The organism is Microbacterium testaceum (assembly GCF_020781835.1).
GTDB lineage: Bacteria > Actinomycetota > Actinomycetes > Actinomycetales > Microbacteriaceae > Microbacterium > Microbacterium testaceum_H.
Genome location: NZ_JAJGNJ010000003.1, coordinates 170473 through 401158 on the forward strand (window position 1 = coordinate 170473; position 230686 = coordinate 401158).

The window sequence follows — 230686 nt, forward strand, 5'->3', positions numbered from 1 at the left end:
GAACGGCTCACGGCGGCCGCGCAGATACTCAGGCGTTCGACCCGCCCGCGGTCGCGCCGAGCGCGGCGGCGGCTCGCACGACCAGAAACTCGGCGTTCGACCCGCCCTCGCGGTCGCCGCGAGCGCGGCGGCGGGCTCGGGCGCTTACTCCGCGAGTGCCAGCAACCCCGCGAGATCGTCGCGCGTCAGCCGGATCCAGGGGCCGGCGGGGTCGACGAGCAGCCCGGTGAGGCCGTCGTCTCCGACGATGGCCTTCGCCAGCTGCTCGTTCTTCAACGGCAGCGCCTGGTCGCCGCGACCGAGCGCGAGCAGTTCGAGCGGGTGCGAGAACACCTCGAGGTACCGCTCGCCCGTCGCCGTCCGGGATTCGGCGACGCCCACGGGCCCGCCCTCTTCGGCTCTGTTGACCGCGATCCACAGCGGCGCCCCGGCGAGGACGGCTTCGACGATCGTGGATGCCGTCGAGTCGGTGCGCTTCTGGCTGAGGGCGGTCTTGATCCGCAGGTCGGGATCCGCCTCCGACACCATCCGCTCGAGGAGCGCCGTGGGAAGGACCGCGCGGGCATCGCCGGACGCGTGGTCGAGGACGACGCCGGCGTAGGGTCCACCGAGCACGTGCCGCAGCAGCGCCATGACCGGCTGGCCCATGGCGGACGTGTCGCGGTCGCCGTCGGCCTCGACGCTCTTGGTGAGGGCCTGGCCGCTGCTGTAGGCGAGGACGAGCTGCTCCTCGCCGCGGGTGGCGATGGCAAGCGGAAGATCTTTGCCCTCCGCCAGCAGTGCCCGGGCGTCGCCCTTCACGCGCAGGAAGACGTAGCCCTGCAGCAACTGTCGCGCGACGTTGAGCAGTTGAGCGGGCTCCGCCGGGCCCGAGATCTCGGCGAGCGCCGTGGCCAGGAGGGCGTTGTCGCGGAGGCCGGGAATGGACTCGAAGCCGTCCGGCGCCTCCATGGGTCCGGGCTGACGAGCCGACGGACGGGCGGCGACGGGCGGAGTGGGATCGGCCGCCGGAGCCGCACCGGCCGGAGCGCCGACGCCGCGGAACGACGAGGTCGAGATGGTGACATTCGGCACCGCGTCGACCGGCGCCTCGGGCGAGGCGGCGTCACCCGGACTCGTAGGGTCGACGGGCTGTTCTCCCGGCTCGATCATGCCCTCGGGGCGGTCGGCCGACGCGTCATCGGAATCGGACTTCTTGCGGCGCGAGAAAAGAGCCATTGTTCGACCCTATCCGCGCCTGGACCGCACCCGGCGTGTCGCCGGTGGCCTCACAGCTTCGAGATGGGGGCGATCTTCACGAGCAGCTTCTTGGCACCGACCGTGTCGAACCGCACGTGCGCCACGCGCTTCGCGCCCTCGCCCGTAATGGCATCCACGCGTCCTTCGCCGAAGTCATCGTGCCGGATACGATCGCCGGCGGCCAGCTCCATGTCACCGTTGTCGCGCACCTTGGCGGGGATGCGGTTGGGGAACTTGCTCGGGTCGGCCGGCGCGCGCTGGGGCAGTGGCACCAGGTCGTCGCCGTACCGGTTGCCGCCGCTTCCCCCCTGTCCGGGGCGCCGGCCCCGCGCGTTGAGCGCCCGCGACTGGGTGCCGCCGCGACCGTTGACGTCGCCCGGGGACTGGCGCCAGTCGATGAGGTCGGCGGGGATCTCCTGCAGGAAACGGCTCGGCATCGCGACGGTGACCTCGCCGAACTGCGCGCGGGTCATCGCGAGCGACACGTGCAGACGCTTGCGCGCGCGTGTGATGCCCACGTAGAACAGGCGTCGCTCCTCTTGCGGCCCTCCGGGTTCGCCGGCCGAGATGCGGTGCGGCAGCAGATCTTCCTCGACACCGGTGAGGAACACCGCGTCGTACTCCAAGCCCTTCGCGGTGTGCAACGTCATGAGCGACACCGAGCCGGATGCATCGTCGAGGTCGTCGGCATCGGCCACCAGAGCGACCTCGGTGAGGAAGTCGATGATCGTGCCGTCGGGGTTGTTGCGCGCGAACTCGCGCGTGACGGCGACGAGCTCGTCGAGGTTCTCGAGCCGTGCCTCGTCCTGCGGGTCACGGCTCGCCCGGAGGGCGTCGAAGTAGCCGCTCTTGTTGAGCAGGAGCGTCAGCCCCTCGCTGACCGCGGTGGAGGGAGCCAGCTCACCGGATGCCGGGAGCATCAACGCCGATGCCTCGCTCAGCACCGCGTCGAGCTGGTCGATCGCCTTCTGCAGCTTGGGCCCGACGCCCAGCTGCGGGGAGTTGGCGAGGGCGTCGCGGAAGGTGATGCCGTGCTCGGCGGCGTAGCGGGCGATCGCCGTCTCGGTGACGTCGCCGATGCCGCGGCGGGGCTTGTTCAGGATGCGGCGGAGCGCCATCTCGTCGGCGGGATTGGCGACGGCGACGAGATAGGCGAGGGCGTCCTTGATCTCGGCGCGCTCGTAGAACTTGGTGCCGCCCATGATCTTGTACGGCACCGCCGAACGGATGAAGATCTCTTCCAGGGCACGCGACTGGGAGTTGGTGCGGTAGAACACCGCCATCTGGGCGTAGTCGACACCTTTACGGTGCAGGGCCTCGATCTCGTCGGCGACGAACTGGGCCTCGTCGTGCTGCGAGTACCCGGTGAACCCGATGATCGGGTCTCCGGCGCCGACGTCGGTCCAGAGCTTCTTGTCTTTGCGGTCGAAGTTGTTCGAGATGACGGCGTTGGCCGCCGACAGGATGTTCTGCGTCGAGCGGTAGTTCTGCTCGAGCAGCACGACCTTGGCGCCCGGGTAGTCGCGCTCGAACTCGCTGATGTTGCGGATGTCGGCTCCGCGGAAGGCGTAGATCGACTGGTCGGAGTCGCCGACGACGGTCAGCGAGGCACCGCTCTCCGCGGCCGGCTCGGCCTCGAAGATCATCATGCCCCCGCCCGCCGACATCGGCTCCGCGTCACTGCCCGGCGGGCGGGTCAGCTCGTGGATGAGGGCGTACTGCGCGTGATTGGTGTCCTGGTACTCGTCGACCAGGATGTGGCGGAACCGCTTGCGGTAGACGTCGGCCACCTGCGGGAACGCCCGGAAGAGGTAGACGGTCTGCGCGATGAGGTCGTCGAAGTCGAAGGCGTTGGCGCGCTGCAGCTCGCGCTGGTACGACGCAAAGATCTCGATGAAGACACGCTCGGCGGGGTCGCTGGTGTTGGCCTGCCGCGCATAGGACTCGGCATCCGCCAGCTCGTTCTTCAGCTTCGAGATGCGGCTCTGGGTGCCCGCGGGAGTGAGGCCGAACGCGTCGCCCTCGTGCTCCTTCACGAGTCGCTTGATGAGCGCTCGGGAGTCGCCCGAGTCATAGATCGTGAACGCCTTCGTGAAGCCGAACTGCTGCGCCTCGCGCCGGAGGATGCGCACGCACGCGGAGTGGAAGGTCGAGATCCACATGCCGTCGGCGCGCTGCCCGATGAGGTTGTGGACGCGCTCGCGCATCTCGCCCGCGGCCTTGTTGGTGAAGGTGATCGCGAGGATCTGACTGGGGTAGGCCTCTCGCGTGCGCAGGAGCGACGCGATCCGGCGTGTCAGAACGCTTGTCTTGCCCGAGCCGGCCCCGGCGACGATCAGCAGCGCCTGGCCGCGATAGGTCACGGCCTCGCGTTGCGGTCCGTTCAGCCCTTCGAGCAGGTCGGCGTCGGGTCGGGCGTCCGAGGGTGCGGAGGCGCCGACGATGAGGGGCGTGGAGGCGTCGGTCATGGCGCCACAAGTCTAGGCGCGGCCTCCGACACGGCGGCCCCGCGCGAGTACGGGGACCTCAAGCCGTGGGAGCGGGCGGGGTCGACGACAGCAACGACTGGGCGCGGCCGAGGTGCTCGGCATCCACCATCACATCCCAGCGCTCGGCCTCGAGGCCCTGCACCGACGAGAAGTCGCGGCGGCCGCCCGTCAGCGCGTGCCCCGCGAAACCGAACACCGCGCCCCAGACGGCCCCAAGGACGAGGCCCCACAGCAGGAGCAGGAGCCACGAACCGAACGGGACGAGCAGCCCCAGGATCAGGCCGATGAGGAGCCCGAACCACGCGCCGGAAGCAGCCCCGTAGCCGGCGGCGCGACCGCGCGTCATGCGCCCGGTGACCTGCTCCACGATGCGGACGCCCTGTCCGACGATCGACGTGTGCTCGACGGGGAACCCCGCGTCCGCGAGGCGGTCGACGGCCGCCTGCGCCCCGGTGTAATCGGTGAAGCTCGACAGCACGCGACGCTCGGGCGTGGCGGCGGCGTAATCGCTCATGGATCTCTCCTCCGGTTGCCGATGTCGCCAGGCTAGCGCTCACCGCGTCACAGGGCAGCCCCTCCGCGACGGATCGCTCAGCGACGTCCCCGCAAAATCTCCGGATGCCATCACCCTGGCGCGAGAGAATCGCCCCATGCGCCTGATCCTCAACGTCCTCTGGCTCGTCCTCTCCGGGTTCTGGCTGTTCCTCGGCTACCTGGGCGCGGGTGTCGTGCTCTGCATCCTGATCCTGACCATCCCGTGGGGCATCGCCTCGTTCCGTATCGGCCTGTATGCCCTGTGGCCCTTCGGCCGCGAGATCGTGCCGAAGCCGACCGCCGGCGTGGGATCGTTCCTCGGCAACGTCGTGTGGGTGATCCTCGCCGGGTGGTGGCTCGCTCTGGGCCACATCATCACTGGTCTCGCGCTGTGCATCACGATCATCGGCATCCCGCTCGGGATCGCGAACTTCAAGCTCGTCCCGGTGTCCCTCATGCCGCTCGGCAAGGAGGTGCGGGAGATCCGGCGCGGCGGCCCCTTCGACCGCACGCTCGCCGGCTGAGACTCAGGCCGGTGACGGCCGATGCCGACGCTCCCCCGCGCGCAGGGGGAGCGCGAGGACGAGACCGACGAGGGTCAGGAGAGTCCCGGCCACGGCGACCGTGACGATGATCCCGGTCGGGAAGCGTTCCTCGTACATGCCGGTGAGGCGCGCGAGGTGCCACGGCAGCACACCGACCTGGCTGTTCCACGTGCGCAGGGCGTCTCCGGCGCCGACGACCGCCGCGCTGAGGGCAGGCAGGGCGAACGCGCTCCCCACGCCGGCCAGCGCGACACCCGCGGCACGACGCGTGCCGAGCTGCGGGCCCAGCGACCAGCCCGCGACGACGAACACCCACGCCACGAGCGCGAAGGCGACCGTGAGGTAGGCCATCCGCACGGCCGGGACACTCCACAGGTCGTGCCACGCGCCGTCCGGCCCGGAGAACGCGACGGCCCCGAGGGCGACGACGCACCGCAGAACCAGGGCCCCGCCGACCGCGGCGATGATCGGCCACGGCGAGCGCGACCCCAACAGCAAACGGACCGCGAGCGCGAAGACGAGCCATCCCGCGATCGCCAGGACCACGCTCCCGAGCCCGTCGCGGGGCGCCTGCACGATCCGCGTGGCCACGAGCAGACCGCCGGGGATCACGATCATCAACCACCGGTCCAACGGGAGCACGCCGAGGGTCGACTCGCGTGCACGCCAGGGGCGCGTCGAGGCGATCCAGGTGGCGCGGGCGGCGGCGGCGCCAGGCCGGCCGACCAGTCGTGTCCGGGCCGCGAGCATGCCGATCACGGCCCAGGCGACGGCGAGCACGAGCAGCACGCGCGCGCTCCACTCGGTGACCGGGTCGACCTCGCGCGGCGTGCGGACGAACGGATCCGCGACGAACGCCAGTACTGCGCCGATCAGGACAAGTGCTGCGACGGTGGCGAGGGCCAGAACGCCTCGCCCCGCCGTCATCGCCATGACCCCACGTTACCCGCCGCGAGTGGGCACTCCCGCCGGCCGCGGCCCGGTCCGCCCGCACCTCGGCCAATCACCCCGAATCACCCCGCGGAGTCCCCCGACGACACGCCGACCCCACGGCATCCGGAACCGGCGCGCCGCGGCCGAACTCCGCACGACGGCACCACCGCCTCCTCCGGACGAGGGATGCCGCGCCGACGGCGCTCCGCCTGGCCGCCACGAGAGGTCGAATTGTGTAACAATCCTCTCGTGCTTCCCGCTCTCGCCGTCCTCGCTGCCGCCCTGTGCTTCGCGACGACGGGCACAGCGCAGGCTCTCGCGGACGTCGACGCCTCTCCGCTCGCCGTCGGCGCCGCCCGGATCGTCGTGGGCGGCGGCATCCTGGCGCTCATCGCAATGTTGCGCGCGCGACCGCGGCCACAGCGGGTCGCGACGCCGGGGCCGACCGCCCTCCTCGTCGCCCTCGGCGCCGTCGGAGTCTTGGCGTACCAGCCGCTGTTCTTCCTCGGCACACGCGAGAACGGCGTCGCGATCGGGACGGTCGTCGCGCTCGGCTCGGCCCCGATCGCGACGGGGATCGTGGATGCCATCCGCTCGCGCCGCCTGCCGTCCGGCCGCTGGATGCTCGCCACCGCCATCGCGCTCGCCGGCGTCGTACTGGTGTCGGGCGTGACCGGCGGGGCGGTGGCGCTTGCCCCCGCGGGGCTGATGGCATCGGCCGGGGCGGGCGTGTCGTACGCCCTCTATACGGTGTGCGGAAAGGCGTTGATCGAGAGGGGGTGGGACTCCACGCGCGTCATGGGCACCGTCTTCGGCGTCGCTGCGGCTGCCAGCGTGCCCGTACTGCTCGCGACCGGGACGTCGTGGCTGTTCACCCCGAGCGGCGTCGCTCTGGCGTTGTGGCTCGGGATCGCGACCACCGCGGTCGCCTACCTGCTGTTCGGGTGGGGGCTGGCGCGGCTGAGCGCCGTCACCGTGTCCACGCTGACCCTTGCCGAACCGCTCGGCGCGACGCTCCTCGGACTCCTCGTGCTGCACGAACAACTCACCGCCGTCAGTGCGCTCGGCCTCGCGCTCATCGCGGTGGGTCTCGCCGTCGTGTCGGTTCCAGCTCGTCGACGTCAGGAGGTTCCGGATGCCACGGCCTCGACGTGATCCCCCCATGCTCCCGCCCCGCCCGGCCACCGCGCCTCCCGCGAGCTCCGATCAGGGGCCATCTCCACGCCGCGGCGCAGACCCGGGGTCGAGCTCTGGCGCCGCACCGCACCCCACAGCCGGCGCGGCGCCGGGCTCGGCCGCTGCCCCGCACCCCGACGGCACCCCCGGCCCGCGTCCCGCCGGCACCCCCGGGCCCCGCGCGGCCGATGTCGTCGCGGACGCGGTGCGCCGCGGCATCCTGTCCGGCGAGCTCGCCCCCGGCACCCCGCTACGCGAGGAGGACCTGAGCGCGACCCACGGCGTCTCGCGCCATACCGCCCGCACGGCGTTGGCGATGCTGACCGCCGAGCGCCTCGTCACCGCGGAGCCGTACCGCGGCGTCCGCGTCTCACTCCTCGACGACGACGCGCTCATCGCCCTGCAGCAGCTGCGCTGCGCACTCGAGACCGAAGCGTTGCGGATCGTCCGGGAGCGCGGCATCCATCCGCCCGACGTGGACGAAGCCCTCACCGCGCTGGCGGCCGCCGAGGCATCCGGAAACTGGCCCGCCACCCTCGAAGCCCACGCTCGGGTGCACCTCGCCCTGGTGGATGCCGCCGGCTCGCCGAGGATCGCCGAGGAGTATCGACGCCTCGACTCGGAGATGCACCTGCTGCTCACGCACGTCCGGCCCGCGTACGCCCCCGGAGCCCTGACGACCGAGCACCGCGCCTACGTGGAGGCGGCGCTGGGAGACCCCGAGCGGGCAGTCCGCGAACATCTGCAGCATTCGACGCGCGCCATCCTCGAGGGGCGCCGGGCGGCCGATCGACCCGGGTGACATGATGGCGGGAAGGGGAACGGTGGGGGCACCATGACTTTTCACATCCAGCCGCCCGTGGGACGGCCGCTCATCACGACGGTCACGGGGACCAACGGAAAGACGACTGTCGCCACGGCGACACGTCAGGTGATGAACCTCATCGGGTGGCGGGCCGCGGGGTACGACTCGACCGGGGTGACGGAGGTCGACGGCACCGTGCGGGAGAGCCGCGTCCGCCGCTCCCCGGACTACCTCCCCGAACTGATCGACGCGCAGGCGCGCGCGGGCGCGCAGGCGGTGTCGCTGGAGGCGTTCGTCGGCATCCTCGCGGACGGACTCTTCGAACGCGTATCCGTGGACGTCGCCGTCTCCACGGGGCTCGAGCGCGATCACATCGACGTCCACCGCAGCCTCGAGGGGTACTGGAACGCCAAGTTGCGGCTGTTCCGCGAGTATCTGCGCCCGGACGGAGTCGCGGTCATTGCGGCCGGCTCTGCCCAAGGGGACCTCGTGCGCGAGGCCGTCGCGCTGCGCGGGATCCGCCTTGTCGTCGTGGGCGACGGAGGCGACGTGACCACCGAGGGCCTGGAGGAACGGTCGAGCCGCCTGAGGGGGACTTTGCGCGTGGAGGGACAGGCCTATCCCGTCTCCCTCCCTACGGTCCACGCGGTCGCGGTGATGAATCTGCTCCTGGCGGGGACAGCCGTCATCGCTGCGGGCGGCGACCCCTCAGCCGTCACCGACGCGCTCTCGCGGGTCGAGCCGCCGCCGGGCCGACTTCAGGTGATCGGTGAGAAGGACGGCGTGACCGCAATGGTCGACACAGCCCACAATCCGGGCGCCCTAAGGGTCGCTCTGCGTGCGGCTCGAGCGCGGACTGCCGGCCGGGTGATCCTCGTGTTCGGAGCCGGCGGCGAGCGCGACCGCGGCAAGCGAGCTCCCATGGGGGCGATCGCCGCAGAGTTGGCCGATGTGGTGATTCTCACCGACGACAACCCGCGCCGCGAACCGCCCCATCGCATCCGTGCCGAAGTCCGGGCGGGGATCCCGGACTGCATTGAGATCCCTTCCCGAGTGGATGCCATCCACGCCGCGCTCCACATGGCGCGGACGGGCGATCTCGTCCTCGTCGCCGGGAAGGGCGACGAGAACACTCAGATCGTCGGCACGACGAAGGTGCCGCACGACGATCGGGAGGTTCTCCGGCGGGCGCTCGCCTGAGGGAGGGGCTCCCCGCCTCAGATCACGTACCCACCATCCGGGTCATACCCACCATCCGGGTCATACCCACCATCCGGGTCATACCCACCATCCGGGTCATAGGTCGATGCGTCGCTCATGATGCCCCCCGTAGTCTCGACTGCGACATGCCAACGATTGAACGCCTGCAGATCGGCCAGCGCAAGCACTGAACGCCATCCGCCGCGCCGCATAACGACACATCACGTTACGTCCAGCAACACCAATCCACGATGGAGCGGCACCGGCTTACCGTTGAGCGCATCGCGGCGATCCGGGCGGTCCCGGGCCTCGCTTCATAACCGAAGGCGTTGCGGGTTCGACTCCCGCCGTCGCGTCAACTTGTTCCGCGCGAGGGGCCTCGTCTGCCCAACGCTGAGGGAAAATTCGCTTGCTGTGGTCAACGAGAAGCTCGCGGATCCCTCGAACGTGTCGACGAGGTGAGTCCGCTCCTCGTCAGTAGACCGGCTTTCGGGGCGCTATTCTTCGTTCTTGAATGGGGATTTCGTCCCCGCGTCGGGGGGCGCATTCATGACTCGTTCCATCGCGCGCGCACGCGCAAGGGGCCCGTTGCTCGCACACGAAAGTCGTCGGGCCAGACGTCGCATTCCGGTGTGGGCGTGGCTGGTCCTCAGCATTCCGCTCCTGGTGGTCGCTCTGATCCTGGCGCCGATCTTCGCGGTGATATTCCTCGTCGTCTTCATTACCGGGATTATTTCGCTCGCCAGGAACAGTCGGACCTGGCTGCGCTTCACGAGTCGAAAGTCTGCCGCTTGGGTAACGGCCGCCGCCGCCGCGGGTTTCCTGGCCACGGCGGGAGTCACCAACGCGTCCGTGGTCAGCGGCTCGGGAGCGCGTCCTGTCGCGCTCGCCTCTACGTCGGCGACTACAGCCACGGCGACCACAGCCACGACCCCGACGCCGTCACCCACACCCACGCCGACCGCGATTCCGGTCGAGATCGTGTCGGTGATCGACGGAGACACGATCGACACCAGCGTCGGCAAAGTGCGGCTCATCGGCATCGACGCTCCGGAGTCCGGCGCGTGGGGATACGACCAGGCAACCGCCGAGTTGAGCTCCTTCTTGGTTCCGGGCGGCGCTGTCCTCGTCGCCGTCCCGGGCCGCGATGATCAAGACCAGTACGGGCGCCTGCTGCGGTACGTCCAGATCGACGGACAGGATGCCGGCACCCGCATGCTTGCCAGCGGGTGGGCGATCACACGGTACGACGGCCGTGACGGATACGGCATGCACCCCCTGCAGGCGGCCTACATCAGCCTCGACGAGTCCGTTCCGATGCCGGCAGAGCCCGCGCCGACACCCGTGGAACCCGCACCGGCGCCGGTAGACCCCGCACCCGCGCCGCCCGAGCCTGCTGAGCCGGATCCCGCACCGGCAACCGACCCCGATTTCGGCACGTGCAAGGAAGCCAACGCCAACGGCTTCGGCAACTACGTGCGCGGGCAAGACCCTGAATACGTCTGGTACGACGACCGCGACAAAGACGGGGTGGTCTGTGAGTTCTGACCTCGCATTCATTGGCGCGATCTGCGCCCTCGTCGCTCTCGCGGGTGTCGGCATCCCGCTCTTGATCGCGCAGCGAAATCGACGGATCGTCGCCGAGACGAGTTCCGCCCTCGCCGCGCTCCACGAACTGAACGGGCGGTACGCCGCCTCTGTCATGCCTCTTCCGGTCATCACGCGCCGGTACCGCGCGACGACGACGTCGAAATCGGCGTTCGACCGCTTTCGCCTCCGTGAATTCCTGATGGACGCTTTGCTCGACGAAGAGACTCGTCTCGCATTCGACATAGACGCTCGTTTAGAACGAATGCGACGCTACTCCGCCTACACGAATGAGCTGACCGACGTCGGAAGCCGGTCGATCGGTCGTTCCGGCGACCGCCGTGTGAATCCCGAGAAGTATTCGAGGATCGAGCGTCGACTCTTTCACAAAGAAATGCTGACTGCCCCCACACCTGTCGCAACCGTGGCCGCCGTGGTTACCTATACAAGCCCGCAGGGGCGAAACTCCTATCGCAGAGATCTGGCCTGGGGCTTCGTCGAACTGCGCGCGGGCCTCGACGAAGCGCGGCGCCAGCGCGCCGCGAAGTCGACGTCGGAGTACCTACGCCGTCGCGAACGCAGCCTACTCACGCCCAAGCTGCGCACGGACATCCTTCGTCGAGACGGCTCCCGATGCCGCATCTGCGGCGCATCGGCGGACACCGGGGCGGCACTACACGTCGATCACATCGTGCCGATCAGCCGCGGCGGACGGACGGAGCCATCCAACCTCCAGACGCTATGCCAGTCCTGCAACCTCGGCAAGAGCAACCGCTTCGTTGGCTGAGGCTCCAAAGGGACGGCCCAGTTCCAGCGTCAGCCCTGCCGCCCCTTCCACCGCGGGTTGAGCTTGTTGATCACGAACACCCGCCCGCGGCGGCGCACCACCTGCGCCCCGGGCTGGCTCTTGAGCGACTTGAGCGAGTTGCGGACCTTCATGGCATCCTCCTGTTGATAATCGTTCTCAATAACAAGATTGGCTGTCCACCGATTCCCGACAAACGAGAGGCGGATGCCGTGGAGAGAACGATTGCGACGATGGGTGTGTGCGCACCGGAACGGCAGGCCTATGCCGAGCGGACCGCCGCCACCCTCGGGCGACCGCTGCATCTCCTCCGGTACGGCGATCTCCGCGCCGCGCACGCGCTCCCCCATCCACGCCCCCGCAGCGACGGCGAGCGCGCCGTCGTCGATCTCGGCACCGACGTCGACCTCCTGCACGCCCTTGCGGCGCGGGGAGGCGTCGACGTCGAGGCGGTCTGCGTCGTCGACGCGCGGCACATGATCGGCGACCTGCTCGACGAGGCTCCGCTCACGGCATCCCTCCCGCCTGCGACCGCCGGCGGGAACAGGCGCGGCGACGTCCCTCCGAGCGATCCGCGCACCGACGTCGGCGCCCGCGCGCGCCAGGCGGCCCTCGCACTGGAACTGGCGACCCGCATCGTCTGGGTGAACTGGGAACAGGTGCCGACCGCGGCACTCGCGGTGCAGATGGCGCTCGCGTCGCACCTCAACCCCGGCGCCACGCTGCGGCTCACACGTGACCCGGCCGCCGACCTGAACGCGGCGGCCCCTCGCGACGACGAGACCGAGATCCTCGAGCGCGCCGGCTGGGTTCGCGCGCTCAACGACGAGCACGACCCGTTCATGCGCGACAACCGCGTGACCACGGTGCGCTACGACCAGGTGCGCCCGTTCCACCCGGCGCGCCTGCAGTCCTCGCTGGACCGCCTGGACGACGGCGCCGCCGGGCGACTGATCCGTTCCGCCGGATTCTGCCGGATCGCCTCGCGTCCCGGCATCCTGGCCCGCTGGGAACACGTCGGCTCCGCGATGTGGATCGAACCCCTCGGCACCGACGACGGACGCATGGGATGGGGACAGGAGATCGCCTTCACGGGACTGGACATGTCCGAACCGCGGTTGCGGCACATCCTCGACCTCGCCGCCCTCACCGACGACGAACTCGCGGCCGGTCCCGAAGCGTGGACGCGATTCGCCGATCCGCTTCCGCCCTGGCCCGCGGTCGACCTGTCGCTCCCGGATGCCGGCGAGTAGGGACTCCCGTCCTGTCAAGCGGGTCGCCCGACCGGCGGGGATCGGGCACCGTGGCCGCATGAGCACTCCTGATCTGCCTTCGCGCCACGCCGACGACGCCCGCGCCGACAGCGGCGCCCCCACCGACGCCGTCACCGACGACGTCCGCGAGGACGCTGCCGAAGCCGAGGAGGACGTCGACCTCGACGACCACACCGGTGACGCCCTCGAGGATGACGACGCCCCGGCGGCGGAGGGTCACGCCTGACCGGGAGGGCCTTCATCGGCACCTCCGGGTGGCGGTACCCGAGGTGGCGAGGCGACTTCTATCCGCGCGGGCTCGTCCAGCGGCGGGAGCTCGAGTACCTCGCCGAGCACCTGCCGAGCGTTGAGCTGAACGGCTCGTTCTACTCGTTACAGCGACCCGAAAGCTACCGACGGTGGCGCGCGGAGGTTCCCGCGGGCTTCGTCTTCGCGGTCAAGGGTTCGCGGTACGTCACCCACATGCTGCGCCTTCAGAACGTCCACACCGGCATGGCGAACTTCTTCGCCTCGGGCGTGCTGTCCCTGGGTCCCACCCTCGGTCCGATCCTGTGGCAGCTGCCCGAACGGGTCGCGTTCGATCCCGGCGTCCTCGACGCGTTCCTCTCGAGCCTTCCGCGCACCCGCGGAGAGGCGTTGAGCCTCGCGCGCGACCACGATGCCCGCCTCGACGGACGGGCATGGCTCGAGATCGAGGACGACGGTCCCCTGCGCCACGCGCTCGAACCGCGATCAGCCTCGTTCGCCGATCCGCGCGCGGCCGAGATCCTGCGTGCGCACAACGTCGCCCTCGTCCTCGCCGACACGGCCGGCCGGTGGCCCGCGTTCGACGACGTCACCGCCGACCACGTCTACGTCCGCCTGCACGGATCGACGGAACTGTACGCCAGCGGCTACACGCCCGAGGAGCTCGGCACCTGGGCCGACCGCGTTCGTCGCTGGCAGTCCGGCGCGGACGGAGACGGGATGCCGCGCGACGTGTACGTCTACTTCGACAACGACGCACGCGGCCGCGCTCCCCACGACGCCGTCTCGCTGGACGCGCGGCTGCGCTGACGACGCGGCTTGCCTGGACCGGGCCCGCCTCAGGCGATCCGCGTCCCCGGTGGCAGCCGCCGGGCGGGCGTGCGCGTGCGGGCGATGCCCCACGCGAGCAGCCCCGCGCCCAGGAGCACCTGAAGGAACAGCCCGACGAACCAGCTCGGCACAGTGCCCTCGGTGCGGTCCTCCACCGAGTCGCCCGCGCCCGGCGGCATGTTCGCACAGGAGTCGTACTCCAGAGTCGGTTCGGGCGGGATCTGCGCGAGGCGCACCCCGGTGGCGATCTGTGAGAACAGATCCGACGGGTTGCCATAGGCGTCGTAGGTCGGTGGGGTCGCGTCGGCGAGGATCACGAAGGGGTTGGCCGCGAGCACGCCCCAGACGCGATCGAAACGCGGCACTTCATTCGTGTACGACGAGGTGGTGCAGCCGATCTCCTCGACGCTCGGGCACTCGCTCGCATCGTCGGGGAAGTACGGATCGCACCCGACGGGCACGGCATCCCAATCGATGTCACGCGTGGTGACGGTCTGCTCGGACCGCACTGCCGTACCGCCGAGCCCGAACGCGATGAGCGTTCCGACCGTCAGCGCGGCCACGATCAGATAGGTGGTGGCCACCGAGAAGACCGGCCGCGCCACGATCGCGCTCGCCCCGACCCCGATGGCCGCGACCACGCCGACCTCGATCACCAGGATGCCGAGGGACGAGGCGATCACCGCCGGGTTCAGCTCGCCCGCGAGGGTCGCGATCACGAGGAACGGCACAGCGACGACGAGGAACGCGAGCCCCGAGATCCACGCGGCCAGGAACTTGCCGAGCACGATCTCGGCCGTCGTCACCAGCGTCACCTGCACGGGCGCGAGAGTCGCGGCATCCCGATCGCCGTTGACGGCGCTGCCGCTGAGCGTCGGCGACACCAGCAGCACCAGCAGCAGGACGAACATGATGACGATCGAGTAGAACCAGCCGTTGCCGCCGCGGTTCAGCGAGAACGCCGAGAACGACAGCAGCAGCAACGCCAGGAGGACCACGGCGAAGATCCCGAGCAGCACGTACCAGGCGACCGACCGCACGCGCTGGCGCAAGTCGATGCCGACGACGGTGCCGAGGCGGCGCAGGTTCATTCGGGGCTCCCCTCGGCCGCGGTGTCTCCTCGCAGATCGAGGAAGGCGTGTTCGAGATCGCCCACGGCGGGCGCGAACTCGGTGACCGGGATACCGGCGCCCACGAGCGCGCGAAGCCCGGCCACGGCGGCCGACTCGTCCGCGAAGGGAACCAGCAGGTCGCGGCGATCGATGCCGACATCGCCGACCCCTCGCCCCAGCGCCGCGGCCACGGCCTCGCGATCGGAACCGCTCCCCCGCGAGACGTCCGTCGCCACGCGCACGCGCCACGGCCGCACGCGGGTGGTCGCCGCGGCGACGCGATCGCGCCCGACCGTCCGCCCCTCGAGGAGGAAGACGGCGTCGTCGACCACTTCTTCGAGTTCGGACAGGACGTGGCTCGAGATGAGGATCGTCCGGCCCTCGTCGGCCAACCGTCGCAGCAGCACCCGCAGCGCGATGCGCGCCTGCGGATCCAGACCGGATGCCGGTTCATCGAGCAGCAGCACGCGCGGCTCGTGGACGAGCGCACGCGCCAGCGCCAGGCGCTGCTTCTGTCCGCGCGAGAGCACACGTGCGGCGGACCCTGCCAGTGCGGTCAGATCGACGAGATTCAAGAGCCGGTCGGCGCGCTCGCGGGCCTCGGCGCGGGAGAGGTCGTACAACTGCGCGGTCGCGATCAGCACCTCGCGCGCCGTGAGGCTCGGCCACGCGCCCAGAGAGTCCGGCATCCATCCGAGGAGTCGCCGTGCTCCCGCCGGATCGGCCACGGGATCGACGCCCGCGATCCGCACCTCACCGTCGTCGGGACGCAAGAGAGAGGCGAGCATGAGCAACAGGGTCGTCTTGCCCGACCCGTTCGGACCGACCAAACCGGTGACCCGGCCCGGCTCGGCCGTGAAGGTCACGTCCGCCACCGCCGTCACGGCGCCGAACGCCCTCTTGACCTGTACTGCCTCGATGCCCGCGCCCCCTGCGTCCATGCCCCCACCCTACGGGGGCATGCCGACATGCCCCTGTCCCGGGCTTCGGTTCAGGACCCTGCGAGCGCGCGCCCGAGCGCGTCGCCCGACGCCCACGCGGTGCGCACCGCGGCCGACTCCCCCCACGCGTCACCGCACACCGACAGGCCGGGCGAACGGAAGAACGGTTCCCCGGTCGTGCGGACGGGCCGGGCGAAGGTCCACCGGTGCGCGTGCGCCGCGATCGGCTCGACGTCGATCCGCAGGAGGCGACGCGCAGCCGCGGTGACGGGGGCGATCGCGGCATCCGGATCGTCGAGGTGCCGCGCGGCCCGCTCTCCCGTGGTGTGCACGACGAGAACCGGGGCACCGTCGCCGCGGCGATCGCCGTCGTCGGCGAGGAACGCCACGTCGGGATCGCCGTTGATGAACGCCCCGTGCAGGTCGACCGGCCATCGGCGCTCCTCCCAGCGCAGCGCGACGGCGATCACCGGCTCCCACTCCTGCGGAGAGACAGGGATGCCGTCGGCCAGCCGCCGCGCCTGCGGTTCGGGCATCGCGAGCACCACCTCGCCGGCATCCCGCCCGTCCACCCGGAAGGGGGCCGCGTGCTCGACCGTGCGCCCAGATTCGAGGTCGAGCCCGTCGGCGAGGTCGAGCGCGAGCGAACGCAGCCCGGCGGGTGCCGACCACCGCATCGGCCCGGTCTTGCGGGTCTCGATGCCGTCCGCGTCGATGGCGGAGAACGTGTCGGTCCACGATCGCGCGATCCCTCGGGCCTCCCAGTCGGCGACGACCCGCGCGAACCGCCGGTCGTCGCCGACGACGAAGTACGACGCCCCGAGGTCGACCGGGCGCCCGTCGATCGTCCGACTCGCCAGACGCCCACCCGGTCGGCGCCCACGATCGAGCACGCGCGCCGAGCCTCCGGCGTCCCGCACCGCCCGCGCGCACGCGAGTCCCGAGATGCCGCCGCCGACCACCGTCACGTCCACCGTCATGCCGCCATCTTCTCGACTCGGGCCCCGCGATCGGCGGGGGCTTGCGCCTGCGCCCCGGGGCGCCTGCGACACACCCCCGGGAGGCGCGCGGGACCGGGGCTCGCGCCTACGCCCCGAAGAAGGCCACGCCCAGGTCGGGGTGGTCGACGAACACCCCATCGAGCGCCGCATCGCGCAGAACGGCCCACTCGCGCGCGTAATCGCCGAAGGCTGCGGGACCGCCGGGGCCTCGGAACGCCGGCAGCAGGAAGCGGTTCTCGGGACGACACGTCCACGTGAACACACGCAACCCGCGCTGCTGCGCCTGCCCGATGAACTCCGCGGGTCCCTGGGCGCGGCCCCGTCGGTCGGGCGCGAGGACCAACCGCTTGTCGGGGCTGATGCCGTCCACGTCGCGCGCGAGCGCGTCGAGTCCCGCGGGGGTGAGCATCGACGCGTACGACGCCGCATCCGTGCCGTCGCGTTCCCGCAGGTCCCACGGCGCACCCTCGGCTTCGATCAGCTGCACCAGCGGAACCCGGATGCCACGCTCCCGCAGCCGCTGCAGGACGAGGGGCTCGAACGACTCGATGACCAGCGCCGAGTCGTCCCACCAGGCGGCATCCCGCAGCTCCCTCTCGACGAGCGCCGCCACATCGAAGCCGGCGCGCGCGAAGAACGCGGCGTGCTTGATCTCCAGCACCACCCCGACGCCGCCGGCGCGGGCGAGGTCGAGGACGTCGCGAAGGCGCAGCACGGGATCCTCGTCGTCGTGAGCCGCGCTGCCCGGCCGCAGCGCCGGGATCCGCTCGCGGCAGCGGAGGGTCTGCAGCTCCGCCCACGTGAAGTCCTCGGTGAACCACCCGTTCAGGCGGTCCCCGTCGACGACGGCCGTGCGACGCCGGCCGGCGAACTCCGGATGCCTCGAGACATCGGTCGTGGAACCGATCTCGTTCTCGTGTCGAACCACGAGCACGCCGTCGCTCGTCGGCACGACGTCGGGCTCGATGGCATCCACTCCTTCGGCGATCGCGCGCGCGTACGACGATCGAGAGTGCTCCGGCAGATACCCGGGAGCGCCGCGGTGACCGATGATCAGGGGTCGGTCGGCAGGCACCAGGCCAGGCTAGCCAGCGCGCACGACCGGACCCGCTCGCTCATAGCAGAATCCCAGTCAGCACAAGGAATCTCACGGCCTCCTCGGCTAGTGTTGTGTGACAGCACGGTGCTGTGATCACCAGCAATTTGGAGTGTGAGTCCCTGTGGCCCTCAACAACCCGGCCTTCAACACCCCGGCGTTCCAGGACCCTCGTGCCGGCGCCCAGACCCGTTACAGCCCTCCCCCGGCGAACACCGCAGCCGCGGCGGCGGAGACCGCCAACATCGAGGGCATGTACGCCGCCCCGTCGGCGGGCGCGGTGCAGACCGACCGCATGACGGTCGAAGACACCGTCTTCAAGACGATCGGCCTGTTCGCCATCCTCGTCGTCGCCGCCGTCGTCGGCTGGATCTGGACGATGAGCACCGTCACGGTCGCCAACCCCAGCCCCAACGCCCTGCCGATGATCATCGGTGGCCTCGGCGGCTTCGTGCTCGCGATGGTCGCGATCTTCAAGAAGAAGCCGTCCGTCCCCGTCTTCATCGCCTACGCGGCGTTCGAGGGCCTCTTCGTCGGTGGCATCTCGGCCTTCTTCGAGTTCCTCTACCCGGGCATCGTCGTGCAGGCCACGCTCGCGACCCTGTCGGTCGTCGGCGTGACGCTCGCCCTCTTCGCCAGCGGCAAGATCCGCGCCTCGGCTCGCGCCACCAAGATCTTCATGATCGCGATGGTCGGCTACATGGTGTTCGCCCTGCTGAACCTCGGTCTCATGCTGTTCAACGTCCCCATCGCGGGTGGCGCCTTCGGTCTCTACAGCCTCAAGGTCGCGGGCATCCCGCTCGGTCTCATCATCGGCGTCCTCGTGGTCATCATGGCCGCGTACTCGCTGGTGCTCGACTTCGACCAGATCCAGCGCGGCGTCCGCAACGGCGCCCCGCGCGTCTACGGCTGGGTCGGCGCGTTCGGCATCATGGTCACCGTGGTGTGGCTGTACGTCGAGATCCTGCGCATCCTCGCGATCCTGCGCGGCAACAACTGACGCATCGCAGTATCGAAGGGCCGTCCCGTTCGGGGCGGCCCTTCGTCGTTCGCGGCATCCGGAATCAGCCCGCGCTCTTGAACCCCACGCATAAACGCGATCGGCGCGCATAAACGCGTTCTCCCCGCGTTTGTGCGCGCGAATCGCGTTTATGCGTGTGTCTGCGGCGTGTGTCTGCGGCGTCCGCCGCGCGCCGCAAGGGAGTCCCACCCCGGATGCCACGGCACTACCCTCGCGGCATGAGCCCTGCGAAGACGCCCCCGACGACCCTCGACGTGGATGGTCACGAGGTCCGGATCACGAGCCCGGACCGCGTCGTGTTCCCCGAGCGCGGCCTCACCAAGCTCGACCTCGTGCGCTACTACCTCGCCGTCGCCGACGGGGCGCTGCGCGGCGCCGCCGGGCGGCCGATGGTGCTGAAGCGGTTCGCGAAGGGCCTCGGCCAGGAGCCGTTCTTCCAGAAGCGCGTGCCCGAGAACCACCCCGACTTCATCGACACCGCGACGCTGCACTACGCCTCGGGCACCTCCGCCGAGGAGACCGTGATCCGCGATGCGGCCGGTCTCGCCTGGGTCGTGAACCTCGGATGCCTCGACCTCAACCCTCACCCTGTGCGGGCCGAAGACCTCGACCATCCCGACGAGCTGCGCATCGACCTCGACCCCATGCCCGGGGTGGACTGGGCGCAGATCGTCGACGTCGCCTTCATCGCCCGCGACGTGCTGGACGACCACGGGCTCGTCGGGTGGCCGAAGACCTCGGGTTCGCGCGGGCTGCACATCCTCGTCCGGATCCGACCCGAATGGGAGTACTCCGACGTACGCCTCGCCGCCGAGACGCTCGCCCGCGAGATCGAGAATCGGGCGCCGGGCCTGGCCACCGCCCGCTGGTGGAAGGAGGAGCGCGGCGAGAGCGTGTTCGTCGACTTCAACCAGAACGCGAAGGACCGCACCGTGGCATCCGCGTACTCGATCCGGCCGCTGCCCGATGCGCGCGTGTCGACACCGCTGACGTGGGACGAGGTGCGCAATCGGCACCCGGAGGAGTTCACCGTGCTGACGGTGCCCGAACGCTTCGCAACGATCGGCGATCCGCACGATGGCATCGACGGCGCCGCGGGCTCGCTGGCGAGTCTGCTCGCTCTCGCCGAAGAGATGGGCCCCGCCGAAAAGCCTCCTCGCGGGTCCGACGGCTCAGGCCGACGTGCATCGACCATGCCCCTCATCGAGATCGCGCGCACGAAGACGAAGCCCGAGGCGCTCGACGCCCTCGAGGAGTGGAAGCGTCGGCATCCTGACGCCACTGCCACCCTCCACCCGGCCGACGTCCTGGTCGACGGCATGCGCGGTTCGAGCTCGCTCTGGTACCGGGTTCGCGTAAACCTCCAGCACGTCCCGGATGCCACCCGCCCCGCGCAAGAGCCCCTGATCGCCGACTACGACCCCTGGGCCTGAGCGCACCCACGCCGAGTGTCCAAGACACGCCGTATCGCGCCCGCGACATGCGGCGTGTCTTGGACACTCAACGGGTGTGGGCGCGGGGGCGGGGTGCGGGCGGGCGGGGCGGGGGCTAGCGCCGCGTTGGGCGTGAGAGGGCGTCGGCGGATGCCGCGGCGAGGGCGCGCATCGCCCGCTCCGGGCTCAGCGCCTCAGCGGCGGCGCGGGCCTCGGCGGCGAGACGCCGCCGCAACGCCGCATCGCCGAGCACGCGGGTGAGGGCTTCGGCGAGCGCCTCCTCGTCCCCGTCGGGCACCAGGATGCCGCCACCCCCCGCGAGCATGTCCCGCGGCCCGTAGCGGATGTCGTACGCCACCACGGGAACACCGTGCGCGAGGGCCTCCGCGAGCGCGAGCCCCTGACCCTCGAACGCCGAGGTCGTGAGGTACACCGACGCGGAGTCGAGCACCGCGCCCACGTCCAGCGTGAGGCCGGCGAGCGTGACGGCTGCATCGAGCCCGAGGTCGGCGATCAGGGCGACGAGCCTCTCGCGCTCCGCTCCCGCCCCCCACAACTCCATGCGCGCGTGCGGGACGTCGGCGACCACCCGCGCGAACGCCCGGATCGCGTGGTCGAGGCGCTTCCCCGCGGCCAGTCGCCCGAGCACGACGACCGGGCCGTCCTCTGCGGGCGCGACCTCCGCGGGCATCGGTACGCCGTGCGGCGCCACGACGTCGACGCGATCCTCGCCGAACCGTTCTCGAACGTCGCAGCGTTGCGACGAGGTCGGCCACAGTACCGCGTCGAAGCGCGGGGCCACGGCCAGCCACCTTTCCCACAGCCCGTTGATCGGGGCGTCCACGGTGTACGGAGACTCGAGGTGGATCGTGTGCACCGTATGGAGGATGCGCACGTCCGGATCGTCCCAGTCGACGATCAGTTCGCCGAGCTGCCGCGACTCGCAGATGACCACGACGGGCCGATCGACCCGATCCCGAAGCCCTGCGACCACGTGCGCCAGCCACGCGCGATAGAGGGCCCCGAACCCGTCGAGGACACCGGCGACGTCGCCCGCCGCATCCCGGATCACGACGGGTGCGGTCGTGAGGAGCCAGTCCGGGTCGTTCTCGATCCGGGGGAGCGCGACCGCGCCGCCCGCGTACGTGTCGTACGGCACGGACGGGTCGGCCCCACCGGCACGTGCCGCCGCTCGCAGCCACTCGGCGGCGCCACCGTCCGGGCCCTGCGCCTCGTCGAAGAGATTGCGGAAATCCTCGGATGCCACGGCGGCCCCGCGCGCGATGAACTCGGCGCGATGCGCAGCGTGGGCCTCCGCGGTGGCCGGATCGACCGTCAGCAACAACGCGGGGACACCGGCATCCGTCATCTGCCGAGCCCGCGCGAGAGTGGAGATCGTGTATCCGCCGTCGAGGTCGGGAACGAGCCTGCTCGAGAGGAGGAGATACCACGCGTCGGGGAAGAGCGTCATCGGCGCCCCTCGGACCGCAGCCGGAAAACGGGGAACCCCGGTGCGATCTCGCGCAGCCGCTCATCGGACGAGTTCTTGTCGACGCCGTCGAAGAAGCGGCCCACCTCCCACGCCCACGCCACGAGGTAGGCGCGCAGGATCGGCGGCTTGTCGACGTCGGCGACCTCCTCGGCCTGGAACACCTCGGCTTTGCGGCCCGCTCGCAACTCCCCGCCTCCGGCCGCGCGGAGGTTGCGGACCCACTGCGTGGTCCCGCGCGGAGCGACGAGGTACCGCTCACCGTCGACGCGCAGGGGGTTGACGGGTGTCGTCCGCCACTCCCCCGACGAGCGGCCCCGAACGGCGAGGACGCGACTGCCGGCCAGAGGCAGACCGACACGGGTCATCGCCGCGACGGCGGCGTTGAAGACCCCGTCGAGACGGGTGGGGCGCACGAACCTCTCACTCATGCCCCCATCCTCGCGCACGACCGTGACGCGCGAGTCAGGGCACACGCACCGGCACCTTCGCCGGCCGTGCGGACAGCAGGAGCTCGCCCGTGGCGCCGAGCACGAGCGTCGCCACACAACTGGCGGCCATCACGGTGAACCCGAGCACGGGTCCGGCGGCATCCAGTCCAACGCCGGCGAAAGTGGACCCCAACGGGATCCCGGCCCCCAGCCCGAGAGACGGGTAGGCCAGGAGTTCCGTGACCCGCTCCCGATCGGCCCTCGACTCCACGAGCGCATATCCCGCCACCAGCACCGGACCGATGAGCAGCCCCACGACAGCCGACGCCAGCAGAGCCAGCGGGGTGTCCGCCGCGAAGGGCAGCGCGAGCGCCGCCACGGCGAGCAGGGCGCTGCCGACGAGCCAGCGGACTCGGAGCGACGCGCGGGGACGCATCGCACCGTAGACCAAGGCGCCCACGGTGTTGCCGACGGCCAGAGCAGCCATCATGATCCCGGCGAGCCAGGGCGAACCCGCTCGCTCGGCCCACGCCACGCTCGTGACGTCGAACGACCCGAACATCGCGCCCACGCCGACCCACGCGACGGTGACCGGAAGGATGCCGGCCGGCGGGAGCAGTCGCACGCGCCGCTCGCTCGCCCGCACGAGCGGCGGCTGCGACCGGTGCAGCAGGCCGAGCCAGATCATGCCGAGCGCCCCGACCACCACGACGACGGCGATACCGATCTGCGGCGCCCAGATCGCGGCGGCCAGAGTCACGATCGGCGGAGCGATCACGTACACGCTCTCGTCGGCGATCGACTCCAGCGCGAAAGCGCTGTGACGACGGTCGCCCGGCACGAGGGAGCTCCATCGCGCGCGCACCGCCGGCCCGACGTCGGTCGAGACCGCACCGGCGAGGAACGACAGGACGAACCAGAACCCCACGGGCGACTCGCCCAGCACGGCACCGACGAGCGCCGTGGAGGACACGACGAGGGTGCCGGCGGCGATCAGGAGGATCGGACGCTGCCCCCGGCGGTCCATGAGGCGGGACCACAGCGGACCCGCCACAGCGATACCGACGATGTACGTCGCAGCCACGGCCCCGGCCAACGCGAAACTGCCGGTCGCCGCCTGCACGAGCAGGATGATGCCGAGGTTGAGTGTGCCGCGCGGAAACCGACCGACCCATCCCGCGATCGTGAACCAGGGGGCGCCGGGAGTACGCAGCACATCGCGGTAGCCGGAGAAGTCGATACGGGTCATGGTGCGACCTGTGCCGTTCTGGCCGGACGAACCCGGGAGGTTCCCGAGGGCTGATCGCCGACCGCGCCAGCTTACCGAGTCCGCGCCCGCGACGCCGACGCCCCGGCATCCAGAGCAGGATGCCGGGGCGTCGGGGTGGGGAGGGTCACTCCCACTCGATGGTCCCCGGCGGCTTCGACGTCACATCGAGCACGACCCGGTTGACCTCGCGCACCTCGTTGGTGATGCGGTTGCTGATCTTCGACAGGACGTCGTACGGCAGACGCGTCCAGTCGGCCGTCATGGCGTCCTCGCTCGAGACAGGACGCAGCACGATCGGGTGGCCATAGGTGCGGCCGTCGCCCTGGACGCCGACCGAGCGCACATCCGCCAGCAGCACGACGGGGCACTGCCAGATCTCGGCGTCCAGTCCGGCCTTGGTCAGCTCGGCGCGGGCGATGGCGTCGGCCTCACGCAGGATCTCGAGACGGTCAGCGGTGACCTCGCCCACGATGCGGATGCCAAGACCGGGCCCCGGAAAGGGCTGACGGCCGACGATCGCCTCGGGGAGCCCGAGCTCGCGGCCGATCGCCCGCACCTCGTCCTTGAACAGGGTGCGCAGCGGCTCGACGAGCTCGAACTGCAGGTCTTCGGGGAGACCGCCGACGTTGTGGTGGCTCTTGATGTTCGCGGTGCCGGCGCCGCCGCCCGACTCGACGACGTCGGGGTAGAGCGTTCCCTGGACGAGGAAGCGGATGGGCTCGCCCTCGGCCTCGGCCTCGGCGACCAGATCGGCCTGCACCTTCTCGAACGCGCGGATGAACTCGCGGCCGATGATCTTGCGCTTCTCTTCCGGGTCGCTGACGCCGGCGAGGGCGTTCAGGAACGTCTCGCGCGCGTCGACGGTGATAAGGCGCACGCCGGTGGAGGCGACGTAGTCGTTCTCGACCTGCTCGCGCTCGCCCTTGCGGAGAAGACCGTGGTCGACGAACACCGCGACGAGCTGGTCACCGACGGCCTCGTGCACGAGGGCGGTCGAGACCGCGGAATCCACACCACCCGACAGAGCCGACAGCACGCGGCCGTTGCCGACCTGCTCGCGGATGCGCGCGACCTGCTCGGCGATGACGTTGCCGCTGTTCCAGTCGGCGGGGAGACCTGCGGCCTTGTGGAGGAAGTTCTCGAGCACGTTCTGCCCGTGATCGGAGTGCTTGACCTCCGGATGCCACTGCACGCCGTACAGGCGACGGGTGTCGTTCGCGAACGCGGCGACCGGCGTGTGAGCCGTGCGCGCGAGCACCTCGAAGCCCTCGGGTGCACGCGACACCTGGTCGCCGTGGCTCATCCAGACGTTCTGCTCGGCGGGCTGGCCCTGCAGCAGGGTGCCCTCGGTGACGACCGTGGCATCCGTCGCGCCGTACTCGCGCAGGCCCGTGTTCGCGACCTCGCCGCCCAGCGCCTGCGCCATGACCTGAAAGCCGTAGCAGATGCCGAGCGTCGGGACGTCGAGGTCGAACACGCCCTCGTCGAGCCGCGGAGCGCCCTCTTCGTACACCGACGACGGACCGCCGGAGAGGATGATGCCCACCGGGTTCTTCGCCGCGATCTCGTCCGCGCTGGCGGTGTGCGGGACGATCTCGCTGTACACCCCCGCCTCGCGCACGCGGCGTGCGATCAGCTGCGCGTACTGGGCGCCGAAGTCGACGACGAGGACGGGACGCTGCGACGTTTCGGTCTGTTCGGTCACCGGGGTCCTTCCGGGGCGGGGACGGGAACGGAGGCCTCGGCGGCCTCGCGTTCGGCGAGATAGGCGCGCACGCGGCGAGCGGTGCGCACCTCGAGGAAGAAGGAGAGGAAGGGCACCACGCCGCCCAGCGCCAGGAACACGAAGCGACGGAACGGCCACCGCATGAGGCTCCACACGCGGAAGCACGAGAACAGGTACACGACGTAGAACCAGCCGTGCGCCACGAGGATCGCGAGCGAGATGTTGACGCCGTCCCCGGTGGAGACGATGTCGCAGCCGCTGCCGCCGGGGACGAAGAGCGAGAACCACTGGCATCCGGGGCCGGGGATCGCATCCGCGAACCACAGGAGCCCACCGGACCCGCCCAGGAAGAGCTCTTTGTGGATGGGCGTGTACTTCACGATCATCTCGGCGACGAGCAACAGCAGGCCGACACCGGTGATGATGGAGCAGATCTGGTAGAACTTCAGGGCTCCGCGGATCGCCGGGAACGAGGCGAGCTTCGGGGCACGGGGCATGGATGCCAGTCTAGTCGCGGGATGCCGGCGAGCCCGCCGCGAGGGCCTCCGCCTCGGCGTCCTCGAGGTCTTCGACCTCCTTCTCCCACGCGTCGCGCGCGAGGCGGTACCAGAGGTACAACGCGAAGCCGGCGAAGATCGCCCACTCGGCGGCGTAGAAGATGTTCAGCCAGTTGACCCGCGAGCGTTCCTCCGGGGCCGGCGAGTCGATGGCATCGACGGGTCCGATCGCCGTCTGCGAGGCGATGTAGGGCCGATACACGGCGACCCCGTCGACGTCGTGCCAGCGCCCCAGGAGCACCGCCGGAGACATGCGCGTCATCGTCTGCGGATCCACGCCCGCGGGCGGGCGCCCCGGACCCTCGTCGGAGATGAGTCGCCCGGTCACCGCCACGACGGCGTCGGGGTCGGCCCGGACCTGCGCATCGAGTGCCTCGACGGCCCGGTCGGCGGAAGAGGCGTCGCGGGTCCACCCGACGGCGACGGCGATCGAGGTGGGCGTCGCCACCGCATCGAGGCGCAACTGCCCGGTCACCCAGTAGCCTTCGACGCCGTCGTTGAAGCGGGAGGCGACGACGAGGAAGTCGCCGGCGATCCACCGGCCGTTCGCCTCGACGCGCTGCCCGACGAGGGGCTCGGGCAGGTAGGCGCCCGGCTGAGCGACATCGGCGAGGGGACGCACGATCTCGGTCTGGCCCGGCTCGGACGGCGCGGTGTCGACCGCACGGCCGAGCTGCCACTGACCGAGCCACGCCAGGACGCCCGCCACCACGAGCGAGAAGGCCAGGAGTGCCAGCCATCGCGGACGCAGCATGACCTCGCGCAGGGTCGGCGGGAAGACCTGCCGAGGCTCCTGCTCGATCGCCGAGGGAGAGGTCACGCGGTCTCCGGCATCAGTGTCCGTAGGGTGCGACGACGACCTCGACGCGCTGGAACTCCTTGAGGTCGGAGTACCCGGTCGTGGCCATGGACTTCTTCAGCGCGCCGATGAGGTTGGCGGTGCCGTCGGCGACGGGCGCCGGCCCGTAGAGGATCTGCTCGAGGGGTCCGACGCGGTCGACCGCGACCCGGTGCCCGCGGGGCAGCTTCGCGTGGTGCGCCTCGGGGCCCCAGTGGAATCCGCGCCCGGGCGCGTCGGTGGCGCGTGCGAGGGCGACGCCGAGCATGACGGCATCGGCACCCATCGCGAGAGCCTTCACGATGTCGCCCGAGGTGCCCACCCCTCCGTCGGCGATGACGTGGACGTAGCGTCCGCCGGACTCGTCCAGGTAGTCGCGGCGGGCGCCGGCGACATCGGCGACCGCGGTGGCCATCGGTGCGTGCAGGCCGAGGGTCACCCGGGTCGTGGAGGCGGCACCGCCGCCGAAGCCGACGAGCACGCCGGCGGCGCCGGTGCGCATGAGGTGCAGTGCCGCGGTGTAGGTCGCGGCACCGCCGACGATGACCGGCACATCGAGGTCGTAGATGAACTTCTTCAAGTTCAGCGGCTCGGCGACGCTCGAGACGTGCTCGGCGGAGACCGTCGTTCCGCGGATGACGAACAGGTCGACGCCGGCGGCCACCACCGTCTCGTACAGGTCGTGCGTGCGCTGGGGGGTGAGCGCGCCGGCCACGGTGACACCGGCGGCGCGGACCTCGGCGAGACGGTCTCGCACGAGCTCGGGCTTGATCGGCTCGGAGTACAGCTGCTGCATGCGGCGCGTCGCCTCGGAGTCGGGCAGGTTCGCGATCTCGGCCAGCAGCGGCTCGGGGTCGTCGTAGCGCGTCCACAGCCCCTCGAGGTCGAGGACGCCCAATCCGCCCAGGCGACCCAGCTCGATCGCCGTGCGCGGGCTCACGACCGAGTCCATCGGCGCGCCCAGCACCGGGATCTCGAACGGGAACGCGTCGATGGTCCACGCCGTCGACACGTCTTCCGGGTTGCGCGTGCGCCGCGACGGAACGACGGCGATGTCGTCGAAGGTGTAGGCGCGGCGGGCGCGCTTGGCGCGGCCGAGGTCGATCTCCATGGTCACTCCCCCAGCCTACCCGCCAGCATTTCGCCGCCCCGCGTCCTGTTCACGGTTCGTCCGCGCGGACAGCCCTCGACCGCACTCGCACCGTGCCGGCGGGGAAGCACGCATCGAACAGCTCCGGCACGTGCGGATCAGCTGGTCGGCGGAACCGCGCCCTGCGACGCGCGCCCGACCCCGTCCACCGGCGCATCGGTTCCGCGCAGCAGGCGGGTGAGCGCGCCGTCGAAGAAGAACAGGAGAAAGGCGGCAGACCCCACGAGCGGACTGAACAGGACCGCGACGGCGCTGATCAGCACCGCGCTCAGGCTCGCCCGCCCCAGTCGCCGTGCGTCGCCCGGGGTCAGGTCGGGGATCGCGCCCGAACGCACCGCCCACGCCCACTGCAGCCAGCCCGCGACGATCGCGAGGAAGAAGTTGACCGGAAGCACCACGCGACCGATCAGGTAGTCGGAGTAGTCCGTCGCGAGCGAGGACGTGAAGGGCACCAGGACGATCAGAAGCAGACGGAGGTTGTTGATCCACATCCCCGCGTTGTCGATCCGGGCGATCCATTCGAACTGCCGGACATGGGTCATCCACATCACGCACAGGATGAGGAAGCTGATGACGAAGGTGAACACGGGATGCAGCAGGCCCGCCAACGCTGTCACGAGGTCGGCCTCCGACTCGACCGAGCCGAGGGACTGCGACGTGAGTCCGAGCACGAGGAGGGTCGCGGCGATGGCGAAGACCCCGTCGGTGAACGCTTCGGTGCGCCGCGCGGAAACGGTCGCCTCGGGATGCCGCGTGCGCCGGATCATGCGCACAGCGTAGCCCGGCCGAACGCCGAGGTGCCGGGCGGTCGCCCGCCCGGCCCCTCGCAGCGCTCACTTCTTGTAGTTCGGCGCCTCGACGACGATCTGCACGTCATGCGGGTGGGATTCCTTCAGCCCGGCCGAGGTGATGCGGACGAACTTCCCCTTCGCCTTGAGCTCCTCGACGGTGCGGGCCCCGACGTAGAACATCGACTGACGCAGACCCCCGATGAGCTGGTACGCGACGGCGGAGACGGGCCCGCGATACGGCACCTGCCCCTCGATGCCCTCGGGGATGAGCTTGTCGTCGCTGGGGACGTCGGCCTGGAAGTAGCGGTCCTTCGAGTACGAGGTCTTCTTGCCGCGGGTCTGCAGCGCGCCCAGCGATCCCATGCCCCGGTACTGCTTGAACTGCTTTCCCCCCTGGAAGACGATCTCGCCCGGCGACTCGTCGGTTCCGGCCAGCAACGAGCCGAGCATGACCGTGTCCGCGCCGGCGACGAGAGCCTTGGCGATGTCACCCGAGTACTGCAGACCGCCGTCGGCGATCACGGGCACCCCGGCGGGGATCGCGGCCTGCGCGGCCTCGTAGATCGCGGTGATCTGCGGCACGCCCACGCCGGCGACGACGCGGGTGGTGCAGATCGAGCCGGGGCCGACGCCGACCTTGACGGCATCCACACCCGCGTCGATGAGGGCCTGGGCGCCCTCGCGCGTCGCGACATTCCCGCCGATGACGTCGACGTGGGCGAAAGACGCGTCGGCCTTGAGGCGGCGGACGATGTCGATGACGCCGGCGGACTGACCGTTGGCGGTGTCCACGACCAGGACGTCCACGCCCGCGTCGCGCAGGGCCTCGGCCCGCTGCCACGCGTCGCCGAAGAAGCCGATCGCGGCACCGACCCGCAGCCGGCCCTGGTCGTCCTTGGTGGCGAGGGGATACTTCTCGCTCTTGTCGAAGTCCTTGATCGTGATGAGACCGGCGAGCTTGCCGTCGGCGTCGACCAGGGGCAGCTTCTCGACGCGGTGCTTGGCGAAGGTGGCGATGACGTCGTTCGCGTGGATGCCGACGTGCCCGGTGATCAGCCCCTCCTTGGTCATCACATCCTTGACCTTGGTGGTCTGGCGCTCGAAGCCCGAGACGAAACGCATGTCGCGGTTGGTGATGATGCCCACCAGGACACCGTCCGGGTCGACGACCGGCAGACCGGAGATGCGGTACTGCGCGCACATCGCGTCGACCTCGGCGATCGTGGCATCCGGGGTCGTGGTGATCGGGTCGGAGACCATGCCGGACTCGCTGCGCTTGACCTGGTCGACGATGGCGGCCTGGTCCTCGATCGAGAGGTTGCGGTGGACGATGCCGATGCCGCCCTGCCGCGCGATGGCGATCGCCATGCGCGCCTCGGTCACCGTGTCCATCGCGGACGACAGGAGCGGCGTCGCGACGGTGATGCGACGGGTGAGACGCGATGACGTATCGGCCTCGCTCGGGATGACGTCGGTGTGCCCCGGCAGCAGGAGGACGTCGTCGTAGGTCAATCCGACGAAACCGAAGGGGTCGTGCTGCTCCATGAAACCTCCTGCGCACGCGGCGCCTACTCGAAAAGGACGACGTCGGCCGGTGCGCGCACAGCGCTCCACCATGAATTCTAAGCGCCGCGAGGGGCGGAATCATTCCCGAAAGCCCGGCGCGGAAGGGCGATCGCCACGACACGGTTCACTAACGGCGACGAGCCGAAACACGAACGACACATTACGCTCGTAGCGTCGATCGTCGAAGCCGACGAAACGACCTCGTCAGCGTTGCCGAACTGGAGACTCCGTGGGTCATTCCTCCCCCACCGCGACACGATCGCGCACACTTCCCCGCCTAACGGTCCTTCTCGTCTCGCTCGTGGCGAGCGCGGTGGCCGTGCTCAGCCTGCTGATGGCCTCACCAGCCCACGCGCAGACCACCCCGACCCCGACACCATCGGGACCGGTCGACGTCTCGACCCAGTTCTCGATCGGCGGCATCATCCGCGCCGACGACGAACCCGTCGAGGGCGTCGAGATCTCGGTCGAGGGCTCCGGCTTCTCCGAGATCGGCACGACCGGTGCCGACGGTCGGTGGGCGGTCGCCGTCCCCGGCCCGGGCGAGTACACCGCAACGCTCGACGTCGAGTCGCTGCCGGACGGCGTCGCCCCGCGCGACCCCGACAACGTCACGCGTCAGGTGACGATCGGAACGACCAACACGGTGAACGTCCTGTTCCCGACGGGCGAGGGCACCACCGCGACCGGGTCGATCTGGGACACGCTGTTCTCGCGCTTCATCTACGGTCTGAACTTCGGCCTGCTCCTGGCCCTCGCCGCGATCGGCATCTCGCTCATCTTCGGCACGACCGGCGTCAACAACTTCGCCCACGGCGAGATGCTCACCTTCGGGGCCATCATCTTCTACGTGTTCACGTCGCTCGGATGGAACCTCGTTCTGGCGATCCTGCTCACCGTGGCGCTGTCCGCGGCACTCGGATGGACACAGGACGCCGTGCTGTTCAAACCCCTGCGCAGACGCGGGGTGGGGTTGGTGCAGGTCCTCATCGTGACGATCGGTCTGTCGATCGTGCTGCGGTACCTGTACCTCTACTTCTTCGACGGCGGCACGCGGAACATCGACACCGGCATCACCGACAACGTCACGATCGGCCCGGTGACCATCACGCTCACGTCGCTGATCAGCATGGGCGTCAGCGTCGTGATGCTGGCGGCCGTGGCCTACTTCCTCACGCGCACACGCATCGGCAAGGCCACGCGCGCGGTCAGCGACAACGCCTCCCTCGCCGCGGCATCCGGGATCAACGTCGACCGCGTCATCCGCATCGTGTGGGTGCTCGCCGGCGCGCTCACCGGCCTGTCCGGCGTGCTCTACGGCCTGTACCGCGGCGTCACCTGGGACATGGGCTTCGCGATCCTGCTGCTGCTGTTCGCCGCCGTCACCCTGGGTGGCCTGGGGAGTGCGTTCGGCGCGCTCGTCGGCTCGCTCATCATCGGCATCATCACGGAACTGTCCACCATCGTCATCCCCCCGGACCTTCGGTACGCGGTGGCGTTGATCGTGCTCATCGGCGTGCTGCTGTTCCGGCCGCAGGGTGTGCTCGGTCGTAAAGAGCGGATCGGCTGAGGAAGAACGACATGGACTGGCTTTCGATTCTCAACAACGCCGCGGGCGAGCTCATCAGCCCGACCACCGCGGCCTACGCCCTCGCCGCGATCGGCCTGAGCGTCCACTTCGGTTACGCGGGCCTGCTCAACTTCGGTCAGGCCGGCTTCATGGCCGTCGGCGCCTACGCCTTCGCCATCGCGACCCTCTCGCTCTCGGCGCCCGTGTGGCTGGCGATCCTCATCGCCATCGTCGCCTCGGTGCTGTTCGCGTTCATCCTCGGCATCCCGACCCTGCGTCTTCGAGCCGACTACCTCGCGATCGTCACCATCGCCGCGGCGGAGATCGTGCGATACATCGTCTCGACCGTCGGCCTCACCGACATCACGGGCGGCTCGCAGGGCCTGAACGGCTACAACCGCGAGTTCCAGGACCTGAACCCGCTCCCCGAGGGCACCTACGGCCTCGGGCCGTGGACGTACTCCGCGAACGACTGGTGGGTGCGTCTGTTCGGCTGGGGTCTGGTGATCCTGGCGACGCTGCTGGTGTGGCTGCTCATGCGCAGCCCCTGGGGGCGCGTGGTCAAGGGAATCCGCGAGGACGAGGATGCCGTGCGCAGCCTCGGCAAGAACGTCTACTCGTACAAGATGCAGGCGCTCGTGCTCGGCGGTGTCATGGGCGGTCTCGCCGGTGTGGTGTTCATCCTCCCCCGCGCCGTCCAGCCCGGGAACTACGGAACGGCGCTGACGTTCTTCATCTGGACCGCGCTGCTGCTGGGCGGCGCTGCCACCCTCCTCGGCCCGATCGTGGGCGCCGCGCTGTTCTGGGTGCTGCTGTCGCTGTCGAACGGCATCATCGTCGGTCTGCGCGACATCGGCATCCTGGGCTTCATGAGCTCCACCCAGACCGGGCAGGTGCGCTTCATCCTCGTCGGGATCGGGCTGATGCTCCTGGTCATCTTCCGGCCACAGGGCATCTTCGGCAACAAGAAGGAGCTGTCGTTCAATGTCTGACACGACCGTCACCCACCCCCTGGTGAAGGGCGAGGTCGGCCCCGGCTGCGAGAAGGTCGATCCGATCGTCGTCGCCGACGGAGTCACGCGGCAGTTCGGCGGCCTCAAGGCCGTCGACGTCGAGCACCTCGAGATCCCCCGCGGACAGATCACCGCCCTGATCGGCCCGAACGGCGCCGGCAAGACGACGCTGTTCAACCTGCTCACGGGCTTCGACAAGCCCAACACCGGACGCTGGAGCTTCGAGGGATCCAACCTCGCCGGCGTTCCCGCGTTCAAGGTGTCCCGCAAGGGCATGGTCCGGACCTTCCAGCTGACGAAGTCGCTGGGCCGGCTGTCGGTGCTGCAGAACATGCTGCTCGGCGCCCGCGGGCAGAAGGGCGAGAACATCTTCCGCGCCCTCATCCCCTCGATCTGGCGGTCGCAGGAGAAGGCGAACACGGAGCGCGCCGACGACCTGCTGCGCCGGTTCAAGCTGGATGCCAAGCGCGAGGACTTCGCGGCGTCGCTCTCCGGTGGCCAGCGCAAGCTCCTCGAGATGGCGCGGGCGCTCATGAGCGACCCGACCCTCGTGATGCTCGACGAGCCGATGGCCGGCGTGAACCCGGCGCTGACGCAGAGCCTGCTCGGCCACATCCTCGACCTGAAGAAGGAAGGGATGACGGTGCTCTTCGTCGAGCACGACATGCACATGGTCCGTCACATCTCGGACTGGGTCGTCGTCATGGCCGAGGGACGCGTCGTCGCCGAGGGCCCGCCCGAGACCGTGATGAGCGACCAGGCCGTCATCGACGCCTACCTCGGCGCCCACCACGACACCGACCTCGGCGACATGACGACGTCCCAGCTGGAGACCATTCAGGCCGAGGCCGCGGCCGAAGCCGAGGCCGAGCTCGCCGCCGACGAGAAGGACGGGAAGCTCTGATGACCGACACCGCAACCGCCACCCGCACCGCGGTGCTGCGCACCGACGACCTCGTCGCCGGCTACCTGCCCGGGGTCAACATCCTCAACGGCTGCACCGTCGACGCGTACCAGGGCGACCTGATCGGCATCATCGGGCCGAACGGCGCCGGCAAGTCGACCCTGCTCAAGGCCATCTTCGGGCAGGTGAAGATCCGCGGCGGCGCCGTGCTGCTCAACGGCGAGGACATCACCTCGCTGAAGGCTGACAAGCTCGTCGGCAAGGGCGTGGGCATGGTCCCGCAGAACAACAACGTGTTCCCGAGCCTGTCGATCGAGGAGAACCTGCAGATGGGGCTCTTCCAGCGCCCCAAGGTCTTCGCCGAGCGGTTCGAGTTCGTCTCGGGCCTGTTCCCCGAACTCGCGAAGCGGCGACGCCAGCGCGCCGGTTCGCTCTCCGGCGGCGAACGGCAGATGGTCGCGATGGGTCGAGCGCTGATGATGGACCCGTCGGTGCTCCTGCTCGACGAGCCCTCGGCCGGCCTGTCGCCGGTGCGTCAGGACGAGACGTTCCTCCGCGTCGCCGAGATCAACCGCGCCGGCGTGACGATCATCATGGTCGAGCAGAACGCGCGCCGTTGCCTGCAGATCTGCCACCGGGCCTACGTGCTCGACCAGGGCAAGGATGCCTACACCGGCACCGGACGCGATCTGCTCAACGACCCCCGCGTCATCGAGCTGTACCTGGGCACCCTGGCAGCCGACGAGGACGCCAAGCGCGACGCACGGGAGTCCGGAGCCTGACCCGCGCGCGTCCCGTGGGGGCGACGCTCACCCTGGTGGGTGTCGCCCTCGCGGGATGCTCCGCGGCTCCTCCGGCATCCATCCCCGCGGGCCTGGCCGTCTCGGTCGTCCAACAGCGCGGCGACGTCGCGCCCGGCCGCGTACAGGTGCGGGTCGACAACGCCTCCGGCGCACCGCTGACCGTCGTCTCGGCGACGATCCTCTCCTCGGCGCTCTCACGCCCCGCCGTCTGGGACTCTCGCCGCACGCAGACCGTCGATCCCGGACGCGTCGTGAACCTCCCGGTCCTCCTTCCCCCGCTGCTGTGCGCCGTCGGAGACGACGACGTACGCGTCCAGCTCGATCTCGCCGTGGGCGCCCGCACGGATCACGTCGAGGTCGACGCCGATGACCCGCTCGGCGTCCTCGCGCGATTGAGCGCGACGCAGTGCGACCGGGACGCCATCGCCGCGGTGGCCCGTGTGGAGGCGGGGGCCGTCTCCCCACGCGACGACGCGACGGCTGACCTCTCCGTCGTGATCACCCCGCGTACGGATGCAGGACGGTCCGGCTCCCGCCTCGAGCTCGTGGCTCTCACCGGCACTCCCCTCCTCCGTTTCGCCGGCGGCGAGGAGGCCGCGCTGAGCACCATCGTGACGCCCGGTGATCCCCCTTCGACGTTGACGGTCGTCGTCACCCCTCGCCGCTGCGACCCGCACGCGATCGCCGAGGACAAAGTCGGGACCCTGTTCGATCTCGTCGCACGCGTGGACGGTCGCGAGGTCGTGGTCCCCCTCGAGCGCTCACGATCCACGGCTGAGGACCTGCTGGCGTTCACCGCCGCGGCGTGCGGTCTCGCGCGCTGAGGTGCCGCCAGCAACGAAAGAGCCCGGGCCATGCGGCCCGGGCTCTTCCGTCAGAGGATCGGATCACTCGTTGAGCGAACCGAACTCCGTGTTGAGGAGGGTGTACTTGTTGTCGGCACCGTACTGGTAGATGCCGATGTACGCCTCGGTCGGGTCACCGTTCTCGTCGAACGTGATCGGACCGGAGACACCGTCGTAGTCGACGTCGGTGCCCTCGTTGATCAGCGCGAGGCAGTCGGCGAACGTCGTGCACTTCTCGCCGCCCTCGGTGACCGACTGCAGGTTGTCACGGATCGCCGTGCCCGAGTCGTCCTTGGCCTGCGCCGCGGCGAGGGCCGCCACGATCACCGCGTCGTAGGACTCCGGCGCGTAGCTGAAGTCGGTGAGAGCCGGGTCGACCTCGAGGAGGCGACTCTGGAACTCGGTGTCGGCCGGGTTGCCGGGCAGCGTGCCCTTGGCGCCTTCGAGGGTGCCCGCCTGGAACTCGTACGAGTTGGACAGGTTGCCATCGACGAAGTACACCTTCGAACCCGGGAAGCCCTGCGTGTTGACCAGCTGCGGGATGATCGAGGAGGTCTCCTCGAACGCGATCACGGCGATGGCGTCGGGCTGGGCGGCGAGGAGCTCGTCGACCTGCGACGTGAACACCGTGTCGCCCGGGTTGTAGGGAACGGCGACCGAGACCTCGCCGCCGGCGGCCTCGATGGCCGTGGTGGCGTTGTCCTTCAGGCCGATGCCGTACGGGTCGTTGATGTAGATGATGCCCACGTTGGCCGCACCGTCGCCGACCATGAGGTTACCGAGCACGCGGCCCTGGAGGACGTCCGAGGGAGCGGTGCGCCAGTAGTAACCGTCGTCGGCGTAGTCCGTGAAGTCCGGCGACGTGTTGGCGGGCGAGATCTGGACGATGCCCGCGTCCACGAGCTGGTCGACGAACGTGAACGACACACCCGAGGAGGCCGCACCGATGACGACGTCGGCACCGGCGTCGACGAGCTCGGTCGCCGACTGGGTGGCGATGTCCGTCGTCGTGTCACCGGAGTCGCGCTCGGTGAGCTCGACCGTGAACGGGAACGCGTCGGCCGTGGCCTCGATGTCCTGGATCGCGAGCTTCACACCCGCGACCTCGGGCGGGCCGAGGAAGGCGAGGTTTCCGGTGGCGGGCAGGATGGTGCCGACGTGGAAAGTCCCGTCGGCCTCGGACACGGCGCCTCCGCCGGAGGATGCGCTGGGTGCGGCGTCGCCGCCACCACCCGAGCAACCGGCGAGGACGAGCGCGCTGGCACCGACCAGGGCGAGACCGCCCAGGGCCTTGCCGGCACGCGTACGCGTGAAGACGCTCATAGTGCTCCTTGCTGTGAATGAACGTTGGGCGGCACAGGGGTGCCGCCCGGTGTCCTAAACCTAATGGCCCCCACGTTTTCGCCGTATTGCCGTTCGTTAACGATGTGCGTCGCCGAGGTCACGGCGTCATAACGCTCTCTAGACGGGCTCGGCGACATCCGATATGACGGCGCGGCGGCGGCGTGCGGCGAGCAGCGAATCCACGCTCAGCACGGTCAGCGCGAGCCAGACGAGGCCGAATCCGATCCAGCGTTCGGGTGTCATCGGCTCGTGGAGCACCCACACCCCGATCGCGAACTGGATGATCGGCGCGACGAACTGGATCAGCCCCATGACGGTGAGAGGAGCGCGTCGCGCTCCCGCGGCGAACAGCAGCAGCGGCACGGCGGTCACCGCGCCGGCCGAGACGAGCAGAACCGTGTGGAGGAATCCGTTGCTCCCCATCGTGAGGCCGGCCGTCGCACCGACGACGACGAGCTGCACCACCGCAACGGGCAGCAGCCAGAGGGATTCGAGCGTCAGCCCGCTGACGGCATCCACCGAGGGTCCGATCTGCTTCTTCACCAGGCCGTAGACACCGAACGAGACGGCGAGGGTCAGTGCGATCCAGGGGAAGCTGCCGTACCCCACCACGATCACGAGCACCGCTGCCACGGACAGCCCGATCGCGATCCACTGCACCGGACGCAGCCGTTCACGCAAGACCGTCACCCAGAGGAGCACCGTGACGATGGGGTTGATGAAGTACCCGAGGCTGGTCTCGATCACGCGATCGTTCAGCGCACCGTAGACATACGTCTGCCAGTTGATGTAGATCAGCACGCCGGCCGCCGCCGTCAGGCCGAGCAGGCGCGGCTGTCGCACGATCGCCAGGAAGGGTCGCCACGCCCGCAGCACGGTCAGAAGCAGCAGACAGAACACGAACGACAGCGTGATGCGCCATGCCACGATCTCCCACGGACCGGTGGGCGCCAGTTGCAGGAAGTACAGCGGCAGCACACCCCACAGGAGGTAGGCACTGAGCGCGAAGAGGCCGCCGCGGAAGACTCCCGAAGCAGGCGGCGGAGCGGGGTTCACCTCTTCAGCCTAGGCGCGCGAGGCTTCGTGCTTCTGCCGGACCTCGCGCATTCCACGCCATAGAGCGGCCCCTCTCGCGACCGTGGTCGACACCGCGCGCCGACAGCGACGACGGGCGGACTGTTGCCTCGTGTGACGCCGCGTCTCGCGGCCCCTCTCCGGCGGTGGCTAGCGTCACCGGAGTCGTCCCGCATCGACGTGCCCCGATTCCTGCGCCGTAAGCGCAGCACCGTCCCTGCACCATCCGAATCACGGAGAACCCATGAGTATCGCCCGTACCGCCGCGGCCGCCCTGACCGCGACCCTGCTCGCCGTGAGCCTGACCGCGTGCGGCGCTTCGTCCGCGCCGTCCTCCTCCGAGGCGTCCGTCGACAAGACCGCACTGAAGATCGGTTTCAACCCCGGTCCGTACCAGGAGATGTTCGAGGGCGGCATCCAACCGCTCCTGGAGGCGGAGGGCTACACCGTCGAACCCGTGGACTTCACCGACGGGATCGTCGTGAACGTGGCCGTGGACTCGGGCGAGATCGACGCGAACATCATGCAGCACCCCGTCTACCTCGATTTCGTCAACGCCCAGGAGGGGATCGACAACGCCGCCCTCGTGCAGATCCCGACGCCGCGCATGGGTCTGTTCGGTGGGAAGAAGAGCTCTCTCGACGACGTCGCCGAGGGGTCGACCGTGACCGTCCCGAACTCTCCGTCGAACCTGTACCGCGGGCTGCTGATCCTGCGCGAGGTCGGCTGGATCGACTTCGACGACGTCGACGACCCCAACACCGCCGATCTGTCGATCATCACGTCCAACCCGAAGAACCTGAACATCACCCCGATCGAGAACGCGCAGCAGGTTCCGGCTCTGCAGGACGTGGACTACGCCACCATCCAGGGCAACTTCATCGTCTCCGGCGGTCTCGACTACGACGACGCCCTCGCCGTCGAGGACCAGCCCGAGCGCTTCTCGAACGTCGTCGCCGTGCGCGCGGCCGATGTCGAGACCCCGTGGGCTCAGGCGATCAAGGCCGCTTACGAGTCGCAGGAGTTCATCGACTACGTCACGTCGAACCCGCAATACTCCGGCTACCAGCTCCCGGCCTGGTTCGAGTGAGCGGCGCCGCGGGCGGAGGCATCGTCTTCGACGCGGTGACCAAGAGCTACACCCGGGGCGCCGTCACCACGACGGCCCTCCGGGATGTCTCGCTCGAGGTCGCCCCCGGGACGATCTTCGGCGTGATCGGCTACAGCGGTGCCGGGAAGTCCACGCTCATCCGCACGGTGAACGGTCTGGAGAAGCCCACATCGGGGCGCGTCCTCGTCGATGACGTCGACATCTCGTCGCTCCGCGGGGGTGCGCTCCGCGCCGCGCAGAAGAACACCGGCATGATCTTCCAGCAGTTCAACCTGCTGGAGACCCTCTCGGCACGGGACAACGTCGCCCTCCCGCTGCGGCTCGACGGCGTCTCCCCCGCCGACGCCCGCCGACGCGCCGACGAGGTGCTCGACTTCGTCGGGCTGAGCGAGAAGGCCGCGAGCCATCCCGGGGATCTTTCGGGCGGCCAGAAGCAGCGCGTCGGTATCGCGCGCGCGCTGGCCCGCAACCCCAAGATCCTGCTCTCGGACGAGTCGACGAGCGCGCTCGATCCCGCCACCACCGCCCAGATCCTCGACCTGCTGCGCAGGATCAACCGGGAGTACGGCACGACGATCCTCGTCGTCACGCACGAGATGGATGTCATCAAGGACCTCACCCACCGGGTGGCGGTGATGGCCGAGGGCGAGGTCGTGGAGCACGGCAGCGTGCTCGACACCTTCATCCGGCCGCGCGCCGCCGCCACCCGCGATTTCGTCGACACCATCGTGCCGCGGGGCCTGCCCCGCCGGGTCGTCGACCAACTCGGCGGCGAAGGTCTGTGGCGCATGCTCCTGTTGGATGCCGAGGTGGAACAGCCCCTCATCACCGGCCTGATCCGCGATGTCGGGGTCGACGTGAACATGCTCCACGCCGACATGACCCAGATCCAGGACCACACGGTCGGCGAACTCATCGTCAAGGTCACCGGCAGCCCGGAGAAGGTGCACGAGGCGCACCGCTATCTCTCCGAGCGGGTCGTCGAACTCGAGGAGGTCGTGGCGTGAACGGCGACAAGTGGACCCTGGTCACCCCCGAGATCTATCTGCGCGCCCTCGGCGAGACGCTTCAGATGCTGGGGGTCTCCCTCGTCCTGGGGTCGCTCCTCGGCATCGTGCTGGGCGCGGTCCTCGCCCTCACCCGCCGGGGCGGCGTGCTGCAGAGCACACCGGTGAACCTCATCCTGGGCGCGGTGGTCAACCTCACCCGCTCGCTGCCCTTCATCATCCTGCTCGTGGCGATCCTGCCCTTCACCCGGCTGCTCGTCGGGACGAGCATCGGCGTCTGGGCGGCGATCGTCCCCCTGACGGTGATGATCGCGCCGTACATCGGTCGCCTGGTCGAGAACTCCCTCCTCGAGGTCCCGGCCGGAGTCGTGGAGGCGGCACGCTCGATGGGGGCGTCCCCGCTGCAGATCTTCTGGCGGTTCCTCCTGCCGGAGGCGCGAGGCTCACTGATCCTCGCCCTCACCATCGCCACCGTCGGACTCGTCGACGCCACCGCGATGGCGGGGACCGTGGGCGCGGGAGGCATCGGAGACCTCGCGCTGTCCTACGGCTACCAGCGGTACGACGGGTTCGCGATGGTGATCACGTGCGTCACGCTGATCGTGCTCGTCCAAGGCATCCAGGCGATCGGGTCGACGCTCGCGCGTCGGTTCCGGAGGCGGTGACCGTGGTCGACTTCGCCCCCGCCGCTCGCGTCGCTGCCCTGCCGCCGAATTTCTGGGGAGCGATGGATGCCGAGAACGCCCGGCTCGCGGCGCTGCCCGGGCCGCGGTTCATCGACGTCTCCAAGGGCAACCCCGACCTGCCGACGCCGGAGCACATCGTGCGCGCCATGCAGGGCTTCGTCGACGATCCCGTCAACCACCGCTACCCCTCGTACGCCGGGCGTCGGTCGCTGCGCGAGGGCGTGGCACGGCGATACCGCGAGGACCATGGCGTGGAGCTGGACCCCGATACGCAGGTGGGGATCTTCCACGGCTCCCACGAAGCGCTCATGGCCGCGGTCCTGGGTCTCGCCGACCCCGGCGCGACCGTGGTCCTCCCCGACCCGGGGTACCCGCTCTACACGTCGGCGGTCGACCTCGCGCAGGCGCGGGCGGAGACCCTCCCCCTCACCGAGCCCGACCATCAGCCCGACTTCGCCGCGCTGGACCACGTGGACCGTGCGCGCCTCCTGCTGCTGAACTACCCGAACAACCCCACCGGGGCGCTGGCCACTCCGGCGACCTTCACGGCCGCGATCGCCTTCGTCGAGCGGGTCGGCGCGGCCCTCGTGCACGACTTCGCCTACGCCTCGCTGGGCTTCGGCGAGCGCCCGCTGTCGGCGCTCGCGGTCGATGACCCGGACGGACGGACCGTCGAGGTGCAGACGCTGTCGAAGACGTACAGCATGGCAGGATGGCGCGTCGGCTTCGCCGCAGGCAACGCGTCGCTGATCTCCGCCATGCGTCGCTACCAGGCGCACGCCTTCAGCACGATGTTCGGTGCCACGCAGGAGGCGGCCGCCGAGGCGCTGCGAGGCGACCAGCGTGCGGCCGCAGATCTCGTGGAGGTCTATCGGCGGCGGCGCGACCTCGTCGTCGCGGGCCTGCGCGGCATCGGCTGGGACGTCATCGAGCCGCGCGGAACGTTCTTCGTCTGGGTGCGCCTTCCCGAGGGTACGGACGCGGTGGAGTTCGCCCGGCGTCTGCGGGAGGAGGCGCGGGTGGCGATCGCTCCGGGAGACGGCTTCGGCGAGCGCGGGCGCGGGCACGTGCGCCTCGGGCTCGTCGTGGACGACGCGACGCTGCACGAGCTGATCGATCGCCTCGCGGCGTTCGCCTCCGGCGCGGGCTCGACGGGCTAGAGCTTCCGCCCCGGGTTCAGGATGCCGCGGGGATCGAACACGCGCTTGATCTCGCGCTGCAGACCCCGCAGGCGGCGGGAGAGCTCCCCGTCCAGGTCGCCGAGCTTGAGGGTGCCGATGCCGTGCTCGCCCGCGACGGTGCCGCCGAGATGCTGCGCCAGTCGCAGGAGGTCGGCGGCGGCCCGATGCGCCTTTTCGGTTTCGACGGGGTCGGCGCCGTCATAGACCACGGTGGGGTGCAGATTCCCGTCGCCGACGTGCCCCGCGAGGCTGATCTCGACACCCGACTCCCGCGCGATGCGCTCGGCCTCCTCGGCGAACACCGTCAGACGGGACCGCGGCACCGCGAGGTCGCCGTGGGTGGCATCCCCTCGCAGCGCGAGCAACCCGGGGTTGAGAGCGCGACGGGCGGCCAGGAGCCGGTCCAGCTGCTCTTCGTCTTCGGCTCGATCGACCGAGAGGGCGCCGTGCGCCGTGAACGCGTCGGAGAAACGATCCAGATCGCGACCGGCCCCCTCCCTGGCATCCGTGACGGCGAGAAGCCACGATCGCGCCGACGGGTCGAGATCCAGGTCAGGACGCACGAGACGGATGCCGCGCAGAGCGGTGTCGTCCAGGAACTCCAGCGTCGCGGGCAGGCGCTCGCCGATCGTGACCTCGGCCGCGGCGGCCAGCGCCGCACCCGTCGAGGGGAACAATCCCACCACTCCGCGCGCCGGGCCGGGAGCGGGGAGCAACCGGAGGGTCGCCTCGGTCACCACGGCGAGTGTGCCCTCCGAACCCACGACGAGGCTCGTCAGATCCAGGCCGGCGACTCCCTTCACGGTCGCGGGGCGCGTGCGCTCGATCGAGCCGTCCGCCAAGACGATCTGCAGCGACAGCACCGCGTCCCCGGTCACGCCGTAGCGGATGCAGCGCATCCCGCCGGCGTTCGTGGCGATGGTTCCCCCCACCGTCGCCCATTCGGCCGATGCCGGGTCGGGCGCGTAGAAGAGTCCGCGGGCTCGCGCCGCACGTTGCAGATCGGCGACGACGACCCCCGGCTGGACGACCGCAGTGCCCTCGGCGGCGTCGATGTCGAGGATGGCGTCCATCTCCGACAGGTCGAGCAGGATGCACCCCTCGATCGCGGCCGCGGCGCCGACGAGTCCCGTGCGTGCTCCCTGCGGCACGACCGGGGTCGTCGTGGCATGTGCGACCCGCAGGACGGCCGAGACCTCTTCGGCGTTGCGCGGTCGCACGACCAGTGCTGCGCGCGGGGCAGGACGACGGGAGGCGTCGGTCGCCTGGGCTGCGACGAGGGCGGGATCATCGATGAGACGGGCGGCGGGCAGGACGTTCCTCAGGCGCGCGGCCAGATTCGCGGTCATCGGGTCAGCGTATTCGCGCCGTGTTCACCGCCACGCGTCGCAGGTCACAGCGCGTAAGACAGCCGGAAAAGGGCGGAACCCCGGATGCCGAGGCATCCGGGGTTCCGAGGAAATCGCAGTGCGATCAGCGCACGACCACCGCGAGGACGTCGCGGGCCGAGAGCACGAGGTACTCGTCGGCGCCGAACTTGACCTCGGTGCCGCCGTACTTGCTGTACAGCACGCGGTCGCCGACGGCGACGTCGAGGGGGACACGGTTGCCGTTGTCGTCGATGCGGCCGGGTCCGACGGCGACGACCTCGCCCTCCTGCGGCTTCTCCTTGGCGGTGTCGGGGATGACGAGACCACTCGCGGTGGTCTGCTCAGCCTCGACCTGCTTGATGACGATGCGGTCCTCGAGCGGCTTGATGGAAACCGACACGGTCTACCTCTTCTTTCTCGTTACAGAAGACTCGTTAGCACCCACACCAGGAGAGTGCTAATCCGAGTGTAGAGAAGTGCTGGCACTCACGCAACGCGAGTGCCAATACATTCGACACCTAGGCTGGCCGGGTGGAGATCGCCGAGCTGACCGCGCTGCTCACGCCCGAGGGGTTGACGCTGCTCGACGACGTGGGCGGCCTCGCCACCACCGACGACGTCGCGCGCGCCGTCTCCCGCCTCCGGTCCGCCGGCCACTCCCCCGACCTGGTGGCCGCCGTCGTAGGCCAGGCGAGACTCCGTGTCCGCGCAGGCGCGAAGTTCGGCCCCTTCGCCGACCGCATGCTGTTCACCCGCGCCGGGCTCGAGCAGGCGACGCGGCTGTCCATCGCGGCGCGCCACGCCGGCCGCTTCCGCGCGGCGGGCCTGCGCACCGTGGCGGACCTCGGGTGCGGGATCGGCGGGGACGCTCTGGGCCTGGCCGGGCTCGGCATCCGGGTGCGGGCCGTGGATGCCGACGAGGTGACGGCCGCGATCGCCGCCTACAACCTCGCCCCCTTCGGCGACGCCGTCACCGTGGCCCACGGCCGAGCGCAGGATACCGACCTCGACGATGTGGATGCGGTGTGGCTCGACCCCGCGCGCCGGACGGCGGGACACGGGGAGACGCGCCGGGTCGCGGCCGAACAGTGGTCGCCTCCCCTGGACTGGGTGTTCTCGCTGCTGGAGCGTCTGCCCGGCGGTGTGAAGCTCGGGCCGGCCTTCGACCGCGCCGCGATCCCGGAGGGTGTCGAAGCGCAGTGGATCAGCGCCGACGGGTCCACGATCGAACTCGTCCTGTGGTCGGGGAGCCTCGCCCGCGACGGCGTCGGGCGCGCGGCCCTGGTCGTGCGAGGCGATGAGGCCTGGGAGCTGACCGCGCCCGCCGACGCTCCCGACGCCGAGCCCCGCGAACTCGGCGCCTTCGTGCACGAGCCCGACGGAGCCGTCATCCGCGCTCGGCTCATCGGCGAGGTCGCGCGATCGCTCGAGGCCGGCATGCTGGCACCCGGGATCGCCTACCTCACATCGGATGCCGCCCTGACGAGCCCCTTCGTGTCGTCGTTCCGCATACGCGAGGAGCTGCCCACCGACACGAAGAAGCTGTCCCGCGCCCTGCGCGAGCGCGACATCGGGACGCTGGAGATCAAGAAGCGCGGGGTGGACGTCGACCCCGCCGCACTGCGGACGCGTCTCTCGCTGCGCGGCGACGAGTCCGCGACCCTGCTGATCACGCGGGTCGCCGGCCGCCGCATCGCCCTTCTCGCCGACCGCGTGGCGTGAGGCCGGTCAGAACGTCGAGAGCTGGGGCAGCGCCCAGAGCAGCCAGCCGATGCTGAACAGCACCGACACAACCGCGAGGGCGAGCGCCCAGATCGCCACGCGACGGCTGTCGTGCGCACGTCGCAGCGAGATGATCGACATGACGATCGCGATGACGCCGAGCGGCAGCAGGACCCCGACGAACAGCGACGCGATGAGCGCCGCGATCGCGGCGGCCAGCGCCCACGGCGCGACCGAGGGCGGCGCGACCGGCCGCGGCGGACTCCAGGGAAGAACGTGCTCGCCGAAGGCCGCACGCTCCAGCTGCGCGGTCGGAAGGCGCTGATCGTCGAACGCATCGCCCGCCGCGATCTGCTCCGCCGCCGAGGGCGCGGCTACGAACGGGGACTCCCCTGCTTTGCGCGCGCGCCGCGTCGGAGGGAGCGACTCGCTCACGAGGCGGCCCCGACGACGAGCCCGCCGGGTGCCGTGGCATCCGGATCCTCGGCTACCTGGATCTCTGTCACCGGGAGGGTGGAGTCCGCGCCGAAGGCGAGGGTCGACGGGCGACGGCCCGATGCGATCAGCTCCGCGGCGAGCGCGGCGATCATCGCGCCGTTGTCGGTGCACAGCCGCAGCGGAGGGATGCGCACCGCGACCCCCGCGGCGGCGGCGCGCTCGAGGGCCACGTCGCGCAGACGCTTGTTGGCGATGACCCCTCCGCCCAGCAGCAGTCGCGGAACGCCGTACCGCTCGCACGCGTCGAGGGCCTTGGTGACCAGAACGTCGACCACGGCCTCGCGGAACGACGCCGCCACATCGGCCACCGGCACCGGCTCCCCCGCCGCCTCGTGCTGCTCGACCCAGCGCGCGACGGCCGTCTTCAGGCCCGAGAACGAGAAGTCGTAGCGGTGGGATGCCATGTCGGAGGCGCGGGAGAGCCCGCGGGGGAAGCGGATCGCGGCGGGATCGCCCGAGGCGGCGGCGCGATCGATCTCGGGGCCGCCGGGATAGGGCAGCTTCAGCAGGCGCGCGACCTTGTCGAACGCCTCGCCCGCGGCGTCGTCCATCGTCTCGCCGAGGAGCTCCACGTCGCTGGTGAGGTCGCGGACGAGGAGCAGCGACGTGTGCCCTCCGCTGACGAGCAGGGCGACCGTGGGGTACTCCAGTTCGCCGGCATCGGCGTCGAGGATGTCGGCGGCGATGTGGCCGACGAGATGGTTCACAGCGTACAGAGGCTTGTCGAGGGCGACCGCGAGCCCCTTCGCCGCGCCGACGCCGACCATCAGGGCGCCGGCGAGTCCCGGACCGCTGGTCACGGCCACGGCGTCGAGGTCGCCGAGGCTCACCCCGGCCTCGGCGAGCGCGGCGTCGATCGACGGCTGCAGCGCCTCGAGGTGCGCGCGTGCGGCGACCTCGGGGACGACGCCGCCGTAGCGTGCGTGCTCGTCCATGCTGGAGGCGATCGTGTTGCTCAGCAGCTGCCGGCCGCGGACGATCCCGATCCCGGTCTCGTCGCAGCTGGTCTCGATGCCGAGCACGAGGGGCGCGTCCATCAGCACCATCCCTTTCCGGTCGCCGTCGCGTCGTCGGGCGTGCGTCGTGCGGCCCACGCGCGCAGGTCGAGCTGCATGACGATCGCGTCGACGTCGTCGGGTTGGTAGTAGCGCGGGCGGCGACCGACCTCGGCGAATCCCTCCGAGACGTACAGCGTCTGCGCGACGGGGTTGTCGGCGCGCACCTCGAGGAAGACCTCGTGCACCCCACGGCGCACGGCCTCTTCGAGCAGCTCGGTCAGCAGGGCACGGCCGCGCCCGCGTCCGCGCGCGGTCTCGGCGATCGTGATCGTCTGGATGTCGGCATCCCGCGCCCCCCGCACGGCGCGCAGACCCGCGTAGCCGACGAGGCGCCCCGCTTCTTCGACGACGACGTACCAGCCGTGCGGAGACGCCAGCTCCTCGCGCATCATCGCGGGGCTCCACGCGTCGGTCGGGAACGAGGTGTGCTCGAGCGCCATGATCGCGTCGAGGTCGTCGAGGGTCGCGGCGCGGGTGCTCACGCGCTCACCCGCTTGGGGGCGTGCGCGGCGACCACGTCGGGGCTGCGCAGGTAGAGCGGCTCGGGGCCGGCGAGCACGCGGCCCGCGTCGAGCGCGCGCGCCGCCGCGAGGGCGATCATCGCCGCCGACACGCTCGTGGCGTCGTACCGCGCGGCCCCGGCCTCGGCGAGGCGGGCGTCGAGGTCGTCGCGCGGGCTGAGCGCGGCATCCGTGATCCGGAGGGGAAGACCGTCGTCGTCGAGACCCTCGTAGACGCTGTAGGCGAACTCTTTGCGGCGGGCATCGGTGACGGCGGCGAAGCGCGGGGTCTCGGTGTCGGTGAGGGCGTCGGCGAGCAGGACGCCCAGGGCGATGCCGTCGTGGCTGGGCACCGGGACGGCCCGGATGCCGCGGCCGAGGGCGAACGCGCGGGCCGTGGCGATACCGACCCGCAGACCCGTGAACGGCCCGGGCCCCATGCCGATCGCGACGTGCGTCGGCGCGGATGCCACCCGGATGGCGCGGGCGAGGAGATCGCCGATGACCTCCGCGTGCCCGAGCGGATCGGCGCTCTGCTCGTCGGCGAGGACTTCCCCGTCGCGGGCGATCGCCGCCACCGCGGTGCCGAGGGAGGTGTCGATGCCGATGATCACCGTTCCAGGGTATCCGGGGCGCACGACACGGATGCCGCCTCGGTGTGGGCTTGCCGTGCCCTGTCCCACTTCTGGCGGGTGCATGTCCCCTTTCTTGCTGTCTGCGACCTCGGCAGACCGCAAGAAGTGGGACGGAGGCCGCGCGGCCACGACCTGCCGGCGTTCACCAGGCATCCGGTCCAGGCCTCGGCTCCGAACACAGGGCATGGAACGACGGTTGCGCCGGCTGGTGGTGCCCACGGCCGTGGGACCGGTGGTCGCCCACGCGGGACGACGCTCCACCGGTGCCGTGGCCACGGTGCTGCTGCACGGCGCCGCCGGGTCGTGGAGGACGTGGATGCCACTGCTCACCGCGGCCGACCGGCTCGGCATCCCGCTCGACGACGTCATCGCGGTCGACCTGCCCGGCTGGGGCGAGTCGCCCGGCCCGGTGCCGACACCCGCGGACGCGGCCGAGGCCGTCGTCGCCGTCGCCCGCGCGCTGGGCTACCCCCGCTGGCGCGTCGTGGGCCATTCGCTCGGTGCCGTCATCGCCCTGGACATCGCCGCGCGCTTCCCCGCCCAGACCGTGGCCGTCGGACTGGTCTCGCCCACCGGCGCCGCGGCACGGGCGATCCTGGACCGTCCCCTGTCCGGATCGGTGAGACTTCCCGCCTTCGCGGGCATGGTCGCCGCGATGGCCGTCCTGCGCGGCCTCGGCCCGGTCGCGCGCCCGCTGCTGCGGGGGCTGCGCCTCATCGGTGCACTGCACCTCCTCGCGCGCCCGCTGTTCCGGCATCCGGACCGCGTCGGCCGCGGGGTATCGGACGCGCTGGCCGAGGAGATCCGGCCGGCGGCGTTCCTCGCCGCGGTCCGAGCAGCGCGGACCCACGACGATGCGGCATGGCGACGGATCACGGCGCCGGTGCGCGCCGTCCGCGGACGGCACGACGTGTTCGCCGGTCGGCAGGACCCGCGCGATGCCCGCCGCCGGATCCCCGGCTACCGCGAGACGGTGCTCGAGGACAGCGGGCACTTCGCCCACGTCGAGCAGGCGTACGAGACCCTGCGAGCCCTGCGCGAGGTCTGGACCGCCGAGCCCGACCGGCGTTCGTCGCCGCGGCACGGTCTGCAGCCGACCTGAGCCCCGCTCAGGGCCGACGCGAGATGGTCACCGTGCGGGGCGCGTCGGCATCCAGCTCGAGGGTGTGGCCGGCGATCTCGCCGCACGCGTTGTCGACGCCGCGACCGCCGACCTGACGCGAGATCTCGACCTCCCACCAGGTGTCGGCGAGGTGGTCGGCGACGCCGCGCCCCCACTCCACGATCACGACGGAGTGCTCGACGTCGATGTCGAGATCGTCGAGCTCGACGGCGGCGCCGAGTCGGTAGGCATCCACGTGCACCAGGGGCGCGCCGCCGACGAGCGACGGGTGCGTCCGCGCGATGACGAACGTCGGGCTCTGGACCGGACCCCGGATGCCGAGACCCTCGCCGATCCCGCGGGTCAGGGTCGTCTTGCCGGCGCCGAGGGGACCGGTGAGCACGACGACATCGCCCGGTTCGAGCGCGCGGCCGAGGGCGCGGCCCAGTTCTTCCATGTCGACGGGACCGGCGATCTCGCGCTCGCCCAGCAGCTCCGCGGGGACGCTCATGCGCCCACCTCCCGTCGCGGAACCCGCGGACCGATGCGCGTGACGATCTCGTAGTCGATGGTGTCCGCGGCATCCGCCCAGTCCCTGGCCGCCGGCACCCCCAGCGTCGGGTCGCCGAACAGCACGGCCTCGTCGCCCACGGATACGGGGTGGTCGCCGACGTCGACGACGAACTGGTCCATCGCGATGCGCCCTGCCACGGTGAATCGACGACCGTTGATCGTCACCGGTCCGCGCCCCGACGCCTGCCGGGGGACGCCGTCCGCGTACCCGAGCGGCACCAGGGCCAGGGTCGTGTCGGTCTCGGTGCGGTAGGCGTAGCCGTAGGACACCCCGGTTCCGGCGGGCACACGCCGTACCGCGGCGACCGCGCCGCGCAGCGTCATCGCGGGGCGCAGACCCAGGTCGGCCGAGGAGCGGTCTACGAGCGGGGAGATGCCGTAGATCCCGATGCCGATGCGCACGCAGTTCAGTCGGGCCTCGGGCAGGGCGATCGCGGCGTGGGTCGCGGCGATGTGCCGCAGGGGCGGGTTCAGCCCGGCGGCGGCCGCGAGCACGACGCCCTCCTCGAACTTCGCCAGCGCCGCGCGATCGTCGGCCTCGCTCGTGTTCGACAAGTGGGAGAACAGTCCGACGACCCGCAGGCGCCCGATCCGTTCCAGGCGCGCGGCCTCGGAGAACACCACGCGCCAGTCGGCCGGGGCGATGCCGTTGCGCGACAGACCCGTCTCGATCTTGAGGTGGACGGCCGCCGGCCGATCGCCCTGGGCCGCCTCACCGGCGCGCAGCAGCTGGTCGATGTCGGAGATGCCGAGCTCGACGTCCTCGCGCACCGCCTCCACGAACGACGCACCGGGCGCGTGCAGCCACGCGAACAGCGGCGCCCGGATCCCCCGTCGCCGCAGCGCCAGCGCCTCGTCGACGTCGGACACCCCGATGCGCGTCGCTCCCCCGCGCAGCGCCGCGACCGCCGCCCGATGCGCCCCGTGTCCGTAGCCTTCGGCCTTCACGACCGCGATGACCTCGACGCCGGTGAGCCGCCGCAGGTGCCGGACGTTCTCGGCGATCGCGTCGACGTCGACCAGCGCTTCGCGCAGCACTCCGGATGCCATCCTCATGCGGTGTCCTCTCGGGTCGGTGCCGCGGTCCCGAGCTCCGGTGCTCCCGCTCCGGCCTCGGCGATGACGTAGGCCGTGGCGAGGGCCGCGTCGTGCGACATCGACAGGTGCAGCGCGGTGATCCCACGTGCCGACACCGTCACGGCTGTCTCGCCGGTCAGCGTGAACGTCGGGCGCCCGGAGGGTTCTGGCGTCACCTCGATGTCGGTCCAGTACACGCCGTCGGAGCCGCCGAGCGCCTTGATCAACGCCTCTTTCGCGGCATACCGCGCCGCCAGCGACCGGGGCTTGAGCAGCCGCTCCGCGGGAGCGAACAGTCGCGCGAGCAGGCGCGGGGTGCGGGCGAGTTGCTGCTCGAAGCGGGGGACGTCGACCAGGTCGACGCCGATTCCGACGATCATGCGCCCTCCCTCCCTGGCATCCTGTCCATTCTGCCGTGCGGACGGTCTCCCGGCCGCGCGGCCCTACACGCACAACTCCGGCGAACTTCACCGGTATTGCCCGATCACCGCCCCACGTGGCGCCGACAGCCGGAGTTGCGCGGACGCCCGGGCGCCGCCGACGCGCCGTCACAACTCCGGCGTCAACGACCACCTGGACCCCGTCGCGGCGTCACCCGGCGGGAATGCCGGAGTTCTGTGTGCGTCCACGACGAAGAAGGGGGCCGGATGCCACTGGCATCCGGCCCCGAGAAAATGCGGGTGTCACTCCACGGTCACCGACTTCGCGAGGTTGCGGGGCTGGTCGACGTCGAGGCCCTTCGCCTCGGCGAGCCCCATCGCGAAGATGTGCAGGGGCACGACGGCCAGGAGCGGCTCGAACAGCGGGGCGGCGAGCGGGATGCGCAGCACCTCGTCGGCGGCCGGGAGCACGGCGACGTCGCCCTCCTCGGCGATCGCGATCACCCGAGCGCCGCGGGCGCGGATCTCCTCGATGTTCGACACGACCTTCTTGTGCATCTCGCCGGCGCCGCGCGGCGACGGGACGACGACGAAGACGGGCTGGCCGGGCTCGATCAGGGCGATGGGACCGTGCTTGAGCTCGCCCGCGGCGAAGCCCTCGGCGTGGATGTACGCGAGCTCCTTGAGCTTGAGGGCCCCCTCGAGCGCGATCGGGTAGCCGACGTTACGGCCGAGGAACAGCACCGATCGCGTGTCGGCCATCCAGTGCGCGAGCTGCTCGATGCGGCTCTGCTCGGTCTCCAGCACGCGTGCGATCTTGCCGGGGATGGCCTCGAGCTCGGTCACGGCCTCGACGGCGACGACGGGGTCGACCGCCCCGCGCACCCGCCCCACGTGCAGAGCGAGCAGGTAGAGCGCGGTGATCTGGCCGACGAACGCCTTCGTCGAGGCGACGGCGACCTCGGGGCCGGCGTGCGTGTAGACGATGGCATCCGACTCGCGCGGGATGGTCGCGCCCTGGGTGTTGCAGATCGACAGTGTCTTGGCGCCGCGCGATCGTGCGTACTTCACGGCCATGAGCGTGTCCATCGTCTCGCCGGACTGGCTGATCGAGACCACGAGCGTGCGGGGCGACAGCACCGGGTCGCGGTAACGGAACTCGTGCGCGAGCTCGACGTCGACGGGGACCCGCGTCCACGTCTCGAGCGCGTACTTGCCCACCATGCCCGCGTACGCGGCGGTGCCGCAGGCGATGACGAGGATGCGGTCGATGTCGGCGAGGAAGTCGTCCATGCCGTCCAGCTCGGGGATCTCCACCCGGCCCTCGTGAATGCGGCCGCGGAGCGTGTTGGCGACGGCCTCGGGCTCCTCCGAGACCTCCTTGGCCATGAACGACGACCACCCGCCCTTCTCGGCGGCCGACGCATCCCACGTGACCTCGAAGGCCTCGACCTCGACCGGCGCGCCGGAGAAGTCGGTCACCTCCACGCCCTCGGGCGTGATGGCGACGATCTCGTCCTGACCGATCGCGAGAGCCTTGCGCGTGTGCTCGACGAAGGCGGCGACGTCGGAGCCGAGGAAGTTCTCGCCCTCGCCGAGGCCGATGACCAGCGGCGAGTTGCGGCGGGCACCCACGACGAGGCCCGGGTGGTCCTTGTGCATCGCGAGCAGTGTGTAGGCGCCCTCGAGGCGCGACACGACGGCACGGAAGGCCGACACCAGGTCGCGGGTGCGGGCGTACTCCCGACCGATCATCGCGGCGGCGACCTCGGTGTCGGTCTCGCTGCGGAAGGTCACGCCCTCGCCGACCAGCTCGCTCTTGAGCTCGGCGAAGTTCTCGATGATGCCGTTGTGGATGACGGCGAGCTTGTCGTCGTCGGCCAGGTGCGGGTGCGCGTTGGCGTCGGTGGGGCCGCCGTGGGTCGCCCAGCGCGTGTGCCCGATTCCCGTGGTGCCGTCGTTCAGCGGTGTGGATGCCAGATCTTCACGCAGCACGGCGAGCTTGCCGGCGCGCTTGCGCATGCCGAGGCCCCCGTCGCCGTCGATCACGGCGATGCCGGCGGAGTCGTACCCCCGGTATTCGAGCCGCGACAGGCCCGACAAGAGGATGTCCTGGCTCTGCCGAGGACCCACGTATCCGATGATTCCGCACATAGCCTCCGAGTCTACGGGGCCGTGCCTGGGGAATCCCGGCGGGGCCCGCGCAGGTCAGAGCTTGCGCAGGAGCACCGATTCGACGGTGTGATCCGCGCCCTTCTGCAGCACGAGCTTGGCCCGGTGCCGCGTCGGCAGCACGTTCTCCTCGAGGTTGGGCAGGTTGATGTCGCGCCAGAACCCGAGCGCGCGCTCCACCGCTTCCTCGTCGCTGATGTCGGCGAAGACGCGGAAGAACGATGTCGGGTTGGTGAAGGCGTTGTCGCGCAGCGCGAGGAAGCGATCGACGTACCAGCGCTCGATGTGCGCGGCGTCGGCGTCGACGTAGATGGAGAAGTCGAACAGGTCGCTCACGGCGACGTCGTTGGGCGTGGGCGGCGGCTGCAGCACGTTGAGCCCCTCGACGATCACGACGTCCGGCCGGTGCACGGTGACGTGGGCGTCGGGCATGATGTCGTAGCGCACGTGCGAGTAGAACGGGGCGCGCACCTCTTCGGCGCCCGACTTCACCTCGCTGAGGAACTCCACGAGCGCCCGCCGATCGTAGGACTCGGGGAAACCCTTGCGATCCATGAGTCCCCGCCGCTCCAGCTCGGCGTTCGGGTAGAGGAACCCGTCGGTGGTCACCAGCTCCACGCGCGGGGTGTCGGGCCAGCGGCTCATCAGCTCGCGCAGCAGGCGCGCGATCGTCGATTTGCCGACCGCGACGGATCCGGCGACCCCGATGACGAACGGGGTCGTGGCATCCGGTTCGCCCAGGAACTCGCTCGTGTCGGCGCCGAGGCGGCGCGTGGCGCGGGCATAGAGGCTGAGCAGCCGGCTGAGCGGCAGGTAGACCTCGGCCACCTCGCGCACGTCCAGGCGATCGCCGATGCCGCGCAGCTGCACGACCTCGGTCTCGGTGAGAGGCTGCTCGATGCCGCCGGCCAGGCGGGCCCACTCGGCGCGATCGATCTGGCGGTACGGACTCAGCGACGGCGCGGGTGCGGCGGTCTCGGCAGCGGACACCCGCTCATGCTACCCGCGGGCCGGCACTACGCTCGGAGCGTGCGACTCGGGGTACTCGACATCGGTTCCAACACCGTCCACCTGCTGGTCGCGAACGCGCGCGCCGGCGGCCGACCGACAGCGACGACGTCGCATCGCTCGGTGCTGCGTCTCATGCGCTACCTGCAACCGGACGGTGCGATATCGGACGAGGGCGTCCGGGGACTGGTGGATGCCGTGACCCAGGCGCGCGAGAAGGCGCGCGCCGAGGGCGTCGACGAACTGCTCGCGACCGCGACCTCCGCGGTCCGCGAGGCCACCAACGGCGAGGAGGTCATCTCCCGGATCGAAGAGGTGCTGGGCCAGCCCCTGCAGGTGCTCGGCGGCGAGACCGAGGCCCGCTTCACGTTCCTCGCCGTGCGGCGGTGGTTCGGGTGGTCGGCGGGCCAGATCCTGCTGTTCGACATCGGCGGCGGGTCGCTCGAGATCGCCGGCGGCGCCGACGAACTGCCGGAGCTGGCCGAATCCGTGCCGCTGGGCGCCGGGCGCTCCACCGTTCGGTTCCTCCCCCACGACCCGCCGAGCCAGGACGAGATCGAGGCGCTGCGCCGGCACGCGACGTCCGTCCTCGCGCCCGTCGCGGAGCGTTTCGCCGCCCTCCCGCGACCCGATCATGTCATCGGCTCGTCGAAGGCCATCCGCTCGCTCGCGAAGCTCGCCGGGTACCCGGTGCCGGGATGGTCGGGCATCGAGCGGATGGTGCTGCCACGCCGAGAGCTGAAGGACTGGATCCCCCGCCTCGCCCGCATCCCGGCGGATGCGCGCGAGGCGCTGCCCGGGATCACCGCGGACCGGACGTTCCAGATCGTCGCAGCGGCGATCGTCGTCGAGCGCGCCATGAAGGCGATGGACGTCGACGAGCTCGAGGTCTCGCCCTGGGCTCTGCGCGAGGGCGTGCTGCTGCGCTACATCGAGTCGCTGGAGTACTGAAACAGCGAGTGTCCCAGACACGCCGTCGATGCCCGGAGGCGAGCGGCGTGTCCGGGACACTCGCGTGGCGTGAAGCGGAGTAAGGAGCCCCGCGTCAGAGGGCGAGGCGCTCCCGCACGACCTCGGACAGGCGCTCGGCGTGCGCGCGGGCGACGTCCTCGGACGCGGCTTCGACCATGACGCGCACGAGCGGCTCCGTGCCCGACGCGCGCAGCAGCACACGACCCGAATCGCCGAGGTCGGTCTCGGCGGCTCGGACGGCTTCCTGCACGCCCTCGTCGGACACGCGCTCCCGGTCGACGCCACGGACATTGACCAGGACCTGGGGGTACACCGTCATGATCGACGCGAGCTCGGCCATCGTCTTGTTCTGCCGCGCCATCTCGGCAGCGATGTGCAGGCCCGTGAGCAGGCCGTCGCCGGTGGTGGCGAACTCGCTCATGATGACGTGGCCGGACTGCTCACCGCCGAGGGAGTATCCGCCCTCGTTCATCGCCTCGAGCACGTAGCGATCGCCGACGGCCGTCTGCCTGACGTGGATGCCGTGCGCGGCCATCGCGCGATGCAGACCCAGATTGCTCATGACCGTCGCGACGAGGGTGTCGTGCGCGAGGGCGCCGCGTTCCTTCATCGCCACGGCGAGGATCGCCATGATCTGGTCGCCGTCGACGACGTTGCCCTGCGCGTCCACGGCGAGGCACCGGTCGGCGTCCCCGTCGTGCGCGATGCCGACGTCGGCGCCGAGGCGCACCACGGCCTCGGAGAGGACGTCCAGGTGGGTCGATCCCACGCCGTCGTTGATGTTCAGACCGTCGGGGTCGGCACCGATCACCGTCACGGTCGCGCCGGCGTCGCGGAAGGTCTCGGGCGAGACTCCGGCCGCTGCGCCGTGGGCGCAGTCCAGGACGACGTGGATGCCATCCAGCCGGTGCGGCAGCGAACCGAGAAGGTGCACCACGTACCGGTCCTCGGCGTCGGCGAAGCGACGGATGCGGCCGACACCCGCGCCCGTGGGCTGCAGTCGATCCCCCTCGAGGGCGCGCTCGATGCGCTCCTCGACGATGTCGGGCAGCTTCGTCCCGCCGCGGGCGAAGATCTTGATGCCGTTGTCGGGGGCGGGGTTGTGGGAGGCCGAGACCATCACGCCGAAGTCGGCGTCGCGATCGGCGACCAGGAACGCGGTGGCCGGGGTGGGGATCACACCCGCGTCGAGCACGTCCACACCCGACGAGGCGAGGCCCGCCGCGACCGCGGCCGAGAGGAACTCTCCCGAGACCCGCGGGTCGCGCGCGATGACGGCGGTGAGGCGTCGGCCTTCGGCCTTGCGCGCCTCCGCCGAACGGCCCTGGCCCAGGACGACCGCGGTCGCCTGGGCCAGGTGCAGCGCGAGTTCGGCGGTGAGGAGGCCGTTGGCCAGCCCCCGCACCCCGTCCGTGCCGAAAAGAGGCATCCGGAGCGTCGAACTCAGCGCTTGGAGTACTGAGGCGCCTTGCGGGCCTTCTTGAGACCGGCCTTCTTGCGCTCCTTCACGCGCGCGTCGCGCGAGAGGAAGCCGGCCTTCTTCAGACCCGGACGGTTGTTCTCGGCGTCGATCTCGTTGAGCGCACGGGCGATGCCCAGGCGCAGCGCGCCGGCCTGACCCGAGGGGCCGCCGCCGGAGATGCGCGCGATGACGTCGTAGGCGCCGGCGAGCTCGAGGACCGTGAACGGGTCGTTGATGAGCTGCTGGTGGAGCTTGTTGGGGAAGTAGTCCTCGATCGTGCGGCCGTTGACCGTGATCGTGCCGGAGCCGGGGACCAGACGCACGCGGGCGATGGCCTGCTTGCGACGGCCGACGGCTGCGCCGGGGACCGAGAGAACGGGACGCTCGGTCGCGACGACGGACTGCTCGGCCGGCGTCTCGGTGCTGTAGTTGGTGGGGTCGATGTTCGACACTGTTTCGTCCTTATCCGGCGGCGCTTACTGGGCGACCTGGTCGAAGGTGTACGCGGTGGGCTGCTGGGCACCGTGGGGGTGCTCGGCGCCGCGGTAGACCTTGAGCTTCTTGAGCTGCGCCGCGCCGAGGCTGTTCTTGGGCAGCATGCCGCGGACGGCCTTCTCGACCGCGCGGACGGGGTTCTTCTCGAGGAGTTCCTCGTAGCTGACGGCCTTGAGGCCGCCCGGGTAACCCGAGTGGCGGTAGGCCATCTTCTTCTGGAGCTTCTGGCCCGTGAGCGCGACCTTGTCGGCGTTGATCACGATGACGAAGTCGCCCGAGTCGATGTGGTTGGCGAAGGTCGCCTTGTGCTTGCCGCGGAGGAGGGCCGCCGCGTGCGAGGCCAGACGGCCGAGGACGACGTCGGTGGCGTCGATAACGACCCACTCGCGCGTGACCTCAGCGGCCTTGGGGGTGAAAGTGCGCGTCACAGTAGTGCTGCTTTCTTGATCGAACGGAGGAGTTCGTGAATCCCGCTCCGGTGGTCGGTTCTCCGGTCGATGACCGGGCAACTGGGCCGGTGGAGGGCTCACGTTCGGGTCACCCGCTCGCAGTGAGGCGGGCACCAAAGAGTTAGCTTACGGCATCCGGATGCCACGACCAAACGCGCACGCCCGGGTCACACCACGACGGAGGCCGCCACCACCACCGCGACCCCCGTGAGGTTGTAGACGGCGTGCAGCAGGACCGCGGGCCAGAGCCGCCCGGTCGTGAGAACGCACGTCGCCGCGACAGCACCCACCAGCGCGAGAGACGCCGAGCCCGCGGTGGTCACGGGCGCGACCAGCGCATGCGCGGCGACGAACAGCACCGATGAGACCACGAGCGAAGAGAGGGATGCCGCCGCACGGCCACTGACCCGACGGACCACCGTGTACACGGCCACGAGCAGCACACCGCGGAAGTACAGCTCCTCGACGGCGGGCGCCGCGATCGTGGCGGCCACCGCCTCGACGAGGAAGGGCACCGAAGAGGGCGCGACCGGAGAGGGCCATACCGACTCCCCCGCCGCGGTGGCCAGCGCACCCTGCACAAGACGCAGCGCGATCCCCCACACGAGGCCGATCACCGGATCGACCCAGCGGAACCGGAGGAGGCCCCGCGGGCGCGAACGGCCGAAGGCCCATGCGGCGGGAGCGACGAAGGCCGCCCACAGCACCGCCTGGCACGCGAGGCCCGCCGCGGCCGGCGGAAGGAGGATCGCCCCGAGGCGGGCGGCGAGCACACCGATTCCGAGCGAGAGGATCGACCAGCCGAAGACCTCGAGGTTCCAGCGCACGACGGTGGACCCGCCCTCCCTCCACCCGCGGGGGCGTCGGCGAGAGCGAGCGAGCGAGGGGATCGCATCGATCGGCTCGGGCATGCTCTGACCGTAGGGCCCGGCCGACGCACCACGCGCCGTGCCGTGGACGACGCGCGGCCGGGTCACATCGCCCTCCACCCGACAGGACACAGTCGTTCACCCGCTCGTGACGACGCCCCCGGCACGGGATGCCGGGGGCGGGTGAGGCGTCCTGCGCTGATCGCGGGCGAGATCGAGGACGCCGATCGACGGGATCAGCGCTGCAGGAAGTCCACCAGCACGCGGTTGAACTCGTCGGCGTGGCTGACGTTGACGCCGTGCGGCGCGCCGTTGACCACGTGCAACTCACTGCCCGGGATGGCCTCGTGAGTGCGCTTGCCGGATCCCTCGAAGGGCACCGTCGCATCGCTGTCGCCGTGGATGACGAGGGCCGGAACGGTGACGTTCCTCAGGTCGTCGCGGAAGTCCGTCGTGCCGAACGCCTCCATCGCCGTGAGTGCGGCGTGATGGTCCGCCTGGTTCGCCAGACGCTCCGCCTCGGCCTGCTCGGCGGCGGGCACCGCGAGAGCCCCGTCCACGGAGAAGAAGTCGGTCGTGAACTGGTGGTAGAACGCCTTCTGGTCGCCTTTCAGGCCCTTTTCCATCTCGTCGGCGGTCGCCTGGTCCAGCGGGCCTTCGGGATTGTCCTCGGTGTGGGCGAGGTACGGCGGGACGGCCGCCGCGAAGACGACGCTGTGGACGCGACCGGCTCCGTGGCGCGTGAGGTAGCGCGCGACCTCGCCCCCGCCCATCGAGAAGCCCACGAGCGTGGCATCCCGCAGGTCGAGCGCCTCCAGCACGGCGTGCAGGTCGTCGGCGAAGGTGTCGTAGTCGTAGCCGGAACGCGGCTTGTCGCTGCGGCCGAATCCGCGCCGGTCATAGGTCACGACGCGGTAGCCGGCTCCCTGGAGGGCCGGTACCTGGTGGGCCCACGACTCTCCCGAGAGGGGCCAGCCATGAATGAGGACGACGGGGCGACCGGCCCCGCCGGTGTCGTCGACGTGAAGGTCGACGTCGGTCAGCAGTCCGTGGTGTGCGGTGATCTCGCTCATGCCCGTCATGCTTCGACGCCCACCTGGGCGTCCACCCGCGGTTGACGCGGCGCGCCCGAGTTGATAGTAGGCGCAGACGGGCCTGGCATATCGACCGCTCGCGCGCAACGACTCCGACGCGGCGCCTCGCCGTCGATAGCCTCGCGCCATGGCATCCCTTCGCGCTCTCACCGGCGGGCTCTCGACCCTCGGACTCTCCCTCGCCCTCACCGCGTGCGTCCCTTCGGTCGGAGCGGGCGGGTCCGACGACCGCGCCTACGAGACCGTGATCGCCGCCGTGATCCGGGCGGAGTCGGATGCCGGCGGGCGAGCCTTCGACGTGGAGATCGAGGACGGGACGGCCCAGGTGCACGTCGCCGTCGATGGTCGCGATACGGAGGTGGACGTCGAGCTCGCCGGGCCCACCGTGACGGAGCGGCACGACGACGGCGACCTGGATGCGGACGATCGCACGGCGCTGGATGCAGCATCGACGACGCTGGCCGACGGGATCCGCATCGCTGCGGCCGCGCACGGTGGCGGCGGGGACGTGTCCGAGGTCGATCTCGCGCGCGGCGACGACGCCGCCTGGCGGGTGGAATTCACGGACGGCACGACGATAGCCGTCGCGGTCTCCGACGGCACGGTCGTGCGCGCCGGGGGCTGAAGCGGCGCGCGTCAGGCGGGCTCGATCAGGCCCGGGGTGCTCGGCATCCCGAGGTCGAACTGGTGTCCGTTGATGGCGAGGACGTCGCGGTCTCCGTCGGCGAGGAAGCCCGACGGAGAGACGGCGCTCGCGTCGCTGCGGGGGATCATGCGACCCATGGTGAGCGGGAACGCGGATCGAGTGCAGGGGTTGACTTCTCCGGCTGGGTGAGATTCTTATTGTGCACAACTAAGTTGTGTGCAATTCTTTTCTCATGTCCGCCGTCGACTCCCTCGTCTGCTTCGCCCTCTACGCCGCGAGCCGCACGACCACCCAGGCGTACCGGGTGCTGCTGGATCCGTGGGACCTCACCTACCCGCAGTACCTCGCTCTCGTGACCCTCTGGAACGACGGAGACCAGACCGTGAGCGGACTCGGGGATGCTCTTCAGCTCGATTCGGGGACGCTCTCGCCGATGCTCGCCCGCATGGAGTCCGCCGGCTACGTCACCCGAACGCGCCGCGCCGATGACGAGCGCGTGGTGACGGTCTCACTCACCCCCCGCGGACGCGAGATGCGCGACGAGCTCGCTCACATACCGCGTTGCATCGCCGTCGGATCGGGCCTCACCGATGCCGAGAGCGCCCGCGAGCTGATCAACGCCCTGCAGCAGCTGACCGTCGCCATGCGCGACCTGCGCGACCAGCCACAGACCGTCCTCGACCGGACCGCTGCATACACGCCTGCGCCCTGATCCCCGCGCGCACCACCCGCCCTCGGGTACCCGACTCGGCATCCGTCCGACTCCTCCGCCACCCCGACGGCACTCCCCCGTCCGAAAGAAAGGAACCATCCCATGGACGTCCTCTACACCGCCGAAGCACTCTCCACCGGTGAAGGCCGCAACGGCCACGTCGTCGCCGGCGACCAGCTCGACCTCGATGTCGCCGTCCCCCAGGAGATGGGCGGGTCGGGCAACGGAACCAACCCCGAGCAGCTCTTCGCCGCGGGCTACGCCGCGTGCTTCCACAGCGCCCTCCACGCGGTCGCTCGAGGCCACAAAGTGAAGCTGGAGGACTCCTCGGTGGGCGGTCGCGTGCAGATCGGCTCGAACGGTCAGGGCGGCTACCAGCTCGCCGTGCTGCTCGAGGTCGTCCTGCCCGGGATCGACCACGAGCAGGCGCAGCAACTCGCCGACGAGGCTCACCAGGTCTGCCCGTACTCCAACGCCACGCGCGGCAACATCGACGTCACCGTCACCGTCTCCGACGACTGAGCCGTCACGCAGGGGCGGCGCCGGTGGTCCGGCGCCCCCTTCCGTGCTCCCCCCGGGCGGCGCCGGCCGGCCCGTCGTAGGGTGACACTCGTGATCCGCGTGGTAGTCGTCGACGACGAGGCCCTCGTCCGTTCGGGCTTCGAACTCATCCTCGGCGCCGCCGACGACATCGAAGTGGTCGCCGCCGTCGACGGCGACCAGGCCGTCGAGACCATCCGCCGCGAACGGCCGGACGTCGTACTCCTCGACATCCGGATGCCGGGACGCAGTGGACTGGACGTGCTCGCCGACATCCGCGACGATCCGGGGCGCCCGGTCGTCGGCATCCTCACGACCTTCGACACCGACGAACACATCGCCCGCGCGCTGCAAGACGGCGCCTCCGGCTTTCTCGTCAAGGACACGCCGCCGCAGCACCTCGCCGCCATGGTGCGCTCGCTCGCCGCCGGCGGGGTCGTCCTTTCGCCCCAGGTCTCCCGCACGCTGGTCGAGGGGTACGTCGGGGCACCCGACCCGGACGCCGTGGAGCGCATCGCGCTTCTCACCGAGCGCGAGCGCGATGTCCTGGACCACCTGCCGACGGGCGAGTCGAACGCCGAGATCGGCAAACGCCTCCACCTCAGCGGAGCGACCGTGAAAGACCACGTCAGCGCGATCCTCGCGAAGCTGTCGGTGTCCTCGCGCCTGGAAGCCGCCCTCATCGCGGAGCGCGCCCGTCGAGGTGGCGACCGACGGTGACCGCCCGCTCCCGTCATCGTCTGACGCCCCTCACGCGGAGCCGGTGGTTCGCGGTCGTCACCGATCTCGCTCTGGCGGCCGCGGCCGTCATCGACGTCGTCGTGCTGCTCCCGGGCTGGACACCCTTCGAGATCGCGCTCGCCGCGGTCGCCGTCGCCGGACTCCTCGTGCGACGGCGCCTGCCCTGGGTCGCGTTCGTGCTCGTCCTGCCCGGACTGGTCGTGGATGCCATGACGATCGCCGCCCCGATCGCGCTGTACTCCGTCGCGGTGCGGGAACGTCGCCTCCCGCCCGTGCTCGCCGCGGGAGCGGTGACCTTCGCCTGCTTCCTCCTGCCGGATTGGCAGCTGCCTGAGCTGGACTACCTCGCGCCCTCGCTGCTGTACGCCCTGATGTACGCCGCCACGCCGATCGCCCTCGGCGCGCTCGTGCGGACCCGGACGGAGCTCAGCGACCGTGTGGCGGAGCTCTCGGCCGCCCGCGCTGTCGAACGCCTGCGGGACGAGCAGGACGTGCTGCGCCGGGAGCGCGCTCGTCTCTCGCGCGAGATGCACGATGTCGTCTCGCACCAGGTGAGTCTCATCGCCGTCCAGGCCGGCGCCCTGCAGGTCGCCTCCACCGACCCGGACGCGCGCAGGGCGGCGGGCGTCATCCGCTCCCTCGCTGTACGCACCCTCGATGAGCTGCGGCAGATGGTCGGCGTCCTGCGGGCCGAAGGCGCACCGACCGGCGGGGACAAGCCGCAGCCGACCCTGGACGACCTCGCGCGCCTCGTCGCGGACAGCGGCATTTCCGCCGAACTCGTCACCGATATCACCTCCGACCTCGCGCCGCCGCTGGAACGCGCCGTGTACCGCACGGTGCAGGAAGGGTTGACCAACGCCCGCAAGCACGCGCCCGGCGCTCCCGTACGGGTCAGCGTGCGCACGACGACCGCGAGCATCCAGGTCGTGGTCGACAACGACGCCCCGACGACGGCCGCCCTTCCCTTGCCGTCCGGAGGCGCGGGCCTGCGGGGACTGCGGGAGCGCGCCGAGCTGCTGGGGGGAAGCCTCGACGCGGCGAGCCGGTCCGGCGGAGGTTTCCGCCTCTCCGTGTCGCTTCCGCGACGCGAACCGGAACGCTGAGCAGCGCTCAGGACAGGCGCAGCTCCGCCTCGTTCATGGGATAGGTCCGTCGCAGCCACTCGCCGAAACCCGGCTGCGCCAGGCAGGTGGACGCCTCGGCGCACCGGACGACCGGATCGTCGGCCGCGTACGTGCGGTACACCTCGACCTTGGCATCCAGTGCCGTGCCCGTGACGTTGACGGGCTGGTCCTGCGACGGATATCCGAGGTAGTACGACATCGCCTCGGGTGCGAGACCGACGACCGGCGCCGAAGCGCGCACGAGCGAACCGACGCACGAGTGGTCGGGGTGATCGCCGCGGGCGAAGGCGCTTTCATGGGGCACGTTGGTGCTCACGCGGCGCGGCTCGGCAGCGGAAAGAAGCTCGGCGAGCGTCGCCGTCAAGCGCGGAAGGTCGTAGACCGGTCCGCCGTCGACCGGCGCGAGGACGTCGACCTCGCCGTTGATGAGCTGTGTGAGTCCCGCCCCGCCCGTGGCGAGGAAGCCCTTGCCGTCGAGACCGCCGTCCGGCAGGCGGAGGACGGTGATCGACAGCCGCGGCTCGTCGGCCGGGACGAACCGCGTGACCCTCGCACCGCTGAGAAGGGTGAGTTGTCGTTCGTCCCACTCTCCGGTTGCTCCGCGCATGAGGTCGTAGGCGGCGCGGATGCCGGCTTCCCGCTCGAGGGCGTAGTCGAGGCCCTTCCCGGCGTCGCCCGCCGTGACGTACACCGCCCGCACGGTGGCGCCGGCGGCGATCCCCTCACCCAGTTCCGGGTTGGCGAAGATGATGTCGTCGTCGGCGTGCGCCCAGATCGTCATGCACGTGTCCAGTCCCGGCGCCTCGACGGCGGGCGACAGCGTCGCCGGCGGCGCCGGCGCGGCGATCGGGCGGAGAGGCATCCACGCCCCCACAGGGCCGCCGCTGTGGCGCAGCTGACGAACGAACAGCGCACCGCCCCCGAGTGCGGCCAGCGCGAGACCGCCGATGAGCAGTCCGCGACGCGTCACACGGACACGGCGAGCTGCGCGCTCTGCCGCGCGTTCCTCGCCCTCCGCCCCAGAAAGCTCGTCTTCCCGCACCGTGGCTCCGTCCTGTGTCCCCCCAGCCGAGCGCAGCGACGGGTTCGGGTCGTCGGCGCTCGGCGTGACGGTACGACGCTATCGCGCGGACGGGCGCGAATCGGGTAGACCACACCAGCCCCCACCGAGCGGCGGGGCCCAGAGGCGCCGGTCGGGGGAGAACGCTTCCGCCGACGGCCCCTCGTACGGAGGCCGACGTCGTCGATCCCCGAGAATCGACGGCTACCCACCTCCCGGTGCGGATGCAAGCCCGCGCTCGCCACGGCCACGACCTCCTAGGGTGCCGTCATGGTTGATCTGACCCGCCCCCAGAGTCCCGACCCGTACCCGCTCCTTCCGGCGGTCGCGTCCTTCGACGTCACCAGCGACGACGTCACCGACGCGCAGCCGTTGAAGGACGACCAGGTCGCCTCCCGCGGCAACACCTCCCCGCATCTGACCTGGTCGAACCCGCCGGAGGGCACGTCGTCCTTCACCATCACCTGTTTCGACCCCGACGCTCCCACGCCGAGCGGGTTCTGGCACTGGGTTCTCGTCGACCTGCCGGCCGATCTGCGCGAGATCCCCGCGGGGTTCGCCGCGGGCGACCTCCCCGAAGGCGCGTTCCACGTCCGCAACGACGCCGGGGAGGCAGGTTTCCTCGGCGCGGCGCCGCCGGAGGGCGACCAGCCGCACCGCTACTTCTTCGTCGTGCACGCGGTCGGCGCCGAGAGCCTCGGCGTGGATGCCGCCGCGACCCCCGCCGCGGTGTCGTTCGCGCTGGCGTTCCAGACGCTCGGCCGCGCGATCGTCCACGGGACCTTCCAGCACTGACGGGGCGGCCCCGGCCGGACGCGCGGTCAGGACAGGCGGAGCTCGGCCTCGCTGAGCAGATACGACCTGCGCAGCCACTCGCCGAACTTACGTGTCTTCAGACAGGCGGCGCGGTCCGCACAGCGGACCACCTCGTCCTGCTGCGCGTAGATGCGATAGGTGTCGACTTTGGCATCCAGCACCGCTCCGTCCAGGGTGCGGGGGAGATCCTGCGAGGGATAGCCCACGACGTACCGGATGCCGGCGGCCGCCGGCCCCTGCTGCCCGATGGCATCGCGCACCAGCGTGCCGACCGCGGAATGGTCGGGGTGGTCGCCGGCGGCAAAGGCGCTGCCGCGGGGCACATGGGTGAGCGTGCGCGCCGGCTGCAGGGCGGAGGCGATCTCCGTCAGGGCCGCCGACAGCTGCGCCCGGTCTACGGCTGGTCCGCCGTCGATGGGAGCGAGAGCGCCGATCCCCCCGTCGATCAGCTTGCTCAGCGTCGCGTGGCCCGTGGCGTCGAACCCGCCGTCGGTGATGTTCCCGTCCGGAAGACGGACGAACATGATCGAGACGCGCGGGTCCCCCTGTGGGGTCAGACGCTCGACCCGCAGCCCCGCGTCCAGCGTCACCACGGTGGAGTCCCATAGTCCGTCGGCGCCGCGCATGTGGTTGTAGGCCCGCAGGATGCCGAGCTCGCGCGAGCGGGTGTACGTGAGGCCCTTGCCCGCATCGCCCGAGGTCAGGAATGCGGTACGAACGCACTGCCCGGCGGAGAGGGCACCCGAGATGGCCGGATTACCGAAGATGATGTCGTCGTCCGGGTGGGCCCAGACGGTGAGGAGGGTGTCACTCTCACACGGCTGCGCGGCGGGCGAGAGCGACACCATCGGTGCGGGCGCAACCGTCGGCGGGGGTGTGGTCACCGCGGGCGCGAGCCGCGGAATCGGTGCGAACGTGGGAGCGGCGGTGGGTCGGCCCGATGCGAGGGGGGCGGCGTCGCGGGTCGCGGCTCCGACGGGCCAGACCCCCAGAGCGCCCGACACCACGATCGACCCGCCGACGAGGAGCACGACGGCCAGCGCCGCGATGAGCGCTCCTGCACCGAGTCGGGCGCGCAACGGGGTCGACCGGTCCACGCGTGTCATCGGCGATCCCCCCGGTGTCGCGGTCATCGACTTCCGGGCGCCGAAGACCGCTGCCGAGTCTAACGGCGGCGTCACGGTTACACCACGAAGCCACGCAGCACCTTCCACTTGACATCGATCAGGGGATGTGAGGGCCTGTCAGGAAAGGCGGCTCCGAGGATGTCCCCCAGCCGGGGGACACGCGGTTATGTGGGGAAAATGGGGGTGACCAGACTCACCGGTCAGGAAACATCTCGTTCATACACGGGTGATTCACGGGGTGAGTTCAGGCTGTTATCGTTCAGCAGGAGAACCACGATCCGACCATCGGAGAAAGGGGCCTACGCACTGTGACGTCTGACCTGCAGGTCGACGCGACATCGACGTCGCAGGGCGCCGTCGCCGAGATCGACGAAGCGACGATGGCGACGAAACCGCCCCGCGACCACGCCGCGGATCGTGCACCCGAGGCCTCCCCTCCGAGACGCGACCGCTGGCGCCAGCGCTACCGCCGCAACCTCATCCTCACCGACCTCGCCTCGCTGATCTGGGTCGTCTACGGCACGCAGCTAGCGTGGTTCGGCACCGGTAACGCCGCGGTCGCGGCGAGCCGCGACAACCGCATCACCGACCTCTCCTACTGGGTCTTCTCGGCGGGCCTCATCATCGCGTGGATGTGGGCACTGTCGTTCATCGATTCGCGCAGCGACCGAGTGCTGGGCACGGGCTCGCAGGAATACATCCGCGTCATCGATTCCAGCTTCCGACTCTTCGGCACGATCGCCATCATCGCCTTCCTCACCCAGATCGACGTCGCCCGTGGATACCTGCTGATCAGCCTGCCGGGCGGCATCCTCGTCCTCATCTTCACGCGGTGGCTCTGGCGCCAGTGGCTCATCGTCCAGCGCTCGCGCGGGAAGTACTCCGCCAGCGTGCTGCTCGTGGGTTCGCTCGCCTCGGTGACCCAGGTCGCGCGGGAGTTCGCCCGCAATCCCAACGCCGGTTACCGGGTCGTGGGAGCGTGCGTTCCCAGCGGCAAGGTCGCAGACACCATCCCCGGGACGGACATCCCGGTGATGGGGCACGTCGGCGACATCTCCCGGGCGCTGCAGGCCACGGGAGCGGACACCGTCGCCGTCACGAGTGCCGACGAGTTGCCCGCGGACAAGGTCAAGCAGATCTCCTGGAGCCTGGAGGCCGGCCGGCAGCATCTCGTTCTCGCTCCGAGCATCATCGACATCGCCGGACCGCGGCTGCACACACGCCCCGTCGCGGGGCTCCCCCTCATCCACGTCGAGACTCCCCGGTTCTCGCGCGGACAGGTGTTCCTCAAGCGCACCGTGGACCTCGTCGCCAGCATCGCCGGTGTGATCCTCCTGAGCCCGCTCCTGGCCTTCCTCGCCATCGCCGTGCGCCTCTCCAGCGAGGGACCGGTCTTCTTCCGACAGAAGCGCGTGGGCTTCCGCGGCCGCGAGTTCACCATGATCAAGTTCCGCTCGATGGTCGTCAACGCCGAAGACCTGCTCGAGCAGCTCGCGAAGCAAGAGCGGGATGCCGGCAACGAGGTGCTCTTCAAGATGAAGAACGACCCGCGGGTCACCCCCATCGGTCGGATCATGCGCAAGTTCAGTCTGGACGAGCTCCCGCAGCTGTTCAACGTCATCGGCGGATCGATGTCGCTCGTCGGCCCTCGTCCGCCGCTGCCGTCGGAAGTCGCCCTCTACGCTGACCACGTGCACCGTCGATTCCTTGCGAAACCAGGCATCACCGGACTGTGGCAGGTCAGTGGGCGCTCGTCGCTCTCGTGGGAGGAGTCCGTGCGCCTGGACCTGTCGTACGTGGAGAACTGGACGCTCGTCGGCGACTTCGTCATCTTGGGCAAGACCGCCCGCGCCGCCCTGGCGCCGGGCGAGACGGCCGCGTGAACTCCCCGCGCTCCCGTGCGGGTCGACGGCGCGACATTCGCGTGCTGTCTGGAAACAGAGCTGGAGGAGACCCGTGCGTCTTTCTGTAATTGGTTGTGGATACTTGGGAGCCGTCCATGCGGCGGCGATGGCCTCGATCGGGCACGAGGTCGTCGGTATCGACGTCGATGAGCGGAAGGTCGCCTCGCTCTCGAAGGGCGAGGCGCCCTTCTTCGAACCCGGACTCCAGGAGATCCTCACCGAGGGCATCGCCTCCGGTCGTCTGTCGTTCACGACCGACATGTCGGCCGCGCAGGGCGCCAAGGTGCACTTCATCGGTGTCGGCACGCCGCAGCAGCCGGGTGGATACGCCGCCGACCTCACCTACGTGCACGCGGCCGTGGACGGCCTGCTCCCCTACCTCTCCGAGGGGGACATCGTCGCGGGCAAGTCGACCGTGCCGGTGGGCACCGCGGAATCCCTCGCCCCCCGCGTGACCGAGCGCGGCGCCACCCTGGTCTGGAACCCCGAGTTCCTCCGCGAGGGGTGGGCCGTTCAGGACACCGTCGACCCCGACCGCCTCGTCGCGGGGGTGCCGAGCGCGGATGGTGCACCGACCGAGGAGGGCGCGCGCACCGCCGACGTCCTGCGCGAGGTGTATCACCCGTCCATCGCCAAGGGCACGCCGTTCATCATCACCGACTACGCCACCGCTGAATTGGTGAAGGTCTCGGCGAACGCGTTCCTGGCGACGAAGATCAGCTTCATCAACGCCATGGCCGAGATCGCCGAGGTCACCGGTGCCGACGTCACGACGCTCGCCGACGCCATCGGCCACGATGCGCGCATCGGTCGCCGATTCCTCGGCGCCGGCATCGGGTTCGGTGGCGGCTGCCTCCCCAAGGACATCCGTGCGTTCTCCGCGCGGGCCGAGGAACTCGGACGCGGCGAGTCGGTGGCATTCCTGCGAGAGATCGACGCGATCAACCTCCGCCGTCGCGACCGGGCTGTCGAACTCACCGTCCAGGCGCTGGGAGGCTCGGTGTTCGAGAAGAAGGTGGCCGTTCTCGGCGCGGCCTTCAAGCCGCACAGCGACGACATCCGCGACTCCCCCGCTCTCGACGTGGCCGTGCGCCTCCACGGTCTGGGCGCCGACGTCACGCTGACCGACCCCGCCGCGATCGAGAACGCCCGTCGCATCCACCCCCAGCTGACCTACATCGAGGACCGTGACGAAGCTCTGCGCGACGCGGACGCCGTCATCGTCGTCACCGAGTGGGACGAGTACCGTCGCGATCTCGACCCGGCCCACGCCGCCGAGCTGACCGCGGGCCGCGTGGTGATCGACGGACGCAACTGCCTGGATGCCAACGCCTGGCGCTCCGCCGGCTGGACCTACTACGGCATGGGTCGCCCCTGACCTCTGCCCCCCGCCACCCCCGAGCGCCCCGGCACCACTGCCGGGGCGCTCGGCATTCGAGGGCGCGGTCCGGATTTCTTCGCTCGCCGCGTGACGAATCCGCTCCCCGCTACGTCTCATCAGTACGCGAACACCGCTGCGCCGGGATGTCCCGGCGCAGAACGTACTGAAAGGACACTCCGATGGCTAGCCAAGACAAGCCTGCGGCGCCCCTCGCCGCAACGCAGGGCTCGCGCGTGGACCGCGCGTTCCCGGGTTCCGGGAGCCCCTCGTCCGAGACCGCGGGCAAGACCACCATCGCCGATTCGGTCGTGGCCAAGGTCGCCGGCATCGCCGCGCGCGAGGTTCCCGGCGTGTACGCGCTCGGCGGTGGCGGGGCCCGGGCCTTCGGCGCGATCCGCGACGCGATCAACGCCACCGACCTGACGCAGGGCGTCAAGGTCGAGGTCGGCGAGACGCAGGCCGCTGCCGACGTCACGATCGTGGTGGAGTACCCCGCCCCCATCCAGGAGGTGGCCGATCAGGTGCGTACGCGCGTCGCCGGTGCCATCAGCGGTCTCGTCGGCCTCGAGGTCGTCGAGGTAAACGTCGACGTCAACGACATCCACATCCCGGGTGACGATGACGACGACTCGACCCCCTCTCGCGTGTCATGAACCCGACGCTCACCGGTGCCCTCATCGGCCTCGTCCTGGCCGTCGCCGCACTGATCTTCGGCTTCTGGGGCTTCCTCCTGGTCGCCCTGTTCATGGCGATCGGCGCGATCGTCGGTCGGATCGCCTCCGGCCAGATCGACATCCGCAGCATCGCCAACGCATTCTCGGGTCGGAGCACGTCGTGACCACCGCGCTTCCCGGGGTGGCCGCCGCCCCGGGGGGCGGGGTCGCGGTGCGCACCGGCGGCCGCGTCGACGTCGCCGACCGCGTCTACCGGAAGGCGGCGGAGCAGGCGGCGGCCGAGGCGATCGGGGTCGCCCGTGCGGAGGTCTCCGTCGACATCGCCGCCTCGATCGGCTCGGTCGTCGTACGCATCCGATCGCCGTTCCCCGTCCCCCGCCTCGACGACACCGAGGCCGTCCGGGCCGCCATCCCCGTTGTGGAGGCGGCGCACGGCATCCAGCAGGACCTCCGTACGCGCCTCACGCGTCTGTTCGGGCGCGAGGTCTCCCGCGTGGACCTCACCATCGTGGGCGCCACGATTCCGAAAAGAAGGAGGGTGAGATGACCGATTCCGTTCTCCGCACCGTCGTGCGTCGGGAGACGCACTCGCCGCGCACAGGGGCGATGCTCCTGGTCGTGGTGCTGCTGATCCTCGCGGCGGTGTATGCCGCCGTCGAGATCGTTCTCGCGCTGACGGGCCGGCAACCGCTCCTGGTCGCTCCCGCGGCCGCCGTGGAGGCCCTGGCGGCGCTTCCGATGACCGTCGCTCCGACGGGCCTGATCGCCGCCGGCGCCGTGATCGCTCTCGTCGGTCTCGTCGTGTTCGCCGTCGGGGTGTCTCCCGGTCGCCTGTCCCGGCATGAGATGGCCTGGGGCGACCGGGCCGTCGTCGTCGACAACGGCGTCGTGGCCTCCGCGCTCGCCCAGCACGTGAGCACGGCGTCGGGGATCGCGCGGGAGAACGTCGTGGTGGGCGTCGCGCACCGCGCTGTCGACGTGACGGTCCGGCCGCCCGTCGGCGTCCCCGTGGAGGCGGAGAGACTGCGACAGATCGTCGAGGACGAGGTCGCGTCGTACCGCCTCAGCCCCTCGGTGCGCACCCGGATCCGAGTCGATCGACCGCGCGACGCCGGAAGAGAGGACCCCCGATGAGGAACACCAATCGAGCGCTCAACCGCACCGTGCTGATCGTCGTCGGCCTCGTCCTGCTCGCCCTGGGGGCACTGCTCATCGCGGTCGCTGCCGTGCCCGGCGCGGCGGATCTCTGGACGCAGGCCGCCGACGGCATCCGCGCCTGGGCAGACGAGATCGCACAGCCCTCGCTCGGCATCGGCGCCGTCGCCGCGCTCGCGGTCGTCGCGCTCGTGCTCGTGCTCGTCGCCGTGAGCGCAGTGCGGGGCACGCACCGCGTCCCCCTGCAGTCCACAGGGACCGAGAGCGATGTGGGTCGCATCACGCTGACCGACGGATTCGCCTCGGCGGCACTGAAGAACTCGCTCGACGAGCGCGACGAGCTCCTCGCCGCCCGCATCGCCTCCAACGAGGTGCGCAAGGAGACGGTTCTCCACGTCAGCGTCACGCCGCGTCAGAACACCTCCCCCCGGCAGATCGCCGAGCACGTCGACACGCTCGTGACGAATCTCGCGACATTGACGGGGCAGGGCTTCCGCACCTACATCTCGGTGCACTCGAGCCTGCGCGCGAAGCTCGCGCATGACCGGAGGCGCCTCGACTGAGTGGAGCGCGGCGGGGCCGAGGAGGTGTTCGCCTCCTCCCCCGCCCCGTCGGGGCGGCGGACCCCTGTGGACGGTTTCTGCGCACCGCGGCATGCGCATGTAAAAATGCCCTCGACAGAAGGGCACGCCATGATCCCCTCCCCCGGCCTCCCCCCTGCGAACGCCGCGCCCGCACCGCCCCCGGACGACGGAGCGACGAGCGGGTTCCCACCCCGCTGCCTTCGATGCCTCCACACGCTGGAGCCGCGACGACGTGGCGGCTCGGCCGTGTGGGGGTGCCCGGGATGCCAGCTCGTTCGCATCGCGTGACCCGGCGGCTACGCTGACCCCGTGCTCGTCACCCTGCTCATCGCCGTTCTCGCGATCATCTGCGCGGTCCTCGTGGGCTTCGTCGCCCGTCAGATCCTCGGGACGGCGGTGGGGTGGCCGCGCAGCATCGTGATCGGTCTGCTGGTGTTCTTCCTCGGCGTTCCCGTCGCCGGCTGGGTACTGCGACAGACCGGCATGCCGGATGGGGCCACACCCGGGGGCGAAGAGGACGTCTGGCTGTGGGTCGGGCTCATCGCCCTGTCGATCAGCTGGGTGTTCGCCCTGGGAGTCGCCGCTCTCGTGGCGAGTGAGGCGATCTTCCCGACCCGCCCGCTTCCCAACCCGATCGACGTGATCCGCGCAGCCCTCCGCCAGCGCAAGCGCACCCGTCGATACCTCGAGATCCTCGCGATCGCCTCGCGTCACGGCGTGGGCTGGCTCTTCCATGGCGGACACTCGCGCGTCGAGCAGCAGTTGAGCACATCCGAGGAGCGGGCCCGCGCCATCGTGGCCACCATCAACGACGCCGGTGTGAGTTTCGTCAAGCTCGGTCAGGTGCTCTCGACACGCCGCGATCTCATTCCGGAGCCCTACCTGAGCGCTCTCGCCTCACTGCAGACCAACGCCACGACTCTCCCCTGGGAGACTGCGCGCGAGGTCATCGAGAGCGACCTGGGACGCCCGGTCGACGAGATCTTCGCCGAGGTCGATCCTCACCCGCTCGCCGCCGCGTCGGTCGCCCAGGTGCACCGGGCGGTCCTGCACGACGGCAGTCGTGTCGTGGTCAAGGTGCAGCGCCCCGCCGCACGCGCGCAGGTCGAGGCGGATGCCGACATCATCGGCCGCCTCGCCCATCGCGCCGAGGCGCGCACCCGCGTCGGGCGCGACCTGCGCATCGAGTCCGTCGCCCGCGGCTTCACCAGCACGCTGCTCGAAGAGCTGGACTATCGCGTGGAGGCGCGCAACACCGAGATGATCCGCGCCACCGTCGAGCGCATCGACGCGACCGATCCCGCGCGGCGGGGACTCGTGACCGTGCCCGCAGCTTTTCCCCTGGCGTCCGGCACGCGGGTGCTCACGATGGAGATGGTGGACGGAGCGGCGCTCAGCGACTCCGCCGACCGCCTGGCGGCGATGACCGCGCAGGAGCGGGATCGCCTCGCGGAGGTGCTGATGACGACGGTCATCGAGCAGATCCTGGTCTACGGCGTGTTCCATGCCGACCTCCACCCGGGCAACGTGCTGCTCACGAGCGACGGCACCCTCGGGCTGATCGACTTCGGTGCGGTCGGGATCATCGAACGCAGCCGTCGGCAGCACATGACGGCCTTCCTCCTCGCCGCGCTCAGCGAGAACGACGTCGCCGCGACGGACGCGCTGTTGCTCATCGTCGACGCCCCGGACGACGTGGATCTGGATGCCTTCCGTCACGACGTCGGCATCGTGCTCACGGCGGAGCACGTGCGAAGCGTCGGCCAGGGGTCGATCTTCACGCGGATCGTCGACGTCATCCGGCAGCACAGGATCGCCCTCCCGGGCGAGCTGGCGTCGGCGCTGCGCAGCTTCGCGACACTGGAAGGATGTCTCCGCGTGATCGTGGACGACTTCGACATGGTCGGCCGCGCTCTCCCCCTCATGCCGACTCTGCTCCGTCGCACGATCTCGCTCGGCCGGGCCGCCACCGATCTGCAGGCGGGTGCCGTGATCTCGCTCGCGCGTCTTCAGCGGATGCCGCAGCGACTCGAGGCCCTGCTCACGGGCATCGAGCGGGGATCGATCGGCATCACGCTCCGTTCCGACGACGGAACCGACACCAGTGGCATCCTGAGCCGGATCACCTCCGAGATCGCCACCACCCTGGTGTCGATCGCGGCGGTCGTGATCGCCGTGGTGCTGATCGTGGCCGGGGGCGGGCCCGTGCTGGGGGGATCGGTGACGTTGTTCGCGATCCTGGGCGCGGTGATCGGGCTCTTCGGTTTCCTCGGGCTGCTCCGTGTCGTCCGGCGCACCTTTGGCCGACGGCACTGATATACCGCATCACGCCACGGCGCGGGAGTCCCTCTGCGATGTCCGAATGACCACTACAGTGACGAGCACATACTCTTTGTGCACCGCCGGACTCCGAAGGAGAAGTCCCATGGTCGTCGTCGTCACCGCCATCGTCGTCGGTATCGTCGCTTGGATCGTCACCGCACTCGCGGCCGGGATCAGTCTCGGCCGCATCATCGCCCGCGCCGACAGCGAAGAGGGACGCGTGCTCGACGCCCCTTCTTCGCCCAGTCTGAGCGGGGCGCTCATCCTCTGATCGCTCCGAGGCCCGGGTCAAGGACGTCGCCGCGTGCCTCGACGCCGTAGCGAGGCGTGGCAACGCTCATGGCTGCACGCCGCCGGGGAAGACCCGGCTCGCCCCTCGCCGCGCGCGGCGGGTCATCGGGACCACTCCCGGGCCGACCTGCGGGCTGCGATCTCGGAAGAGAGCCCCGGCGCGGGCGGCAATGACCTCCACTGCGTCCACCGCGCACCGTTCGAAGTCCGCCCACACCGCAGCGGACTGCCCCACGGGATCGACCAGATCATCGTCCTCCGCGGCCCGCCGGCGGAGCCGAGTCCGCCGGTGGGCCGCCGAGTCGACCAGCGCGGCCCAACTCCCGTGCGCGTCGGCCTGATCCTCCTCAGCCAGCAGACGCGCGAACTCGCGCAGGGTGAAGGTCGAGTCCAGAAGATCCGGACGCATGTCGAGGACGACCCGCCGATGGACGGCCGCCGCGCACAGGACAGTGGTTCCGGGCTCGAGCAGGGATTCATCGAGGCGGCGTGAGCGGTGACGGCCGAGGTCGAGGCCATACCGGTGCCCGATGGCGATCGCCTCCGGTTCGACCGGACGGCCGGGACGCGCGGCGGATCCGGCACTGTCGATGATCAGTTCCGGCGCTCCGGCCGAGACACGCTCACGGAGCAGGTGCTCCACGAAGGGCGATCGGATCACGTTCGCGGTGCACACGATGAGGACGCGGACGGGTGCCGATGGGCTCACAGGGACCTCTCGATGGACGGGCGGGGACGAAGGACCGTTCCCGTCAGTCCATCGCCTTCCCGCCGACACGCGTGCGCCCGGCGATGGGCGCGCGCGGTGCCGGTTCGGGGTGAAAGACTCTTCGTCGGAATCGACCGCGTCTTCAGGGCCGCAGAGCTTCTCGGATCTGCGGATCGTCGGCGAGCGCGCGCCGCAGTTCTCGGGCGCCCTCGGCACTCAGAGCCAGTCCGCCTCCTCCCACCTCGATGACGAGCCAGTTCTCCGTGTCGTCCCGGCGCCGCAGGATCCCCACCTCCACATCGACCGCGGCGCCCCGACCGCTCTCGTCGACACCTCGCAGGCGCGCACTGAATCCCGCCCCCGCACTGCGGTGATCCTCGTCATCGGGGTGCGTCGTCTCTCCGTGGAGCGTCGTGCACCACGCGAACGCGCAGCGCCCGTTCGAATGACGGGGACGGACGTCGTCTTCACTCATGCCGGACACCTCTTTCTCCGGATCGTCCGCGAGGGCGACCCGATCGTCGGTGGGCACGGAGGAAGTGAAGCACGAGCCTCCGACACCGCCGTCAGCGTCCGGGCGCGATGCCCTCCGGAGGCTGCGGCAGCAGGTCGGGGAGTGGAATCTCCAGGACCTCGGCCAGGCACACGATGGTCCGCAGACGGGGATTCGCGGGAGTACCCGGGTTGGACTCGCCACGCTCGAGTTTGCGGTACGTGAAGGTCGCAAGCCCTGCGGCATGGGCGACGTGCTCTTGCGAAAGACCGCGCTGAGCCCGGGCGTGCAGGAGACGCGATCCGAACTCGCGGGCGAACTCGTTCCAGGGATCGGACGCGTCGGTCATGCGTCCAGCTTGACTGCTCCGCTACGCGCACATGAACATGCATACATACGAGGGCGAAAAGTGCCACCGCCGTGCCCCGTGCGTCGTGCGGGGTGACGAGCGCGAACGCCCAGGTGAGCATCCAGGCGATCCCCCCACTGAGAAACCGGCGAGTTCGCGGAGCCCGTCGGGCGGCACGACGCCACCGCCGCGCGGTCGCCGCCCTTCACCCCGCCACGGGCGAGACGGCGCTTCCCGCTCGCGCGCACACGCGGTGGCAGAGTGCCCGGACCCTGCGCCTCCTGTTCCAGCCCAGAGGCGCCTCATCTCCGGCCACTGAGCCCGATCAGCGGAGCACTCATGGATCTCGCCACCTCATCACTCCCTTCACCACCCATAACAAGAAACTTCACCCCTGCCCGTGACGGGCGCCGACGCTCCTGGCAAGCCCGGTATGCCCGACGGCTCGCCGTTCTCGACACCGTCGTGGTGATCACCGCGGTCTTCGGTACCCAGCTGCTCTGGCTCGGGCCGGAGCCCGCCGGCGTGAGCGCCGCACCCATCGATTACACGACCGTGTCGGTCCTGCTCAGCGCGGCGTGGCTCGCCGCGCTGGCACTCTGGGGGACGCGGCTGCCCCGCGTCGTCGGACACGGCGTCGCCGAACACCGCCTCGTGATCGCCGCATCGTTCCAGCTCTTCGGGCTCGTGGCGATGGCCGCGTATCTGACCGGCATCGACCTCTCCCGCGGCTACTTCCTCCTGAGCCTGCCCGTCGGAACCCTCACACTGCTGGTCGCGCGCACCGCCGCCCGTTCTTGGCTGGTCTCCCGCCGCCGGAAGGGCGACATGTCGGCTCGGGTCGTGCTCGTGGGCAGCGCGGAGGAGAATGCGCGCGTCGCGGGAGAGATCATGCGTCAACCGGGTGTCGGCCTCACTGTCGTGGGGCTGCATCCGATCGCCGTCGACGAAGAGTCGTGGACCGAGGCGCAGGCGCGCCGGCTGCGGCGTCGGCTCGACCAACTCGACGCCGACAGCGTCCTGGTCACGGGCGGCGGTCACCTCGACGCCCACGACATCCGACGAATCGGCTGGAGCCTGGAGCCCGGACGGCAGCACCTCATCGTGGCCGTGAACCTCACGGACGTGGCGGGCCCTCGCATCCACACCCGTCCGGTGGCGGGCCTGCCGCTCGTACACGTGGAGACTCCGCAGTACTCGACGCGCCAACGCGTGCTCAAGCGCGCGTTCGACGTGGTCGGGGCCCTGCTCCTGCTTGCTGCCACGAGTCCGCTGCTGCTCGTGCTCGCCGGCCTCGTGCGCCTGTCGGGACCAGGCCCCATCCTGTACCGTCAGGAGCGCGTCGGACAGGGCGGCGTCCGGTTCGGAATGCTCAAGTTCCGCTCGATGGTCGACGGGGCGGACGCACGACTGTCCGAACTCCTCGCCACCCAGGGACGCGACGGCGCTCCGCTCTTCAAGATCGAGAACGACCCTCGCGTCACCCCCATCGGCCGGGTGCTCCGGAAATACTCGCTCGACGAGATCCCTCAGCTGTTCAATGTGCTGATCGGGCAGATGAGCCTCGTCGGCCCCCGCCCCCAGCGTGATGCGGAGGTCGCCTTCTACGACGACGACGCCCGCCGCCGGCTCATCGTCCGCCCGGGAATGAGCGGGCTCTGGCAGGTCAGCGGCCGCTCGACGCTGTCGTGGGAGGACGCGATCCGGCTCGACCTCTTCTACGTCGAGAACTGGTCGCTGGTCGGCGACATCGTCATCCTGTTCCGGACGATCAAGGCCGTCGTCGCACCGGGCGCGACGGCCCACTGACGCGACGATGAAGGCGCCGGTTCCCGTGGGGAGCCGGCGCCTTCATCGTCCACGGTCGGGACCGTTCATCCTCGCTGGCGGCGGCGGGCGCCGGAATCATCCTCGCGAGGGCGGGGAACGGTATCGACCGAACGGGTAGCTTCATCCACGGAATCACCCGATGTCGTGGGTGTGCTCCGCCGATGGGATAGCGTCCGCAAGCCGCTGACGTTCGATGGCACGGGCTCCGCCGAACGGCGGCGGGGGCCCGGCTCCCCGTCGCCGGAGGCTGGTGCGGCGCCGGGGGCGCGTCGCCACGGGCGTCGCCACCACGGGGTCCGACCCCCGCGCGGGTCGGGGGCGCCGTAGCCGTAGTAGCCCCCGTACTGGGAGCCGTAGTAGCCGGAGTCGGCGCCGCGCAGCGGGACGCGGTTGAGCACGACGCCCAGAAGCCGACCCCGAGTCTTGGCGATGTTGCCGACCGCCCGCACGAGCATGTCGTCCGTCGTGCGACCGGCGGTCACCACCAGCACCGCGCCGTCGGCCCAACTCGCGATGACCGCCGCGTCCGCGACCGCGAGTGTCGGCGGCGAATCGATGATCACGACGAGGTCGTCGGCCAGCGTGCGCGCGAGCTGCTGCATCCGCTGCGAGCCGACCATCTCGCTCGGGTTAGGGGGCGTGCGCCCCGCGGCAACGACGAACAGGCGCCCGTGCTCGTCGACCTGATGGGCGACCTGCTCGATCCGTGCGCGCCCGGCCAGGACGTCCGAAAGCCCGACGTCGTCGGAGAATCCGAAGGTGGCGCCCAGCACGGGTCGGCGGAGGTCGGCGTCGATGAGGATGACGGACTGGCCCGTCGCCGCGATGCTGACGGCGAGGTTGGCAGCCGTCGTCGACTTGCCGTCACCGGGCAGTGGGCTCGTGATGACCATGACGCGCGGAGGGTGGTCGACATCGACGTACTGGAGATTGGTCCGGAGCTCGCGCATCGCCTCCTTGTGCGCGAAGGAGCCCCGCCCGTCGCGGATGTCGTCGAACGAGAAGACGGCGCGACCGGCCGCAAGCTCCTTGTCCACGGGCAGGACGCCGACCACGGAGGCATCGACGGAATCAGAGATGTCGCGCGCTGACCGCACCCGGCGGTCGAACGCGCGCCGGACGAGGGCGAACACGATGCCGACCACGGCGCCGGCGATCGCGCCGACGGCGACGGTGAGCCGCTCATTGGGCGAGGAGGGCACCGTCGGCAGACGTGCCGAGTCGCCCGCGACGAGATGCACGGCGCCTTGGCTGCTTCCCGTCGACTCCAGCTCGTCGACCTGGAGCGTCATGCCGTGCAGCCACGCCTGAGCGAGGTCGCGGGCGGCCTCGGGCGTCGACCCCGTGGCCTCCACGCGCACGTTCACGGTGTCGACCGGGTTGGACACATGGATGCGCTGCACCAGGGACTCGGGGCTGTCGGTCAGGCCGAGTTCGTCCCGCGCCGTCTCGGCCACCGCTCGCCAATAGCCCATGTCGATGAACGACTTCACCTTCGAACGGGCCAGGGTGTCGCCCGCGAGGGCAGTGGCGGCCGATCCGTCCAAGGACACGCTCGCGACGTACCCGCTCGCGTCGGCGGTGTAGACCCGGGGCTGCACCGCACTCCAGCCCAGGCCCGCGAGCCCTCCCGCGACGGTGAGGGCGAGGATCGCCTTCCAGTACGCGCGCAGGATCCGCGCGACGCGTTGCATGTCCACTCGTGTTCCGCCTTTCGCCGGGCCCGCGTCGGGAACGCAGAGCCGGGGGCAGCATAGGCATGCGCCGGACCGCCCCCGGCGCGGGTTCGGCTCCCCTCAGAAGGGGCGAATCGGCGGGGGAAGCGCTCGCGTCCGCTCATGGTGAGAACTCGTCACGGAGTGTGATGCCGACAGGGTGAAACCGGGATGACGACGGGGATGAAACCGTTCCCCTAAGACGTCGCGCGGGCGAAGACCACCCCAAAGATCGGGTGAAGCGCACCACCGCGGTGCGCTGCCTCCGTCGCCCCGCACCCGCACCGGCGCGACGAGACACTGCCCGAGAGTTGGAGACCCGATGCTGATCGACCTCGACACCCCACCCACCGCCGCACGCGCCGCCCGGCGTTCCAGTCGGTTCTGGACGCCGCGCACCGTCACCGTCGCCAAGCTCCGCGATGCTCTCGAGAGCGATGTCGTGCTTCTGCGCGGCCCCGCAGGAATCGGCAAGAGCGCCCTGCTGCGGCAGTTCTCTGCGGCACTCCAGGACGATCCCGAGGTCGGCATCCAGCTCCTCGATGCCGCGCACGCCGATCCGGGCACGCTCGATCGCGTCGCGGCCGCATTCCGCGAGGGTCCGGCGCAGCACGTGCTGCTGGTGGACAACCTCGCCGACGGACGCGGGGTGGACTCCGCCGCGATCATCGATCTGCTGCGCTCGGATCCCGAACTGCGGGTGGTGGCAGCGACCCGCCACGTCACCCGGCTGGAGAGCCCGCTCGTCGCGCTGGAGTTCGACGTGCACGTTCTCACCCCGGAGGACCTGCTGATGACGCGGGACGAACTCGTCCTCGTCCTGGAACTGAACGGGATCGAGTCGACCGACGTGGCGATCGACGTTCTGATGCGTCGCACGCACGGCTGGCCCGCACTGGCCCAACTGGCCAGCTCCCGACTCCGCCTCGAGGGGCTGCCGCTGCGCACCCGGGATGAGGCCGACGCCATCGCCGACTACGCCTCTCGCGCCCTGAGCGCCGACATGGAGGCGCATCTGCGCGCCCCGATCACGGACGAGGTACGCCTCCTCGCCGTGGCGCCCTACATCAATGTGGAACTGGCGGAGGCCATCGGTATCGACCCCACGACCGGCACGACCGGCGATCTGCTGACCGAATTGCAGGATGCCGGATTCGTCTGGCCCAGCACGACCCGACTCGTGCTCGCCGAGCCCGTTCGCGCCCAGTGGTTACGGGAGATCACGGCCGGGGCTCCCGAGCTCGTGGAGCGCGCACGTCTGCGCCTGCTGGACCACCTCGTCGCCGCCGGGGAGCCCCTCCGTGCCGCGCAACTCGCCGCCGACGCCGCCCAGTGGCCGACCCTCGGGTCGATCCTGCGTTCCGCGGGGCCGGAGATCTGGGCACGGGATGCCACCGCTTACGCGGCGCTCGTCGAGACCCTGCGCACGCACGTCGGATTCGACCCGGTGTCCGTGGACGCCCTCCTGACCGTCGACAGCGAGACGGCGGCATCCGCCGAGACCCCCGCGCTCGTCGTCGGCGCCCTCGGACGGCTGCCCGAGGCGAAAGTGGCCGCCCAGCACAACATCGAGGCGCTGATCATGCGGGTGAGCCTGCTGCGTGCCGCGGGCCGGTTCGCGCTGGCCACCGAGTCCGCCTCGCTGCTCGTGGACGCACTGCGCCGGCGACCCTCGCTGTCGGACGACGTCGTGGCCGAGGGCTGGTACCAGGTGGCGATGACGCACCTGGCGATGGGCAAGCTGCGCGACGCGAGCCTCGCGCTCGGCCAGGTGGAGCGTCTCGCTCCACCGGCGCGGCGGCTGCGTGCCCGCGGCGTGCTCGCGATCGTCGCGCTGCTCGAGGGCGACGTGCGCGCGGCCTCGTCGCTGTGCGATGTCGATCGGGAGGACGGGTGGGTCACCTCGCCATGGGGCGAGGGGACGCGTCTGGCCGAGGCGTGGCTGTGTCTGGAGCGCGGCGACGCCGCCGCGGCGCGCGAGCGCCTCGACACCATGACGGCGACCGGTGGGGCTCGCGAACTGTGGCCGTTCGCCGCAGCCGTCCAGGCGATCGCGTTCCTGTTGTCGGGAGCAGCACCCGACGCACTCGGAATGCTCCGGTCGTGGATGGCGAGGGCGCGCAGCACTCCCCCGTCGCACTTTCAGTCGATTCACCTGCTGACGGCGCGTGCGAAGGTGCTGATCGCCCTCCGGCAGGCTCGGAAGGCCCTGGCCCTGTTCGAGGGGCCGTTCGGCCTTTCCGCTGCCACCGCCCCCGCCATCGCGCTGTCGCAGCTGTACGCCGGACGCGCTCACGAGGCCTACGTCATGAGCGTCAAGTGGGGCATCCACCAGGACTCCTCGCCCCGTGCGGCCCTGGAGAGCCTGGTCGTGAGCATGGTGGCTGATGTCCGGCTCAACGGCACCGGCGCCCACCGGTCCACCGCACAGCGGGCCGAGGCGCTCAGCGCACGCCACGATCTCTGGAGCCCGTGGAGCGCGGTCGCGCCGGAGGATCGAAGCCTCGTCCTCCGACTGCTCTCGCCCGCTGCGCGTGACCGCGTCGCCCACCGCGACTCGTTCTTCGCCTCGTCTGTGAGCGTCCCGCACCTCACGAAGCGCGAGCAGGTGGTGCTCGCTCAGCTCACGCCCACCTCGACCATCGCGGACATCGCCCGAGCCCTCGTGGTCTCACCGAACACCGTGAAGACGCAACTGCAGAGCCTGTACCGCAAGCTCGAGGTCTCGGACCGGGCGAGCGCCATCCGCGCCGCCCACGCGTGGGGGCTCATCGAAGCCGAGAACGATCTGTGAGGGCTAGGGGCGCCGATTCCACCGCGGCTCGCGCCGCCGACGGGAGAGGCCGACGACGAGACGCCCCGCGAGGAGCACCGCAAGGACGACGACGACACCCGGCACGGTCAGAGGCACCCCGGCGCCGTGCAGGACCACGAGGACGACGACCAGCGCTGCGACCGGCGCGACGACACCGAGGATCCGGCGGAGACGTCGTCTGATCATGGGGTAACGGTAGCCGGTACCGACCAACGGGTCATCGGGGGTCCGACCGGGGCACCGGCTCGGGGCTGCGATCGGCGGCGACCTGCAATCCGAGGACACCGAACCAGGCGATGGCCAGGGTCGCGGCGGTGAACTCGAGGTTTCCCCCGAGAACGGTGTCGCCGCGGAACACCGCCAGCATCGCGCCCGTGAACGAGGTGAGACCGACCGCGACGAGGGTCACAAGACTCGCCGCGCGCATCCACGGACGGCGACGCAGGGCCGAGACCTGGGCCATCGCGACGATGGCGAGGACGAAACCCAGGACCGCGGCCGTGATGTGGATGAGGTCTTGCGGCAGAGCGCCCGGAGTGAACGGAACGGGACACCCCGGCGAGCACGTGACGACGGATGCCACGGCGAAGCACGCTCCGCACACGACCAGGGTCGCCGCGATCGGCCACCCGGCGACGTAGACGTACGGTCGGTGCAGGAGCGCCCGGTCGACGAGCACCGCCGCCATCCCCAGCAGAAGCAATGCCGAGTTGAACACCGGAGCGGTCGGCATGCCGGTCGCTCCGAGCTGACTCACGTAGTGGACGCTCGGATCCCACAGCCGACTCAGCCAGATCAGGCCCGCACTGAGGAAGGCGGCACTGCCGCCCACGGTGGCGAGAAGAGCGACGCGGCGATTGCTCGGGCGTACCGTGAAGCGCGGCGACCGAACGATCGTCTCGGTCATGGGCGTCTCCGGCGGCGTCGAGGGGTGCGGTCAGACTACCGCCCCACGAGCCGCCGCGCGCAGCGGCGACGCGCGCCCCCGACGAAGCGGTCGGACTCGTCGGCGAACTCGGGCGATTCTGCGGGTGAGGAATCGGCGAAGGAGCGGCGACCGACGTCGGCGCCGTGGCATCGTCGTCCTCGAGTGATCGCGAGTGGTTCTCCCCCAAAGTTCCTCACTCTTCGACCCGATCACTCACCGCGGATGCGCGGTCTCGTGGCCACGGCACCCGGTTCGAGACCGCGCATCCCTTCGCACAGATGCGTCGGCGTGCAGGCCCGCGGGCATGCTGCGGGCTGTCCTCCAGCGCGAAAGTCGGCCGTTGGCCCCAACCGACACCGTCGGGCGCGGCCGCGGGATAACGTGGAGCGATGCGATCCGTTCCCCTCGGCCCCTCGGGCCCCGCCGTGCCCGCTGTCGTCGCCGGAATGATGCGTATCGACGGCAAGAGCGACGCCGATGTCCGTGAGCTGTACGCGGCCGCGCGCTCCGCGGGCATCGACTTCTTCGACCACGCCGACATCTACGCTCGAGAGTTGCACTCCGCGGAACGGCGCTTCGCGGAAGCGCTCCGGCTCAGCCCCTCCGAGCGCGCGGAGATCCGCCTGCAGACCAAGGCCGGCATCGTTCGCGAGGGCCCGTACTTCGACTTCTCGTACGAGCACATCGTGTCGTCCGTGGAGGAGTCCCTTCGTGCGCTCGGGACCGACTACGTCGATGTCCTCCTGCTGCATCGCCCCGACGCCCTCGTCGAGCCCGAGGAGGTCGCCCGTGCGTTCGACCACCTCGAGGCGACCGGGAAGGTGCGGGCGTTCGGGGTGTCCAATCACACCCCGCGTCAGATCGACCTGCTGCGCACGGCCGTGCGACAGCCCATCGTCGCCAACCAGGTTCAGCTGTCGGTGGCGCACGCGCCGATCGTCGCGCAAGGACTGGCCATGAACATGGAGTCCACTCCCCAGTCGACCGTGCTGGACGGCGGCGGGCTGATCGACTACTGCCGCCTGGAGGGCATCACCCTGCAAGCGTGGTCGCCCCTGCAGGGCAGCGAAGGCGTGTTCCTCGACAACCCCGCCTACGCCGAACTCAACGCCGTCATCGACGGCTTGGCGGCGCGCTACGCCGTGACCCCCCTCGCGATCGCCGTTGCGTGGATCACGCGGCATCCGGCAGGAATGCAGGTGGTTCTGGGAACGACGACGCCGAGCCGCGTCGTCGAAGCGGCGGCGGGAGCCGACATCGTGCTGACCCGTGCGGAGTGGTATTCCCTCGTCCGGGCGGCGGGCTACATCGTTCCCTGACGACGACCGACACCGGGAGGATGACGCATGGCGCGGAAATCAGTGGTGCCCTGGGGCGCGATCGTCTCGGTCATGGCGGCGGGCGTCCTGGCCGCGCCGACCCTGTTGCTTCCCGCGGACAGCCCCGTCGGTCCGAAGCTGGTGTTCATCGTCGTCGGCTCCCTGTTGTTCGCAACAGCCGTCGCGCTCACGCGCGCGGAACCGGGCAAGCGAGGTTCGCGAGCCCCGGACGAGGACGACGTCAGACCGTGACGGCCGGGGTCAGTGTCGCGGGAGTGATGATCGTCAGCGGTTCCGTCGGAACGTCCCACGCCTCGAGGTGATTCACCGCGGCCGCCTCGGCCCGCGGGCTCCGGAAGCTCATGCGGCGCGGACGAGCGGACGCGGGGCGGCGGAGGAGCGGGCCGGCTTCTGCCGGGCGGGGGCGGGGCGTGCCTCGGCGACAACCTGTTCGGTGTCGAAGTCCAGGCTCAGCCCGCGGGAGGAATTCGCGTCGTTCGCCATGCGCTTCAGGAGGTTCTGGTCGAGCGACTCCGGCTGCTCGGACTCGAAGACGAAGCGAAGAGGAATCGCCGGTTGCAGCCAGATCGTGGATCGACCGACGGGTTCGTCCGGTCCGTGCGTCCACGACAGGGTGAAGCTCTCGCCGCGGCGGAGCTTGGTAGCGACGACCACTTTGACGTGAGCGAGCATCCGGTCATCCACCGTGATGGGCTCCGGAGTCGTTCCGTAGAAGAGCTTGGCCATGGTTGTTTCCCTTCACTCTTTCCTTGTTCGCAAACTTACTAGGTAAGCTAGCGAATAAGCAAGCGAGATATAAGGCTGATCGGCGAGAAGGCCATCGCCGAAACGGCGTCGATGCCCGCGACCGCCTAAACCCCCGTAAGCCGGATCCCCCGTGAGAGGGAGTCGTCGCGTCCCGCTTCTCGCTAGCGTCGAGGAATGGACGTCCTCGCCTCCCGAGTCCGCTCATCTCGCCTCCTGCACGCCGCGGCCGCTCTGCTCGGGCTGCTGGGGCTGCTCGTGATGGCGGCCGCGGTCGCTCCGCCCGCCCGTGCCGACGTCGAGGACTTCCGGTTCGACTCGTTCGACGCGCGCATGAGCCTCTCGCGCGCCGCCGACGGTCATGCGGAACTCGCGGTCACCGAGACGCTGGTGGCTCGTTTCCCCGACGAGGACCAGAATCGCGGGATCATCCGAGCGATCCCCGACGACTACGACGGTGTGCCGCTGCAGACCCGTATCACCTCGGTGACGGGCGCGGACGGCGCGGCGATCCCGTACGAGATCGAGACGGATCGTCGCGAAGTGCGCGTCCTCACCGGTGACGACGCCTATGTCCGAGGCGTGCAGACCTATGTGATCAGCTACACGCAACGCGACACAATCCGGTCGTTCGCGGACACCGACGCCGACGAGTTCTACCGCGACATCAACGGAACGCAGTGGGAGCAGCCGTTCGGACGTGTCAGCGCCGAACTGACCATCGACCGGGACCTTGCGGACTCCGCGCTCGACGGAGCCGCGTCCTGCTACCGAGGAGCGGAGGGCTCGACCGATCGGTGCGACATCACCCGCACCGACGGCGCGAACGGTGCTGTGACGTTCTCGGCTTCGTCGACCGACCTGGGTCCGGCCGAGAACGTCACGATCGCGGTGGGATTCGCCCGTGGCACGTTCGTCCCCGGAGAGGTCGTCCGCACTCCCATGGAGCAGTTCTCTCTGGATGCCGCGCCGGCGCTGTCGGCCATCTCGATCGGCGCCCTGGGCGTCAGCGCCGTCGCGATCGGGACAGCCGCCTTCTCCCGCCGCCGCAACCGCGACGCCCCCGGGCGCGGGATCGTCGTCGCCGAGTACACCCCGCCCGCCGACACCGACGTGCTCGAGGGCGCTCAGCTCGTGGGGCGCACACAGGCGGCCATCCCCGCGGCCGTCCTCGATACAGCGGTGGCCGGTCACCTTCGCATCCTCGAGGACCCGTCGGCGGACGACGAACTCGTACTCGAGTACATCGGCCGAGCCGGGGCCACCCCGATGCGCGCCGGCGTTCTGGCGGCCGTGTTCGGCGACGACCCGCGACCCGGCGAGCGCGTCGCGCTCGACACCCCTGGCTCCGACGTGGGCGAGCGGTTGCGCGACCTGTCGACAGTGGCCGCCGCCGAGGTACGACGTCGAGGGTGGATGCGCCGTCCGCGGATGAGAGCTGCGGTGATCGCCGGCGTGATCGCGGTGCTCGGCTTCGCCCTGTCGATCGCCGCCGTCCTGGTCACTTCGCTCGGCGGGACCCCGATGTGGTGGCAGGTCGCGGCCATCCCCGTGACGGTGGTGGCCGGCATCCTGACCTTCGTCATCATCCGCTACTCGGATCGGGTCACGGATGCCGGGGCGCCCGCGCGCGATCACCTGCTCGGACTGCGCACCTACCTGACCCTCGCAGAAGCCGATCGACTGCGCGTGCTGCAGAGCCCGGAAGGGGCCGAACGCCGACCGATCAGCGCCGACGACCCCGCGCAGGTGCTGCACCTCTACGAGCGGCTCCTCCCCTGGGCCGTGGTGTGGGGCGTCGAGCGGGAGTGGGCCGATGTCCTGGCCACACACGCGCGGGCCAGCGGAACGGATGTCGGCTGGTATTCCGGCCCGAACGGCTTCTCCAGCGCCGCGTTCGCCTCGTCTCTGTCGACGATGCGAGCCGGCAGCAGCCCCGCCCCGCAGGCCAGCGGGTCCGGCAGCTTCTCCGGCGGGTCGTTCGGGGGCGGGTTCTCGGGTGGCGGAATGGGGGGCGGCGGCGGCGGGGGGCGCTGACACGGATCCGCGTCATTCCGCAGCGCGGATGACTTCGGCGATCACGCGCGGATCCGCGAGCACACGGAAGTGGCCACCTCCCTCCAGCCGGACATTGCGTGCCCCCGCGAGTTCGCTGCCCTCGGGGATGTGGGGGTCGAACGCGCCGTAGACGGACACGATCCGCGCGTTGACAGCGGCCGACGCGCCTAACGCCCGCATCGTGGCATCCCCCGACCGGAAGGCCCGCAGCGACGGGGTCGGCATGAGACGGCTGTACCTCGACCCACCGAACGGGGTCGCCACGGCCACCATGGCCCGCACCCGTGCTCCGGCGGGCTCGAATGCCATGACCTGCTTGCCGATCAGGCCGCCCTTGCTGTGCGCGACGAGCACGACGTCGTCGAGATCGCGGTCGACGAGGAGCTCGGCGACTCGGCCGGCCGATTCGACGATGGGACGGCGGTTCGAGCCCAGTCCGGTCACGACGTGGACGGGGTGGCCCCGGGCGTGGAGGGCGTTGGCGAGCGGCTCGAGGAAACGCCACGTCTCGTAGATGCCCGGCAGCAGCACGAGCGGTCGGTGAGGGCCGGAGGCGAGGTCGTCCGGCCGGCCCGGTCCGGCGGCACGCACCTGGGCCGTCGCGGCGTAGAGGTAATCCTGGCCCCACCACCTGAGATCGCGGGCCAGGTCGCGCCACCGGTGCGGCCGGAACACGGCATCCGTCGACATCCCCCCATCCTGGGTCACCCCGGCCTCCCGACGGTCGGGGGTTGCGCCGACGGAGCGCGTCGCGTCCCGCGTAGAGTCACGTCATGCGCACCTCCCCCCGCAGCGCCGGTCTCCTCCGCCATCGGCGCTCGCCCTCGGCGCCGCCCGGAGTCGTCCGGTGACCGTGCTGCCTGCGGGCCGTCAGTTCGTCCTCACGTGGGGAGTGCCGCGCGCGTACGGGGGGCTGACGGCGGCGCTCCTGCAGCGCTCCCGCCTCTTCGACCGCCTCGGCGGCGCGCCGGTGACGGTGCTGACGTGCGACGATCGCGCGGATCCTGCCGCCACGGCGGCGGAGCTGTCCGAGCGGGCGGCGCTCTCGCCCGGTGTCCGCGTCCTCAATCTCTGGGACTGGCTGCGCGAGAACGATCTGCGCGGCCGTGCGGTGGGTCCCACGGCGGGATTCGCCCCGCTGCCCGCCGACTCGAGCGAGGAGCGGGCCGAGGGGCTCCTGCTGCGGCGGGTGCGCACGGACGCCCGGGGAGCCGTTGTGCAGATCGATCATCTCCGAGCCGATGGCACGCTCGCGGTGAGCGATCGCCGCGACGTGCCCGCGGCGAACGGCGATGTTCGTCGCGTGATCGTGACGTGCGACGGGTCGGGCGAGCCCCGTGCCGCGTGGCGTGGGGTGCGCGCGTTGTACGCCGCGTGGCTGGATCGACTGACCGCGGGCGAGCCGGCGTTCCTCCTCGTCGACAGCAAGGCGATGGCGCGGTTCGCCGCGCGATATCGCCGACCGCACGTGGTCGTGCTGCACGTGGTCCACGGCTCGCACCTCACCGAGGACGGCACGGAGGTGCGCCCGTCGCGTGCGGAGGTGTTCGCCCGGCTGGGCGCGTTCGACGCGGTCGTCTTCTGCACCGCACGTCAGGCGCGCGACGTCCGCCGGCGGGTGGGTCCGCTCCCGCTGCTGGCCGTCGTGCCGCACCCGGTGGCGCGGGTCGCCGTTCCCGCCGCCGCGCGCCAGGGGGCGGTGGTGATCGCGCGACTGGAGGGGATCAAGCGCGTCGAGGACGCCGTGCAGGCAGCCCGTCGCGCCGCAGACAGGGTTCCCGGTCTCACGCTCGAGGTGTTCGGCGACGGCCCGGAGCGCGCGGCCCTGGAGCGCAGCGCGGGCGCCGACGGCCTCGTGCGGTTCCGCGGTTTCGATCCGTCCGCCCGCGACGCTCTGGTCACGGCGTCCGTCCTGCTTCTGACCAGTCGCTCAGAGGCGTTCTCCCTCGTCGTCGCCGAGGCCATGGCGGCGGGGTGCCTGCCCATCGCCTACGACGTGCCCTACGGGCCGCGGGAGCTGATCGACCACGGTCGCACCGGATGGCTGGTGGAGCCCGGGAACGTCGACCAGCTCGCGGAGACGCTCGCTCGCGCCCTGTCCACGGATGAGCGGAGGCTCGCGCGGATGCGGCGGGATGCCATGACCCGATCCGCGGCACTGGACGAGTCCGCCGTCCTGACACGGTGGGCGGTGGTCCTGCGTCGCGCGGCCAGAAGGCACCGCGCTCGGCGGGCGACCTGGAGACTCCGTGAACTCCTTCGGCGACGCCTGCGCATCGGCTGAAAGCGAGACCCGGCGCCCCCGATCGGATGTACCGTCTTGCTCGCCCGGCCCCGGCATCGCCGGCGCGGATGACGCCCTCAGCGGCGTGCGGCGGCCCCGTCCGTCGAGCCACTCCCCCACGCGGCTCCGGACGGGGCTCGTCGCATCAGCGGTCCTCGCCGTAGGCGCGGATGCTCCGCACGTCGTCCTCGAGTTCCTCGTCGGCGGCGTCATTGCCCACCGCCGCATCGGCCGCACGTTGCTCCTGCGCGCCGGCCTTCTTCTCCTCCGGTGCCGCGTCGGTGGCGCCGTCCATGATGGGGGCGTCCTGGGTCTCGTCGCGATCGTTCATAGCGGTCCTCCTCGATCGATGTCGTGCTGCCATCGTCGGACCTCCCGGCGGGCGCCCCCGAGGGGTTGCGTGGGCCGGGCCGGCGTGCTCCCCGTCACCACGCGAGCGATGACGGGGGCACACCCGCCGTCCAGCGCCCGCCGATCGGCGGGTGTGCCGTAGAATCGACGTCAGCAAGGGGAGTACTCCCACGCGACGTTCCCGTCAATACGGTCCACGCCATCGTGGACCCGGGCCGTCGGTCCGCATCGCGGATGGAAGAGACCTTGGTGTTTCGACGTACACCAGAACCCCTGGAGGCCCGCGTGGGTGTCACCCCGCTCATCTGGATCATCACGATCGCGATCACCATCGCGTTCTTCGTCTTCGAGTTCTTCGCCCATGTGCGAAAGCCGCACGAACCGTCCGTCGGCGAGTCCGCCCGATGGTCCGCGTTCTACATCGGGCTCGCGCTGCTGTTCGGCGTGGGCATCGGCGTCGTGTCGGGCTGGACCTACGGTGGGGAGTACTTCGCCGGCTACCTCACCGAGAAGGCCCTCTCGATCGACAACCTCTTCGTCTTCCTGATCATCATGACCGGGTTCGCCGTGCCGAAGAAGTACCAGCAGAAGGTCCTGATGATCGGCATCGTGATCGCGCTGATCATGCGCGGTGCCTTCATCGCCGTCGGCGCCGCCCTCATCGAGAACTTCTCCTGGATCTTCTACATCTTCGGAGCTCTGCTGTTGTTCCTCGCCTACCGCCAGGCGTTCGCACACGGCGAGAGCGACCCCGCGAACGGCCGGTTCATGCGGTTCGTCCGGCGTGTGCTCCCCGTCACCGAGGAGTACCACGAGGACAAGCTCACGGTGAAGAAGGATCGAAAGCGCTTCGTCACCCCGATGCTGCTGGTGATCATCGCGATCGGGTTCATCGACCTGGTCTTCGCGGTCGATTCGATCCCGGCCATCTACGGCCTGACGAACGAGGCGTACATCGTCTTCACGGCCAACGCGTTCGCACTGATGGGTCTGCGCCAGCTGTACTTCCTGATCGGCGGTCTGCTGGAGCGTCTGGTCTACCTCTCGCAGGGTCTCGCCGTCATCCTGGCCTTCATCGGCGTGAAGCTCGTCTTCCACGCGCTGCACGTCAACGAACTGCCCTTCATCAACGGCGGACAGCCGCTGCTGTGGGTGCCGGAGATCCCGATCTGGCTCTCGTTGCTCTTCATCGCCGCGACGGTCGCCGTGGCGACGGCGGCGAGTCTGGCCAAGACACGCAAGGACGCCGAGAAGAAGCGGCGCGATGAGTTCGACGGCGAGAAGGTCATCCACGCCCCCGAGGACTGATCCTCGGCACCGGGCCCGCGGCGTGCGCCGCGGGCCCGGTGCCGTATCGGGTCGTCGAGCGCAACCCCGCGCCCTCGGTCTTCGTGCGCGCCTACCGTGGCGGGCATGACTCGTTTCGGATACACCCTCATGACCGAGCAGAGCGGTCCCCGTGAGCTCGTGGACTACGCCGTCGGCGCCGAGCGCGCCGGGTACGACTTCCTCGTCTCCAGCGACCACTACTCGCCCTGGCTGACATCGCAGGGCCACGCCCCGTACGCGTGGACGGTGCTGGGCGCCGTCGCGCAGGCCACCACCGACGTCGAGCTCATGACCTACGTCACGTGCCCCACCATTCGGTATCACCCCGCGGTCGTCGCGCAGAAGGCGGCGACCCTGCAGCTGCTCTCGGACGGGCGCTTCACCCTCGGCCTCGGCTCCGGCGAGAACCTGAACGAGCACGTCGTCGGCGAGGGCTGGCCCGCGGTGCACGCTCGCCAGGACATGCTCGTGGAGGCGATCGAGATCATCCGCGCCCTCCACACCGGAGACCTCGTGACGTACGACGGCGAGTACTTCCGGGTGGATTCCGCCCGCGTCTGGGACGTCCCCGAGGGCGGAGTGCCGATCGGCGTCGCCGTCTCGGGTGCGCGCTCGATCGAACGGTTCGCGCCGCTGGGCGACCATCTCATCACGACCGAGCCGGAGGCCGATCTTCTGAGCGGATGGGATGAGCACCACGAGGGCGAGTCGCGCAAGATCGGTCAGATCCCCATCAGCTGGGACCCCGACAAGGATGCGGCGATCGCCCGCGCCCACGACCAGTTCCGGTGGTTCGCCGGAGGCTGGGCGGTCAACTCCGATCTGCCGACCCCGGCCGGCTTCGCAGGCGCGTCGCAGTTCGTGCGTCCCGAGGATGTCGCGGACTCCATCGCGTGCGGTCCCGACCTCGACGAGCTCGCCGAGAGCGTGCGTCCGTTCATCGACGCCGGGTTCACCGACATCGCCATCGTGCAGGTCGGCGACGAGCAGCAGCAGCGATTCGTCGAGGAGATCGCCGCTCCCCTGCTGGAGAAGCTCCGCGCGCTCTGACGCGGTCGGCCGGCCACGCGGACGGGCCCCTCGGGCTCACCCCGCGTGGCCGGACTCGCGCACCCACTGCTCGAGCCGCCACACCGGAACCCGGAAGACACGGGCGACGTCGGGGATCGCGTGGTGTCCCTCGACGACGGATGCCACCGCGAACTCCTGCAACGAGCGGAAGTTGCGGCCCGCGAGCGGGCCGACGCGCAGGTCTGCGAAAGTACGCGGAGCGGTGCCGGAACCGGCGCCGGGTGCCACGAACACGTAGGGGGATGCGCCCTGCATGCCCCGTTCGGCGGCGCGCTGATGAACGCTCGGCGCGACCGACGGGGCCGGCAGGTGCGCACCGGGGTCAGGGGGGTCGGCATGCACGGGCGCGGGTGACGACGTCGGCCACGGGCGATGAGGCGCACTCCCTGCCGGGTCCGGAGGCAGAGAGGGCGCGGCCACAGCGTGCGGCACAGATGCGGGCGGCACCGGAGCCGGGCCGGGCGGCACCTGACCGCCCGGAGCCGGCGCGGGCACGGCCGCACCCGGAGTCCCGACCGGGGGCACCTGAGCGTCCGGGACGGGAGCGGGCACGGCCGCATCCGGAGTCCCGGCCGGCGGCGCCGAACTCATCCACGGCGCGGGTGGCAGCTCACCGCCCCAGATCACGGGGCTCGGCACGACGTGCGGACTGGAGCTCGGGGCATCGATCGCGTCCGACGCAGCCGCGGTGGACACTCCGTCGCCGAACAGGTCGGCGATGCCGACCTCGAACACGTCGGCGAGCGCGACGAGCGCCGCCAGCGGTACCGCGGTGCGCCCCGCCTCGAGCGATCGGATGCGCTGCTCCGACAGTGCCGCTTCGAACGAGAGGGCCGTCACCGACAATCCGCGGGCGAGGCGCATCGCGTGCACCCGGTCGCCGAGCCTGCGCAGAACCGTGTGCAGTCGATCGTCCTCGTGCTCCTCGGTCATCGTCGACCACCTCCGACGTTCGAGTTTCGCGCCGCCTCCTCGACCCACTGTTGCAGCCGCCACTGCTGAATCCGGAACAGGCGCGCGATGGTCGGCACGGGATAGCCGCCTTCGAGCACCGCGGCCACGGCGAACTGCTGCAGAGAGGCGAAGGTGCGCCCCTCCAGGGGCCCCGTCCGCAGATCGGCGAACGAGCGGGGGCGATGGTGCGCGGGTCGGCCGCCGGAAGTGGATGCCGATGCCGGTCGCGCCGCGGGAGCTCGGGAGGGAGCCGGGCCGGGTGCGGAGCCCGGGGAGCGGCCGGCCGTGCGCGCTGCGTCTCGGGCGGCCACGGGCACGGCCTCGCGTTCGAACGGATCCGGTGGCTGCCAGCTCGCCGGTGGAGCGTCGGCTCGATAGGCCGCCACCTGCTCCTCGCCGTGCCGCAGCAACGCCTCATGCAGGAGCGCCCGCAGTTTGCGATGCTCCCTCCGGCGACGCCAGAGCACGGGGACCCCGATCGCCGGGATCAGCAGAACCAGGCTCCACATCCACATCATCGGGTGCTCGTTCATCCACCCGACCCACGCCCACTGGAACGTCCAGTCGGTCTGTACGTTGTCGGCCTGCATCGTGCGCGAACCGGACCACGACGCCACCACGTCCTGGCCGACGCCGTGGAAGGTGTTCCCGGTGATGTCGGCGCGGGCGCCCTCCGAGAGTTCGACGGCGAACCCGGATGCCACCCGCAGATCGTTGTCGCGGACGATGACGGCCGCGCCGGTCAGCTCGAGCGCGATGCGACGCCCCGCCAGGCGCGAGTCCGACACCGTGGCATCCGTGATCTCGCCCGACACGTCGAGAGCACGCAGGTCCGACGAGGTGAGATCGGCATCGGTGACCGTGAGCCCGGTCGAGGGCCCCTGGACCAGCACGGCGGTCCGCGTCTCCTCGACGCGGGTGCTGCGGATCTCGGTCGTGTCGGTGGAGATCACGCGGACCCCGCCCTCGCGGTTGCCGGTGACGCGGGACCCGGTGAGTGCGAACCCCTCCGCGGGGCTGAGCCCGTAGCCGCCGGACGTGGGACCGTCGGCGAGCGCGGCACCGTCGACGCGTACGCCCCAGCCCGCGGAGCCGTCGACCGTCGAGTCGGTGATCTTCGTCCCCGTCGACTGGCGGGAGATGGAGATCCCGTCCCCGCCCGAGCCGCTGACCGTGGTGCGTTCGATCGTGGTGTCCGACGCCCCGTTGGTCGCCTCGATGCCCGTCATCGTCGAGTTCTCGATCGTGCTGTCCTGGATGCCGGCTTCCGTGGTGTCGGAGAAGAACACGCCGTAGTGCAGCCCCGTGATCTTCGTCGACACGATTCCCGCCGAGGCCCGGTCGTCCCCGGTACCGGTGACCGCGAGTCCTCCCGTGCGGCCGCTCCAGTAGCCGAGGTCGCGGAACTCCGCGTGGCCGATCCCGAGCACGCCGTCGCGCGCGCGGACGTAGGCGCGTCCGTCGCTCTCGTCAAGATCGGGCGCGACCGCCGCCTCATCCCATGAGGTGAAGACCAACGGATCGTCCTCGTCGCCGAAGACCCCCAGGATCCCACCCCAGACGACGATGCTCGTCGTCCCCTGGGCCGAGCTGAGCATGCGAACGGTTCCTCCGCCGAAGAAATCCAACTCCGCCCCCCGGCGCACCACGACGTTGCGAATCAGTGTCAGCGTGCGGTCGTCGTCGGCGCGGACCGCACCGGCGGCGATGAGATCGGCGACCCCGTAGCCCGTCAGCTGACCGCTCCTCGGGGCCAGCACGACGGTGTTCCACTGCTCCACCAGAGCGGGATCGTCTGGCGCGAGCGCGGCGACGGCCGCGAGTCGGGCGTCCTCATCGGCGACGAGCTGGGCCGGTGTCTTCGGCACGGCGGGGCCATCGGTGGCATCCGCGGTCGGGGGCGCCGTGACGACCGGGGCCGCGGAGTCGCCCGCGCGCAGCCACGGCAGCAACGTGCCCGTGTGGACGAAGTTCCCGGCGAGCACGACCCCCACGACGAGGAGGGCGACCGTCACGACGATCACCACCCGGGCCACACCGCGGAAGGCCGGGTGCGTGTCACCGCGTTCCTGCGCGGTCAGCGCGCCGTCGTCATCCACCAGGCGCCTCCGCCGGGTCCGGCGCCGGGCCGACGCCGGCCGCCGATTGCGCCTCACCGCCGAGGCTGGCCTCGGACTGACCCTCGCCCCCCTGACTGTCGGCCGAGCGCGTCAACCACCCCTGCTTGTTCATCGTGAACAGGGCGTACACCTTGATGGGCAGAGCCACGAAGATGATCACGAGCGTCACCAGCGGCAACAGCACGATGTCTTCCGGGCGACGCCAGAGGTGCGACATTCCACGGATGCCACGACCGACGAAGACCCACACGATTGCCAGGCCCAGACCGAGCAGCGGGTGGTCCGCACGGACCGAGAGGGCGATGTAGGCGAGGGCGACGAACATCGTGAAGGGGGTCAGCAGGATCTGCATCATCGTGATCTGGGAGATCAGCGGCACCTTGAAGATCCACCCGTGCCGGATCGCCGTGAGGTAGCAGCGGAACGAGTTGCGGCTCCAGCGCACGCGCTGCTTCACGAACGCACGGAAGGTGCCTGGGAACATCGACAGGGCCCGGGCGCTGTCCTGGTGGGCGACGCGGAAGCCCTGTGAGAGCACGAGCCACGTCATCCGTCCGTCGTCGCCCGCGACGCACTCCCGGCCGAGGAAGATCTCGTGTTCGAGATCCTCCACGCGCGGCTGGATGACCGATCGTCGGTACGCCGCCGTGCGCCCCGATGCGCAGATGATCCCGCCGAAGCGCCCCATCGCGGGGGCGTAATCGGTGTAGCGCAGGTCGATGATCCAGTCCGCGACGCGACGCCAGATGCTCGACTTCGGCAGGTAGACGTTCTGCCGCGTGCTCACCGCGCCCACGGCGGGGTCGATGAAGGGCATCTGGACGGCGGCGAGCATTCCGTCCTCCCACGCGGTGTCGGAGTCGACGAACACGATCAGTTCCGTGTCGACCATCCGGATGCCGACCCCGAGCGCGGACCGCTTCCCCCGGTGCCGGAACATGACGACGTCCACCGTGGGGATGCCCAGCGCCTCGATGCGCCGCTGGGCTTCGATGTCGGCGACATCGAGGACGATGATGATGCGAGAGGGGCCCTGCCGCACCCACGTGTGCAGACACCGCAGGAGCACGTCCGGGTCCTCGTGGAAGGACGGCACCACGACGGTCGTCGTGGTGCGGTAGTCGTTGCGAACCGGGCGCGACGTGGCGGCCAGGATCTTGCGCACGATCCAGAAGCCCCAGGACACGATGCCGAGGTACCCGAACGGCAGCAGCCACATCAGCTGCTCCCCGAATGACCCTTGGCCCACCCGTTCTCCCCGTTGCGCGCGGCGAATACGCTCGATTTCCGGCCCGGGGAGACAGTGCAGGTTACCGCGTCCGCGTTACGCGCACGCAACGTCGGTCAGAACCGCGCCCGTTTCGAGGGTGTTGTCGCACGCCACGGCGTTGCCGGCCGACCGCGCGGAGCCGACGACCGCAACGCCGACACCGTCCGGTCCCGGACGCAGGAGGTTCCCTGCGACGACGTTGCCGGCTCCCCAGGGATCCAGGATGACGTGGATCGACACGGCATCCACGGGTCCCGAGATCGTGTTGCCCTCCAGGCGCCACTGGCTGCCCTTGAGGTCGACGGCGCTGTCCACCGCAGGCGCGGGGCCCACCGAGAGCGACGACCCCCGCACGACCCCACCCGTCGTGCCCTCCTTGGCGTCGAGCGCCTCGGCCGTGGTGTCGCGCACGACGAGGTCCAGGAACGCGTTACGGTCGCTGCGGTCGGGCTCGCAGGCGGTGTACCGGCACCAGTTCGACTCCGCCGAACCGACGTACACGCCCTCACCGAACTCGGGGTCCGTCAGGCCGGTGCGCTCGACGGTCACCGAGCGCACGGTGTTGTCGCTGCTCCCGGCGCGCAGATGCAGTCCCTCCTGGCCCACGTCCGAGATGGTCAGCCCACTCAGGGTGGAGTGGGTCGTGGCGTCCAGGACCACCCCCTTCTGGGAGCCCCGTACCGTGAGGTCGCGGACGTCCCAGTAGTCGGCGCCCTCGAGGTGCAGCGTGTATCCGTCCCCGACATCGCCTCCGTCGAGCACCGTCCCCGCCGAACCGCACAGCACGATGGGGGCCTGTGCGCTCGCGCTCGCTGAAGCGCGGAAGCGTCCCCGGTACACGGTCGGTGCCAGTTGCAGCACCGCACCCGGCACGGCCGCGTCCAGCGCGGCCTGGAGCGCCTCGGCACCCTCCCCGACGGCGACCGCGCCGGGCGCACACGGCACGACCGTCGCAGACGGTGCCGTGTCGGAGCCCGGCGCGCATGCCGACAACGCCGCGGCGAGCGCGGCGACCGCGATGGCGGCGGCGAGAGTGCGGTTCATCGCGTCGAGTATCCCAGGCGGGGACGGGCGGTGATCGCACGCCGCGGCCGCCGTCTCTCCCCCACGGCTGCCGCGCCGAAGCGTGGGGATGCTCTCGGCAGGGCGCTGCGGAGGCGACGCGGACCGCGCCCTGAGCGGGTGCCCGGACCCGGCCGGACCCGGGCAGCCCGGATCAGTCGCCGATCATCAGGTCGCGGAAGAACCCGTCGACGTGAGCGCGCAGCATTTCGACACGGCGGTCGCGCGCGGCGGCGGCGTCGTGACCCAGATACGCGGGCGGGTCGAGGCGTCGCGCGTTCGCGGAGCACTCGAAGTTCGCACACAGCAGGGTGCCGACGGAGTTGCCCGCTTTGCCGGCGCGACCGGCACGACGGGCGGAGAAGAAGACGACATCGTTCGGCAGGGTGACGTCGGAGCACCACGAGCACTGGGGCCGCGAACGGGTGGGCTGCTCGGCCTGGCGCAGCTGCAGTCCCACGGGGACGGCATCGATCTCTGCGACGACGAACCCCAGCAGCGGTGACTTCGGGTCGCGCCAGCCGAGATAGTCGAGACGGTCCCAGTCGCGGTCGGCGAGATCCGCGGGGAGGACGATCGCTTTGCGTTCGCGCAGAGAGACGTTGACGAAACTGGATCGGATGGTGGACTCGGTGAGAGCGATCATGACGGTTTTCCCATCGACGGACCGGATCTGTTCCGGTCGGACGGCACCCGCGGCTCAGCGCGGGTGAACGGAGGATCCGCACCGACGACGTGTCGGCGCGAGTGTGGGTGCACCGTCCCGAGGGGTGCACGACGTCGCCGCTCAGGCGGCGAGGGCCACAGATCCGATCGCGCCTCTGTCGTCGGCGCTCCACGCGCCGACGACCCCCTCACGCCCGACGGGCATCGATGGGGAAAGGAAGGACATGCTCCGAGCGTACTCCGATCAGGCGCGGAACGAGGCCGATCCGAGGACGCGCGCGACCGTCATCTCCAGCACGACCCGCTCGGGGTTCACACGCGGCTGCCGATAGCGCGCGGCGTACAGGTCGACGGCGCGGGCGACGGCCTCGGGATCGTCCGTCACACGGGCCGGTCCCTCGAAGCTGATCCACCGGGCTCCGTCGACCGAGCAGATCGAGGCGCGCCCGTCGCGTTCGGCGTTGACGAATTTCTGGCTTCCGCGCGACCCGATGACCCGGACGACGCCGTCCGTGTAGGTGAAGCCGACGGGCACGGCGTGCACCCGCCCCGATCGGCCGATCGTGGAGAGGGTTGCCAGGTGGTACTCGGCGAGGAAGGCCAGGGCGGCGTCGGTCAGCACGACTCCAGGGTCCCACGTCCGGCGATGTGCGAAACCGTGCGGGTGGCCGAATCCCACCGCCGGATGCCGATCGCCCGCGCCTCGATCGGCTCGCCGGCTCCGACACCGGCGGCCAGCGCGTCTCCGACGCGGTCGACAGGGAGCCGACGCGCAAGGGTGACGTGCGGGGTCCAGTCCCCCGGCACGGTGTGCGCAGCATCCTCCCCGGAGCCGGCGAGCGCGTGCACCTGGGCGTGCAACTCCAGTAGCGCCGCAGTCGGAACGACCGAGCGCGCCAGCACGCGGGTGCGGCCACCGCCGAAGAGCAGGGGGGCGCCGAGGGTGACGGCCAGCGGCAGGCGGCCCTCGAGGGAACCCTCGGGGAGAGCCGGCGATCGCGTGCGGACGAGGAGCGTCACATGCGGTCGGTTGCTGGATCCCGTGTGCCGCGCCTGACTCGGCAGACCTGCGGCGTCGAGGATCTCCCACTCGCCTCGCACCGCGGCCTCCGCATCTGCGTCGAGGATGAGCTCCAGGCTGACGACGGCATTCATCGCCGCGTCAGCGTGTCGACCACCATGCCGCGGCAACGAGCACCGGCTGGAAGAACAGCCGCGTGAAGCGTCGGCGGTCGGTGTCGAGCCCGAATGCGGAGCGCTTCTTGCGCCACTGGTCGATGTTGCCGGGGAAGACCGCGACATAGAACGCCGCCAACGCCGCCCCGATACGACGGCGCTCCTTCGGGAGAGCCACGAGCGCGACCCCGAAGGCGACCTCCACGACCCCGGATGCCACGACCACCGCGTCGCGGTCGAGCGGTGTGCGTGCCACCAGGGCATCGGGCACCTGCGCCTGGAATTCTCTTCGGGCGAAGGTCAGGTGCGCCACACCGGCGAACGTCATCGCGAGGGCGAGGCCCCATCGGACGATCGATCTCATGCGAGTCAGCGTAGAACCGGCCCGTGCGGGGCGGACCGGGGTTGACGCCGCGCCCGCGGAACGTCGCGCATCGCTACGCCAACCACCGGACAAGCGCAACCCCCGGACGCGGGGCGCATCCGGCGATTGACTGAAGGCACGTCGACGAGGGAGGTGCAATGACGCTGACCGACAGCACCCGCGCCGCCGTCGGCGGGGTCGACCTGGACATGCTTCTCGTGCGGGCGGCATCCGGCGACCGCGACGCGTTCGTCGAGTTCTACGACGCCACGTCACCGCGCGTGTACGCCGTGATCCTCACCCTGGCGAGGGACGCCGACGCCGCGGCATCCCTCCTCGAAGGCGTCTACGTCGAGGCATGGGAGCGCCTGCGACGACGATCCGCCCCGCCCTGCCCCGGTATGGAGTGGGTGTCATTGATGGCTCACCGACACGCGTCGGGCCGGCGCTGAGGTGCCGTGCCCCGTTCAGCAGGTGCGACGCTCACGGTCACACGGCGCCGGAAGGTGCTCCGACCGGGCCGGGCGCGGCGATGTCGAGATCGATCGTCAGGCCGCCCGACGAGTTCGCGGAGTTGGCGTAGGTCTGCAGCAACGCCGGGTCCAGCACCTCGGGCTCGATGGCCCCGAACACGAATCGCAACGGGATCGATGGCTGGATCCAGATCGTGCTTCGTCCGCCCTCCTCGTCCTCGAGGTGGCGCCACGACATCGTGAAGCTCTCTCCGCGGCGGAGTTTGGTCGCTATGACGACCTTCACGTGGGCGAGCACGCGATCCGGGACCCGGATCGGGCGCTCGGAAGAGCCGTAGAACAGAAGGCCCATGAGCGTCTCCTTCCGGAGTTGTGGACGGTCGATATTTTACTAGACGACCTAACTATCACAAGGTGAATCACGCGAGAATCTCGGCGGTCCGCCAAGTTTTCTCACATCTCCCCCGACCGTCCCCCAATGTTTTGAGCCACTGGAATCTCGTTTGCCTAACTAGACTGTCGCATCGGGCGGCCGGACCCTTACAGGAGAGCCATGACGATCGTGACTGAAGACGACCCCGCGACGGTCGCCGCCCGCGCCGTCGAGAGACTGCGCTTGGCGGAGGCCAGGCTGGCACGACGACGACAGACGGGATGCGGCCCCAGTGAGAACGCGCGCGCCGCGATGCGTCTCATCCTCGAGCGCGCGGACGAGGGGGCCACGGTCACCCCCACCGAGATCGCGCAGGCGCTCGCGGTGTCGACCGCGTCGGTCACCGGCATGCTCGATCGACTCGCCGCCGGAGGGCTCATCGGCTTCGTGGCGAATCCCGCCGATCGGCGCAGCAAGTTCGTCGTGCCCTTCGACCGCAGCACGGACGCCGACGCGATCGACCCCGTCACGGCGCGGATCCGCGAGTTCGCCCTCGATCTGCCACCGGGCGCGGCCGACCAGGTGGCCGATTTCCTCGATCGCGTCCGCGAGGTGGTCGACGCCGAATGCCGCTGACCCGACTCAGGCCGTGACCGGGTCCACCGAATCCGGGTCGGGTTCTGCGACGACGGTGAGCCCGTTCGGCGAGCTCGCCTCGTGCATGAGCTCGTCGACCCACCGGCGATTCACGTGCGGCGGGCGACTGCCGTAGAAGTGGAAGACCAGCGGAATCGACGGGTGAATCCAGAGCGTCCGCGTCCCGCTGCCGTCGCCTACCGGGAAGTGGAACATGAAGGGCTCGCCGCGACGCAGCTTGTTCATGAAGACCAGGCGCAGGTGGGCGAGGGTCCGGTCCTCGATGTCGAACGACTGACCGAGCGCGTTGTAAACCAGTTTGCCCACGTTCACAGGCTATCCGCTTTGCGCACCTAACAAGTGCAGAGGATGCGTACGGCCGAGTACAGACGATGCGGGTAGACCGGCGCGTGTATCGGATTCGGTCCACATCCGTCGCGGAGGGTGTCGGCCGGCTCGCCGCAGAGGGCGCTGTGCCGAGCGCTCGACTAAAGTCCTCAGAGTGGGGAGAGCACACCGCCCGGGCCGCCGGCGTCGGATTCCGCGGCCGGTCCTGGTGGGCGGCGCCGTGGTGGTCGTCGTGGCGCTGGTTGCCGCTATCGCGGTGGTCGGCAGCCTGGTGACGTCGCTGTTCCAGACCCTGTCCGCCCGGCCGCCCGCGGTGGACACGCGTATCGTCGCCCCCGACGAATCGAAAGCGGCGAAGGCTGCCGCGCAGGCGCCACCCGGTTCCCCCGAGGCTGAGGCGGCCGCATGGCTCGCCGCGCAGCCGACGACCTACTGGCTCACCCCCGAGATCGACCCCCTCGACGAGGTGTGGGACCGCGTTGCGCATCTCGCCGCCGAGGCCCGGGAGCAGGATGCCACGGTTTCCCTCGCCGTCTACGGCCTCCCCGACCGCGACTGCGGCAACCACTCCGCCGGCGGACTGGATCCCGCCGCGTACCGCGAATGGACCGCTCGCATCGGCGACGCATTGCGCAACGCGTCGGACGTCCGGAAGATCGTCATCCTCGAGCCGGACAGCATCGCCCTCGCACCGTCGTGCGGGTCGTTGCAGGACCGCGCGGGGTACCTGCGCACCGCCGTGGAGAACATCCGCGGTGTCGACACGTGGATCTACCTCGACGGCGGACACTCGGCGTGGCATCCCGCCCGCGAGATGGCGGATCTGCTGCGTTCCACCGGACTCCTCGGGGACGTGCGAGGGGTCGCGCTGAACGTGTCCAACTACCAGGACACTGCGAACGAGTTCGCATACGCCCACCAGCTGTCCGACCTCCTCGGCGGAACCCACGCCGTCATCGACACCTCCCGCAACGGCGCCGGCCCCGCGGGATCGGAGTGGTGCAACCCCGGCGGGCGCCTCGTCGGCGCGGGCAGTGGCGCGTACGGGGACGGGGTCGTGGACACCACCCTCTGGATCAAGCCTCCCGGTGAGAGCGACGGCGAATGCAACGGCGGTCCCGCGGCGGGGTCCTGGTGGCCGGATGCCGCCGTCGAGCTGACCCGAAAGAGCCGCTGAACCCCGAGATCGACCTCTGCGCGACCCTCGCGCGGCGAAGTATGTAAAGATTGCGCTCGGTCGCAGTGCGGCCGCGTGCCTCGGGGGAGAGCACGGGCACGGACACGTGCGAATCCGGAAGAGTGGTGCGATGAGCGACAGCACGGAGATGCTGAAGACGGCCGTGATCGTCGAGGACGATCCCGACATCCGTCATCTTCTCGTCGAGGTGCTGGAGTCGGCCGGGTTCTCCACGGTGTCGGTGGGCAACGGCATCGACGGCGTCCGCGCGGTCATCGCCTATCAGCCCCTCATCACCACGCTCGACGTGAACATGCCCGGCATCGACGGCTTCGAAGCCGCCCGCCGCATCCGCCAGCAGAGCGACACCTACATCATCATGCTCACCGGGCTCGAAGAGGAGGCCGACGTCGTGCTCGGCCTCGGCGCAGGAGCCGACGAGTACGTCGTGAAGCCCTTCCGCCCGCGCGAACTGCGCGCGCGCATCGAAGCGCTCCTGCGCCGACCGCGCGCGGGGGCGCCCGCCGTCACCGCTCCGCGCCAGGACAGCGTCGGCCCCTCGTTCCCCGCCGCCCGGCCCGCGCAGGAGCACGTTCCGCCCGCCACCCCCGCCCCGGCCCCCGTCGCTGCCTTTCCGCCGGCACCGACGCCGAGCGCCCCGGTCGTGGTTCCCTCGTCCCAGGGTCCCGAGCCGTGGCAGTCGGCACCAGGGAACGAGGTGGCGGCCCGGCCGGGCAACGAGGTCGCACCGCGCGCGCACGGCGAGCTGACGCCGTCGGGTTCACCATGGATCGTGCACCGCGACCTGCAGCTGGACCCGGACAGCCGCATCGTGCTCGTCGACGGGTTCGAGCTCGACCTCACCCGCACGGAGTTCGACCTTCTCGCCACCCTCATGGAGTCCAAGCGCCGCGTGCGCAGCAAGGCGGACCTGACCCTGGTGCTGCGCGGCGAGTCGTACGTCACCAGCTACTTCGTCGGCGAGGCGGACAAGCGTGCCATCGAGGCGCACATGACCAACCTGCGCCGCAAACTCGGTGACAACCCCGCCAACCCTCGCTACATCGAGACGGTGCGCGGTGTCGGCTACCGCCTCACCTCGGAGCTCATGGCCGCGCCCTGACAGACGACGCGCGCACATAACGGATGCCTCGACCCTCCCCAGGGCCGAGGCATCCGTTTTCTCTGATGCGTTCGGGTCGCGATCAGACCTTGTATCCGTGGTGACGACGGACGAGCTTGGAGAACATCAGGAGGGTCTGCAGAACCGTGACGACACCGACGATGGGCCAGCCGATCCAGAGGATCGAGGACTGCACCATCGGACCGACGAGCACCCAGATCACCGCGAGGGCGATGGCGACGCCGATGAGGACGACCATCGGCGCCCAGTGGCCGAGTCCGCCACCGCGCTCCGCCTTGGCCTGCATGGCCCAGTTGTCGACCTTCTTCCGCGAGAGGAAGCGGGTCCAGGAGCGCACGAAATGACTGATGCGGATCCACATGAAGATCTCCGCCGGGAAGAACAGCACCGCGAAGAGGATGTCGGCACGGTCGCAGGCGGCCATGGTGCGGGCGATACGCAGGTTCAGGAGCATCGCGACCACCGGCGGGATCAGCCACAGGGGCGAGAACACGAAGGCGTTGATCGACAGCGATCCCGCGAGCAGCGTCAGGAACGCCACACGGACGAAGAGGTTGGTCAGCATGCCGAAGTTCTCGAACCAGCGCAGGCGCAGGTTCGGGTGGAACGGCTGCCCCTTGGTGTCTCCACGCTGACCAGGCCACATCAGCTCGATGGCACCGTACGTCCACTTCACCTGCTGGGCGTCGTAGCCGGACAGCGTCGTCATGCCGCCCACGTTGGCGCGGGCGTAGGGGCTGATCTTGGTCAGGTAGCCCGCGCTCTTGATCTGCAGCGACAGCAGCGAGTCCTCCACCTCGGAGTCCTTCACCCAGGGAGTGACCTGGTGGTTCTGCTTCATCGCCTCGCGCAGCGCGTTGGTGGAGAAGATCGAGAACTGGCCGCCGAGCACCGCCATGTTGCGGCCGCGAAGGAGGTTCTGCAGGTTGAACGCCGCGAACTGGGTGCGCTGTCCGGCGGTGAGGAAGCGGGCCATGAGGCCCTTGATGGGCTTGTCGTCGATCGTGTAGATGGCGGAGATCCCGCCGATGCGGGAGTCCGAGACGGCCTCCGTCTCGAGGTACTCCACAGCCTTGCTGTCGGCGATGGTGTCGCCGTCGACGCCGAGCAGGTAGTCGTAACCCTCCACGAGGGAGTAGCCGTAGTTCAGCGCACCGACCTTCTTGTCGGGGTTCTTGCCGATGTCGTGGACGAACACCTCGGTGAACTGCTCGCCCAACTCGGTGCTGATCTCGTGCGGGCCGCTGTACTCCGAGGCGATCTTGACGGTCGCATCCGAGGTGTTGTTGACGACGACATGGATGACATCGGGCACGCGGGTCTGACCGAGCAGGGCCTCGATGACCTGGGCGATCGACTCCTCCTCGTTGTACGCCGGGATGATGCATCCGATCGTGGAACGGTGCACCGTCGAGTGCTCCAGCACCGAGGCGAAGTCGTCGGGGAACGCGTGCTCCTCGATGATGGGACCGCCTGCGCCACCCACCGGGTAGGTGATCGCCCGGGTTTGGGGAGCGAAGCTGCGCGCATCGGTCATGGCGGTGTCTTCCTGTCGGAGGGGCGGCGGTTCAGCCGTGTCCCACTCTGGTAGGTTCAGCGCAAGGCCACCGCCGCACATGACCACCGTCCCCGCAAGGTTTCCTCAAGATTCGCCCCGGGGGCCCGGCACAGGAAGAGCCCGTCGATGGTCGTCCTCGACCTGCTTGCCGCCATCGCCGCCGCCGCGGTGGCCGGCGCCGCGCTGTTCCTCGCACACGGACGCCACGGCGATGACCGCGGTGGCCCGCGCGCCGAACTCGTCCGCTACATGGGGGTGGCGGCGCTCGCAGCGCTCGCCTGCTCGGTGGCGAATGTGGCCGAGATCGCCGGGGGCGGTGAGTTCGCCGCCGCCGTCGGAAACTGCACCAACGTCGTCGCCGCAGGACTTGCGTGGGCGGGAGCCCGTCGTCTCAACGCCCGGCGCGCGATCGGCGCCGCGACGACGGGCGCCGTCGGCATCCTGATGCTGGCCGTCACCTTCGTCGTCCCCCTCGACGACGCGACCCTGCTGAAGACCGCCGGCCTCGCCGTCTTCGCCGTCCTGGGCGCCGTCGAGTTCGGACGGCGACCGGTCAGTGAGCTGCCCGGGTCACGGCTGTTGCTGCTCACCCTGATCGCCTACGGCGCGTACAACCTGTACCGGCTGCTCGTCGCCGCCGCGACGGGCATGTCCTCCCTACTGTGGCAGCACACCGCTTCGACGCAGATCACCACGATCGTCAGCGCGCTGGCCATCGTCGGCATGGGATTCGGGGCGGTACGCCTGGGGCGTCGACTCGACGACGATCCGGCGCCCGGCACGCGGGCACACGATCGGCGCAACCTGCGCTGCGCCGCGGAGGATCTCCTCGCCTCGAACCGGCAACTCCACGTCCTCGTCATGCGCATCCCGGAGATCGATCTGATCCGAACCGCGCACAACTCCGCTCGGGCCGAGGACATGCTCACGGCCCTGATGGACGCGACGCGCCAGGCTCTCCCCCATGCCCACGCCGGCGTTCCCGCCCGCGACACGGTCATCGCGATACACGCGGGCGCGACCCCCCTCTCCGACATCGAGCGAGACGTCCGCCGGATCTTCGCCGATCAGATGCCGTTGATCGACTACACCGACACCCCCGACCTGTCGTTCGAGCACCACACCGCGCATGACGTGCACGACGTCTCGCTGCTCATGGAGAGCCGACGGCTCCGACCCAGCCCCGGTGCCGTCCCCCGCCTCTGACGGGGTCGCGCGGGTGCTCAGCCCTGATCGCCGCTCTGTCCCCATCCCGGCGCGCGGCCCGTGTTGGTGCCGGAGTCGATCGTCTGCCCCGCGGTCGAGGATCCGTCGGACTCGAAGATCGCGATCGGCAGGTACTGGTAGACCGTCTGCTGGCTGAACGACGTGTCGGAGTTCGCCGCCCCCTCCACGGCGATGTTCAGGGCGAACTCGAGCGTGATGCCGTACGTGTCGTTGGGAAGCTGACGAATGGAGGTCGTCGGTACGAGGAGTCCTCCCTGGAAGCTGTTGAGCAGGAGACCACGGTCGGACCGAAGAGTGTCCGATGGCACCAGCGTGCGCGGGTCGGCGCTGAACTGGAACGGGCTGGACACCTGGCCGCCGGTCTGCGCGGTCTGGGATGTGATGGACACCGACGAGACGTACACGCGCCGCTTCTCGGTGAGCACCGCCTTCTCGTCGACGCGGTGGTCGTAGACGTTGAGGGCGAACCCGAACTGCTTCTCGTTGGTCGCGCTCCACTCCATGGTGCGCTTGGGGTCCACGGCCCACACATCCAGCCGCAGTTCGAGGCCGTCCGCGACCTCCGACGACAGCGACACCGAGCCGTCGTAGGTGAACCGCGAGTCGAAGGGCATAGCGGACGACGTCGATTGCGGCGCGGGCGTCGACACGACGACCGACTGGCCATTGCCCGACGTCTGTGCCTGGATGGCGTTGAAGGCGTCGACGACCTGAGCGCACCCCGTCAGGGTGATCGGGCCGCCGAGCGCGACGACGGCGGCGAGCGCGAGGGCTCGCACGGTACGACGGTGAGAGGAACTGCTCACGGGTCTCTCCTGAGTCTGAGGGCGCGGGTGCGCAGAGGTCGACGAACGACCATCACGCTGCAGGATGCAGGCCTCAGGGGGAGTCTGACCGGACGACGCGACGGGTATGACGCGAAAGGGCGAGCAGAGACAGGATGGCGCGCAGAAGACTACACCATCGTCTATACACTCGAATACATGGCAGCCGTGAGGAGCGTTCCGCCGGCGACGTCGTCGTTCTCCGACCCGGACGCCGGCGGGCCGAGCAGCCGTACACGCTCGGTATGGCTGCTGCAGTTGGTCCTCGGTGCGAGCGTCGTGATCACGGTCCTGCTCGTGCAGGCGTTGTCACCGGCGCTGTTCGCCGTGTGGACCTTCTCCACCGGGGTCGGGGTCGTCATCGCCCTGACCGCCGTCGCCATCATGGTGCCGTGGCATCGGCTTCCTCGGAACGCGGTCTCGATCATCCCCTTCGGCGACATCGTCGGCATCGGGCTGCTGAGCTTCGGCACCGACCTGCGGTTCGGATTCTTCTGGGTGTTCCCCATCACCTGGATCGCCACCCATTTCGTCCTCAGCATGATGATCGCCGCACTCGCGACGGTCGGGGTCATCATCGTCGCGGATGCCTCTGTGAACGGCACCGGTACGGCGACGGCCCTGCGTCTGATCGTCGTGTTGCTGTCGCTGACGTTCATCGCGATCACGGCGTACCTGTCGGCGCGGCAGACGCGCGCCGTCAAACAGCTCCTGCGACGGCAGGCCAGCAGACTGCAGGGCACCCTCCAACGCGTGACGGGCCAGGAGCGTCGCGTGTCGCAGATGCTGAACGGCCTCGACACCGGCATCGCGCGTCTGTCGGTCGCTGGTGAAGTCCTCGCGCTCAACGACACGTACGTCAACCTCTACGGCATCGAGCGGGACGAGCCGTCACGACCGGGCGGCGCCGTCGAGTACGCGACCCTGCGCGGAGAACCCCTGCCCGAATCCGAGCGACCCTTCGCACGGGCGGCTCGCGGCGAGCAGTTCGAGGACGAACGGGTATGGCTCTTCGACGCACAGGGCGAATGGCACGCCCTGTCCGCGTCGACGCGCCGCCTGGTCTCGTCCGACGAACCGGAGAGCACGCTGCTCATCGTCCATGACGTGACCGCGCTGATCGAGGCCGAACGCGCGCGCGAGCGCCTGGCGGCGACGGTGTCGCACGAGCTGCGCAATCCTCTGACGGCGATCATCGGCCACGCCGACCTGGCCCTGGATGCACCCGACCTCTCGCCGAAGGTCCGCGAGCAGCTGGAGGTCATCGCCGGCGCCGGTGAACGCATGCAGACCTTGATCTCCGAGATCCTCGCCAATTCCCGCGGGGTCTTCCGAGAGGAGAAGACGGCGGCGACGGCGGATGCCAGCCGGATCATCGCGTCGTCGCTGGAATCGTTCCGTCCGGCCGCCGCCGCACGCCGCGTCAGCGTGAGCGACGATCTCCCGGCGGCGGCGGAGGTCGTGGGCGACGGTTTCCGGTTGCGACAGGCGTTCGACAACATCCTCAGCAACGCGATCAAGTACACCCCCGGAGGAGGCAGCGTGCACATCTCGGGCGAGGTCTTCGACGACCACGTCGAGCTGGTCTTCGCCGACACGGGGATCGGCATCCATCCCGAAGACCTCCCGCGCATCTTCGACCCGTACTTCCGCGCCCGGGCGGCTCGCGAGAGTCCGACCCCCGGCACGGGGCTCGGGATGGGCATCGTCCGCAGCATCATCGAGGAGCAGGGCGGGTCCCTCGAGCTCGAGAGCGAGGTCGGCACGGGCACCACCGTGACCGTGCGTCTGCCCTCGCGGTCGGGGGCGGCCGAAGGATGACACCCCACGAGACGCTCGCCAACCTCGGACTCGCACAGGCCACCGTCGCCACGCTCGCCACCGTGATGGTCATCGGCCTGGGGTTCCTGCACCGTCCGTCGCGTGCCGCGCTCCTGTGGTCGTTGGCGTTCGTCCTGGCCATGTCGAGCACGTGGGTCTCGGTCGCCGGCTCGGTCGTCGGGGACGAGGCCCTCCGTCGCGCGGGACTGGGACTCATGCTGGGCGCGCCCGCCCTGATCTGGTCGGGCTTCCGCGCCCGCCGCGGCGTCCCCGCCCTGCCGTGGATCGCGGTGGTGCAATCCATCGCGACCGCGGTCGCGTTCGTGCTGGCCGTCGACCCTCAGGTGTACGGCATGACGTTCCGCGCAGCGTTCCTCGGCGCCGCCGTGTTCGCCGGGCTCACCATCGTCGAGACGCGGCGCGCGGCGGACCGCTTGGAGCGGCTCGCGTTGCCCCTGACGGTCGTGTCGGCCGGATTCGTCGCACTGGCCGCCGGCATCGTCGTCGCGGGCCTGGCTCTGCCCTCCAACGTGCAGGATCTGCAGCTCCCCCGGCTCCTCAACGGGCTGGCCATGCTGATCTACCTCGTGTGCGCGACCGTCAGCGTTCTGTACTTCACGTCGGTCTCCCCCGTCGGCGCGGGCGACGCGCGTTCGTGGCCGCAGTTCTCCGTGATCGCTGCCGATCGCCTCGCGCGCGCGCGACGTTCGCACGAGAGCTCGTGGGCGGTGCTCGCGATCCGTCTCGACGACCCCGACCAGATCCGCACGACGATCGGCGAGAACAACTGGAATCGGATCGTCTCGGCGTTCGAGGCCCTCGTCGCCACCACGCTTCCGGCTGAGGCCGACCTCGGACGGCCGGCGCGCGGCCGCGTCGTCGCAGTGGTGTGCCGCCCCGGTACCGTGCTGCGCGAGCACGTCCGCACGCTTCTGCGACGGGTCACCGAGATGGATGCCGGCGAGTGGTCCGACGTGCAGCTGTCGGCGAGCGTCGGGTGGGTGCCGGCGGAGTCGGCCGACTACGACCTCCCCGAGCTGGTCCAACGGGCTGAAGCCGCCGCCCTCACCGCGACGGGACTGGGCGGCGACCGGTGGGAGCGGCTGCGCGCCTGATCAGCCCGCAGGGGTCGCGGCGTCGCGGGTGATCGCGACGGTGATGGTGTCGCTCGCCGTCTGCTTGGCGAACTCGCTCGAGGTCGGGGTGGTCTGGAGGAGGAACTCGTAGGTGAACTGCATCGTCACAAAGGTCGCGTCGGCGGGGACCTCGCCGACGTTGAACGTCTGAGAGTAGCTGTACGGCGACAGCACGAGGTAGCCCGGCGGGTTGCCCTGATCGGTCTGCGGCGCGAGCGGGGAGAACGACTGCGACGCGTTGCCCGGGACAGCCGTCATCGTGGCCCGCTGCAGGTAGACCTTCTGGCCGTCGTCGGGTGTCACGGTGGTGACCATCGAAATGCTGACGGGCTTCAGCGCGGTCGCGGTCCAGCGATCCATCGGCAGGGTCGACCAGTAGTCGACCGTCGCCGCGATCGCCCCGGCGGTGACCTGCTTCTGCGTGGAGCCGCTCGACAGGTCATTGGAAACAGGCTCCGGAACCGGGACGACGGAAGCGGAGGGGGCAGGGGACGCCGTCGCCCGCCCGTCTCCCTGAGCCCACGGCGGCGCACCGCAGGCGACCAGCGCGAGCAGCATCGTCCCCCCGCCGACCGTCGCCAGCGCGATCCGGCCGCGTCGCACCCCGTCCCCCATGAATCCTCCTGTGCTCTTCCCACCGAGTCTAGGCGGCGACCGGCCGTGCGTCCCTGGCGCTCACCGGAGGTCTTAGGGTGCTCCCGTGATCCACCGATCCTCGCACGGCGCCGGTTCGTCTGAACGTGCGTTCCTGGCTGTCACCCTGCTCCTCCTGGTCGTCGGCATGCTCGCGACGGCCTGGGTCCTGGTGCGCGGCACCATCGCGTACCAGCATCTGGCGGCTGTCCATACCGCGCTGGCGGAAGCGACGTCCGCGGTCGACGACCCCGTCGCCTGGGCCGATGATCTCGCCTCGACAGCCGACGACGTCGCGGCGGCGCACGCCCTGACCGACGACCCGGTCTGGACGGCGGCGGGCGCTCTGCCGTGGATCGGTCCGCACCTGCGTGCAATGGCGTCCGTGGCCTCCGCCGGCGATCGAGCGCTCGACGCGCTCGATCCGCTGCGTGAGGTGGCATCCGCCCTCTCGTCCGGGTCCCTGCGCGCGTCCGACGGCGGGTACGACGTCGCCCGGCTGGCCTCGTGGGAGCCGGCTGCTCGCTCGGCCGCCCTCGCCCTCGAGGTCGCGTCGTCCGAGCTGTCTGCGGCGGCGTCCGCCGACCTCCGTGGATCGGTCGCGGATGAACTCGCCCGCGCGCGCGAGATGGTCACGCGCGCGCATGACGAAGCGGACGCGCTGCACCGGACCACGCGCCTGCTTCCGGACATGCTGGGCGCGGACCGGGCCCGGTCGTACCTGGTGGTGTTCCAGAACGATGCGGAGTGGCGCTCGCTGGGAGGGATCGTGGGAGCCGTGGCTCAGATCGACACCGACCGCGGGCGCGTCCGGCTCACCGCGCAAGCGTCGTCGACCGAATTCCGCGGGGCCGGTGCCGCCCCCGTCGCCGAGCTCCCGGACGGTCTGCGCGCCCTCTTCGATGACCGCCCGGCGCGGTTCGTCCAGAACGTGACGCAGGTGCCCGATTTCTCGGTGGGGGCTCCCCTGGCGCGGGAGATGTGGCGCCGACAGCACGGCACGGAGGTCGACGGGGTCATCGCCGTCGACCCGGTCGCGCTGTCGTACCTTCTGCGCGCGACCGGACCCGTGACGCTTCCGTCCGGGGACGTGCTCACGAGCGTGAACGCCGTTCCCCTCCTCCTCGACGAGGTGTACCGGCGCTACCCGGACCCGACGCACCAGGACGCCTTCTTCCAGTCGGCCTCGTCTGCCGTGTTCGAAGCGGTGGCGGGCGGACGCGTGGAGCTGAGGGCGCTCGCGGACGCGCTCGACCGAGCAGGCAGGGAACGGCGGATCCTGGTCTGGAACGCCGATCCGGCCGAACAGGCGATGCTCGACGGCACCACGCTGCAGGGTGCGCTCCCCGCGGTCGACGGCGGGCGCACAGTCTTCGGTGTCTACGTCAACGACGGCACGGGGTCGAAGATGGACTACTACATGCGGCTCGGTGTGGCAGCGTCGTGGTGTTCGCCGTCCTCGGCGGCACTCCGCGTGACGCTGCGCAACGAGGCACCGGACCCGGCGACGCTCCCCGACTACGTCACGGGCGGGGGCAGATACGGCGTCCCCGTCGGGCACACCCTCACAGGCGTCTACGTGTATCTCCCACCGGGTGCCTCCGTGACGCACCAGCGGGCGACGGGCGAGGGAGCTGCGAGCGGCTTCGCCGGCGGCCGCGATCGCGGGCGGGACGTGCTGAAGTGGTCGGTGCGACTGGCTCCGGGACAGTCCGCGACCCTCGATCTGCGCGTCGCCACGCCCGCGACCGACATCTTGGAGACGCTGACGACGCCCACGATCCACGCAGTCGACACTCCGGTGGGTGGCGCGATCTGCGCGAATGAGGGATAGTCGAAGAGGCGGATGTTCGTCGCGCGATGGGGGCTGCGACGGCCGCCGGCCCGTGGCACGTGCCGTGCCCGGACCACTGTCTCCGACGCTAGTGGGTGCCGAAATGAAGTTCGCCGTCGTCCGTTCCCTGGCCACCGCCGCGCTCATCACCGGCGCCGCTCTGGCCTTCCCAGCCGCCGCGATCGCGGCCACCTCCGGCTCCCCCGAGGAGGGGACGACGACTCACGCCGCGGCCGACACCGCGGGCAGCACGCCCGCGCTCGGCTATTGGATCGGGGGCGGAACCCTCGCCCTCGCGGGCGGCGCGATCGCCGTGGGCACCACCGTGCGCCGTCACCGTCACGATCCGGACACCTGAGGCGGTCGGGACGGCGTCCAGGTCTTCCCCGTCGCGCATCGGCCCGCCGGCGAGCGGTGGGGGTCCCGCGCGCCCGGCGCGCGGATGCCAGGTGATTTCCCGCATGCCCCGGCGTGAAACGTCGCCGCACCGAAGAGTGCGGCCTCCCGGGCGTGGGCAGACTGGCTCGGCGAGCGGCGCTCACCCGCACCCGCTGTCGCTCGCGATCATCTGTCCGGCCATACCCGCCACTGAGATGGGGCCCACCATGAAGAACACGATCCTCCGTGCCGCCGCAGCGCTCTCGCTGGCGGCCGCCGCGCTGATGGCCCCCACGGCCGCCAACGCCTACGTCGACCCCGCTGTGGTCATCGCGACCCCCGACACGATCACCGCGGGCAGTGTCAGCACCTTCACCACCGACCTGGCGCCCTTCGAGGCCTCCGAGGAGATCGTGATCTCGATCACCGGCGAGAATGCCTCGGGCGCCGCGCTGGCCATGGTCAAGACAGCGATCGAGACCAATGCGACGCTGCGGACGCACGCGGTACAGGGCAAGCTGAATGTCCCGATCACCTTCCCTTCGAACGGTGTCGGCACCTACGACCTCACCTTCACCGGTGTGACGAGCAACGTCGTCCTGCACTCGCGGATCACCGTCCTTGCACCCGGAAGCACGACTCCGTCGAAGGCCGGGCTCGCCGTGACCGGCATCGACTCCGACGACACCGTCGGGCTGTGGATCGGAGGTGCGGCATTCGTCGTCGCCGGCGCAGCCGTGGTGATCGGAGCCGCGGCCCGCCGCCGCCGCGCGACCGCGTAGCCCTTTTCGCACCGACAACGGGGGCCGTCCATCGGATGGCCCCCGTTGTCGTCGTCGAGCGACGACTCAGGGGGTGGGTACCGGGCGTGTGCCCGTGACGTCGGCGGTGATCAGGATGGGCAAATGGTCGCTGAGCCCCTGGGGCAGTGTGCGGATATGGGCGATGTCGAAGCCGATCGAGGTGGCGAAGTCGTAGTGCCCACGGAAGAAGCGGTAACGCGTGTACGTACGGGAGTCGCTCAGCGTAAGCTCGTACCCCTGATCGCGCACCGCCTGACCGAGATTCTCTTTGAACACCGGATAGTTGTAGTCGCCCACCATGAGCGTCGGCAGACCCGGTCCGAGGTTCTGAAGTTCCGCCAACGCCGTGCGGATCTGGTGACGCCGGAGAGAGTTCAAGGCGGTGAGAGGCGCTGCGTGGAAAGACGCGACGATGATCTCGTGCCCGTCATCGATGTCGCGCAGCCGGACGCCGAGCATCCTCTCCTCCGCGGGCTTCAGAACATAGTCGTGCAGCGACTTCTTCAAGGCGATGGAACGCACCTCGACCGCCCGATAGGTGTTCTCCCGGTAATACACGGCCAGCCCCAGGCGGTTGCGCTGCGTCGCCTCGGCCAGACGCAGACCCGAGATCTCCGCCGGAATCTCCCGCGTGTCGTATTCCTGCAGGCACAGGACGTCCACGGCATGGGCGTCGACGAGAGCAGCGAGCTCCCCCGCGGCGCGATGCTTGCGCAAGTTGTACGAGATGACCTTCATGGCCTAGCCAGCCTAGGACCGCTCACTATGCGGCTCCCCGAGGGTTGCCAAATGCTCACGAAGCGATGTCATCCGCGTCACGCCGCTTTCGGGTCTGCTCGGCGCGGGATGCCAGCAGCTCGTCCGCGGGATAGCCGACCTCGGCGAGCACGAGGCCCCGTGCGGCCAGGACCTTGGTGTCCGGCGTGCGCGCGGCCGCGTCGCGAATGGCGACGATGCGCTCGGGTTCGATGCGCCCCTCGCCGACGGCGACGCATGCTCCGACCAGGGCGCGCACCATGCTGTGGCAGAACGCATCAGCTCGGACATTGGCGACCACGGCACCCGACGCGTCACGGTGCCAGTCGAATTCGAGCAGCGTCCGAATGCTCGTCGCCTCTTCCCGAGCCTTGCAGTACGCGGCGAAATCGTGCAGTCCGATGAGGCTGCGCGCCGCGGCATCCATCGCCTCCACGTCCAGGTGGGCCTTCACCGTCGTCGTCCGGGAGCGTTCGAGCGGGTCATAGCCCGTCGTGAGGTCGGCGATGCGGTAGGCGTAGCGGCGCCACACCGCCGAGAATCGCGCGTCGAAGCCGTCCGGCGCCTCGGAGGTCCGTGTCACGGTCACGTCGGGGTATGCGCCCAGAACGCCGCGCACGCGTCCGGCGAGCGCCGCGACGGAGTCCGGTTCGTCCGCCTCCCGCCGACGCCGCGGAAGTCGCGCGGTCTGTGCGTCGTCGAGATCGAGATGCGCCACCTGCCCGGACGCGTGCACCCCGGCATCCGTCCGCCCGGCGACCACGAGACGCGGGTCACCCCCCACGATGCGCGACAGCGCGCCCTCCAGAGTGCCCTGGACGGTGCGGAGCCCCGGCTGTCGCGCCCACCCGCGGAAGTGCGTGCCGTCGTAGGCGATGTCGAGGCGGATACGCACCCTCCCAGCCTACGGGTCTGCCCGGGAACGACCGAGGCCCCCTCCCGAGCGGGAGGGGGCCTCGGTGCGAGACAGCGAGGGATTACGCCTTGGCGTCGTCCTCCACCGCGTCGGCGGCAGCGGCCTCGGCGGCAGCGCCCTCCTCGGGGGACTCGGCTCCGGCGTCGGCGGCCTCGTCGGCGGCGGGAGCCTCCTCGACGGCGGTCTCCTCGGCGGGTGCCTCGTCCTCAGCGGGCGCAGCGGCCGCGGCGGGCGCGGCAGCGGCCTTCGAGGCGGACGGCTTCTTCGTGACGGGCTCGAGGACGAGCTCGATCACAGCCATGGGGGCGTTGTCGCCCTTGCGGTTGCCGACCTTGGTGATGCGGGTGTAGCCACCGTCGCGGTCGGCGACCAGCGGAGCGATCTCCGTGAAGAGGGTGTGCACGACCTCCTTGTCACCGATCACCGAGAGGACGCGGCGACGAGCGTGGAGGTCACCCCGCTTCGCGAACGTGATGAGGCGCTCGGCGAGCGGACGCAGGCGCTTGGCCTTGGTCTCGGTCGTCTTGATCGACTTGTGGGTGTACAGGGCCGCGGCGAGGTTCGCGAGAAGCAGGCGCTCGTGGGCCGGGCCGCCGCCGAGGCGGGGACCCTTCGTGGGCTTGGGCATGTCGTGTTACTCCAGTGGGAAGGTTCGGTCGGGTCCGACGGGTCAGACGGTCTCGTCGTCGTAGCCGCCGAAGAACTGGGCGCCATCGAAACCGGGCACCGAGTCCTTGAGCGACAGGCCGAGGGAGGTGAGCTTGTCGCGCACCTCGTCGACCGACTTCTGACCGAAGTTGCGGATGTTCATCAGCTGGGTCTCGGAGAGGGCGACCAGCTCCGAGACGGTGTTGATGCCCTCGCGCTTGAGGCAGTTGTACGAGCGGACCGAGAGGTCGAGGTCTTCGATCGGCATCGACAGCTCGTTCGACAGCACGGTCTCGACCGGCGCCGGGCCGATCTCGATGCCCTCGGCCTCGACGTTCAGCTCGCGCGCGAGACCGAACAGCTCGGTGAGGGTCCGACCGGCCGAGGCCACCGCGTCGCGGGGGGCGATCGACGGCTTCGACTCCACGTCCAGGACGAGCTTGTCGAAGTCGGTGCGCTCACCGGCACGCGTCGCGTCGACGCGGTAGCTGACCTTGAGCACCGGCGAGTAGATCGAGTCGATCGGGATCTGACCCGCCTCGGCGTACTCGTTGCGGTTCTGGGTGGCCGAGACGTAGCCGCGGCCGCGCTCGATCGTCAGCTCGAGCTCGAACTTCGCGGTGTCGTTCAGCGTGGCGATGACCAGCTCGGGGTTGTGCACCTCGACGCCCGCCGGAGCGGAGATGTCCGCGGCGGTGACCTCGCCGGCACCCGTCTTGCGCAGGTAGGCGGTGATGGGCTCGTCGCGCTCGCTCGAGACCACGAGCTGCTTGATGTTCAGGATGATCTCGGTGACGTCTTCCTTCACGCCCGGGATGGTGCTGAACTCGTGCAGGACGCCATCGATGCGGATGCTCGTGACGGCCGCGCCGGGGATCGACGACAGGAGGCTGCGACGCAGCGCGTTGCCGATCGTGTAACCGAAGCCGGGCTCGAGCGGCTCGATGACGAAACGGCTGCGGAACTCCCCGATCTTCTCCTCGGTCAGAGTGGGACGCTGTGCGATGAGCACTATGTGTTCCTTTCGATCACGTGCCCGCTATATGACACGTGTAATGGGGTGAGGTGTTGAGTTGTACTCGCCGGATGCCGCCTCCCCGGGGGACGCGGCATCCGAATGCCTGGGGTGCGCGAGAGCGCCAGCGTTCCCGGGGAGCGACGAGCACTCCCCGGGAACGATGCGTCAGACGCGGCGGCGCTTCGGCGGACGGCAGCCGTTGTGCGCCTGCGGCGTCACGTCCTGGATCGAGCCGACCTCGAGGCCGGCGGCCGTGAGCGAACGGATCGCGGTCTCGCGGCCCGAACCCGGACCCTTCACGAAGACGTCGACCTTCTTCACGCCGTGCTCCTGCGCCTGGCGGGCAGCGGACTCCGCTGCCATGCCTGCGGCGTACGGCGTCGACTTGCGCGAGCCCTTGAAGCCGACGCCGCCGGACGAGGCCCAGCTGATGACGGCCCCGGAGGGGTCGGTGATCGAAACGATGGTGTTGTTGAACGTCGACTTGATGTGGGCCTGACCCACGGCGATGTTCTTCTTCTCCTTGCGGCGCGGCTTGCGCGCGGCGGACTTGGCCTGTGCCATGTGCGGTTCTCCTGGATCCTGCGCCGGCGGAGGCCTAGCGCGCCTTCTTCTTGCCGGCGACGGTGCGCTTCGGTCCCTTGCGGGTGCGCGCGTTCGTCTTCGTGCGCTGACCGCGCACCGGGAGGCCGCGGCGGTGGCGCAGGCCCTCGTAGGAACCGATCTCGACCTTGCGGCGGATGTCGGCGGCCACCTCGCGACGGAGGTCACCCTCCACCTTGTAGGTGCCCTCGATGTGGTCGCGCAACGCGACCAGCTGGTCGTCGGTGAGGTCCTTGACGCGGACGTCCGGGCTGATGCCGGTCGCGGTGAGGATCTCGGTGGAGCGGGTACGGCCCACGCCGTAGATGTAGGTAAGTGCGATCACCACGCGCTTGTCGCGCGGGATGTCGACGCCGGCGAGACGTGCCATGCGGCTCTCCTCAGAGTGTCGTGGAGGTGTGGAGCAGGATCGGTGCCCGGGCCTCCGCCCCGAGGTGTCCCCCGCTGTGCGGGTTCTGATCCTGCCGTTGTGTGTTCAGTTGGAAGTCGGTCGTCGAGTCCGCGCGGACTCAGCCCTGACGCTGCTTGTGACGCGGGTTGCTCTTGCAGATCACCATGACGCGCCCGTGGCGACGGATCACCTTGCAGTGGTCGCAGATGGGCTTGACGGAGGGGTTGACCTTCATGGGGGTGTTTCCTGTTCGCTGTCTTCGATCCGCGCGAGCGGTTCGTTACTTCTCGGCCGGACTCAGCGGTAGCGGTAGACGATACGACCTCGTGTGAGGTCGTAGGGGCTCAGTTCGACGACGACGCGGTCCTCGGGGATGATGCGGATGTAGTTCTGCCGCATCTTCCCCGAGATGGTGGCGAGCACCTTGTGACCGTTGGTCAGTTCGACACGGAACATCGCATTGGGCAGTGCCTCGGACACCGTGCCCTCGATCTCGATGACACCGTCTTTCTTCGCCATAAACTCGCTCACGCTCATTGCAGACCGGCCGGTCTGCGGTGGATGGGGATTCGGTGCTGCGACACGCCAATGAAGGCGCAACGCACCAAAGATCAAGCATACGTGGTAGAACGCGCTGCGGCAACTCGCCGCTTCGGCTCAGCCGTCGAGTCGTTCGACGATGTCCTTCTGCGGATCCCCCGTGAGGTCCTGCTGGTTGACGAGGACCTGACCGTTGATCGCGATGGTCGGCGTGGCGATGCCCGACCCCGTCTGTGACGGCGTTCTCTTCGTCATCGCGGTGACGAACTTCGTGTACGTGCCGTCGGTGATGCAGGAGGTCACGGCATCCGAGGCTCCGGCATCCTTCGCGATCTCTCCAAGGGTCGCGTCGTCGAGCCCCGCGGTGCCTTCCGTCGGCTGCTGTTCGTACATGGCCGTGACGAAGGCGGGTACGTTGGCGGAGTCGTCGACGGCGACGCAGTAGGCGGCATTCGCTGCGCGCGTCGAGTACTGCGTTCCCTGCGACTGCGCATCGAGGATGGCGATCGGGTGGATGTTCAGCGTGATGGTGCCGTCATCGGCGAGCTGCTGGAGCGTCGAGCCGTAGGCCTGCTCGAACGAATTGCAGACGGGGCACATGAAGTCGATGTACGTGTCGACGGTCTGATCACCGGAGCCGACGGCGATCGCACCGGTGTCGGCGTTCACTGCCGAGGATTCGGGCACCGTCCCCGGTGATGTGGCCTGGCTGTTCGCGAACCAGACCACTCCCCCGATCACGAGGACGACGGCCACCGCTGCGGCGGTCACCCCGATCGCGAACCAGTTCGTGGACTTGCGAACCGCGGCCATCATCATCAGTCGATCTCCTTCGGCACCACACCGAAGGGTGCCAGCTTCTCGGCACCGCCGTCGGGAGCGGTGAGGACCCAGACACCTCCATCGTGCACCGCGACGCTATGTTCCCAATGGGAGCCCGCCGTACCGTCGATCGTCGACACGGTCCAGCCGTCGTCTTCGACCTGGGTCGCCTGGTCCCCGATGACGACCATAGGCTCGATAGCGACCGCGAGACCCGGACGCACCTCGGCTCCGGGTTCGGGCACCCGGTAATTGAAGATGCTCGGGGACTCGTGCATCTTGCGCCCGATTCCGTGCCCAACGTAGTCGCGCAGAATGCCGTACCCGCCCGCGGGGGCGTTCGCCGCGATGTAGTCCTCGATGGCAGCCCCCACCTCGCCCAGGTGCGACGCTCGGCTGAGGGCGGCGATGCCCGCCCAGAGCGAGCCCTCCGTGACCTCCGACAAGCGGCGCCGGGGAGCGACGAGCTCCTCGGGAGCGTCCCCCGGGACCACCATCGTGAACGCCGAGTCGCCGTTCCACCCGCGGAACTCCGCACCGGCGTCGATCGAGAGCAGGTCCCCCGCCTGCAGCGGGCGATCATTCGGGATGCCGTGCACCACCTGCTCGTTGACGGACGCGCAGATGGTGTGTCGATACCCGCGGACCATCTGGAAGTTCGACTTCGCGCCGCGAGCGGTGATCACCCGGGATGCCGCGGCGTCGAGCTCGACAGTGGTGACCCCCGGTGCGATCAGCTCGCGCACTGCATCGAGTGCGGCGGCCGTGATGAGCCCCGGCTCGACCATCGCACGCAGCTGGGCGGGCTTCTTGTAGATCGAGGAGCGCAGCACCACGTCAGCGCGCCGGTCGCAGCCCGCGCGCCTCGAGCGCGGCGAAGATGCGCGCGGTGATCTCGTCGAGGTCGCCGACGCCGTCGATCTCGTCGACGATGCCGCGCGTGCCGTACACGTCGAGGATGGGGGCGGTCTCGCGCTCGTAGATGCCGAGGCGGGTGGCGATCGCCTCCTCGGTGTCGTCGGCCCGGCCCTGTTCGGCCGCGCGTGCGGTCAATCGCGAGAGCGACTCCTCCCGCGGGACGACCAGCGCGATGACGGCATCCAGCTTCTCGTCACGCCCCTCGAGGAACTCGTCGAGGTGCATGACCTGGGCCAGATTGCGGGGGTAGCCGTCGAGGAGGAATCCCTGCGCTGCGTCGGCCTGAGCGAGGCGGTCACGCACGACGGCACTGGTCAGTTCGTCGGGGACCAGGTCGCCGGCGTCGATGATCGACTTGACCTGCAGGCCGAGGTCGGTGCCCTCGGCCACGTTCGCGCGGAAGACGTCGCCCGTGGAGACGACGGGGATATCCAAGGCTGCGCCGACGCGGACGCCCTGCGTCCCCTTGCCCGAGCCCTGAGGTCCGACGATCAGAAGACGTGCGCTCATCGAAGTAGCCCCTCGTAGTGACGCTGCTGGAGTTGTGCGTCGATCTGCTTCACCGTCTCGAGACCGACGCCGACGATGATGAGGATCGACGCGCCGCCGAACGGGAAGTTCTGGTTGGCACCGACCGTCGCCAGCGCCACGAGCGGGAGCAGAGCGACCAGGCCGAGGTAGATGGAACCGGGGAGAGTGATGCGCGTGAGCACGTAGTCCAGGTACTCCGCCGTCGGACGGCCGGCCCGGATGCCGGGGATGAAGCCACCGTACTTCTTCATGTTGTCGGCGACGTCGACCGGGTTGAACGTGATCGCGACGTAGAAGTACGTGAACCCCACGATGAGAAGGAAGTACACGAGCATGTAGATCGGGTGGTCGCCGCGCGTGAGGTACTGCGAGATCCAGGTCACCCAGGGTGCGGCCTCCTGACCCGCCTGCGGCTGGTTGAACTGGGCGATGAGGGCCGGGATGTACAGCAGCGACGAGGCGAAGATGACCGGCACGACGCCCGCCATGTTGACCTTGATCGGGATGTAGGTGTTCGTCCCGCCGTAGGTGCGGCGGCCCACCATCCGCTTGGCGTACTGCACCGGGATGCGACGCTGCGACTGCTCGACGAAGACGACGAGACCGACGACGAGGATGCCCACGGCGAGGACCAGAAGGAAGATCTCGACGCCGCGCGCGTTCAGGATCGACAGCATGGCGCCGGGGAACGTGGCGGCGATCGACGTGAAGATCAGGATCGACATGCCGTTGCCCACGCCCCGCTCGGTCACGAGCTCGGCGAACCACATGACCAGGCCCGTACCGGCCGTCATCGTGATGATCATGAGGAGCTGGGCCCACCAGATGTCGTTGGTGAGCAGCTGCTGGCATTCGGGAGCGCCGCCGGTGCCGAAGAGCTGACCGGAACGGGCGACGGTGACGAGCGTCGTGGACTGCAGCAACGCCAGCGCGATGGTGAGGTAGCGCGTGTACTGCGTGAGCTTGGCCTGGCCGGCCTGCCCTTCCTTGTACAGCGTCTCGAAGTGCGGGATCACCACGCGAAGCAGCTGCACGATGATCGTGGCCGTGATGTACGGCATGACGCCCAGGGCGAAGATCGACAGCTGGAGGAGGGCACCACCCGAGAAGAGGTTGACCAGCGAGAGCAGGCCTTCGGTGCTCCCCGACTGCGCGAGACAGCGCTGAACGTTGGGGAAATCGACGAAGGGCGTCGGCACGTGGGCACCCAGCCGGTAGATGGCGATGATGCCCAGCGTGAAGGCAATCTTCCGCCTCAGGTCGGGTGTGCGAAAAACCCGCGCGATGGCGCTGAACAAGGGAATTCCTCCAGAACGATCTCGGCGCGCAGCGAGGCGCACACGGAATCAGACTAACCCAGAAGGGGCCGACGGCCACACGGCCGCCGGCCCCTCGCCGGGTGCGACGTCAGTTGACGGAGCCGCCCGCTGCGACGATCTTCTGCTCCGCGGAGCCGGAGACCTTGTCGACCGAGACGTTCAGCGCGACCGAGATGTCGCCGGTGCCGAGCACCTTGACCTTCTCGTTCTTGCGCACGGCGCCCTTGGCGACCAGGTCGACGACGGTCACGTCGCCGCCCTGGGGGTAGAGCTCAGCCAGCTTGTCGAGGTTGACGACCTGGTACTCGACCCGGAACGGGTTCTTGAAGCCGCGGAGCTTCGGGGTGCGCATGTGCAGCGGCATCTGCCCACCCTCGAAGCCGACCTTGACCTGGTAGCGGGCCTTGGTGCCCTTGGTACCACGACCGGCGGTCTTACCCTTGGAGCCCTCACCGCGACCCACACGGGTCTTCGCGGTGTGAGCGCCGGGGACGGGACGCAGGTGGTGGACCTTCAGCACGCCGGGGCGCGCCGCGGGGGCGGCTTCCTTCTTGGCGGCCGTCTTACGGGCCGGAGCCTTCTTCGGGGCGTCGACCGTGGCGGTCTCGTCCTTCTTGTCAGCCATTAGTCGATCTCCTCAACCTTGACGAGGTGGGCGACGGTCTTGACGTAGCCGCGCGTCTGCGCGTCGTCGGGGCGGACGACCGAGTCGCCGATCCGCTTCAGACCGAGCGAGCGCAGCGTGTCGCGCTGGTTCTGCTTCTCGCTCACCTTGGACTTGATCTGCGTGACCTTCAGACGCTCGGCCATCAGGCACCTACCTTCTGAGCGGCGGCCTCGGCGCGCACGAGGCGGGCCGGGGCGACCTGGTCGAACTCCAGACCGCGGCGGGCGGCCACGGCGCGGGGCTCCTCGAGCGACTTCAGAGCCTCGACGGTCGCGTGCACGATGTTGATCGTGTTCGACGAGCCGAGCGACTTCGAAAGGACATCGTGGATGCCGGCGCACTCGAGGACGGCGCGGACGGGACCACCGGCGATAACACCGGTACCGGCGGCGGCGGGGCGCAGGAGCACCACACCGGCGGCAGCCTCACCCTGGACGGGGTGCGGGATGGTCGAGCCGGAACGGGGAACGCGGAAGAAGTTGCGCTTGGCCTCTTCGACGCCCTTCGAGATGGCGAGGGGCACTTCGCGGGCCTTGCCGTAACCGACGCCCACGACACCGTTGCCATCGCCCACGACGACGAGCGCCGTGAAGCTGAAGCGACGACCGCCCTTGACCACCTTCGAGACACGGTTGATCGTCACGACGCGCTCGAGGAACTGGCTCTCGTTGCGGTCGCGCGAACCACGGTCACGCTGGTTGGCGTTGCGCTCGCGTCCGCCGCGACGCGGCTCGCGCTCGCGCTCGGCGGGTGCCTGGGACCCAGCCGCACCCTCAGTCGGTGCAGTCTGCTCGGTCACTTCGGTCTCCTTGTTGTCACTCACAGGTTCAGCCCTCCTTCGCGGGCGCCTTCGGCGATCGCGGCGACACGACCGGCATAACGGTTGCCGCCGCGGTCGAACACGACGTCCGAGAAGCCGGCGGCCTTGGCACGCTCGGCGACGAGCTCGCCAACCTTGCGGGCCTTGGCGGTCTTGTCACCGTCGAACGAACGCAGGTCGACCTCGAGCGTCGAGGCCGACGCCACGGTGTGGCCCTTGCTGTCGTCGACCAGCTGGACGAAGACGTGGCGGGCCGAACGCGTCACGACGAGACGGGGACGGAGCTCCGTACCCACGACCTTCTTGCGCAGACGAGCGTGGCGACGCGCGCGGGCGGCGGACTTTGTCTTGATAGCCATGGCTACTTACCACTCTTTCCGGCCTTGCGGCGCACAACCTCGCCCGCGTACCGCACACCCTTGCCCTTGTAGGGCTCGGGCTTGCGGATCTTGCGGATGTTGGCGGCGGCCTCGCCGACGGCCTGCTTGTCGATGCCGCTCACGGTGAGCTTGTTGTTGCCTTCGACCGTGAGGGTGATGCCCGCGGGCGGGTCGATCAGGACGGGGTGCGAGAAGCCCAGGGCGAACTCGACCGAGCTGCCCTTCTGGGCCACGCGGTAACCCGTGCCGACGACCTCGAGGCCCTTGGAGTAGCCCTGGGTGACACCGATGATGTTGTTGTTGATGAGCGTGCGGGTCAGGCCGTGGAGCGACCGCGACTCGCGCTCGTCGTCGGGGCGGGTGACGAGAACCTGGTTCTCCTCGACCGACACCTCGAGGGGGGATGCCACGGTGAGCGTGAGCTCGCCCTTGGGTCCCTTGACGGCGACCTCCCGGCCGTTCACCGTGACGGTGACACCGGCGGGGATGTCGATGGGAAGACGTCCGATACGCGACATGTCAGATCACCACACGTAGGCGAGGACTTCCCCGCCGACGCCCTTCTGCTCGGCCTGACGGTCGGTGAGGAGACCGGAGGAGGTGGACAGGATGGCCACGCCCAGGCCGCCGAGGACCGTGGGGACCTCGGTGGACTTCGCGTAGACGCGGAGGCCGGGCTTGGAGACGCGCTTGATGCCGGCGATCGACCGCTCGCGGTTCGGGCCGTACTTCAGCGTCATGGTGAGGGTCTGGCCGACGCGGGCGTCCGAAACGGACCAGTCGGCGATGTAACCCTCCTGCTTGAGGATTTCGGCGATGTGCGTCTTGAGCTTGGAGCTCGGCAGCGACACGGTGTCGTGGTGCGCCGAGTTCGCGTTGCGCAGACGGGTCAGCATGTCTGCGACCGGGTCTGTCATCGTCATGTGTTGCTTCTTTCGATCATGAGGTTTCGACTGCCGTTACACGACAGGCGACCTTCGATGAGAGGCCCCCGGGATCCCGGGGGCCCGGGGGCTCAGGCCTGAGCGTCGTCCGACTGGAAGGGGAAGCCGAGCTGACGGAGCAGCGAGCGACCTTCGTCGTCGGTCTTGGCGGTGGTGACGATGGTGATGTCGAAGCCACGCACGCGGTCGATGCGGTCCTGATCGATCTCGTGGAACACCGACTGCTCCTGGAGACCGAAGGTGTAGTTGCCGTGACCGTCGAACTGCTTGGCCGACAGTCCGCGGAAGTCGCGGATGCGGGGCAGAGCGAGGTTGACGAGGCGGTCGATGAACTCCCACGCACGGTCGCCGCGGAGGGTGACGTGCGCACCGATGGCCTGACCCTCGCGCAGCTTGAACTGCGCGATGGACTTGCGGGCCTTGGTGACGATGGGCTTCTGACCGGTGATCTTGGTGAGGTCGTCGACCGCACCATCGATCACCTTGCTGTCGCGAGCGGCCTCGCCGACACCGGTGTTCACGACGACCTTGACCAGGCCGGGGATCTGCATGACGTTGGCGTAGCCGAACTCGTCCTGCAGAGCCTTCTTGATCTCGGTGTTGTACTTCTGCTTCAGGCGGGGCTGGATCTTGCCAGCCTCCGCGGCAGTCACGGTGCTCATATTCAGAGGTCCTTGCCTGACTTCTTCGCGTAGCGCACCCGGACGGTGCGCTTGACGCCGTCCTTGACCTGCTCCTCAACGCGGTGACCGACACGGGTCGGCTTCTTGGTCGAGGGGTCGACGAGCGCGACGTTGGAGATGTGGATCGGGGCTTCGAACGTCTCGATGCCACCGGTCTTGGTGCCGCGCTGGGACTGGCCGACGCGGTTGTGCTTGGTGACGTAGTTCACGCCCTCGACGATGACGCGGTTCTGCTCGGTGAGGACCTCGAGGACCTTACCCTGCTTGCCGCGGTCTCCGCCGCGCTCGGGCCTGGCGCCCGAGATGACCTGAACCAGGTCGCCCTTCTTGATCTTCGCCATGATCAGATGACCTCCGGGGCGAGCGAGACGATCTTCATGAACTTCTTGTCGCGAAGCTCACGACCGACCGGACCGAAGATGCGGGTGCCGCGGGGCTCCCCGTCGTTCTTCAGGATCACGGCGGCGTTCTCGTCGAACTTGATGTACGAGCCGTCGGGACGACGGGTCTGCTTGACCACACGGACGACGACGGCCTTGACCACGTCGCCCTTCTTGACGTTTCCACCGGGGATCGCGTCCTTGACCGTGGCGACGATGACGTCGCCCAGGCCCGCGTACCGGCGGTTGGAGCCGCCGAGGACACGGATGGTCAGCAGCTCCTTGGCGCCGGTGTTGTCGGCGACCTTCAGCCGGGATTCGTTCTGAATCACTTGTTACTCCTTGGGTTCCAAGCAGCCGCGAGGCTTACTTGGCCTTCTCGAGGATCTCGACCAGGCGCCAGCGCTTGGTGGCGCTCAGCGGACGGGTCTCGTTGATGACGACCAGGTCGCCGATGCCGGCCGAGTTCGTCTCGTCGTGGGCCTTGACCTTCGACGTGCGGCGGATGACCTTGCCGTAGAGCGGGTGCTTCACGCGGTCTTCGACCTCGACGACGATCGTCTTGTCCATCTTGTCGCTGACGACGTAGCCGCGACGCGCCTTGCGGTAACCGCGGGCGTTCTCATCGCGCACGTCGTTGGCGGCGTGCTCGTGGCCGGCGACCTGCGCCTCGGCCTCTGCCTTCTTCGCGGTAGCCATTACTCCGCCTCTTCCTTCGCGGCGTCGTCAGCGGCATCCGCCTTCTTCGCCTTGCTCTTCTTCGCCTTCGTCGCCTCGACCGGGGCCGGCGTGGCGCGGATGCCGAGCTCGCGCTCGCGGATCACGGTGTACAGCCGCGCGATGTCGCGCTTGACCGCGCGGATGCGGCCGTGGCTCTCGAGCTGGCCGGTGGCCGACTGGAAGCGCAGGTTGAACAGCTCTTCCTTGGCCTTGCGCAGCTCCTCGACGAGGCGCTGGTCTTCGAACGTGTCGAGCTCGCTCGGGGCGAGCTGCTTGGTGCCGATCGCCATTACGCGTCGCCCTCCTCGCGCTTGATGATGCGTGCCTTCAAAGGCAGCTTGTGGATGGCTCGGGTGAGGGCCTCACGAGCGAGCTGCTCGTTCACGCCCGCGACCTCGAAGAGGACCCGACCCGGCTTGACGTTTGCGACCCACCACTCGGGGGAACCCTTACCGGAACCCATGCGGGTTTCGGCCGGCTTCTTGGTGAGGGGACGGTCGGGGTAGATGTTGATCCACACCTTTCCACCACGCTTGATGTGACGGGTCATCGCGATACGAGCGGACTCGATCTGACGGTTCGTCACGTAAGCGGGGGTGAGCGCCTGGATGCCGAACTCACCGAACGACACCTGGGTGCCACCGGTGGCCTGACCCGAGCGGCCGGGGTGGTGCTGCTTGCGGTACTTGACCTTGCGGGGGATGAGCATTACGCCGACGCTCCTTCTGCCACGGGGGCCTCATTGCGAGGGCCACGACGACGGTCGCCGCCGCGGTCGTCACGACCGCGCGACTTCGGGGCGTTGGCCTGCTCGCGGGCGAGCTCCTTGTTGGTGAGGTCGCCCTTGTAGATCCAGACCTTCACGCCGATGCGGCCGAAGGTCGTCTTGGCCTCGTAGAAGCCGTAGTCGATGTTCGCGCGCAGGGTGTGCAGGGGCACACGGCCTTCGCGGTAGAACTCGGAGCGGCTCATCTCGGCACCGCCGAGGCGGCCCGACACCTGGATGCGGACACCCTTGGCGCCGGCGCGCTGCGCGCCCTGCAGGCCCTTGCGCATCGCGCGGCGGAAGGCCACGCGGGCGGAGAGCTGCTCGGCGACGCCCTGGGCGACCAGCTGAGCGTCGGCCTCGGGGTTCTTCACCTCGAGGATGTTCAGCTGGATCTGCTTGCCGGTGAGCTTCTCGAGGTCGGCGCGGATGCGCTCGGCCTCGGCGCCGCGGCGACCGATCACGATGCCCGGGCGGGCGGTGTGGATGTCGACGCGGACGCGGTCACGCGTGCGCTCGATCTCGATGTTGCTGACGCCCGCGCGGTCGAGCGAGGTGGTCAGCAGGCGACGGATCTTGATGTCCTCGGCGAGGTAGTCGGCGTAGCGCTGTCCGGGCTTCGTCGAGTCGGAGAACCACCGCGACACGTGGTCGGTGGTGATGCCGAGGCGGAAGCCGTACGGGTTGACCTTCTGTCCCATTACTTGCTCGCCTTCTTGTTGGCGCGAGCCGGGGCCGCAGCAGCGTCTTCCGGCGTCGCGAGCACGACCGTGATGTGGCTCGTGCGCTTCTTGATCTGGAAGGCGCGACCCTGTGCGCGGGGCTGGAAACGCTTGAGCGTCGTGCCCTCGTCGACGTACGCGTTCTTCACGTACAGGTCAGCGTCATCCAGGTACTCGTTCGTCTTGTCGGCAGTGACGCGAGCGTTCGCGATCGCCGAGGCGACGAGCTTGTAGATCGGCTCGCTCGCGCCCTGCGGCGCGAACTTCAGGATAGCGAGGGCCTCTTCGGCCTGCTTTCCCTTGATGAGAGCGACGACACGACGAGCCTTCTGAGGGGTCACGCGGATGTGTCGCACGCGTGCGATGGACTCCACCATTTCTCTCTCCTCTTACGCCCCCGCGTCAGCGGCGGCGGCCCTTCTTGTCGTCCTTCACGTGGCCGCGGAAGGTGCGGGTGGGCGAGAACTCGCCCAGCTTGTGGCCGACCATGGTCTCGGTCACGAACACGGGGATGTGCTTGCGACCGTCGTGCACGGCGATGGTGTGTCCCAGCATGGCGGGGATGATCATCGACCGGCGCGACCAGGTCTTGATGACGTTCTTGGTGCCGGCTTCGTTCTGCGAGACGACCTTGCGAAGCAGGTGCTCGTCGACGAAGGGGCCCTTCTTAAGGCTGCGAGGCATCTTCCTCTACTCCTACTTGCGCTTCTTGCCGGCGGTGCGACGGCGGACGATCAGCTTGTCGCTTTCCTTGTTCGCGTGGCGGGTGCGGCCCTCGGCCTTACCCCACGGCGAAACGGGGTGACGACCACCGGACGTCTTGCCCTCACCACCACCGTGCGGGTGGTCGACCGGGTTCATCGCGACACCGCGGACGGTCGGGCGGACGCCCTTCCAGCGCTTGCGGCCGGCCTTGCCCCAGTTGATGTTCGACTGCTCGGCGTTGCCGACCTCGCCGATCGTCGCGCGGCAGCGGACGTCGACGTTGCGGATCTCGCCCGAGGGCAGACGCAGCTGCGCGTAGGGGCCGTCCTTGGCGACCAGACGCACGGAGGCGCCGGCCGAACGGGCCATCTTCGCGCCGCCACCGGGACGCAGCTCGATCGCGTGGATCACGGTACCGGTGGGGATGTTGCGCAGCGGCAGGTTGTTGCCGGGCTTGATGTCGGCGCCCGAACCGGACTCGACGATGTCGCCCTGCTGCAGCTTGTTGGGGGCGAGGATGTAGCGCTTCTCGCCGTCCTTGTAGTGCAGGAGCGCGATGCGCGCGGTGCGGTTGGGGTCGTACTCGATGTGAGCGACCTTGGCGTCGATGCCGTCCTTGTCGTTACGACGGAAGTCGATCAGACGGTACTGGCGCTTGTGACCGCCACCGATGTGACGCGTCGTGATGCGGCCCTGGTTGTTGCGGCCACCGGTCTTCGACAGCGGGCGCAGCAGCGACTTCTCGGGCGTCGATCGCGTGATCTCGGCGAAGTCGGCCACCGACGAGCCGCGGCGACCGGGCGTCGTGGGCTTGTACTTGCGAATAGCCATTGTTCTTGTCCTCTATCCCGACCGTCAGCCGACTGCCGTGAAGATGTCGATGGTGCCCGACTTGAGGCTGACGATCGCGCGCTTGGTGTCCTTGCGCTTGCCGATGCCGAAGCGGGTGCGACGGGCCTTGCCCACGCGGTTGATCGTGTTGACCGAGGCGACCTTGACGCCGAAGATCTTCTCGATGGCGAGCTTGATCTCGGTCTTCGAGGCGCGGGGGTCCACGAGGAACGTGTACTTGCCCTCGTCGATGAGCGAGTAGCTCTTCTCGGAGACGACCGGCTTCAGGATGATGTCGCGCGGGTCCTTGTTGACGGCGGTCATGCCGAGACCTCCTCGGTGGCGCCGGACTTCGACGCGACGAATGCGTCGTAGGCGGCCTTGGTGAAGACGATGTCGTCGGAGACGAGCACGTCGTAGGCGTTCAGCTGGCCGTAGGTCAGCACGTGGACGTACGCGAGGTTGCGCACGCTCTTCACGGTCAGCTCGTCGTCGCGGTCGATGACCACGAGAACGTTCTTGACCGCGCCGAAACCGTTCAGAACCGCAGCAGCGGCCTTGGTCGACGGAGCACCCTCGATGCCGAACGACTCCACGACGTGGAGGCGCTCACCGCGAGCGCGGTCGCTCAGTGCGCCCAGGAGGGCGGCGGCGATCATCTTCTTGGGGGTGCGCTGGCCGTAGTCACGCGGCTTCGGGCCGTGGACGATGCCACCGCCGGTCATGTGCGGCGCACGGATCGAGCCCTGACGGGCGTTACCCGTGCCCTTCTGCTTGAAGGGCTTGCGGCCGGCGCCGGAGACCTCGCCACGACGCTTGGTCGAGTGCGTGCCCTGGCGGGCGGCGGCGCGCTGGGCGACGACGACCTGGTGGATCAGCGGGATGTTCGTCTTGACGTCGAAGATCGCGGCGGGCAGCTCCACGGAGCCGGCCTTCTTGCCGTCGGACTTGCGAACGTCGAGCGCGAGAGTCGAGTCAGCCATGAGATCAGGCACCCTTCACTGCGTTGCGGACGTAGACGATGCGGCCGCGCGCACCGGGGACGGCGCCCTTGACGAGCAGCAGACCCTTCTCGGCGTCGACGGCGTGCACCGTGAGGTTGAGGACGGTCACGCGCTCGCCACCCATACGGCCGGCCATGCGCATGCCCTTGAAGACGCGGCTCGGGGTCGACGAGGCGCCGATCGAGCCGGGCTTGCGGTGGTTGCGGTGCGCACCGTGCGAAGCGGAGACGCCCTTGAAGTTGTGACGCTTCATGACACCGGCGGTGCCCTTGCCCTTGCTGGTGCCGACGACGTCGACCAGCTGGCCGGCCTCGAACAGGCCGTCCACGGTGAGCTCCTGACCGAGTGAGTAGTCAGCGGCATCCGCGGTGCGGACCTCGGTGAGGTGACGACGCGGGGTGACGCCCGCGGCCTCGAAGTGGGCCGTCAGGGGCTTGTTCACCTTGCGGGGGTCGATCTGGCCGTAGCCGATCTGAACGGCGTTGTAGCCGTCCTTCTCGACCGAGCGGAGCTGGGTCACGACGTTGGGCGCGACCTCGATGACGGTGACGGGAACGAGCTTGCCGTTCTCGTCCCACACCTGGGTCATGCCGAGCTTGGTGCCGAGGAGGCCCTTGGAGATCTTGGAGTTGATGTCAGCCATGTCGAACCTCAGAGCTTGATCTCGATGTTGACATCGGCCGGGAGGTCGAGACGCATCAGCGAGTCGACGGCCTTGGGCGTCGGGTCGATGATGTCGATGAGGCGCTTGTGGGTGCGCATCTCGAAGTGCTCGCGGCTGTCCTTGTACTTGTGGGGCGACCGGATGACGCACACGACGTTCTTCTCGGTCGGCAGGGGAACCGGGCCCACCACGGTGGCGCCGGCACGGGTCACGGTGTCGACGATCTTGCGCGCGGACGAGTCCAGTCCGGCGTGGTCGTACGACTTCAGGCGAATGCGGATCTTCTGTCCCGCCATTGTCTGCTCACTCTCTTTCTCGCGTCTTACCCGACCAAGGGCATCGGACGCACGGTGGCGCTCTCGCGCCCTGGCACTTCCCCTCGCTTGCGCGAGAGATGCTGCACCGCTGTTCAGCTGTCAAACCGGATGCCATGGCATCCGGCCCGCCCCTCGCACGCACGCGTGCGAATCCGGTGAAGGAAGAGGGGGTTCGGTGTGTGTTCTGCTGCCCGCGGCCCAGGACCCTGCGCTCACGCGCCGCCTGTGCACTGCCCTGGCAGTGATCCTGGCGCGCGCTCAGCGCACGCCGGAATGTGGAACCTGGATAGTCTACGGGCCACTCGGGCGTGTCGCAAACCCGGGCGTGTCGCGTGCGGCATATCCTCAGCCCTCGCCTGCACAACGCAACGGCGCCGCTCCGGATTCCCGGGAGCGGCGCCGTGTACGAGCGGGCGCGTCAGGCGTTGCCGATGTTCTTGTCCACGTTCTCGCGCACCTGATCGACCTTCGCGTGGTGCTCGGCCGGGACGACCTTCTTGATCGCGTCCGCGGCGCCGTCGAGGACCTTGTCGCTGACGTCTTCGGCCTTCTCGCTCTTGAGGGCCTCCTCGATCTTGTCGCGGTTCTGGTCGAGCAGCTGCTTGCCCTTGTTGATGATGTCGTCGACTCCCATGTGCGTCTCCCTCGCTCGTCTTGGCCGCGGCGGGGCCGCGCGCTGCATCCATTCTGCCGAACGTCGTGAATGCAGGAACTTCGAAAGACGACGCTGACCGAGGGGTCAGGATGTCATAGGGTCAACCTTCAATTGGCCCATACTCTTGCGCGTTCTGTCTTGATATCGGTCGCGCGCACGGTCAAAGCTACTGGGGAGATGTTCGAGCTGTGAGGATGATGGCGACGCAATGAGGACGATGATCGCAGCGCTTGGTGCGTCAGGACTCTTGCTCATGTGCACGAGTTGCACAGCCCCTGACGAGGGCGCCACCCGATCGAACGGCGCCAGCGTCTCCTCCTCGCACGCAGCTTCGCCACGAGACTCGAATCCTGTTGAGAGCCCCATGGTCGATCTACCCAATGAGGCGCAGCCCGTCACGCCAGAGACAGATGCGGAGTTGGCTATCGGCCCCGAAGAGGCGTATCTGGATGCTCTTCGCGAGAACTGGCAGGGAGACGGAGTCCCAGAATCGACGTGGATAGAACTCGGAAACAACGCATGCTCGGAATTCGAAGGCGGCAAGCCAGCGGATGAGATCTATGTCATGACCGAAGACTCCGACGCGTCACGATCCAACAACGTCCTCGTGGTCACAGAAGCTCACAAGAATTTGTGTCCGCAGCTCGGCTGACGAGTCCAGTGCCCCGCCGGCGCTCTGGCTCACACGTGTCCCACCACAAGAAGCACCTTGTTCACCGCGCACGATGAAGGACTCCGAATGACTCCCCCCGCATCTCTGCCTGATGGCGCCCCTCGCGCAACTCATTCCAGACGAGGCGTACTGGCCGCCGGCGTGGCGGCCGCTGGAGGTTGGGGGGCAGGCGCGCTCATGCTGCCCTCGAAAGCGAGTGCAGTCGATACGCCCGTTTCATCAGAGGTAGTCGACCAGATCGCGATCGTGGCGACCCCTGAGAGATTCCCGGGCCTCGACCCTACGGGGGGCGCTGATTCCGCCCCCGCGCTGGAGGCTGCCATCAGGGCGTGCCCAGAAGGCGGCACCGTGATCGTTCCTGCAGGAACGTACCGGCTCGCATCGACTCTGTCGAACGAGGGGAAGAGCGTCACACTGATCGGCCACGAGGCCACGCTCGTCCGTGCGAATGCCACGGCGTCGGCTGTCCTCCTGACAGGCGCCTACGACGATCCACTCCGAGTCACATCCATCACTCCCGTGTCGGTCGAGCTGGGGGGCGGGCAACAGCCTGGCGTTCAACTTGCGATGTCCACGAGTCCCGGCTGGTCGCGCGGTGACGTTGTCAAGGTGTTCGCCGACGATGAGATTCCTGAGGTGAGACAGGATTCCACCAACAAGTCGCGGGTCGGGGAATTCATGGTCGTCGACCGCGTGTCTGGCAACTCGGCGATCCTCGTCGGCTCCCTGAACGCGACGTACTCGACGAACATCCGAGCAGCCCGCCTACGCGATATTCCCGTGCGCTTCGAAGGCTTCCGGATCGACACGGATCCTGCGGGGCTGTCGGCCGCGTGGGGCGGAACCACGATTGTTGTCTCTGCACTCATGCGGCCTGTTATCCGCGACGTGCACGTGCGCGTCGCTACCGCGACGGCCATCTTGATGCGCGGGTGCTACGCATACGACGTCGAGAACGCACAGATCGATCGCGCAGTCGACGATCCTTCCGCCGGCCAGTTCGGTTACGGGATCCTCGATAACTCAAGCGCCTTCGGGGTTGTGCGCAACCTGCTCGCCCGACGAGTACGGCATGCCTACTCGGATGACACACCCCGCATCGCGACGAACTCGTCGGTGGTGCTGTATGGAGCTACCTACGGGACGCGGATCATCGACTCGGTATGCCATGGCGCATCGGCTGCGGCGTTCGACACACATTCCTGCTCCGAGTTCGTGACTTTCGACAACTGCATCGCGGTCGACTGCCGTGAGGGTTTTTCACTCCGAGGACGCAGACACGCGGTGAAGAGTTGCAGCGCCATCCGATGCACGAGCGGCGCGCAGGTGATCACGGAGTCGAGCGGCGCCGACGCCTCCTGGGGGCACCGCATCACCGACTTCCATGGGGAGGGTCTCACCGGGACCGGCATCCGAATCATCCCGCGAACGTCGTCCTCGCATTCTCAGTACAACCGTCGGGAGACGCGGGAGGTACTGCTGCGGAACATCAACCTGCGGAACTCGGCTATGCCGTTCTTGCAGGTCAACAACGCCGTTGTCGATGCGAACGGGTTCTATGCCGCAGCGCCCGGACGAGTTGACGATGTGGCCAACGGCGCCATCCTCAGCAACAGCTTGGTCCGAGGTCGGGACTGGACGATCGATCTGCAGAACGTCACCTCTGGGTCATCGCTGCGAGGCGTCCAGACCCGGCAAGCGGGTGAGCTGTTCGTCGACGGTATCGAGGTGCGCTGGCGGGACGGCGACGCCAGCCGCGTGCAGGCCGTAGCCGTAGGGGAATCGTCCGTCACGGTCAGCATCCGGAACGCCCGTCTCAGCGAACCACTCTCGACGCCATCGGTGGGGTTTGCACGGGGGTCGACGATCGACTGGACCTCGAAGACCCAGGCTTCCCGCTTCATCACCCGCCGCCAAGACGAGGTGAGCAACAGCGAGACGGTTCGCCTCATCTACCGCGCCGGGGACCCGCAGATCGTCCTCATGTGCATCGTGACCGATGGACGGACCGTGCCTGCGCTGGTGGCAAGCGCGGTCCCCGGACAGATCCTTTACGTCGTGAATTCCGGCGAGAGCAGCGCCACGGTCACGGTCCGCCACGGAGCGGCGTACTTGACGAGTCTGCGGGGCGCGGCGAATCGTCGGATGTCGCCGAACAGCATGATGTCCCTCGTTTGGACAGGGACGATCTGGCAGCAACTCGCCTGAACCGCAATCGTCCGGTGACTACAGTGAACTGGTGACCAGCATTCGCCGCGCACAACCGCACGCTCGCAGCATCGATGTCCTCATGCGCCCTTCGAAGGGCACCAACTCACGCGCGCCGATATACGCCCTGGTCTCTGCTCTGCCCGCAGACATTCGCATCCGGAAGTTCTCCTGGAAACGAGCCCTCCTTGGCCGGTGGGATGTGATCCACCTGCACTGGCCAGAATCGACTATTCGCGCCTCCACTCGATGGCGCCGTTGGGCGAAGTACACGCTGTTCACGCTGCTCCTGTTCCGGATCAAGCTGTTCGGAAAGCCCGCGGTGTGGACCGTGCACAACGAATCCCCGCACGAACGCGGCACCTCGGTCGAGTCACGTCTTCTGACGTGGTGGGAACAGCTCACGACTCGACGCATATATCTCTATCCGTCGGTGACGCCCGATGAAGAAGGAGCGGTCTTCATCCCGTTTGGCGACTACAGCCACGTCGCAGACCAACTGCGCCATCGGCTCGACGTCGACCGCGACCCTCACCGCATGCTCCTATTCGGCCTCCTCCGGCCCTACAAAGGAATCGAACAGCTGCTGGACGCGTTCGAGGAGGTTCACCGCGCCGACGCACGGACGAGCTTGGCTATCATGGGCCGTCCGACCGATCCCGACTACGGACGAGCCGTTCATGAGCTGGCCGCGGCAGCAGCCGGCGGTGTCGAGTTCCGGGCCGAACTGCTGGAGTACGAGGAGCTCGTGCGCGAGATCGGACGAAGCGGATTCGTGGTGCTCCCCTACCGCCGCATGTACAACTCTGGCGCAGCACTCCTGGCATTGAGCTGCGGTACTCCGATCCTGGTCCCGTCGTCGCAAACCATGGACGACCTGCGATCCGAATCCGGCCCCGAGTGGGTTCGGACATACGATGGAGAACTCACCCCGGAGATCCTCGAAGACGCCGTACGACATTTCCAGTCCTCGGAGCGTCTACGCCGAGGCAGGGAGGCGCTGCCGCTTCGTTCCTGGTCAGCGGTCGGCGATCAGTACGGGCACCTCTACCGCGAGATATTCTCGTCTTCGACTTCTCGCTAAGACCTGACGAGCGCAGAGCGCACGCGACGGCCAAGTTCCTCCAGACGGTCACGCGCCGTCGCGGCGGCACCCGTGAGCGCATCGCGACGGTCAGCGATCACATTCGCGCGGTCGACGATAGCGTCCGCGTCGAGCTTGCGGAAATCGAAGGAGACATCATCGATTCCGGCCGCGGCGAAGGTGCGGTCGAGCTTCTCTGACGGACCGCTGGTCGCGCCGACGGGCGCGGCGCCCTCCGTCAGCCCGATGACGAGGGCGTGAAGACGGTCGCTCACGACTACCTCCGTCCTCGCGTAGATGTCCCGGACAACGCGCTCGAATTCATTGTGTGGCCCGCCCGACCACGGAGACAGAAACTCGGCTCCGACGGCGTCAGCGATCATTTGCGACCGTTCCCTGTCCCGAACCACCTGGTTGATGACGACAGGACGCAAACCTCGTCGAGAGCTGAGGAGGCTGATTGCCTCCAGAAATGCCGGCGTGGGCTCGGGACGGTCACCCCTCATGGTGACGACGAGAAGGTCGCGCTCGGCCGCCTTCCCCGACGCCTTCAAGGCGAAGGCCCAGTCGGGCGTGACCTCGCCTGTCCCCGCGTAGTCGCGGCTAGGCAGGTCGCGCCACGTGGCAACCTTACTCAGGCGGGAGACGATGGCGATCTGCCAAGGAAACGAGCCGTGGGGCACACGAAAAGCCATGCCGGTCTGGACCGGCACGCCCCCACGCGCGCGAACCAGCAGTGCTGTGGGAATGTCAGCGAACGCGATCTTGGTGCGCCTGCCATTCAGCTGCACTTCGCCCGCGTTGGTGACGAATGCGATGGGCGCAGTCAATCCTGCTCGAACGGCGGCACGCTGCCACGCGGACCGCGACGTATAGACGTGGTCGGCCCCGCGCAGCCCCAGCCCTGCGGCGTAATCGGAAACTCCGGGACCCACGAGAATGTGACGTTCCAGCTGGGGGTCCAGGAACGCGTCGAGCATTGCTCGTCGCAGGACGGAGTCACCCAGGTTGTCGGCTTGCCCGTGGGCAGCGATGAAGGCCTTCATGATTGATCCTCCTGAGGGCGTCTGTACTCGATCACGACATGACCCCGTGCTGCATCGAGGATCCCCCATCCCCTCATCCAGGTGTTGAGCGAGGAGCTATTCGCCCGCACCCTGCGCACCCTGTCTGACACCAGGCGAATTCCGCCCACGGCCACACGGGCCAGGCCTTCGACCCACGCCCTCGCTCGTTTTCCGTCTTCGACGAGCAAGCGACCGCGGACATTCCCCGTGCGACGCGCGCGTTGCCGCAGCCAGGCGAGAGTCATTCTGCTGAGCGGCACGTCTTCGTAGACGATCGCCTCGTCGCACCAGACGATCTTCCCGCCGGCGTTATGGATGCGATGGAACAGTTGCGAATCGCTGCCCCCGCTCGCCGAGAACCGCTCGTCGAACCGCGGGAGACTCAGGGCATCGATCGAGGACCGTCGCGCGAGGACGTTGTTCGTCGCTGCCTGATCGAACCTTGTGCCCGTGGTGTATCGCGCGCGGCTGAAGAAATTGCCAGCGTGGACCCAATCCGGAGTCTCCGGGGGGAAGACAGAGACCACGGGGCCCCACACGACATCCGCCTCCATGTCAGCCATGCACTTCCGCAACGTCGCGAGCCATGTCGGCGCCGGGTATTCGTCGTCGTCGATGAAGGCGACCAGCGGCTCGAAGCATCGTTCGAGCGCCGCGTTGCGCGCAGCGACGATCCCGGGGGTGGGTTCCCGGATGTACTCGAGGTCGAGGGATGTCGATGCCGCCACAAACTCTGCGGTGCCGTCCGGGTCATTGTCGACGAGGTAAACGCGATAGGGCCCCGCATCAATCTGCCCCTCTAACGCATCCAGGAGCGCTCGCAACTGATCAGGCCGCTGATATGTGGCGACGCAGATCGCGACGGCATCAGACGTGGTCAACGCCGAGCCTATCCAGGAGACCGACGGCCTTGAATCGCCACGTTGTAGCCGGCGGGATGGTTGTCGACTCCCGCGGGACCCGGCTGCCGCGGGCGATGATGGCGGCGAAGACCGCCTCCTGCTCCTCGCGGCTAGCCACGCGGACGCCATCGAGGCCGCGGTCGTTCGCCCCGAGAACCGGGGTCGTGATCACGGGGAGACCGGCCGCGCGATACTCATAGGTCTTGATGACATCGCCCCCAACCTCACCCTCGCCGACGCGGTGGGGAACCCACCCGATGTCGAACGTCTGCAGCAGAGCCGGGACACGATCGTAGTGAACGTCGCCCAGGAGACGGATGTTGGGCTGCGAGCGCAGCGGTGCATCGTACTCCCGATCAAGAATGGGTCCCGCAAAGACGAAGGACACGTCGGGGAATGCCGCCGCAGTCCGCAACACGAGCTCAAGGTCGACGCGCTTGCCGATCTTGCCGACGTATCCGACGGTGATCGGGCCGGACGCAAGCGAGTCAACCGGGAACCTGTCGGGGTCGCATCCGTTCGTCACGAGCTGCGCGTCCGACCTTCCGAATGCCTGCGCCGTCGCCAGCGTCGCCTCGGAGTTCGCCGTGACGATGTCCACCCTGTCGAAAAGACGCTGATAAGCAAGCCTGACCTCGCTGCGGATGACGTCGAACGCGTAGTGATTCGTCCAGTCGTCGAGCATGTCGAATGCGACCTTGCGATCTCGGCTCGCAACGGCGTCCCAGACGTTCGACACGCTGACGAAGGGGTTCCAGATGACTACGGGGACCGAGGACTGCAGATCCTCGCCGCTATAAGAGTCGCGTGATGTCCACCACCATCGCTGCCGCGGGCCCTTCGTCGGGATACGCCAACTCCAGCTGTCCAGCGAACGCGTGTTCCCCGCAAGGGTCCCCGGCTTCCGGAATGGACGGAGAGCCTGCGGCTCAGGTCGAGAGCGCACGACGACGGGTCCACGACCATCGAGGAGTCGGCCGAACCACTCGATGAAGTGACCGTCCCGGGTGCGGTACCCCTCGTTCGACAGCTTTCGCTGTCCGTGCATAGGGAATGTCGTCAGACTCTGCTCCATGGTCATCTCCGCCTGATGCGATCGAGTTCGGCCTCATAGGAGGAACACACGAGACCCCAGGAATACAGTTCGGCCGCGCGTGCGGTGACGACCGCTGAAAGACGAGCTCTCTCAGCGGGGTCGCTCAACAGCGAGTTCACGGCCTGCGCGATGTCCGTCGGACGCGGTTCGACGAATTTCGCCCCGTCGGGGGAGAGGACCTCGCGGTTGAAGACCGTATCTCGCGCCACCACGGGAGCCCCGCACGCCATGGCCTGAACGAGGGCAGGATTCGTACCTCCGACGCTGTGGCCGTGGAAGTACACGCCGCAGTGCTGCCAAAGGGCGAGGAGGAGGTCGTCATTGCGGACATGTCCGAGCCACGTCACAGCGGCGTTATGCTCAGCGAGTTCCTTGGCCCGGTCATCGAATGGCCCGCCGTAACCCGACGAGCCGATGATGACGACGGGATGACGTTGCGCAATCGACGCGACCGCATCGAAGAACTCACCGATGGTGTTCTCCGGAACGAAGCGTGCGACGACCAGGACGTACCGGCCGCTCTCCACGCCGGGCGGCACCGGAAGGTCTTCGGGGATGTCTCCGCCGTATGGGATGAAGGTCCCACCGCGGCGGAAGTTCTTTGTCCAGTAATCGCCTATCGCGTGGGCGTCGAATACGAGCGAGTCACCCCAGCGCGCTGTCGCGCGGGCACCCGTGTGGAAGACGGCTTTCGCGAGACGACCCCACTTCTCGCGCTCCCACTCGATGCCGTCGACGTTGACGACGGTCGGTATGCCGCGCGCCTTGAGGAGCGGCAACCAGTAGCCGTTCGCCACGTTCATCACCAACGCGACATCAGGACGATGCCGGACGGCGTCAAGGGTGGATGTGAACCCGTAGGACAGAGTGCTCAGGGACTTCGTTTCGAATCCGCGCGTGATCCGCGACGTGACCCTCGCGTCGCTCTCGAACTCCGGCGGTGCGCTTGCGGCACCGGGGCGACCATAGACCGTTACGTCCCATTCACGTTCGGCGAGGTAGGGAGCCAGGACCCGGACAGCGGTCTCGAAGCCACCGTAGAAGCTTGGATAGCCGCGTGTACCAATGATTGCGACACGACGACGCCGGGGGGAAGAGGTCGTCACCGGATAGCCTCCAGCTTGATCCAGGCGCGTCTGATGGACCGCTCCTCGAAGTACTTCTGCGGAGAATAGTTGATCAATGCGAGCGCCAAATAGGTGTACTTGAACAGGGGATTTTTTGCGAGGTGGTAGCGGATTCGGAAGTAGGACAGACGCAGGTGACGTCGGTCTCGAGCACGGAGATGCACGGCATGCTTCGCCATATAGATCTTGGTCCCAGCCGCTCGCCGCTCGGTGTTTCCGGTCAGCTGACCCGTTCCATGCTTCACCTGGAGCGCGAGCCGTTCGGCAACCGAAGTGTATGTGTGCCCTGCGAGCAGGAAGCGAAAGAAAAAGTCTGTGTCGTTCTTGACCGGAATGGATTCGTCGAAACCGCCTGAGCGCACAAACGCGTCGCGAGTGAGAACCATGTTGCTGCCCGTGGTCCCCAGGCTCACGGCCACCACGTCCTGCGCCGTCTTGTTCGGCGCAAGCACCGGCGCTTCGACGCGCGTATCGCCCTTGACCATCCACCGCGCCACCACAGCCATATCGGTGCCCTCAGCCGCGGCCGCGTCGATCGCCGCCTGTAGGTACCCCGGTTCCCAGACGTCGTCGTCATCGAGGAAGGCGAGCACATCTCCCTGGGCCACAGCGGCACCGCCATTGCGGGAGGCGGAGGCGCCTCCGGGAGTCGCCGGGTCGTAGACGTACCGAAGAGGAACGTCCGTCGTCGCCGCGAGGGTGTGAACAGCACTCTCCGTCTCTTCGTCCGACACGTCGCTACACACGATCACTTCGACGGGCTGCCTCGTCTGCGACAGGACGGATCCGATGGAGGAAGGAAGGAAAGCAGCCCGCTTGTGCGTCGGGATGATGACGGACACTCGCGACGCGGCGCGGATTGGCTCCGAGCCTCCGAAAGGCGCAGGCTCCGCCGCTCGAGAGACCAGACCTGAGAAGTTGCGTCCAGAGAGCGCCGTCACGCGCGGCAAGTGTTCCGCGATGCGTGCTCTCATCGAATCGAGGAGGTTCTGATCCGCAACGCGGCCCGCGATGACGTCTCCCAATCCGTCCTCGGCCGTCACCGCGAGCTCATCGCATCCAAAGAGCTGACCCAATCCTTCGACCTTGCCCTGTGTCGAGATGATGAACGCTGGTGTTCCCGTCGACAAGGCCATGATGCCAAGGTGCATGCGACCGGTCACCACGACATCCGTCAACGACAAGAGAGCCCGGATCTGCGCCGGTCGTAGCAGTTCCTCCACCACGTACCAGGGGGCGTCCGGATTGGCGTCCACAACCTGCTGGATGGCAGTCATGTCGCCTCCAGGGCCGCGATGAACGTGTGGCAAGAGCACAGGCAGATATCCCGAATCGCGTAGCGCACCGAGCACCGCCCCGTATTCGGCGGGCTGATCCACACGCTTGGACACCAGCGCACTTGCGTTCACGAGGGCGATCCGGTGCCCTTCCGCCCGAGCGTCTCTCAGTCGACGAAAGATCTCGGTGTCCTCATCGCGCTGTCGCAACGAGAAGACCGTGTCGCTGGCTTCATGCGTCGGCCCGATCGAGGCCTTCGCCATTCGAGCGCGGCTCAATGGGTCGCGCACGTACAGTGCGGCGCCCGCTTTCGCGGCCCGCGCCGCCGCGTACGTCACGGACCGCGGCGCGCGACCATTCCAGCTGAATCCCAATACCCGGGTCGGAACGCCCGCCCGCTGTGCGGCGAGAGCCAGCCGCCATCGGAACAAACTCGCGTGGACGTTATATCCGCCGTCCATGATGTCAGCACCAGTGATCGACAAGCTGGAAGCTCTACGAAGAAGTCGCCCGAGGCGCGAGAATGCTCGGATGAAAGTGACGGGGTTGCGGGACATCAGCCCGGTGACGACGACGCCCCGTCGCGAACCACTCCCGTAGTGCGGGACCACCACAGCCTCGGGCTTCATCAGAAGCACTCGGATGTCGCCCTCAACCTGTTCGCAGAACACGTCGGCCATCGCCTGATCGCCCATGTTTCCGCCGCCCGGAGCCGCGAAAAGCACGTGGTATCGGCTCCGCGGACGCCCGAGTCGAGCGGTTCTCACGAGCAGACCGAGGGTCACACCTCGAACCGCCTCGGCTACTGACACCATCAGTTTGCTCGGATTGGCCATCGCCTCGAAGCCCCCACATATCAGTTAACGACGCACGACCGACACGACGCAAATTCAAGGACCCAGTCTATGCACAGGGAGAGAATGGCCCGCAATTCGTCTGCCGCGGCCGTGTTCTGCCGCTTCGGACGGGCGGTCGCACGCAACGGTGAGTTGCGTGACCTACGATCGAGCTGGACATGTGACATCGTGACGGACTGGAAGGGTACCCGTGCCAACGCTCCTTCTCGGCTTACTCGCCGCCGTCTTCCTCATCGTGATGCTGAGCACCCTGCGCTGGTGGGCGACTGCCCTCATCGCAGTCGTCATCGCCACCACACTCGTCCCTCGGTCCTTGGGTATCGAGCTGGGCGGGGTCAGTCTCCAGACGTACGACGCGATCATCCTGGCCGTGCTGGTCATAGGCTTCGTCGCGTCGAGCGGCCGCCCGAACTTCCTCCTCTTCCTGCCTTTCATCACACTCCTCCTCATCGGTGCCGCGTTCGAATGGGAGCAGAGTCCGGAGTTGACGACGAATGTTGTCTATCTCTTGGTCGGAGTGGGCGCCTGGGCGGTAGGTCACTACCTCGCCAAGGGTTACGCCCCGGGAACACGACACGAGTTGGTACTTGTGTATCTGCTCGCCGCTGTCATCCTGTTCCAGGCCGTAGTTACCGTCTTGCAGGCCAGCGGAGTACCGATCTTCGCGCTTCAGGGCCGCACCGCCGAGCTCGAGGGTGGTCGCGCCAGCGGCACCTTCAGTCATCCGGGGACTGTCGGCAAAGTGATGATCCTTTTCATGGCGATCATCCTCCCCCTGACGACATCGCTGAGTCGTCACACCCGTCGCATCGCCTACTTCGCGGTGCTCATCGCGCTCATTCCGGTGGGACTCTCCGAGAGCAGGGCGAACTTCATCGGCTACCTGCTCACGTTGCTCCTCTGGTTCATCATCATGCCTGCTCGATCCGCCAAAGCCTCCCGTTTGGTCGTTCCTGCCGTCGTCCTGGCCGGGGCCGTGGCGTTCTCAGGAACGATCATCGATCGATTCACCGGCGACCCCGAGGGCGGCGCGCGCGAGCACTTCGCTGAGGTCGCCCTCGAAGCCATCGGCAACAACCCCTGGCTGGGGGTGGGCCCCGGCAATTACATCCCCGTCGTGGGCCAGACAGACAGCCTGACCGCGCAGGGATGGCGGGTGCACAACATCTTCTTGCTGGAGATCACAGAGCTGGGAATCCCCGGGGCGTTCTTCTTCTTCCTTCCAGCCCTCCTGCTGTTGTTCCTCAGCGTGCGCCGCATGCGGCGCACGGACCAGCAGGGGGCTTGGGCTCGTGGAGCCATCGCCGCAGCTGCGGGCACCCTGGTCACCGCCGTCACGGGGTGGGGGCTCATGAATGGATCGATCTTCATGATCTGGTTCCTCTGCATGGGCTTCGGCTACGGCATGCTGCGGCGAAAAGACCTGACGGAGACCCGCCGCGAAGCGGCGAAGCCGACCGCTCCCCGGACGACCGAGCCCGCGATCGCATGATGCGCCGACAGGGAACGAAGCACGCCGCATGACCTCGCTCGCAGGGGCAGCAGCACGGGGCGCCGCCCACTCGCTGCTAGCCCAGTTCCTGAGATTCGTCATCCAGTTCGGCGCGCTAATGGTCCTCGCCCGGCTTCTGACGCCAGGCGATTACGGAACAGTCGCGCTTGTCACCTCGATCACCGGACTCGCGCTCCTGCTCGCAGACTTCGGATTGTCTTCCGCGGCGATCCAAGCGCGGGACATCACCCACCAGCAGAAGTCCAATCTCTTCTGGTTGAACACCGTCGTCGGTCTTGTGGTGTCGGTCGTGGTCTTCTTCGCTGCCTACCCGATCTCATGGTTCTACGGCCGGCCGGAGTTGGTGGCCGTGGCTCAGGCACTGTCGGTAGTCTTCCTGCTGTACGCAGTGACCGCGCAATTTAGGGCCGAGGCCTCCAAGGCGCTGAGATTCAAGGCCATGGCCATAGCGGATGTCGCCGCACAGTTCATCTCGTTCGCCGCAGCGATCGTCTTCGCACTGATGGGCGCCACCTACTGGGCGCTCGTACTTCAGCAGGTGTTGTCGGCCTTTCTCCTCCTTGTGATGTTGTGGGTGGCTTCGCGCTGGACGCCGACGTGGCCGTCCAGAAGAGCTGACATCCGCCCGCTCGTCAGCTTCGGCGTGAACAACCTGGGTGTGCAGCTCGTTACGTACGCCAGCAACAACGTCGATTCCGTGCTGATCGGACGATTCTGGGGTGTGGAGCAACTCGGCCTCTACAGCAGGGCCTATCAGTTGTACCGGCTCCCTCTTCAGCAGCTCGCGGCACCCATGACGAGGGTCGCATTCCCAGTGCTGTCGAAGATCGAGGACGACGCAACATTCCAGCGATATGTCCGCCAAGCACAGCTTCTGCAGACCTACGTCATCGGCGGAGTGTTCTTCGCCGCGACAGCGCTCTGCTCTCCCCTGGTCGAGATCGTTCTGGGCCCGGATTGGGACGAGACCAAAAGCCTGTTCGCGGTGCTCGCCATCGGGGGCGTGTTTCAAACCCTCGGTTACGTTTACTACTGGGTGTTCCTCGCAAAGGCGCTCACGGGTATGCAACTGCGTTATACCCTCGTTTCCCGCAGCATCATGATCCTGCTTATGTTCGCAGGCGTACCATGGGGTGCCATCGGCGTCGCGGTGGGTATGACCGCCGGCCTCCTCTTGAACTGGGCGATCCTGACGTTCCGGGCCATGCCCAAGGCGGGTCTGGCTCCACGTCCGATCGTGATCGCTGCAGCTCGTCCCGTAGCGCTGTATACGACGATGCTCGTGGTCGCGGCCCCCGTGATCTGGCTGACATGGAACCTGGCACCGTGGTGGCAGATCCTCGCCATCGGAGGAACCATCGCACTCTTCCTCCTTATCGCCTACGCGCTCGTCCCCACCATTCGACAGGACACAGCGGACGTACTACGGATGGCAAAGCGGATACGCCGATGACTGAGCGCCCCTTGGACCATGTCGGACTGGGCAGCGGATTGGACGCGCCGAGTCGAAGGGAGTTGCTCGCCGGTGGCCTCGTCGCCGCAACTGGCTCTGTGCTGCTCGACCGAGCCATCAGGAGCGGTTCGGTAGAACCGGCACCGGGCCCGTTACCGACCGATGGCACCGCTGGCGGGTCGGTGTACATCTCCTCGCGCCATCACTCAGGGATTGATCCGACAGGTCGGAAAGATTCCGGTCCGGGGCTAACGGAGGCCCTCGGCGCCGTTCCCGAAGGTTGGGAAGCAGTCATCGCGCCCGGGCGGTATCTGGTGAGCAACTCGATCACTCCGACATCCGACCTGGTACGTCTCTCCGGCTACGGTGTGACCCTCGTCCAGTCCGGGGCCTCACCCATCATCTCCGTGAAGGCGGAGTGGGCCACCCCGTTCCGAGCGATCTCATTTGGAACCTCGACCCCTGGAGATGGGGCGGAGCCCACGTCGAAGATCACCGTCGACGGAAACCCCGGCTGGGGTCCGGGCACTCTGATCAAGGTCATTTCGGACGACGTGATTCCCGGATCTCGCACATCCGCAGATGGTCGCGCCTCACGTAACGGCGAGTTCGCGATCGTGGCATCCACGAACCGGGATGAGATTGTCACGACGGCGCGGTTGCGCGAAAGCTATTCCGACAACGCGCGCGTCGTGGAAGTCAGTCGCAACACCGCACAGATCCGCGGCTTCACGTTGGAGGCAAGGTCTGCCTCAGCGAAGGTCGTCGGCGCCTCAATGATCTATCTGGCAGGTCTCCTGGCTCCGGTCGTCGAGGACCTCCGCTGCATCAGCGCGCATGGTCCCGTCGTGCACATGAACAGCTGCTACGGATTTCATGTCTCCCGGCTCGATGTGGCCTTCGCCGAGGATGACGCGCCACATCGACTGGGCTACGGGGTCCTCGACAACTGCAGCGAATTCGGGACTGTTCGTGACAGCATCGTCCGACACGCCCGACACGCCTACACGGACGACACGCCCGCGATCTCCCGGAACACGTCCAACCCGCACATCTACGGTCGCTCCTACGGCAATCAGATCCTCGGCTGCCACGCGGTGTCCCCATCCCGATCGGGCTTCGACACCCACCACTCCAGCGAATGCATCGTCTTCTCGAGTTGTTCGGTCGACTCCGGAGCGGAGGACGTCTCCGCCTTCGCCCTCCGCGGGAGGAACCACCTCGTTGTCGGTTGCTCGGCCCAACGCATCGGCTTAGGCGTTCGCGCCTTCACTGAGGCCGAGCGTGGCGGAGAGTCCTTTGGTCATGTCGTACAGGCGTTCACGGCACGGTCGGTCACCGATACCGCCATCGCAGCGGATGTCCACCCCACGGGACATCCCCGTTCCGGCGAGTTGGAGACGCGACCGGTCCTCACCGTCGCTGGTGCCGTGATCGACGGCACGTCGAGCGGCATTCGAGCGAGAAACGCCGCAGTGAGCGTCACCGACGCCTCGATCCTCATGAACGGTACCCGGCAGGGGCAAACTTTCCTCCAGAACGAGGGATCTGACGTGCAGTTGAGTCGCGTTTCGCTGCTCGCAGACCACGAACAGTCGTGGTCTCCGATATCCGCGAGCACAGCCCCGGACGGTCGGAATGCACGGCTCTCCCTGCGCGACGTCTCAGTCTCGATGAGTGCGTCAGCGGTCGAGAGGGCCGACGCATTCTTCGATGGGACAGGCCACATCGTCGATTTGGTCGGCGTCACTTTCTCATCGCTGCCCTCCGGCGGACTGGGTGCTATCGCTGAAGGCAGCCGAGTGCAGTGGCAGACACAGCCGGAGGACCCGTCAGATCCGGTGCTCTCGTCCGCCGCTTTCCGCCTCACGAGCAGCCTCGATATGACGCAGGTGTGGAACTCGACCGACCCGCACGTCATCGTGCAGATCGAGAGTGGTAGTGGCGGAGCGACCGAGCTCACCCTAGGTCGCCCGCGCCGCGACGGTCAGATACTCACCCTCATCTGCGCTCCCGAGAACGCTGCCATTCGGGTGAGAGACACGTCGTCCGCGCCGTTCGCTCCACGTGCGAGCAGCGATCGCGTTCTCGAGCCGGGTCAGGCAATGACGCTGACGTGGTCGGGATCGAGTTGGCTTCGCACGTCATAGACAACGAAACAGGCTCAGGCTCCCCCGGCGGTCGCGATGACAGAAGCGGTGCCACGCCGCGGAGACCGCGCGCGGCGATGCCCCTCGCGCCCGTGTCCCACCGCCACCATCATGATGACCAGTTCCGAATCATCCGCGTTGAGATGACGTCGCAGGGCGTCTGCCTTGAAGGTGGGCACGCTCATGTTCAACATGCACGAGTCGAGCCCTAGTGCATGCAAAGCCCAGACGAGCGACATCGCGAAGATTCCCCCGTCGATCCAGCCCTGGTTGCGCTCTTTGGCTCCGGCGAACGCTCGGGCGTCGACTGTGATCACGACTACTGCTGGGACGATGTCCCGGAACCCGGCGCTGCCGTTCTGAAACTCGAGGACCCGCCGCGCTTCCTCCCCCTGCCGTATGTGCACCCGCCAGCTCTGCCGGTTACAGACCGAGGGCGAGAACAGGGCGAGTTCCACGGCCCGTTCCAGCAGGGCAGGATCGACAGGTCGGGCGGAGAAGTCCCGCACGCTGTGCCGCGTACCGAAGAACGAATCCGGATCTGGCAGGGCCGGCTGAGAGGGAATGTCACGGAGCGGGCTGATGTCCTCAGAGACACCGCCACCGGCGTTCCACTGCTGGAGCGCCGTGAGGGCGGTCCGCGCGTGCTGAACATACTCGGCGTCCGGATCTGCTGCCGGAAGAAGCTTCTCGAGCCGCCGCTGCACCTCTAATCCGAACGGACGCCTCGGCTGCTGCAGCGCGAGGCCCTTCTCGATGCGGTGGTAGTCCTTCGTGATCTGGGCCTCGAGGTTCATCCCGGAAAGGTTTGCCGTGATGGATTTGTCATCAGGCAGCATCGCGGCCGCGTACCGGCGACGATCCGCCGCGAACTCTTTGCGAACATCGAGGTTCACTTTGACCCGCTTGAGTGACCGGCGCAGCGCTCGCGGGGCGAACTTTCCCAACGAAGACATCAATCAACCCTCACCCTTCGCGACCCACTTCACGATGCCCCGTGCGCCAGACTCGCGCACCAAGGCTCCCACCACAATACGCCTGAAAGGACGATCCGTTTCGGGCAGGCGAACGTTAGCCCGACAATCCCGTCAGGAACGGATCGCACGAGGGATCGATCGTGACTGGCGTGTCACCTGCGGTCGGAGTGTGACGCAGGTCGAGCGAACCAAGCGGCCCGCCGGGCAACTGCACCGAGTACGACACGGTGCGCGACTCGCCCTGCCCCAATGTCACCAAGCGGCTTTCACCGGTGTTGCCGTTCTCGCTTCCGCTCCGCGCCAGCGAGGGAATGTCGCCATCCGCGGGATCCATCGCGGTGATCGTCGCACCGGGGGGCGCGAAGAACAACGTGTTGAGCATCATCGTCCGCGGCGGGAGACCGTAGGAACTGTTGCGGAAGCCGAGCGTATAGGCATTTGTGATGTCATCGGTGATGCCGTTGTGCATGGTCATCGACACGTTCACCGTCCTGTCCGCCGCATTGCATGTCGCGAAGATCTCGGTCGACAGGTGGTACTCCAGCTTTCCGATCGAGAAGTCGTTCAGGTAGATGCCGAGTTGCGTCGATACCGCGTTGTCGGCGCGAAGGCCCCCGTCGAGACCGACCTCGGTCACCAGCGCCTGGGCCTGCTGGTCTGCGAACCACAGGTTTATGCGCTGTTCCTGCGCGCTTCGTGTGAGTTGGTCGAACATAGCGATCGGGTTCCATTGACCGCTCGCGAGACGCGAGAAGACCGTCGAAGACACCTGCGCAAAATACACGTCGGACGACCGTCCGTTGTCGCCCGCGTCGCCGAATCGCTGGTAAGCGTCGCTGAGAAGGAGTTGCACGGCGTTCTCGGCCGTGATCTGCTCCCCCGACGGCAGATCGACAGGACCGAGCACCTCGAGCATGTGCGAGAGCACGACCGGATCGATGGACATGACGCCGTCGAAGCGAGAGCCGTCGGTGCGGTTCCACAGCGACTCGAACAGCCGCGCGGTCGTCGGAAAGTCCGGCGTGAAGGTGAAGTCCTGGGAGTAACGGGTGAATGTGTCCGGATACAGCGCAAGCGTGCTCTCGGGAAGATCGAGAGCAGATCTTCCCGCCTGCCCCGCGGCGTAGAACGCCATGGAGTCCGATTGTTCTTTGAGCTGAATGCGGCCGTTGTCCACGACCATCACGCTCGAGGCGGCGGGGTTGCCGCCAGTGGCGCGGATCTCCGCGTTGTTCTGAAACACCACCAGATACGTTCTGGGGCCGTCGCCGCCGGCCGCTGCAAGGAGCGACGGCAGATACTTCTGAACGAGCGCGAGAGAGGGCGCCGCCTGATCGACAATGGTCGCGATCTCGTCGAGGGGCTCCGTCACCAGCGGAAGCAGACCATCTCGGTCGATTCCGTCGGTGACCACTTTGGCGTCGGTGAATGCCGATGTGATCTCCGGCAGCGCCCCCTCCGCCTGACGGAATGGCTCGAGGTTGATACCGCCCCCCTCGACGGCGAGTGAGGAGAAGTCGGATGCCGACAGCAGAGACACCGTCGGAGGTAGTGCGCGCTGGGTCAGGTCGAGTGTCATCCCGGTCAGCTGGCGAACGGCTTCGGTGTTCTCCCTGACGAGGGGAACCGCGGATGCCAGATCCCACAGCGGCCCCGTTGTACCGGCGTCCGCACGCCGAGTCAGATCGAGGACTTCACCCGCCACCTGGTTCAGGCCATTGATGTCGCGGTTCGCGACGATCTGCGGGACGAACGACAGTTTCGCCTGAGCACCGAGCAGGTCGGTACGCACGAGCCCTGATTGATGGCCGAACGCGAGGAGCAGTGCAGTTGCCCCGAAGACAGCGAAGCCAAGAGCCCCTACAGTCCAGCCGATGATGTTGGCGACGATCGTGCGTCGCCTCACGGTCGAACGCGATGGCAGGACCCCTTCATGCGAAGGGCGGCCGACGGGCACTTCGCCACCGGCCGTCACGGGGTCTCATCCGGAATCGTCTCATCCACCGGCGGCTCAGACGGATCCACCGGAGGGTCGGTGGGCTCGGTGCTAGGCGGGTCGGAAGGCAGCGGGTTCGATTCGGAGGGAGAGGGCGATGGCGACGGGGTGCTCTCGGAGCCACCCGGGACCGTGGGCGAGGATCCCGGACTCGAGCCGCCCGCGCTCGGATTGCGAGTGGAGGGTTGTGAGGGTGTCCGGGCGTCCTCCTCCGCCCGCAGGGCCAGGACACGCGTGTTCTCAGTGCGCAGGGCATCGACGGCGACGACATAGGACTGCATGTCCGCCAACCCGTCTCCCCCGGCCTGTTGCGTAGCCTTCACACGTGCAGCCGCATCGGTCACCGCAGAGCGGTAGGACGAGTCGGCCGCATCGGCGGTCTGAACGATCTTCACGGCTTCGGCCTCGATCGCAGCGCCCACCGCCGCAAGCGCCATCTGGAATTCCTGGATAGCAGCGACGACCTGCGTACGCTGCTGGCGGGCGTCCGCCACCAGCTCGGGAAGCGCCTCCCTGGCTAGACGCACGTCGTCGAGTGCCCGCCCCACCGAGGTCAGCGACTTCTCATCGATCTGGCCCCGCTCGTACACGGGGACCGCAGCGGGCGCGGCCAATGCGGCGGCGGCGCTCTGCTGCAGGGCCGTCCTCGAGGCCTCTGCCGTGTCTAGAGGCGCCGCATCGACGTTGCCCCGCAATCCCGCCAGCACCGGGGCGCTCGCCTCGGCCAAGGCGAGACCTTCCGATGCGGACGCCGCATACAGGTCCGCGGTCGTCTGCAGAACGTTGATCTCGTTGGCCAACTCGGCTTCACGCTCGCGCAAACTCACCATGGCATCATCGGCGGGATTCGCGGTAGCACGCTGAACGACGGCGAAGGATGCCGAGCCGATGAGAGCAGCGACGGCGAGAACCGCTGCTGCGATGCTGACGTAATTGACGGCTCCTGCCCGACGTCTTCCGCCGAACAGTGGACGACGTCCCGGTTGCGCTAGCTCAGGCGCCGTCCAGCCCGGCGCATCGGAGCGCTCTCCTTGTGCCCCGAGAAGAGCCTCAAGACCCGCGCCCGTGGCGGACTTGGATGGCTGCTCCAAGGTTCCCACCAGTGCGGCGAGGTCGACCGCGGCCGAACGCCGGGTGGGGGGCGTCTGCTCGACCGGCCCGGAGGGGATCGGGCTGGGTGTCATTGATGAGCCCACGGAATCGGATGGGCCGACCAGGCTCCTCAGATCGGTCACAGGGCCGGTGGCCCGGACAGCTGTGGTGACGACAGGCTCGCCCACCAGGACTCGAAGCGAGGTCTTCGGGTCCGGACCGGGGTGTCCCGACGGCGTAGGGGACTCACTTTGGAGCGTCGGCCCGAAAAGGGATCTGAGATCATTCATTGCGTCTCCCAGGCGCGGCCTCCGGCGCCGTTCTGCGAATGTCGTAGGGTAGTCGGGGGGCGCCGGGTGCGGCGCGGACAGCCTCGGGAAAGAATAGCCCGATTATCCGTGCGCACCTGCCGGGCACCCGCTCACCTATTGACAGGCGAATGGACGAGGCTTGGAACTGCGCGACTATCTCAGGATCCTGCACCGCAACTGGATCCTCATCCTTGCGCTGACACTTCTCGGCGGAGCCGCGACGTACGGATACTCGCTTCTACAGACCCCTACGTACGAGGCGGACACGCAGCTTTACGTATCGGTGCGTTCCGATAATTCGGGCGTCAGCGAGCTGGCGCAGGGAACGAATTTCGCCCGTCAGGCTGTGGTGAGCTTCGTGGATGTCGTCGATAGCGCCGTCGTGCTCGACCGGGTCGTCAATGATCTGAACCTGGATGTCACTGCCCAGCAGTTGGCGCGCTCCGTTGAGGCATCGTCCCCGCTGAACTCGGTGATCATCTCCGTGAAAGTGACGAACACCGACGCTGAACTCGCAGCCTCCATCGCCAATTCTGTCGGCTCGAACTTCGCGGATGTCGTCGTCAATCGGCTCGAGAAACCCGAGGGCGAAGCGACGAGCCTTGTGCGCGTCGAGACGATCGAGCCTGCTCTCGTCCCGACCTCTCCATCGTCGCCGAATATCCCGATGGGCATCGCGATCGGCCTCGTGGCCGGTCTCGCACTGGGCTTGGCGATCGCGCTCCTCCGCTCCGTGCTCGACACCAGGATTCACTCCCTCCACGACATCGAGGCGGCGACCGAATCTCCCGTCCTCGGTGGAATCGCGCTGGACCCGGACGCCAAGAAACGACCGCTCATCGTGCATGCCGATCCGCGCAACCCGCGTGCGGAGTCGTTCCGCAGCTTGCGGACGAATCTCCAGTTCATCGATGTCGATGGCTCGTCCCGTTCGTTCGTCATCTCCAGCGCAGGACCGGGCGAGGGAAAGTCGACCACGACGGCCAACCTCGCCATCGCGCTTGCCGAGACGGGCGCCCGCGTGGCGCTGGTCGACGGAGATCTTCGCTTGCCCCGTGTAGCCGACTACATGGGCATCGAAGGTGGAGTGGGTCTGACGGATGTGTTGATCGGGCGCGCCGAGCTCGTTGACGTGCTCCAGCAGTGGGGAACGGGAAAGCTCTTCGTGCTCCCCTCCGGGCGGACGCCCCCGAACCCCTCTGAACTGCTGGGCAGCCAAGCCATGAAGCGAACTCTGGAGGCCCTGGCCGATGCCTTCGACTACGTACTCGTCGACGCGCCACCGCTCCTTCTCGTGACAGACGCCGCCGTCATCTCGCGCTTCACCAGCGGAGTGCTCCTCGTCGCCGCCTCGGGTACGACCAAGAAGCCGCAATTGACCGCCGCCGTCGAGAAACTCAACGCAATCGGCAGTCGACTCTTCGGCGTCGTCGTCACGATGCTCCCCGCCAGAGGACCGGACAGCTACGGATACGGCGCGTACTCCTACACGGCGCCGGACACGGCGCAGCCGGCGGCAACGGGCGAGCGCCGTTCCCGCCGCGACCGATCGGATGAGAAGTGACCTTCTCGATCCTCTCAGTGTGCACGGGGAACGTCTGTCGTTCGCCCGTCGCCGAGTTGATCCTGGCCGACGCGTTGCAGCGCGTGGGGGATGTTCGGGTTGAAAGCGCCGGAACGGGTGCTCTGGTGGACGCCGGCGTGCCCGAGCAGGCGCAGCGACTTGCAGCTACACGCGGCGTGGACACTTCAGCCCACCGCGCCCGCCAGATCGATGTGGGCATGATCCGAAACGCCGATCTTGTCCTCGCCATGTCGCGCGAGCACCGGCGCCTGGTCGTCGAGTCTCTCCCGGCCGCCATGCGACGCGCCTTCACGCTACGTGAGCTCGCGCGGATCGCCGATCAGCTCGAGCCCGGCCTTTCTGATGCCGTTATGGCCTCGGGGGCCAAAACGGCCGAGGACGGCATGCGCGCCGCGGTGGCCCACGCTGCAGCCCTTCGCGGAACAGTTCCCCCACCCGCCACCGCGGACGAATTCGACATCGTGGATCCGTTCCGTCGGAGCGACGAGATCTATGCGCTCTCGTTCGGAGAGCTCTCACCGGCGGCCGACCGAGTCGCGGCATACCTCATCGCGGGTGCACGAGCGGTCTCCACCCTCTGACCGGTCCGCTTGCCGGGTTTGCGCCCCGGCGCCTCCCTCCCCTACGGAAACGACCGATCACTGTCTTGTCGTGCGCCCGGGCGACCAACTCCTCATGGTGCGATGCGTCGCCAGAAGCGGAACCCAAACAGGTCGCCCTCCAATTCATAGCCAGACGCAACCCATGGCGCCAATCCTTCGAAGTTCGCCTTGTCCGGTGTGCATGCGTTGGAGATCCCACACGACTCCGGCGATTCGACGATCAATGCGGGTGGGAGCGACGTGAGGTCGGCAAGATACTGCGCCGGAAGGCTGCCATAACCCTGCTCCACGGGGAGCGAGTACGTGATTGCGGTCGGAGAGAGCCTCTCCGCCGACGCGAGGATCCAGGTCTCCGCACCATGCACGAGCACGCGATCATCCGGAGACGTCTCGGCTCGGACCTTGTCGACGAGTTGCGCTTGGTAGGAGCCCTCACGGAACACGCCCGCGCCCACGACAGTCCGCGACCACTCCAAGGCGGCCACCGTCGAACTAGAGAGGACGAGCGTGACGACCGCGAGCGCGGCACCCCCGGCCATGAATGGTAGCGAGCCAGGGCGGCGAGCCGGCCACAGGCGCGAGACTGCCGGCAGCAATCGAGCACCCATCACCACGACAGCGACGGCGAATCCGGGGATGGCAACGACGAGATAATGAGGGTAGGGCCGACCCGAGATCATCTGTGACAGGGCATCCAGGCCACCCACGGCGAGGAAGAGCGCAATGACGGCCGAGCTATTGCGGCCACCGCCGTCCATGCTGCGCTGGGTCAGGATCCACGCGCCCAGGAACAGGAGGGCGGTCGCGACCACGGCGCCGGACACGAGGATGGTCGACAGCGTTCCGAATGCATCCAAGCGTTCTGCGGCGCCGGCTCCCCCCGAGTAGAACAGGTTGTACCGCACGTACTGATCAACGGCGGCCCGCAGTGCGTCCCCGGTGAGCAACCACAGAGCCAGTGCCGTCCCCACGACGCCGACGGCAAGGACAACCGCGCCGGCAAAGTTCAGTCGGCGACGCAGGAAGAGCGTTCCGATAACGGTCAGCAAGAGGAGACCCGCCACGTTGTTCATTCGCGTGTACAGACCGACCGCCAGGGCGAGGCCGATGATCAGTCCCGCCCAGCCCGCGACTCGTGCCGGGGCGTCTCGGCCACAGGTGAGGGCGACCCGCGCCGCTGCGCTGTAGGCGACGAGTTGGAATGGGAACAGCCACGTTTCAGTGAAGTTGCCCCCCTCGAATACCCCGAGGTAGGTGACCCCTGTCACAAGCACCGCGACAGCCGCCCAGGCTCCGATCCAGCGCGTCCACATCACCCCGGCGACGCCCAGCCCCAGCGTGAGGACGAGTGCCTCGAGGACGGGCGCACCGACGATGCCCCCGCCGAGCTGCCACGCAGCCGTCTCGATAGCGGCAAGGAGAGGCCCCTTGTGATCCCACGAATCGACGTACGGCATCCCACCGCGTGAGACGACCATTCCTGTGTAAAGGAATACACCCGAGTCCCGCGTGATGTGACCTGAGAGCACCATGGGGAGGTACGCGGCGACGCCGATGGCCAGAGCGGATGCCGTCGACAAAACCGCAGCGATGCGCCGGTTGGGGGTCATACGGGGGGCTCCCCCACCGACACCAGATTCCGCGCCCGCCACTGCTCTACGACGCGTCGGTCGCGTACGTGCACGGCGGCCACCATGAGGGCCGCGAGCGCAATCCCCGTCCAGCCGCCGATGGTGTTCGCTATCACGTCATTCACTGTCGCGAATCGCCGCGGCAGGACGAAGAACTGCAGGGTCTCGAGGGCGAAGGAGACCGAGGGGATCAAGGGCAGGGCGATCCACCGAAAGCGCGTCGGGAACACGATCGACAGGAAGAAGCCGAGCGGAACAAACATCGCGACGTTGGCCGTGAACTCCACCCAGCGGTACCCGAACCAGTCGGGAACTCCGTTGCGGTGCAGAACGGACAGGACTCGGGCGATCGCGCCTTCATACCCTTGATCTATTGGGGTCGGCGACAGTGTTGCCGCCAACACCACGGCGAGGCACATCATGAGTCCCGCCGTAGCGATCACGACCCGCACGGTCAGCCACGCAGAGCCGCGGTACGGCGATCGGGGCGGCCAGCGCGACGGCGCGACCGCGCTATGTCGACATGCCAGAGCTCTGCGAATGCGCGCCGGGCGAAGCGGAGAAGCTGGCGCGGCGGAAACACGAGGCGTGCTCGACCCGACCCCCACATCGTCCCCTGCGCGTTGGCCCCGCGACGCGGAATGCTCGTCACGGCGATATAGCGAACGCGGAAGCGCCAGCGGGCCTCAGCGATCGAGAAATGCACATGCGGAACCAGCGCATTATCTGGGACGCCGGACATGAGCCTCCGTAGCGCGTCCGGCCGGTATGCGCGCAGCGGAGTGTTGACGTCGGGTACTGGCCTCCCGCACAGCATGAGCGCGGCGAAACCGACGAGGGCGCTGAGGGTCCGTCGGAACCATGGGTCCGTCCTGCCGCGGCGCACGCCGTGGACAACGTCGGCGCCGTTCAGAGCAGCCGCGACCCGTGCGATGTCGTCTCCCAGGAACTGCCCGTCACCGTCGACGTGCACGATCGCGTCCGCACCGCTCCTGAGGCCCTCGGCATAGGCTGCGAGGGCCGACGGTCCGTGCCCGCGGTTCGTGGGGGCGCGCACGACGTCGGCCAAGTCGGCAGCCGACGCGCCTGTGCCGTCGGTAGAGGCGTCATCCACGACGATCAGGGTGACAGACGTCGCACGGGCCTCGAACGAGGCTCGTATCTCCGCGAGGAACGTCGGCAATCCCTCCGCCTCATTGAAGGCGGGTATCACGACCGCTACATGGTCCCTACCCTGCACCCTGGCATCCCCGTTCCCGACCGGGGTGATCTCACCCGTCACTTCCCCCGAACATGTAGCGTATGACACTCGTGGGGCGCAGCCGGAATCTTCGCCGTGCAGGCGCGCTGTCTGCACGCTTCCTCGTCGTGGGCGCGGCCAGCACGCTCATCGAGGTGGTGGCGTTCAATCTCCTGCTCATCGCTGGGGTAGACCCCGTGTCAGCGAAGGTGATCGCCTCGCTGATCGCGCTGGTCAACGCATACATCGGAAACCGCGAGTGGGCTTTCCGCACCCGGTCCCGGACGGGTGCAGGGCGACAGATCATTCGGTTCTTGATCGTCAATGCCGCCTGCACCGCCATCGGAGGTGGCGCGGTCTGGCTGGGCGCGCGTGCGCTGGACGCCGTTTTCGGCGAGACTCACCCCCTTGGGCTCAACATTGTGAACCTCGTCTCCATCGCCGGTGTGACCGTCGTCCGCTTCGCGCTCTATCACTTCTTCGTCTTCCCGTCGGCCCGGGTCACGACAGGCGCCGAAACACCCTCGGGTAGGCTCGCTCCGTGAAGACAGCCCCCCGAGTCCTCGGCAGCCTGTCGCTGCTGGCCGCCGTCGCGTCCCTCGGCGTACAGCTCGCAGTCGTCGCACGGATATGGGCAGCTTTTGTGGAGACGATCTCGCTGCCGAGCACTCTCGCGCTGAGTACGGCGGGTGCGGTGCTGGGCCTCGCCCTCGCCGTAGTCGCCGTGGTTCTGCGTCGGGGATCATTTGGGGTGCTCGCCCCCATCGCGGCGCTAACCAATCTCGGCCTGCTCGCCGCGTACGCCTATCTGTTCGTCGTGCTCTGAGGCGTCGCTGCTTTAGTGCGAGACCGGTGCCGCCCGGTTCTTGACCCTATTTGCACGGAGCTTCCACAACGGTGCTCGAAACGGGATTGACCATCGGTGTGTGGACCAATGCGACGTCGTCGCCGTCCGCCCGCGTCCCCTCGAACTTCACAGCGAGCGTGTGCACCGTCTGAGGGGGGTTGACGATCCACAACCGCCCGACGGGACGGTCGAGGTGCTCCCCCGTCGTGATGGCCACGTCCGCGCCGTCGACCACAGCATTCACGAAGTGTGAGCCGATGGGGCCATAGATCTGCAGATCGGTTCCGATGGTGCCCTTTGGGTAGTGCGCGCCCGCGTTGACGTATTCGACGAGGCTGTTGGAAGTAGCCTCGTCGAGGCCGTTGGCGAACGTCACGACGGCTGTGTAGGTCGGGACAGCCGAGCAACGGTCGACGACAAGCTCCGTCGACATGTTCGTGTAAAAGCTGAGCTTCGCTTCGGTGAGGTCGTTCACGAAGACGCCAACGGTGGCATCCGTGCCCTCCGACGTCGACGGAAGGGGCCCGAGAAGACGCGATCCGGCGAATGTGGCCCGTGCCGCATCATCGAACGGGTAGAAGTAGATGCGGTTCTCATCGATGGATCTGACGACGGCGGAGGCGAAGGGGATCGGCGAGAAGTCCCCCGAGGAGATTGCGTCGAAGACTTCCACGGCCGCAGACGCGAAGAAGATGTCCTGGTCCTTGTTGTCGGGATAACGTGCGTAGACGTCGCTGAGCAGGATGCGAACCGCGTCCGTCGCGGTAAGTTCATCGCCCGTCGCGAGGGTGATGGGACCGGTCGCTTCGAGGATGTAGGACAGTACGACGGGATCGATCGCCAGCACCCCGTCTACGGGCGTACCGAAACGCTCGGTCCAGTAGGCCTTCGCCAGTTCCGCAGAAAGACCGAAATCAGGCGTTGATGTCACGTCCTGCGACCAACGCCCGATCTTGTCGTCGTAGAGCTTGACGACTTCCGGGTCGAGCGGCACAATCGGCGTCTCCCGCTCGTTGGCGAAATCACGGCTGGATGCCTGCTGGACTATATCCAATCTGCCGTTCTCGACCCTGAGGAGGACGACGGATGCGGGGATACCTCCCAACCCCCGAGCCTCCGCATTGTTCTGCACGAGAAGCAGATAATTCTTGGGCCCGTCCTGCCCCATCAAGGATGGGAGCTGCGGCAGGACGGCGTCGGCTCGCGAGAGCGCCGGCTGCAGCGCGGCGACTGCTGCGGTGAGCTGCGACAGCGGCTCGCGGAGCAGTCCGGGAACCTGCCGAAGATTCACACCCTCCAGGGCACCCGACGCGCGCTCGGCCGCATCAGAAGCTGCCGCGATCGGGGCAGAGAGCTCTGTGAGCCCGGCGATGTTGAAAGTCCCACCCCGGGGCCTCAGCAGGGCGGGATCGATGTCGACCAACTCGGGCAGCACGCCTTTCGCGAGCTCATCGACGGCGACGGTTGATTCGCGCACGGCGTGAAGCGACGGCCCGATGAACGGTGCCTGCTCGGCGATCCACCACAGCCAGGTGTCGGCTGCGCCGCGGGCTGCTCCGGCGTGCATCTGCAACTCAGCGATCGAGTCGTCAAGCGCCCCGCGGTCGTCGGAGGCGAACTGTTCCTGCATCTCCGACACAACGGGAACCGCGGCACGGAGTTCTTTCTGTGCGACAAATGCGCCGACACCGACGGCGGCGACGATGGCGACGAGCGCTGCACAAAGAGCGCCGAGCGCGAGCCATGCGATGACCGCCGGACGGACGCGGCGGCGAGAGGATGCACGTGACATTTCAATCCGATCACGCCGCGAGTCGGTGGTCCGGCGTCGGGCGCGACGGGCACCTGCCGCGCGGTCGGTATGCTACCTGAGTCCGGTGGGAGCCTTCAGAAGAGCGATCTCGACGCGCTGCTGGAAGAGGGGCTTTCGTCGGCCGACAGAGTATGGGGAAACGCGTGGAGCAGAAGTCGCGGGTCGCCCTGCCAGCCCCAGCGATGATCATCGACGACGCTCCCTGGAATATCTCAGATTCCGCGCCGAACCCTCGTAATACTGCAGTGATGGATTCCGTCTCGAGCATGGGAAGACGCTCGCCGTCGCCTTCGGGCGCGCCCCGACGTCCGACCCGCTCGCCGTGGCGTTTCTGCCGTCGCGCGAACAGAAGGGATTCGGTGAGCTGAAGTGGGTATCGCCCAGAAGATCATCGACGAGCAGCGCCAGCGCGTCCTCGAAGCAGGAAGCGCCCGCTGGCGGATCGTCAGCGCGCAACTGGCGGCGAAGGTCGGTCCCATGGCCGTTCGCGGCGCTCTGCTGGCTCCCCGGCTCGGTTCCCGGCGAGGATTGCCGCTCATCGGCCGAGGCGTGCGCGTGCGAAACCCTCACCTCGTGCATGTGGGGACGGATGTCGTCGTCGAGGATTTCGCGGAGATCCAGGGCCTGAGCCGTGAAGGCATCCGGCTCGGCGACCGGGTGTCCATCGGGTCCGGCGCCCTCATTCGACCCAGCAGCTATTACTCGCGCGCTGTCGGGGTGGGTCTTGTCATGGGCGACGACAGCAGCCTGTCACCGGGCTGCTACATCGGATGTTCCGGGGGCGTGACGATCGGCGAGAAAACGATGCTCGGGCCCGGCGTACGAGTATTCGCGGAGGACCACGTCATGGACGACCCCACCGTCGATGTGAAGTCACAAGGCGTGGCCTGGGCGCCCATCACGATCGGCTCCGGCTGCTGGATCGCCAGCGGCGTCACCATCACCTCCGGTGTCACGATCGGTGACGGCGCCGTGATCGCGGCCGGCGCCGTCGTCACTCGTGATGTCCCCGCCGGCGCCGTGTTCGGAGGCATCCCGGCGCGCGAGATCAAGAATCGGAACATGTCGTGAGTCGGCGACGCGCCATCGTCATCCATCCCTCGGACGAGATGTACGGGGCGGACCGAGTGCTCCTCGAGGTGCTGCGCACCGTCCCGGACGATCTCGATCTCGAGGTGTGGCTGCCGACGGACATCGACTATCCAGAGCGGGCGCTGTCGCAAGCCCTCACCAGACGCGGCATCACCGTCCGACACCTCGCCCTCCCGATCATGCGGCGCGCCTACCTGCGCCCGTCGAGCCTCTTCGGGCTCGCCGTCCGCGCGCTGTCGACCGGCGTGCGTCTCATCGCCGCGCGGCCCGCACTGGTCTACGTGAGCACCGCCGCCGCGGCATTGACCGCACCGCCCGCTCGACTTTCCGGCGCTCGCGTCGTGCTCCATCTACACGAGCACATCGGTAGCCGTTCCCGCTCCGTCATCCCCTTCCTGCGCTACGCGCACCACATCATCGCCGTCAGCTCTGCAGTGGCGCGAGCCCTCCCGTTGCATCTCCGCGGCCGTACGACCGTGGTGCACAACGGCTTCGACACGGATGCGCCGAAAGAGCTGCCTCCCTTCGGGGACGGGATCCGCGTGATCATCGCAAGTCGCTGGAACGCCTGGAAGGGGCATCGGGTCTTCCTGGAGGCGTGGAACCGTATGACGCGGACCGACCTCACACTGGAAGTCCTGGGCGACGCCCCGCCCATCGGCGAAGCCATCGATGTTCGGGCACTCGTCGCAGAGTCGCCCCGAGGCCCGCAGATCACGGTCATCGGACGCACCACCGATGTCCGCGCCCATCTGGATGCCGCGCACGTCGTGGTCGTGCCCAGTGTGCTGCCCGACCCGCTTCCCACCATCGCGATCGAAGCTCTCGGCGCCGGGCGCGCCCTCCTCGTGAGCGACGCCGGTGGCCTGCGGGAGATCGTGGGCGACAGTCCCCTGCTCGTCACCCCGGGAAGCGTCGAGGACTGGACTGCAGCGCTCGACGCGCTCGACGAGGCCACCATCCGCGAGGCCGCCGCGTCCGCCCGTGAACGCTTCGAACGCCTTTTCGCACGGGACACGTTCGATCGACGCATCCGCGCCGAGCTCTGGGACCTCGTCACCGGATCATGACGTTCTCGACCGCCACGGCCTACGCCCGCCCGACCCTCACGGGCCGGACGCGTCTGATCACGCTCGGTCTCGTCGCGGCGGTGGTCATCGGGTCGTTCCTGGGGCGTTACGACGCCGACGTGATCGGCTTCCGCGTGCGGGTCGAACAGGTGGTCCCGCTCGCCCTCGCGCTCTGGATGCTGGCGCACCCTGCTCTTCGCGGTCCCTTCGTCCGCGCGCTGCGGCATCCCGTTCCCCTCGTCTACGGGGTCTTCGTCGCCTGGAACGTCGTGACGACGGCGGTCTTCTCGCCGAGTCTGACGTGGAGTGCGTCGATCCTCATCTGGCTGGCGATCGACCTGCTGCTGCTCGTCTCGCTCATGGCGATCGCCGAGGGCGCCGACCTGGCAGCACGTCTGGGCCGACTCTCTGTCGCCCCCTGGGCTCTCGTCGGATTCGCCGCGTACGCGGTCGCCAACCTCTCGCGAGGGCAGGTGGCGCTGGGAACCGACTTCGACTACCTCTACGAGGTCTACGTCGCGCGGGTGACGGCGATCGAGGCCAACATCTACGCCTCGATCCTCATCTTCTGGGCCCTTCTCGCCGTCACCCGTCGCGGCATCGGCCGCTGGGAGACGGCGGCGATCGCGGTGAGCGTCCCCCTCGGCCTCGTCGCCTCGCAGACCCGCACAGCGGTGTTCAGCCTCGTTCTGGGCCTCGGCGTCTTCGCCCTCTACACGGTGTTCTCGCGCCGCTCGCCGTGGCGGGAGCGACTGGCGCGCATCGTGCCGGCGGCAGCGCTCGTGGCGGCCCTCGTGGTCGTCTACGGCGTCATCGCCGCTCTCGGCGGCACCGAGCCCGCCGACCGGACCCTCGCACCGAGCGCGAGCGACAGCGCTTCGCCCGCGCCGACGCGTGAACCCGATCCGACCAACCCCGAGCAGCAGAACAAGATCGGCGACGTCGACTTCCAAGGCGGCACGATCGCGTTCCGCTGGGAGGTCGCAGGACTCGCCGCGCAGGAGATGACGGGCGTCAACCTCTGGTTCGGCAATGGAACCAACACGTTCGGCCTGCGCCACGAGCAGCCGGGGACGCCCGGAGTCAGCGGGCACATCATCATGCTGCCGGTCCAGGTGCTGTACGACGGCGGAATCGTGGGCCTGGGCCTTCTCGTCGCGCTCTTCGTGACCGTGTTCGTCTGCGTGCCGCGAGAGCGCAGACCCGTCGCCGCGGGCCTGCTCGTGTCCTACCTGGTGTCGGCCACGCTCACGAGCATGTTCTGGTTCGCGATCACCTGGATCCTCATCGCCGTGATCCTGCGTCCGGTCACCGAGGACGAACGTGACCTCCCCCGGATCTGAGGCCCCCGCACCGCACCGGGGTCGCAGCGTCGCGCTCCTGACAGCAGTGTCGGCGGTCTCGGCGATCTCGCCTCTCATCGCGCTCCCTCTCATCACCCGCGCGGCCGGTCCCACCGCCTTCGCGGAGATCGCGATCGGTCAGGCCCTGGGCACCCTCGCCGCCACCCTCATCACGTTCGGCTGGGCCGTGCGCGGACCCGTCGAGGCCGCACGGTCGGCCCACCCCGCCCGTGTCTTCCGGGCGAGCGTTCTGGTGCGCGGCACCAACAGCCTCGTCGTCCTTCCGCTCGTCGCCCTTGTCGCCGCGTTCGCGAGCCACGCCGACGATCACGCCCTCGCGATCGTCTCGGCGCTCGCCTTCTCCCTCCAGGGCCTCTCCGTGAGCTGGTACGCGATCGGTGTCGGCCGCCCGTTGCTCGCGCTCGTCTTCGATGCCATCCCCCGCATCGTGCTCAACGTCGCCGGTGCTGCCGCGGCGCTGCTCGTCGGCATCCCGCTCCTGTACCCGGCGACACTGCTCGTCGGAACGATCGCGGCGTTCCTCGGTGCGACGTGGCTCATCGGTCTGCGCGAACGGTTCTCGGTGCGCGCGATCTTCGGGGACGCCGTCTCCGCGTACCGGGAGGGGTGGCGGACCGCCCTGAGCGCCGGTCTGCTGACGTTCTCGGAGACGGCTCCCCTGTCCACTCTCGGCGTCGTCGGCTCGCCCGCGGCGATCGCCTTCGCACCGTTCGACCGCGTGCTGAAGTACGGCTATATCGGCGTCTACATGATCACGTCGTCCTTCCAGGGCTGGGTGTCCTCGTCCGACGGAGAGATCGCGCTGCGACGGATGCGTCGGACCATCGGTCTCCACGCCCTCCTCGCCCTCGCCCTCGGCGCCGGTTTCGCGCTGGTGGTGCCGTGGGCGACCCCCGTCGTGCTCGGGGCGGGCTTCGAGGTCACGCCTTCGACGGCGCTCTTCGGGGGCATCGCCCTCGCCGCGATGACCATCGCGACCGCGCTCGGGCTGTGCGTGGTTCTCCCGTCTGGTCGCGACGGCGCCTATCTCACCGCCGTATGCCTGGGCGCGCTCCTCATCACACCGGCCGTGATCGCGGGGGCCGGTATCGCCGGCGTGACCGGTGCCGCGGCGGGCGTCGCGCTCGTCCAGCTCGCGACGCTGGCGGCCTTGGCGACAGCGTCCGCTCCGGTGTTGCGCGGTCGGTGAGCGACGCGTCGACGCCGTGAGGGGTCGCGCTCAGGCGAGGATGTACCCCGCCACCGACATGGCGACCCACACTCCGGTGAAGACGATGCCCATGAGAAGCGGACCCCAGAAGCGCCCCGACAGTCCCACGAACACGGATGCCGCGATGCCGAGGCCGACGAGCAACGCCATCGGCATCCCCGAAACGGTCCCGGCGAACACGACGGGGATGATGGCGAATGCGGCGGCCGAGACGACCCCGGCCACGATCCGCGCCACCGTCGACGACAGACGCTTCGCGACGTACCTCAGCGCGGCCGGGTACACGAAGCCGATCGCGAAGAACGTCAGCATGAACGTGACGGCGAACGGCGTCGCGACGCCGAGCACCAGCCAGCGCGGTGACAGTGCGGCCAGCGCCGGGAAGCCCAGCGACCCGGCCCACACCCCCGTCACGAAGGGCAGGAGCGCACCGAGCACGAGAGCCCACAGCACATCGAGGCCCCGCAGCGCGAAGAATCCCGCGGGGCGGGTTCGCGCCATCAGCGCGATTCCGGTGCCCCCGAGGACGATGGATGCCAGGAGCCCCCCGAGGCTGCGACCGGCGGCGCCGTCGAATCCGACGGTGACGAGAAGCCCGACGATGGTGGCCACCACCAACGCGGCTGCGGCCGCCACGAGAGGCTTCCACGTGCCGACGAACGACGACGGGCCTCCGTCACCGGAGCCTTTTGCGGAGCGGTCGAGGGGCTCGGGGCGATCGTGCACGGCCGTAGAGCCATCAGACGCCGCGGGGCGCTCGTCGGCGACATGAGACGCGTCGAGACCGAGCAGCTGCTCGGTCGTGGGGCCGTCGACCGCAGCCCGCTGCTCCCGGCGGGAGCGCCGGCTCGACTCGAAGGGGGCGTCACTCACCCGATCAGCTTACGGGTTTCGTCTTCGACGCCCGTGTCGAACGGCGGCGAGACGTGCGTCGGTGGGCCCGCGCCCGGCTTCACCCGTGCGGCGCAGGGGAGGCCGGGCGGAATCGGCGGGGATCGGCCCGACTACGGTGGGCGCGCTGCCGGCCGGGCGTCTCCGCCCGAGCGGCCATCCATCTGCCGTGTCCTGCGAAAGGGAAGCATGGGACCCGTCGACGAACGACAGCGAACCACCCCCGTCGCGGAGGTCGATGCGCTCGGCATCCGGGTCGCCATCCATGCCGGCTCCGCCTACCCGGCAGCCGTCGTCGCGGAGGTCGCGGACGCGTGGCGGGACTGCCGCACCGCACGCATCGCCCCCGTTCTGCGGCGCCGAACGGAGCTTCCGGCGACGGATCACCTCGACGCGGCCCGCCTCCTCTCCGACCTCTCCACGCGCGTGACGCTCGAGGCGCTGAGCGCCCTGCGCGGGACGCGTCTGCTGCTGCACGCAGCCGGCGTGGCGGCACCCGATGGGCGCGTGCTCGCCCTGGTCGGGCCGTCGGGCCGAGGGAAGACGACAGCGGTCCGCCACCTGGGTGAGCACTTCGGCTACGTGAGCGACGAGAGCGTGGCCGTCGATCCCGATCTCTCGGTGTCGCCGTATCGCAAACCGCTCTCGCTGATCGTCGAAGGCCGTCCCTTCAAGCAGCAGGTCGCACCGAGCGGTCTCGGCCTCCTGCCCCTGCCCGACACCGATCTGACGCTGGCCGGGATCACCTTGCTCGAGCGGACGCCGCACACCGACGAACCCGTGGTGCTCCCCCTCGATCTCATCGACGCGATCTCCGAGATGACCCCGCAGATCAGCTACCTGGCGGAACTGCCCAGCCCCCTGCAGTTCATCGCCCGGATCGTCGACCGGATCGGCTCAGTCACACGAGTCGTGTACGCGGATGCCACCGACCTGCCGCAGCTCGTCGCGTCGATGTTCACGGCACCGACGCCGGCCGCGCAGACGTGGACGGTCGCCCCGCCCGGCGTGCGGACCGGGCCGTGGCGGTGCACCGAGGTCGACGACGCGATCCTCGTCGACGGCCGCGCCTGCATCCTGCGGGAAGGCATCGTCTCGGTGCTGGATCGTCGGGGGTGTCTCGCGTGGACGATGTGTCTCCGGGGAGCCACGACGGAACAGATCACGGCCGCAGCCGTCGCCGCGTTCGGCGAACCGGGTCACGACTCCGCCCCGCTCCTCATCGAGCGAACGCTGCAGGACCTCCGCACACACGGACTCATCACGGGCGCATGACCGCCGCCACCGGAGGGGTGACTCCCCCTCGTCGTCGGGGCCCGCTGCGCCGTTCCCCGCTCGTGCACCTCATCCTGGCGGTGCTTCTGCTCGCGGTGACGCAGACCCTCCTGATCAAGCCGTTCCAGGTCCCCTCCCGTTCCATGGCCCCCACCCTGGAGGTCGGCGATCGCATCCTCGCCAGCCGCGTCGCCGTCGCGGTGTCCGCGCCGGGCCCGGGCGACATCGTCGTCTTCTCCCGCCCCGACGACTGGGGACCGCCCACCGAGCGCACGCTGTTGCGCACCCTGGCGGGATGGGTCGGCGACGTCGTCGGCTTCGGCCCGAGCAATCAGGACGCCCTCGTCAAGCGCATCATCGGCGGGCCCGGATCGACCGTCCGCTGCTGTTCCGCCGAGGGACTCGTCCAGGTCGACGGCGTCCCGCTCGTCGAGGACTATGTGGTCGACGATCTTGCATTCATCCCCGGGGTGAATGACTGCTCCACCACACCCGCCTCCCCCCGGTGCTTCGCCGCCATCTCCGTCCCGCCGGACGCGTACCTGGTCATGGGCGACAACCGAGCGAACTCCGCCGACTCGGTGGTCGCCTGCCGCGGGCTCACTGCGCCGCAGGAATCGTGCGCGCGGTTCGTCGGCCGAGAGGACGTGCTCGGCAAGGTGGTGGCCGTCATGTGGCCGCTGAATCGTGTCGGTGTGTTCTCTGACGACGGCCGATGACGGGCCGAAGAGCGTCAGCCCAGACGACGTCCATCGGGGCGGGAACGACGAAGGGCCGGGCCCGAAGGCCCGGCCCTTGCCGGTCAGTCCGAAAGGGACTTACTTGAGGATCTTGGTGACGGTACCGGCACCGACGGTGCGGCCACCCTCACGGATCGCGTAGCCGAGGCCCTCTTCCATGGCGATCGGCTGGATGAGCTCGACCGACATCTCGGTGGTGTCACCGGGCATGACCATCTCGGTGCCCTCGGGCAGCGTGATGACGCCGGTCACGTCCGTGGTGCGGAAGTAGAACTGCGGACGGTAGTTCGTGAAGAACGGGTTGTGACGGCCGCCCTCTTCCTTGGACAGGATGTACGCCGTGCCCTCGAAGTTGGTGTGCGGGGTGACCGAACCGGGCTTCACGACGACCTGGCCGCGCTCGACGTCGTCACGCTTGGTGCCGCGCAGGAGCAGACCACAGTTCTCGCCGGCCCAGGCCTCGTCGAGCTGCTTGTGGAACATCTCGATACCCGTGACCGTGGTCTTCTGCGTCGGGCGGATGCCGACGATCTCGACCTCGGAGTTGATCGCGAGGGTACCGCGCTCGGCGCGGCCCGTGACGACCGTGCCACGACCGGTGATGGTGAAGACGTCTTCGATCGGCATGAGGAACGGCTTGTCCTTGTCACGCACGGGGTCGGGGATGGACGAGTCGACGGCCTCCATGAGCTCGACGATCGAGTTCACCCACTGCTCGTCGCCCTCGAGAGCCTTCAGGCCCGAGACGCGAACGACGGGGGCGTTGTCGCCATCGAAGTCCTGCGAGGAGAGGAGCTCGCGCACCTCGAGCTCGACGAGCTCCAGGATCTCCTCGTCGTCCACCATGTCGGCCTTGTTCAGCGCGACGAGCAGGTAGGGGACGCCGACCTGCTTGGCGAGCAGAACGTGCTCACGCGTCTGGGCCATCGGGCCGTCGGTCGCCGCGACCACGAGGATCGCGCCGTCCATCTGAGCGGCACCGGTGATCATGTTCTTGATGTAGTCAGCGTGACCGGGGGCGTCGACGTGAGCGTAGTGACGCTTGGGGGTCTCGTACTCGACGTGCGAGATGTTGATGGTGATACCGCGCTGGCGCTCTTCCGGCGCCGAGTCGATCGACGCGAAGTCACGCTGGACGTTGGTGGCCGACGGGTACTTGTCGGCGAGCACCTTCGAGATGGCAGCGGTGAGCGTGGTCTTGCCGTGGTCGACGTGACCGATCGTTCCGATGTTCACGTGCGGCTTGGTCCGCTCGAACTTGGCCTTAGCCACTGGGTCCTCCTCAGGACGGTCGTGCAGAGTCTCGGGCGCTGGATTGCGACCGGTTCTCTACGGGGATGGTTCTCAGGTTACTAGAGAGTCGGTATTGAGTTTGAGCGGATGCCGGGAGCCCGGCCGGGGCGCAGGCCCCCGGCATCCACGAGAGCGGAGTTACTCGCCCTTGTTCTTCTGGATGATCTCGTCGGCCACGGCGCGAGGAACCTCGGCGTAGCTGTCGAACTCCATCGAGTACACGGCACGGCCCGACGTCTTCGAGCGCAGGTCGCCGATGTACCCGAACATCTCGGACAGCGGGACGTTCGCGCGGACGACCTTGACGCCGGCGGCATCCTCCATCGACTGGATCTGGCCGCGACGGGAGTTCAGGTCACCGATGACGTCACCCATGTACTCCTCGGGAGTACGCACCTCGACGGCCATGACCGGCTCGAGGAGGACGGGGTTCGCCTTGCGGACGGCCTCCTTGAAGCCCATCGAGCCGGCGATCTTGAACGCCATCTCGGACGAGTCGACGTCGTGCGAGGCACCGTCGAGCAGGGTGGCCTTGACACCCACCATGGGGTAGCCGGCGAGCACACCGACGTTCATGGCGTCCTGGAAGCCCTGGTCGGTCGGGGAGATGTACTCGCGCGGGATCCGGCCACCGGTGACCTTGTTCTCGAACTCGTACGTCTTGTCGGCCGTGACCTCGAGCGGCTCGATCGCGAACTGGATCTTCGCGAACTGACCCGAACCACCGGTCTGCTTCTTGTGGGTGTAGTCGTGGCGGTCGACGGTCTTCTTGATCGTCTCGCGGTAGGCCACCTGGGGCTTTCCGACGTTGGCCTCGACCTTGAACTCGCGCTTCATGCGGTCCACGAGGATGTCCAGGTGCAGCTCGCCCATGCCCTTGATGACCGTCTGGCCGGTCTCGGCGTTCTGCTCGACGCGGAACGTCGGGTCTTCCTCGGCGAGCTTCTGGATGGCGACACCCAGCTTCTCCTGGTCGGCCTTGGTCTTGGGCTCGATGGCGACCTCGATGACGGGCTCGGGGAAGGTCATCGACTCGAGCACGACCTGGTGGTCGGCGTCCGAGAGGGTGTCGCCCGTGGTGGTGTCCTTGAGGCCGATGACGGCGTAGATGTGACCGGCGGTGACCGAGTCGACCGGGTTCTCCTTGTTGGCGTGCATCTGGAAGATCTTCCCGATGCGCTCCTTCTTGCTCTTGGTCGAGTTCACGACCTGCGAGCCGGAGTCGAGGTGACCCGAGTACACGCGGATGTAGGTGAGGCGACCGAAGAACGGGTGCGACACGATCTTGAACGCGAGGGCCGCGAACGGCTCGTCACGGTCTGCGTGACGCTCGATGATCGTCTCTTCGTTCTTGGGGTCGTGCGCCTCGATGGCGGGGACGTCCAGCGGCGAGGGCAGGTAGTCCACGACCGCGTCGAGCATCGGCTGCACACCGCGGTTCTTGAACGCCGAGCCGCACAGCACGGGGTAGAGCTCGGAGTTGATCGTGAGCTTGCGGATCGCGCCCTTGATCTCGGCGACGGTGAGCTCCTCGCCACCGAAGTACTTCTCCAGCAGCGCCTCGTCGGACTCCGCGACGGTCTCGAGCAGCTTCTCGCGGTACTCGGCGGCCTTGTCGGCGAGGTCGGCAGGGATCTCCTGGATCTCGTACTTGGCGCCCATGGTCACGTCACCCTTGGCGTCGCCGGGCCACACGAGGGCACGCATCTCGACCAGGTCGATGACGCCGACGAAGTCGTTCTCGGCACCGATGGGCAGCTGCAGCACGAGCGGCTTGGCCTTGAGGCGGTTCACGATCGTGTCGACCGTGAAGTAGAAGTCGGCGCCCAGCTTGTCCATCTTGTTGACGAAGCAGATGCGGGGGACGTCGTACTTGTCGGCCTGACGCCACACCGTCTCGGACTGGGGCTCGACGCCCTCCTTGCCGTCGAAGACGGCGACGGCACCGTCGAGCACGCGCAGCGAACGCTCGACCTCGACCGTGAAGTCGACGTGTCCGGGGGTGTCGATGATGTTGATCTGGTGCTTGTCCCAGAAGCAGGTGACGGCGGCGGAGGTGATCGTGATGCCACGCTCCTGCTCCTGCTCCATCCAGTCGGTGGTCGCCGCACCGTCGTGCGTCTCACCGATCTTGTGGTTGACGCCCGTGTAGAACAGGATGCGCTCGGTCGTCGTCGTCTTGCCGGCATCGATGTGCGCCATGATGCCGATGTTGCGGACCTTGTGGAGGTCGGTGAGCACGTCTTGTGCCACGGGTGTCTTCCTTACCTGTTGGGAGGTTGATGCCGGGCCCATCGGAGGGTCCGCGACCGGGGTGCGGCCGCGGACCCTCCGCGGGTGTTACCAGCGGTAGTGCGCGAAGGCGCGGTTCGACTCGGCCATCTTGTGGGTGTCCTCGCGGCGCTTGACCGCGGCACCGAGGCCGTTCGAGGCGTCGAGGATCTCGTTCTGCAGGCGCTCGGTCATCGTCTTCTCACGACGGCCCTTGGCGTAGCTCACGAGCCAGCGCAGCGCGAGGGTGTTCGCGCGGTGCGGCTTGACCTCGACCGGAACCTGGTAGGTCGAGCCACCGACGCGGCGGCTCTTGACCTCGAGGGTGGGGCGCACGTTGTCGAGCGCCTTCTTCAGGGTGGCGACGGCATCCTGACCGTTCTTCGACTCGACACCGCGGAGGGCGTCGTAGACGATCGACTCGGCCAGCGACTTCTTGCCGTCGACGAGGATCTTGTTGACCAGCTGGGTGACGACGGGAGCGCCGTACACCGGGTCGTTGACGACGGGACGCTTCGGGGCGGGACCCTTACGAGGCATGGTTCTCAGCCCTTCTTCGCGCCGTAGCGGCTGCGAGCCTGCTTACGGTTCTTGACAGCCTGGGTGTCGAGCGCACCACGGACGATCTTGTAGCGGACACCGGGGAGGTCCTTCACACGACCGCCGCGGACGAGCACGAGCGAGTGCTCCTGCAGGTTGTGACCCTCGCCGGGGATGTAGGCGGTGACCTCGGTGCCGTTGCGGAGCTTCACACGGGCGACCTTGCGCATCGCCGAGTTCGGCTTCTTCGGGGTGGTGGTGTACACGCGGGTGCACACGCCGGCCTGCTGGGGGTTCGACTTCAGCGCCGGAGCCTTGGTCTTCGAGACCTTCGGCGAGCGGCCCTTGCGAACCAACTGCTGAATGGTTGGCACGTTCTCTCCTTGTTTGTGCTGCACGGTGACAGCGTCGTGTCTCCCCCGACCCATCGCGCATCTTGCGATTCGTGACGTGTCGGGCTCACGTGTGATCCACCGCGCGCCAGAATGATCGGACGCGGTTGTGGTGGATATGCCGTGGGGGTGGCCTGTTCGCAGACCCTTCCCTGAGATGGTGCGAGCGTTGTTCCGTACCGCAGGCCCGAGGGCATGACGCACGGCGCGCGTGAACGCACACCCGATCAATGATACGCGCCCGAGAGGGTGCGGGCAAACGTGCGGCGCCTGACGCTCAGCCCATCAGCAGGATCACCGCGACCGCCGCCGCCGCGACGATCAGGACGGCCGCGACCGCCAGCGCCACCACGCGGGTGCGGTCATGTCGAGAGGTGCGTGGACGCACTTCTGCGGCATCCGGCGCACCGGTCGTGCGAGCGGGCGGTGCGGCGCGGGCGACGCGGAACGCTTCGTCCGGGCGGGGGCGGTAGACCTCGTGACCGGCGGTCGGAACCCGCGCTTCCCGGGGGGTGGGCACCGGGTCCGCCGACGGCAGCGCCGCCGTCGACGGCCGCGTGCGCGCGCGCTCACGGCGCGTGCCGGCCGCCGTGTCCCCCGCGGGCGTCTCGATCGGCGGATCGGGCGGAGAGATCCGCGCGGGCGCGGCCCCGCGACGCCGGCCCGGGGCGGTGATCTCGTCGAGGACGCCGGGGTCGGAGCGGAAGGACGGAGAGGGCGCCACCTGACCGCGGACGCGCACGGTCTCGTCCGTCGACTCCTCCGCGGCGGACGCCGCGGATGCGGGCCGGTCGCCGGAAGCGGGGACCGTGTCGTCGGCCGGCTCGACCGGCGCCGGCGGCGGCGACGCGGTTCGGCGGCTCGACACGCGGACCGTCTCCTCGGCGGACTCGTCCACCGGTGCGGTGGACGGGGGACGATGGTGCTCGACGCGCACGGTCTCGTCGGCGGGACGTTCTGGTCGGATGCGCACCGTATCCCCGGCCGTGCGCCGGGGCGCGGTGCGGACGGTGTCCTCGACGAAACCGGGGCGCGACGAGACGGCGGTGTCGTCGTCGATCTCGCCCTCGTCCGTCGACGCCTCCCTCGGCGGGGTGGGCCAGGCCCGGAGCCGACCCGCCCAGAGCGTGACGTCCTCGGGGTCGTCCGGGACGTCATGAGGGCCGCTCACGGCTGCCTCCGCGTCAAGCGCACCTCCGCGTCGCCGAGGAAGAACCGCTCTCCTGCCTCGATCTCCTCGCCGGGGGGCGCCTCGACCTCGGTGCCCATGAGCGTCGCGAACAGCACACCGTTGGTGGAATCGAGGTCGGTCACATACCAGGTCTCGCCCTTGAGCTGCAGGCGGGCATGGGTCTTCGAGACGGTGCGCGTCTCGTCAGCGATGACGACGAGCTGGGCGTCGGGGTGGGACGCGTCCTCCGCCGGCCGCCGCCCGAGGATGACGACGTCCGAGGTCAGATCGATCGGTGCGCCGTTCGGCGGCACGAGAGCCCACGGGATGCGCCGACGGCGGGTCACGACGGTTCGATCGAGCGCGTCGAAATCGTCGTCCCCACCGGGCTCGGCGGGGAATTCCGGCTGTGTATAGAGCGCGGAGACCGACGTGCGAGCCGACCGCGGCGCACCGGCCTTCGGCGCCTCCGGCACCGCGGAGACGGCGTCGGACAGCTCCGGGAACTCGTCGCCGGGGCCACGGTCGGAGGTGTCGGGCGTCGATGCGGGGCGCGTCAGCGGTTCGTCGGCATTCGGCTCCTCGACAGCCGGGGTTCGGCGGGTCGGGCCGCGCCACGGTTCGAGGACAGGAGCATCCTCCGCGGCGGCGGCCGGCGCTGCCGCGGAGGCACCGGCACCCCCGGTCTCGCTCGCCACGGCCGGAGCCGCACTCGCCTCGGCGCGGGTCGCGGCCGGGGCGCGCAGCGCGGCGAGGACGTCGGACAGCGATTCACGCAGGTCGACGGTGTCACGATCGCCGCGCGGGCCGGAGGAGTCCTCCGCGTCGTCACGGCCCGCGGGCGCCGGCGGCACGAACGCGGCGGGAGCGGGAGGCGCCCAGTCCGACGGAGAGGGCACGGCATCCGCCAGCGACGGCGCAGGGGCGGCGAAGGGCAGCGCGACGGGCTCGGAGCCCGATTCCGCGGAGGCGTCGGCCGCATCGGCCCGGGTCGTCTCGGCGGGGCGCAGCGGCTCGGGCGTCCATCCCCCGACCAGCGGGACGTAGGGTCCGGCGAAGTCCTGGCCGCGGCGCACCGGAGCGGAGTCCTCGTCCACCCCGCCGGAGCGGCGGATGCCGGGGACGTCCCCGCCGTGCCAGCGTGCGCCGCCGAACCCCAGCACGCTCGCCCACACGACCGGAACGAGCGCCCCCAGCACCGTCATCCCTGCGCCGCGGTCGAAACCGAGGGTCACGCGGTGGACCGCGACGATCATGACGACGATGAACGCGATGGCACCGAAGATCGGGATGAGGACCAGCAGCACGAGCCACGGGGAGAATCCGCCCAGCTTGAGCACGGTCGCCGCGTTGAGGATCGGCACCCACGCCTTCCACGGCGCGGCTTCGCCGGTCTTGGAGAACACCGCAGCCAGGGCAAGTGCGTACCAGACGTACACGATCACGAAAAGGAGGAGCGTCAGCGCCCCCAGGATCACACCCGTCGAATCGTTCATCTCGTCTCACGCCGCCCAGCGGGCGGGCGCTTCCCCCTCTCATCACGGTGCGGCGGCCGTCGGCGCATGGGGCGCGGGGCGAAGAACCGCAGGAACGATCTCAACGATACGGCCGCGCGCACGCGCTGCCACCAGCCGCGCTGACGCGTCAGCGTGCGCCGTTCCGCGTCGACGATCCGCCAGAACTCGGATGCCTCGTCCGCGGTGACCGTCCGGGACGAGAACACCGCCCGATCGGCGTCGTCGGCGAGGCGCATCCCCGACGGCGTGTCCAAGACCGCGGCCAGTTCGCGCCGCGTCGAGGAAGGGCGCAGGTCGCGACCGGCATCCACGCCGGCGTCGACGTACTCGTCCCATCCCCCGGCGATGGACGCGCGGGGGTCGGGATCACGTCGGCGGCCGCGGCGACGCAGGATCTTGGCGACCACGATCGCCAGGAGCGGACCGAAGAGGATCAGCACGATCAGCAGCGAGATCCCGGCGACCCGCAGGACGGGCCACAGCCACGCGAGGTCGATCCCGTCGTCGTTCCGGTCGTCTTCGGCGAGACCGTTGTCCTCCTGCACCGGGTCGGGCGGGACGACCTCGTCGACGGTGTCCGGACGTACCTCGGTGACGTTCTCGGGGTCACGTTGCTGCGTGACCTCGAGGCTGGGCGAGAGTTCCCACTGCGGGGTCGAGTCGATGGCGGCCCACCGGCCGTCGTCGCCCTGCACCTCGGTCCAGGCGCTGAGATCGCCGGCGCGGCACTCCCCCGCCTCGCACGTGGCGACGCCGGGGTCGCTCGAGGCCAGCCGCGTCCCGACCACCACACGCGAGGGGAACCCGAGCTCGCGTGCGATGAGGGCGACGGCGACCGCGAACTGCTCGTCGTCGCCGACGGCGGCGACGTAGTTGCCGGAGGCCTCCGCGCGCGGATCGTCCTCGCGCTCGAGCAGACGCTGGAACATCGTGTCGATGCGGGCGAGGGAGTGGCCCGACGCGCTCGGCTGCAGCTGATACCCGGGAAGCTCGGCCGTCCATGCCGGTGCCGGCGCCCCGGCGGCGGGGGTGAGGCCGTGACTGAGGTAGCCACGCTCGCGCAGGAGCCGGACGAGGGCGACGAGGTCCGCCCCCGAGTCCCCCGAGGCGTGCTCGTCGACCCACCGGCGCAGGTTCTCGCCACCGGAGACGCCTCCGTCGACACCGGGAGCGGTGAAGGTCGCCGGATCGTCGTCGGTCGGTTCGACCGCCGCGATCTCGTAGCGGTCCCCCACGGTCAGGCCGCCATCGGCGATCTGCACCCCGGCTCGGGCGTCGACGCTGTAGTAGAAGCGGTCGGCGAGGACGTTCTGACGCTCGCCCTCGAAGGTGGCCGAGACCACTTGCCCGGCTGTCGGCATCCAGATCCCGCGAAGGTCGACGATCTCGATGTCGGCCTCCACGGACCGGCCGTCGCCCCGGGGCAGGCTCGAGGGCACCCGCACGAACGCGCCCGGGCCGGATCCCGAGGAGCGGAACACCTCGCCGTCGTACACGTCGAGCGTGGCGATGCGGATCCGCTCGGGCGCGGCCGCCCCCTCGCCGACGCGGAAGAGGACGTCCTCGGCGCGCGCATCGGAGAACATCGCCCGGTACTCCGACAGCGGGCTCACCGCCTCGGCGATCTGGCGCTCCGGACCCGCCGCCGACCGCAGCACGCGCCGATCGGCATCCTTCGCCGCCCACGGCACGACCGCCACCGCGATGACGACGGCGACGACGACCATCCCGGCTCCCAGCGCGGCACGCCGCCGGTCGGTGCGCGAGTGCCGCCGCGGGAGACGCACCGCACCCGCTTCGCTCGCCCGACGCAACGCGCGAGTGCGTTCGTCGCGCGTCCGCCACGCCAGCCAGAGCACGGCCGAGAGCACCGCGACGACGCCCACCCCCGTCTCCACGGGCGCCGCGAGCGCGACCGGCCCGGCGGTCAACGGAGCGCTCGTGGAGGTGCGTCCGAAGAACAGACCGAAACCGCTCATCGCCAGGCCGCTCACCACCGCCGCCGGCGCCAGACGATCGGAGCGCAGGGCAAGCGCGAGCGTCGCCGCCGTCCCGACGAGGAAGACCACCAGCGCCGGGACGAGGAGGTTCCGGTAATCCCCGACCGGCAGCTCGACGGTGACGAGATCCTTCCAGGCGAGCACGACGCCCGAGAACGCCTCGCCCAGGCCGCGCACGATCTCGAGCGGGCCGCCGAGCCGTGACGGCACAGCCAGCGGCACAGCGAGCACCGCGAAAGCACCCGCGATCAGGGCCGCGGTGATCCATCCGCCCCAGCGGCGCCACGAGCTCAGGGCCACGAGGCCGGCAGCCACCGGCACCGCGACGGCCGCCACGACGAGGAACGCCGGCGACGCGTACACGGGCCAGGCCGCCACCGCGGCGAGCAGGGCGCATACGGCCGTGTACACAGCGCCGGCGACGACGCGGGAACGCCGTGCGGGGTCGGTCGACCGGGCGGCGGCGCTCACGACGTCGCTCCGCGCACGAGGAGCCCCGCGAGATCGTCGAGCGTGCCGATCGTGAGGACGGTCAGACCCGCCACGCTCTGCATGCGCGGGTGGGCGCGCTCGTCGCAGACGACGGCGGCGACCGCGGTGTCCGCGGGGAAGGCGAGCGCGGCCTGTCGCAACCGGCCGAGGGGCACGACCGAGCCGACGACGACGAACGCGATCGACAAGCGCTCGTTCGCCTCGGATGCCAGCCGGCACACGTCCTCGACGGGCATGGTGTTCTCGTGGTCGGCGAGCGCGCTGAACCCGTCGAGCATCGCGCGGGGGGTCACCGCGGGCACATGCCGGATCGCGCGCAGGCGCCCCTTGACCACGCGGGGGATCTCCGAGCCGGTCACGATGTCGATGTCGCGGGCATCCCGCACGGCCCTCAGCCCGAGCGAGGCGGCGGCGGACACGGCGAGCTCGTACTCGTCGGCATCCGCGTACTCCTGCGTCGCCGCCGCCAGGACGACGGCCATGCGCGACCGGCGGGACTCCTCGTACTGGCGCACCATGAGCCGACCGGTCTTCGCGGTGGACTTCCAGTGCACCTGGCGGCGGGAGTCCCCCGGGACGTATTCGCGGATGGCGTGGAACGACATGTCCGCGTCGACGAGCCGGCGCGTGGCGTTGCCCTCGAGGTCGCGCACGAGCCCTGCGCTCGTGGACGGCAGGCCCACCGTGCGCGGATGGACGAACAGGTCGTGGACGTCGTCGAAGGCGTGCTCGCGACGCAGCAGTCCCACGGGGTCGCTGCGGACCGTCGTCACCGGGCCGATGCGGACGACACCGCGCGGCAGGGGCGGTATCTCCAGCGGCTCGGTCACTGCGTGACCCGGGCGCAACAGCGGGACGCCGAACTCGACCAGACCTCGTCCGACGGGGATGTCGAGCCGCCCGGGGAGGGCGGGGCGACCGCTGTCGTTGCGGACGACGATCTCGCCCGTGACGCCGTGACCGGCCACCACGCGCTCGTGCATCAGCGACAGGTCGACGTCGTAGGCGCGGGCTCCGAACAGGAACGGGACGCTCATGGCCAGCAGCGACACCGCGACGGCGCCGGCGACCATCCACTCGACCCAGCCGAAGACCAGACCGACCACGAGGCCCGCCGTGGCCGCGACCGCCACGACCGCACCCGCCGGCCGCACCGTGTTCCCGGCCCATCGCGCCGAGGCCTCGGCGGCATCCGTGACGGTCCGCCACAGCTCGGCGGCGCGCACCGCGGCGCGCACCAGGCGTCGGGTGCGCCGGGTCGAGGTCGAGGTGATCGACGTGCGCGAACCCGTGCCGATCGTGCCGGCGGAGGTGCGCGTCAGCCGCGACTCGGTGACGTTCACGTCGGGCACGACGCCGCCTCTCCGAGGCGCGGGACCGGGGGGATACGCACGACTCAGGCGCTCTCGCGCTGCGTGGGCGGCACGGTGTCCAGCAGCACCTGTCCGACCACGGCCTCCTGGGTCACACCGTCGAACTCCGCCTCGGGATGCAGGATGAGCCGATGCGAGAGCACCGCGACGGCGAGCGCCTTCACGTCGTCGGGCGTCGCGTACGTGCGTCCGTGCGCGGCGGCGCGCGCCCGTGTCGCCCGCGTGAGGGCGAGCGCGCCGCGGATGCTGACGCCCAGGCGCACCTCGTCCGCCGAGCGGGTGGCGTCCACGATGCGGGCGATGTAGTCGAGCACGAGGGCGTCGACGTACACCCCGGCGGCGAGATCGGCCATGCCGACCAGGGCCTGCGGGGTGATGATCGGGCGCAGGTCGGCGGTCGCCACCGGCGCACCGTCGAGGATGCGCACCGTGGCCGCGTGATCGGGGTACCCGAGCGAGGTGCGCAGGAGGAACCGGTCGAGCTGGGCCTCGGGGAGGCGGTACGTGCCGGCCTGCTCGACCGGGTTCTGGGTCGCCAGAACGAGGAACGGGACGCCCACCTCGCGCGAGACGCCGTCGATGGTGACCCGGCCCTCCTCCATGACCTCGAGCAGGGCGGACTGCGTCTTCGGGCTCGCGCGGTTGATCTCGTCGGCGAGGACGATGTTGGCGAAGATCGGGCCGGCGTGGAACTCGAACGTCCCCGTCTTCTGGTCGTACACCGTGATGCCCGTGATGTCACCGGGCAGCAGGTCGGGCGTGAACTGGATGCGGGTGTTGGTCCCCTGCACCGACTGCGCGATCGCCCGTGCGAGCGAGGTCTTGCCCGTACCGGGCACATCCTCCAGCAGCACGTGGCCGTCGCTGAGCATCGCGGTGAGCACGAGCTCGACGACGTGCCGCTTGCCGAGCACGGCTCGCTCGACGTTGTCGGCGATCTGCGCGAAGGTCTGGGCGTACCAGGTCGCCTGCTCCTGGGTGATCGTCATAACGGGTGCGTCTCTCTCGTGGGGGATCAAGGCTTGTCGTCCGGGTCTGCGGACCCGTCGTCGGGGGTGCCGGGCTGGCATCGGGACTCGGTCTCCAGGACGGCGGAATCCAGGCCCCACCCGCGCGCGGACCAGTCGACCGTGACGCGGACGTTCCTCACGGTCGCGGCTCCGACCGGTACCCGCCGCGAGCCCTCGACGGTGGGCAGCGGCGCGCCCTCGTCGTCGAAGTAGCGCACGGCATCCCAGTCGACGGTGAGGTCGGCCTGATCGTTGGTCGCTCTGCGGGTGACCTCGAGCAGCTCGCCGCCGACACAGGATGCCACCTGGGCGGTGGCCTGCACCTGGTAGGGGGCGCTGCCGGAAGCGGGGGCGACCCGTCCGGTCTCGGACGTCGTTCCCCAGAGTCGGTGCTGGAAGTAGACGCCGATGTTCGGGTCGGAGCCGAAGACCGACGACCGCCCGCCGTCGAAGTTGGTGTACTTCGCGTCGTTCAACCGCGGCGGATCGTTGCCCTTGATGATCTCGGAGACGCGCCACCGCGCGACCGGACGGCCGTCCTCCGTCCCGACCCCGGCGTTCGGCCCGACCCGGAAGGTGTACCCGCGCGGAGCGGCGGTGTCCTGCGCGACCCGGTACTCCTGGGTCACGCTCCTCGTGCCGAAGGACTTCCCGTCGTAGCTGGACTCGACGCAGAACGTGAAGGTGTAGGCGCGGCCGTCCTCCTTGTCGGGGAACTCCCGCCTCGACCCTCCGTCGCCCACGCGGCAGTTCTCGCCCTCCACGATGCCGTACCGCAGCTCGGAGTCCGTGCCGTTCGGCCGCGCCGTGCCCTCGACCGTCACCGTGGACATGCCATCGCCGGTGGAGCGCGAGGTGACGGTCATGTTCGGGTCGAGGGGCGCACCGACACCGTGCGCAGAGAAGACCAGCGCGCCGCCCTGCGCCGAGCCACCGAGACCCGCCGGTACCTCGAACCGCGATGTCGGTGTGACCGTGATCTCGGTGCGGGCGTTGCTGCCGACCCGGAACCCGTCGATGCGCACCTCGTCCTGGTTGCGTCCGACGCTGATCGTGCGCGTCTCGCCCGCGGCGCTGCGGACCTCGAGCTGACCGGTCTCGGCGGACTCGACGCCCCGGATCACGAGGTCGGCGACGTTGCCCTCGCCGTCGCGAGTGACCACGGGCTCGAAGTCGGCGGACTCGGGCCGAGCCGGCGGGTCGTACGCCCACGCGGTCGTACGCACGGATCCGCGGGACTCTCCGACGGAGTTGACGGCGGTGACGACGTACTCGCGCTGCTCGCCGTTGGGCGCTGCGATCTTGGGGCAGGAGCCGTCGGCACCGCACTGCGCGACCACGTCTCCCCGGGAGCGGACGGTGAAACCCGAGATCGACGGGTACGCGCGCCGCGCCTCGCCCGGATCGACGCGGAGCGTGAGCGAGCCGTCGGCGTAGGCGGTCTGCCGCACGCTGGCGGGGGCGCGAGGGAAGCCCTGCAGGTCGAGAACCACCCGCGCATCGCGTGCACCGGCGGTCGAGCGTCCCTGCGCGTCACGCAGAGTGACGCTGGCCGCGCACGTGGCACCCGGGGCCTCGGCGGTCCACGACGCGCGCACACCCTCCGACGACGCGACGTCGAAGCTCACCCCCGTGCACGCGCTCGTGGGACGCACGGCCACGACCTCGAGCGGGGTGCGCGGCAGCGGATTGACCTCACCGGGCAGACCCACCGCGTCGATCGTGCAGCTCGAGCCCGACGCCTGCGAACACTGCAGTGTCGTGGTGCCACCCTGCGGGAGGGTCGAGGGCGCCGCGCCGACGCGGAGCAGGAGACGGGCAGGGGCGACCGCCGCATGGCTGGTCACCGAGACCACGGCGGCGTTCTCACTGCCGGGCACGGCGCGGTCGGCGCCGGTGACGGTCACGACCGAGCCGTCGAGGGTCACCGACGAGAACGCCGACCCCGAATACTCGAGGGCGTAGCGGATGCCGCCCCAGTCCTCGCGCCCCAGCTGCCAGCTGGTCATGTTCCGCAGATCGAAGGTCGCCGTCTCGCCCGGACCCACGGTGAGCGACCCGGGGCGCAGCTCGGGCTGCGGCTCCCGCGCCACGATGCCGATCGGGACAGACAGCACGGTCCATTCCTCGGTGCCGGCGACGCGCACGGGAACCTGGCACGCATCGGTCCACGGCGAGCCGGTGCCCGCGTCGTAGCGCACGACCGTGCCGCTGACGGTGCAGCGCCCCTCCGCTCGCACGCCGGTGGTGGAGACATCGACCCCCACCTCGAGCGTCGCCCGTCGCGGGAGGGCGACGAGGGATGCCATGTCGAACTCGACGGATGCCAGTTCGTCGACGCGTTGGGCCGAGCCCGGGCGCAGCGCCAGGGTGAGGTCGTCGTCGCCGGGCACACGGACGAAGGCGTACGTCGTGACCTCCTGATCGCCCACCGTGCCGGTCACCGCGAAGGGGATGATCCGCCGTGTCGCGGGCAGCTCTCCCGAGATGCGGCGACCGTCGACGCGGACGTCGACCGGCTCGCCCCACAGCGCCACGCGCAGGTCGCCCACGTCGCCGCCCGACCACGTCGCGTGTCCGTCGAGCACATCGACGCCCGACTCGAACTGGTCGCGGTCCTCCAGGGTGAGGACGGTGTCGGAGACGACGGGGAAGTCGGGCACGCTCTCGCGCACGACCTTGACGACGATCAGTCCCCGCCCGGTGTTGCCGGAGTCGGACTCCACGTCGTAGAGGAAGGACATCGTCGCCGGAGCCTCGCCGGCGCGGATCACGACACCCGTGTCGGAGACGTTCTCGACGAGTCCGTCCAGGCGGACGTACTCGGGGTTGCCGCTGCCGTCGACGAGGGTGTCCGGCAGGTCCGGGCGCACGCCCGTGAGCGTCAGGCGTCCCTGTGTCGGGTCGATGTCGTTCGCGAGCGGGCTGACGCGGATCCGACTGTCGGTGCCGGCCTGCACCTGCACGTAGTCGGTGAACGTGATGGGGCTCGGGTTGGCCTCGGCATCCAGGACTCCGATGCGAACCGTTCCCTCGCCCGTGGCACCGGAGGAATCGGCCACCCGGTAGCGGAACGACACCTGTCCGCGATCGCCCGGGACGGACGAGTACACGATGGCCGAACCGTCGGCCGAGATGGACGCGGTCCCGCGGTCGGGCTGGCTCACGATCCGGTCGAGCACGACGGCGTCGCCGTCGGGGTCGGCGCCGAACCCGCGGAACGGGATCGTCGTCGTGCCGCCGCTGAGCACCCGCCCCTGGAGTGTGTCGGGCAGGGGGGCGCGGTTGGCCTCGGGGCCGAGGACGGTGATGCGCACGGTCGCCTCGTCCCACAGCGACGGTGTGCCGGTCGTGTAGACGCGGTAGGTCACTTCGTACGAGCCGGGGGCCGTGGGCGCGAGGTAGCGCAACACGCCGCCGGAGGCGAAGGCGAGGCCGTCGGCGGAGGGACTGGACTGCACGGATGCCGGGTCGAGCGTGGGTCGTCCGCCGGCGGGGGACACGTCGTTGTCGAGCACGGGGATGTCGGCCTGCGCGCCGGCGCGCACGGTGACGCTGTCGTCGACGGCGATCGGAGCGATCTCGGGAGCGGGCGGCAGGAGGTAGACCGTGGCCTCGCCGCCGATGCGGGAGCCCTCGTCGTCCGTGCCGTCGCTGACCGTGTACGCCACCGTCCCCAGCAGCCCGGGGCCGCCTTCGGCCGTGCTGCCCGAGACCCGCAGATCGTTCTGGCCGACCGTGTCGACGGTGAGTGACGCCCCTTCTTCGGCGGTGGCCACGACGTCGCTCAGCAGCAGCACGCGTCCGGTGGGGTTGGACACCGCGGCGAACACGTCGAGCGTGGCATCCTCCTGCGGGCGGACGAAGGCGACGACGGGTGCGGTCGACAGCTGCGCCGGCGCGTCTCCGGGGAGCAGGGTGATCCGGGCGGTGCCCGTGGCGTCGCGGCCGGCGCCCGTGACGGTGAAGTCGACGCGGTAGACGCCGGGCTGCGCCGCCGTGAAGTCGAACGTCGTCGTCCCGCCGACGACCGTCGCGGTGGCGGCGGCGTCGTCGAGGACGCGCACCGACCCGATCGTGACGTCGCCCGCGGTGCCGGTCACGTGCGGCCCCACATCCACGGTGATCGCCGACCCGGCTGTGTCGACGAGCGCGAACGATTGGACAGCGAGGGCGGGGTCGGGGGCCACGCGGATCAGGAGGGGCTTCGTCGCCGTGGTACCCGCGGTGTCGGCGACGGTCACGTCGAGTTGGATCGTCTGCTCTCCCCCGGACCCGTCGTCGGCGTGCTGGTAGACGACCTCGCCGGCGGGGGTGGATGCCACGCTGCCGACGCCGCCGGGGTTGTCCACCGACAGCAGCAGCAGGGGGTCGCCGTCCGGGTCCACCCAGCCGGGGAGGACGGGGACCGTGATGGTGCCACCGCGCGAGACCTCGGGTGCCGGCCACGGCTGGAGACACCGGTCGACGCCGCACCAGACGGGCGCGGCGTTGGATCCGTCGGGCGAGACCGTGAGCGTGACGGTCGTCGGCGACGAGGTCAGCCCGTCTGCGGTGGTGCCGTCCGTCACCGCATAGGAGAACGTCGCCGACCCCGTCGCCCCGGGTGCGACGCGGACGGCGAGCCGCTGCCCGTCGTCGGTGACCGAGAGACTCCCGAACCCGGGGTCGAGCCCCGTGACGCTCTCGCCCACGATGCTCAGCACGTCTTCGTTCGGATCGTGGTCGTTCAACAGCACCGGCAGCGTCACCAGGCGCCCCGCGCGCACGCCGAAGGCGTCCGGCTCGGCGATGGGCGGCTTGGGGTCGAGCACGACGCTGAGCTGCTCTTCGCTCTGAACGGCCGCCTCTTCGGTGCGGTCGTCGAGCGTCCAGCTCTGGCTCGAGGCGACGAGCGCCCCGTCCGGCACCGTCCACACCCAGCCGGTGCGGGTCTCGTTCAGGATGACGGCGTGATCGGTCGCGACGAACACCGGCCGTCGCTGGTCGGGCATCGTCGCCCCACCGTAGTCGAGGCCGGTCTCCCCGGCATCCGACCGCCAGAGCGTGCCCCGCGCCTCGCCGGGAAGGAGCCACGCCGCGTACGTGACACCGTCGTGCTCCAGCGGTTCAGCCGGCTGCCCCAGCACGTTGCCGCCCGCACCCACCTCGCGTCGCGGTTCGCCGCCGTCGACGGGCACGCTCCACAGCGACTGCTCGTCCGCGAGGAAGACCGTTCGCCCGCGCGGAGCCGGGTCGCCCACGACGAGCTGCTCCGCGGTCTCGAGGTCCACGGGGTCCTGACCCCGCACCCACACCCGCCCCGCCTCGGCGTCGACGAGGACCCACTGGTCGCCCGCGGCCGTCAGCAGGGGGGACGCGGCATCGGCGCTCACCTCGTCGCGGCCCTCCAACTGGTCGGCCTCGATGTCGTAGCGGATGACGGAGCGGTCGACCGACGAGTACGCGAACAGCATCCCGCGCTCGTCGACGGCCATGGCATCCGCCGTGTAGGTGCGCGCGTCGTCGTCGCCCGCGGTTCCGAAAGGGTCGAGCTCGCTCAGGGACTGCCCCGCGCGGCTGAGTCGGCCGGCGAAGAGTGCGCCGGTGTCGGTGCGATACACGACGTAGTCGCCCGCCGTCGCCACCGAGGTCGTGCCCGCGGGCGTCTCGGGGGCGGCTTCGAGCTGCTCCTCCTGCAGATCGATCGGCTGGGCTTCGTCGATGCGCGTGAGCTTGCTGTAGCTGTCGGTGAAGAGGTAGGCGCCGTCGGGCGCCTGGGCGACCTGGCTGGGGTTGCCCGCGGTGCGGACGGTGTCCAGCTCGCCGACGGTGGTGTTCACGCGCGCGTAGCGCTGCCCCTCCCCCGTCTGCAGAGCCCACACCGACGTGTCGACCTCGGGCGTCTCCTGCGCATCGAGACCCGGCCACACGATGCTCGCGGTCACCACGAGCGCCGCCGCGACGAGGGTCGAGGTCACCCCCGCGATGGTCCGGCGCCTCATCGGACGACCCCGGTGGCCAGCAGCGCCGCCACGACGACCGCCGCGGCGGCGACCAGAGTGGCCGCCGCGAGCGCCCACGGCAGGAAGCGGCGCGCGGGGCGAGCGGGGGCGGAGATGTCGGTGTCCTCGTCGCGAGCGAGACCGGCGACCCCGGACGGCCCCCGGAGCTTGCGCTCGCTCTCGCGCTCGATGCGCGAGCGCGCGGGGCCGCGCAGCGTGCCGTCGGCGAAGTCGATCGCGCGCGCGGCCGGCGCCCAATCGGCCGCGGGGACCTCCAGCGGCGTTCCGGGCAACCCGAGCTCGGACTGCACCGCCTGCAGCGCCTCGCCCAGTTCGCGTGCGGTGGCGAAACGGTCCGCCGGGTTGCGTGACATCGCGCGGGCGAGCACGGCCTGCAGCGACGGCGGTACGTCCGTACGCGTGATCTCGGTATAAGAGGCGCGGGCGATGCGGCGGCGCAGCTGCTCACGGGAGTTCTGGCCCCGCTCGCGCCGCTCGAACGGGCTGTGGCCGGCCAGCAGCGAGTACACGGTGGCCCCGAGGCTCCAGACCTCGCTCGAGACGGTCCCGGCTGTCTGCTCGGCGATGACCTCCGGCGCGCTCCAGGGCACGCTCATCGCGAGCATCTCGTCGGCGCCCTGCCGCACCAGCGACGACGAGATGCCGAAGTCCGCCAGCACGGGCGCACCGAACGTGGTCACGAGGATGTTGCTGGGCTTGACGTCCCGGTGGACGAGACCGGCGTGGTGCGCCGACTCGAGCGCCCCGGCCATGCGCACGCCGATCGACAGCACCTCGGCCACCGGCATCCGTTCGACCCGATACCGCTGCGCGAGCGAGCCGGGACAGTACTCCATCACGATGTACGGGCGACCGTCCGCCGAGATGCCGGCCTGGTACACCGTGACGATCGACGGATGGGCGGACAGGTGCGCGAGCACGTCGGCCTCGGCGTTGAACATGCGCAGCAGATCCGGATCGCGCACGTCGCTGGGCAGGACCTTCACGGCCACGTCGCGCCGCGGCATGTCCTGCCCGTAGAGGAAGACGTCGGCGAAGCCGCCAGAGCCGAGCGGGCGGATGTAGGCGAGGCCCGGCAGGATCGGGGGCGTCGAGGGCAGGCGCTGCGGCATGGTGCCCCCTCCCCGGAACAAGCGTGCCGCGGCGGAGCACGCGGACAACCCGGCAATGCTAACAAAGCCCCGTACCGCCCGCCCGGGCGGCGTCCACAGGTGTCAGGATGCCAGCGGGCCGGGGTCGCGCGGATCGAACGGGGCGTCGAGGGAGCGCGAGAGATCGTCGAGCATCGCCGCGACCTGCGGCTCGACGTACTCGGCGACGGCGGCCTGGATGCGGAGTCGGTGATGCAGGAGCACCGCGCAGACCTCGCGTCCGATCATGTTGGCGTAGTCGTCCGCCAGTCCGACCTCCTGCCGCAGCGCCGCCTTCGCGGCATCCGACAGGGGCGGGAGCGCGGGAATGGCCGCGTCCTCCTCGGCCGCCAGACCCGAGAGCGTGAACAGGAAGGGCGCCCCGGGCTCGGGCTCGGGGTCGAGCGGCATCCCCTCGAACTCCGGCTCGAGGCCCTCGGCCGGTCGGTACGAGCGGCGGCGATTGCGGGCCGCCTGCTGGTCGAGCTCGGCCTGCAGCATCGGGAGGTTGCGCGAGGTGTACTCCGCGACGGCGTGGTCGACGATCGTCTTCACGCGGGTCGACAGACCGTGCTGCACCCCGTGCGGCACGTCGGATCCGAGACCGGCCGCCGACAGAACGGGCGACCCGAAGCAGCGACGGCACGGTGCGATGCGCCCGCGGTGGTTCGCCGGCTCCCATCGGGGCAGCCACGCGAGCCAGGCGTCCACCGCCTGGCCGACCTGGGTCTCGAGCGACCGCTCCACGCCCCTACGCTAGCCCGACAGCTGCCCGAGCGGGCGGATGCCACGGCCCCGGATCAGTGATCCTCGTCGTCGTGGCGCTCCCAACTCCAGTGCGGACCCCCTCCCCGGCTGCGCACGAGCAGCACTCCGAAGGCGCCGGCGAGAAGAGCCGCGACCGCGATCACCGCGCCGGGCCACCCCAGGGCCACCGTGCCGGCGGCCGCGAGACCGCGTGCCGCATCGCCCCCGGTCACGGCGGCACCGATCGCGATGCCGAGCGTTTCGCCGACGTACGCGCCGACCGCGCACGGCACGGCAGTGAGGTACCCCGGCGGGACGGCGCGCACCCCCCACAGCAGCACACCCGCGAACGTCGCGAGAGCCAGCAGCATGCCCGCCACCCCGGGCAGGGGCCCGAGACCGCGCACCGGGATGACGTCGGCATCCAGCGCGAGGCTGGCCACACCGAGCCCGCCGATGGCCAGGGCGAGGAAAGCGACGGTCGCGAAAACGACGGCGACCGGCGGGGTCACCCCCGCCGGTCGCGGCGTGTCGGTCATGGCATCCGGTCTCAGCGCGACAGGACGGGGCCGGCTTCGAGGGTGCGCTCGTACTCGCGCTGCGCCTCGTCGTTGATCTCGGTGACGCGCCGGCCGCGCTTGGCCACCCACGCGCCGAACCAGATGGTCAGCTCGCGACCGAGCACGAACGCCACGATGGCCAGCGGCGCGAGCACGCTCTCCTGCACGACGTCCACGCCCTGGCGGGCCGTGAGCATCCAGAACGGGGCGGCGAAGAGGGCGCCCAGGATGTATCCGCCCCAGGCGATCACGCCCACCACGAGACCCCAGACCACCCAGTGCCCCCAACTGCCCCGGTTGATGATCGCACCGAGGAACCAGAAGCCCACGAAGAAGGCGATGGTGGGAACCCAGAGGGTCCACGTGGTCAGCGTGGACACCGCGGCATCGGCGAGATCCGCGGCCTGAATCGTGCCGAGCAGCAGTCCCAGGCCCAGCGTCGCGGCGAGGTAGAGAACGGCGAAGACGACGGTCGCCAGGAGCCCGATCAGCCCGGCTGCGCCCCGGTTGCCACGGGGCTGGGGAGCCTCGGGAGCCTGCACGAAGATCGGCTGCGCAGCACCCACCGGGCGGGTCTCGTCCGTGTGAGCGGGAGCAGCGGCCGTGGCCGCGCCTGCGGCGGCGGCGGCGGCGGGAGCCGCCGCGTCCGAGCGGTGCTCGTCGCGCACCGGCTCTGCGGGCGGGGCGGACGCGGTGTCGGCGGAGGCACCGTCGGGCTCGGCGGACGCGGCGTAGGCCGCCCAACGGGCGTCCTCGTCGTCGAGGTCGACCGAACGGCGGGTCGCGGGAGCGGAGACGGGCGTCTGGCTGCGCGGTTCGACGGGCGAGGCGTCGTGCACGGTGGTCGTGGCGGCGGGCGAGGCGGAGTCGTCGCCCGACTCGCGTTCTTTCCACGCCGCGGCGGCCGCCTCGGGGTCGACCGCGTCGCGGCGGGCGGCCTCGGCGTCGGCGAGCCCCTCGTGGGCACGGCCGACGACGTCGTGCGCCTCTTCCTTGGGCTCGTCGACGGGGTCGCCGTACGACTGGGGGTCGCTCATCGGGGTCTCCTCACGCGCGCAGATATGGTGCGGCGTCAGGCTAACCCGGGTCGCGCCCCGCGCCGCGCAGGCGTGCCGCCGTGTGTCGGTCTCGATCGTGTCGGCGGCTCCGCCTAGGGTGGGCGGCATGACCGGTCGACCGACAGCAGCGGCCTTCGCCGCCGTGCTCGCGGTGAGCGCCGCGCTCGTCCTCACCGCCTGCGCTCCCGAACAGGGAACGGATCCGGCCCCCACCACCGCCTCGCCGGCCGAGTCCCCGACATCCGACGCGACGCCCATCCCGACGATCACCCCGACGGTCGCTCCGGCGTCCCTCCCCACCGACTGCCGGGCGATCCTCACCCCCGACGTGCAGTCGCAGCTCGGGTCGACCCCGCTCAACGATCCCGCGATGGGCCCCTCGGGAGTCCAGTCCGACGGGTCGCTCGTGTGTATCTGGCGCGACCCCGCGGCCGACACCACGGGACTCGTCACCCGCATCTCTCGCATGGATCGCGGTCCCGCGCTCGACATGCTGAACGACCTCGTGAACACCCAGGGCTTCAGCTGCTACACCCCGGACGAGGGCACCCGCTGCGAGAAGACGTGGATCAACGACACGTACCCGGTCAACGACGGCCGCACGCTGTTCTGGCGCGACGACGTGCTCATCGACACCCAGTACTCCAACCTCGCGCCCACCGGCTACACCGCGAGCATCATCGCCGCGATCTTCGGCTGACTCCGCCTCACTCCCCGAAGGCGCGGGATGCCACGACCGCGTCGTATCCGTCCGGCATCCATCCCGCGAACGTCGACGAGACCCACCGGTCGCCGCGCAGCTCGTGGACCTCGGTGACGTCGCCGGCGGTGCGCTCGCAGCGCTCGGTGCCCTCGACGGTGGCGCACGCGAACCCCTGGGCGGTCAGGGTCGCCGACACCGCCGCCGCCCCCTCCGGCGAGACGATTGCGACACTGGTCTCGAGCCAGCGCCCCGCCTCCCCCCGCCAGTGGCACGTGATCACCGGCGTCGGTCCGGCCGCCGCGACCGCCTCGGGCGTGGAGAGCGGCGCGGTGTGGCGCTGCGTCAGGAGAGCCTCGGGCGACCACACCATCGCGGACCACATCGGCTGCGTGTAGAGATCGCGGCAGGTCGTCGCCGGGCCCGGCACGCGGGGGGCATCCGTCCACGGTCGTGTCGTCGAGCCCTGCCGCAACGTGTCGCCGACGAAGGTCACCGCGCCCGGGAGTCCGGGTGCCGCCAGCACGCCCAGAACGACGACGACGGCCACGCACAGCAGACCCACCGGCCATGCGATCCACGCGCTGCGTCCCGCGACTCGAGCCATCCGTTCCTCCCCGACCACGGTAGGCGAATCCCCCCGCCGCGCCCGATCGGCGACACGCCGCGCGCCCGTCCCGTCACGCGGCCGAAACGTCTCGGGCACGCACGCTCCCCGGCAGGCACCCCGGACACGACGAAGGCCCCCGGCGTGAGCCGAGGGCCTTCGGGGATCCGGATGCCGCACCGAGGTGCGGCATCCGTCGATCAGTTGTAGGTGCCGGGCGTGAAGTCGTCCGTGGAGAAGCTGTCGAAATCGACGTAGCTCAGGTCGGCGTCGCTGTACGCGCCGTCCGAGGCGAAGATGCGGTTGGGGTACCGCTCGCTCTTGGCCTCCTCCGTCGCCTCGACGGTGACGTTGCGGTACTTCGCAAGACCCGTTCCGGCGGGGATGAGCTTTCCGATGATGACGTTCTCCTTGAGGCCGACCAGCGGGTCGCTCTTGCCCTCCATGGCCGCCTGCGTCAGGACGCGGGTGGTCTCCTGGAAGGACGCCGCCGACAGCCACGACTCGGTCGCCAGCGACGCCTTGGTGATACCCATCAGCTCGGGACGACCCGACGCGGGACGCTTGCCCTCGCCGACCGCCTCGCGGTTGATGGTCTGGTAGCGCTTGAAGTCCACCAGCTCACCGGGAAGCAGGTCGGTGTCGCCGTGGTCGACGACGGTGACCTTGCGCAGCATCTGGCGCACGATGACCTCGATGTGCTTGTCGTGGATCGGCACACCCTGCGAGCGGTACACGCCCTGGACGCCGTTGACGAGGTACTTCTGCACCTCGCGGGCACCCTGCACGCGCATGACCTCCTTGGGGTCGAGCGTTCCGACCTGGAGGGGCTCGCCGACCTTGACGTGCTGGCCGTCCTCGACGAGGAGGGTCGCGCGCTTCAGGACCGGGTAGACGACCGGCTCGTCACCGTTGTCGGGCGTGAGGATGACCTTCTTGGCCTTCTCGGTCTCGTCGATCGTGATGCGGCCGTCGGCCTCGGCGATCGGCGAGGCACCCTTGGGGGTACGCGCCTCGAACAGCTCCTGCACACGGGGCAGACCCTGCGTGATGTCGTCGGCCGAGGCCGAACCACCGGTGTGGAAGGTACGCATCGTCAGCTGGGTACCGGGCTCACCGATCGACTGGGCCGCGATGATGCCGACGGCCTCGCCGATGTCGACGATCTTGCCGGTGGCGAGCGAACGGCCGTAGCACTTCGCGCAGACACCGACGGCCGAGTCGCACGTGAGGACCGAGCGGACCTTGATCGTCTCGACGCCGCCTGCGACCAGCTTGTCGATGAGCACGTCGCCCACGTCGTCGCCGGCCTCGGCCAGCACGGTGCCCTGCGCGTCGACGACCGCCGTGGCGAGCGTGCGAGCGAACACCGAGTTCTCGACGTTGGCGTCCTTGACGAGGGTGCCGGACGCGTCGACCGCGGCGATCGGGAGCTCGAGGCCCTTCGACGTCCCGCAGTCCTCCTCGCGGATGATGACGTCCTGCGAGACGTCGACCAGACGACGCGTGAGGTAACCCGAGTCGGCCGTACGGAGGGCCGTGTCGGCCAGACCCTTACGGGCACCGTGCGTGGCGATGAAGTACTCGGCGACCGACAGACCCTCGCGGTACGAGGAGATGATCGGACGCGGGATGATCTCACCCTTCGGGTTGTTCACCAGACCGCGCATACCCGCGATGTTGCGGATCTGCAGCCAGTTACCACGGGCGCCCGACGAGACCATGCGGTTGATGGTGTTGTCGGCCGGGAAGTTGTCGCGCATCGCCTTCTGGACCGCATCGGTGGCCTCGGTCCAGATCTTGATGAGCTCCTGGCGACGCTCGGCGTCGGTGGTCAGACCCTTCTCGTACTGCGCCTGGACCTTCGCGGCCTGCTTCTCGTAGCCCGCGACGATCTCGCCCTTGTTCGGGGGCGTGAGGATGTCGCTCAGCGCGACCGTCACACCCGAACGCGTGGCCCAGTAGAAACCGGCGTCCTTGATGCGGTCGAGCGATGCGGCGACCTCGACCTTGGGGTACTCCTCGGCCAGCTTGTTGACGATCTGCGACAGCTTGCCCTTGTCGGCCTGCTCGCGCACGAACGGGTAGCCCTTGGGGAGCGTGTCGTTGAAGATCGCCTGTCCGAGCGAGGCATCCACGAGACCGTGCTGCTCGTAGCCCTCGGGCGCCTGACCCTCGAGGAAGGTCAGACCCGGGATGCGGATGCGCACCTTGGCCTGCAGGTCGAGGGTGCCCTCGTCCTTGGCCAGGATCGCCTCGCCGACCGAACCGAACACGCGGCCCTCGCCCGAGGCACCCTCCTTGAGGGTGGTCAGGTGGTGGAGGCCGATGATCATGTCCTGCGAGGGCAGGGTGACCGGGCGGCCGTCCGACGGCTTGAGGATGTTGTTCGACGCGAGCATGAGCACGCGGGCCTCGGCCTGGGCCTCGACCGACAGCGGCAGGTGGACGGCCATCTGGTCACCGTCGAAGTCGGCGTTGAACGCCGCGCAGACGAGCGGGTGCAGCTGGATCGCCTTGCCCTCGACGAGCTGGGGCTCGAACGCCTGGATGCCGAGGCGGTGCAGGGTGGGTGCGCGGTTCAGCAGCACGGGGCGCTCGCGGATGATCTCTTCCAGCACGTCCCAGACCTCGGGACGGTAGCGCTCGACGGCGCGCTTGGCGGCCTTGATGTTCTGCGAGTGACCGAGGTCGATCAGGCGCTTGATCACGAACGGCTTGAACAGCTCGAGCGCCATCTGCTTGGGCAGACCGCACTGGTGCAGCTTCAGCTGGGGTCCGACGATGATGACCGAACGACCCGAGTAGTCCACGCGCTTGCCGAGCAGGTTCTGGCGGAAGCGACCCTGCTTTCCCTTGAGCATGTCGCTCAGGGACTTCAGGGCACGGTTGCCGGTACCGGTGACGGGACGACCGCGGCGACCGTTGTCGAACAGCGCGTCGACGGCCTCCTGCAGCATGCGCTTCTCGTTGTTCACGATGATCTCGGGGGCACCGAGGTCGATGAGGCGACGGAGGCGGTTGTTGCGGTTGATCACGCGACGGTAGAGGTCGTTCAGGTCGGAGGTGGCGAAACGGCCACCGTCGAGCTGAACCATCGGGCGCAGCTCCGGCGGGATCACCGGAACGACGTCGAGCACCATCGAGGCCGGCGACATGCCGGTCTGCAGGAACGAGTTGACGACCTTCAGTCGCTTGATCGCGCGGATCTTGCGCTGGCCCTTGCCCTCGGAGATCTGCAGGTGGAGGCTGTCGGCCTCGGCCTGCAGGTCGAAGGTCTCGAGGCGACGCTTGATCGACTCCGCACCCATGTGGGCCTCGAAGTACTGACCGAACCGGTCCTGCAGCTCGTGGAAGACGTCGTCCTCGGGCTTGAGCGCGCCGACCTCGAGCGTGCGGAAGTCCTCCCACACGCGCTCGAGCTTGGCGATCTGCTCGTCCGCGTTCTTGCGGATCGAGGTCATGTCCTTCTCGGCGGCGTCCTTGACCTTCTTCTTCTGGTCGGCCCTGGCGCCCTCGGCCTCGAGAGCCGCGAGCTCCTCCTCCAGCTTCGCCAGACGGGCGGCGATGCGCGAGTCGCGACGGTCGCCGAGCGTCTTCAGCTCGAGGCGGATGTTGTTCTCCTGCGTCGCCAGGTCGCGGTGACGAGCATCCTCGTCGACCGAGATGACCATGTAGGCGGCGAAGTAGATGACCTTCTCGAGGTCCTTCGGCGCCATGTCGAGCAGGTAGCCCAGACGCGAGGGCACGCCCTTGAAGTACCAGATGTGGGTCACGGGAGCGGCGAGCTCGATGTGGCCCATGCGCTCACGGCGGACCGAGGACTTGGTGACCTCGACGCCGCAGCGCTCGCAGACGATGCCCTTGAAGCGGACGCGCTTGTACTTTCCGCAGGCGCACTCCCAGTCACGGGAGGGTCCGAAGATCTGCTCGCCGAAGAGACCGTCCTTCTCGGGCTTCAGCGTGCGGTAGTTGATCGTTTCGGGCTTCTTGACCTCACCGAAGGACCAACGACGGATGTCGTCGGCGGTGGCCAGGCCGATACGAAGCTGATCGAAAGTGGTTGATTCGAGCACTGGTTCTCCTGTGTCGGAATTCTGTTCGTTGCCTGGCCGGGTCAGATCTCGTCGATGGACGAGGACTCGAAGCGGCTGGAGATGTTGATGCCGAGCTCTTCGGCGGCGCGGAAGGCGTCGTCGTCGGTGTCGCGGAGGTTGACCGCCGTGCCGTCGGCCGAGAGGACCTCGACGTTCAGGCAGAGCGACTGCATCTCCTTCATGAGCACCTTGAACGACTCGGGGATGCCGGGCTCCTGGATGTTCTCGCCCTTGACGATCGCCTCGTACACCTTGACGCGGCCGAGGATGTCGTCGGACTTGATCGTGAGGAGCTCCTGCAGCGCGTATGCGGCGCCGTACGCCTCCAGCGCCCACACCTCCATCTCACCGAAGCGCTGGCCACCGAACTGGGCCTTACCGCCGAGCGGCTGCTGGGTGATCATCGAGTAGGGGCCCGTCGAGCGTGCGTGGATCTTGTCGTCGACGAGGTGGTGCAGCTTCAGGATGTACATGTAGCCGACCGAGATGGGCGCCGGGAAGGGCTCGCCGGAGCGGCCGTCGAACAGGCGGGTCTTGCCCGAGGAGTCGATCAGGCGCTCGCCGTCGCGCGTGGGGAGCGTCGAGTCCAGCAGACCCGCGATCTCCTGCTCGAAGGCACCGTCGAACACCGGGGTCGCGACCTTGGTGTTCGGTGCGGCCTCGAAGGCCTCCTTGGGGAGGTTGGCGGCCCACTCGGGGTTGCCCTCGACCTTCCAGCCCTGCTTGGCGATCCACCCGAGGTGGGTCTCCAGCACCTGGCCGAAGTTCATTCGACCGGGGATGCCGAGCGGGTTCAGCACGACGTCGACGGGGGTGCCGTCGGCGAGGAAGGGCATGTCCTCGATCGGGAGGATCTTGGCGATGACGCCCTTGTTGCCGTGGCGACCGGCGAGCTTGTCGCCCTCGGTGATCTTGCGCTTCTGGGCGATGTAGACCACGACGCGACGGTTGACGCCCGAGCCGAGCTCGTCGTCGCCGTCCTCGGCGTTGAACTCCTTGACCGCGATGATCGTGCCCTGCTCGCCGTGGGGCACCTTCAGCGAGGTGTCACGGACTTCGCGGCTCTTCTCGTTGAAGATCGCGCGGAGCAGGCGCTCCTCGGCCGACAGCTCGGTCTCGCCCTTGGGCGTGACCTTGCCGACGAGGATGTCACCGGGACGCACCTCGGCGCCGATGCGGACGATGCCGCGCTCGTCGAGGTCCTTCAGCAGGTCGGGGCTGACGTTGGGGAGATCACGGGTGATCTCCTCCTTGCCGAGCTTGGTGTCGCGCGCGTCGACCTCGTACTCCTCGATGTGGATCGACGACAGCGTGTCGTCCTTCACGAGGTCCTGGCTGAGGATGATGGCGTCCTCGAAGTTGTGGCCCTCCCACGTCATGAACGCCACGAGGAGGTTCTTGCCGAGGGCGAGCTCGCCGTTCTCGGTCGCGGGACCGTCGGCGATGACCTCGCCGGCCTCGATGCGCTCACCGGCCGAGACGACCACGCGCTGGTTGTACGACGTGCCCTGGTTCGAGCGGTCGAACTTGCGCAGGAAGTAGTCCTGCGTGCCGCCCTCATCGAGCTGGATGGTCACGACGTCGGCCGAGACCTCCAGGACGACGCCGGACTTCTCGGCGGTGACGACGTCACCGGCGTCGATCGCGGCGAAGCCCTCCATACCGGTGCCGACGACGGGCGACTCGCTGCGCACGAGCGGCACGGCCTGGCGCTGCATGTTCGCACCCATGAGGGCGCGGTTGGCGTCGTCGTGCTCGAGGAACGGGATGAGCGAGGTCGCCACCGACACCATCTGGCGCGGCGAGACGTCCATGTAGCCGATCTCGTCGACGGGGAACAGGTCGACCTCGCCACCCTGGCCGCGACGGGCGAGGATGCGGTCCTCGACGAAGTGGCCGTCGGCCTTGAGGGCGACACCGGCCTGGGCGACGATGTGGTCGCTCTCCTCGCTCGCGGTGAGGTAGTCGATCTGGTCGGTCACACGACCGTCGACGACGCGACGGTACGGGGTCTCGATGAAGCCGAACGCGTTGATGCGCGCGAACGAGGCCAGCGAGCCGATCAGACCGATGTTCGGGCCTTCCGGCGTCTCGATCGGGCACATGCGGCCGTAGTGCGAGGGGTGGACGTCACGGACCTCGACGCCGGCACGCTCACGGGACAGACCACCGGGGCCCAGCGCCGACAGACGACGCTTGTGGGTCAGGCCCGCGAGGGGGTTGTTCTGGTCCATGAACTGGGACAGCTGCGACGTGCCGAAGAACTCCTTGATCGCGGCCACGACGGGGCGCACGTTGATCAGGGTCTGCGGCGTGATCGCCTCGATGTCCTGCGTGGTCATGCGCTCGCGCACGACGCGCTCCATGCGCGACAGGCCCGTGCGGACCTGGTTCTGGATGAGCTCGCCGACCGCGCGGATGCGGCGGTTGCCGAAGTTGTCGATGTCGTCGACGTCGAGGCGGATCTCCGCGGGCTGACCGTGGCGGACGCCGTCGAAGGCGCTGTCACCGCGGTGCAGACGCACGAGGTACTTGATCGTGGCGACGATGTCGTCGACGGTGAGCACCGAGTCGCTCAGCGGCTTGTCGAGGCCGAGCTTCTGGTTGATCTTGTAGCGACCCACCTTGGCCAGGTCGTAGCGCTTGGGGTTGAAGTAGAAGTTGTCCAGCAGCGCGCGGGCGGCCTCGGCGGCGACCTGCTCGCCCGGACGGAGCTTCCGGTAGATGTCGCGGAGCGCGTCTTCCTTGGTGAGGATGGTGTCCTTCGACAGCGTCTCCTCGATCGAGTCGAAGCCGGCGAACTCGGCGAGGATGTCCTCGCTGGTCAGGCCCAGGGCCTTGAGGAAGACGGTGACCGACTGCTTGCGCTTGCGGTCGATGCGCACGCCGACCTGGTCGCGCTTGTCGATCTCGAACTCGAGCCAGGCACCGCGCGAGGGAATCACGCGCGCCGAGACGATGTCCTTGTCCGAGGTCTTGTCGGGCGTCTTGTCGAAGTAGACACCGGGCGAGCGGACCAGCTGCGAGACGACGACACGCTCGGTGCCGTTGATGATGAACGTGCCCTTGTCGGTCTGGAGCGGGAAGTCGCCCATGAAGACCGTCTGGGTCTTGATCTCACCGGTCTGGTGGTTCATGAACTCGGCCTCGACGTACAGCGGGGCGGCGTAGGTCTTGCCGCGCTCCTTGCACTCTTCGATCGAGTACTTCTCGGGCTCGAGGTAGGGGTTCGTGAACGAGAGCTGCATGGTCTCGCTCAGGTCTTCGATCGGAGAGATCTCCTCGAAGATCTCCTCGAGACCGCTGATCTCGGGCACATCGGTGCGACCGGCGGCCTGGGCCTCGGCGACCCGGGCCTTCCAGGCCTCGTTGCCGACGAGCCAGTCGAACGACTCGGTCTGCAGGGCCAGCAGATCGGGAACGGTCAGCTTGTCGGAGATCTTCGCGAACGAGAGGCGGGATGCGCCGCGTCCGCTCTTCGGGGTGGTGGTGGTGGATGCGTTGCTCGCAGCAGCCAAGGGAATAACCTCCAGAAGCCCGGGCGAGGGGCTCGTGATTCCTTGTCGTCAGGTGGAGTGCGTTCCTGCCCCGATAACCTGCGAGTCGCACACCGCGGTGAAGCGGGGACGGGCAGGCTCAGCCGACCACCATATGAGGGCAGGGGGAATCGAGGAGCGCAAAGTCCAAGCATACGCGGGAGGACGCGCCGTGTCCAGTCGAATTCTTGACGACTTTGCGTACCTGCGGTATAACCGCGGGCGCTCCCCGAGGATTCCCCGGTCCGACCGCCTCACGGGCCGCGGAACCGCACGCGGTCGCCGGGCCGCACCTGAGCGAGGCGGTCGAGCGTGGCATCCGTCACCACTGCGATCACGGGGTAGCCGCCGGTCACGGGCCCGTCGGCGAGCAGCACCACCGGACGGCCGTGCGGCGGAACCTGCAGCGCTCCCGGCCGCATGCCCTCGCTCGGCAGCTCGTCGTGGCGTACGCGGTCCAGCGCAGGCCCGTCGAGCCGGATGCCGACGCGGTCGGCGTCGCCCGAGACGGTCCACGTCGCATCGCGCAGCGTCCGCAGCGCGGCGGGCGCGAACCAGTCGGCGCGCGGCCCAGGAGCGAGGCCGACCTCGACGACGGGGCCGGGCACCGACCACGGGAAGGCATCGACGACCGGAATCGGAGCCGGAGCCTCCCCCACGACGACGGCGTCGCCCGCGACCAGTGCGGCCGGACCCAGGGACGCCAGCACGTCGGTCGCCCGTGATCCGAGCGCCGCGGCTCCGGCGACGCCGCCACGGACGGCGAGGACGAGTCTCGCCCCGGCGATCGCGACCCCGATCGACAGTTCGGACCCGGCCGGCACGAGCAGGGGCGCGTAGGCATCCACCGCGTGCCCGTCGACACGGATGTCGGCGAGCGCACCGGCCACGGCGACCCACGTGTCGCGTTCGGCGCGGGCACGGAACCCGCCGAGCACGATCTCGATCCCCGCGGCGGTCTCGGCATTGCCGACGAGGCGGTTGGCTGCGCGGAGGGCCGCGCGGTCGAGGACGCCCGAGCGGGCCACACCGAGCCCCGCGCGGCCGGGACGGCCCAGGTCCTGCACGGTCGCGAGAGGCCCCGCGTCGAGGACGCGCAGCGCGGGGGACGCGGGCTCGTCGCCCGGCGGCGACGGCGCCGACGAGCCCGCGGGAGCGGGTGCCACCGGTCCCGCCGGTTCGCTCGCCGCCGTCCGCACCTCGGTGCGGTGCGGCACGAACCGGACGCGCGCGCCCGGGGCGAGGAGCACGGGGTCGGCGGCATCCGGGGTGAACAGAGGGGCATCCGTCGTGCCGATCAACCGCCACCCGCCCGGGGTCTCGCGCGGGTAGGCACCGGTGAAACCGCCCGCGAGGCCCACCGACCCGGCGGGCACGCGGGTGCGCGGTCGGGAGAGCCGGGGCACGTCCCACGGCCAGTCCTCGCTCACGAGGTACGCGAAACCGGGCGCGAAGCCGGTGAATGCCACGTTCCACTCGGCAGCGGCATGCCGGGCCACGAGCTCGGCGGTGCGGATGCCGAGCATCGCGGCGGTCTCGTCGAGGTCGGCACCGTCATAACGCACGGCGATCTCGACGAGGGGGCCGGGGGACGCGGCCTCCGGTGGCGCGTCCCCCGCGGACCGCACCCACGCGCGCACGGAGGCGGACGTGATCCGGGACGGATCGAAGGCGATGAGCACGGTGCGCGCGGCGGGAACGAGGTCGTCGATGCCGTCGGGCGGGGCGGCGGCGAGCGCCGCGTGCAGCGCGAGGACGTCCGGCAGGTCGTCGACCTCGGCCAGCAGCGCCCGCTCCCCCATCGGCCGCAGCCGCGGCGTCACCACGGAGCGCGCACCTCCACGCCGGCCGCGTCCAGCGCGGCGCGCACGACCCGGGCCATCGCCACCGCCGCCGGGGTGTCGCCGTGCAGGCACAGCGACGCGGCCCGTACCGCGATGCGCGAGCCGTCGACCGTCTCCACGGTGCCGTCGGCCACCAGCCGCACGGCGCGGTCGGCGACGCGGACCGGGTCGTCGACGAGGGCGCCGGGGTGGTCGCGCGGCACGAGGCCCCCGTCGGCGGTGTAACCGCGGTCGAGGAAGGCCTCGGGGATGAACGGCAGACCGGCGGATGCCGCGGCCTCGACGATCGCGCCGCGGAGACCGAGCACCGGGAGCGGTCGGCCGAGCCGCGCGGAGTGGTCGGCGACGGCGGCGACGACCGCGCGCGCCTGGGCGGCGTCGGCCGAGACGGCGTGATAGAGCGCGCCGTGGGGCTTGACGTAGCGCAGCTGCGCGCCGGCGGCCTCGAGGGCGTCCAACTGCCGGGCGATGCTCGCCCGCAGCTCGCCCGCGGGCGGGTCGCGGCGGACCCGGCCGAAGTTCGCGCGGTCCTCGTACGAGGGGTGGGCCCCGATGGCGACGCCGAAGCGGGCGGCCCGATCGACCGAGGCCCGCATGGAGGCCTCGTCGCCCGCGTGTCCGCCGCAGGCGACGTTGGCGCTGGTGATGACGGCGAACATCGCCTCGTCGTCGGCGGTGGGCACGCCGTCGACGGTTTCACCGAGGTCGGCGTTGAGGTCCACGCGCATGCCTCGACGCTACTCCCGCGGCCGGCGCGCGGGGCACCCGGTCTCGCCGCTTCTCAGGCTGCGGGGCGGTGCCGCCCGCCTGCTCCCACGACGTTACGGGGGTGTGACGAAAACGCGGGAGGGGTGGGCACGGAGGCGGCGGCGGGTGAGGATGGGGGGATGACCTCCGATGTCGCCGGTCCCCCCGCTCCGGCATCCCCCCTCCCCCTGCTCTCCGTCCGCGATCTCGCGGTCGACTTCACCACGATGGACGGCCCCGTCCGCGCCGTCGACGGCGTCGATCTCGACATCCACGCCGGCGAGACCATCGCCATCGTCGGCGAATCCGGCTCCGGCAAGTCGACGACCGCCATGGCGATCATCGGTCTGCTGGCCTCCGGTGGTCGCGTCGCGCGCGGCCAGATCCTCCTCGACGGTGAAGACCTGACGACCTTCGGCGAGGCCCGCATGCGGCAGGTGCGTGGGCGCCAGATCGGCCTCGTGCCCCAGGACCCGATGTCCAATCTCAACCCGGTCGCGAAGATCGGCACGCAGGTCGCCGAGACACTCCTCGCCCACGGCCTCGCCGAACGCGGCACGGTCAAGGGCAAGGTCGTCGACGCGCTCGAGGCCGCCGGGCTCCCGGATGCCGAGAAGCGGGCCTCGCAGTACCCGCACGAGTTCTCCGGCGGCATGCGTCAGCGCGCCCTCATCGCGATCGGCCTCGCGTGCCGTCCGCGGCTGCTCATCGCCGACGAACCGACCAGCGCGCTCGATGTGACGGTGCAGCAGACGATCCTCGACCAGATCGACAGGCAGACCAAAGAGCTCGGCGCCGCCGTGCTGCTCATCACGCACGACCTCGGGCTCGCCGCCGAGCGCGCCTCGCGCGTCGTCGTGATGCACCGCGGGCGCGTCGTCGAGCAGGGCCCGGCGCGGCAGATCCTCGAGGACCCGCAGCACGCCTACACGAAGTCGCTCGTCGCCGCCGCTCCGTCGGTCGCGGCCGTGCGCCTGCGGCCCGAGGACTTCCGAGGCGAGCGCGACAGCACCGCCCCGCGCGACCACATCGTCGAGATCCAGGGCCTGACCAAGGTGTACCCGGCCCGAGGGAAGGCGGAGGACTTCCGCGCCGTCGACGACGTGTCGCTGTCGATCCCGCGCGGGCAGACCGTCGCGATCGTCGGGGAGTCGGGCTCGGGCAAGACCACGACCGCCCGCATGCTGCTGAAGGTCGTCGAGCCGACCAGCGGCTCGATCCGTTTCGACGGCCAGGACATCGGAGCTCTCAAGGGCGAGGCTCTGCGTCAGTTCCGCCAGAAGGTCCAGCCCATCTTCCAAGACCCGTACTCGAGCCTGAACCCGATGTTCACGGTCGAGCGGATCATCGAGGAGCCCCTCTCCTTCTATAAGCGGGGGTCACGGGCGGACCGTCAGAAGCGGGTGCGCCAGCTCCTCGACGACGTGGCCCTGCCGGCATCCATGCTCCGTCGCTACCCGTCCGAGCTGTCGGGCGGACAGCGGCAGCGTGTCGCGATCGCGCGGGCCCTGGCCCTTTCGCCCGAACTCATCGTGTGCGACGAGCCGGTGTCGGCGCTGGACGTCCTCGTGCAGGCGCAGATCCTCCAGCTGCTCGGCGACCTGCAGCGCGAATACGGCCTCAGCTACCTCTTCATCTCGCACGACCTCGCCGTCGTGCGCCTCATCAGCGACTACGTGTGCGTCATGAAGGACGGGCGCCTCGTTGAGGCGGCCTCCAGCGAAGAGGTCTTCACCAACCCCCGCGATCCGTACACGCGGCGGCTGCTGGCATCCATCCCCGGCAACGAGCTGGGTCTCGCGGGGTAGCCGGGCCGTCTCTTCTGTGGTGCGGGTCGCATCCCGCGGGGGCTCGTCCCACTTTCGGCAGAGCATGTCCCACTTATGGCCGCCTCACGGCCCCCCAGACAGCAAAAAGTGGGACAAGGGATGCCACACATCCACGCCACAGCCCGCCCTACCGCCGCCATAGCCACAGCGGAGCCGGGGAGCCGCGCGCGGCTACCGCGCGCGGGTGCGGGGGTCCATCGCCTCGCGCAGCGACTCTCCGAGCAGCGTGAAGCCCAGCGCCGTCACGGCGATGCAGATGCCGGGGAGGAACGCCAGCCACGGCGCGATCGCGAGCTCGGCCTGCGCGTACGTGAGCATGCGCCCCCACTCGGCGGTCTGCGGCAGCCCGCCGCCGAGACCGAGGAACGACAGCGCCGCGGCGTCGATGACCGCGGTCGCGAGGGTCAGGGTGCCCTGCACGATGACCGGCCCCACGCTGTTGGGCAGGACGTGCGTCATCGTGATCGTGCGGCGACTGAGGCCCAGGGTCTGCGCCGAGAGCACGTAGTCGGCGCCGCGCTGCTGCAGCATCGAGGCGCGCAACAGGCGCGCGAAGACCGGCACCTGTGACGCGCCGATGGCGATCATGATCGCTAGCTGGCTCTGCCCGAGGATCGCGGCGATCGAGACGGCCAGCAGCAGGTTCGGCACCGACAGCAGGATGTCGACGAAGCGCATGACGAGCACGTCGACCCAGCCGCCGAACATTCCAGCGAGAAGACCCAGCGCCATGCCTCCGAGGAGGCCCATCGCCGTGGAGATCACGCCGATCTGCAGCGACGCCTGCGCGCCCCAGATGAGCTTGGAGAGCACGTCGCCGCCGAAGCGGTCGAGGCCGAGGGGGAACTCCGGCAGCTCGCCGGGCCCGGGGATGTCGGTCGGTGTGATGAAGCGCTGGCCGGGCAGCGACTCGGCCGGGTACGGGGCGAGCAGCGGCGCGAGCGCCGCGACGAGCAGGAACGCCACGACGATGATCGCGCCGATCCATGCCACGGGGCTGCGGCGCAGCCGCTGGAAGACGTCGTGCCAGAAACCGCCGCGCGACGTGGCAGACAACAGCTGGCTGTCGACCACGGCGTTGTCGTCGACGGGGCCGCCGCTGGGGGCGGGAGGGAGGATGCCGGAACTCAACTGACTCTCACTCTCGGGTCGATGACGCTGTACGACAGGTCGACGAGCAGGTTGATCAGGGCGTAGGCGATGGCGATGAAGATGATGAAGCCCTGCAGGACGGGGAAGTCCCGAGTGAAGATCGCGCGCGCCAGGAACTGCCCGATCCCCGGGAACGCGAACACCGTCTCGGTGAGCACCGCCCCGGCGATCAGCAGGCCCGCCTGCAGACCGACCGTCGTGATGACGGGGAGCATGGCGTTGCGGAGGATGAAACGGTTGCGCAGCGTGGACTGCGCGATGCCTTTGGCCCGGCCCGTCCGCACGTAGTCGGCGTTCTGCACCTCCAGCACCGACGCGCGCGTGATGCGCACGATGATCGCGAGAGGGATGGTGCCGAGGGCGAGGGCCGGCAGCACCAGGTGCAGCACGGCATCCCAGGCCGCGTCGAACTCGCCCGTGATCAGGCCGTCGAAGACATACAGGTTCGTGTAGTGCGTCGCGTCGATGCGGGGATTCTGCCGCCCGTCCGAGGGCAGCCACCCGAGCTGCACCGCGAAGACGTACTTGAGGATGAACGCGAGGAAGAACACCGGGATCGTGATGCCGATGAGGCTCAGCACCACGGCGATGTGATCCCACGCCTTGCCGTGGCGACGTGCGGCCCAGTACCCGAGCGGGATGCCGATGCCCACCGCCACGATCAGCGCGCCGATCGACAGTTCGAGGGTGGCCGGGAACCGACGCCAGAACTCCTCCAGCACGGGACGACCGGTCTGGATGGAGGAACCGAAATCACCCGAGAGCAGCCGCCCGAGCCACGTGAAGTACTGCACGTACAGCGGCTCGTTGAAGCCGTACAGCTCGTTGATGCGGGCGACGGCCTCAGGGGTGGCCCGCTCGCCGAGCAGGGCGACCGCGGGGCCGCCCGGCAGCGCGCGGACCCAGAGGAACAGAAGGACGGAAAGCCCGAACAGGGTCGGGACGAGCAGGAGCAGACGCCTGCCGATGGTGCGGAGCACGGGGTCTCACAGGGCTCGGGGGCGGGGGGACGCGGGAGACCGCGGGCCGGCGACGGTGGGGTCGCCGGCCCGCGGCATCCGGATCACTCGGTGAGTTCGATCTCGTTGTACACCTCGTCCTGCACCGGGCTGGCCGGGTAGGACTTCACGCGCGGAGCGAAGGCGAGCGTCGGCACGGGGTTGGCCAGCGGCACACCGGGCAGGAACTGCGCGATCTGCTCGTTGACGTCCTGGTACGCCGGCTCCTGCTCCGACTCGGTCGCGAGGCCGCGGGCCGAGGTGAGGGCCGAGAACAGCTCGGGGTTGTCGAAGCCCCACTCGTTCGAGGCACCACCGAAGAACGTCCCCACGAAGTTGTCGGGGTCGTTGTAGTCGCCGGTCCAGCCGAGCAGGTGGATGCCGTGCTGCGCGCCGCCCTGGATGAGGTCGAGGTACTCGCCCCACTCGTTCGACACGGGGTTCACGACGATGCCGACGGCCTGGAGCTGCGACTGCAGGTTCGTGAAGATCTGCTCGGGGTTGGGCATGTACGGACGCGAGATGTTCACGGGGTAGTTGAACGTCAGCGTGAGCGGGTTGGCCTCGGTGAAGCCGGCCTCGGCCAGCAGCGCCGTGGCGGCCTCCGGATCGAAGTCGTACGTGGTGACGTCGGGGTTGAAGCCGATGACGCTGTCGGGCATGAACTGGGATGCCACGGTGGTGCCCTCGGGCAGCACCTGGGTGACCAGCTGCTCCTTGTCGATGGCGTGGGCGATCGCCTGGCGCACGCGCGGGTCGGCCAGCGCCGGGTCGGCCTGGTTCATGCCGAGGTACAGGATGTTGAACGGGTCGCGGTTGACGAGCATGTAGCCCGCGCTCTCGAGGGCCCCCAGGTCGGCGGGGGCGACGAGGTCGTAGCCGTCGATCGAACCGGACTCGAGCGCCTGACGGCGGGCGGTGGTGTCGCCGATCACGCGGAAGATGACCTGCTGCACCTGCCCCTGCTCGCCCCAGTAGCCGTCGTAGGCGCTGACGGTCGCCTCGGCGCCGGGCTCCCACGATTCGAACATGAACGGACCGGTGCCGGTCGGGTGCCCCTGGGCGTATTCGCTGAGGGTCGGTGCCTCGGAGGTGCCGCCCACGTCGTCGGCCGCGTACTCCTCGAGGGCCGTGGGGCTCTGGATTGCGAACGCCGGGAGCGAGAGGGCCGGGATGAAGCCGGCGAACGGCTCGGTCTGGCTGATCGTGACCTCGGTCGGGCTCGCGGCGTCACACCCGCCGTAGATGGAGGTGCCGGTGTCGGCGTAGCCGCGCATGATCTTGCCCCAGTAATAGGACAGGCTCTCGGACTGGGCGATACCGGTGAAGTTGTTCTGGCGGTCGAAGTTGAAGCACACGGCCTCGGCGTTGAACTCGGTGCCGTCGTGGAAGGTCACGCCCTCTTTGAGCTGGAAGGTGTAGGACAGACCGTCTTCGGACTGCTCCCAGCTCTCGGCGAGCATCGGCGCGGGGTCGGCCGTCCCGGGCTCGACGCCGACGAGGCCTTCGAAGATCTGGCGCGAGATACGGAACGACTCGCCGTCGCTCGCGAACGCCGGGTCGAGGCTGGACGGGTCGCCCGACGCGCCGAACACGAACGTCGAGTCAACGTCTCCGGTGGCGCCGCCGCCGTCGTCGTCGCGCTGGCTGGTGCAGGCCGAGAGGGCGAGCGCACCGATGGCGAGCGCCGAGCCGCCGATGAGCAGGCGTCGTCGAAGAGAACCTTGCATTTTCTGTTGCCTTCCGGGGGGTGGAAAGGAGGAGGTCGACGGCGCTGTCACGCCTTCGTGCCGCGCTCCGTTTTGCTGTTCCCCCGACCGTACAGGCAGACGCGCGTCTCGCCCATTGCTCGCGTGTATCGATCGTGTTTCGGCCGATCGGCATCCTGCCCCGTTCCGGCTCCGTTGACTGAGCAGAGCGCGTACCCGCCGCCCGTGTTCCTCAGCGCCACGCTCACCCCACGGGCGTGAGGGGTCAGCGGGAGCGGACGACCGCCGACCAGACGGGGAACTCGGGGTCGTGCGCGGGCCAGACCTCGGTGCCGTGCGTGCGGTGCAGGGCCGCGAGGCGCGCGACAGCGCGATCGGCACGCGCGGGACCGTCGGCGCCGATCGTCGAACCGCAACGGACCTCGTGCTCGACGTTGCCGAGCAGGTCCGCGGCGTCGCCGGCGAGGACGACCGTGCGCTCGGGCAGCTCCACGACGAACGACTGGTGCCCGGGCGTGTGTCCGGACGTGTCGATCGCGGTGAGACCCGCGGCGAGGGGCGTATCGCCGTCCAGCAGGCCGAGCGTCAGGCCGTCGCGGTCGAGGTCGTCGGGGAAGACGAACGCCTCGCGCGGGTCGGTGTTCTCGGCGACGTGCTGCCACTCGCGTCGCTGCAGCAGCAGCGGCTGGTCGGGGGCGAGCAGGCGTGCGGCACCGGTGTGGTCGAAGTGCGCGTGGGTGAGCAGTGCCGCGGCGAGATCGGCGAGGTCGAGCCCGGCCTCGGCGATCTGGTCGACGAGCGGATCGCCGGGCGGGACGATCGGCGCGTAGTTCTCGTAGTCGAAGGAGACCGTCCGCACCGCGCGATCGCGGATGCGTGCGGGATCGAACCCGCCGTCGACGAGCACCCACCCCGCGTCGAACACGACGGCCACCGCCGTCACGGGCTCCATCAGATGCCGGAAACGGCTCCCGCCGTGCAGCGACACCGCCTCGGCCACGGCCTCGAACCCGACCACCATCGGGACGAGACGGCGCGGCCGGCCGCGCAGCCGCAGGGGCGGCAGTGCCGCGGCGTCGAGGACGGTCGAACTCACGCCGTGGCCGCCCGATACGCGCGCCACCCGCCGTGCGCGGTGATGTCGGTCGCGCCCTCGAGCGCCACCGCCTCGCACAGGAATCCGGCGACGCTCGATCCGTCCGCGAGCACGGCGGAACCGATCCCCATGGGCGCGGGCAGATCCGCGACGAAGCGTCCGAATCCCGCGGCCGGCAGCCGCCACACCTCCCCCGCGATCGCGGCGCCGCCCTCCGCCGCGCGGGCGAGGCCGGGCTTGGGCGGAACCGTGTCGAGGGCGTACAGCCGGTACTGCGCCGCGGTCTCCACCTCGGCCACGAACGTTCCGCCCGCGGCGACGAGCTGGTGGTTCAGCGGCTGCCCGCGCAGGTGCGCGCCCACGACCAGCAGGTCGACGGACGGCGCCTGGATGCGCTCGGCGAGCTGCGCGAGCGTGCGGTCGGCGAACGGCGCGCCGGTCAGCATCACGCCGAAGGCGCGCCCGCCGACCACGCCGGCGGGGACGGCGAGGGCGCTGCGGTCGAGGAGGTTCGCGAAGTTCGTGTACCGGCCCATGCGACTGTTCGCGCCGACCGGGTCGGCGGCGACCTCGTCGAGGGTCGGATGCCACGTGGTCGTGGGCGTGAGCAGCGCCACCGTGCCCTCGAGTCGGCGCAGTCCCTCGGCGCCGAGGCGGTCGAGACGCTCGCGGTCGCGGAAGTAGTCCGCCGCCCGCGCCTCGGCGCCGGCGAGCACGATCGCCGACACGGTGGGATCGAGGTCGGTGCCGACGAGCTCGGGGTGGGCGGCGATGAAGTCGCCCACGGCCGCCGTGCGCTCGGCGACGAACGCCCCGCCGTACAGCAGCGACGCGGCCTCGAGGAGCGGCGCGATGTCGACCTCGACGATCTCGACGCCGGAGGCGGCGAGCGCAGCGACGACGCCGGCGAAGGCCTCAGCCCACCCGTCGGCGAGACCCTCGAGGTGCTCGGCGGTCGGGACGGCCACGCGCGGGCGGGCGTCGAGCGGCGGGGCGGGGCGGTCCTCGCGACCGAGCGGGTCGATGCCGTCGGGACCGGCCATGAGCTCGGCCGCGGCGCGCGCGGCCCCGAGGTCGCGCGCGAACACGGTGACGCAGTCGAGGGTGCGGCAGGCCGGCACGACGCCGGTGGCCGGCACGAGCCCCACCGTGGGCTTGACCCCGACGATGCCGTTCAGCGCCGCGGGGACGCGTCCGGAACCGGCGGTGTCGGTGCCGAGCGCGAGATCGACGATGCCCAAGGCCACCGCGACGGCCGAACCCGAGCTGGAGCCGCCCGAGATGCGGGTCGGGTCCCACGCGTTGCGCACGGCGCCGAACGGGCTGCGGGTGCCGACGAGACCGGTGGCGAACTGGTCGAGGTTGGTCTTGCCCATCACGACGGCCCCCGCGGCGCGAAGGCGCGCCACCGAGGTCGCGTCACGCTCGGGACGGTACGCGTACTCGCGGCTCCCGGCCGTCGTCGGCATCCCCTCGACGTCGATGTTGTCCTTCACCGCGACGACCGTGCCTGCAAGCGGCAGGTGCTCGCCCGCGGCGACGCCGAGGTCGACCTCGGCCGCCTCGGCGAGAGCGTCGTCCTCGTCGCGGACGGTGATCCACACCTCGGGGCGGTCGACCTCGCGCATCCGGGCGTAGGCGGCCCGCACCCGCTCGACGGCGCTCACGCGTCCACCGCCACGGCCGCGAGCAGCTGGCCGGCGGCGACCGTCTCGCCCGGCCGCACGAACACCTCGGCGACGGTCCCCGTCACCGGTGACCCGATCGGGGTCTCCATCTTCATCGCCTCCAGCACGATCATCTTCTGCTCCTTCTGCACGGCCGCTCCCTGAGCGGCATCCACGCGCCAGACCGCGGCGGCGAACGGCGCGGTCACCCCCACGGTTCCGGGCGGGAGTTCGCGGCCCGCGGTCGGTGCCGCGGCCGGCGCCTCGTCGACACGGTCGAACTCGCCGCTCGCGCGCCACCGCTCGCGCTCCTCGTCGAAGGCGCGGCGCTGGCGTTCGCGGAACGCCTCGATCCCCGGTGCCTCGTCGGCGAGGAACCGCTCGTACTCCGCGAGGGCGAACTCGCCCTCGACGGTCTCGAAGCTCCCGCGCCCGGCATCCACCTCCGCCCGGAGGTCGAGGAGCTCCTCGGCCGAGACGGGGTACCAGCGGATACGGTCGAAGAACCGCAGCGCCCACGGGTTCTCGGCGAAGAGCCCCCCGCGGCGGAAGCGGTTCCAGATCTGCACGGTGCGGCCGACGAACTGGTAGCCGCCCGGGCCCTCCATGCCGTAGATGCACATGTAGGCGCCGCCGATGCCGACGGAGTTCTCCGCCGTCCACGTGCGCGCCGGGTTGTACTTGGTCGTCACGAGGCGGTGACGGGGATCCAGCGGCGTCGCCACGGGCGCGCCGAGATAGACGTCGCCGAGTCCCATGACGAGGTACTGCGCGTCGAACACGGTGCGGTAGACGTCGTCGACGCTGTCGAGTCCGTTGATGCGGCGGATGAACTCGATGTTCCACGGCGTCCACGGGGCGTCGTCGCGGACGCCCGCCATGTACCGCTCGATCGCCAGACGCGTCGCCGGGTCGTCCCACGACAGCGGCAGCCGCACCTCGCGCGAGGGCACGACGAGCTCGGACGTGGGCGGCAGGTCGTCGTCGAGCTCGCGCAGCAGCCCGACGAGCTGCGACGCGCGCAGCACCGAGGCGTCGGTGTGCACCTGGAGCGACCGGATGCCGGGGGTGACGTCGAGGATCCCGTTCGGCGCCTCTTGCGCGAGACGCTCCTGCAGCGCGTGCACGCGCATGCGGAGGCCCAGGTCGAGAACCTGGTCGCCGAACTCGACGAGGACGTTGTCGTCGCCGTCGCGGCGGTACGTCGTCCGCGGGCGGAGCACGTGCTCCCCCTCGACCTCGGCGTCGCGCGAGGCGATCACGCCGTCGTCGCCGTCACCCGTCCCGACGAGCGCGGGGGCGGCGATCGCCGGGTCGAGGGTCGCGGCATCCGCTTCCCGGACCGGCGCGAAGCGCACGACGTCTCCCGGCCGCAGCTGCCCGAGCTTCCAGAGATCTCCGGATGCCACGACCACCGGGCACACGAACCCGCCGAGGCTCGGCCCGTCGGGGCCGAGGAGCACGGGGGTATCGCCGGTGAAGTCGAGGGCGCCCACGGCGTAGGGCGTGTCGTGGATGTTCGAGGGGTGCAGCCCCGCCTCGCCGCCGTCGGTGCGCGCCCACGTCGGCTTCGGGCCGGTGAGTCGCACGCCCGTGCGGGCGGAGTTGACCTGCACGCGGTACTCCGCGGAGTACAGCGCGTCGATGTCGGCGCGCGTGAAGAACTCGGGGGCGCCGTGGGGCCCCTCGGTCACCGCGAGGACCCACGAGGTGGCGAGGTGGGGGCGGCGCCCGGCGGGCGTCGGCCGGGGAGCGGCGATCGCGGCCGACCCGGGACGCAGCACGTCGCCGGTCACGAGGGCCCGGCCCCCGTGCCCGCCGAATCCGCCCAGCGTGAAGGTCGACGCGCTCCCGAGGTACTGCGGGACGTCGATGCCGCCGCGCACCGCGAGGAACACGCGCATGCCGGGGCCCTCGGCGGTACCGACGCGCAGCACGCCGCCCGCGGGAACCTCGATCGGCTCCCACTGCGCGGCGGCGACGCCGTCGACCTCGACCGCGACCGGCGCACCCGTGACGGCGACCACCGACGCCTCGCTGAAGCGCAACGTCGGACCGGTGAGCGTCATCTCCAGTCCCGGGGCGCCCTCGGGGTTGCCGACGGCGAGATTGGCCTCGCGGAAGGACACGGCATCCATCGGACCGGACGGCGGGACGCCGATCTGCCAGTACCCGACGCGCCCGGGGAGGTCCTGCACGGTCGTGAGCATGCCGGCGTCGATCACGTCGATGCGCGGGTCGGGGTCGCGCGCGTCGTCGAGGGTTCCCGTGTCGTGCGCGACGGCGCGGACGCGCGGGTCGTTCACGATCTCGCGGATCATCCCGGCGCCGGTGACGATGCCGTCCACGCGCATGTCGGCCAGCGCGGTGGAGAGCCGGTCGAGTGCCGCATCGCGGTCGGGGCCGTGGGCGATGACCTTGCCCAGCAGCGGGTCGTAGAACGGCGACACCTCGCTGCCGGCCTCGACCCAGGAGTCGACCCGGATGCCGTCGCCCTCGGGCAGCCGGACGGCGGTGACGAGCCCGGTCGAGGGGGTGTTGCCGCGGTCGGGGTCTTCGGCGTAGATGCGCGCCTCGACGGCGTGACCGCGGGGTTCGCGGGCTTCCTCGAACAGCGCGTCCGGGACAGCCGCGGGACCGCCGCCCGCGAGGTCGAGCATGAGGCCCACCAGGTCGACGCCGAACACCGCCTCGGTGACGGGATGCTCGACCTGCAGGCGCGCGTTGACCTCGAGAAAGTACGCGCGCTCGGCCACCGGGTCGTACACGAACTCGGCCGTCCCGGCGGAGCGGTACCGGATGCCGGATGCCAGCGCCGCAGCGGTGCGGTGCAGCTCGGCGCGGACCGCGTCGGGGAGCCCGGGTGCCGGAGCTTCCTCGACGACCTTCTGGTTGCGACGCTGCAGCGAGCAGTCGCGGTCGCCGAGCACGGCGACGCGTCCCGCACCGTCGCCGAAGAGCTGCACCTCGACGTGGCGGGCGGGGCGCACGAACTTCTCCAGGAACACCCCCGGCGTGCCGAAGCTCTCCTCGGCCTGACGGACCACCGCGTCGTACGCGGCGCGGAGCTCAGCGGCATCCGCACACACGCGCATGCCGATACCGCCGCCGCCGCCGGTGGCCTTGAGCATCACGGGGTATCCGATGACGGATGCCGCGGCCTCGGCCTCGTCGAGCGACTCCAGCACTTCGGTGCCGGGGAGGAGCGGCACACCCGCGGCTTCGGCCAGGGCCCGCGCGCGGTGCTTCAGACCGAACGCCTCGAGCTGCTCGGGCGTGGGACCGACCCACGCGAGCCCCGCCGCCTCGACGGCGCGCGCCGCGTCGGCGTTCTCGGCGAGGAAGCCGTAGCCGGGGTGGATCGCACCGGCGCCCGTGGCGCGGGCGGCGTCCAGGATGGCATCCACCCGCAGGTAGGACTCCGCGGCGGGCGCGGGGCCCAGGCGTACGGCCTCGTCGGCCTCGCGGACGTGGGGGGCGGCGCGGTCGGCGTCGGAGAACACCGCGACGGTGCGCCGGCCCCGCTCGCGCGCGGAGCGCAGGATGCGGCGCGCGATCTCGCCGCGGTTGGCGACGAGGAGGGTGTCGAAACCGGTCACGGCCGCGTCACCACCATGCGCAGGGGCGTGCAGCTGAAGTCGTTGCACGGGTTGTTCATCTGCGGGCAGTTCGACACGATCACCAGCACGTCGCGCTCGGCCCGGAGGGCCACGCGCTTGCCGGGCGCGGACATGCCGTCGACGATGCCGAGCGACCCGTCCTCCTCGACCGGCACGTTCATGAACCAGTTGAGGTTGGAGACGAGGTCGCGCGCGCCGAGGCCATAGCGCGCCGCCTCGGCGAGGAAGTTCTCGCGGCATCCGTGCTGGTAGAGGGTGTGGTGGCCGTAGCGGAGCGTGTTCGACTCCTTGGAGCAGGCCCCGCCGATCGTGTCCTGCCGGTCCACCTCGTTGCCGACGACGGTCATGAGCGGGCGGCCGAGGTTGCTGCGCAGCACCGTGCCGGTACGGACGTAGACGTTGCGCTGCCACGCGATCGTGTCGGCGGCGCTGTAGCGCTCGTCGGTGTCGGCAGCGTCGTAGACGAGGAAGTCGGCGGACTGGTTGCCTCCGACGTCGACGATCGTCAGGACGTCGCCCGCACGGACGATGCCCGACCACGGCCCTCGGGGTGCGACGCGCTCGTCGAGCACGACCTCGCCGGGGACGAGCGGCTCGGACCAGTCGAGGGGGACGCCGTCGGCGTGGACGGGGCGTTCGGGAACGGTGGTGATCATGGTGCGGCTCCTCACAGTCCGGCCAGGGCGGCGTACGTGATGCTGTTGCGGTAGGCGCGTTCGCGCTCGGGGGTGAGGGAGAACACGGCATCCCCCTCGCCCGTCGGTTGCGACGCCCACGCGCTGATCTGCAGCGGGCCGACGATGTAGTCCTCGCGCGGGTCGAGCGGGTGCGGGACGTTGGCGATCAGCACGATGAGCGGCAGCTCCGCGACGAGGTCGACGGAAGCGCCGGGACCCGCGGAACCGAGCCACTCGAGGTCGCCCTCGGGGTTCGCGCGCACGCCCTGGAAGAACGACACCGACGGCGGCAGGTCGCGCACGGTCAGCCCGTGCTTGCTCGCCGCCAGCCGGAGCAGCCCGTGGCCGGACGGCGACGGACCCTCGGGCGCGGCGTCGCCGTAGCGCTGCTCGTTCCACGCATCGGAGGACGTGCCGCAGAACGCGTCGTGGTGGCCGGAGGTGTCGGCGGCGATCGTCGCGAGAACGCGGCCGTCGCCGGAAAGCAGCGGGTGACCCTCGCCGAGGTACGCCTGCCACGGGATCTTCTGCGTGTCGGCGACGTTGAGCCGCTCCCCCGGGTTCACGGCGTTGAAGAGGAGCACGGTGGCGCACGCATCGCCGGTCGGGTCAGTGAAGCGCAGGCGGGTGCCGCGGGCGACCCGCAGGTGCGTGTAGCCGCCGGGGGCCACCGTCTCGGCCCAGCGCAGGTCGTCGTCGGCCACGCCCTCCGGCCGGAAGGGGGCGGTGGAGGGCGGGAGATACGGCATCCATTCCGACTGCGCGGCGCGGGCGCGCGCGTCCTCACGGGCTCGCCCCACGTTGCCGAGAGCGTCGACACGACCTTCCATGCGCAACCTCTTTCTGTCGGTTGACAGGTATTGAAACAGGCGTGCGTTTCGGCGGCGTTACACAACCATCCGGGTACGGTGGGGGCATGGCGGCCACGAGAACCGGACGACCCCGGGCATCCGGCTCCTCCCCCACCGGACTCGGCACGCGGGCCGACGTCCTCGCCGCGGCCGCGGCCCTTTTCGGCACGCGCGGATACGCCTCGGCCAGCACGCACGCGATCGCCGAGGCCGCCGGCATCCGCCAGGCGACGCTCTACCACCACTTCTCGCGCAAGCAGGACATCCTCCTCGCCCTGCTGCTCGACACCGTGCAGCCGTCGCTCGACGTCGCTGCACAGCTCCTCGCCCGCGACGAAGAGCCCGCCGCGCGCCTGTGGGCGCTGTGCGTCGCGGACGTCACGCTCCTCGCCGAAGCCCCGCACAACACCGGCGGCCTGTACCTGCTGCCCGAGGTGTCGGACGCGGCCTTCGAGCCGTTCCGCGAACGCCGCAGCGAACTCGAGACGACCTACCGCACGCTCGTGGCCGCGTGCGGCGTCGCTGCCGCAGCAGCGGGCGCCTCCCTCGTGCTGGCGCTGGTGGAGAGCGTGATCCTGCAGCGCAAGGGCGGGCAAATGGCGACCCTAGATGCCACGACCATCGCGGACGCGGCGTTGCGGGTGCTCGACCTCGACGCCGCGGCGCGCGAGCGGGCGGCCGCATCGGGGCCAGACGTGCTCGCTGTCCTGAGCTGAGCCGGGCCGGGGGTCGGCGCAAGCGCGCCTCGCGGCGCGGGGCTGAGCCGGGCCGGGGGTCGGCGCAAGCGCGCCTCGCGGCGCGGGGCTGAGTCGGGGCGAGGCCGGGGTCGGCTCGGGCACACCTCGCGGCGCTGGGCCGAGCCGGGCGCGGTCCGTAGGCCCCGCCGATCACGCATAAACGCGATCCACGCGCGGAAACGCGCTGTCATCGCGTTTATGCGCGCGGAGAGCGTTTATGCGTGGCGAGAGCCGTGAGCCCGGATACCGTGCTCCGGCGCCGCCGGCGATTTCACGTGCCTTTTACACAGCGGAAACCACGCGCGACCTCGGCGAGCGGATCGTTTCTGTCAAGCAACAGAAACCCGAACCGCCCCTCATCGCCGGGAGCCCGCCATGATCATCTTCGGAGTCGCGCTCAGCGTCGTCCTCATCCTCGTCGTCGGCATCGTCGTCGCACGCAAGGTCGACGGAGACAGCGCGAACTACCTCGTCGCCGGACGCCGCCTGGGTGTCCCGCTCGTCGCCGTCAGCCTCACCGCAGCGGCCGTCGACGCCAACGCCACCGTCGGCAACACCGACCTCACCTCGCAGTTCGGCTTCTGGTCGGGCGCCTCGCTCGCCATCGGCCTCGCCCTGTGTCTGCTGCTGACCGGCCTGTTCCTGGCCAAGCGCATGAACGCCCTGAAGCTCTTCACGCTGGGCGACTTCTTCCGCCTGCGCTACGGACGGCCCGTCGAGCTGTTGGCATCCGTGCTCATGATCGTGTCGTTCACGTTCCTGCTCGCCGGCAACCTCGTCGCGTGCGGTTTCCTGCTCGAGCGCTTCGCGAACATCCCCTACGCGTGGGGCGTGGTGCTCGCCGTGGTCCTCGTGCTCGCGTACACCGTCGCCGGAGGCCTCTTCTCGGATGCCTACACCGCGGCGATCCAGACCACGATCACCGTCATCGCGGCCATCGTGCTGCTGGTGTGGGTCGCGTTCTCGTACGGCATCGTGATCCCGGAGGGCATGGGACCGTTCGACCTCGAGCAGCTCAGCGATCCGGCCGCCGGCGCCCCGATCAACTGGGCGACGCTCATCTCGCTGGCCATCGGCGACATCGTCGCGATCGACTTCATGCAGCGGGTCTTCGGCGCGAAGAGCCCCACCGTCGCGCAGCGCTCGTGCTTTATCGCGGCCGGCCTCACCGCCGCGATCGGCACGGTCTTCGCGATCGTCGCCCTGAGCGTCTCGTCGACCCTGGGCATCTCGGTCGAGAACGGCCCGGTGCTGTACACGCTGCTGGGCGACTACGCGCCGCCGATCATCGCGATCCTGGTCCTCTCCGGCATCGTGGCGGCGTCGTTCTCGACCGCCTCGGGCGCGATGCTCGCCACCTCGGCGATCACGGTCCGCAACATCTTCACGGTCCGCCGCCACACCGGAACCGGCCCCGACCCGCTGCTGCGCTGGACGCGTCTGGCGATGATCCCGTTCGTGATCGCCGGCGCCTTCCTCGCGATCCGCGTCAGCCAGACCGGCATCCTGCTCACCCTCGCCTTCGATCTGATGCTCGCGTGCCTCGCGGCGCCGTTCGTGATCGGGGTGTTCTGGAAGCGCCCCGGTGCCGTCGCCGCCCTCGGCGCGATGGCCGTCGGCTTCGTCGTGCGCATGGTGCTGCTCGCCCTCACCCCGACGCTGTACGGCGTGCCGAACGACATCCTGTACATCCCGAACGACCTGATCGGAGCCGACTTCGATGGCTGGGCGACGCTCGTCTCCGCCCTCGTCGGCTTCGGCACCTATGTCGCGCTGGCGTTCGCGCTGCCGCGACGGGAGTCCGAGCTCGACCGCGAGGCGGCCGTGCTCGCCGACCTCGCCGCCGAGCGCGACGCGTCGGAGAAGGAAGGCGTCGGGGTTCCGGCCTGAGCCGTACGCCGCTCCCGCGGGGCCGGGTCGACGCCGTCAGGCGGGCTCGGCCCCGCGGTCGAGCAGACGGCGCGGTTCCTCGACGAGCACAAGACGGCGGCGGCCGCCGGAGTTCACGTTGCGGATCCATTTTGTGCGGTTTAGGATCCAAGCATGACGCTCGCGATTCGCCCCGACGACCTGGATGTCGCCGAACTCGAGGCCAAGCCTCTTGCTCCCCCGAACGCCGAGCCACTGTCGGGCGAGATCATCGTCCGCGGAGCCGTGCGATTCGTGAACGACGACCGCACCGTCATCTCGGGCGTCTGGGAGAGCGATCTCGGCACGTCACGGTGGGAGTTCCTCACGCGCGGCGAGATCGTGCACATCTTGCGCGGACGCATGACCGTGCAACGCGACGGTGAAGACGCCGTGGAGCTCACAGCCGGCAGCGCCGCGTACTTCCCCATCGGATGGACGGGCATCTGGACCGTCGTCGAGCCCGTCCGCAAGTTCTACGTCGTGTACAAGCCGACCGCATGAACGGCGACCGACGTCCGGGCGCGCACACGCGGGTCATCGACCTGAGCATCCCCATTCATCCCGAGATGCTGCACTGGGGCCGCCGCCCGACCTACGAGATGGTGGAGGAGATCTCCGACGACAGCCCGAGCGAAGTGTCGCGCTGGCTCATCGGGGCGCACACCGGCACCCACGTCGACGCCCCCAGCCACTTCGTCCGGGGCGGGACGACCGTGGACTCCCTGCCCCTCACGCACACCGTGGGCCCCGCGAAAGTGCTCGACCTGCGTCACGTCGAGAAGGAGATCACGGCCGACGACCTCATCGCCGCGGGCGCCACGGGGGCTTCGCGCGTGCTGTTCAAGACCCGCAACTCCTCCGACGCCCTCACCCGCAACGAGAAGAGTCCCACGTGGGTCGGGCTCGGCCCCTCTGGCGCCCAGTGGCTCGTCGACCACGGCGTCGTCTTCGCGGCCAACGACTACATGACCATGGAGGCGCCCGACCACACGGTGGAGTGGCCGACCCATGTCATCCTGTGCAACGCCGGCGTCGTCATCCTCGAGAACGCCAACCTCGCGGATGCCGAGCCGGGCGAGTACTACCTCGTCTGCCAGCCCGTGCCCTTCCAGGGGCGCGAGGCCGCGCCGGCCCCGACCATCCTGCTCGAGGGGGTGGACGCGTGACCGCCTTCTCGGCCGAGAGACGTGCCGCCGAACTCGGCCTCGCGATCCCGGACTACACGAACCCGCCCTACGGCGGGCGATACGGTGCAGGGCTGAAGGCCTTCCATCGCACCGGCGACCTTGTCGAACTCAGTGGGATCACCCCCGAGACGCGCAGCGGCGATCAAATCCACCCGGGGGTCGTCGGCACCGAGGTCACCCTCGCCGAGGCTCAAGAAGCCGCCCGCCAGACCGCGATCAACAGCCTCGGCCTCATCCGTCTCGCCGTCGGCTCCCTGGATGCCGTGGTGGGCCTGTCGCGCGCACTGTGCTTCGTCCTCTGCACCCCCGAGTTCGATCGGCTCAACGAGGTCTCCAACGGTGCCACGCAGCTCTACCTCGACGTCTTCGGCACCGAGATCGGTGCGGTCGGACGCGCGAGCATCGGTGCGACGAGCCTCACCCGCCGCAACAGCTTCGAGCTCTGGCTGAGCTTTGAAGCCCGTCCCCTCACTTGAGTCCCGGAGACCCCATGCACGTCGTCCTCGTTCACGGATCAGGCGGCAGCGCCGAGTCCTGGTCCTCGGTCGTCCCTCTGTTGGAGGACGCCGGCATTCCCGTCACCGTGTCGGACACACCCTCGCAGTCGCTCCACGACGACGTCGCGACCGTCACACGGCTGATCGACGGAATCGACGGGCCCGTGCTGCTCGTGGGCCATTCCTATGGAGGCTCCGTCATCACGGGCGCGGGAACTCACCCGCGCGTGCGCGGTCTCGTCTACATCGCAGCCTGGGTGCCCGACGAGGGCGAAAACGTCCGCGAGCTCGTCGAGCGGTACCCCCAGGCCGAGGTCGGTGCGTGGTTCACCCGCGGTGAGGACGGCAGCTGGATCCCCGACGATTCACCCGCCGCCCGGGAGGCGCTGGCCTGGGACGTCCCGATCGAGGTGTGGGAACGACGCATCCACGACCGACGCCCCTCCGCCGACGCCATCTTCACCGAACGCAGCGGCCCCGCCGCTTGGCGCACGCGTCCCGCCTGGTACCTGATCGCCCTCGACGACAAGCACATCCACCTCGAGGGCCAGCAGCACATGGCCGCTCGCGCCGGCGCGCGCACGCGGACGGTCGCGACCAGCCACGCCGTGCCGTACGCCGCACCCCGGGACGTCGTCGACATCATCGAGGCGGCGCGATCGTCCCTCACCGGATGAGGCGAGCGCGACCCCGTCAGCGGGCGAGACCGTCGAGGTCCTTCACGAAGCGCCCCGCCTGAACCACCGCGCGTACGCGGTCCGGATCCGCCAGGGCTCCGATGTCGCGGAGCGGGTCGACATCCGCGATGACGAGGTCAGCGAGCTTGCCCTGCTGCACAGAACCCAGATCGCGGTCGAGACGGAGCAGGCGAGCACCTGCGAGCGTTCCGGCATGGATGGCGGCCACGGGCGACAGTCCCACGCGCACGAGGTGCGCAAGCTCGGTGAGGTTGCGCCCCTGCTCGTGGATGCCGGCATCCGTCCCCAGTGCGACCGGCACACCCGCGGCCACCGCCGCCGAGATCGAGGCCAGCCCTCTCTCCTGACGCGCCTGACGCACGGCATCCGGGGGTCCGGACGGCACTCGCAGAAGGGTGCTGAGCGTCGGCACGAGCACGACCCCCCGGTCGCGCATCAGGGCGATGGTCTCGTCGCTCAGGTCGTACCCGTGCTCGATGCTGGCCGCGCCGCCCTCGACCGCTGCACGCACGGCGGCGTCGGTCTGCGCGTGCGCGGTGACGGGTTGACCGGCGCGGCCGGCCATCTCGGCCACGATCGCGGCGACGTGCTCGCGCGGAAGCCCCGTGTCGCTCGGCGAGTCGTGCGGGGTGCTGACCCCACCGGACGTGCAGACCTTGATCACGTCGGCGCCCGTGCGCACGAGCGCGCGCACCGTGCGCACGACCTCGTCCAGGGTGTCGACGACCGCGCATCCGGACGCCAGCCCCCGCTCGGCCCAGGCCGGCAGTGATCCGTTCGCGTGGACCGGATCCGCGTGTCCGCCCGTGGGTGAGAGCATCGAGATCGCCAGGTGCAGGCGCGGACCGACGAGCGCTCCGGAGGCGATCGCCGAGCGATATCCCGGTGTGAGCCCGCTCAAGTCGCGCGCCGTGGTGACGCCGGCCTCGAGCGTCGACCGGAGGTTGCCGATCGTCGCGACGACAGCTTCCTCAGGAAACCACAGCCGCTGCGTCTCGGCATCGACCGTCGTGCTCATCACGAGATGCACGTGGGCGTCGATGAAGCCGGGCATCACCCATCGCCCGCCGAGGTCGATCTCACGCCCGCCCGCGCCGTCCGCACGCCTCGGACCGACGTAGTCCATGCGACCCGCGCGGATGCCGATCTCGGCGTCATCGATCGGGTCGCCTCCCGTGCCGTCGATGACCGTCGCGCCGACCAGCCGGAGATCTCCCGCGGCCGGCGGAACGTGCGGTAGTCGTGCGCTCATACGTCGAGCCGGAATCCGGGCGACCCGGGGTCGGCCTCCAGCAGGCGGCGCGTGTACCAGTGCTGCGGGTCCGTGTAGACCTGCTCCACGGGCCCACTCTCGACGATGCGCCCCCGGTGCATGACGGCGACGACGTCGCTGACGCGCTGGACGACGGCGAGGTTGTGCGAGATGAACATCATCGACAGTTCCTGCTTCGCCTTGATGTCGGCGAGCAGGTCGAGGATCTGTGCCTGAACCGAGACGTCCAGGGCGGAGGTGACCTCGTCCGCGATCACGAAAGCGGGATCGATGATGAGGGCGCGCGCGATGGCGACGCGCTGTCGCTGCCCACCCGAGAACTCGTGCGGATACCGGTGGATCATGTCGCCGGAGAGCCCCACGCGCACGAGCTGGTGGGCGATGCGCTCCTCGAAGCGGGCGACCCGACCCCGCCCCGGGTCGAGCGCCTCGGCGAGGGTCTGGCCGATCGTCCGCCGCGGCGACAGCGAAGAGTAGGGGTCCTGCGGGATCATCTGCACGCGCCGCCGGTGCGCGTACATCGCGCGCCGCCCGTGCACCCGCGACAGGTCGGTGCCGTCGACGTCGACCCGGCCGCGGCTAGGTGCGGCAACCCCGACGACGACCTTGGCCAGAGTGGACTTGCCCGACCCCGACTCGCCCACCACACCCACCGTGCGGCCACGGGGCACTTCGAGCGACACCCCGTCGAGCACCGTCACAGATCCGTACCGGACGCCGAGATCTTCGACGACGACCATCGATGCGCTCATCGCACGTCCCCCCGACCAGCAGCACGGGCACCCAGGTGCACGACCGGAGAAGCCGCCAGCAGCTTCTTCGTGTACGGGTGAACGACCGAGTCCGCCGTCATGCCGCGGACGTCCTCGATCCGCTCGACGATGCGGCCGTCCTTCATCACGAGCACGCGGTCGCACAGGGCTCGAACGACGCTCAGGTCGTGCGAGATGAACAGCATCGACGTTCCGGATTCCGTGTTCATCCGCTTGATCAGCGTGAGGACCTCGCGTTGGACCGTGACATCGAGCGCCGTCGTCGGTTCATCCGCGATGAGCAGAGCCGGTTCGATGCTCATCGCTGAGGCGATCATCGCCCTCTGCTTCATCCCCCCGGAGAGCTGGTGCGGGTACTGTCGCAGCCGCCCCTCGGGGTCGGTGAGCATGACCGCCCGGAAGCGCTCGACCAGCATGGACATGGCCGCGCGGCGCGTGTGCCGCAGGCGTACCCGCAGGACGTCCGTGAGCTGGATGCCGAGAATGAGCGCGGGGTTGAGAGCGGTGCCGGGGTCCTGGTAGACGAACCCGATGCGTTCGGCCAAGAAGCGGTCCGACCCGCGCCCGGTCAGGTCCGTGCCGTCGAGCGACAGCGTCCGCGCCTGCGCGTGAAGCCCCTCCCCGAGCAATCGCCCGACAACCGACGCGGTGACCGATTTGCCCGAGCCGCTCTCCCCCACGATGCCGAGGATCTCGCCGCGGCGGATCGTGAACGACACGTCCGAGACCAGGAGGCGCCCCGTGTCCGCGTGCTTCACCTCGAGCCCGTCCACCACGACCAGGTCGCGCTCCTCTCCGACGATGGCCGGGGATCCCTCGACGGACTTCGTCAGCCGGGCGCGGTCGGTGTTGGAGCGCGGATTCGCTGCGGCGGCGAGGCCGTCCCCGACCAGCAGCGCGGCGAGCGAGGTGATCGTCAGGGCGACGGCAGGACCGACGATGACGACCGGGTTGACGACGATCTTGCTCAGGCCCTCGCTGAGCAGACGGCCCCAATCGAAGGCCGGCGACTGGGGGCCGAGCCCGATGAAGGACAGACCGGAGATCTCGACGAGCGACCCGGAGAAGGCCCCGGCGATGAGGATGAGCGTCGGTTCGGCCATGTTCGGAAGGATGTGGCGCATCGCGAGCCGATAGGACGGCACACCGAGCAGCCGAGCCGTCTGCACGTATTCGCTGGAGGCGATCTTCGCGGCGAGATTGGCCGTGAGCCGCGCGAATCCCGCCATATTGGCGATCGCGATGGCGATCACGACCTGCACCACACCCTGTCCGAGCACGGCGGCGACGATGATCGCCACGAGCATCGTCGGATAGCTGATGGCGAACTCGATGCCCCGCAGACTCAGCTCGCGCAGGCGTCGCGGCGCGAGCCAGGTGGCGACGCCGACAGCGATGCCCACGATCGCGGAAAGGGCCGTCGCGGACACCGCCATGAGCACCGTCGACTGCGTTGCGACGAGGGTACGGGCGAGCATATCCCTGCCCAGGGTGTCGGTTCCCAGCGGGTGATCCGGGACGGAGGGCAGATTCGGCGAGCCGCCCAGCTGCGTGGCCGCCGTCCCCAGGAGCGGAGGAGCGACGACCGCCGTCACAGCAACCACACCGAGGAGGGCGAGCCCGACGACCAGCGGGAGATTCCACCGGAATGTGCGCGGCCGCGCTGGGACGTCGGCGAGAAGGGCCGGGGGAAGGGTGTCAGCCACGCTGCTCTCCCAGGGTTCGCGGGTCGATCAGGCCCAGGACGATGTCGATGACCAGAGTCGTCAGGAGCGAGATCACCCCGATGACGAAGACGGCGGCGCGGATGACCGGGTAATCCTTGTCGATGGCGATCGCCTGCACGATCACGCTGCCGAGTCCCGGCCACGCGAACACCGCCTCGGTGATGAGGGCGGATCCCAGGAGGGCGGTGAGGATGATGCCCGACAGGGTCAGAGCCGTCGTGAGAAGGTTCGGCAGCATGTGCCGGGCGTAGATCGTCAGAGCGGGAAGGCGCCAGCCTCGGGCCGAGCGCATGTAGTCCTGCTCGAGGATGACCGCCGTCTCCCGTCGAACGATCCTCGCCACCGAGCACAGACCGCCGAGCGTGAGCGAGGCGATCGGGAGGATCGCAGCGGTCCCCAGGCTGTACGCGGGCGAGTACGCCGGAGGGAGCACACGCAGGATGACAGCGAAGACGACGACGAATGCCGTCGCCTGGACATAGGTGGGGACGGAGGAGATGAGGGCGGTGACGCCGTTGAAGCCGAGGTCCAGCGCGCGGCGACGGCCATTCCGGGTGAGAACTCCGACGACCATCCCCAGCGCCAGACCGAGGACGAGCAGGAGGACGACAGCCGGGATCGTCAGCGCGAGGGTGTTGGGCGCGGCGGCCATGACGACATCCATCGCCGGGATGCGGTACTTGAACGAGTCGCCGAAATCACCCTGGACGACGGCGACGACGTAGTTCCACAACTGCGCGGGGAGGGGCTGATCCAGGCCGAGCTGCTGACGCACGAGTTCGACCTGCGCGAGCGTCGCATTCTCCCCCGCGATGGCCGTCGCCGGATCGCCGGGGATGAGCTGCACGATGAGGAACGTCACGACGACCAGCAGGGCGAGGTTGATCACCAGCCCGACGGCGCGGCGCACCAGGAAGGCGCGCCACGCGCCCCCGAGACCCGCCGCGCGCGGCGGCTGCTCGGTGACGCCGTCGCCCGGACCGGAGGTCGCAGGAGTCTCGGCGATCGGTCGTGACATCGCGTCCTCTTCTCGATGGGTCCGGTCCGGGCGAAGGTGGGGAAGGTCAGCCGGTGATGCGCATGGCCGAGGGGTCCCAATACCCCGACAGCACGTGGGTGGCGAAGCCCTCACGGGCGACGTAACGGTGCGTGTCGGTGATGAGGGGCATCATGTCCACCCGCTCCAGGATGGTGCGCTGCGCCTCTTCGAAGCCGTCGCACTGCGCGGCCTGATCGGTCGCCGCCATGCCCGCCTCGTACGCGGCCACGCCCTCGGGGTTGTCGGTGTACGCGACGTTCGTGCCACCCTCGGCGTAGGTCGGACCGAGGTACCGCGCGATCGAGAGGTGGATCAGACCGGCCTCGGCGTTCTCCGCCGCCACCGCGAGGTCCCAGGTCTCCGGCTGGGTGCGCATCTGCTTCGACCAGTCGGCCGGATCCGGCGCGCTCACCTCGACCGTGGCACCGGCGGCTCGGAGAGACTCCGCCAGGTAGTCGGCGGCCGGATCCCAGTTCGACATGATCAGGAGCCGGATGGTCTTGCCCGCGAGCACCGGGGCGGCCGCGGCCGGGTCGTAGGACGACAGGAGGGAAGGCTCGTCGAGGGCGCACGAGTAGCTGGCGCTGTTCACGGTGAACTGCGGTTCGCCCAACCCGTCGAGGCCCGCCTGGTTGAACGCCTCGGGGTCGATCGCCTGCGTCACGGCCGTGCGCAGGGCCTTGTCTCCGGCGAAGATCGAACCCGCGTCCGGGTCCTGGTTGAACACGAGGTTGTAGGCCGAGCTGGCGAAGGTCACCGTGCTGTAGCCGGGCTTGTCCTCGAACCGGGTGTAGTTGGAGTCGTAGAAGCGGGCCACGTCCACACCGCCGGACTCGAGCAGGTTGGCGCTGGTGTTGAGATCGGCCTGGACGGTCAGGTTGATCGTCTTGGCGGGCTCGCCCTCCACGGTCGTCCACGCCGGCCACGCGTCGTAGTCGTCGCGCAGGGTGTACTGGGCGCTCTTGCCCGCCACAGACTCGGCCAGCGTGTACGGACCGGAGAAGGCTCCTTCGACCGTGCCGGCTGCCAGCCCCTCGGGGTCGGCGATGCCCGCCGGGCAGATGATCCCGGTGCCCGGGCGGGTGAGGCCGCTCAGCAACTGGGAGTACGGCTCGCTCAGGGTGATCTGGACCGTGCCGGCGGCGTCGTCGGCGACGAACGCGGGGGTGCCCGGGCCGAAGGCCTGCGCCTTCCAGGTCTTCGCCCCGCTGTCATCGAGCCCGATCAGGTACTCGAAGGATGCCGCGACCACGCTCGGCGTGATTTCGGTACCGTCGGCGCAGGTCGCGCCGTCTCGGATGGTGAACACGTAGTCCGAGGCGGAGGTGGCCTCCCACTCGGTGGCGAGCCCGCCGACGAGCGGCTCCGTGTCGCCCTGGCGCAGCAGCGTATCGAAGCCCAGCCGTGCGACGGTCTGGTCCGCGGTCGCCGACGCCTTGGCGGGATCGAACGTGGCGGGCGCGTACCACAGCTCCGTGTTGATGGTGTCGGTCGCCGGTGCGCCGCCCGCATCGGGCGTGGTGGAGGCGGCACAACCGGTCACGGTCAGTGCCGCAGCTGCCGCCAGGGCGATGCCGGCGAGAGTCCGTGTTCTCGTCATGATGGGTTCTCCCAGGTGTTCGGGTAGAGCATGGGGGCGCGTCGCCACGGTGGCGGGCAGTTCCATTTTGGATCCAAAATGTTTAATTACGCATCCAATATTGTTTCCGCCGTGTTACGAGTCATCACGAACGCGAGAACAGCCAGTCCGTGACCTCACCGGCCGTCACGAGCGCATCCCGCTGCACGTACGCGATCGCCTCGAGCGCGGCATCGTGGGCGGTCCTGCTGGAGCCGGCAACGCAGTCCGTCAGCACGCGCACCCGATAGTCGTGCTGATGGGCATCGACGGCCGTGTAGTGGATGCAGACGTCGGTCAGCCCGCCGACCAGGAAGACCGTGTCCGCCCGGTAGGACTTCAGCACGAGCTCGAGTTCTGTGGCGAAGAAAGCCGAGTACCGGCGCTTGCGGATGACGAACTCCTCGGGGCGCGGCTGCAGCCACGCGGCCAGCTCGGTTCCCGGATCCCCCTCGAGGCAGTGGACCCCCTCGGCGCCGTCGAGCTCTCGTCCGATATCCACGAGCGACGGCTTGTGGACCTCCTGGATGAAGACGACGGGCACCCCGGTGTCGCGGCAGGAGGCGATGAGGTCCCGCACGCGCGGCGCACGCTCCGCCCTGCCGTCCATGACCGGGATCCCCGCGGTCGGCTCGGTCCCCGCACCGCCCTGGATGTCGACCACCACGAGAACGGGACGCTGCACTCCGTCCCACACCGCGGTCACGCCGCACCTCCTGGTCGGCCGGAGCGGACATGGGCGAACGGCAGCAGCTCCTCGACGCCCACGGCCTGGTGCCGCCCCTGGAAGGACACCCATACCCGAGCCCCCGGCGCATGCTCGTTGAGCAGTTCGGCGCACACGCCGCACGGCTCGATGAGGTGCTCCGTACCGGAGGGCCGGCGCAGGACCGAGACGATGGAGCGGACCGCCTCCCCGGAGGACGCCGCGGCACTCACCGCCGCGGACTCCGCGCAGATCGAGGCCCTCCCCGACCGGGACTCCACGTGCAGCCCCGTGACGACCGATCCGTCCGCGAGACGAAAGGCACTGGCCACCTCATGGCACCCCGCGACGTAGCGCGAGCGCAGGAGGTCGAGCGCCCGCGTCAGCAGAGCGGCATCCGCCTCTCCCATCCCCTCCGGGACACCGTCCAGGAGGGGGCGCGTGGAGCCGACGGCGGTCACTGGGCGTCCAGCCCGAGAATGCGGGCGAAGTTCCCGCCCTCCACCAGTGCGCGGTCGGCCGGATCGGCGACGACCTTGGCGATCTTCATCCGCTCGAGATCGAAATCGGATCCGGGCCACTCCGTTCCCATGAGGATCTTCGCGGCACCCAGGCGGGCGTAGGCGCGCTTGACGTCCGCCATGAGTGTCGCGGATGTCTCGAGGTACACGTTCTCTCGGCGCTCGGCGACGATGATCGCCTCGGGCACGTTCCACACTGCACCCATGTGGGCGATGATCGTGGGGACGTCGGGGTGGTCCTTGACGATCTCCTCGATCGCGAACGGAGCGCAGAACGCGTCGTCGAGCGCGTTGATGATGACGGTCATCCCGTGCCGGGCGCACTCCCGGAACACCGGGTCGAGCAGCCCGTGGTCAGCCACGTGGTAGCCGTGCATGCTCGGGTGGAGCTTGAGACCCCGGATGCCGGCCTCCGCCAACCGCGTGATCTCCTCGATCGCGTCGTCGGCCTGCGGCATGACCTGACCGAATCCGATGAAACGGTCGGGGTGCGAATTCTGCAGGCCGATGATGAAGTCGTTCTCGATGCGCTGCGCCAGCGAGCACACCATCGCCATGTCGACACCGGCGGCATCCATGCGGTCGATGATGCGCTGCGGGTCGAAGGGCACGTGCGCGGGCGGCTCCTCACCGGGACGCGCCCCCGTCAGATAGTCGGAACGCCCGCGGACGTTCTGGGTGGTGTTGTATGCGTCGAGGACCTTCATCACGCGCCTCCTTGATGGACGTACCGTTGATAGGATCCATTTGACACTAAACTGGATCCAAACTGAAACCCAGGGGCCCCGTCATGATTCAGACCGTTCTCGGACCCGTCGAGCCGGCCCAGCTCGGGCCCACATCGACGAACGAGCATCTGCTCGCCGACTCGCGCCACCTGCGGCGACCGCTGCGCGACGGGGAGTGGTGGGACGGCGACGTCAGACCCGACAACCTCGGCGACCTGCGCTGGAACTGGTTGGCCTCGGCCGACAACCTCCACCTGGATTCCACCGAGGCCGCCGTCGACGAACTCGAGCTGGCTCACGCCGACGGGCTCCGGGCGGTCGTCGAAGCCACGTCGATCGGGATGGGACCCGACCCCTCGCGGCTGCCCGACATCTCGCGTCGGTCCGGAATGCACGTCATCGCCGCCTTCGGCAGCTACATCGACAAGACGCTGCCCGAGAGCTGGAAGCAGCGGAGCGACGACGACATGCGGGGGGTCTTCTCGCGCGCGCTGTCGGAGTCGATCCCGGGCAGCACCGTGCGTGCCGGTCTTCTGGGCCTGATGGGAACGAGCGCCGACATCACGATTGCGGAGGAACGCGCGCTGCGAGCCGCCGCGTCGGCCGCCGCCGAAGCCGGGTGTGCCGTCTCGATCCGCCTCGACGCGGCAGCCCGCCGCGGGCCCGAAGTGGCGGCGATCCTGACATCCGAGGGCCTGGACCCGCGTCGCATCCTGTTCTGCAACATCGACAAGGTCCTGGATGCCACGTACGTCCACGACGTCGTCGACACCGGCGCCGTCGTGGAGTTCGCCTTCGGGAGCGAGAACTACTTCGCGGACGGCGCGCGGGATGCCACCGACGGCGAGCGCCTCGCATTCCTGCTGGACCTGTGCGAGGAACGTCCCGATGCCCGCATCACGATGTCGACGTCGGTGTGGACGAAGGGCCAGCTGGCGCGGAACGGGGGCATGGGGTATGGCCACGTCGTGCGCCGCATCGTCCCCGTTCTCGAGCGAGCCGGGATGCCGTCCTCGCGCATCGAGCGGATGCTGGTCACCGAGCCCGCCGAGTTGCTCGACCGCGGCTGAGATCCCGCTCCCCCACCGGGGCCGCAAACGGGGCGGCGTAACGGGGTGGAGCACGAGCACTCTGCCATGCTCGCCCCCGCGTGTTGCGGGGCTGTTTCGGCCAGCGTTCGCCCGGGCGTCCTCCCGGCGGGAGAACGCCCGGAGGGGATCAGGCGGGCACTCCGGTCGGCACCGCGCCCACGTGCCCCAGCACGTCTTCGACCGCGGCCCCCACGGACAGCAGCGCCGCGTCGCCGCGTGAGGCGCCGACGATCTGCATCCCGACGGGCAAGCCCTCCCCGGTGAAGCCGGCCGGCGTGGCGAGCACGGGGTGTCCCGTCACCGTCAGACGACAGGCCGCCCGCTGCCAGAGGAAGTATCGCTCGAACGAGGTGCCGTCGACCTCGGCCACCCACTCCACCTCGGCGGACGGAGCGGCGACCGGGGTGGCCGGGTAGACGATGCCGTCCAACCCCCACAGCGCCGCCGCTGTCCGACGGAAGAGCACCGTGCGGTGCGCCAGCGCCGCCGCATAGGCGTCGGCGCTCAGCGCCCGACCCTCTGCGACATTGCGGACGTAGTCGTCACGGAACCCCGTGCGCCCCTCCTCGAAGCGGGCCTTGCCGTCCGCCCCGAAATTGAACATCTCGATGGCCTGCCAGCACTCGTCGGCACCGCTGAGGTCGGGTTCGATGTCGAGGAACTCGACGCCGGCAGCCTCGAGGATCCGCCGCGCCTCACGCAGAACGCCTCGGACCTCAGGGTCGATCGGCAGACCCCCGACATCCTCGCTCCACCCCAATCGGATCGAGGCCGGATCCCGCTCGGGCAGGGTCATGAAGATGTCCGGGTCTTCGACCCACGACAGCGGGGCGCGGTCGTCGCGCCCGGTGATGCCGCTCAGCAGGCGCGCGGCATCGCGCGAGTCCCGGGCCATCGGGCCTAGCACTCCGTGTGGGTCCCACCCGTTCCCGGTGCGCGCACTGGGCACGGTTCCCGGGGTGGGTCGAAGTCCGACGATGTTGCACAGGGAGGCGGGGTAGCGGATGCTGCCCCCGCTGTCCGAGCCGTCGGCGATGGGCAGCATCCCCGCCGCGAGGGCGGCGCCGGCGCCCCCGCTGGAACCGCCGGCGTGACGGCTGAGGTCCCACGGGTTGCGGCACACTCCGCGCACGGGATTGAAGGTCAGCGTGCCCAGACCCGCTTCGGGCGTGTTGGTCTTGCCGATGATGAGGGCGCCCGCACGACGCAGATTCGCCGCGAGCAGACTGTCCTCCGCTGCGGGCCTGGCGTCCGCGTACGCCGCCGAGCCGTGCGATGTGGGGAGTCCCGCGACGTCGATGAGGTCCTTCACCCCGGTCGGGAGACCGTGCAGCGGCCCCAGCCGATCGCCCCGGGCGACGGCGCGATCGGCCTCGGCGGCCATACGGAGGGCCTCGTCCTCCGGGACCAAGGACACGAAAGCGGCCACGTCCGACTCCACCTCCGCGATGCGGTCGAGGTGCGCGCGCATGACCTCGACCGCTGAGATCTCGC

225 protein-coding genes and 1 tRNA gene (1 of these 226 cut by a window edge) are annotated in these 230686 nt (G+C 69.6%); 82 read left to right on the top strand and 144 right to left on the bottom strand.

The features are described 5' to 3' along the window. Positions 1–144 precede the first annotated feature (144 nt). Genes LL239_RS05630 through LL239_RS05640 form a run of 3 tightly spaced genes read right to left on the bottom strand, consistent with a single transcriptional unit; the run spans position 145 to position 4242 of the window. Entirely contained in the window at positions 145–1218 is a 1074-nt protein-coding gene (locus LL239_RS05630; protein WP_228162477.1) for an SseB family protein, read from the bottom strand. Positions 1219–1268: 50 nt separating this feature from the next. Continuing rightward, positions 1269–3707, bottom strand: coding sequence for an ATP-dependent helicase (locus LL239_RS05635; RefSeq protein ID WP_228162478.1), 2439 nt, complete (start codon positions 3705–3707; stop codon positions 1269–1271). Between the two features lie 58 nt (positions 3708–3765). Next, positions 3766–4242, bottom strand: a complete 477-nt coding sequence (locus LL239_RS05640; RefSeq protein ID WP_228162479.1) for a general stress protein — start codon at positions 4240–4242, stop codon at positions 3766–3768. A 136-nt stretch (positions 4243–4378) separates the two neighbouring features. Here LL239_RS05640 and LL239_RS05645 point away from each other — a divergent pair, with 136 nt between their 5' ends. Continuing rightward, entirely contained in the window at positions 4379–4786 is a 408-nt protein-coding gene (locus LL239_RS05645; RefSeq protein WP_228162480.1) for a YccF domain-containing protein, read from the top strand. Between the two features lie 3 nt (positions 4787–4789). On the opposite strand, the gene LL239_RS05650 is transcribed toward LL239_RS05645, so the two are convergent. Further along, on the bottom strand, positions 4790–5740 hold the full coding sequence (locus tag LL239_RS05650; protein ID WP_228162481.1) for a hypothetical protein: 951 nt from the start codon (positions 5738–5740) through the stop codon (positions 4790–4792). A 249-nt stretch (positions 5741–5989) separates the two neighbouring features. Here LL239_RS05650 and LL239_RS05655 point away from each other — a divergent pair, with 249 nt between their 5' ends. The 6 genes from LL239_RS05655 (at position 5990) to LL239_RS18000 (ending at position 11295) form a co-directional block, all read left to right on the top strand. Beyond that, positions 5990–6895: a DMT family transporter gene (locus LL239_RS05655; RefSeq protein ID WP_228162482.1), complete on the top strand. Its 906-nt coding sequence runs from the start codon at positions 5990–5992 to the stop codon at positions 6893–6895. Positions 6896–6902: 7 nt separating this feature from the next. Next, positions 6903–7718: a GntR family transcriptional regulator gene (locus LL239_RS05660; RefSeq protein ID WP_228162483.1), complete on the top strand. Its 816-nt coding sequence runs from the start codon at positions 6903–6905 to the stop codon at positions 7716–7718. Positions 7719–7751: 33 nt separating this feature from the next. After that, a complete protein-coding gene (locus LL239_RS05665; RefSeq protein WP_228162484.1) occupies positions 7752–8921 on the top strand; it encodes a Mur ligase family protein in 1170 nt (389 codons plus the stop codon). Positions 8922–9204: 283 nt separating this feature from the next. Continuing rightward, positions 9205–9277: transfer RNA gene (locus tag LL239_RS05670), tRNA-Met, on the top strand. A 310-nt stretch (positions 9278–9587) separates the two neighbouring features. After that, positions 9588–10469 (top strand): thermonuclease family protein, encoded by an 882-nt coding sequence (locus LL239_RS05675; RefSeq protein ID WP_228162485.1) that lies wholly within the window; start codon positions 9588–9590, stop codon positions 10467–10469. After that, positions 10459–11295, top strand: coding sequence for an HNH endonuclease (locus LL239_RS18000; protein ID WP_228162486.1), 837 nt, complete (start codon positions 10459–10461; stop codon positions 11293–11295). Before LL239_RS05675 ends, LL239_RS18000 begins: the two co-directional genes overlap by 11 nt. A 29-nt stretch (positions 11296–11324) precedes the next feature. On the opposite strand, the gene ykgO is transcribed toward LL239_RS18000, so the two are convergent. Then, entirely contained in the window at positions 11325–11447 is a 123-nt protein-coding gene (ykgO, locus tag LL239_RS05685; RefSeq protein ID WP_076491175.1) for a type B 50S ribosomal protein L36, read from the bottom strand. A gap of 78 nt (positions 11448–11525) precedes the next feature. Here ykgO and LL239_RS18005 point away from each other — a divergent pair, with 78 nt between their 5' ends. Genes LL239_RS18005 through LL239_RS05700 form a run of 3 tightly spaced genes read left to right on the top strand, consistent with a single transcriptional unit; the run spans position 11526 to position 13643 of the window. After that, positions 11526–12566, top strand: a complete 1041-nt coding sequence (locus LL239_RS18005; protein ID WP_228162487.1) for a GTP-binding protein — start codon at positions 11526–11528, stop codon at positions 12564–12566. 58 nt (positions 12567–12624) lie between these two features. After that, positions 12625–12813 carry a hypothetical protein gene (locus LL239_RS05695; protein ID WP_228162488.1) on the top strand — a complete coding sequence of 63 codons (189 nt, stop codon included), beginning with the start codon at positions 12625–12627 and terminating at the stop codon, positions 12811–12813. 14 nt (positions 12814–12827) lie between these two features. Then, the gene (locus LL239_RS05700) at positions 12828–13643 is read left to right on the top strand and encodes a DUF72 domain-containing protein (protein ID WP_308218565.1); all 816 of its coding nucleotides are present in this window, start codon (positions 12828–12830) and stop codon (positions 13641–13643) included. Positions 13644–13672: 29 nt separating this feature from the next. Here the strand turns inward: LL239_RS05700 and LL239_RS05705 are convergent, their stop codons facing one another. The 4 genes from LL239_RS05705 to LL239_RS05720 all read right to left on the bottom strand — a co-directional run bounded on the left by LL239_RS05705 (position 13673) and on the right by LL239_RS05720 (position 17793). Further along, complete coding sequence (locus tag LL239_RS05705) at positions 13673–14755, bottom strand: ABC transporter permease (protein WP_228162489.1); 1083 nt, start codon at positions 14753–14755, stop codon at positions 13673–13675. Next, complete coding sequence (locus tag LL239_RS05710; protein ID WP_228162490.1) at positions 14752–15717, bottom strand: ABC transporter ATP-binding protein; 966 nt, start codon at positions 15715–15717, stop codon at positions 14752–14754. Before LL239_RS05710 ends, LL239_RS05705 begins: the two co-directional genes overlap by 4 nt. A gap of 50 nt (positions 15718–15767) precedes the next feature. Further along, positions 15768–16697, bottom strand: a complete 930-nt coding sequence (locus LL239_RS05715; RefSeq protein WP_228162491.1) for an NAD(P)/FAD-dependent oxidoreductase — start codon at positions 16695–16697, stop codon at positions 15768–15770. A gap of 106 nt (positions 16698–16803) precedes the next feature. Next, positions 16804–17793 carry a glycerophosphodiester phosphodiesterase family protein gene (locus LL239_RS05720; RefSeq protein WP_228162492.1) on the bottom strand — a complete coding sequence of 330 codons (990 nt, stop codon included), beginning with the start codon at positions 17791–17793 and terminating at the stop codon, positions 16804–16806. A 145-nt stretch (positions 17794–17938) separates the two neighbouring features. On the opposite strand from LL239_RS05720, the gene LL239_RS05725 reads away from it, so the two are divergent. Together LL239_RS05725 and ligD are read left to right on the top strand one after the other, a co-directional pair. Then, entirely contained in the window at positions 17939–18814 is an 876-nt protein-coding gene (locus LL239_RS05725; RefSeq protein WP_228162493.1) for a Bax inhibitor-1/YccA family protein, read from the top strand. A 239-nt stretch (positions 18815–19053) separates the two neighbouring features. Next, positions 19054–20268, top strand: a complete 1215-nt coding sequence (gene ligD / locus LL239_RS05730) for a non-homologous end-joining DNA ligase (RefSeq protein ID WP_228162494.1) — start codon at positions 19054–19056, stop codon at positions 20266–20268. A gap of 115 nt (positions 20269–20383) precedes the next feature. Here the strand turns inward: ligD and LL239_RS05735 are convergent, their stop codons facing one another. From LL239_RS05735 to guaB, 9 genes are all read right to left on the bottom strand, one after another. After that, positions 20384–21739 (bottom strand): glycosyltransferase, encoded by a 1356-nt coding sequence (locus tag LL239_RS05735; protein ID WP_228162495.1) that lies wholly within the window; start codon positions 21737–21739, stop codon positions 20384–20386. Further along, positions 21736–22188: a nitroreductase/quinone reductase family protein gene (locus LL239_RS05740; protein ID WP_228162496.1), complete on the bottom strand. Its 453-nt coding sequence runs from the start codon at positions 22186–22188 to the stop codon at positions 21736–21738. The genes LL239_RS05735 and LL239_RS05740 overlap by 4 nt, the downstream gene beginning before the upstream one ends. A 34-nt stretch (positions 22189–22222) precedes the next feature. Continuing rightward, positions 22223–23437 (bottom strand): MFS transporter, encoded by a 1215-nt coding sequence (locus LL239_RS05745; RefSeq protein ID WP_228162497.1) that lies wholly within the window; start codon positions 23435–23437, stop codon positions 22223–22225. Between the two features lie 145 nt (positions 23438–23582). Further along, complete coding sequence (gene guaA / locus LL239_RS05750) at positions 23583–25163, bottom strand: glutamine-hydrolyzing GMP synthase (protein ID WP_228162498.1); 1581 nt, start codon at positions 25161–25163, stop codon at positions 23583–23585. Beyond that, entirely contained in the window at positions 25160–25681 is a 522-nt protein-coding gene (locus tag LL239_RS05755) for a DUF3817 domain-containing protein (RefSeq protein WP_228162499.1), read from the bottom strand. Before LL239_RS05755 ends, guaA begins: the two co-directional genes overlap by 4 nt. Positions 25682–25691: 10 nt before the next feature. Further along, a complete protein-coding gene (locus tag LL239_RS05760; protein WP_228162500.1) occupies positions 25692–26561 on the bottom strand; it encodes an SURF1 family protein in 870 nt (289 codons plus the stop codon). Positions 26562–26574: 13 nt separating this feature from the next. After that, positions 26575–27690, bottom strand: a complete 1116-nt coding sequence (locus LL239_RS05765) for a GuaB3 family IMP dehydrogenase-related protein (RefSeq protein WP_228162758.1) — start codon at positions 27688–27690, stop codon at positions 26575–26577. A gap of 137 nt (positions 27691–27827) precedes the next feature. After that, a complete protein-coding gene (locus tag LL239_RS05770; protein WP_228162501.1) occupies positions 27828–28496 on the bottom strand; it encodes a TMEM175 family protein in 669 nt (222 codons plus the stop codon). Between the two features lie 66 nt (positions 28497–28562). Then, complete coding sequence (gene guaB / locus LL239_RS05775; RefSeq protein WP_228162502.1) at positions 28563–30065, bottom strand: IMP dehydrogenase; 1503 nt, start codon at positions 30063–30065, stop codon at positions 28563–28565. A 322-nt stretch (positions 30066–30387) separates the two neighbouring features. On the opposite strand from guaB, the gene LL239_RS05780 reads away from it, so the two are divergent. Genes LL239_RS05780 through LL239_RS05800 form a run of 5 tightly spaced genes read left to right on the top strand, consistent with a single transcriptional unit; the run spans position 30388 to position 35200 of the window. Continuing rightward, positions 30388–31656, top strand: a complete 1269-nt coding sequence (locus tag LL239_RS05780) for a branched-chain amino acid ABC transporter permease (RefSeq protein ID WP_228162503.1) — start codon at positions 30388–30390, stop codon at positions 31654–31656. Positions 31657–31667: 11 nt separating this feature from the next. Further along, entirely contained in the window at positions 31668–32648 is a 981-nt protein-coding gene (locus LL239_RS05785; RefSeq protein WP_228162504.1) for a branched-chain amino acid ABC transporter permease, read from the top strand. Beyond that, complete coding sequence (locus tag LL239_RS05790) at positions 32641–33573, top strand: ABC transporter ATP-binding protein (protein ID WP_228162505.1); 933 nt, start codon at positions 32641–32643, stop codon at positions 33571–33573. The genes LL239_RS05785 and LL239_RS05790 overlap by 8 nt, the downstream gene beginning before the upstream one ends. Next, on the top strand, positions 33573–34355 hold the full coding sequence (locus tag LL239_RS05795; RefSeq protein WP_228162506.1) for an ABC transporter ATP-binding protein: 783 nt from the start codon (positions 33573–33575) through the stop codon (positions 34353–34355). The genes LL239_RS05790 and LL239_RS05795 overlap by 1 nt, the downstream gene beginning before the upstream one ends. 14 nt (positions 34356–34369) lie before the next feature. Next, positions 34370–35200, top strand: a complete 831-nt coding sequence (locus LL239_RS05800; RefSeq protein ID WP_228162507.1) for a hypothetical protein — start codon at positions 34370–34372, stop codon at positions 35198–35200. A gap of 63 nt (positions 35201–35263) precedes the next feature. On the opposite strand, the gene LL239_RS05805 is transcribed toward LL239_RS05800, so the two are convergent. After that, on the bottom strand, positions 35264–36544 hold the full coding sequence (locus tag LL239_RS05805; protein WP_228162508.1) for an ABC transporter substrate-binding protein: 1281 nt from the start codon (positions 36542–36544) through the stop codon (positions 35264–35266). Between the two features lie 138 nt (positions 36545–36682). Next, positions 36683–37621 carry an EamA family transporter RarD gene (gene rarD / locus LL239_RS05810; protein ID WP_228162509.1) on the bottom strand — a complete coding sequence of 313 codons (939 nt, stop codon included), beginning with the start codon at positions 37619–37621 and terminating at the stop codon, positions 36683–36685. A 262-nt stretch (positions 37622–37883) separates the two neighbouring features. Between rarD and LL239_RS05815 the strand changes: the two genes are divergently transcribed. The 4 genes from LL239_RS05815 to LL239_RS05830 are packed head-to-tail and all read left to right on the top strand — an operon-like array spanning position 37884 to position 41603. Continuing rightward, the gene (locus LL239_RS05815; protein WP_228162510.1) at positions 37884–38729 is read left to right on the top strand and encodes a MetQ/NlpA family ABC transporter substrate-binding protein; all 846 of its coding nucleotides are present in this window, start codon (positions 37884–37886) and stop codon (positions 38727–38729) included. Further along, the gene (locus LL239_RS05820) at positions 38726–39757 is read left to right on the top strand and encodes a methionine ABC transporter ATP-binding protein (protein ID WP_228162511.1); all 1032 of its coding nucleotides are present in this window, start codon (positions 38726–38728) and stop codon (positions 39755–39757) included. The genes LL239_RS05815 and LL239_RS05820 overlap by 4 nt, the downstream gene beginning before the upstream one ends. After that, on the top strand, positions 39754–40422 hold the full coding sequence (locus LL239_RS05825; RefSeq protein ID WP_228162512.1) for a methionine ABC transporter permease: 669 nt from the start codon (positions 39754–39756) through the stop codon (positions 40420–40422). Before LL239_RS05820 ends, LL239_RS05825 begins: the two co-directional genes overlap by 4 nt. Positions 40423–40424: 2 nt before the next feature. Further along, positions 40425–41603, top strand: coding sequence for an aminotransferase class I/II-fold pyridoxal phosphate-dependent enzyme (locus LL239_RS05830; protein WP_228162513.1), 1179 nt, complete (start codon positions 40425–40427; stop codon positions 41601–41603). Here the strand turns inward: LL239_RS05830 and LL239_RS05835 are convergent. Continuing rightward, complete coding sequence (locus LL239_RS05835) at positions 41600–42973, bottom strand: FAD-binding oxidoreductase (protein WP_228162514.1); 1374 nt, start codon at positions 42971–42973, stop codon at positions 41600–41602. The two genes, LL239_RS05830 and LL239_RS05835, sit on opposite strands and share 4 nt — an antisense overlap. Before the next feature lie 124 nt (positions 42974–43097). Further along, the gene (groES, locus tag LL239_RS05840; RefSeq protein WP_039394204.1) at positions 43098–43394 is read right to left on the bottom strand and encodes a co-chaperone GroES; all 297 of its coding nucleotides are present in this window, start codon (positions 43392–43394) and stop codon (positions 43098–43100) included. 131 nt (positions 43395–43525) lie between these two features. Between groES and LL239_RS05845 the strand changes: the two genes are divergently transcribed. Continuing rightward, the gene (locus LL239_RS05845; RefSeq protein ID WP_228162515.1) at positions 43526–44716 is read left to right on the top strand and encodes a class I SAM-dependent methyltransferase; all 1191 of its coding nucleotides are present in this window, start codon (positions 43526–43528) and stop codon (positions 44714–44716) included. 6 nt (positions 44717–44722) lie between these two features. Here LL239_RS05845 and LL239_RS05850 read toward each other — a convergent pair whose 3' ends face one another. The 4 genes from LL239_RS05850 to tsaB are packed head-to-tail and all read right to left on the bottom strand — an operon-like array spanning position 44723 to position 47386. After that, positions 44723–45151: a hypothetical protein gene (locus tag LL239_RS05850; protein ID WP_228162516.1), complete on the bottom strand. Its 429-nt coding sequence runs from the start codon at positions 45149–45151 to the stop codon at positions 44723–44725. After that, entirely contained in the window at positions 45148–46251 is a 1104-nt protein-coding gene (gene tsaD / locus LL239_RS05855; RefSeq protein ID WP_228162517.1) for a tRNA (adenosine(37)-N6)-threonylcarbamoyltransferase complex transferase subunit TsaD, read from the bottom strand. The genes LL239_RS05850 and tsaD overlap by 4 nt, the downstream gene beginning before the upstream one ends. After that, positions 46251–46754 (bottom strand): ribosomal protein S18-alanine N-acetyltransferase, encoded by a 504-nt coding sequence (gene rimI / locus LL239_RS05860; RefSeq protein WP_228162518.1) that lies wholly within the window; start codon positions 46752–46754, stop codon positions 46251–46253. The genes tsaD and rimI overlap by 1 nt, the downstream gene beginning before the upstream one ends. Beyond that, positions 46751–47386, bottom strand: a complete 636-nt coding sequence (tsaB, locus tag LL239_RS05865; protein WP_228162519.1) for a tRNA (adenosine(37)-N6)-threonylcarbamoyltransferase complex dimerization subunit type 1 TsaB — start codon at positions 47384–47386, stop codon at positions 46751–46753. Before tsaB ends, rimI begins: the two co-directional genes overlap by 4 nt. Positions 47387–47591: 205 nt before the next feature. Between tsaB and LL239_RS05870 the strand changes: the two genes are divergently transcribed. Beyond that, on the top strand, positions 47592–48509 hold the full coding sequence (locus LL239_RS05870; RefSeq protein WP_228162520.1) for an alpha/beta fold hydrolase: 918 nt from the start codon (positions 47592–47594) through the stop codon (positions 48507–48509). Positions 48510–48516: 7 nt separating this feature from the next. On the opposite strand, the gene tsaE is transcribed toward LL239_RS05870, so the two are convergent. From tsaE to coaA, 5 genes are all read right to left on the bottom strand, one after another. Beyond that, the gene (gene tsaE, locus LL239_RS05875; RefSeq protein WP_228162521.1) at positions 48517–49020 is read right to left on the bottom strand and encodes a tRNA (adenosine(37)-N6)-threonylcarbamoyltransferase complex ATPase subunit type 1 TsaE; all 504 of its coding nucleotides are present in this window, start codon (positions 49018–49020) and stop codon (positions 48517–48519) included. Beyond that, positions 49017–50138: an alanine racemase gene (gene alr, locus LL239_RS05880; protein WP_228162522.1), complete on the bottom strand. Its 1122-nt coding sequence runs from the start codon at positions 50136–50138 to the stop codon at positions 49017–49019. The genes tsaE and alr overlap by 4 nt, the downstream gene beginning before the upstream one ends. Beyond that, a complete protein-coding gene (locus tag LL239_RS05885; protein WP_228162523.1) occupies positions 50135–50539 on the bottom strand; it encodes a holo-ACP synthase in 405 nt (134 codons plus the stop codon). The genes alr and LL239_RS05885 overlap by 4 nt, the downstream gene beginning before the upstream one ends. 303 nt (positions 50540–50842) lie before the next feature. Beyond that, positions 50843–52693 carry a glutamine--fructose-6-phosphate transaminase (isomerizing) gene (glmS, locus tag LL239_RS05890; RefSeq protein WP_228162524.1) on the bottom strand — a complete coding sequence of 617 codons (1851 nt, stop codon included), beginning with the start codon at positions 52691–52693 and terminating at the stop codon, positions 50843–50845. Positions 52694–52747: 54 nt separating this feature from the next. Then, a complete protein-coding gene (gene coaA / locus LL239_RS05895; RefSeq protein ID WP_228162525.1) occupies positions 52748–53701 on the bottom strand; it encodes a type I pantothenate kinase in 954 nt (317 codons plus the stop codon). Between the two features lie 39 nt (positions 53702–53740). Here coaA and LL239_RS05900 point away from each other — a divergent pair, with 39 nt between their 5' ends. Next, positions 53741–54670: a Ppx/GppA phosphatase family protein gene (locus tag LL239_RS05900; RefSeq protein ID WP_228162526.1), complete on the top strand. Its 930-nt coding sequence runs from the start codon at positions 53741–53743 to the stop codon at positions 54668–54670. 94 nt (positions 54671–54764) lie between these two features. On the opposite strand, the gene glmM is transcribed toward LL239_RS05900, so the two are convergent. The 5 genes from glmM to LL239_RS05925 form a co-directional block, all read right to left on the bottom strand. After that, on the bottom strand, positions 54765–56120 hold the full coding sequence (glmM, locus tag LL239_RS05905) for a phosphoglucosamine mutase (protein WP_228162527.1): 1356 nt from the start codon (positions 56118–56120) through the stop codon (positions 54765–54767). A gap of 14 nt (positions 56121–56134) precedes the next feature. Continuing rightward, positions 56135–56605 carry a 30S ribosomal protein S9 gene (gene rpsI / locus LL239_RS05910; RefSeq protein WP_228162528.1) on the bottom strand — a complete coding sequence of 157 codons (471 nt, stop codon included), beginning with the start codon at positions 56603–56605 and terminating at the stop codon, positions 56135–56137. Between the two features lie 24 nt (positions 56606–56629). After that, positions 56630–57076: a 50S ribosomal protein L13 gene (gene rplM, locus LL239_RS05915; protein WP_022877308.1), complete on the bottom strand. Its 447-nt coding sequence runs from the start codon at positions 57074–57076 to the stop codon at positions 56630–56632. 188 nt (positions 57077–57264) lie between these two features. After that, positions 57265–58008 carry a CPBP family glutamic-type intramembrane protease gene (locus LL239_RS05920; protein WP_228162529.1) on the bottom strand — a complete coding sequence of 248 codons (744 nt, stop codon included), beginning with the start codon at positions 58006–58008 and terminating at the stop codon, positions 57265–57267. 194 nt (positions 58009–58202) lie between these two features. Then, the gene (locus LL239_RS05925) at positions 58203–59039 is read right to left on the bottom strand and encodes an alpha/beta fold hydrolase (protein ID WP_228162530.1); all 837 of its coding nucleotides are present in this window, start codon (positions 59037–59039) and stop codon (positions 58203–58205) included. A gap of 148 nt (positions 59040–59187) precedes the next feature. On the opposite strand from LL239_RS05925, the gene LL239_RS05930 reads away from it, so the two are divergent. Continuing rightward, complete coding sequence (locus tag LL239_RS05930) at positions 59188–59685, top strand: hypothetical protein (protein WP_228162531.1); 498 nt, start codon at positions 59188–59190, stop codon at positions 59683–59685. A gap of 11 nt (positions 59686–59696) precedes the next feature. On the opposite strand, the gene LL239_RS05935 is transcribed toward LL239_RS05930, so the two are convergent. After that, on the bottom strand, positions 59697–59834 hold the full coding sequence (locus tag LL239_RS05935; RefSeq protein ID WP_228162532.1) for a hypothetical protein: 138 nt from the start codon (positions 59832–59834) through the stop codon (positions 59697–59699). 104 nt (positions 59835–59938) lie between these two features. Here LL239_RS05935 and LL239_RS05940 point away from each other — a divergent pair, with 104 nt between their 5' ends. The 4 genes from LL239_RS05940 (at position 59939) to LL239_RS18010 (ending at position 62805) form a co-directional block, all read left to right on the top strand. Further along, positions 59939–60418 carry a MarR family winged helix-turn-helix transcriptional regulator gene (locus LL239_RS05940; protein WP_228162533.1) on the top strand — a complete coding sequence of 160 codons (480 nt, stop codon included), beginning with the start codon at positions 59939–59941 and terminating at the stop codon, positions 60416–60418. A 102-nt stretch (positions 60419–60520) separates the two neighbouring features. Then, on the top strand, positions 60521–60940 hold the full coding sequence (locus tag LL239_RS05945; protein ID WP_228162534.1) for an organic hydroperoxide resistance protein: 420 nt from the start codon (positions 60521–60523) through the stop codon (positions 60938–60940). Positions 60941–61030: 90 nt separating this feature from the next. After that, positions 61031–61678: a response regulator gene (locus LL239_RS05950; protein WP_228162535.1), complete on the top strand. Its 648-nt coding sequence runs from the start codon at positions 61031–61033 to the stop codon at positions 61676–61678. Then, positions 61675–62805 carry a sensor histidine kinase gene (locus LL239_RS18010; protein ID WP_228162536.1) on the top strand — a complete coding sequence of 377 codons (1131 nt, stop codon included), beginning with the start codon at positions 61675–61677 and terminating at the stop codon, positions 62803–62805. Before LL239_RS05950 ends, LL239_RS18010 begins: the two co-directional genes overlap by 4 nt. 7 nt (positions 62806–62812) lie before the next feature. On the opposite strand, the gene LL239_RS05960 is transcribed toward LL239_RS18010, so the two are convergent. Next, positions 62813–63868 (bottom strand): PIG-L family deacetylase, encoded by a 1056-nt coding sequence (locus LL239_RS05960; protein ID WP_228162537.1) that lies wholly within the window; start codon positions 63866–63868, stop codon positions 62813–62815. Between the two features lie 288 nt (positions 63869–64156). On the opposite strand from LL239_RS05960, the gene LL239_RS05965 reads away from it, so the two are divergent. Next, the gene (locus LL239_RS05965; RefSeq protein WP_228162538.1) at positions 64157–64681 is read left to right on the top strand and encodes a YbhB/YbcL family Raf kinase inhibitor-like protein; all 525 of its coding nucleotides are present in this window, start codon (positions 64157–64159) and stop codon (positions 64679–64681) included. Between the two features lie 26 nt (positions 64682–64707). On the opposite strand, the gene LL239_RS05970 is transcribed toward LL239_RS05965, so the two are convergent. Next, entirely contained in the window at positions 64708–65808 is a 1101-nt protein-coding gene (locus LL239_RS05970; protein ID WP_228162539.1) for a PIG-L family deacetylase, read from the bottom strand. A 329-nt stretch (positions 65809–66137) separates the two neighbouring features. On the opposite strand from LL239_RS05970, the gene LL239_RS05975 reads away from it, so the two are divergent. The 9 genes from LL239_RS05975 to LL239_RS06015 all read left to right on the top strand — a co-directional run bounded on the left by LL239_RS05975 (position 66138) and on the right by LL239_RS06015 (position 74120). Further along, the gene (locus tag LL239_RS05975; RefSeq protein WP_228162540.1) at positions 66138–67712 is read left to right on the top strand and encodes a sugar transferase; all 1575 of its coding nucleotides are present in this window, start codon (positions 66138–66140) and stop codon (positions 67710–67712) included. A gap of 73 nt (positions 67713–67785) precedes the next feature. Next, entirely contained in the window at positions 67786–69111 is a 1326-nt protein-coding gene (locus LL239_RS05980; RefSeq protein WP_228162541.1) for a UDP-glucose dehydrogenase family protein, read from the top strand. 182 nt (positions 69112–69293) lie between these two features. Beyond that, complete coding sequence (locus LL239_RS05985; RefSeq protein WP_228162542.1) at positions 69294–69767, top strand: Asp23/Gls24 family envelope stress response protein; 474 nt, start codon at positions 69294–69296, stop codon at positions 69765–69767. After that, complete coding sequence (locus tag LL239_RS05990; protein ID WP_228162543.1) at positions 69764–69952, top strand: DUF2273 domain-containing protein; 189 nt, start codon at positions 69764–69766, stop codon at positions 69950–69952. Before LL239_RS05985 ends, LL239_RS05990 begins: the two co-directional genes overlap by 4 nt. Next, on the top strand, positions 69949–70335 hold the full coding sequence (locus LL239_RS05995) for a hypothetical protein (RefSeq protein WP_228162544.1): 387 nt from the start codon (positions 69949–69951) through the stop codon (positions 70333–70335). The genes LL239_RS05990 and LL239_RS05995 overlap by 4 nt, the downstream gene beginning before the upstream one ends. Further along, positions 70332–70922, top strand: coding sequence for an alkaline shock response membrane anchor protein AmaP (locus LL239_RS06000; RefSeq protein ID WP_228162545.1), 591 nt, complete (start codon positions 70332–70334; stop codon positions 70920–70922). Before LL239_RS05995 ends, LL239_RS06000 begins: the two co-directional genes overlap by 4 nt. Beyond that, complete coding sequence (locus LL239_RS06005) at positions 70919–71506, top strand: hypothetical protein (protein WP_228162546.1); 588 nt, start codon at positions 70919–70921, stop codon at positions 71504–71506. The genes LL239_RS06000 and LL239_RS06005 overlap by 4 nt, the downstream gene beginning before the upstream one ends. A gap of 330 nt (positions 71507–71836) precedes the next feature. Further along, positions 71837–73843: an ABC1 kinase family protein gene (locus LL239_RS06010; protein WP_228162547.1), complete on the top strand. Its 2007-nt coding sequence runs from the start codon at positions 71837–71839 to the stop codon at positions 73841–73843. A 109-nt stretch (positions 73844–73952) separates the two neighbouring features. Continuing rightward, complete coding sequence (locus LL239_RS06015; protein ID WP_228162548.1) at positions 73953–74120, top strand: hypothetical protein; 168 nt, start codon at positions 73953–73955, stop codon at positions 74118–74120. A 66-nt stretch (positions 74121–74186) separates the two neighbouring features. Here the strand turns inward: LL239_RS06015 and LL239_RS06020 are convergent, their stop codons facing one another. From LL239_RS06020 to LL239_RS06030, 3 genes are all read right to left on the bottom strand, one after another. Beyond that, on the bottom strand, positions 74187–74849 hold the full coding sequence (locus LL239_RS06020) for an arsenate reductase/protein-tyrosine-phosphatase family protein (protein ID WP_228162549.1): 663 nt from the start codon (positions 74847–74849) through the stop codon (positions 74187–74189). Positions 74850–74991: 142 nt separating this feature from the next. After that, the gene (locus LL239_RS06025; protein ID WP_228162550.1) at positions 74992–75381 is read right to left on the bottom strand and encodes a hypothetical protein; all 390 of its coding nucleotides are present in this window, start codon (positions 75379–75381) and stop codon (positions 74992–74994) included. Between the two features lie 34 nt (positions 75382–75415). Continuing rightward, positions 75416–75691 (bottom strand): helix-turn-helix domain-containing protein, encoded by a 276-nt coding sequence (locus LL239_RS06030; RefSeq protein ID WP_228162551.1) that lies wholly within the window; start codon positions 75689–75691, stop codon positions 75416–75418. A gap of 339 nt (positions 75692–76030) precedes the next feature. On the opposite strand from LL239_RS06030, the gene LL239_RS06035 reads away from it, so the two are divergent. Then, entirely contained in the window at positions 76031–77500 is a 1470-nt protein-coding gene (locus LL239_RS06035) for a sugar transferase (protein WP_228162552.1), read from the top strand. A 65-nt stretch (positions 77501–77565) separates the two neighbouring features. Here the strand turns inward: LL239_RS06035 and LL239_RS06040 are convergent, their stop codons facing one another. Further along, a complete protein-coding gene (locus LL239_RS06040; RefSeq protein WP_228162553.1) occupies positions 77566–79215 on the bottom strand; it encodes a polysaccharide biosynthesis tyrosine autokinase in 1650 nt (549 codons plus the stop codon). 343 nt (positions 79216–79558) lie between these two features. On the opposite strand from LL239_RS06040, the gene LL239_RS06045 reads away from it, so the two are divergent. Next, entirely contained in the window at positions 79559–82030 is a 2472-nt protein-coding gene (locus LL239_RS06045) for a helix-turn-helix transcriptional regulator (protein WP_228162554.1), read from the top strand. Between the two features lie 3 nt (positions 82031–82033). On the opposite strand, the gene LL239_RS06050 is transcribed toward LL239_RS06045, so the two are convergent. Beyond that, a complete protein-coding gene (locus LL239_RS06050) occupies positions 82034–82237 on the bottom strand; it encodes a hypothetical protein (protein WP_228162555.1) in 204 nt (67 codons plus the stop codon). A 31-nt stretch (positions 82238–82268) separates the two neighbouring features. Then, positions 82269–82958: a DUF998 domain-containing protein gene (locus LL239_RS06055; RefSeq protein ID WP_228162556.1), complete on the bottom strand. Its 690-nt coding sequence runs from the start codon at positions 82956–82958 to the stop codon at positions 82269–82271. 410 nt (positions 82959–83368) lie between these two features. On the opposite strand from LL239_RS06055, the gene LL239_RS06060 reads away from it, so the two are divergent. Then, on the top strand, positions 83369–84298 hold the full coding sequence (locus tag LL239_RS06060) for an aldo/keto reductase (RefSeq protein ID WP_228162557.1): 930 nt from the start codon (positions 83369–83371) through the stop codon (positions 84296–84298). Between the two features lie 27 nt (positions 84299–84325). Then, positions 84326–84550, top strand: coding sequence for a hypothetical protein (locus LL239_RS06065; protein WP_228162558.1), 225 nt, complete (start codon positions 84326–84328; stop codon positions 84548–84550). Here the strand turns inward: LL239_RS06065 and LL239_RS17785 are convergent. Then, on the bottom strand, positions 84540–84662 hold the full coding sequence (locus LL239_RS17785; RefSeq protein WP_267188966.1) for a hypothetical protein: 123 nt from the start codon (positions 84660–84662) through the stop codon (positions 84540–84542). The two genes, LL239_RS06065 and LL239_RS17785, sit on opposite strands and share 11 nt — an antisense overlap. After that, entirely contained in the window at positions 84659–85045 is a 387-nt protein-coding gene (locus LL239_RS06070; RefSeq protein ID WP_228162559.1) for a DUF7882 family protein, read from the bottom strand. The genes LL239_RS17785 and LL239_RS06070 overlap by 4 nt, the downstream gene beginning before the upstream one ends. Positions 85046–85240: 195 nt before the next feature. On the opposite strand from LL239_RS06070, the gene LL239_RS06075 reads away from it, so the two are divergent. After that, entirely contained in the window at positions 85241–87100 is a 1860-nt protein-coding gene (locus tag LL239_RS06075; protein ID WP_228162560.1) for a DUF2207 family protein, read from the top strand. Between the two features lie 12 nt (positions 87101–87112). Here LL239_RS06075 and LL239_RS06080 read toward each other — a convergent pair whose 3' ends face one another. After that, the gene (locus LL239_RS06080) at positions 87113–87811 is read right to left on the bottom strand and encodes an esterase/lipase family protein (protein ID WP_228162561.1); all 699 of its coding nucleotides are present in this window, start codon (positions 87809–87811) and stop codon (positions 87113–87115) included. A gap of 157 nt (positions 87812–87968) precedes the next feature. Between LL239_RS06080 and LL239_RS06085 the strand changes: the two genes are divergently transcribed. Next, entirely contained in the window at positions 87969–89405 is a 1437-nt protein-coding gene (locus LL239_RS06085; protein WP_228162562.1) for a glycosyltransferase, read from the top strand. Between the two features lie 145 nt (positions 89406–89550). On the opposite strand, the gene LL239_RS06090 is transcribed toward LL239_RS06085, so the two are convergent. Further along, positions 89551–89736: a hypothetical protein gene (locus tag LL239_RS06090; protein ID WP_228162563.1), complete on the bottom strand. Its 186-nt coding sequence runs from the start codon at positions 89734–89736 to the stop codon at positions 89551–89553. A gap of 305 nt (positions 89737–90041) precedes the next feature. On the opposite strand from LL239_RS06090, the gene LL239_RS06095 reads away from it, so the two are divergent. Both LL239_RS06095 and LL239_RS06100 read left to right on the top strand, forming a co-directional pair. Then, a complete protein-coding gene (locus LL239_RS06095) occupies positions 90042–91064 on the top strand; it encodes a TerC family protein (RefSeq protein WP_228162564.1) in 1023 nt (340 codons plus the stop codon). Between the two features lie 105 nt (positions 91065–91169). Then, positions 91170–92135: an LLM class F420-dependent oxidoreductase gene (locus tag LL239_RS06100; RefSeq protein ID WP_228162565.1), complete on the top strand. Its 966-nt coding sequence runs from the start codon at positions 91170–91172 to the stop codon at positions 92133–92135. A gap of 36 nt (positions 92136–92171) precedes the next feature. On the opposite strand, the gene LL239_RS06105 is transcribed toward LL239_RS06100, so the two are convergent. From LL239_RS06105 to LL239_RS06140, 8 genes are all read right to left on the bottom strand, one after another. After that, positions 92172–93089, bottom strand: coding sequence for a helix-turn-helix domain-containing protein (locus LL239_RS06105; RefSeq protein WP_228162566.1), 918 nt, complete (start codon positions 93087–93089; stop codon positions 92172–92174). Next, entirely contained in the window at positions 93086–95209 is a 2124-nt protein-coding gene (locus LL239_RS06110; RefSeq protein WP_228162567.1) for a right-handed parallel beta-helix repeat-containing protein, read from the bottom strand. Before LL239_RS06110 ends, LL239_RS06105 begins: the two co-directional genes overlap by 4 nt. Beyond that, positions 95202–96479: a glycosyltransferase gene (locus LL239_RS06115; RefSeq protein ID WP_228162568.1), complete on the bottom strand. Its 1278-nt coding sequence runs from the start codon at positions 96477–96479 to the stop codon at positions 95202–95204. The genes LL239_RS06110 and LL239_RS06115 overlap by 8 nt, the downstream gene beginning before the upstream one ends. A 75-nt stretch (positions 96480–96554) precedes the next feature. Further along, positions 96555–97544, bottom strand: coding sequence for a hypothetical protein (locus LL239_RS06120; RefSeq protein ID WP_228162569.1), 990 nt, complete (start codon positions 97542–97544; stop codon positions 96555–96557). A gap of 172 nt (positions 97545–97716) precedes the next feature. Beyond that, positions 97717–98208: an FBP domain-containing protein gene (locus tag LL239_RS06125; RefSeq protein ID WP_228162570.1), complete on the bottom strand. Its 492-nt coding sequence runs from the start codon at positions 98206–98208 to the stop codon at positions 97717–97719. 264 nt (positions 98209–98472) lie between these two features. Then, complete coding sequence (locus LL239_RS06130; protein ID WP_228162571.1) at positions 98473–98850, bottom strand: PPOX class F420-dependent oxidoreductase; 378 nt, start codon at positions 98848–98850, stop codon at positions 98473–98475. Continuing rightward, the gene (locus LL239_RS06135; protein WP_228162572.1) at positions 98844–99383 is read right to left on the bottom strand and encodes a 2'-5' RNA ligase family protein; all 540 of its coding nucleotides are present in this window, start codon (positions 99381–99383) and stop codon (positions 98844–98846) included. The genes LL239_RS06130 and LL239_RS06135 overlap by 7 nt, the downstream gene beginning before the upstream one ends. Before the next feature lie 7 nt (positions 99384–99390). Continuing rightward, positions 99391–99768, bottom strand: a complete 378-nt coding sequence (locus LL239_RS06140) for a DoxX family protein (RefSeq protein WP_228162573.1) — start codon at positions 99766–99768, stop codon at positions 99391–99393. A 158-nt stretch (positions 99769–99926) separates the two neighbouring features. On the opposite strand from LL239_RS06140, the gene LL239_RS06145 reads away from it, so the two are divergent. Further along, positions 99927–100220: a hypothetical protein gene (locus LL239_RS06145; RefSeq protein ID WP_228162574.1), complete on the top strand. Its 294-nt coding sequence runs from the start codon at positions 99927–99929 to the stop codon at positions 100218–100220. A gap of 37 nt (positions 100221–100257) precedes the next feature. Here LL239_RS06145 and LL239_RS06150 read toward each other — a convergent pair whose 3' ends face one another. Then, positions 100258–100593 (bottom strand): DUF7882 family protein, encoded by a 336-nt coding sequence (locus LL239_RS06150; RefSeq protein ID WP_228162575.1) that lies wholly within the window; start codon positions 100591–100593, stop codon positions 100258–100260. Between the two features lie 201 nt (positions 100594–100794). Here LL239_RS06150 and LL239_RS06155 point away from each other — a divergent pair, with 201 nt between their 5' ends. Next, the gene (locus tag LL239_RS06155; RefSeq protein WP_228162576.1) at positions 100795–101250 is read left to right on the top strand and encodes a MarR family winged helix-turn-helix transcriptional regulator; all 456 of its coding nucleotides are present in this window, start codon (positions 100795–100797) and stop codon (positions 101248–101250) included. 6 nt (positions 101251–101256) lie between these two features. Here the strand turns inward: LL239_RS06155 and LL239_RS06160 are convergent, their stop codons facing one another. Continuing rightward, the gene (locus LL239_RS06160) at positions 101257–101577 is read right to left on the bottom strand and encodes a DUF7882 family protein (protein ID WP_228162577.1); all 321 of its coding nucleotides are present in this window, start codon (positions 101575–101577) and stop codon (positions 101257–101259) included. A gap of 175 nt (positions 101578–101752) precedes the next feature. Here LL239_RS06160 and LL239_RS06165 point away from each other — a divergent pair, with 175 nt between their 5' ends. After that, complete coding sequence (locus tag LL239_RS06165; RefSeq protein WP_228162578.1) at positions 101753–102775, top strand: glycoside hydrolase family 6 protein; 1023 nt, start codon at positions 101753–101755, stop codon at positions 102773–102775. A gap of 130 nt (positions 102776–102905) precedes the next feature. Continuing rightward, positions 102906–103898, top strand: a complete 993-nt coding sequence (locus tag LL239_RS06170) for a response regulator transcription factor (RefSeq protein ID WP_228162579.1) — start codon at positions 102906–102908, stop codon at positions 103896–103898. 82 nt (positions 103899–103980) lie between these two features. Here LL239_RS06170 and LL239_RS06175 read toward each other — a convergent pair whose 3' ends face one another. Then, a complete protein-coding gene (locus LL239_RS06175) occupies positions 103981–105456 on the bottom strand; it encodes a glycosyltransferase family 2 protein (RefSeq protein WP_228162580.1) in 1476 nt (491 codons plus the stop codon). Positions 105457–105603: 147 nt separating this feature from the next. Between LL239_RS06175 and LL239_RS06180 the strand changes: the two genes are divergently transcribed. Next, positions 105604–106683: a hypothetical protein gene (locus LL239_RS06180; RefSeq protein ID WP_228162581.1), complete on the top strand. Its 1080-nt coding sequence runs from the start codon at positions 105604–105606 to the stop codon at positions 106681–106683. Between the two features lie 17 nt (positions 106684–106700). Here the strand turns inward: LL239_RS06180 and LL239_RS06185 are convergent, their stop codons facing one another. After that, positions 106701–107510 carry a fructose 1,6-bisphosphatase gene (locus tag LL239_RS06185; RefSeq protein ID WP_228162582.1) on the bottom strand — a complete coding sequence of 270 codons (810 nt, stop codon included), beginning with the start codon at positions 107508–107510 and terminating at the stop codon, positions 106701–106703. A 177-nt stretch (positions 107511–107687) separates the two neighbouring features. Here LL239_RS06185 and LL239_RS06190 point away from each other — a divergent pair, with 177 nt between their 5' ends. Both LL239_RS06190 and LL239_RS06195 read left to right on the top strand, forming a co-directional pair. After that, entirely contained in the window at positions 107688–109349 is a 1662-nt protein-coding gene (locus LL239_RS06190) for a sensor histidine kinase (protein WP_228162583.1), read from the top strand. Then, entirely contained in the window at positions 109346–110464 is a 1119-nt protein-coding gene (locus LL239_RS06195; protein ID WP_228162584.1) for a hypothetical protein, read from the top strand. Before LL239_RS06190 ends, LL239_RS06195 begins: the two co-directional genes overlap by 4 nt. Here LL239_RS06195 and LL239_RS06200 read toward each other — a convergent pair whose 3' ends face one another. Continuing rightward, positions 110465–111100, bottom strand: a complete 636-nt coding sequence (locus LL239_RS06200) for a hypothetical protein (RefSeq protein ID WP_228162585.1) — start codon at positions 111098–111100, stop codon at positions 110465–110467. It abuts the gene before it with no gap. Positions 111101–111185: 85 nt separating this feature from the next. On the opposite strand from LL239_RS06200, the gene LL239_RS18015 reads away from it, so the two are divergent. The 3 genes from LL239_RS18015 (at position 111186) to LL239_RS06215 (ending at position 114112) form a co-directional block, all read left to right on the top strand. Continuing rightward, complete coding sequence (locus tag LL239_RS18015) at positions 111186–112952, top strand: DUF4012 domain-containing protein (protein ID WP_228162586.1); 1767 nt, start codon at positions 111186–111188, stop codon at positions 112950–112952. Between the two features lie 103 nt (positions 112953–113055). Beyond that, complete coding sequence (locus LL239_RS06210) at positions 113056–113310, top strand: hypothetical protein (RefSeq protein WP_228162587.1); 255 nt, start codon at positions 113056–113058, stop codon at positions 113308–113310. A 247-nt stretch (positions 113311–113557) separates the two neighbouring features. Continuing rightward, on the top strand, positions 113558–114112 hold the full coding sequence (locus LL239_RS06215) for a hypothetical protein (protein WP_228162588.1): 555 nt from the start codon (positions 113558–113560) through the stop codon (positions 114110–114112). A gap of 66 nt (positions 114113–114178) precedes the next feature. On the opposite strand, the gene LL239_RS06220 is transcribed toward LL239_RS06215, so the two are convergent. From LL239_RS06220 to LL239_RS06380, 33 genes are all read right to left on the bottom strand, one after another. Further along, positions 114179–114871, bottom strand: a complete 693-nt coding sequence (locus tag LL239_RS06220) for an endonuclease/exonuclease/phosphatase family protein (RefSeq protein WP_228162589.1) — start codon at positions 114869–114871, stop codon at positions 114179–114181. A 55-nt stretch (positions 114872–114926) separates the two neighbouring features. Next, the gene (gene truA / locus LL239_RS06225; protein WP_228162590.1) at positions 114927–115784 is read right to left on the bottom strand and encodes a tRNA pseudouridine(38-40) synthase TruA; all 858 of its coding nucleotides are present in this window, start codon (positions 115782–115784) and stop codon (positions 114927–114929) included. A gap of 82 nt (positions 115785–115866) precedes the next feature. After that, positions 115867–116433, bottom strand: a complete 567-nt coding sequence (gene rplQ, locus LL239_RS06230; protein ID WP_228162591.1) for a 50S ribosomal protein L17 — start codon at positions 116431–116433, stop codon at positions 115867–115869. 42 nt (positions 116434–116475) lie between these two features. Continuing rightward, positions 116476–117465, bottom strand: coding sequence for a DNA-directed RNA polymerase subunit alpha (locus LL239_RS06235; RefSeq protein ID WP_022879045.1), 990 nt, complete (start codon positions 117463–117465; stop codon positions 116476–116478). Between the two features lie 171 nt (positions 117466–117636). Next, entirely contained in the window at positions 117637–118035 is a 399-nt protein-coding gene (rpsK, locus tag LL239_RS06240; protein ID WP_013583990.1) for a 30S ribosomal protein S11, read from the bottom strand. Positions 118036–118069: 34 nt separating this feature from the next. Then, positions 118070–118444 carry a 30S ribosomal protein S13 gene (gene rpsM, locus LL239_RS06245; protein ID WP_063256596.1) on the bottom strand — a complete coding sequence of 125 codons (375 nt, stop codon included), beginning with the start codon at positions 118442–118444 and terminating at the stop codon, positions 118070–118072. Between the two features lie 139 nt (positions 118445–118583). Further along, entirely contained in the window at positions 118584–118700 is a 117-nt protein-coding gene (rpmJ, locus tag LL239_RS06250; protein ID WP_005050492.1) for a 50S ribosomal protein L36, read from the bottom strand. Positions 118701–118762: 62 nt separating this feature from the next. Then, positions 118763–118984: a translation initiation factor IF-1 gene (gene infA / locus LL239_RS06255; RefSeq protein WP_013583992.1), complete on the bottom strand. Its 222-nt coding sequence runs from the start codon at positions 118982–118984 to the stop codon at positions 118763–118765. 138 nt (positions 118985–119122) lie between these two features. Further along, positions 119123–119824, bottom strand: a complete 702-nt coding sequence (locus LL239_RS06260) for a DsbA family protein (RefSeq protein WP_228162592.1) — start codon at positions 119822–119824, stop codon at positions 119123–119125. Continuing rightward, complete coding sequence (map, locus tag LL239_RS06265; protein WP_228162593.1) at positions 119824–120663, bottom strand: type I methionyl aminopeptidase; 840 nt, start codon at positions 120661–120663, stop codon at positions 119824–119826. Before map ends, LL239_RS06260 begins: the two co-directional genes overlap by 1 nt. Before the next feature lies 1 nt (position 120664). Next, positions 120665–121255: an adenylate kinase gene (locus LL239_RS06270; protein ID WP_228162594.1), complete on the bottom strand. Its 591-nt coding sequence runs from the start codon at positions 121253–121255 to the stop codon at positions 120665–120667. After that, positions 121252–122574 (bottom strand): preprotein translocase subunit SecY, encoded by a 1323-nt coding sequence (gene secY, locus LL239_RS06275; RefSeq protein WP_228162595.1) that lies wholly within the window; start codon positions 122572–122574, stop codon positions 121252–121254. Before secY ends, LL239_RS06270 begins: the two co-directional genes overlap by 4 nt. 109 nt (positions 122575–122683) lie before the next feature. Continuing rightward, complete coding sequence (gene rplO / locus LL239_RS06280; RefSeq protein WP_228162596.1) at positions 122684–123220, bottom strand: 50S ribosomal protein L15; 537 nt, start codon at positions 123218–123220, stop codon at positions 122684–122686. Continuing rightward, positions 123220–123405, bottom strand: a complete 186-nt coding sequence (gene rpmD / locus LL239_RS06285; protein ID WP_013583998.1) for a 50S ribosomal protein L30 — start codon at positions 123403–123405, stop codon at positions 123220–123222. The genes rplO and rpmD overlap by 1 nt, the downstream gene beginning before the upstream one ends. Beyond that, positions 123405–124085 (bottom strand): 30S ribosomal protein S5, encoded by a 681-nt coding sequence (gene rpsE / locus LL239_RS06290; protein WP_022877829.1) that lies wholly within the window; start codon positions 124083–124085, stop codon positions 123405–123407. Before rpsE ends, rpmD begins: the two co-directional genes overlap by 1 nt. Further along, positions 124082–124441 carry a 50S ribosomal protein L18 gene (gene rplR, locus LL239_RS06295; protein WP_022877830.1) on the bottom strand — a complete coding sequence of 120 codons (360 nt, stop codon included), beginning with the start codon at positions 124439–124441 and terminating at the stop codon, positions 124082–124084. Before rplR ends, rpsE begins: the two co-directional genes overlap by 4 nt. 2 nt (positions 124442–124443) lie before the next feature. Then, positions 124444–124980, bottom strand: coding sequence for a 50S ribosomal protein L6 (gene rplF / locus LL239_RS06300; protein WP_228162598.1), 537 nt, complete (start codon positions 124978–124980; stop codon positions 124444–124446). A gap of 6 nt (positions 124981–124986) precedes the next feature. Next, complete coding sequence (gene rpsH, locus LL239_RS06305; protein WP_228162599.1) at positions 124987–125385, bottom strand: 30S ribosomal protein S8; 399 nt, start codon at positions 125383–125385, stop codon at positions 124987–124989. Positions 125386–125477: 92 nt separating this feature from the next. Then, on the bottom strand, positions 125478–126068 hold the full coding sequence (gene rplE, locus LL239_RS06310) for a 50S ribosomal protein L5 (RefSeq protein ID WP_228162600.1): 591 nt from the start codon (positions 126066–126068) through the stop codon (positions 125478–125480). 2 nt (positions 126069–126070) lie between these two features. After that, positions 126071–126430: a 50S ribosomal protein L24 gene (gene rplX / locus LL239_RS06315; protein ID WP_228162601.1), complete on the bottom strand. Its 360-nt coding sequence runs from the start codon at positions 126428–126430 to the stop codon at positions 126071–126073. A 2-nt stretch (positions 126431–126432) separates the two neighbouring features. Then, positions 126433–126801: a 50S ribosomal protein L14 gene (gene rplN / locus LL239_RS06320; protein WP_013584005.1), complete on the bottom strand. Its 369-nt coding sequence runs from the start codon at positions 126799–126801 to the stop codon at positions 126433–126435. Between the two features lie 34 nt (positions 126802–126835). Beyond that, complete coding sequence (gene rpsQ, locus LL239_RS06325) at positions 126836–127168, bottom strand: 30S ribosomal protein S17 (protein WP_022877835.1); 333 nt, start codon at positions 127166–127168, stop codon at positions 126836–126838. Next, positions 127168–127479, bottom strand: coding sequence for a 50S ribosomal protein L29 (gene rpmC, locus LL239_RS06330; protein WP_013584007.1), 312 nt, complete (start codon positions 127477–127479; stop codon positions 127168–127170). The genes rpsQ and rpmC overlap by 1 nt, the downstream gene beginning before the upstream one ends. Further along, positions 127479–127898 carry a 50S ribosomal protein L16 gene (gene rplP / locus LL239_RS06335; protein ID WP_022877836.1) on the bottom strand — a complete coding sequence of 140 codons (420 nt, stop codon included), beginning with the start codon at positions 127896–127898 and terminating at the stop codon, positions 127479–127481. The genes rpmC and rplP overlap by 1 nt, the downstream gene beginning before the upstream one ends. After that, a complete protein-coding gene (rpsC, locus tag LL239_RS06340) occupies positions 127898–128656 on the bottom strand; it encodes a 30S ribosomal protein S3 (protein ID WP_058230882.1) in 759 nt (252 codons plus the stop codon). Before rpsC ends, rplP begins: the two co-directional genes overlap by 1 nt. Further along, positions 128656–129054: a 50S ribosomal protein L22 gene (gene rplV, locus LL239_RS06345; RefSeq protein WP_058623970.1), complete on the bottom strand. Its 399-nt coding sequence runs from the start codon at positions 129052–129054 to the stop codon at positions 128656–128658. Before rplV ends, rpsC begins: the two co-directional genes overlap by 1 nt. Before the next feature lie 25 nt (positions 129055–129079). Then, a complete protein-coding gene (rpsS, locus tag LL239_RS06350) occupies positions 129080–129361 on the bottom strand; it encodes a 30S ribosomal protein S19 (RefSeq protein ID WP_022878257.1) in 282 nt (93 codons plus the stop codon). 12 nt (positions 129362–129373) lie between these two features. Further along, positions 129374–130213, bottom strand: coding sequence for a 50S ribosomal protein L2 (rplB, locus tag LL239_RS06355; RefSeq protein WP_228162602.1), 840 nt, complete (start codon positions 130211–130213; stop codon positions 129374–129376). A 24-nt stretch (positions 130214–130237) separates the two neighbouring features. After that, a complete protein-coding gene (rplW, locus tag LL239_RS06360; protein WP_022878259.1) occupies positions 130238–130537 on the bottom strand; it encodes a 50S ribosomal protein L23 in 300 nt (99 codons plus the stop codon). After that, on the bottom strand, positions 130534–131196 hold the full coding sequence (gene rplD, locus LL239_RS06365) for a 50S ribosomal protein L4 (RefSeq protein ID WP_228162603.1): 663 nt from the start codon (positions 131194–131196) through the stop codon (positions 130534–130536). The genes rplW and rplD overlap by 4 nt, the downstream gene beginning before the upstream one ends. A 4-nt stretch (positions 131197–131200) precedes the next feature. Further along, entirely contained in the window at positions 131201–131860 is a 660-nt protein-coding gene (rplC, locus tag LL239_RS06370) for a 50S ribosomal protein L3 (protein ID WP_022878261.1), read from the bottom strand. An 8-nt stretch (positions 131861–131868) separates the two neighbouring features. Further along, the gene (rpsJ, locus tag LL239_RS06375) at positions 131869–132177 is read right to left on the bottom strand and encodes a 30S ribosomal protein S10 (RefSeq protein WP_013584016.1); all 309 of its coding nucleotides are present in this window, start codon (positions 132175–132177) and stop codon (positions 131869–131871) included. A gap of 439 nt (positions 132178–132616) precedes the next feature. Next, on the bottom strand, positions 132617–132832 hold the full coding sequence (locus LL239_RS06380) for an Rv0909 family putative TA system antitoxin (RefSeq protein WP_228162604.1): 216 nt from the start codon (positions 132830–132832) through the stop codon (positions 132617–132619). A gap of 385 nt (positions 132833–133217) precedes the next feature. Between LL239_RS06380 and LL239_RS06385 the strand changes: the two genes are divergently transcribed. From LL239_RS06385 to LL239_RS18020, 3 genes are all read left to right on the top strand, one after another. Further along, a complete protein-coding gene (locus LL239_RS06385; protein WP_228162605.1) occupies positions 133218–133505 on the top strand; it encodes a DUF732 domain-containing protein in 288 nt (95 codons plus the stop codon). A 369-nt stretch (positions 133506–133874) separates the two neighbouring features. Next, a complete protein-coding gene (locus LL239_RS06390) occupies positions 133875–135734 on the top strand; it encodes a hypothetical protein (protein ID WP_374197615.1) in 1860 nt (619 codons plus the stop codon). A gap of 31 nt (positions 135735–135765) precedes the next feature. Continuing rightward, positions 135766–136818 (top strand): glycosyltransferase, encoded by a 1053-nt coding sequence (locus LL239_RS18020; RefSeq protein WP_228162607.1) that lies wholly within the window; start codon positions 135766–135768, stop codon positions 136816–136818. On the opposite strand, the gene LL239_RS06400 is transcribed toward LL239_RS18020, so the two are convergent. The 5 genes from LL239_RS06400 to LL239_RS06420 form a co-directional block, all read right to left on the bottom strand. Continuing rightward, positions 136815–137864: a hypothetical protein gene (locus tag LL239_RS06400; protein ID WP_228162609.1), complete on the bottom strand. Its 1050-nt coding sequence runs from the start codon at positions 137862–137864 to the stop codon at positions 136815–136817. The two genes, LL239_RS18020 and LL239_RS06400, sit on opposite strands and share 4 nt — an antisense overlap. After that, positions 137861–138766: a glycosyltransferase family 2 protein gene (locus LL239_RS06405; protein WP_228162611.1), complete on the bottom strand. Its 906-nt coding sequence runs from the start codon at positions 138764–138766 to the stop codon at positions 137861–137863. The genes LL239_RS06400 and LL239_RS06405 overlap by 4 nt, the downstream gene beginning before the upstream one ends. Beyond that, positions 138753–139472, bottom strand: a complete 720-nt coding sequence (locus LL239_RS06410) for a glycosyltransferase (RefSeq protein WP_228162612.1) — start codon at positions 139470–139472, stop codon at positions 138753–138755. Before LL239_RS06410 ends, LL239_RS06405 begins: the two co-directional genes overlap by 14 nt. A gap of 392 nt (positions 139473–139864) precedes the next feature. Further along, positions 139865–140989: a glycosyltransferase gene (locus tag LL239_RS06415; RefSeq protein ID WP_228162613.1), complete on the bottom strand. Its 1125-nt coding sequence runs from the start codon at positions 140987–140989 to the stop codon at positions 139865–139867. Beyond that, positions 140986–143013: a glycosyltransferase gene (locus LL239_RS06420; protein ID WP_228162614.1), complete on the bottom strand. Its 2028-nt coding sequence runs from the start codon at positions 143011–143013 to the stop codon at positions 140986–140988. Before LL239_RS06420 ends, LL239_RS06415 begins: the two co-directional genes overlap by 4 nt. A gap of 322 nt (positions 143014–143335) precedes the next feature. On the opposite strand from LL239_RS06420, the gene LL239_RS18025 reads away from it, so the two are divergent. Genes LL239_RS18025 through LL239_RS06435 form a run of 3 tightly spaced genes read left to right on the top strand, consistent with a single transcriptional unit; the run spans position 143336 to position 148261 of the window. Next, positions 143336–144637, top strand: a complete 1302-nt coding sequence (locus LL239_RS18025; RefSeq protein ID WP_228162615.1) for an O-antigen ligase family protein — start codon at positions 143336–143338, stop codon at positions 144635–144637. A gap of 28 nt (positions 144638–144665) precedes the next feature. Then, positions 144666–146111 carry a lipopolysaccharide biosynthesis protein gene (locus tag LL239_RS06430; RefSeq protein WP_228162616.1) on the top strand — a complete coding sequence of 482 codons (1446 nt, stop codon included), beginning with the start codon at positions 144666–144668 and terminating at the stop codon, positions 146109–146111. After that, a complete protein-coding gene (locus tag LL239_RS06435) occupies positions 146108–148261 on the top strand; it encodes a hypothetical protein (protein WP_228162617.1) in 2154 nt (717 codons plus the stop codon). The genes LL239_RS06430 and LL239_RS06435 overlap by 4 nt, the downstream gene beginning before the upstream one ends. Before the next feature lie 14 nt (positions 148262–148275). On the opposite strand, the gene LL239_RS06440 is transcribed toward LL239_RS06435, so the two are convergent. The 3 genes from LL239_RS06440 to LL239_RS06450 form a co-directional block, all read right to left on the bottom strand. Beyond that, positions 148276–149157, bottom strand: coding sequence for a nitroreductase family protein (locus tag LL239_RS06440; RefSeq protein ID WP_228162618.1), 882 nt, complete (start codon positions 149155–149157; stop codon positions 148276–148278). Positions 149158–149332: 175 nt separating this feature from the next. Then, positions 149333–151144, bottom strand: a complete 1812-nt coding sequence (locus LL239_RS06445) for a DUF4012 domain-containing protein (RefSeq protein ID WP_228162619.1) — start codon at positions 151142–151144, stop codon at positions 149333–149335. 65 nt (positions 151145–151209) lie between these two features. After that, positions 151210–152514, bottom strand: a complete 1305-nt coding sequence (locus LL239_RS06450) for a hypothetical protein (RefSeq protein ID WP_228162620.1) — start codon at positions 152512–152514, stop codon at positions 151210–151212. Positions 152515–152776: 262 nt separating this feature from the next. Here LL239_RS06450 and LL239_RS06455 point away from each other — a divergent pair, with 262 nt between their 5' ends. Beyond that, on the top strand, positions 152777–154201 hold the full coding sequence (locus LL239_RS06455; protein ID WP_228162621.1) for a polysaccharide biosynthesis tyrosine autokinase: 1425 nt from the start codon (positions 152777–152779) through the stop codon (positions 154199–154201). Next, a complete protein-coding gene (locus tag LL239_RS06460; protein ID WP_228162622.1) occupies positions 154198–154803 on the top strand; it encodes an arsenate reductase/protein-tyrosine-phosphatase family protein in 606 nt (201 codons plus the stop codon). The genes LL239_RS06455 and LL239_RS06460 overlap by 4 nt, the downstream gene beginning before the upstream one ends. A 92-nt stretch (positions 154804–154895) precedes the next feature. On the opposite strand, the gene LL239_RS06465 is transcribed toward LL239_RS06460, so the two are convergent. Genes LL239_RS06465 through LL239_RS06475 form a run of 3 tightly spaced genes read right to left on the bottom strand, consistent with a single transcriptional unit; the run spans position 154896 to position 157812 of the window. Next, the gene (locus LL239_RS06465; RefSeq protein ID WP_228162623.1) at positions 154896–156434 is read right to left on the bottom strand and encodes a hypothetical protein; all 1539 of its coding nucleotides are present in this window, start codon (positions 156432–156434) and stop codon (positions 154896–154898) included. Continuing rightward, positions 156431–156898 (bottom strand): VanZ family protein, encoded by a 468-nt coding sequence (locus LL239_RS06470; RefSeq protein WP_228162625.1) that lies wholly within the window; start codon positions 156896–156898, stop codon positions 156431–156433. The genes LL239_RS06465 and LL239_RS06470 overlap by 4 nt, the downstream gene beginning before the upstream one ends. A gap of 11 nt (positions 156899–156909) precedes the next feature. Then, positions 156910–157812: a glycosyltransferase family 2 protein gene (locus tag LL239_RS06475; protein WP_308218562.1), complete on the bottom strand. Its 903-nt coding sequence runs from the start codon at positions 157810–157812 to the stop codon at positions 156910–156912. Between LL239_RS06475 and LL239_RS06480 the strand changes: the two genes are divergently transcribed. Next, a complete protein-coding gene (locus tag LL239_RS06480; protein ID WP_228162627.1) occupies positions 157758–158240 on the top strand; it encodes a GtrA family protein in 483 nt (160 codons plus the stop codon). The two genes, LL239_RS06475 and LL239_RS06480, sit on opposite strands and share 55 nt — an antisense overlap. Continuing rightward, complete coding sequence (locus tag LL239_RS06485) at positions 158237–158521, top strand: hypothetical protein (RefSeq protein WP_228162628.1); 285 nt, start codon at positions 158237–158239, stop codon at positions 158519–158521. Before LL239_RS06480 ends, LL239_RS06485 begins: the two co-directional genes overlap by 4 nt. Before the next feature lie 46 nt (positions 158522–158567). Here LL239_RS06485 and LL239_RS06490 read toward each other — a convergent pair whose 3' ends face one another. After that, positions 158568–160334 (bottom strand): DUF4012 domain-containing protein, encoded by a 1767-nt coding sequence (locus LL239_RS06490; RefSeq protein ID WP_228162629.1) that lies wholly within the window; start codon positions 160332–160334, stop codon positions 158568–158570. Between the two features lie 390 nt (positions 160335–160724). On the opposite strand from LL239_RS06490, the gene LL239_RS18030 reads away from it, so the two are divergent. From LL239_RS18030 to LL239_RS06510, 4 genes are read left to right on the top strand one after another with little or no spacing between them, the layout of a single operon-like run. After that, the gene (locus tag LL239_RS18030) at positions 160725–161426 is read left to right on the top strand and encodes an acyltransferase (protein WP_308218563.1); all 702 of its coding nucleotides are present in this window, start codon (positions 160725–160727) and stop codon (positions 161424–161426) included. Further along, positions 161423–162517 (top strand): glycosyltransferase family 4 protein, encoded by a 1095-nt coding sequence (locus tag LL239_RS06500; RefSeq protein ID WP_228162630.1) that lies wholly within the window; start codon positions 161423–161425, stop codon positions 162515–162517. Before LL239_RS18030 ends, LL239_RS06500 begins: the two co-directional genes overlap by 4 nt. Further along, the gene (locus tag LL239_RS06505; protein ID WP_228162631.1) at positions 162514–163860 is read left to right on the top strand and encodes an O-antigen ligase family protein; all 1347 of its coding nucleotides are present in this window, start codon (positions 162514–162516) and stop codon (positions 163858–163860) included. The genes LL239_RS06500 and LL239_RS06505 overlap by 4 nt, the downstream gene beginning before the upstream one ends. Beyond that, positions 163841–165070 (top strand): hypothetical protein, encoded by a 1230-nt coding sequence (locus LL239_RS06510; RefSeq protein WP_228162632.1) that lies wholly within the window; start codon positions 163841–163843, stop codon positions 165068–165070. Before LL239_RS06505 ends, LL239_RS06510 begins: the two co-directional genes overlap by 20 nt. 30 nt (positions 165071–165100) lie before the next feature. Here the strand turns inward: LL239_RS06510 and LL239_RS06515 are convergent, their stop codons facing one another. Beyond that, entirely contained in the window at positions 165101–165964 is an 864-nt protein-coding gene (locus tag LL239_RS06515) for a hypothetical protein (RefSeq protein WP_228162633.1), read from the bottom strand. A gap of 207 nt (positions 165965–166171) precedes the next feature. On the opposite strand from LL239_RS06515, the gene LL239_RS06520 reads away from it, so the two are divergent. Then, on the top strand, positions 166172–167257 hold the full coding sequence (locus tag LL239_RS06520) for a hypothetical protein (protein WP_228162634.1): 1086 nt from the start codon (positions 166172–166174) through the stop codon (positions 167255–167257). Next, a complete protein-coding gene (lepB, locus tag LL239_RS06525; protein ID WP_228162637.1) occupies positions 167254–167976 on the top strand; it encodes a signal peptidase I in 723 nt (240 codons plus the stop codon). Before LL239_RS06520 ends, lepB begins: the two co-directional genes overlap by 4 nt. Positions 167977–168075: 99 nt before the next feature. Here the strand turns inward: lepB and tuf are convergent, their stop codons facing one another. The 14 genes from tuf to LL239_RS17805 all read right to left on the bottom strand — a co-directional run bounded on the left by tuf (position 168076) and on the right by LL239_RS17805 (position 189535). Beyond that, a complete protein-coding gene (gene tuf, locus LL239_RS06530; RefSeq protein ID WP_228162638.1) occupies positions 168076–169269 on the bottom strand; it encodes an elongation factor Tu in 1194 nt (397 codons plus the stop codon). 159 nt (positions 169270–169428) lie between these two features. Then, entirely contained in the window at positions 169429–171543 is a 2115-nt protein-coding gene (gene fusA / locus LL239_RS06535) for an elongation factor G (RefSeq protein WP_228162640.1), read from the bottom strand. Positions 171544–171630: 87 nt separating this feature from the next. Then, a complete protein-coding gene (gene rpsG, locus LL239_RS06540) occupies positions 171631–172101 on the bottom strand; it encodes a 30S ribosomal protein S7 (protein ID WP_135063307.1) in 471 nt (156 codons plus the stop codon). A 5-nt stretch (positions 172102–172106) separates the two neighbouring features. Then, the gene (gene rpsL, locus LL239_RS06545; protein WP_013584051.1) at positions 172107–172475 is read right to left on the bottom strand and encodes a 30S ribosomal protein S12; all 369 of its coding nucleotides are present in this window, start codon (positions 172473–172475) and stop codon (positions 172107–172109) included. A gap of 295 nt (positions 172476–172770) precedes the next feature. Continuing rightward, positions 172771–173664: a hypothetical protein gene (locus LL239_RS06550; protein WP_228162641.1), complete on the bottom strand. Its 894-nt coding sequence runs from the start codon at positions 173662–173664 to the stop codon at positions 172771–172773. After that, positions 173661–175160 (bottom strand): DUF5684 domain-containing protein, encoded by a 1500-nt coding sequence (locus LL239_RS06555; RefSeq protein WP_228162642.1) that lies wholly within the window; start codon positions 175158–175160, stop codon positions 173661–173663. The genes LL239_RS06550 and LL239_RS06555 overlap by 4 nt, the downstream gene beginning before the upstream one ends. Further along, positions 175157–177652: a DUF3488 and transglutaminase-like domain-containing protein gene (locus LL239_RS06560; protein ID WP_228162643.1), complete on the bottom strand. Its 2496-nt coding sequence runs from the start codon at positions 177650–177652 to the stop codon at positions 175157–175159. The genes LL239_RS06555 and LL239_RS06560 overlap by 4 nt, the downstream gene beginning before the upstream one ends. Next, complete coding sequence (locus tag LL239_RS06565; protein ID WP_228162644.1) at positions 177649–179025, bottom strand: DUF58 domain-containing protein; 1377 nt, start codon at positions 179023–179025, stop codon at positions 177649–177651. Before LL239_RS06565 ends, LL239_RS06560 begins: the two co-directional genes overlap by 4 nt. Before the next feature lie 44 nt (positions 179026–179069). Continuing rightward, positions 179070–180035 carry an AAA family ATPase gene (locus tag LL239_RS06570; protein WP_228162645.1) on the bottom strand — a complete coding sequence of 322 codons (966 nt, stop codon included), beginning with the start codon at positions 180033–180035 and terminating at the stop codon, positions 179070–179072. Between the two features lie 26 nt (positions 180036–180061). Then, on the bottom strand, positions 180062–186016 hold the full coding sequence (locus LL239_RS06575) for an Ig-like domain-containing protein (protein ID WP_228162646.1): 5955 nt from the start codon (positions 186014–186016) through the stop codon (positions 180062–180064). Positions 186017–186036: 20 nt separating this feature from the next. Beyond that, on the bottom strand, positions 186037–187173 hold the full coding sequence (locus LL239_RS06580; protein WP_228162647.1) for a serine/threonine-protein kinase: 1137 nt from the start codon (positions 187171–187173) through the stop codon (positions 186037–186039). 102 nt (positions 187174–187275) lie between these two features. Continuing rightward, positions 187276–187938, bottom strand: a complete 663-nt coding sequence (locus LL239_RS06585; RefSeq protein ID WP_228162649.1) for a spermidine/putrescine ABC transporter substrate-binding protein — start codon at positions 187936–187938, stop codon at positions 187276–187278. Positions 187939–187991: 53 nt separating this feature from the next. Further along, positions 187992–188477 (bottom strand): hypothetical protein, encoded by a 486-nt coding sequence (locus LL239_RS06590; protein WP_228162650.1) that lies wholly within the window; start codon positions 188475–188477, stop codon positions 187992–187994. A gap of 11 nt (positions 188478–188488) precedes the next feature. Next, the gene (locus LL239_RS17805; protein ID WP_267188970.1) at positions 188489–189535 is read right to left on the bottom strand and encodes an ABC transporter; all 1047 of its coding nucleotides are present in this window, start codon (positions 189533–189535) and stop codon (positions 188489–188491) included. 127 nt (positions 189536–189662) lie between these two features. On the opposite strand from LL239_RS17805, the gene LL239_RS06600 reads away from it, so the two are divergent. Next, positions 189663–190256, top strand: coding sequence for a hypothetical protein (locus LL239_RS06600; protein WP_228162652.1), 594 nt, complete (start codon positions 189663–189665; stop codon positions 190254–190256). 7 nt (positions 190257–190263) lie between these two features. On the opposite strand, the gene LL239_RS06605 is transcribed toward LL239_RS06600, so the two are convergent. From LL239_RS06605 to LL239_RS06625, 5 genes are all read right to left on the bottom strand, one after another. After that, positions 190264–190863, bottom strand: a complete 600-nt coding sequence (locus LL239_RS06605; protein ID WP_228162653.1) for a hypothetical protein — start codon at positions 190861–190863, stop codon at positions 190264–190266. Between the two features lie 200 nt (positions 190864–191063). After that, positions 191064–194939, bottom strand: a complete 3876-nt coding sequence (gene rpoC / locus LL239_RS06610; RefSeq protein WP_228162654.1) for a DNA-directed RNA polymerase subunit beta' — start codon at positions 194937–194939, stop codon at positions 191064–191066. A gap of 41 nt (positions 194940–194980) precedes the next feature. After that, entirely contained in the window at positions 194981–198478 is a 3498-nt protein-coding gene (gene rpoB / locus LL239_RS06615; protein WP_228162655.1) for a DNA-directed RNA polymerase subunit beta, read from the bottom strand. 272 nt (positions 198479–198750) lie between these two features. Beyond that, the gene (locus LL239_RS06620; RefSeq protein ID WP_267189026.1) at positions 198751–200298 is read right to left on the bottom strand and encodes an urea amidolyase family protein; all 1548 of its coding nucleotides are present in this window, start codon (positions 200296–200298) and stop codon (positions 198751–198753) included. 17 nt (positions 200299–200315) lie between these two features. Next, positions 200316–201068 (bottom strand): LamB/YcsF family protein, encoded by a 753-nt coding sequence (locus LL239_RS06625; RefSeq protein ID WP_228162658.1) that lies wholly within the window; start codon positions 201066–201068, stop codon positions 200316–200318. Between the two features lie 159 nt (positions 201069–201227). Between LL239_RS06625 and LL239_RS06630 the strand changes: the two genes are divergently transcribed. After that, positions 201228–202895 carry an ABC transporter ATP-binding protein gene (locus tag LL239_RS06630; RefSeq protein ID WP_228162661.1) on the top strand — a complete coding sequence of 556 codons (1668 nt, stop codon included), beginning with the start codon at positions 201228–201230 and terminating at the stop codon, positions 202893–202895. A 192-nt stretch (positions 202896–203087) separates the two neighbouring features. Here LL239_RS06630 and LL239_RS06635 read toward each other — a convergent pair whose 3' ends face one another. The 8 genes from LL239_RS06635 to LL239_RS06670 all read right to left on the bottom strand — a co-directional run bounded on the left by LL239_RS06635 (position 203088) and on the right by LL239_RS06670 (position 214665). Further along, entirely contained in the window at positions 203088–204047 is a 960-nt protein-coding gene (locus LL239_RS06635; protein ID WP_228162662.1) for an ABC transporter permease, read from the bottom strand. Beyond that, the gene (locus LL239_RS06640; protein WP_228162663.1) at positions 204044–205048 is read right to left on the bottom strand and encodes an ABC transporter permease; all 1005 of its coding nucleotides are present in this window, start codon (positions 205046–205048) and stop codon (positions 204044–204046) included. Before LL239_RS06640 ends, LL239_RS06635 begins: the two co-directional genes overlap by 4 nt. 83 nt (positions 205049–205131) lie before the next feature. After that, positions 205132–206796: an ABC transporter substrate-binding protein gene (locus LL239_RS06645; RefSeq protein ID WP_228162664.1), complete on the bottom strand. Its 1665-nt coding sequence runs from the start codon at positions 206794–206796 to the stop codon at positions 205132–205134. A gap of 244 nt (positions 206797–207040) precedes the next feature. Further along, positions 207041–207871, bottom strand: a complete 831-nt coding sequence (locus LL239_RS06650) for an MBL fold metallo-hydrolase (RefSeq protein WP_228162665.1) — start codon at positions 207869–207871, stop codon at positions 207041–207043. Further along, positions 207868–209538: an allophanate hydrolase gene (locus LL239_RS06655; protein WP_228162666.1), complete on the bottom strand. Its 1671-nt coding sequence runs from the start codon at positions 209536–209538 to the stop codon at positions 207868–207870. Before LL239_RS06655 ends, LL239_RS06650 begins: the two co-directional genes overlap by 4 nt. After that, the gene (gene uca, locus LL239_RS06660; protein ID WP_374197616.1) at positions 209535–213185 is read right to left on the bottom strand and encodes an urea carboxylase; all 3651 of its coding nucleotides are present in this window, start codon (positions 213183–213185) and stop codon (positions 209535–209537) included. Before uca ends, LL239_RS06655 begins: the two co-directional genes overlap by 4 nt. Continuing rightward, on the bottom strand, positions 213134–213814 hold the full coding sequence (locus LL239_RS06665) for an urea amidolyase associated protein UAAP2 (RefSeq protein WP_228162667.1): 681 nt from the start codon (positions 213812–213814) through the stop codon (positions 213134–213136). Before LL239_RS06665 ends, uca begins: the two co-directional genes overlap by 52 nt. An 11-nt stretch (positions 213815–213825) precedes the next feature. Continuing rightward, the gene (locus LL239_RS06670) at positions 213826–214665 is read right to left on the bottom strand and encodes an urea amidolyase associated protein UAAP1 (protein ID WP_228162669.1); all 840 of its coding nucleotides are present in this window, start codon (positions 214663–214665) and stop codon (positions 213826–213828) included. 86 nt (positions 214666–214751) lie between these two features. Here LL239_RS06670 and LL239_RS06675 point away from each other — a divergent pair, with 86 nt between their 5' ends. The 6 genes from LL239_RS06675 (at position 214752) to LL239_RS06700 (ending at position 219695) form a co-directional block, all read left to right on the top strand. Then, complete coding sequence (locus LL239_RS06675; RefSeq protein ID WP_228162671.1) at positions 214752–215402, top strand: TetR/AcrR family transcriptional regulator; 651 nt, start codon at positions 214752–214754, stop codon at positions 215400–215402. A gap of 396 nt (positions 215403–215798) precedes the next feature. Beyond that, positions 215799–217313, top strand: coding sequence for a sodium:solute symporter family transporter (locus tag LL239_RS06680; protein ID WP_228162672.1), 1515 nt, complete (start codon positions 215799–215801; stop codon positions 217311–217313). A 153-nt stretch (positions 217314–217466) separates the two neighbouring features. Next, entirely contained in the window at positions 217467–217835 is a 369-nt protein-coding gene (locus LL239_RS06685) for a cupin domain-containing protein (RefSeq protein ID WP_228162673.1), read from the top strand. Next, entirely contained in the window at positions 217832–218500 is a 669-nt protein-coding gene (locus LL239_RS06690; protein ID WP_228162674.1) for a cyclase family protein, read from the top strand. Before LL239_RS06685 ends, LL239_RS06690 begins: the two co-directional genes overlap by 4 nt. Further along, positions 218497–218997 (top strand): RidA family protein, encoded by a 501-nt coding sequence (locus LL239_RS06695; protein WP_228162675.1) that lies wholly within the window; start codon positions 218497–218499, stop codon positions 218995–218997. The genes LL239_RS06690 and LL239_RS06695 overlap by 4 nt, the downstream gene beginning before the upstream one ends. A 14-nt stretch (positions 218998–219011) precedes the next feature. Continuing rightward, on the top strand, positions 219012–219695 hold the full coding sequence (locus LL239_RS06700; protein WP_228162676.1) for an alpha/beta fold hydrolase: 684 nt from the start codon (positions 219012–219014) through the stop codon (positions 219693–219695). 16 nt (positions 219696–219711) lie between these two features. Here LL239_RS06700 and LL239_RS06705 read toward each other — a convergent pair whose 3' ends face one another. The 8 genes from LL239_RS06705 to LL239_RS06740 form a co-directional block, all read right to left on the bottom strand. Then, positions 219712–220968: a metal-dependent hydrolase family protein gene (locus LL239_RS06705; RefSeq protein ID WP_228162677.1), complete on the bottom strand. Its 1257-nt coding sequence runs from the start codon at positions 220966–220968 to the stop codon at positions 219712–219714. After that, positions 220965–221741 carry an ABC transporter ATP-binding protein gene (locus LL239_RS06710; RefSeq protein WP_228162678.1) on the bottom strand — a complete coding sequence of 259 codons (777 nt, stop codon included), beginning with the start codon at positions 221739–221741 and terminating at the stop codon, positions 220965–220967. Before LL239_RS06710 ends, LL239_RS06705 begins: the two co-directional genes overlap by 4 nt. After that, positions 221738–223468 (bottom strand): dipeptide/oligopeptide/nickel ABC transporter permease/ATP-binding protein, encoded by a 1731-nt coding sequence (locus LL239_RS06715; protein WP_228162679.1) that lies wholly within the window; start codon positions 223466–223468, stop codon positions 221738–221740. Before LL239_RS06715 ends, LL239_RS06710 begins: the two co-directional genes overlap by 4 nt. Further along, positions 223461–224507, bottom strand: coding sequence for an ABC transporter permease (locus tag LL239_RS06720; RefSeq protein ID WP_228162680.1), 1047 nt, complete (start codon positions 224505–224507; stop codon positions 223461–223463). Before LL239_RS06720 ends, LL239_RS06715 begins: the two co-directional genes overlap by 8 nt. Positions 224508–224553: 46 nt before the next feature. After that, on the bottom strand, positions 224554–226128 hold the full coding sequence (locus tag LL239_RS06725; RefSeq protein WP_228162681.1) for an ABC transporter substrate-binding protein: 1575 nt from the start codon (positions 226126–226128) through the stop codon (positions 224554–224556). A 124-nt stretch (positions 226129–226252) separates the two neighbouring features. Further along, positions 226253–226852 (bottom strand): cysteine hydrolase family protein, encoded by a 600-nt coding sequence (locus LL239_RS06730; protein WP_228162682.1) that lies wholly within the window; start codon positions 226850–226852, stop codon positions 226253–226255. Continuing rightward, positions 226849–227313, bottom strand: a complete 465-nt coding sequence (locus LL239_RS06735) for a hypothetical protein (protein WP_228162683.1) — start codon at positions 227311–227313, stop codon at positions 226849–226851. Before LL239_RS06735 ends, LL239_RS06730 begins: the two co-directional genes overlap by 4 nt. Beyond that, positions 227310–228080: an amidohydrolase family protein gene (locus LL239_RS06740; protein WP_228162684.1), complete on the bottom strand. Its 771-nt coding sequence runs from the start codon at positions 228078–228080 to the stop codon at positions 227310–227312. Before LL239_RS06740 ends, LL239_RS06735 begins: the two co-directional genes overlap by 4 nt. An 83-nt stretch (positions 228081–228163) precedes the next feature. Here LL239_RS06740 and LL239_RS06745 point away from each other — a divergent pair, with 83 nt between their 5' ends. Further along, positions 228164–229171, top strand: coding sequence for a hypothetical protein (locus tag LL239_RS06745; RefSeq protein WP_228162685.1), 1008 nt, complete (start codon positions 228164–228166; stop codon positions 229169–229171). A gap of 148 nt (positions 229172–229319) precedes the next feature. On the opposite strand, the gene LL239_RS06750 is transcribed toward LL239_RS06745, so the two are convergent. Beyond that, positions 229320–230686, bottom strand: the 3' portion of a protein-coding gene (locus LL239_RS06750) for an amidase (RefSeq protein ID WP_228162686.1). It continues 61 nt past the right edge of the window; only the last 1367 of its 1428 coding nucleotides appear in the window; the start codon falls outside the window, past its right edge — the gene reads right to left on this strand; it ends in the stop codon at positions 229320–229322.

Bases quoted from the DNA above. Each gene is read 5' to 3' on its own strand.
- LL239_RS06060 (WP_228162557.1), top strand. From the start codon at position 83,369: ATGCGATCCGTTCCCCTCGGCCCCTCGGGCCCCGCCGTGCCCGCTGTC.
- LL239_RS17805 (WP_267188970.1), bottom strand. From the start codon at position 189,535: ATGAGCGACCCCCAGTCGTACGGCGACCCCGTCGACGAGCCCAAGGAA.
- LL239_RS06215 (WP_228162588.1), top strand. From the start codon at position 113,558: ATGAAGAACACGATCCTCCGTGCCGCCGCAGCGCTCTCGCTGGCGGCC.
- LL239_RS06720 (WP_228162680.1), bottom strand. From the start codon at position 224,507: ATGTCACGACCGATCGCCGAGACTCCTGCGACCTCCGGTCCGGGCGAC.
- rpsS (WP_022878257.1), bottom strand. From the start codon at position 129,361: ATGCCTCGCAGCCTTAAGAAGGGCCCCTTCGTCGACGAGCACCTGCTT.
- LL239_RS06180 (WP_228162581.1), top strand. From the start codon at position 105,604: ATGGTCGTCCTCGACCTGCTTGCCGCCATCGCCGCCGCCGCGGTGGCC.
- LL239_RS06135 (WP_228162572.1), bottom strand. From the start codon at position 99,383: ATGAATGCCGTCGTCAGCCTGGAGCTCATCCTCGACGCAGATGCGGAG.
- rpsJ (WP_013584016.1), bottom strand. From the start codon at position 132,177: ATGGCGGGACAGAAGATCCGCATTCGCCTGAAGTCGTACGACCACGCC.
- LL239_RS06580 (WP_228162647.1), bottom strand. From the start codon at position 187,173: ATGCCGCAGCGCCTGCCCTCGACGCCCCCGATCCTGCCGGGCCTCGCC.
- LL239_RS06170 (WP_228162579.1), top strand. From the start codon at position 102,906: ATGAGCGACAGCACGGAGATGCTGAAGACGGCCGTGATCGTCGAGGAC.
- ykgO (WP_076491175.1), bottom strand. From the start codon at position 11,447: ATGAAGGTCCGCAACTCGCTCAAGTCGCTCAAGAGCCAGCCCGGGGCG.
- LL239_RS06035 (WP_228162552.1), top strand. From the start codon at position 76,031: ATGGATCTCGCCACCTCATCACTCCCTTCACCACCCATAACAAGAAAC.
- LL239_RS06210 (WP_228162587.1), top strand. From the start codon at position 113,056: ATGAAGTTCGCCGTCGTCCGTTCCCTGGCCACCGCCGCGCTCATCACC.
- rplV (WP_058623970.1), bottom strand. From the start codon at position 129,054: ATGGTGGAGTCCATCGCACGCGTGCGACACATCCGCGTGACCCCTCAG.
- lepB (WP_228162637.1), top strand. From the start codon at position 167,254: ATGACCGCCGCCACCGGAGGGGTGACTCCCCCTCGTCGTCGGGGCCCG.
- LL239_RS06260 (WP_228162592.1), bottom strand. From the start codon at position 119,824: ATGATGATGGCCGCGGTTCGCAAGTCCACGAACTGGTTCGCGATCGGG.
- LL239_RS06380 (WP_228162604.1), bottom strand. From the start codon at position 132,832: ATGGGAGTCGACGACATCATCAACAAGGGCAAGCAGCTGCTCGACCAG.
- LL239_RS05650 (WP_228162481.1), bottom strand. From the start codon at position 5,740: ATGGCGATGACGGCGGGGCGAGGCGTTCTGGCCCTCGCCACCGTCGCA.
- LL239_RS06385 (WP_228162605.1), top strand. From the start codon at position 133,218: ATGGTCGATCTACCCAATGAGGCGCAGCCCGTCACGCCAGAGACAGAT.
- LL239_RS05870 (WP_228162520.1), top strand. From the start codon at position 47,592: ATGGAACGACGGTTGCGCCGGCTGGTGGTGCCCACGGCCGTGGGACCG.
- LL239_RS06190 (WP_228162583.1), top strand. From the start codon at position 107,688: ATGGCAGCCGTGAGGAGCGTTCCGCCGGCGACGTCGTCGTTCTCCGAC.
- rpsG (WP_135063307.1), bottom strand. From the start codon at position 172,101: ATGCCTCGTAAGGGTCCCGCCCCGAAGCGTCCCGTCGTCAACGACCCG.
- LL239_RS05970 (WP_228162539.1), bottom strand. From the start codon at position 65,808: ATGACACGCGTGGACCGGTCGACCCCGTTGCGCGCCCGACTCGGTGCA.
- LL239_RS06700 (WP_228162676.1), top strand. From the start codon at position 219,012: ATGCACGTCGTCCTCGTTCACGGATCAGGCGGCAGCGCCGAGTCCTGG.
- LL239_RS06675 (WP_228162671.1), top strand. From the start codon at position 214,752: ATGGCGGCCACGAGAACCGGACGACCCCGGGCATCCGGCTCCTCCCCC.
- LL239_RS05925 (WP_228162530.1), bottom strand. From the start codon at position 59,039: ATGAGCGAGATCACCGCACACCACGGACTGCTGACCGACGTCGACCTT.
- LL239_RS06000 (WP_228162545.1), top strand. From the start codon at position 70,332: ATGACCGATTCCGTTCTCCGCACCGTCGTGCGTCGGGAGACGCACTCG.
- tsaD (WP_228162517.1), bottom strand. From the start codon at position 46,251: ATGGACGCGCCCCTCGTGCTCGGCATCGAGACCAGCTGCGACGAGACC.
- LL239_RS05940 (WP_228162533.1), top strand. From the start codon at position 59,939: ATGTCCGCCGTCGACTCCCTCGTCTGCTTCGCCCTCTACGCCGCGAGC.
- LL239_RS06685 (WP_228162673.1), top strand. From the start codon at position 217,467: ATGACGCTCGCGATTCGCCCCGACGACCTGGATGTCGCCGAACTCGAG.
- rpsQ (WP_022877835.1), bottom strand. From the start codon at position 127,168: ATGGCTACCGCGAAGAAGGCAGAGGCCGAGGCGCAGGTCGCCGGCCAC.
- LL239_RS06670 (WP_228162669.1), bottom strand. From the start codon at position 214,665: ATGGAAGGTCGTGTCGACGCTCTCGGCAACGTGGGGCGAGCCCGTGAG.
- rplE (WP_228162600.1), bottom strand. From the start codon at position 126,068: ATGAGCACCGTGACTGCCGCGGAGGCTGGCAAGATCCAGCCCCGCCTG.
- rpsC (WP_058230882.1), bottom strand. From the start codon at position 128,656: ATGGGACAGAAGGTCAACCCGTACGGCTTCCGCCTCGGCATCACCACC.
- LL239_RS06070 (WP_228162559.1), bottom strand. From the start codon at position 85,045: ATGGCCAAGCTCTTCTACGGAACGACTCCGGAGCCCATCACGGTGGAT.
- LL239_RS06090 (WP_228162563.1), bottom strand. From the start codon at position 89,736: ATGAACGATCGCGACGAGACCCAGGACGCCCCCATCATGGACGGCGCC.
- rplD (WP_228162603.1), bottom strand. From the start codon at position 131,196: ATGGCTGACTCGACTCTCGCGCTCGACGTTCGCAAGTCCGACGGCAAG.
- LL239_RS06490 (WP_228162629.1), bottom strand. From the start codon at position 160,334: ATGTCACGTGCATCCTCTCGCCGCCGCGTCCGTCCGGCGGTCATCGCA.
- LL239_RS06435 (WP_228162617.1), top strand. From the start codon at position 146,108: ATGACTGAGCGCCCCTTGGACCATGTCGGACTGGGCAGCGGATTGGAC.
- tsaE (WP_228162521.1), bottom strand. From the start codon at position 49,020: ATGAGCGTCCCCGCGGAGCTGCTGGGCGAGCGCGAGATCGCCGGTCCC.
- rplR (WP_022877830.1), bottom strand. From the start codon at position 124,441: ATGGCTATCAAGACAAAGTCCGCCGCCCGCGCGCGTCGCCACGCTCGT.
- LL239_RS05785 (WP_228162504.1), top strand. From the start codon at position 31,668: ATGGACTGGCTTTCGATTCTCAACAACGCCGCGGGCGAGCTCATCAGC.
- LL239_RS05795 (WP_228162506.1), top strand. From the start codon at position 33,573: ATGACCGACACCGCAACCGCCACCCGCACCGCGGTGCTGCGCACCGAC.
- LL239_RS06605 (WP_228162653.1), bottom strand. From the start codon at position 190,863: ATGGCTCGAGTCGCGGGACGCAGCGCGTGGATCGCATGGCCGGTGGGT.
- LL239_RS06050 (WP_228162555.1), bottom strand. From the start codon at position 82,237: ATGATCAGACGACGTCTCCGCCGGATCCTCGGTGTCGTCGCGCCGGTC.
- LL239_RS06725 (WP_228162681.1), bottom strand. From the start codon at position 226,128: ATGACGAGAACACGGACTCTCGCCGGCATCGCCCTGGCGGCAGCTGCG.
- LL239_RS05705 (WP_228162489.1), bottom strand. From the start codon at position 14,755: ATGAACCTGCGCCGCCTCGGCACCGTCGTCGGCATCGACTTGCGCCAG.
- rpmJ (WP_005050492.1), bottom strand. From the start codon at position 118,700: ATGAAGGTCAACCCCTCCGTCAAGCCCATCTGCGACCACTGCAAGGTG.
- LL239_RS06590 (WP_228162650.1), bottom strand. From the start codon at position 188,477: ATGACCGACACGCCGCGACCGGCGGGGGTGACCCCGCCGGTCGCCGTC.
- rplC (WP_022878261.1), bottom strand. From the start codon at position 131,860: ATGGCTGACATCAACTCCAAGATCTCCAAGGGCCTCCTCGGCACCAAG.
- LL239_RS06140 (WP_228162573.1), bottom strand. From the start codon at position 99,768: ATGAGATCGATCGTCCGATGGGGCCTCGCCCTCGCGATGACGTTCGCC.
- LL239_RS06710 (WP_228162678.1), bottom strand. From the start codon at position 221,741: ATGAGCGCATCGATGGTCGTCGTCGAAGATCTCGGCGTCCGGTACGGA.
- LL239_RS06080 (WP_228162561.1), bottom strand. From the start codon at position 87,811: ATGTCGACGGATGCCGTGTTCCGGCCGCACCGGTGGCGCGACCTGGCC.
- LL239_RS05835 (WP_228162514.1), bottom strand. From the start codon at position 42,973: ATGACCGCGAATCTGGCCGCGCGCCTGAGGAACGTCCTGCCCGCCGCC.
- LL239_RS06120 (WP_228162569.1), bottom strand. From the start codon at position 97,544: ATGAACCGCACTCTCGCCGCCGCCATCGCGGTCGCCGCGCTCGCCGCG.
- LL239_RS06480 (WP_228162627.1), top strand. From the start codon at position 157,758: ATGACACTCGTGGGGCGCAGCCGGAATCTTCGCCGTGCAGGCGCGCTG.
- rplP (WP_022877836.1), bottom strand. From the start codon at position 127,898: ATGCTCATCCCCCGCAAGGTCAAGTACCGCAAGCAGCACCACCCCGGC.
- LL239_RS05715 (WP_228162491.1), bottom strand. From the start codon at position 16,697: ATGACGGTGGACGTGACGGTGGTCGGCGGCGGCATCTCGGGACTCGCG.
- glmM (WP_228162527.1), bottom strand. From the start codon at position 56,120: ATGCCTCTTTTCGGCACGGACGGGGTGCGGGGGCTGGCCAACGGCCTC.
- LL239_RS05665 (WP_228162484.1), top strand. From the start codon at position 7,752: ATGACTTTTCACATCCAGCCGCCCGTGGGACGGCCGCTCATCACGACG.
- LL239_RS06740 (WP_228162684.1), bottom strand. From the start codon at position 228,080: ATGAAGGTCCTCGACGCATACAACACCACCCAGAACGTCCGCGGGCGT.
- LL239_RS06045 (WP_228162554.1), top strand. From the start codon at position 79,559: ATGCTGATCGACCTCGACACCCCACCCACCGCCGCACGCGCCGCCCGG.
- LL239_RS06125 (WP_228162570.1), bottom strand. From the start codon at position 98,208: ATGATCGCTCTCACCGAGTCCACCATCCGATCCAGTTTCGTCAACGTC.
- LL239_RS05645 (WP_228162480.1), top strand. From the start codon at position 4,379: ATGCGCCTGATCCTCAACGTCCTCTGGCTCGTCCTCTCCGGGTTCTGG.
- rplW (WP_022878259.1), bottom strand. From the start codon at position 130,537: ATGACCGCCGTCAACAAGGACCCGCGCGACATCATCCTGAAGCCGGTC.
- LL239_RS05965 (WP_228162538.1), top strand. From the start codon at position 64,157: ATGGTTGATCTGACCCGCCCCCAGAGTCCCGACCCGTACCCGCTCCTT.
- LL239_RS05920 (WP_228162529.1), bottom strand. From the start codon at position 58,008: ATGCCCGAGCCGATCGATGCGATCCCCTCGCTCGCTCGCTCTCGCCGA.
- LL239_RS06175 (WP_228162580.1), bottom strand. From the start codon at position 105,456: ATGACCGATGCGCGCAGCTTCGCTCCCCAAACCCGGGCGATCACCTAC.
- rplF (WP_228162598.1), bottom strand. From the start codon at position 124,980: ATGTCGCGTATCGGACGTCTTCCCATCGACATCCCCGCCGGTGTCACC.
- guaB (WP_228162502.1), bottom strand. From the start codon at position 30,065: ATGGAGCAGCACGACCCCTTCGGTTTCGTCGGATTGACCTACGACGAC.
- LL239_RS06690 (WP_228162674.1), top strand. From the start codon at position 217,832: ATGAACGGCGACCGACGTCCGGGCGCGCACACGCGGGTCATCGACCTG.
- rpmD (WP_013583998.1), bottom strand. From the start codon at position 123,405: ATGGCCGAGCGTCTGAAGGTCACGCAGATCAAGTCCAAGGTGAGCGAG.
- LL239_RS06570 (WP_228162645.1), bottom strand. From the start codon at position 180,035: ATGACGATCACCCAGGAGCAGGCGACCTGGTACGCCCAGACCTTCGCG.
- LL239_RS17785 (WP_267188966.1), bottom strand. From the start codon at position 84,662: ATGAGCTTCCGGAGCCCGCGGGCCGAGGCGGCCGCGGTGAATCACCTC.
- LL239_RS06150 (WP_228162575.1), bottom strand. From the start codon at position 100,593: ATGGGCCTTCTGTTCTACGGCTCTTCCGAGCGCCCGATCCGGGTCCCG.
- LL239_RS05815 (WP_228162510.1), top strand. From the start codon at position 37,884: ATGAGTATCGCCCGTACCGCCGCGGCCGCCCTGACCGCGACCCTGCTC.
- rplQ (WP_228162591.1), bottom strand. From the start codon at position 116,433: ATGCCCAAGCCCACGAAGGGTCCCCGCCTCGGCGGCGGCCCGGCCCAC.
- LL239_RS06465 (WP_228162623.1), bottom strand. From the start codon at position 156,434: ATGACCCCCAACCGGCGCATCGCTGCGGTTTTGTCGACGGCATCCGCT.
- LL239_RS06145 (WP_228162574.1), top strand. From the start codon at position 99,927: ATGACGCTGACCGACAGCACCCGCGCCGCCGTCGGCGGGGTCGACCTG.
- LL239_RS05990 (WP_228162543.1), top strand. From the start codon at position 69,764: ATGAACCCGACGCTCACCGGTGCCCTCATCGGCCTCGTCCTGGCCGTC.
- rpsM (WP_063256596.1), bottom strand. From the start codon at position 118,444: ATGGCACGTCTCGCCGGCGTCGACATCCCGCGCGACAAGCGCGTGGTG.
- LL239_RS06745 (WP_228162685.1), top strand. From the start codon at position 228,164: ATGATTCAGACCGTTCTCGGACCCGTCGAGCCGGCCCAGCTCGGGCCC.
- LL239_RS06065 (WP_228162558.1), top strand. From the start codon at position 84,326: ATGGCGCGGAAATCAGTGGTGCCCTGGGGCGCGATCGTCTCGGTCATG.
- LL239_RS06625 (WP_228162658.1), bottom strand. From the start codon at position 201,068: ATGCGCGTGGACCTCAACGCCGACCTCGGTGAAACCGTCGACGGCGTG.
- LL239_RS06200 (WP_228162585.1), bottom strand. From the start codon at position 111,100: ATGGGGGACGGGGTGCGACGCGGCCGGATCGCGCTGGCGACGGTCGGC.
- LL239_RS06040 (WP_228162553.1), bottom strand. From the start codon at position 79,215: ATGCAACGCGTCGCGCGGATCCTGCGCGCGTACTGGAAGGCGATCCTC.
- rpsK (WP_013583990.1), bottom strand. From the start codon at position 118,035: ATGGCACAGGCCAAGTCCGCCGCGCGCAAGCCGCGCCGCAAGGAGAAG.
- glmS (WP_228162524.1), bottom strand. From the start codon at position 52,693: ATGTGCGGAATCATCGGATACGTGGGTCCTCGGCAGAGCCAGGACATC.
- LL239_RS05635 (WP_228162478.1), bottom strand. From the start codon at position 3,707: ATGACCGACGCCTCCACGCCCCTCATCGTCGGCGCCTCCGCACCCTCG.
- LL239_RS05770 (WP_228162501.1), bottom strand. From the start codon at position 28,496: ATGATCCGGCGCACGCGGCATCCCGAGGCGACCGTTTCCGCGCGGCGC.
- rpmC (WP_013584007.1), bottom strand. From the start codon at position 127,479: ATGGCGATCGGCACCAAGCAGCTCGCCCCGAGCGAGCTCGACACGTTC.
- LL239_RS06155 (WP_228162576.1), top strand. From the start codon at position 100,795: ATGACGATCGTGACTGAAGACGACCCCGCGACGGTCGCCGCCCGCGCC.
- LL239_RS06195 (WP_228162584.1), top strand. From the start codon at position 109,346: ATGACACCCCACGAGACGCTCGCCAACCTCGGACTCGCACAGGCCACC.
- rplB (WP_228162602.1), bottom strand. From the start codon at position 130,213: ATGGCTATTCGCAAGTACAAGCCCACGACGCCCGGTCGCCGCGGCTCG.
- LL239_RS05740 (WP_228162496.1), bottom strand. From the start codon at position 22,188: ATGAGTGAGAGGTTCGTGCGCCCCACCCGTCTCGACGGGGTCTTCAAC.
- LL239_RS06505 (WP_228162631.1), top strand. From the start codon at position 162,514: ATGACGTTCTCGACCGCCACGGCCTACGCCCGCCCGACCCTCACGGGC.
- LL239_RS06015 (WP_228162548.1), top strand. From the start codon at position 73,953: ATGGTCGTCGTCGTCACCGCCATCGTCGTCGGTATCGTCGCTTGGATC.
- LL239_RS05945 (WP_228162534.1), top strand. From the start codon at position 60,521: ATGGACGTCCTCTACACCGCCGAAGCACTCTCCACCGGTGAAGGCCGC.
- LL239_RS05935 (WP_228162532.1), bottom strand. From the start codon at position 59,834: ATGATCCCCCGCAGCGACGCGAGCGCCGTCTCTCCGTCGGGCTTCCTC.
- LL239_RS06705 (WP_228162677.1), bottom strand. From the start codon at position 220,968: ATGAGCGCACGACTACCGCACGTTCCGCCGGCCGCGGGAGATCTCCGG.
- LL239_RS06100 (WP_228162565.1), top strand. From the start codon at position 91,170: ATGACTCGTTTCGGATACACCCTCATGACCGAGCAGAGCGGTCCCCGT.
- LL239_RS05755 (WP_228162499.1), bottom strand. From the start codon at position 25,681: ATGCCCCGTGCCCCGAAGCTCGCCTCGTTCCCGGCGATCCGCGGAGCC.
- LL239_RS05630 (WP_228162477.1), bottom strand. From the start codon at position 1,218: ATGGCTCTTTTCTCGCGCCGCAAGAAGTCCGATTCCGATGACGCGTCG.
- LL239_RS06400 (WP_228162609.1), bottom strand. From the start codon at position 137,864: ATGAAGGCCTTCATCGCTGCCCACGGGCAAGCCGACAACCTGGGTGAC.
- LL239_RS06555 (WP_228162642.1), bottom strand. From the start codon at position 175,160: ATGAACGATTCGACGGGTGTGATCCTGGGGGCGCTGACGCTCCTCCTT.
- LL239_RS05640 (WP_228162479.1), bottom strand. From the start codon at position 4,242: ATGAGCGATTACGCCGCCGCCACGCCCGAGCGTCGCGTGCTGTCGAGC.
- LL239_RS05805 (WP_228162508.1), bottom strand. From the start codon at position 36,544: ATGAGCGTCTTCACGCGTACGCGTGCCGGCAAGGCCCTGGGCGGTCTC.
- LL239_RS05765 (WP_228162758.1), bottom strand. From the start codon at position 27,690: ATGGAGATCGACCTCGGCCGCGCCAAGCGCGCCCGCCGCGCCTACACC.
- LL239_RS05885 (WP_228162523.1), bottom strand. From the start codon at position 50,539: ATGATCGTCGGAATCGGCGTCGACCTGGTCGACGTCCCCCGCTTCGAG.
- LL239_RS06520 (WP_228162634.1), top strand. From the start codon at position 166,172: ATGGGACCCGTCGACGAACGACAGCGAACCACCCCCGTCGCGGAGGTC.
- infA (WP_013583992.1), bottom strand. From the start codon at position 118,984: ATGGCGAAGAAAGACGGTGTCATCGAGATCGAGGGCACGGTGTCCGAG.
- LL239_RS06410 (WP_228162612.1), bottom strand. From the start codon at position 139,472: ATGCTCGACGACTGGACGAATCACTACGCGTTCGACGTCATCCGCAGC.
- LL239_RS06620 (WP_267189026.1), bottom strand. From the start codon at position 200,298: ATGGGGGAGCGGGCGCTGCTGGCCGAGGTCGACGACCTGCCGGACGTC.
- alr (WP_228162522.1), bottom strand. From the start codon at position 50,138: ATGAGGATGGCATCCGGAGTGCTGCGCGAAGCGCTGGTCGACGTCGAC.
- LL239_RS06430 (WP_228162616.1), top strand. From the start codon at position 144,666: ATGACCTCGCTCGCAGGGGCAGCAGCACGGGGCGCCGCCCACTCGCTG.
- LL239_RS05930 (WP_228162531.1), top strand. From the start codon at position 59,188: ATGGCATCCCTTCGCGCTCTCACCGGCGGGCTCTCGACCCTCGGACTC.
- rplO (WP_228162596.1), bottom strand. From the start codon at position 123,220: ATGGCTGACAAGAAGGACGAGACCGCCACGGTCGACGCCCCGAAGAAG.
- LL239_RS06075 (WP_228162560.1), top strand. From the start codon at position 85,241: ATGGACGTCCTCGCCTCCCGAGTCCGCTCATCTCGCCTCCTGCACGCC.
- LL239_RS06645 (WP_228162664.1), bottom strand. From the start codon at position 206,796: ATGCAAGGTTCTCTTCGACGACGCCTGCTCATCGGCGGCTCGGCGCTC.
- LL239_RS06270 (WP_228162594.1), bottom strand. From the start codon at position 121,255: ATGAGCGCACGTCTTCTGATCGTCGGACCTCAGGGCTCGGGCAAGGGG.
- LL239_RS05735 (WP_228162495.1), bottom strand. From the start codon at position 21,739: ATGACGCTCTTCCCCGACGCGTGGTATCTCCTCCTCTCGAGCAGGCTC.
- LL239_RS06600 (WP_228162652.1), top strand. From the start codon at position 189,663: ATGACCGGTCGACCGACAGCAGCGGCCTTCGCCGCCGTGCTCGCGGTG.
- LL239_RS06030 (WP_228162551.1), bottom strand. From the start codon at position 75,691: ATGACCGACGCGTCCGATCCCTGGAACGAGTTCGCCCGCGAGTTCGGA.
- rpsH (WP_228162599.1), bottom strand. From the start codon at position 125,385: ATGACGATGACAGACCCGGTCGCAGACATGCTGACCCGTCTGCGCAAC.
- LL239_RS06680 (WP_228162672.1), top strand. From the start codon at position 215,799: ATGATCATCTTCGGAGTCGCGCTCAGCGTCGTCCTCATCCTCGTCGTC.
- LL239_RS05790 (WP_228162505.1), top strand. From the start codon at position 32,641: ATGTCTGACACGACCGTCACCCACCCCCTGGTGAAGGGCGAGGTCGGC.
- LL239_RS06005 (WP_228162546.1), top strand. From the start codon at position 70,919: ATGAGGAACACCAATCGAGCGCTCAACCGCACCGTGCTGATCGTCGTC.
- LL239_RS05660 (WP_228162483.1), top strand. From the start codon at position 6,903: ATGCTCCCGCCCCGCCCGGCCACCGCGCCTCCCGCGAGCTCCGATCAG.
- LL239_RS06630 (WP_228162661.1), top strand. From the start codon at position 201,228: ATGACCTCCGATGTCGCCGGTCCCCCCGCTCCGGCATCCCCCCTCCCC.
- LL239_RS06665 (WP_228162667.1), bottom strand. From the start codon at position 213,814: ATGATCACCACCGTTCCCGAACGCCCCGTCCACGCCGACGGCGTCCCC.
- ligD (WP_228162494.1), top strand. From the start codon at position 19,054: ATGAGCCCTGCGAAGACGCCCCCGACGACCCTCGACGTGGATGGTCAC.
- LL239_RS05710 (WP_228162490.1), bottom strand. From the start codon at position 15,717: ATGGACGCAGGGGGCGCGGGCATCGAGGCAGTACAGGTCAAGAGGGCG.
- LL239_RS06105 (WP_228162566.1), bottom strand. From the start codon at position 93,089: ATGACCGAGGAGCACGAGGACGATCGACTGCACACGGTTCTGCGCAGG.
- rplX (WP_228162601.1), bottom strand. From the start codon at position 126,430: ATGGCGAAGATCAAGAAGGGCGACCTGGTTCAGGTCATCTCGGGCGCC.
- LL239_RS06055 (WP_228162556.1), bottom strand. From the start codon at position 82,958: ATGACCGAGACGATCGTTCGGTCGCCGCGCTTCACGGTACGCCCGAGC.
- LL239_RS05745 (WP_228162497.1), bottom strand. From the start codon at position 23,437: ATGACCCGTATCGACTTCTCCGGCTACCGCGATGTGCTGCGTACTCCC.
- LL239_RS06220 (WP_228162589.1), bottom strand. From the start codon at position 114,871: ATGAAGGTCATCTCGTACAACTTGCGCAAGCATCGCGCCGCGGGGGAG.
- LL239_RS05695 (WP_228162488.1), top strand. From the start codon at position 12,625: ATGAGCACTCCTGATCTGCCTTCGCGCCACGCCGACGACGCCCGCGCC.
- LL239_RS05985 (WP_228162542.1), top strand. From the start codon at position 69,294: ATGGCTAGCCAAGACAAGCCTGCGGCGCCCCTCGCCGCAACGCAGGGC.